At 59.7% G+C, this 229,148-nt stretch carries 212 protein-coding genes, 2 tRNA genes, 2 pseudogenes and 1 riboswitch (2 of these 217 cut by a window edge); of the genes and pseudogenes, 102 read left to right on the top strand and 114 right to left on the bottom strand.

What is annotated here, in order from left to right:
• On the bottom strand, positions 1-259 hold the 5' portion of the coding sequence (gene arfB / locus PS14A_RS06570) for an alternative ribosome rescue aminoacyl-tRNA hydrolase ArfB (protein WP_016771119.1). The gene continues 155 nt to the left of window position 1, outside the view; only the first 259 of its 414 coding nucleotides appear in the window; its start codon is at positions 257-259; its stop codon lies off the left edge, out of view.
• A gap of 215 nt (positions 260-474) precedes the next feature.
• Positions 475-1,887 (bottom strand): amino acid permease, encoded by a 1,413-nt coding sequence (locus tag PS14A_RS06565; protein WP_137216248.1) that lies wholly within the window; start codon positions 1,885-1,887, stop codon positions 475-477.
• Between the two features lie 892 nt (positions 1,888-2,779).
• Here PS14A_RS06565 and PS14A_RS06560 point away from each other — a divergent pair.
• Together PS14A_RS06560 and PS14A_RS06555 are read left to right on the top strand one after the other, a co-directional pair.
• On the top strand, positions 2,780-2,917 hold the full coding sequence (locus PS14A_RS06560; protein WP_003222780.1) for a hypothetical protein: 138 nt from the start codon (positions 2,780-2,782) through the stop codon (positions 2,915-2,917).
• Between the two features lie 71 nt (positions 2,918-2,988).
• Positions 2,989-3,954 carry a leucyl aminopeptidase gene (locus PS14A_RS06555; RefSeq protein ID WP_212615568.1) on the top strand — a complete coding sequence of 322 codons (966 nt, stop codon included), beginning with the start codon at positions 2,989-2,991 and terminating at the stop codon, positions 3,952-3,954.
• Positions 3,955-4,165: 211 nt separating this feature from the next.
• Here the strand turns inward: PS14A_RS06555 and rluB are convergent, their stop codons facing one another.
• The 6 genes from rluB to PS14A_RS06525 form a co-directional block, all read right to left on the bottom strand.
• The gene (rluB, locus tag PS14A_RS06550) at positions 4,166-5,386 is read right to left on the bottom strand and encodes a 23S rRNA pseudouridine(2605) synthase RluB (RefSeq protein WP_212615567.1); all 1,221 of its coding nucleotides are present in this window, start codon (positions 5,384-5,386) and stop codon (positions 4,166-4,168) included.
• A gap of 142 nt (positions 5,387-5,528) precedes the next feature.
• Positions 5,529-5,720, bottom strand: coding sequence for a DUF1289 domain-containing protein (locus tag PS14A_RS06545; RefSeq protein WP_016771121.1), 192 nt, complete (start codon positions 5,718-5,720; stop codon positions 5,529-5,531).
• Positions 5,721-5,864: 144 nt separating this feature from the next.
• Positions 5,865-6,836 (bottom strand): SMC-Scp complex subunit ScpB, encoded by a 972-nt coding sequence (scpB, locus tag PS14A_RS06540; protein WP_212615566.1) that lies wholly within the window; start codon positions 6,834-6,836, stop codon positions 5,865-5,867.
• Between the two features lie 11 nt (positions 6,837-6,847).
• A complete protein-coding gene (locus PS14A_RS06535) occupies positions 6,848-7,546 on the bottom strand; it encodes a ScpA family protein (protein WP_172828192.1) in 699 nt (232 codons plus the stop codon).
• A gap of 123 nt (positions 7,547-7,669) precedes the next feature.
• On the bottom strand, positions 7,670-8,299 hold the full coding sequence (locus PS14A_RS06530; protein WP_212615565.1) for an L-threonylcarbamoyladenylate synthase: 630 nt from the start codon (positions 8,297-8,299) through the stop codon (positions 7,670-7,672).
• Positions 8,300-8,312: 13 nt separating this feature from the next.
• Entirely contained in the window at positions 8,313-9,176 is an 864-nt protein-coding gene (locus tag PS14A_RS06525) for a PHP domain-containing protein (protein WP_039761090.1), read from the bottom strand.
• 87 nt (positions 9,177-9,263) lie between these two features.
• Here PS14A_RS06525 and PS14A_RS06520 point away from each other — a divergent pair, with 87 nt between their 5' ends.
• The 4 genes from PS14A_RS06520 to PS14A_RS06505 all read left to right on the top strand — a co-directional run bounded on the left by PS14A_RS06520 (position 9,264) and on the right by PS14A_RS06505 (position 11,498).
• Positions 9,264-9,860, top strand: coding sequence for a septation protein A (locus PS14A_RS06520; protein ID WP_101158611.1), 597 nt, complete (start codon positions 9,264-9,266; stop codon positions 9,858-9,860).
• Between the two features lies 1 nt (position 9,861).
• A complete protein-coding gene (locus PS14A_RS06515; RefSeq protein WP_137216252.1) occupies positions 9,862-10,161 on the top strand; it encodes a YciI family protein in 300 nt (99 codons plus the stop codon).
• Between the two features lie 241 nt (positions 10,162-10,402).
• Positions 10,403-10,813: a translation initiation factor 2 gene (locus PS14A_RS06510; protein WP_212615564.1), complete on the top strand. Its 411-nt coding sequence runs from the start codon at positions 10,403-10,405 to the stop codon at positions 10,811-10,813.
• A gap of 7 nt (positions 10,814-10,820) precedes the next feature.
• Entirely contained in the window at positions 10,821-11,498 is a 678-nt protein-coding gene (locus tag PS14A_RS06505) for a response regulator transcription factor (RefSeq protein WP_016771129.1), read from the top strand.
• A 511-nt stretch (positions 11,499-12,009) separates the two neighbouring features.
• On the opposite strand, the gene PS14A_RS06500 is transcribed toward PS14A_RS06505, so the two are convergent.
• Entirely contained in the window at positions 12,010-12,483 is a 474-nt protein-coding gene (locus PS14A_RS06500; protein WP_130909571.1) for a hypothetical protein, read from the bottom strand.
• Between the two features lie 262 nt (positions 12,484-12,745).
• On the opposite strand from PS14A_RS06500, the gene PS14A_RS06495 reads away from it, so the two are divergent.
• On the top strand, positions 12,746-13,198 hold the full coding sequence (locus PS14A_RS06495; protein ID WP_212615563.1) for a Spy/CpxP family protein refolding chaperone: 453 nt from the start codon (positions 12,746-12,748) through the stop codon (positions 13,196-13,198).
• Positions 13,199-13,374: 176 nt separating this feature from the next.
• On the top strand, positions 13,375-14,715 hold the full coding sequence (locus PS14A_RS06490) for a HAMP domain-containing sensor histidine kinase (RefSeq protein WP_212615562.1): 1,341 nt from the start codon (positions 13,375-13,377) through the stop codon (positions 14,713-14,715).
• 213 nt (positions 14,716-14,928) lie between these two features.
• Here PS14A_RS06490 and PS14A_RS06485 read toward each other — a convergent pair whose 3' ends face one another.
• Complete coding sequence (locus tag PS14A_RS06485; protein WP_212615561.1) at positions 14,929-15,495, bottom strand: nitroreductase family protein; 567 nt, start codon at positions 15,493-15,495, stop codon at positions 14,929-14,931.
• Positions 15,496-15,616: 121 nt separating this feature from the next.
• Here PS14A_RS06485 and PS14A_RS06480 point away from each other — a divergent pair, with 121 nt between their 5' ends.
• Positions 15,617-17,071: a TrkH family potassium uptake protein gene (locus PS14A_RS06480; RefSeq protein WP_039761072.1), complete on the top strand. Its 1,455-nt coding sequence runs from the start codon at positions 15,617-15,619 to the stop codon at positions 17,069-17,071.
• Here PS14A_RS06480 and PS14A_RS06475 read toward each other — a convergent pair.
• Positions 17,028-18,089, bottom strand: coding sequence for an AraC family transcriptional regulator (locus PS14A_RS06475; protein ID WP_202883387.1), 1,062 nt, complete (start codon positions 18,087-18,089; stop codon positions 17,028-17,030). The two genes, PS14A_RS06480 and PS14A_RS06475, sit on opposite strands and share 44 nt — an antisense overlap.
• 165 nt (positions 18,090-18,254) lie before the next feature.
• Here PS14A_RS06475 and PS14A_RS06470 point away from each other — a divergent pair, with 165 nt between their 5' ends.
• Together PS14A_RS06470 and PS14A_RS06465 are read left to right on the top strand one after the other, a co-directional pair.
• On the top strand, positions 18,255-18,566 hold the full coding sequence (locus tag PS14A_RS06470) for a DUF962 domain-containing protein (RefSeq protein WP_130910813.1): 312 nt from the start codon (positions 18,255-18,257) through the stop codon (positions 18,564-18,566).
• Between the two features lie 14 nt (positions 18,567-18,580).
• Positions 18,581-19,171 (top strand): HD domain-containing protein, encoded by a 591-nt coding sequence (locus PS14A_RS06465; RefSeq protein WP_056783723.1) that lies wholly within the window; start codon positions 18,581-18,583, stop codon positions 19,169-19,171.
• A gap of 110 nt (positions 19,172-19,281) precedes the next feature.
• Here the strand turns inward: PS14A_RS06465 and PS14A_RS06460 are convergent, their stop codons facing one another.
• Positions 19,282-20,097 carry a UDP-2,3-diacylglucosamine diphosphatase gene (locus PS14A_RS06460; protein ID WP_137216256.1) on the bottom strand — a complete coding sequence of 272 codons (816 nt, stop codon included), beginning with the start codon at positions 20,095-20,097 and terminating at the stop codon, positions 19,282-19,284.
• A gap of 217 nt (positions 20,098-20,314) precedes the next feature.
• Here PS14A_RS06460 and PS14A_RS06455 point away from each other — a divergent pair, with 217 nt between their 5' ends.
• Positions 20,315-21,208 (top strand): DMT family transporter, encoded by an 894-nt coding sequence (locus PS14A_RS06455; protein WP_212615560.1) that lies wholly within the window; start codon positions 20,315-20,317, stop codon positions 21,206-21,208.
• Here the strand turns inward: PS14A_RS06455 and PS14A_RS06450 are convergent.
• Positions 21,202-21,489: a SelT/SelW/SelH family protein gene (locus tag PS14A_RS06450; RefSeq protein ID WP_016771139.1), complete on the bottom strand. Its 288-nt coding sequence runs from the start codon at positions 21,487-21,489 to the stop codon at positions 21,202-21,204. The two genes, PS14A_RS06455 and PS14A_RS06450, sit on opposite strands and share 7 nt — an antisense overlap.
• A gap of 71 nt (positions 21,490-21,560) precedes the next feature.
• Here PS14A_RS06450 and PS14A_RS06445 point away from each other — a divergent pair, with 71 nt between their 5' ends.
• The gene (locus PS14A_RS06445) at positions 21,561-23,750 is read left to right on the top strand and encodes a patatin-like phospholipase family protein (RefSeq protein WP_212615559.1); all 2,190 of its coding nucleotides are present in this window, start codon (positions 21,561-21,563) and stop codon (positions 23,748-23,750) included.
• 127 nt (positions 23,751-23,877) lie between these two features.
• On the opposite strand, the gene PS14A_RS06440 is transcribed toward PS14A_RS06445, so the two are convergent.
• The 3 genes from PS14A_RS06440 to recQ form a co-directional block, all read right to left on the bottom strand.
• Positions 23,878-25,683 (bottom strand): FimV/HubP family polar landmark protein, encoded by a 1,806-nt coding sequence (locus tag PS14A_RS06440; protein ID WP_212615558.1) that lies wholly within the window; start codon positions 25,681-25,683, stop codon positions 23,878-23,880.
• Between the two features lie 127 nt (positions 25,684-25,810).
• Positions 25,811-26,245: a MarR family transcriptional regulator gene (locus PS14A_RS06435; RefSeq protein WP_016771142.1), complete on the bottom strand. Its 435-nt coding sequence runs from the start codon at positions 26,243-26,245 to the stop codon at positions 25,811-25,813.
• A gap of 315 nt (positions 26,246-26,560) precedes the next feature.
• Positions 26,561-28,690: a DNA helicase RecQ gene (recQ, locus tag PS14A_RS06430; protein ID WP_212615557.1), complete on the bottom strand. Its 2,130-nt coding sequence runs from the start codon at positions 28,688-28,690 to the stop codon at positions 26,561-26,563.
• A gap of 405 nt (positions 28,691-29,095) precedes the next feature.
• Here recQ and PS14A_RS06425 point away from each other — a divergent pair, with 405 nt between their 5' ends.
• The 3 genes from PS14A_RS06425 (at position 29,096) to PS14A_RS06415 (ending at position 32,478) form a co-directional block, all read left to right on the top strand.
• A complete protein-coding gene (locus PS14A_RS06425; RefSeq protein WP_212615556.1) occupies positions 29,096-29,683 on the top strand; it encodes a YecA family protein in 588 nt (195 codons plus the stop codon).
• Between the two features lie 10 nt (positions 29,684-29,693).
• Positions 29,694-30,089, top strand: a complete 396-nt coding sequence (locus PS14A_RS06420; RefSeq protein ID WP_130909958.1) for a YbaN family protein — start codon at positions 29,694-29,696, stop codon at positions 30,087-30,089.
• A 127-nt stretch (positions 30,090-30,216) separates the two neighbouring features.
• On the top strand, positions 30,217-32,478 hold the full coding sequence (locus PS14A_RS06415; RefSeq protein ID WP_212615555.1) for a cytochrome D1 domain-containing protein: 2,262 nt from the start codon (positions 30,217-30,219) through the stop codon (positions 32,476-32,478).
• A gap of 232 nt (positions 32,479-32,710) precedes the next feature.
• Here PS14A_RS06415 and PS14A_RS06410 read toward each other — a convergent pair whose 3' ends face one another.
• The gene (locus tag PS14A_RS06410; RefSeq protein WP_212615554.1) at positions 32,711-40,567 is read right to left on the bottom strand and encodes a retention module-containing protein; all 7,857 of its coding nucleotides are present in this window, start codon (positions 40,565-40,567) and stop codon (positions 32,711-32,713) included.
• A gap of 532 nt (positions 40,568-41,099) precedes the next feature.
• Between PS14A_RS06410 and PS14A_RS06405 the strand changes: the two genes are divergently transcribed.
• The 3 genes from PS14A_RS06405 (at position 41,100) to PS14A_RS06395 (ending at position 46,151) form a co-directional block, all read left to right on the top strand.
• Entirely contained in the window at positions 41,100-42,458 is a 1,359-nt protein-coding gene (locus tag PS14A_RS06405; RefSeq protein WP_039761048.1) for a TolC family outer membrane protein, read from the top strand.
• 161 nt (positions 42,459-42,619) lie between these two features.
• Positions 42,620-44,779: a type I secretion system permease/ATPase gene (locus PS14A_RS06400; protein ID WP_212615553.1), complete on the top strand. Its 2,160-nt coding sequence runs from the start codon at positions 42,620-42,622 to the stop codon at positions 44,777-44,779.
• Between the two features lie 10 nt (positions 44,780-44,789).
• On the top strand, positions 44,790-46,151 hold the full coding sequence (locus PS14A_RS06395; protein ID WP_137216241.1) for an HlyD family type I secretion periplasmic adaptor subunit: 1,362 nt from the start codon (positions 44,790-44,792) through the stop codon (positions 46,149-46,151).
• Between the two features lie 118 nt (positions 46,152-46,269).
• Here PS14A_RS06395 and PS14A_RS06390 read toward each other — a convergent pair whose 3' ends face one another.
• Together PS14A_RS06390 and PS14A_RS06385 are read right to left on the bottom strand one after the other, a co-directional pair.
• On the bottom strand, positions 46,270-46,866 hold the full coding sequence (locus PS14A_RS06390) for a DTW domain-containing protein (RefSeq protein ID WP_212615552.1): 597 nt from the start codon (positions 46,864-46,866) through the stop codon (positions 46,270-46,272).
• A gap of 6 nt (positions 46,867-46,872) precedes the next feature.
• The gene (locus PS14A_RS06385; protein ID WP_007956593.1) at positions 46,873-47,766 is read right to left on the bottom strand and encodes a LysR family transcriptional regulator; all 894 of its coding nucleotides are present in this window, start codon (positions 47,764-47,766) and stop codon (positions 46,873-46,875) included.
• Positions 47,767-48,368: 602 nt separating this feature from the next.
• Here PS14A_RS06385 and speB point away from each other — a divergent pair.
• The 4 genes from speB (at position 48,369) to PS14A_RS06365 (ending at position 52,849) form a co-directional block, all read left to right on the top strand.
• Entirely contained in the window at positions 48,369-49,319 is a 951-nt protein-coding gene (gene speB, locus PS14A_RS06380; RefSeq protein ID WP_003222717.1) for an agmatinase, read from the top strand.
• Positions 49,320-49,329: 10 nt separating this feature from the next.
• Entirely contained in the window at positions 49,330-49,752 is a 423-nt protein-coding gene (locus PS14A_RS06375) for a nuclear transport factor 2 family protein (protein ID WP_212615551.1), read from the top strand.
• 51 nt (positions 49,753-49,803) lie between these two features.
• Positions 49,804-51,306 carry a cytosine permease gene (locus tag PS14A_RS06370; protein WP_076566505.1) on the top strand — a complete coding sequence of 501 codons (1,503 nt, stop codon included), beginning with the start codon at positions 49,804-49,806 and terminating at the stop codon, positions 51,304-51,306.
• Between the two features lie 163 nt (positions 51,307-51,469).
• A complete protein-coding gene (locus PS14A_RS06365) occupies positions 51,470-52,849 on the top strand; it encodes a sodium:solute symporter (RefSeq protein WP_039761028.1) in 1,380 nt (459 codons plus the stop codon).
• Between the two features lie 160 nt (positions 52,850-53,009).
• Here the strand turns inward: PS14A_RS06365 and PS14A_RS26725 are convergent, their stop codons facing one another.
• Positions 53,010-53,138: a PA1414 family protein gene (locus tag PS14A_RS26725; protein WP_003184145.1), complete on the bottom strand. Its 129-nt coding sequence runs from the start codon at positions 53,136-53,138 to the stop codon at positions 53,010-53,012.
• Positions 53,139-53,280: 142 nt separating this feature from the next.
• On the bottom strand, positions 53,281-54,174 hold the full coding sequence (locus tag PS14A_RS06360) for a LysR family transcriptional regulator (RefSeq protein ID WP_076566500.1): 894 nt from the start codon (positions 54,172-54,174) through the stop codon (positions 53,281-53,283).
• A 103-nt stretch (positions 54,175-54,277) separates the two neighbouring features.
• Here PS14A_RS06360 and PS14A_RS06355 point away from each other — a divergent pair, with 103 nt between their 5' ends.
• On the top strand, positions 54,278-55,459 hold the full coding sequence (locus PS14A_RS06355; protein WP_212615550.1) for an MFS transporter: 1,182 nt from the start codon (positions 54,278-54,280) through the stop codon (positions 55,457-55,459).
• Here PS14A_RS06355 and PS14A_RS06350 read toward each other — a convergent pair.
• From PS14A_RS06350 to PS14A_RS06340, 3 genes are all read right to left on the bottom strand, one after another.
• Positions 55,407-56,336 carry a DMT family transporter gene (locus PS14A_RS06350; protein ID WP_016771155.1) on the bottom strand — a complete coding sequence of 310 codons (930 nt, stop codon included), beginning with the start codon at positions 56,334-56,336 and terminating at the stop codon, positions 55,407-55,409. The genes PS14A_RS06355 and PS14A_RS06350 overlap by 53 nt on opposite strands.
• Positions 56,337-56,589: 253 nt before the next feature.
• On the bottom strand, positions 56,590-56,982 hold the full coding sequence (locus PS14A_RS06345) for a DUF2177 family protein (RefSeq protein WP_212615549.1): 393 nt from the start codon (positions 56,980-56,982) through the stop codon (positions 56,590-56,592).
• A gap of 117 nt (positions 56,983-57,099) precedes the next feature.
• The gene (locus PS14A_RS06340) at positions 57,100-57,936 is read right to left on the bottom strand and encodes a S1-like domain-containing RNA-binding protein (protein ID WP_016771157.1); all 837 of its coding nucleotides are present in this window, start codon (positions 57,934-57,936) and stop codon (positions 57,100-57,102) included.
• A gap of 339 nt (positions 57,937-58,275) precedes the next feature.
• Here PS14A_RS06340 and PS14A_RS06335 point away from each other — a divergent pair, with 339 nt between their 5' ends.
• The 3 genes from PS14A_RS06335 to PS14A_RS06325 all read left to right on the top strand — a co-directional run bounded on the left by PS14A_RS06335 (position 58,276) and on the right by PS14A_RS06325 (position 60,331).
• Positions 58,276-58,464, top strand: coding sequence for a hypothetical protein (locus PS14A_RS06335; RefSeq protein ID WP_016985943.1), 189 nt, complete (start codon positions 58,276-58,278; stop codon positions 58,462-58,464).
• A gap of 203 nt (positions 58,465-58,667) precedes the next feature.
• Positions 58,668-59,384 (top strand): TorF family putative porin, encoded by a 717-nt coding sequence (locus PS14A_RS06330; protein WP_130912742.1) that lies wholly within the window; start codon positions 58,668-58,670, stop codon positions 59,382-59,384.
• 77 nt (positions 59,385-59,461) lie between these two features.
• Positions 59,462-60,331 carry a DUF6279 family lipoprotein gene (locus tag PS14A_RS06325; protein ID WP_212615548.1) on the top strand — a complete coding sequence of 290 codons (870 nt, stop codon included), beginning with the start codon at positions 59,462-59,464 and terminating at the stop codon, positions 60,329-60,331.
• Positions 60,332-60,452: 121 nt separating this feature from the next.
• On the opposite strand, the gene PS14A_RS06320 is transcribed toward PS14A_RS06325, so the two are convergent.
• Positions 60,453-60,845 carry a transcriptional regulator gene (locus tag PS14A_RS06320; protein WP_122611687.1) on the bottom strand — a complete coding sequence of 131 codons (393 nt, stop codon included), beginning with the start codon at positions 60,843-60,845 and terminating at the stop codon, positions 60,453-60,455.
• Positions 60,846-61,017: 172 nt separating this feature from the next.
• On the opposite strand from PS14A_RS06320, the gene PS14A_RS06315 reads away from it, so the two are divergent.
• Positions 61,018-61,752, top strand: a complete 735-nt coding sequence (locus tag PS14A_RS06315) for a thioredoxin family protein (protein WP_212615547.1) — start codon at positions 61,018-61,020, stop codon at positions 61,750-61,752.
• Between the two features lie 89 nt (positions 61,753-61,841).
• Positions 61,842-62,117: a hypothetical protein gene (locus tag PS14A_RS06310; RefSeq protein ID WP_056783644.1), complete on the top strand. Its 276-nt coding sequence runs from the start codon at positions 61,842-61,844 to the stop codon at positions 62,115-62,117.
• Between the two features lie 50 nt (positions 62,118-62,167).
• Here the strand turns inward: PS14A_RS06310 and PS14A_RS06305 are convergent, their stop codons facing one another.
• Positions 62,168-63,508, bottom strand: coding sequence for a DEAD/DEAH box helicase (locus tag PS14A_RS06305; protein WP_024012040.1), 1,341 nt, complete (start codon positions 63,506-63,508; stop codon positions 62,168-62,170).
• A gap of 191 nt (positions 63,509-63,699) precedes the next feature.
• Here PS14A_RS06305 and PS14A_RS06300 point away from each other — a divergent pair, with 191 nt between their 5' ends.
• The gene (locus tag PS14A_RS06300) at positions 63,700-64,998 is read left to right on the top strand and encodes a mechanosensitive ion channel family protein (protein ID WP_130912746.1); all 1,299 of its coding nucleotides are present in this window, start codon (positions 63,700-63,702) and stop codon (positions 64,996-64,998) included.
• A 106-nt stretch (positions 64,999-65,104) separates the two neighbouring features.
• On the opposite strand, the gene PS14A_RS06295 is transcribed toward PS14A_RS06300, so the two are convergent.
• The 3 genes from PS14A_RS06295 to PS14A_RS06285 all read right to left on the bottom strand — a co-directional run bounded on the left by PS14A_RS06295 (position 65,105) and on the right by PS14A_RS06285 (position 67,481).
• Positions 65,105-65,971 carry a carboxylate/amino acid/amine transporter gene (locus PS14A_RS06295; RefSeq protein ID WP_212615546.1) on the bottom strand — a complete coding sequence of 289 codons (867 nt, stop codon included), beginning with the start codon at positions 65,969-65,971 and terminating at the stop codon, positions 65,105-65,107.
• A gap of 344 nt (positions 65,972-66,315) precedes the next feature.
• On the bottom strand, positions 66,316-66,915 hold the full coding sequence (locus tag PS14A_RS06290; protein WP_212615545.1) for an FMN-dependent NADH-azoreductase: 600 nt from the start codon (positions 66,913-66,915) through the stop codon (positions 66,316-66,318).
• 251 nt (positions 66,916-67,166) lie between these two features.
• Positions 67,167-67,481: a hypothetical protein gene (locus PS14A_RS06285; RefSeq protein WP_016771198.1), complete on the bottom strand. Its 315-nt coding sequence runs from the start codon at positions 67,479-67,481 to the stop codon at positions 67,167-67,169.
• Positions 67,482-67,530: 49 nt separating this feature from the next.
• Here PS14A_RS06285 and PS14A_RS06280 point away from each other — a divergent pair, with 49 nt between their 5' ends.
• The 4 genes from PS14A_RS06280 (at position 67,531) to PS14A_RS06265 (ending at position 71,760) form a co-directional block, all read left to right on the top strand.
• Positions 67,531-68,454 (top strand): LysR family transcriptional regulator, encoded by a 924-nt coding sequence (locus PS14A_RS06280; protein WP_016771199.1) that lies wholly within the window; start codon positions 67,531-67,533, stop codon positions 68,452-68,454.
• 14 nt (positions 68,455-68,468) lie between these two features.
• A complete protein-coding gene (locus tag PS14A_RS06275) occupies positions 68,469-69,272 on the top strand; it encodes an alpha/beta hydrolase (protein ID WP_212615544.1) in 804 nt (267 codons plus the stop codon).
• A gap of 3 nt (positions 69,273-69,275) precedes the next feature.
• Entirely contained in the window at positions 69,276-69,839 is a 564-nt protein-coding gene (locus tag PS14A_RS06270) for a peptidylprolyl isomerase (RefSeq protein ID WP_212615543.1), read from the top strand.
• An 88-nt stretch (positions 69,840-69,927) separates the two neighbouring features.
• Positions 69,928-71,760, top strand: coding sequence for an ABC transporter ATP-binding protein (locus PS14A_RS06265; protein WP_212615542.1), 1,833 nt, complete (start codon positions 69,928-69,930; stop codon positions 71,758-71,760).
• A 125-nt stretch (positions 71,761-71,885) separates the two neighbouring features.
• Here PS14A_RS06265 and PS14A_RS06260 read toward each other — a convergent pair whose 3' ends face one another.
• Positions 71,886-73,010, bottom strand: coding sequence for a GNAT family N-acetyltransferase (locus PS14A_RS06260; protein WP_212615541.1), 1,125 nt, complete (start codon positions 73,008-73,010; stop codon positions 71,886-71,888).
• Positions 73,011-73,291: 281 nt separating this feature from the next.
• Here PS14A_RS06260 and PS14A_RS06255 point away from each other — a divergent pair, with 281 nt between their 5' ends.
• Positions 73,292-74,614 (top strand): putative porin, encoded by a 1,323-nt coding sequence (locus PS14A_RS06255; protein ID WP_041478827.1) that lies wholly within the window; start codon positions 73,292-73,294, stop codon positions 74,612-74,614.
• Positions 74,615-74,791: 177 nt separating this feature from the next.
• Here PS14A_RS06255 and PS14A_RS06250 read toward each other — a convergent pair whose 3' ends face one another.
• From PS14A_RS06250 to aceK, 5 genes are all read right to left on the bottom strand, one after another.
• Entirely contained in the window at positions 74,792-75,031 is a 240-nt protein-coding gene (locus tag PS14A_RS06250) for a zf-HC2 domain-containing protein (RefSeq protein WP_186568388.1), read from the bottom strand.
• Positions 75,025-75,636, bottom strand: a complete 612-nt coding sequence (locus PS14A_RS06245; RefSeq protein WP_041478829.1) for a sigma-70 family RNA polymerase sigma factor — start codon at positions 75,634-75,636, stop codon at positions 75,025-75,027. Before PS14A_RS06245 ends, PS14A_RS06250 begins: the two co-directional genes overlap by 7 nt.
• A 135-nt stretch (positions 75,637-75,771) precedes the next feature.
• The gene (locus tag PS14A_RS06240; protein ID WP_056783622.1) at positions 75,772-76,893 is read right to left on the bottom strand and encodes a beta-ketoacyl-ACP synthase III; all 1,122 of its coding nucleotides are present in this window, start codon (positions 76,891-76,893) and stop codon (positions 75,772-75,774) included.
• Between the two features lie 400 nt (positions 76,894-77,293).
• A complete protein-coding gene (gene hrpA, locus PS14A_RS06235; protein WP_212615540.1) occupies positions 77,294-81,205 on the bottom strand; it encodes an ATP-dependent RNA helicase HrpA in 3,912 nt (1,303 codons plus the stop codon).
• A 139-nt stretch (positions 81,206-81,344) separates the two neighbouring features.
• Positions 81,345-83,066, bottom strand: a complete 1,722-nt coding sequence (aceK, locus tag PS14A_RS06230; protein ID WP_212615539.1) for a bifunctional isocitrate dehydrogenase kinase/phosphatase — start codon at positions 83,064-83,066, stop codon at positions 81,345-81,347.
• A 213-nt stretch (positions 83,067-83,279) separates the two neighbouring features.
• Between aceK and PS14A_RS06225 the strand changes: the two genes are divergently transcribed.
• On the top strand, positions 83,280-84,188 hold the full coding sequence (locus PS14A_RS06225) for a DMT family transporter (protein ID WP_122505875.1): 909 nt from the start codon (positions 83,280-83,282) through the stop codon (positions 84,186-84,188).
• A gap of 113 nt (positions 84,189-84,301) precedes the next feature.
• Here PS14A_RS06225 and PS14A_RS06220 read toward each other — a convergent pair whose 3' ends face one another.
• Complete coding sequence (locus PS14A_RS06220; protein WP_212615538.1) at positions 84,302-85,165, bottom strand: DMT family transporter; 864 nt, start codon at positions 85,163-85,165, stop codon at positions 84,302-84,304.
• Between the two features lie 444 nt (positions 85,166-85,609).
• Here PS14A_RS06220 and PS14A_RS06215 point away from each other — a divergent pair, with 444 nt between their 5' ends.
• On the top strand, positions 85,610-86,155 hold the full coding sequence (locus PS14A_RS06215) for a hypothetical protein (protein ID WP_212615537.1): 546 nt from the start codon (positions 85,610-85,612) through the stop codon (positions 86,153-86,155).
• A 35-nt stretch (positions 86,156-86,190) separates the two neighbouring features.
• Positions 86,191-86,352, top strand: a complete 162-nt coding sequence (locus PS14A_RS06210; RefSeq protein ID WP_178083760.1) for a hypothetical protein — start codon at positions 86,191-86,193, stop codon at positions 86,350-86,352.
• Between the two features lie 43 nt (positions 86,353-86,395).
• Here PS14A_RS06210 and PS14A_RS06205 read toward each other — a convergent pair whose 3' ends face one another.
• Both PS14A_RS06205 and cysK read right to left on the bottom strand, forming a co-directional pair.
• Positions 86,396-87,334: an aspartyl/asparaginyl beta-hydroxylase domain-containing protein gene (locus tag PS14A_RS06205; protein WP_212615536.1), complete on the bottom strand. Its 939-nt coding sequence runs from the start codon at positions 87,332-87,334 to the stop codon at positions 86,396-86,398.
• Between the two features lie 184 nt (positions 87,335-87,518).
• Positions 87,519-88,493 carry a cysteine synthase A gene (gene cysK, locus PS14A_RS06200; protein WP_212615535.1) on the bottom strand — a complete coding sequence of 325 codons (975 nt, stop codon included), beginning with the start codon at positions 88,491-88,493 and terminating at the stop codon, positions 87,519-87,521.
• Between the two features lie 141 nt (positions 88,494-88,634).
• On the opposite strand from cysK, the gene PS14A_RS06195 reads away from it, so the two are divergent.
• On the top strand, positions 88,635-89,711 hold the full coding sequence (locus PS14A_RS06195; protein ID WP_056783605.1) for a DUF748 domain-containing protein: 1,077 nt from the start codon (positions 88,635-88,637) through the stop codon (positions 89,709-89,711).
• On the opposite strand, the gene PS14A_RS06190 is transcribed toward PS14A_RS06195, so the two are convergent.
• Complete coding sequence (locus tag PS14A_RS06190; RefSeq protein WP_212615534.1) at positions 89,708-90,205, bottom strand: helix-turn-helix domain-containing protein; 498 nt, start codon at positions 90,203-90,205, stop codon at positions 89,708-89,710. The two genes, PS14A_RS06195 and PS14A_RS06190, sit on opposite strands and share 4 nt — an antisense overlap.
• 226 nt (positions 90,206-90,431) lie before the next feature.
• Between PS14A_RS06190 and PS14A_RS06185 the strand changes: the two genes are divergently transcribed.
• Both PS14A_RS06185 and PS14A_RS06180 read left to right on the top strand, forming a co-directional pair.
• Positions 90,432-91,277, top strand: coding sequence for a MoxR family ATPase (locus PS14A_RS06185; RefSeq protein ID WP_007911294.1), 846 nt, complete (start codon positions 90,432-90,434; stop codon positions 91,275-91,277).
• A gap of 12 nt (positions 91,278-91,289) precedes the next feature.
• Positions 91,290-92,468 carry a VWA domain-containing protein gene (locus PS14A_RS06180; RefSeq protein WP_016771218.1) on the top strand — a complete coding sequence of 393 codons (1,179 nt, stop codon included), beginning with the start codon at positions 91,290-91,292 and terminating at the stop codon, positions 92,466-92,468.
• A gap of 88 nt (positions 92,469-92,556) precedes the next feature.
• Here PS14A_RS06180 and PS14A_RS06175 read toward each other — a convergent pair whose 3' ends face one another.
• The 4 genes from PS14A_RS06175 to PS14A_RS06160 all read right to left on the bottom strand — a co-directional run bounded on the left by PS14A_RS06175 (position 92,557) and on the right by PS14A_RS06160 (position 96,279).
• The gene (locus PS14A_RS06175; protein ID WP_212615533.1) at positions 92,557-93,480 is read right to left on the bottom strand and encodes a biotin-dependent carboxyltransferase family protein; all 924 of its coding nucleotides are present in this window, start codon (positions 93,478-93,480) and stop codon (positions 92,557-92,559) included.
• Positions 93,477-94,181: a 5-oxoprolinase subunit PxpB gene (gene pxpB, locus PS14A_RS06170; protein WP_212615532.1), complete on the bottom strand. Its 705-nt coding sequence runs from the start codon at positions 94,179-94,181 to the stop codon at positions 93,477-93,479. Before pxpB ends, PS14A_RS06175 begins: the two co-directional genes overlap by 4 nt.
• The gene (locus PS14A_RS06165; RefSeq protein WP_212615531.1) at positions 94,178-94,930 is read right to left on the bottom strand and encodes a 5-oxoprolinase subunit PxpA; all 753 of its coding nucleotides are present in this window, start codon (positions 94,928-94,930) and stop codon (positions 94,178-94,180) included. The genes pxpB and PS14A_RS06165 overlap by 4 nt, the downstream gene beginning before the upstream one ends.
• Positions 94,931-94,992: 62 nt before the next feature.
• The gene (locus tag PS14A_RS06160; RefSeq protein WP_212615530.1) at positions 94,993-96,279 is read right to left on the bottom strand and encodes an MFS transporter; all 1,287 of its coding nucleotides are present in this window, start codon (positions 96,277-96,279) and stop codon (positions 94,993-94,995) included.
• A 159-nt stretch (positions 96,280-96,438) separates the two neighbouring features.
• Here PS14A_RS06160 and PS14A_RS06155 point away from each other — a divergent pair, with 159 nt between their 5' ends.
• Positions 96,439-97,353, top strand: a complete 915-nt coding sequence (locus PS14A_RS06155; RefSeq protein ID WP_137216221.1) for a LysR family transcriptional regulator — start codon at positions 96,439-96,441, stop codon at positions 97,351-97,353.
• 90 nt (positions 97,354-97,443) lie between these two features.
• Here the strand turns inward: PS14A_RS06155 and PS14A_RS06150 are convergent, their stop codons facing one another.
• From PS14A_RS06150 to PS14A_RS06140, 3 genes are read right to left on the bottom strand one after another with little or no spacing between them, the layout of a single operon-like run.
• Entirely contained in the window at positions 97,444-97,986 is a 543-nt protein-coding gene (locus tag PS14A_RS06150; RefSeq protein WP_016771223.1) for a DUF2937 family protein, read from the bottom strand.
• 12 nt (positions 97,987-97,998) lie between these two features.
• Positions 97,999-98,775 (bottom strand): class II glutamine amidotransferase, encoded by a 777-nt coding sequence (locus tag PS14A_RS06145; protein ID WP_039760955.1) that lies wholly within the window; start codon positions 98,773-98,775, stop codon positions 97,999-98,001.
• A 15-nt stretch (positions 98,776-98,790) separates the two neighbouring features.
• Positions 98,791-99,288: a hypothetical protein gene (locus tag PS14A_RS06140; protein ID WP_016771225.1), complete on the bottom strand. Its 498-nt coding sequence runs from the start codon at positions 99,286-99,288 to the stop codon at positions 98,791-98,793.
• Between the two features lie 236 nt (positions 99,289-99,524).
• Here PS14A_RS06140 and PS14A_RS06135 point away from each other — a divergent pair, with 236 nt between their 5' ends.
• Together PS14A_RS06135 and PS14A_RS06130 are read left to right on the top strand one after the other, a co-directional pair.
• Positions 99,525-101,579, top strand: a complete 2,055-nt coding sequence (locus tag PS14A_RS06135) for a S9 family peptidase (protein WP_212615529.1) — start codon at positions 99,525-99,527, stop codon at positions 101,577-101,579.
• 195 nt (positions 101,580-101,774) lie between these two features.
• Positions 101,775-102,248 carry a cyclic nucleotide-binding domain-containing protein gene (locus tag PS14A_RS06130; protein ID WP_016771227.1) on the top strand — a complete coding sequence of 158 codons (474 nt, stop codon included), beginning with the start codon at positions 101,775-101,777 and terminating at the stop codon, positions 102,246-102,248.
• On the opposite strand, the gene PS14A_RS06125 is transcribed toward PS14A_RS06130, so the two are convergent.
• A complete protein-coding gene (locus tag PS14A_RS06125; protein WP_016771228.1) occupies positions 102,245-102,529 on the bottom strand; it encodes a hypothetical protein in 285 nt (94 codons plus the stop codon). The two genes, PS14A_RS06130 and PS14A_RS06125, sit on opposite strands and share 4 nt — an antisense overlap.
• Before the next feature lie 79 nt (positions 102,530-102,608).
• Between PS14A_RS06125 and PS14A_RS06120 the strand changes: the two genes are divergently transcribed.
• From PS14A_RS06120 to PS14A_RS06105, 4 genes are all read left to right on the top strand, one after another.
• Positions 102,609-103,295: an MnmC family methyltransferase gene (locus PS14A_RS06120; RefSeq protein ID WP_212615528.1), complete on the top strand. Its 687-nt coding sequence runs from the start codon at positions 102,609-102,611 to the stop codon at positions 103,293-103,295.
• Positions 103,296-103,344: 49 nt separating this feature from the next.
• Complete coding sequence (locus PS14A_RS06115; protein ID WP_007944009.1) at positions 103,345-103,716, top strand: YajD family HNH nuclease; 372 nt, start codon at positions 103,345-103,347, stop codon at positions 103,714-103,716.
• A gap of 182 nt (positions 103,717-103,898) precedes the next feature.
• Entirely contained in the window at positions 103,899-104,369 is a 471-nt protein-coding gene (locus PS14A_RS06110) for an RNA methyltransferase (protein WP_007911337.1), read from the top strand.
• A gap of 81 nt (positions 104,370-104,450) precedes the next feature.
• On the top strand, positions 104,451-104,828 hold the full coding sequence (locus tag PS14A_RS06105; RefSeq protein ID WP_110645006.1) for a DUF2892 domain-containing protein: 378 nt from the start codon (positions 104,451-104,453) through the stop codon (positions 104,826-104,828).
• Positions 104,829-104,949: 121 nt separating this feature from the next.
• Here the strand turns inward: PS14A_RS06105 and PS14A_RS06100 are convergent, their stop codons facing one another.
• From PS14A_RS06100 to PS14A_RS06080, 5 genes are all read right to left on the bottom strand, one after another.
• Positions 104,950-105,399: a YcgN family cysteine cluster protein gene (locus PS14A_RS06100; protein WP_016771232.1), complete on the bottom strand. Its 450-nt coding sequence runs from the start codon at positions 105,397-105,399 to the stop codon at positions 104,950-104,952.
• Between the two features lie 252 nt (positions 105,400-105,651).
• Entirely contained in the window at positions 105,652-106,584 is a 933-nt protein-coding gene (locus PS14A_RS06095; RefSeq protein ID WP_212615527.1) for a D-2-hydroxyacid dehydrogenase, read from the bottom strand.
• A 105-nt stretch (positions 106,585-106,689) separates the two neighbouring features.
• Complete coding sequence (locus tag PS14A_RS06090; protein ID WP_016771234.1) at positions 106,690-106,983, bottom strand: YcgL domain-containing protein; 294 nt, start codon at positions 106,981-106,983, stop codon at positions 106,690-106,692.
• Positions 106,980-108,113: a ribonuclease D gene (gene rnd, locus PS14A_RS06085; protein WP_071174688.1), complete on the bottom strand. Its 1,134-nt coding sequence runs from the start codon at positions 108,111-108,113 to the stop codon at positions 106,980-106,982. The genes PS14A_RS06090 and rnd overlap by 4 nt, the downstream gene beginning before the upstream one ends.
• A gap of 163 nt (positions 108,114-108,276) precedes the next feature.
• Positions 108,277-109,926, bottom strand: coding sequence for a phosphoethanolamine--lipid A transferase (locus tag PS14A_RS06080; RefSeq protein WP_212615526.1), 1,650 nt, complete (start codon positions 109,924-109,926; stop codon positions 108,277-108,279).
• Between the two features lie 403 nt (positions 109,927-110,329).
• Here PS14A_RS06080 and PS14A_RS06075 point away from each other — a divergent pair, with 403 nt between their 5' ends.
• Positions 110,330-111,502, top strand: a complete 1,173-nt coding sequence (locus tag PS14A_RS06075; protein WP_212615525.1) for a cyanate transporter — start codon at positions 110,330-110,332, stop codon at positions 111,500-111,502.
• Positions 111,503-111,679: 177 nt separating this feature from the next.
• Entirely contained in the window at positions 111,680-112,615 is a 936-nt protein-coding gene (locus PS14A_RS06070) for a LysR family transcriptional regulator (RefSeq protein ID WP_024012014.1), read from the top strand.
• A 3-nt stretch (positions 112,616-112,618) separates the two neighbouring features.
• Here the strand turns inward: PS14A_RS06070 and PS14A_RS06065 are convergent, their stop codons facing one another.
• The 6 genes from PS14A_RS06065 to PS14A_RS06040 all read right to left on the bottom strand — a co-directional run bounded on the left by PS14A_RS06065 (position 112,619) and on the right by PS14A_RS06040 (position 118,315).
• Entirely contained in the window at positions 112,619-112,984 is a 366-nt protein-coding gene (locus PS14A_RS06065) for a 5-carboxymethyl-2-hydroxymuconate Delta-isomerase (RefSeq protein WP_016771238.1), read from the bottom strand.
• A 168-nt stretch (positions 112,985-113,152) separates the two neighbouring features.
• Positions 113,153-114,082 (bottom strand): LysR substrate-binding domain-containing protein, encoded by a 930-nt coding sequence (locus tag PS14A_RS06060; RefSeq protein ID WP_212615524.1) that lies wholly within the window; start codon positions 114,080-114,082, stop codon positions 113,153-113,155.
• Between the two features lie 77 nt (positions 114,083-114,159).
• A complete protein-coding gene (locus PS14A_RS06055; protein WP_212615523.1) occupies positions 114,160-116,256 on the bottom strand; it encodes a DUF6311 domain-containing protein in 2,097 nt (698 codons plus the stop codon).
• Positions 116,253-116,639: a GtrA family protein gene (locus tag PS14A_RS06050; RefSeq protein ID WP_137215422.1), complete on the bottom strand. Its 387-nt coding sequence runs from the start codon at positions 116,637-116,639 to the stop codon at positions 116,253-116,255. Before PS14A_RS06050 ends, PS14A_RS06055 begins: the two co-directional genes overlap by 4 nt.
• Positions 116,636-117,346 (bottom strand): methyltransferase domain-containing protein, encoded by a 711-nt coding sequence (locus tag PS14A_RS06045; RefSeq protein WP_137215421.1) that lies wholly within the window; start codon positions 117,344-117,346, stop codon positions 116,636-116,638. Before PS14A_RS06045 ends, PS14A_RS06050 begins: the two co-directional genes overlap by 4 nt.
• A 3-nt stretch (positions 117,347-117,349) precedes the next feature.
• A complete protein-coding gene (locus PS14A_RS06040; RefSeq protein ID WP_130909612.1) occupies positions 117,350-118,315 on the bottom strand; it encodes a glycosyltransferase family 2 protein in 966 nt (321 codons plus the stop codon).
• Between the two features lie 275 nt (positions 118,316-118,590).
• Between PS14A_RS06040 and PS14A_RS06035 the strand changes: the two genes are divergently transcribed.
• The 3 genes from PS14A_RS06035 to PS14A_RS06025 all read left to right on the top strand — a co-directional run bounded on the left by PS14A_RS06035 (position 118,591) and on the right by PS14A_RS06025 (position 119,711).
• A complete protein-coding gene (locus PS14A_RS06035) occupies positions 118,591-118,782 on the top strand; it encodes a DUF1508 domain-containing protein (RefSeq protein WP_137215420.1) in 192 nt (63 codons plus the stop codon).
• 133 nt (positions 118,783-118,915) lie between these two features.
• Positions 118,916-119,140, top strand: a complete 225-nt coding sequence (locus PS14A_RS06030; protein ID WP_130909610.1) for a hypothetical protein — start codon at positions 118,916-118,918, stop codon at positions 119,138-119,140.
• Between the two features lie 28 nt (positions 119,141-119,168).
• Entirely contained in the window at positions 119,169-119,711 is a 543-nt protein-coding gene (locus PS14A_RS06025; RefSeq protein WP_241662829.1) for a DUF4142 domain-containing protein, read from the top strand.
• 15 nt (positions 119,712-119,726) lie between these two features.
• Here the strand turns inward: PS14A_RS06025 and PS14A_RS06020 are convergent, their stop codons facing one another.
• The 3 genes from PS14A_RS06020 to PS14A_RS06010 form a co-directional block, all read right to left on the bottom strand.
• On the bottom strand, positions 119,727-120,704 hold the full coding sequence (locus PS14A_RS06020; protein ID WP_212615522.1) for an SDR family oxidoreductase: 978 nt from the start codon (positions 120,702-120,704) through the stop codon (positions 119,727-119,729).
• Between the two features lie 18 nt (positions 120,705-120,722).
• Positions 120,723-120,953: a hypothetical protein gene (locus tag PS14A_RS06015; protein ID WP_071174678.1), complete on the bottom strand. Its 231-nt coding sequence runs from the start codon at positions 120,951-120,953 to the stop codon at positions 120,723-120,725.
• A gap of 91 nt (positions 120,954-121,044) precedes the next feature.
• Positions 121,045-122,622, bottom strand: coding sequence for a histidine kinase famiy protein (locus PS14A_RS06010; protein ID WP_212615521.1), 1,578 nt, complete (start codon positions 122,620-122,622; stop codon positions 121,045-121,047).
• A 172-nt stretch (positions 122,623-122,794) separates the two neighbouring features.
• Here PS14A_RS06010 and PS14A_RS06005 point away from each other — a divergent pair, with 172 nt between their 5' ends.
• Complete coding sequence (locus PS14A_RS06005; RefSeq protein WP_212615520.1) at positions 122,795-123,784, top strand: ribonuclease Z; 990 nt, start codon at positions 122,795-122,797, stop codon at positions 123,782-123,784.
• Between the two features lie 49 nt (positions 123,785-123,833).
• Here PS14A_RS06005 and PS14A_RS06000 read toward each other — a convergent pair whose 3' ends face one another.
• The 3 genes from PS14A_RS06000 to chrA form a co-directional block, all read right to left on the bottom strand.
• On the bottom strand, positions 123,834-124,343 hold the full coding sequence (locus PS14A_RS06000; RefSeq protein WP_101158525.1) for a DUF892 family protein: 510 nt from the start codon (positions 124,341-124,343) through the stop codon (positions 123,834-123,836).
• A gap of 77 nt (positions 124,344-124,420) precedes the next feature.
• Positions 124,421-125,305, bottom strand: coding sequence for a manganese catalase family protein (locus PS14A_RS05995; RefSeq protein WP_073472943.1), 885 nt, complete (start codon positions 125,303-125,305; stop codon positions 124,421-124,423).
• Between the two features lie 238 nt (positions 125,306-125,543).
• Entirely contained in the window at positions 125,544-126,899 is a 1,356-nt protein-coding gene (gene chrA, locus PS14A_RS05990; RefSeq protein WP_212615519.1) for a chromate efflux transporter, read from the bottom strand.
• A gap of 254 nt (positions 126,900-127,153) precedes the next feature.
• Between chrA and PS14A_RS05985 the strand changes: the two genes are divergently transcribed.
• The 7 genes from PS14A_RS05985 (at position 127,154) to PS14A_RS05955 (ending at position 134,018) form a co-directional block, all read left to right on the top strand.
• Positions 127,154-128,665, top strand: a complete 1,512-nt coding sequence (locus PS14A_RS05985) for a site-specific integrase (RefSeq protein ID WP_212615518.1) — start codon at positions 127,154-127,156, stop codon at positions 128,663-128,665.
• A gap of 834 nt (positions 128,666-129,499) precedes the next feature.
• Entirely contained in the window at positions 129,500-130,006 is a 507-nt protein-coding gene (locus tag PS14A_RS05980; RefSeq protein ID WP_212615517.1) for a hypothetical protein, read from the top strand.
• Between the two features lie 330 nt (positions 130,007-130,336).
• A complete protein-coding gene (locus tag PS14A_RS05975; RefSeq protein ID WP_212615516.1) occupies positions 130,337-130,654 on the top strand; it encodes a hypothetical protein in 318 nt (105 codons plus the stop codon).
• A gap of 392 nt (positions 130,655-131,046) precedes the next feature.
• The gene (locus PS14A_RS05970) at positions 131,047-132,240 is read left to right on the top strand and encodes a hypothetical protein (protein WP_249121165.1); all 1,194 of its coding nucleotides are present in this window, start codon (positions 131,047-131,049) and stop codon (positions 132,238-132,240) included.
• A 167-nt stretch (positions 132,241-132,407) separates the two neighbouring features.
• On the top strand, positions 132,408-132,584 hold the full coding sequence (locus tag PS14A_RS05965) for a hypothetical protein (RefSeq protein ID WP_212615515.1): 177 nt from the start codon (positions 132,408-132,410) through the stop codon (positions 132,582-132,584).
• Between the two features lie 365 nt (positions 132,585-132,949).
• Positions 132,950-133,165: a hypothetical protein gene (locus PS14A_RS05960; protein WP_212615514.1), complete on the top strand. Its 216-nt coding sequence runs from the start codon at positions 132,950-132,952 to the stop codon at positions 133,163-133,165.
• 91 nt (positions 133,166-133,256) lie between these two features.
• A complete protein-coding gene (locus PS14A_RS05955; protein ID WP_249121164.1) occupies positions 133,257-134,018 on the top strand; it encodes a recombinase family protein in 762 nt (253 codons plus the stop codon).
• 367 nt (positions 134,019-134,385) lie between these two features.
• Here the strand turns inward: PS14A_RS05955 and PS14A_RS05950 are convergent, their stop codons facing one another.
• From PS14A_RS05950 to PS14A_RS05940, 3 genes are read right to left on the bottom strand one after another with little or no spacing between them, the layout of a single operon-like run.
• Positions 134,386-134,967: an SLATT domain-containing protein gene (locus tag PS14A_RS05950; RefSeq protein WP_212615513.1), complete on the bottom strand. Its 582-nt coding sequence runs from the start codon at positions 134,965-134,967 to the stop codon at positions 134,386-134,388.
• Complete coding sequence (locus PS14A_RS05945; protein WP_212615512.1) at positions 134,945-135,826, bottom strand: nucleotidyltransferase; 882 nt, start codon at positions 135,824-135,826, stop codon at positions 134,945-134,947. Before PS14A_RS05945 ends, PS14A_RS05950 begins: the two co-directional genes overlap by 23 nt.
• A gap of 60 nt (positions 135,827-135,886) precedes the next feature.
• Positions 135,887-136,252 (bottom strand): Rap1a/Tai family immunity protein, encoded by a 366-nt coding sequence (locus PS14A_RS05940; protein WP_212615511.1) that lies wholly within the window; start codon positions 136,250-136,252, stop codon positions 135,887-135,889.
• A 213-nt stretch (positions 136,253-136,465) separates the two neighbouring features.
• Between PS14A_RS05940 and PS14A_RS05935 the strand changes: the two genes are divergently transcribed.
• The 3 genes from PS14A_RS05935 (at position 136,466) to PS14A_RS05925 (ending at position 138,376) form a co-directional block, all read left to right on the top strand.
• On the top strand, positions 136,466-136,633 hold the full coding sequence (locus PS14A_RS05935; RefSeq protein WP_249121163.1) for a hypothetical protein: 168 nt from the start codon (positions 136,466-136,468) through the stop codon (positions 136,631-136,633).
• A 54-nt stretch (positions 136,634-136,687) separates the two neighbouring features.
• Positions 136,688-137,416, top strand: a complete 729-nt coding sequence (locus PS14A_RS05930; protein WP_212615509.1) for a hypothetical protein — start codon at positions 136,688-136,690, stop codon at positions 137,414-137,416.
• Positions 137,417-137,797: 381 nt separating this feature from the next.
• Positions 137,798-138,376: a hypothetical protein gene (locus PS14A_RS05925; RefSeq protein WP_212615508.1), complete on the top strand. Its 579-nt coding sequence runs from the start codon at positions 137,798-137,800 to the stop codon at positions 138,374-138,376.
• A 180-nt stretch (positions 138,377-138,556) separates the two neighbouring features.
• Here PS14A_RS05925 and PS14A_RS05920 read toward each other — a convergent pair.
• From PS14A_RS05920 to dapA, 5 genes are all read right to left on the bottom strand, one after another.
• Positions 138,557-138,646, bottom strand: a tRNA-Ser gene (locus PS14A_RS05920).
• An 84-nt stretch (positions 138,647-138,730) separates the two neighbouring features.
• Positions 138,731-139,444: a phosphoribosylaminoimidazolesuccinocarboxamide synthase gene (gene purC / locus PS14A_RS05915; protein ID WP_016771262.1), complete on the bottom strand. Its 714-nt coding sequence runs from the start codon at positions 139,442-139,444 to the stop codon at positions 138,731-138,733.
• Positions 139,445-139,472: 28 nt separating this feature from the next.
• The gene (locus PS14A_RS05910) at positions 139,473-140,234 is read right to left on the bottom strand and encodes an MBL fold metallo-hydrolase (RefSeq protein WP_024012002.1); all 762 of its coding nucleotides are present in this window, start codon (positions 140,232-140,234) and stop codon (positions 139,473-139,475) included.
• Between the two features lie 6 nt (positions 140,235-140,240).
• On the bottom strand, positions 140,241-141,356 hold the full coding sequence (gene bamC, locus PS14A_RS05905) for an outer membrane protein assembly factor BamC (protein ID WP_016771264.1): 1,116 nt from the start codon (positions 141,354-141,356) through the stop codon (positions 140,241-140,243).
• 17 nt (positions 141,357-141,373) lie between these two features.
• The gene (gene dapA / locus PS14A_RS05900) at positions 141,374-142,252 is read right to left on the bottom strand and encodes a 4-hydroxy-tetrahydrodipicolinate synthase (RefSeq protein ID WP_016771265.1); all 879 of its coding nucleotides are present in this window, start codon (positions 142,250-142,252) and stop codon (positions 141,374-141,376) included.
• A gap of 328 nt (positions 142,253-142,580) precedes the next feature.
• Between dapA and PS14A_RS05895 the strand changes: the two genes are divergently transcribed.
• Together PS14A_RS05895 and PS14A_RS05890 are read left to right on the top strand one after the other, a co-directional pair.
• Positions 142,581-143,141: a glycine cleavage system protein R gene (locus PS14A_RS05895; RefSeq protein WP_042607411.1), complete on the top strand. Its 561-nt coding sequence runs from the start codon at positions 142,581-142,583 to the stop codon at positions 143,139-143,141.
• 10 nt (positions 143,142-143,151) lie between these two features.
• Complete coding sequence (locus tag PS14A_RS05890; RefSeq protein ID WP_041478861.1) at positions 143,152-143,625, top strand: peroxiredoxin; 474 nt, start codon at positions 143,152-143,154, stop codon at positions 143,623-143,625.
• 120 nt (positions 143,626-143,745) lie between these two features.
• On the opposite strand, the gene PS14A_RS05885 is transcribed toward PS14A_RS05890, so the two are convergent.
• Together PS14A_RS05885 and PS14A_RS05880 are read right to left on the bottom strand one after the other, a co-directional pair.
• A complete protein-coding gene (locus tag PS14A_RS05885) occupies positions 143,746-144,816 on the bottom strand; it encodes an AI-2E family transporter (RefSeq protein WP_016771268.1) in 1,071 nt (356 codons plus the stop codon).
• Between the two features lie 31 nt (positions 144,817-144,847).
• Positions 144,848-145,087 (bottom strand): sulfurtransferase TusA family protein, encoded by a 240-nt coding sequence (locus tag PS14A_RS05880; protein WP_016771269.1) that lies wholly within the window; start codon positions 145,085-145,087, stop codon positions 144,848-144,850.
• Positions 145,088-145,185: 98 nt separating this feature from the next.
• Here PS14A_RS05880 and PS14A_RS05875 point away from each other — a divergent pair, with 98 nt between their 5' ends.
• Positions 145,186-146,619 (top strand): M48 family metalloprotease, encoded by a 1,434-nt coding sequence (locus PS14A_RS05875; RefSeq protein WP_212615507.1) that lies wholly within the window; start codon positions 145,186-145,188, stop codon positions 146,617-146,619.
• Between the two features lie 81 nt (positions 146,620-146,700).
• Here PS14A_RS05875 and PS14A_RS05870 read toward each other — a convergent pair whose 3' ends face one another.
• The 4 genes from PS14A_RS05870 to rpoE all read right to left on the bottom strand — a co-directional run bounded on the left by PS14A_RS05870 (position 146,701) and on the right by rpoE (position 150,516).
• Complete coding sequence (locus tag PS14A_RS05870) at positions 146,701-148,134, bottom strand: DegQ family serine endoprotease (RefSeq protein ID WP_130910890.1); 1,434 nt, start codon at positions 148,132-148,134, stop codon at positions 146,701-146,703.
• A gap of 208 nt (positions 148,135-148,342) precedes the next feature.
• Entirely contained in the window at positions 148,343-149,308 is a 966-nt protein-coding gene (locus tag PS14A_RS05865) for a MucB/RseB C-terminal domain-containing protein (RefSeq protein WP_130910889.1), read from the bottom strand.
• A gap of 8 nt (positions 149,309-149,316) precedes the next feature.
• Positions 149,317-149,904, bottom strand: coding sequence for an RseA family anti-sigma factor (locus PS14A_RS05860; protein ID WP_008077804.1), 588 nt, complete (start codon positions 149,902-149,904; stop codon positions 149,317-149,319).
• A gap of 30 nt (positions 149,905-149,934) precedes the next feature.
• Positions 149,935-150,516 (bottom strand): RNA polymerase sigma factor RpoE, encoded by a 582-nt coding sequence (rpoE, locus tag PS14A_RS05855; protein ID WP_003172477.1) that lies wholly within the window; start codon positions 150,514-150,516, stop codon positions 149,935-149,937.
• Between the two features lie 557 nt (positions 150,517-151,073).
• Between rpoE and nadB the strand changes: the two genes are divergently transcribed.
• Positions 151,074-152,690 (top strand): L-aspartate oxidase, encoded by a 1,617-nt coding sequence (gene nadB / locus PS14A_RS05850; protein WP_212615506.1) that lies wholly within the window; start codon positions 151,074-151,076, stop codon positions 152,688-152,690.
• Here nadB and PS14A_RS05845 read toward each other — a convergent pair.
• Both PS14A_RS05845 and PS14A_RS05840 read right to left on the bottom strand, forming a co-directional pair.
• Positions 152,659-153,111, bottom strand: coding sequence for a protein YgfX (locus PS14A_RS05845; protein WP_212615505.1), 453 nt, complete (start codon positions 153,109-153,111; stop codon positions 152,659-152,661). The two genes, nadB and PS14A_RS05845, sit on opposite strands and share 32 nt — an antisense overlap.
• Positions 153,095-153,349 (bottom strand): succinate dehydrogenase assembly factor 2, encoded by a 255-nt coding sequence (locus tag PS14A_RS05840; RefSeq protein WP_007911418.1) that lies wholly within the window; start codon positions 153,347-153,349, stop codon positions 153,095-153,097. Before PS14A_RS05840 ends, PS14A_RS05845 begins: the two co-directional genes overlap by 17 nt.
• A gap of 150 nt (positions 153,350-153,499) precedes the next feature.
• On the opposite strand from PS14A_RS05840, the gene PS14A_RS05835 reads away from it, so the two are divergent.
• Together PS14A_RS05835 and PS14A_RS05830 are read left to right on the top strand one after the other, a co-directional pair.
• Positions 153,500-154,441 (top strand): folate-binding protein YgfZ, encoded by a 942-nt coding sequence (locus PS14A_RS05835; protein ID WP_212615504.1) that lies wholly within the window; start codon positions 153,500-153,502, stop codon positions 154,439-154,441.
• 34 nt (positions 154,442-154,475) lie between these two features.
• Complete coding sequence (locus tag PS14A_RS05830) at positions 154,476-155,297, top strand: HDOD domain-containing protein (protein ID WP_016770675.1); 822 nt, start codon at positions 154,476-154,478, stop codon at positions 155,295-155,297.
• Between the two features lie 157 nt (positions 155,298-155,454).
• On the opposite strand, the gene PS14A_RS05825 is transcribed toward PS14A_RS05830, so the two are convergent.
• On the bottom strand, positions 155,455-156,840 hold the full coding sequence (locus PS14A_RS05825) for a sensor histidine kinase (protein ID WP_024011993.1): 1,386 nt from the start codon (positions 156,838-156,840) through the stop codon (positions 155,455-155,457).
• Positions 156,833-157,504 carry a response regulator gene (locus PS14A_RS05820; protein WP_024011992.1) on the bottom strand — a complete coding sequence of 224 codons (672 nt, stop codon included), beginning with the start codon at positions 157,502-157,504 and terminating at the stop codon, positions 156,833-156,835. Before PS14A_RS05820 ends, PS14A_RS05825 begins: the two co-directional genes overlap by 8 nt.
• Positions 157,505-157,948: 444 nt before the next feature.
• On the opposite strand from PS14A_RS05820, the gene PS14A_RS05815 reads away from it, so the two are divergent.
• From PS14A_RS05815 to PS14A_RS05800, 4 genes are read left to right on the top strand one after another with little or no spacing between them, the layout of a single operon-like run.
• A complete protein-coding gene (locus PS14A_RS05815; protein WP_137215411.1) occupies positions 157,949-158,926 on the top strand; it encodes a tripartite tricarboxylate transporter substrate binding protein in 978 nt (325 codons plus the stop codon).
• A 54-nt stretch (positions 158,927-158,980) separates the two neighbouring features.
• Positions 158,981-159,439, top strand: coding sequence for a tripartite tricarboxylate transporter TctB family protein (locus tag PS14A_RS05810; RefSeq protein WP_137215410.1), 459 nt, complete (start codon positions 158,981-158,983; stop codon positions 159,437-159,439).
• Between the two features lies 1 nt (position 159,440).
• Positions 159,441-160,955 carry a tripartite tricarboxylate transporter permease gene (locus PS14A_RS05805; protein WP_016771277.1) on the top strand — a complete coding sequence of 505 codons (1,515 nt, stop codon included), beginning with the start codon at positions 159,441-159,443 and terminating at the stop codon, positions 160,953-160,955.
• A complete protein-coding gene (locus tag PS14A_RS05800) occupies positions 160,948-161,982 on the top strand; it encodes an AbrB family transcriptional regulator (RefSeq protein ID WP_212615503.1) in 1,035 nt (344 codons plus the stop codon). Before PS14A_RS05805 ends, PS14A_RS05800 begins: the two co-directional genes overlap by 8 nt.
• A 117-nt stretch (positions 161,983-162,099) precedes the next feature.
• Here the strand turns inward: PS14A_RS05800 and ung are convergent, their stop codons facing one another.
• On the bottom strand, positions 162,100-162,792 hold the full coding sequence (gene ung / locus PS14A_RS05795) for a uracil-DNA glycosylase (RefSeq protein WP_212615502.1): 693 nt from the start codon (positions 162,790-162,792) through the stop codon (positions 162,100-162,102).
• A 132-nt stretch (positions 162,793-162,924) separates the two neighbouring features.
• Between ung and PS14A_RS05790 the strand changes: the two genes are divergently transcribed.
• Complete coding sequence (locus PS14A_RS05790; protein ID WP_212615501.1) at positions 162,925-164,037, top strand: enoyl-CoA hydratase/isomerase family protein; 1,113 nt, start codon at positions 162,925-162,927, stop codon at positions 164,035-164,037.
• Positions 164,038-164,101: 64 nt separating this feature from the next.
• Here the strand turns inward: PS14A_RS05790 and PS14A_RS05785 are convergent, their stop codons facing one another.
• The 4 genes from PS14A_RS05785 to PS14A_RS05770 all read right to left on the bottom strand — a co-directional run bounded on the left by PS14A_RS05785 (position 164,102) and on the right by PS14A_RS05770 (position 172,338).
• On the bottom strand, positions 164,102-169,633 hold the full coding sequence (locus tag PS14A_RS05785) for a calcium-binding protein (RefSeq protein WP_212615500.1): 5,532 nt from the start codon (positions 169,631-169,633) through the stop codon (positions 164,102-164,104).
• Between the two features lie 2 nt (positions 169,634-169,635).
• On the bottom strand, positions 169,636-170,490 hold the full coding sequence (locus PS14A_RS05780) for a hypothetical protein (protein WP_212615499.1): 855 nt from the start codon (positions 170,488-170,490) through the stop codon (positions 169,636-169,638).
• A gap of 1 nt (position 170,491) precedes the next feature.
• The gene (locus PS14A_RS05775; protein ID WP_212615498.1) at positions 170,492-171,736 is read right to left on the bottom strand and encodes a glycosyltransferase family 4 protein; all 1,245 of its coding nucleotides are present in this window, start codon (positions 171,734-171,736) and stop codon (positions 170,492-170,494) included.
• A 197-nt stretch (positions 171,737-171,933) separates the two neighbouring features.
• Positions 171,934-172,338: a hypothetical protein gene (locus PS14A_RS05770; RefSeq protein WP_130910879.1), complete on the bottom strand. Its 405-nt coding sequence runs from the start codon at positions 172,336-172,338 to the stop codon at positions 171,934-171,936.
• A gap of 350 nt (positions 172,339-172,688) precedes the next feature.
• Positions 172,689-172,789: riboswitch (guanidine-I (ykkC/yxkD leader) on the top strand.
• A 63-nt stretch (positions 172,790-172,852) separates the two neighbouring features.
• Here PS14A_RS05770 and PS14A_RS05765 point away from each other — a divergent pair.
• The 15 genes and pseudogenes from PS14A_RS05765 to PS14A_RS05695 form a co-directional block, all read left to right on the top strand.
• The gene (locus PS14A_RS05765; protein WP_016771287.1) at positions 172,853-173,920 is read left to right on the top strand and encodes a putative urea ABC transporter substrate-binding protein; all 1,068 of its coding nucleotides are present in this window, start codon (positions 172,853-172,855) and stop codon (positions 173,918-173,920) included.
• An 18-nt stretch (positions 173,921-173,938) separates the two neighbouring features.
• Positions 173,939-174,754, top strand: a complete 816-nt coding sequence (locus PS14A_RS05760) for an ABC transporter permease (RefSeq protein WP_212615497.1) — start codon at positions 173,939-173,941, stop codon at positions 174,752-174,754.
• Complete coding sequence (locus tag PS14A_RS05755; protein ID WP_130910877.1) at positions 174,751-175,539, top strand: ABC transporter ATP-binding protein; 789 nt, start codon at positions 174,751-174,753, stop codon at positions 175,537-175,539. The genes PS14A_RS05760 and PS14A_RS05755 overlap by 4 nt, the downstream gene beginning before the upstream one ends.
• Before the next feature lie 13 nt (positions 175,540-175,552).
• Positions 175,553-176,278, top strand: a complete 726-nt coding sequence (locus PS14A_RS05750; RefSeq protein WP_122505800.1) for an urea amidolyase associated protein UAAP1 — start codon at positions 175,553-175,555, stop codon at positions 176,276-176,278.
• An 11-nt stretch (positions 176,279-176,289) separates the two neighbouring features.
• On the top strand, positions 176,290-176,931 hold the full coding sequence (locus PS14A_RS05745; RefSeq protein WP_016771291.1) for an urea amidolyase associated protein UAAP2: 642 nt from the start codon (positions 176,290-176,292) through the stop codon (positions 176,929-176,931).
• Between the two features lie 283 nt (positions 176,932-177,214).
• Positions 177,215-180,862 (top strand): urea carboxylase, encoded by a 3,648-nt coding sequence (gene uca / locus PS14A_RS05740; protein ID WP_212615496.1) that lies wholly within the window; start codon positions 177,215-177,217, stop codon positions 180,860-180,862.
• A 25-nt stretch (positions 180,863-180,887) separates the two neighbouring features.
• Positions 180,888-182,660: an allophanate hydrolase gene (gene atzF / locus PS14A_RS05735; RefSeq protein WP_212615495.1), complete on the top strand. Its 1,773-nt coding sequence runs from the start codon at positions 180,888-180,890 to the stop codon at positions 182,658-182,660.
• A gap of 217 nt (positions 182,661-182,877) precedes the next feature.
• Positions 182,878-184,365, top strand: a complete 1,488-nt coding sequence (locus PS14A_RS05730; protein ID WP_212615494.1) for a sensor domain-containing diguanylate cyclase — start codon at positions 182,878-182,880, stop codon at positions 184,363-184,365.
• Complete coding sequence (locus PS14A_RS05725) at positions 184,358-184,588, top strand: cysteine-rich CWC family protein (protein ID WP_016771293.1); 231 nt, start codon at positions 184,358-184,360, stop codon at positions 184,586-184,588. Before PS14A_RS05730 ends, PS14A_RS05725 begins: the two co-directional genes overlap by 8 nt.
• A 33-nt stretch (positions 184,589-184,621) precedes the next feature.
• The gene (locus PS14A_RS05720) at positions 184,622-185,314 is read left to right on the top strand and encodes a pseudouridine synthase (RefSeq protein WP_212615493.1); all 693 of its coding nucleotides are present in this window, start codon (positions 184,622-184,624) and stop codon (positions 185,312-185,314) included.
• Positions 185,315-185,630: 316 nt separating this feature from the next.
• Positions 185,631-186,515, top strand: coding sequence for an alpha/beta hydrolase (locus PS14A_RS05715; RefSeq protein ID WP_212615492.1), 885 nt, complete (start codon positions 185,631-185,633; stop codon positions 186,513-186,515).
• A gap of 157 nt (positions 186,516-186,672) precedes the next feature.
• Positions 186,673-186,746 (top strand) — tRNA-Gly (locus tag PS14A_RS05710).
• Between the two features lie 436 nt (positions 186,747-187,182).
• Entirely contained in the window at positions 187,183-187,362 is a 180-nt protein-coding gene (locus tag PS14A_RS05705; protein WP_016771297.1) for a type II toxin-antitoxin system HicA family toxin, read from the top strand.
• 35 nt (positions 187,363-187,397) lie between these two features.
• The gene (locus PS14A_RS05700) at positions 187,398-187,805 is read left to right on the top strand and encodes a type II toxin-antitoxin system HicB family antitoxin (RefSeq protein ID WP_024011974.1); all 408 of its coding nucleotides are present in this window, start codon (positions 187,398-187,400) and stop codon (positions 187,803-187,805) included.
• A 60-nt stretch (positions 187,806-187,865) separates the two neighbouring features.
• Positions 187,866-188,093 (top strand): annotated as a pseudogene (locus tag PS14A_RS05695) (transcriptional regulator); the annotation flags it as partial.
• A 527-nt stretch (positions 188,094-188,620) separates the two neighbouring features.
• Here PS14A_RS05695 and tam read toward each other — a convergent pair.
• Positions 188,621-189,391, bottom strand: a complete 771-nt coding sequence (gene tam / locus PS14A_RS05690; RefSeq protein WP_212615491.1) for a trans-aconitate 2-methyltransferase — start codon at positions 189,389-189,391, stop codon at positions 188,621-188,623.
• A 108-nt stretch (positions 189,392-189,499) separates the two neighbouring features.
• Positions 189,500-190,585, bottom strand: a complete 1,086-nt coding sequence (locus PS14A_RS05685; RefSeq protein ID WP_122700025.1) for a type I restriction endonuclease — start codon at positions 190,583-190,585, stop codon at positions 189,500-189,502.
• A gap of 219 nt (positions 190,586-190,804) precedes the next feature.
• On the opposite strand from PS14A_RS05685, the gene PS14A_RS05680 reads away from it, so the two are divergent.
• On the top strand, positions 190,805-191,215 hold the full coding sequence (locus PS14A_RS05680) for a low affinity iron permease family protein (RefSeq protein ID WP_016771301.1): 411 nt from the start codon (positions 190,805-190,807) through the stop codon (positions 191,213-191,215).
• Between the two features lie 161 nt (positions 191,216-191,376).
• Here the strand turns inward: PS14A_RS05680 and PS14A_RS05675 are convergent, their stop codons facing one another.
• From PS14A_RS05675 to PS14A_RS05630, 10 genes and pseudogenes are all read right to left on the bottom strand, one after another.
• Positions 191,377-191,880, bottom strand: a complete 504-nt coding sequence (locus PS14A_RS05675; RefSeq protein ID WP_122691681.1) for a DUF4142 domain-containing protein — start codon at positions 191,878-191,880, stop codon at positions 191,377-191,379.
• 153 nt (positions 191,881-192,033) lie between these two features.
• Positions 192,034-193,383, bottom strand: coding sequence for a sensor domain-containing diguanylate cyclase (locus tag PS14A_RS05670; RefSeq protein WP_212615490.1), 1,350 nt, complete (start codon positions 193,381-193,383; stop codon positions 192,034-192,036).
• A 75-nt stretch (positions 193,384-193,458) separates the two neighbouring features.
• Positions 193,459-194,097 (bottom strand): LysE family translocator, encoded by a 639-nt coding sequence (locus PS14A_RS05665; RefSeq protein WP_212615489.1) that lies wholly within the window; start codon positions 194,095-194,097, stop codon positions 193,459-193,461.
• A gap of 60 nt (positions 194,098-194,157) precedes the next feature.
• Complete coding sequence (fos, locus tag PS14A_RS05660; RefSeq protein ID WP_122691684.1) at positions 194,158-194,574, bottom strand: fosfomycin resistance glutathione transferase; 417 nt, start codon at positions 194,572-194,574, stop codon at positions 194,158-194,160.
• A 4-nt stretch (positions 194,575-194,578) separates the two neighbouring features.
• Entirely contained in the window at positions 194,579-195,298 is a 720-nt protein-coding gene (locus PS14A_RS05655) for a hypothetical protein (protein WP_212615488.1), read from the bottom strand.
• A gap of 36 nt (positions 195,299-195,334) precedes the next feature.
• On the bottom strand, positions 195,335-196,069 hold the full coding sequence (locus PS14A_RS05650; RefSeq protein WP_212615487.1) for a hypothetical protein: 735 nt from the start codon (positions 196,067-196,069) through the stop codon (positions 195,335-195,337).
• Positions 196,070-196,263: 194 nt separating this feature from the next.
• A complete protein-coding gene (locus PS14A_RS05645) occupies positions 196,264-197,595 on the bottom strand; it encodes an MFS transporter (protein ID WP_212615486.1) in 1,332 nt (443 codons plus the stop codon).
• Between the two features lie 185 nt (positions 197,596-197,780).
• A pseudogene (locus tag PS14A_RS05640) lies at positions 197,781-198,704 on the bottom strand (hydroxymethylglutaryl-CoA lyase); the annotation flags it as partial.
• On the bottom strand, positions 198,701-199,894 hold the full coding sequence (locus PS14A_RS05635; protein WP_212615485.1) for a CaiB/BaiF CoA-transferase family protein: 1,194 nt from the start codon (positions 199,892-199,894) through the stop codon (positions 198,701-198,703). The pseudogene PS14A_RS05640 and the gene PS14A_RS05635, both read right to left, overlap by 4 nt.
• Before the next feature lie 252 nt (positions 199,895-200,146).
• Positions 200,147-201,052 (bottom strand): LysR family transcriptional regulator, encoded by a 906-nt coding sequence (locus PS14A_RS05630; protein WP_212615484.1) that lies wholly within the window; start codon positions 201,050-201,052, stop codon positions 200,147-200,149.
• A gap of 233 nt (positions 201,053-201,285) precedes the next feature.
• On the opposite strand from PS14A_RS05630, the gene PS14A_RS05625 reads away from it, so the two are divergent.
• Entirely contained in the window at positions 201,286-202,452 is a 1,167-nt protein-coding gene (locus PS14A_RS05625; protein ID WP_212615483.1) for an MFS transporter, read from the top strand.
• Positions 202,453-202,481: 29 nt separating this feature from the next.
• Here PS14A_RS05625 and PS14A_RS05620 read toward each other — a convergent pair whose 3' ends face one another.
• Positions 202,482-203,789 (bottom strand): delta-60 repeat domain-containing protein, encoded by a 1,308-nt coding sequence (locus tag PS14A_RS05620; protein ID WP_130909878.1) that lies wholly within the window; start codon positions 203,787-203,789, stop codon positions 202,482-202,484.
• 205 nt (positions 203,790-203,994) lie between these two features.
• Here PS14A_RS05620 and PS14A_RS05615 point away from each other — a divergent pair, with 205 nt between their 5' ends.
• Complete coding sequence (locus PS14A_RS05615) at positions 203,995-204,672, top strand: hypothetical protein (RefSeq protein WP_212615482.1); 678 nt, start codon at positions 203,995-203,997, stop codon at positions 204,670-204,672.
• Here the strand turns inward: PS14A_RS05615 and yiaY are convergent.
• On the bottom strand, positions 204,633-205,781 hold the full coding sequence (gene yiaY, locus PS14A_RS05610) for an L-threonine dehydrogenase (RefSeq protein WP_212615481.1): 1,149 nt from the start codon (positions 205,779-205,781) through the stop codon (positions 204,633-204,635). The two genes, PS14A_RS05615 and yiaY, sit on opposite strands and share 40 nt — an antisense overlap.
• 154 nt (positions 205,782-205,935) lie before the next feature.
• Here yiaY and PS14A_RS05605 point away from each other — a divergent pair, with 154 nt between their 5' ends.
• The gene (locus PS14A_RS05605; protein ID WP_212615480.1) at positions 205,936-206,955 is read left to right on the top strand and encodes a DUF4917 family protein; all 1,020 of its coding nucleotides are present in this window, start codon (positions 205,936-205,938) and stop codon (positions 206,953-206,955) included.
• A 164-nt stretch (positions 206,956-207,119) separates the two neighbouring features.
• Here PS14A_RS05605 and PS14A_RS05600 read toward each other — a convergent pair whose 3' ends face one another.
• From PS14A_RS05600 to PS14A_RS05575, 6 genes are all read right to left on the bottom strand, one after another.
• Positions 207,120-207,464 (bottom strand): YegP family protein, encoded by a 345-nt coding sequence (locus tag PS14A_RS05600; protein WP_212615479.1) that lies wholly within the window; start codon positions 207,462-207,464, stop codon positions 207,120-207,122.
• Between the two features lie 79 nt (positions 207,465-207,543).
• The gene (locus tag PS14A_RS05595; protein WP_212615478.1) at positions 207,544-208,125 is read right to left on the bottom strand and encodes a DJ-1/PfpI family protein; all 582 of its coding nucleotides are present in this window, start codon (positions 208,123-208,125) and stop codon (positions 207,544-207,546) included.
• Between the two features lie 185 nt (positions 208,126-208,310).
• Positions 208,311-209,537, bottom strand: a complete 1,227-nt coding sequence (locus PS14A_RS05590) for an SAM-dependent methyltransferase (protein WP_212615477.1) — start codon at positions 209,535-209,537, stop codon at positions 208,311-208,313.
• A 311-nt stretch (positions 209,538-209,848) separates the two neighbouring features.
• A complete protein-coding gene (locus PS14A_RS05585; RefSeq protein ID WP_056783438.1) occupies positions 209,849-210,466 on the bottom strand; it encodes a TPM domain-containing protein in 618 nt (205 codons plus the stop codon).
• A 33-nt stretch (positions 210,467-210,499) separates the two neighbouring features.
• Positions 210,500-211,258: a TPM domain-containing protein gene (locus tag PS14A_RS05580; protein ID WP_212615476.1), complete on the bottom strand. Its 759-nt coding sequence runs from the start codon at positions 211,256-211,258 to the stop codon at positions 210,500-210,502.
• A 13-nt stretch (positions 211,259-211,271) separates the two neighbouring features.
• A complete protein-coding gene (locus PS14A_RS05575) occupies positions 211,272-211,880 on the bottom strand; it encodes a LemA family protein (protein WP_024011957.1) in 609 nt (202 codons plus the stop codon).
• A 258-nt stretch (positions 211,881-212,138) separates the two neighbouring features.
• Here PS14A_RS05575 and bglX point away from each other — a divergent pair, with 258 nt between their 5' ends.
• Entirely contained in the window at positions 212,139-214,430 is a 2,292-nt protein-coding gene (gene bglX, locus PS14A_RS05570) for a beta-glucosidase BglX (protein ID WP_212615475.1), read from the top strand.
• Positions 214,431-214,570: 140 nt separating this feature from the next.
• On the opposite strand, the gene PS14A_RS05565 is transcribed toward bglX, so the two are convergent.
• The 5 genes from PS14A_RS05565 to PS14A_RS05545 form a co-directional block, all read right to left on the bottom strand.
• Positions 214,571-215,728 carry a phosphatidylserine/phosphatidylglycerophosphate/cardiolipin synthase family protein gene (locus tag PS14A_RS05565; protein WP_137215383.1) on the bottom strand — a complete coding sequence of 386 codons (1,158 nt, stop codon included), beginning with the start codon at positions 215,726-215,728 and terminating at the stop codon, positions 214,571-214,573.
• Between the two features lies 1 nt (position 215,729).
• The gene (locus PS14A_RS05560) at positions 215,730-216,320 is read right to left on the bottom strand and encodes a YceI family protein (protein ID WP_039762684.1); all 591 of its coding nucleotides are present in this window, start codon (positions 216,318-216,320) and stop codon (positions 215,730-215,732) included.
• Positions 216,321-216,490: 170 nt separating this feature from the next.
• Positions 216,491-216,787 (bottom strand): amidase, encoded by a 297-nt coding sequence (locus PS14A_RS05555; protein ID WP_212615474.1) that lies wholly within the window; start codon positions 216,785-216,787, stop codon positions 216,491-216,493.
• Positions 216,784-217,863, bottom strand: coding sequence for a serine hydrolase (locus PS14A_RS05550; RefSeq protein ID WP_212615473.1), 1,080 nt, complete (start codon positions 217,861-217,863; stop codon positions 216,784-216,786). Before PS14A_RS05550 ends, PS14A_RS05555 begins: the two co-directional genes overlap by 4 nt.
• Before the next feature lie 157 nt (positions 217,864-218,020).
• Positions 218,021-218,899 (bottom strand): acyl-CoA dehydrogenase family protein, encoded by an 879-nt coding sequence (locus tag PS14A_RS05545; protein ID WP_212615472.1) that lies wholly within the window; start codon positions 218,897-218,899, stop codon positions 218,021-218,023.
• Positions 218,900-219,052: 153 nt separating this feature from the next.
• On the opposite strand from PS14A_RS05545, the gene olsB reads away from it, so the two are divergent.
• Together olsB and PS14A_RS05535 are read left to right on the top strand one after the other, a co-directional pair.
• Complete coding sequence (gene olsB, locus PS14A_RS05540; RefSeq protein WP_016771324.1) at positions 219,053-219,808, top strand: L-ornithine N(alpha)-acyltransferase; 756 nt, start codon at positions 219,053-219,055, stop codon at positions 219,806-219,808.
• On the top strand, positions 219,808-220,602 hold the full coding sequence (locus tag PS14A_RS05535) for a lysophospholipid acyltransferase family protein (protein WP_212615471.1): 795 nt from the start codon (positions 219,808-219,810) through the stop codon (positions 220,600-220,602). Before olsB ends, PS14A_RS05535 begins: the two co-directional genes overlap by 1 nt.
• Before the next feature lie 107 nt (positions 220,603-220,709).
• Here PS14A_RS05535 and PS14A_RS05530 read toward each other — a convergent pair whose 3' ends face one another.
• On the bottom strand, positions 220,710-221,294 hold the full coding sequence (locus tag PS14A_RS05530) for an ACP phosphodiesterase (protein ID WP_212615470.1): 585 nt from the start codon (positions 221,292-221,294) through the stop codon (positions 220,710-220,712).
• Positions 221,295-221,462: 168 nt separating this feature from the next.
• Here PS14A_RS05530 and PS14A_RS05525 point away from each other — a divergent pair, with 168 nt between their 5' ends.
• From PS14A_RS05525 to PS14A_RS05515, 3 genes are read left to right on the top strand one after another with little or no spacing between them, the layout of a single operon-like run.
• Entirely contained in the window at positions 221,463-221,765 is a 303-nt protein-coding gene (locus PS14A_RS05525) for a metalloregulator ArsR/SmtB family transcription factor (RefSeq protein WP_016771327.1), read from the top strand.
• 34 nt (positions 221,766-221,799) lie between these two features.
• Positions 221,800-222,966 (top strand): MFS transporter, encoded by a 1,167-nt coding sequence (locus tag PS14A_RS05520; protein ID WP_212615469.1) that lies wholly within the window; start codon positions 221,800-221,802, stop codon positions 222,964-222,966.
• A 33-nt stretch (positions 222,967-222,999) separates the two neighbouring features.
• Positions 223,000-224,049: an alkene reductase gene (locus PS14A_RS05515; RefSeq protein ID WP_016771329.1), complete on the top strand. Its 1,050-nt coding sequence runs from the start codon at positions 223,000-223,002 to the stop codon at positions 224,047-224,049.
• Positions 224,050-224,260: 211 nt separating this feature from the next.
• Here the strand turns inward: PS14A_RS05515 and emhR are convergent, their stop codons facing one another.
• On the bottom strand, positions 224,261-224,893 hold the full coding sequence (gene emhR, locus PS14A_RS05510; protein ID WP_024011948.1) for an efflux system transcriptional repressor EmhR: 633 nt from the start codon (positions 224,891-224,893) through the stop codon (positions 224,261-224,263).
• A 266-nt stretch (positions 224,894-225,159) separates the two neighbouring features.
• Here emhR and emhA point away from each other — a divergent pair, with 266 nt between their 5' ends.
• The gene (gene emhA / locus PS14A_RS05505; protein ID WP_016771331.1) at positions 225,160-226,317 is read left to right on the top strand and encodes an efflux RND transporter periplasmic adaptor subunit EmhA; all 1,158 of its coding nucleotides are present in this window, start codon (positions 225,160-225,162) and stop codon (positions 226,315-226,317) included.
• Between the two features lie 3 nt (positions 226,318-226,320).
• Positions 226,321-229,148, top strand: the 5' portion of a protein-coding gene (gene emhB / locus PS14A_RS05500) for an efflux RND transporter permease subunit EmhB (protein ID WP_024011946.1). It continues 337 nt past the right edge of the window; only the first 2,828 of its 3,165 coding nucleotides appear in the window; it begins with the start codon at positions 226,321-226,323; the stop codon falls past the right edge of the window.

Genomic DNA, 229,148 nt, shown 5'->3' with positions numbered 1-229,148 from the left:
CGTCGGCGCGGTTGGCTTCCTGGGTTCGATATTGCTGCGCCTTGATGATCAGCACGCCATCGCTGGTGATGCGACTGTCACGCAGCGCCAGCAGGCGTTCCTTGTAGAACTCCGGCAATGACGAGTTGGGAATGTCGAAGCGCAAATGCATGGCGCTGGAAACCTTGTTGACGTTCTGCCCACCGGCGCCTTGCGCGCGGATGGCGGTCAATTCGATCTCGGCATCCGGCAGATGCACGTTGTTGGAAATCACCAGCATGGAAAAGCGTCCGTAATCAGAGGGTGCAGGATAACCTGATTCACTCAACCTCTGTGGGAGCGAGCCTGCTCGCGAAGGCGGTGTGTCAGTCGGCATTTATGCAAGCTGGTACGACGCTTTCGCGAGCAGGCTCGCTCCCACAGGGGAATCTTTCGGGACCTCTGGAAACAACAAACCCGGCACTCTGGCCGGGTTCGTCGTTTCTACCTGCTAGGTTATTTCGCCGTCGCAGCCACCACCGGCTGCACACTGCGCTTGTTCTTGATCACGTAGCAGACCCACATGAACACGACCCAAACCGGAATCGCGTACACCGAGATCTGAATCCCCGGAATCAACAGCATCACGCCGAGGATGAACACCACGAACGCCAGGCAGACGAAGTTGCCGTACGGGTACCACAGCGCCTTGAACAGTGGCGTCTGTTTGGTCTGGTTCATGTGCTGGCGGAATTTGAAGTGCGAGTAGCTGATCATCGCCCAGTTGATCACCAGCGTCGCAACCACCAGCGACATCAGCAGTTCCAGCGCGTGCTGCGGAATCAGGTAGTTGAGCAGCACGGCAACCAGCGTCACTGCCGCCGACGCCAGAATCGAACGCACCGGCACGCCGCGCTTGTCGATCTTCGCCAGACCTTTCGGCGCATCGCCCTGCTCGGCCATGCCCAGCAGCATGCGGCTGTTGCAGTAGGTGCCGCTGTTGTATACCGACAGCGCAGCGGTCAGCACGACGAAGTTGAGGATGTGCGCGGCGGTATTGCTGCCGAGCATCGAGAACACCTGGACGAACGGGCTGCCGCTGTAGGAATCGCCCGAGGCGTTGAGGGTTTCCAGCAGGCTGTCCCACGGGGTCAGCGACAGCAGGATCACCAGGGCGCCAATGTAGAAAATCAGGATGCGGTAGATCACCTGGTTGATCGCTTTCGGGATCACGGTTTTCGGTTTGTCGGCTTCGGCAGCGGTGAAACCGAGCATTTCCAGACCGCCGAACGAGAACATGATGATCGCCATGGCCATCACCAGACCGCTCACGCCGTTGGGGAAGAACCCGCCGTGGGACCACAGGTTGCTCACCGAGGCTTGCGGGCCGCCGTGGCCGCTGACCAGCAGGTAGCTGCCCAAGGCGATCATGCCAACGATGGCCACAACCTTGATAATCGCAAACCAGAATTCGGCTTCACCGAAGACTTTGACGTTGGCCAGGTTAATCGCGTTGATCAGCACGAAGAATGCGGCAGCGGAGACCCAGGTAGGGATGTCCGGCGCCCAGTAATGAATGTACTTGCCAACCGCTGTCAGCTCCGACATGCCCACCAGAATGTACAGAATCCAGCAGTTCCAGCCCGACAGGAAACCGGCGAAACCGCCCCAGTATTTGTGCGCGAAATGGCTGAAGGAACCGGCCACCGGCTCTTCGACGATCATTTCGCCGAGCTGGCGCATGATCATGAAGGCGATGAAGCCGCAGATGGCGTAGCCGAGGATCATCGACGGGCCGGCGGATTTCAGTACCCCGGCAGAACCGAGGAACAATCCGGTACCGATCGCGCCACCGAGGGCGATCAGTTGAATATGGCGATTTTTCAGGCCGCGTTTCAGCTCGCCTGATTGCGAGGGTTGTCCACTCATGAAAAAGGTCTCACGCAAGGTTTGATGATGTTCAGTAGACGTTGCTGCAAGGTTGCGATTTCAGGCAGCCCCGATCAAACCCCAGCGCAGGCACCAGGAGTTCAGCTCATTTACAACGGTCATGCGTCACCTGTTTGTTTTTATCTGTGACGAAATCGAACCCGGCACGCTTGTGGCGCGGCGGAGTGAACAAGGCGGATAGCCTCGAGATTTTTGCGATTACGCAGAGGGTCACAGTTAAAACGCGGCGCATTGTACACCGCTAACCCCCTGCTGCCAGACCCGCCTGATCAGCGTGTCGGTTGCCGGGATTGCGTGTGTCCGCCTCGATCGTCTCGTGCGGCTGCAAAATATGAGTCAGGCCTTTGCGGGCCATCGACGGGGACGAGGAGAAAACCGTCCCACGGGGAGAAGTGGAAATCAGTCGCGGCGTTCATTGCGCCTCCTTCTTGTTATTGGCCTGCACAACAGGCATGGGGCGCATCACACCCTGCCTGAGCGCTGGAAACAAGCGCGCCAGAGCCTTGCGTGGCGCCCGCACTGTCGGGTTTCGGAAGCTTTTCCTTACAGGGCGCCATAAGCAGGCAAAAGCGCACCGCTGGCGGACCGTTTTGTCACGTATTGTTTACAACGCGTAACGTAAACTTTCCGAATCAGAAATTTCCGAAGGACGTCTGCATCTTGACGGTCGCTAGCTTGCTATCGAATCCGACAACCCATTTTTCTGTTTTAAAACAAGAAAACTCATTTAGAAAAACAGAACAAAAAGTCTATTTAAAAATTAAATGGATAAAATTTTGCATTCGCAAAAAGCCTCAACTAGGTTTTTCACGTCTCACCGGCCACCTCGACCGGTCAGTCATAAACCGTGAAATTCTCTAGGAGATCGACCATGCAAGCACTGGAAAAAGACTTGGATACCGAACTGCAACTGGACGAATGGTTTGAAGCGCCAACCCATGAGGCCGCTGTGGAAATGATGCAAGCCGACGCGGTGGTTCCGTTCGGCACGGCGATGTGGCCTCTGTAAGACATCCCGGGCAGGCACGGTCCGGCCGGTCGTGCCTGCCGCTTCATTCCCCGGTCAGTCAGGGAGGATTCATGGACAAGCCCCGCGCCATCTCGCATTTCCTTTACTACCTCGAACATCACCCTGCCCTTGCCGGGCTCGACTCGGCGAAGGTAATGCTCGGCCATACCGCCGATTACGAAGCCCTGACCGGCGCGATCGCCGAACAGGCCGGCGAACATCCGCGCTTCCGGTTCAGCGCCAGGCGTCTGGATCTGGAAAGCACCGCAGCGCTAGCCGAGGCAATTGCCGACAGCGATCTGTACATTTTCTTCTACGACTCTTCTACCCTGCCCAACCCACGACCCGATGGCCCGGAGTTCGTTCGTGCGCTGCAAGCGGTCATGGCGGAAAACTGGAAGAAGTCGCTGCTGTTCAAGGATTACGGCGACTATTTCTACGACACTTTCAGCATCACCCCGCAACGCATCGCCGGGCTCAACAGTCACCTGATCCAGCGTATGTCCCAGGCGACCACGCTGAGCTTCAAGGATGACCACGGCTCATGGTTCGAAACGCCGATGAGCAGCATCAAGAAGTGGACCGACATCAACGGCGTCGGCAACTTCGACCTCGCTCCCGGCGAAATCGCCACCCACAGCGAAGCCATCAACGGTCATGTAAAATTCAAGGGCACCTTCCTCAGCACCATCCCGTTCGCGCGCAAGTACGGTGTGCTGGAATCGCCGCTGGAGCTGTGGATCGAGAACTCGACCATCAGCCGCATCGCCACCGACGTGCCGGGGCTGGAGCATGATTTCAACAAATACCTGGACGCCAACCCTTCAAACCGGCGGATTGAGGAGTTGGGGATTGGCACCAACGAAGGCGTGAAGGATCTGTATGCGCGTAATGCCGGGTTCGAGGAGCGGCATTGTGGGCTGCATCTCGGACTGGGCGGTGGCGCCAAGGGCAGTCATCACCTGGACCTGATTTTTTCTGGCGGGGTGTTGGCGCTGGATGACAAGCCGGTGTTTGATGGGCGATTCGTCTTCTAGACTGCGCATGAGCCCTGTAGGAACTGACGAGTGAAACGAGGCTGCGATCTTTAGATGTTGATTTTCAAGATCAAAAGATCGCAGCCTCGTTTCACTCGTCAGCTCCTACGGGTGAGCGCACCGCACATGAGAGCCAGACAAAAAAACGCCAACCCTTAGGTTGGCGTTTTGGCTTCAACTTGCAGCTTGCAGCTAGTAACTCACAGCTGCCTTATTCCGGCTTCTTGCGTCCAAAACCCGGACGCTGCCCGGAACCGGCCGGTGCGCCGCGACGCTTGCCCGAGGGCTTGTCGCCTTCGACCAGTTTGATCCCCGGACGCTTCGGCGCCGGTTTGGCCGGGCGCTTGTTGCTGGTGTCGGCTGGACGATCCGCCACTGGCGTACCGCGACCGGCCGGTGCACGACCTTCGCCACGCTCAGTACGGCCATTGGCCGGACGCGGTGCGCGCTCGCCGTCACGGGCGACTGGCTTGCGACCTGGACGCTCGCCTTCGATCTGCGGCTCGCGGCCCGGGCGTGGACCGGTCGGTGCGCCGGCGGCTGGACGCAAGGTGCGCACGCGCTCGGTCTTGGCCATCGGCCGCGACGATTTGCGCTGCATGCGTTCGAGCTTGTCCTTGCTCTTGGCGTTCAGCTGCGGCATCGCCACTGGCGTCAGGCCGACTTCGGCGCTGAGCACGTCGACTTCGTATTGGCTCATTTCGCGCCAGCGGCCCATCGGCAGATCGGAGTTGAGGAACACCGGACCGAAACGCACGCGCTTCAGACGGCTGACCACCAGGCCCTGCGATTCCCACAGACGACGCACTTCACGGTTGCGCCCTTCCATGACCACGCAGTGGTACCAGTGGTTGAAGCCTTCACCGCCCGGCGCCTGTTGAATGTCGGTGAAACGCGCCGGACCGTCTTCCAGCACCACGCCGGCCTTGAGGCGTTCGATCATCTCGTCATCGACTTCACCGCGTACACGCACGGCGTACTCGCGGTCCATCTCGTAGGACGGGTGCATCAAGCGGTTGGCCAGTTCACCGTCGGTGGTGAACATCAGCAGACCGGTGGTGTTGATGTCGAGACGGCCGATGTTGATCCAGCGGCCTTCTTTCGGACGCGGCAGCTTGTCGAATACGGTCGGACGGCCTTCCGGGTCGTCACGGGTGCAGATTTCGCCGTCAGGCTTGTTGTACATGATCACGCGACGCACCGATTCGGCGGCCTCTTCGCGCTTGATCACTTTGCCATCGATGGTAATGGCGTCGTGCATGTCAACGCGCAGGCCGAGGGTGGCGTCTTTGCCATTGACCTTGATCCGGCCCTGGCTGATCCAGGCTTCGACGTCACGGCGCGAGCCGACACCGATACGGGCGAGGACTTTCTGCAGTTTCTCGCCTGCTGGGCCGATTTCCTGGTCGTCTTTCTGATTGATGTCACTCATCTGGGCACCTCCCGGTGTGGTCTGTTCAGGCAGCGCCTGAAGTATTGAAAACTGGGTCCAGGCCGAAGGGATCGGCGAAGGGTCGCGAATCATACGCGGATGTGCGCCATCGCGCATCAGAGACTAGCTGATCGATTGCCGGTTATTTCTTTTTCCGCCGACCGGCACCACCGAGTTTGATCAGACGCAGCGCGGCTTCGGCCAGCACCGTGCGTTTGTCGTCCTTGTCGAGCTTCTTCCAGGCCTTGATCTCGCGCTTGCTGCGACCGCAACCCAGGCAGATGTCGTCGGAGAATTTGCAGAGGCTGATGCAGGGGTCTTTGGTTGAGCTCATCGCAATCTCCAGAACGACATTTCACCCTGTGGGAGCGAGCCTGCTCGCGAAGGCGCAGTGTCATTCAGTATCGATGTATCTGACACACCGCCTTCGCGAGCAGGCTCGCTCCCACAAGGGTCTACATTGGTTTCTCAATAGGCGTCATTCTTCGAACTCGCGCCGTTCGGCCTCAATCGCCTCAGCCAGCGCGCGGGCTTCGGCTTCTTCTTCGCTGAGCTCCGCTTCCGGCTGTTCGAGGGCGGCTACGGCGGCCAGGAGTTTCTCGCGAGCTTCGGCGACACCGAGAATGTCTTCTTCCGGTTCGGCGTCGGGCGCCGCTTCAAGTTCAACTTCAGCTTCAGCTTCAACAACCGGCGCGATAATCTCAGGCTCCGGCACCGGCGCTTCGCCATCCACCGCATCGCGCAGCAAGTCGTCGAAGTCGGTTTTGATGCCCTCTTCCATGCTGTCCAGCTCCAGCAGCAGGGAATGGAAACTGGTTTCTTCCTTTTCCTCCTCCGGCTCAGCGCTGGCGTCGGCCAGCTCCTGCAGACTCTGCGGCACCGGCGCGTCGTCGAAGTCGAGCACCGGTTCGGCTTCCATCTCGCGCAGTTCGGCCAGCGGCGGCAGGTCTTCGAGGTTTTTCAGGTTGAAGTGGTCGAGAAACGCCTTGGTCGTGGCGAACATCGCCGGTTTGCCCGGCACGTCGCGATAGCCGACGACGCGAATCCACTCACGCTCAAGCAAGGTTTTGACGATGTTACTGTTCACCGCCACGCCACGCACATCTTCGATTTCGCCACGAGTGATCGGCTGGCGATAGGCGATCAACGCGATGGTTTCCAGCAACGCACGGGAATAGCGTTGCGGGCGCTCTTCCCAGAGTCGCCCGACCCACGGCGAGAACTTCTCGCGGATCTGCAAGCGATAGCCCGACGAGACTTCCTTGAGCTCAAAGGCGCGGCCCTCGCAGGACTTGCCGAGCAGGGTCAGGGCTTTCTTGAAGACCGCCGGCTCCGGCCGCTCGCCTTCTTCGAACAGTTCAAACAGGCGCTCAAGGGATTGCGGCTTTCCCGAGGCCAACAGAAAGGCTTCAAGCAGGGACGCCAGCTCGCGGGGTTCAGTCAGGTTCATACAGGGACTCGTTATTCGGCTCGGGCTCGCACGTGGATCGCGGCGAACGGCTCATTCTGCACCAGCTCGACCAAGGATTCCTTGACCAGTTCAAGGATCGCCATAAAGGTCACCACCACACCCAGGCGACCTTCTTCAGCGGTGAACAGCTCGACAAACGGCACGAAACCGCCGCCCTTGAGCCGTTCCAGCACATCGCTCATGCGCTCGCGGGTGGACAGCGCTTCACGGCTGACCTGGTGGCTTTCGAACATGTCGCCACGGCGCAACACCTCGGCCATGCACATCAGAATCTCTTCCAGCGCGACGTCGGGCAACAGCTTGCGCGCCCGCGCTTCCGGGGCGTCGAGCTTGGGCACGATCACATCGCGACCGACCCGGCTCAGACCATCAATACCTTCGGCAGCGGCCTTGAAGCGCTCGTATTCCTGCAAGCGGCGGATCAGTTCAGCGCGCGGGTCGTCTTCTTCATCTTCAACGGTTTCGGCGCGCGGCAGAAGCATGCGCGATTTGATCTCGGCGAGCATCGCCGCCATCACCAGATACTCGGCGGCCAGCTCCAGACGCACCGATTGCATCAACTCGACGTAGCCCATGTACTGGCGGGTGATTTCCGCCACGGGGATGTCGAGGATATTGATGTTCTGTTTGCGGATCAGATACAGCAGCAGGTCGAGCGGGCCTTCGAAGGCTTCAAGAAAGACTTCCAGCGCATCCGGCGGGATGTACAGGTCCAGCGGCATTTCCATGACCGCCTGGCCATAGACCATCGCGAACGGCAGTTCCTGCTGGGCGCCGGCCTGGGGATCGACCACGGTTTCCACTGCGGACATTCAGGCCTCGACCATGAACGGCGTTGGATCGCCGCAACCGACACGGACCACTTCCGGGTCGTCGCCGGTCAGGTCAATCACCGTCGAGGCCTTGATGCCGCCAAAACCGCCGTCAATGATCAGGTCGACCTGATGTTCGAGCATCTGACGCATTTCGTAGGGATCGCTGAGCGGGTCTTCATCGCCGGGCATGATCAGCGTCACGCTCATCAGCGGCTCGCCGAGTTCGGCCAGCAGCGCCAGCGCGATCGGATGGCTTGGCACGCGCAGGCCGATGGTGCGTTTCTTCGGATGCAGCAACAGGCGCGGCACTTCGCGGGTGGCGTTGAGAATAAAGGTGTAAGGGCCGGGTAGATGCGCCTTGAGAATGCGGAAGGTGCCGGTGTCGATCTTGGCGTAATTGCCCAGTTGCGACAGGTCGCTGCAGATCAGCGCGAAGTTGTGCTTTTCATCGAGCTGACGCAGCCGTCGCACACGCTCGATGGCGGTCTTGTCGCCGATCTGGCAACCGATGGCGTAGGACGAGTCCGTGGGATAAATCACCACCCCGCCCTTGCGGATGATCTCGACCGCCTGTTTGATCAGGCGCGCTTGCGGGTTTTCCGGATGTATCTGGAAAAATTGACTCACATTCTCTACCTGTTCAGACGGCGGCAATATCTGTGTCATGTTTGAACCGACACCACAGGGGTGGAAGGTCCTCGGGAACCGGCCGGTACTGGCCGATCTCGGACCAGCCGCCAGGGCCATGGAAGTCACTGCCGGCGCTGACCAGCAGACCGAACTCACGGGCAAGGATCGCCAGGCTGCCCACCTGTTCTGCGGGCTGATGGCCATTGACCACCTCGATAGCATGCCCGCCTGCTTGAATATAGTCGGCAATCAGCTTTCGGCGCTTGCTACGGGTGAAATCGTAGTGCCAGGGATGCGCCAGGCTGACCCAGGCACCGGCGGCGCGCAGGGTGCCGACGGTGTCTTCGAGGGTCGGCCAGTGCAGCTTGACGTCGCCGAGCTTGCCGGCGCCGAGCCATTTGCGAAACGCCTCGGCGCGATCCTTTACATAACCTTCACGCACCATCCAGTCGGCAAAATGCGGCCGGGCCGGCGCGTTGCCGCTGTCGCCCAGTTCCTGCTGGATCTGCCGGGCGCCGTCGAGAGCACCGGGCATGCCCTTGAGAGCGAGCTTGCGGCTTATTTCTTCCGACCGCAGCCAGCGGCCATCGTGCAATTTGGCGATCGCTTCGACCAACGGCGCGGCGTTGACGTCGAAACCGTAGCCCAGCACGTGAATAGTCGCCCCGCCCCAGGTGCAGGACAATTCGACGCCGTTGACCAGTTGCATGCCCAACTCGGTGGCGGCAGTACGCGCCTCGGCGAGCCCCTCAAGGGTGTCGTGGTCGGTCAACGCCAGGACTCGCACGCCGTTTTCGAACGCTCGCGCAACCAGAACCGCAGGCGCCAGGGCGCCGTCGGAGGCCGTGCTGTGGCAGTGCAAATCAACATTCACGGGGAGTTGTAACCTCAAATCAGCTGGCGCTATCGCGCGCCCATATGTTTGTTATTATGCCGCCACATCCAGCTTCTGGCTCTCACTGTGAAACAATTCATCGATTTCATCCCGCTTCTGCTGTTCTTCATCGTTTACAAACTTGATCCACGGGTCGTCGACATTGCCGGCCAGCAAGTGACCGTAGGCGGTATCTACAGCGCCACGGCGATGCTGATCATCAGCTCCCTGGTGGTGTACGGCGCGCTGTTCATCAAGCAGCGCAAGCTGGAAAAGAGCCAATGGCTGACGCTGATCGCCTGCCTGGTATTCGGCAGCCTGACGCTGGCCTTCCACAGCGAAACCTTCCTGAAATGGAAAGCGCCGGTGGTCAACTGGTTGTTCGCTGCGGCGTTCATCGGCAGCCATTTCATTGGCGATCGCCTGCTGATCAAACGCATCATGGGCCACGCGCTGACCCTGCCAGACCCGGTCTGGACGCGCCTGAACATCGCCTGGATCGGCTTCTTCCTGTTCTGCGGCGCAGCCAACCTGTTCGTCGCCTTCACCTTCCAGAGCATCTGGGTCGACTTCAAGGTGTTCGGCAGCCTGGGCATGACCGTGCTGTTCCTGGTCGCACAGGGCATCTACCTGTCGCGCCACTTGCATGACACCGATACCACAACGCCAAAAACCGAGGACTGACATGCTCTACGCCATCATTGCCACCGACGCTGCCAACTCGCTGGAAGCTCGCCTGGCCGCACGCCCCGCTCATCTGGAACGCCTGCAAGCGCTCAAGGGCGAAGGCCGCATCGTGCTGGCCGGCCCGCACCCGGCCGTCGACAGCAATGATCCGGGCGCAGCGGGTTTCACCGGCAGCCTGATCGTCGCCGAGTTCGACTCCCTGAGCGCCGCACAGGCCTGGGCCGATGCCGATCCGTACATTGCCGCCGGCGTCTACGCCAACGTGATCGTCAAGCCGTTCAAGCAAGTCCTGCCGTAATCCGGTGTTGAAATGCCGAGGGGATTTATGTGGCGAGGGGATTTAGCGAAACGTCGCACCGCCCCGCTGGGTGGCGAAGCCGCCCCAAACCCATCCAACGCGGAATGTCTGACACACCGCGTTCAATAACTCACGACTGCTGCGCAGCCGAACGGCGATAAATCCCCTCGCCACAATCGCTCATTATTCTCGTTTGCCTGCCGACAACCTGCCCAATATCCATTTGGAAACAGGTGTCGCGATGCGCAAGGGTCCGTTGTGTCTGATGTTGCTCACGTTGTCGATCATGGCCCCCGCCCATGGTGATGAAACCACCGAAGGCGGCAGCTCCACGCCATTGTCGCTGAGCGCCGGCAGCCAGATCACCGAGCTGCAACAGCGGCTCAAGGCCAGTGAGCAGCAGCGCGAAGAACTGAACAAACAACTGCAAAATGCCGACAACACTCGCGAAAGCGCCCAGCTCGCCCGGCTGCGCCAGGAGAACCAGCGTCTGAAGCTGCAACTCAAGGAAGCCCAGGCCAGCCCGCTGCCGCGTTTGCTGACCGATCAACAGCAGTGGTTCGTCACTGGCGCCGGGGTAGCGCTATTGGCGCTGCTCTGCGGTATCTTTGCCAGTGGTGCAAGCCGAAAACGTCGGCAATGGCTAAATTGAGTGAGTCATGAGCGAGCTGTTACTGATTGATGATGACCAGGAGTTGTGCGAACTCCTGAGTAGCTGGTTGAGCCAGGAAGGCTTCCAGGTGCGCGCCTGCCACGACGGCCAGAGCGCGCGCAAGGCGTTGGCCGAAACCGCCCCGGCGGCGGTGGTGCTGGACGTGATGCTGCCCGACGGCAGCGGTCTGGAACTGCTCAAGCAATTGCGCAACGACCACGCCGACCTGCCGGTGCTGATGCTGTCAGCGCGTGGCGAACCGCTGGACCGCATCCTCGGCCTCGAACTGGGCGCCGACGATTACCTGGCCAAACCCTGCGACCCCCGCGAACTGACCGCGCGCCTGCGCGCCGTGTTGCGGCGCAGCCATCCCGCCGCTGTGTCAACGCAACTTGAGCTGGGCGACCTGAGTTTCAGCCCGGTGCGCGGCGTGGTCAGCATCGACGAAAAAGAACTGACCCTGACCGTTTCCGAAAGCCGCCTGCTCGAAGCCCTGCTCAAACAGCCTGGCGAGCCGCTGGACAAACAGGAACTGGCGCAACTGGCCCTCGGCCGCAAGCTGACCCTGTACGACCGCAGCCTCGACATGCACGTCAGCAACCTGCGCAAAAAAATCGGCCCCCACCCCGACGGCCGCCCGCGCATCGTTGCGCTGCGTAGCCGTGGTTACTACTACAGCCTCTGAACCAGCGCACTTATCCTGTGCGGGCCGGCTGGCGATGGTGTTTGTTTGGTCGGGTTTTTTGCGTGTATATCCGTTGCTGCGGTAACGGCTACTTAAGGTTCCGCTCTTACAGCGGGTCACCTTTTTCAAACGCCAAAAAGGTAACCCAAAAGGCTTGCTCCTATGTTCGGCCCTCGCAGGCTCGGGTTCCTTCGCTGCGGGATCGATCCGGGCGCAGCGGCTCCGGTTTGCTTCGCTGCACCTACTTCCGCTGTGTCTGGCTGCGCCAGACGGTCGCTACGCTCCCACGCCCGGATCAATCCCTCCACTCAGCCTTCCGATGTCGCCGGTTAGGCAAGATCAAGGGCACTCGAGCTAACGCTCATTGTTGAGTGGTTAGGAGCGGGTGGTTGGCTTTGGATTTGTGGTGTCTGATCGTTCCCACGCGCAGCAAAGGAATGCGGCCTGGGAAGTTTCGCGTCCCACAGCCTGAAGATCGCTGCCTTCGGTGCCTTCGGTGCCTCATAATCGGTTAATCGGGCATCGAACGAATAATGTCGGCCAAATCGTCCTTGGTTATCTCGTTGGCCTTAATGGCAGCGGCAATGTCTTTTTTGGAAAGTGGAAAACGCTTGAAAATTTCTTGCAAAGTATTCGCATCAACATTTGCCAGCCAGAGCGGATCAATGAAAGAACCGCCGTACTCAGGCTTCATCGGTACTTCTTCGTGGGCAATCGTACCCTTATGGTTGAGATACACCACATAACGATCATGCCCTTCAGGAAAGCTTTTATCGTGATATAGCGTAGTACCCTGCGGCAGCACGTAGTAATTCTCGTCGCCGTTTGGAACCTCGATCAGCAACGGTTCTTTAGTTTTGATCATCTTCTTATCGTGCCCCTGCGAACCATGATCAAAAATCAGGAATGCCAAAAAAATCGCATTGACCGATAAAGCTGCCATCAGCCATGGGCCGACTTGCCTGGTAAACGTTTTATTTGTCATGGGGATCTCGGTATTTGCTTTGTTAAGGCACGCAGCCGTTGCTCTTATGCTGAGCGAGTACCGTCTAAATGAGCGATCACAGCCTCGGCCCGTGCATTATCCAAAAGATCGCAGCCTTCAGCATCACCTGCACTGGGTATGTGTAAGGCCGGGCACGAAACGTCTTTACCGAAGCTTTACGCTGCGCTGACCGCCGCTGACCTTGATCTGCGTAATCTGCACTCATCCGGAACGTACCGGGAACGAGACAAGGAGATACACCATGCGCAAGACTCTTATCGCTCTGATGTTCGCTGCCGCTCTGCCAACCGTGGCCTTGGCCATGCCGCAGGATGGCGGTCCGCTGGGTGGTCCGCTGGATGGCCCGCGCCACGGTGGTCAGATGCACGGCGGCATGCACGGCAAAGGTCCGTACAGCCAGCTCGACCTGACCCGCGAACAACGCGAGCAGATTCGCAAGATCATGGGCGAGCAGATGCACGAGCGTAAGCAGGTGGTCGACAAGTACCTGGAGAAACTCTCGCCGGCCGACCAGAAAGCCATGAAGGACGAGATCGCGGCCAACCACAAGAAAGCCGAGTCCGATGTCCGTGCATTGCTGAAACCTGAGCAACAGAAGCAGTTCGACGAGATCCAGAAAAAACGCGCCGAACGCCGCGCCGAATGGGCCGAGTTCAAGGCCTGGAAAGCGCAGCAGGCGCAAAAGGCGCAATAATGGCTTGACCCTGGGCCCGACGACTCACCTCGTCGGGCCTGTTCCATTCAAATCGAATGTGGGAGCGAGCCTGCTCGCGAAGGCGGTGTATCAGCCAGCGATGAATTGACTGACACTACGCCTTCGCGAGCAGGCTCGCTCCCACATTTGAACGGTGTGATTTTCGAGGATTTTCTGTGCGTTCACTGTTCTGGCGGATTCTTGCGAGCTTCTGGCTGGCCATCGCTCTGGTAGCCGGGCTGTCGATTCTGCTCGGGCACATGCTCAATCAGGACGCGTGGATTCTCAGCCGCCATCCCGGCCTCAACACGCTGGCGGCGGAATGGACGCAGACTTACGAAACCCAAGGCGAAGAAGCCGCGCAGGACATTCTCGAACAACGCAAACGCCAGTATCACATCGACGTTCAAGTGCTCAACGAAACCGGCGATCCGGTGGTGCGTGGCACCTTCCCGCGCCGCGCCGCAGCATTCGAAGCGCGCCAGAACAACGATGACCGCCGCCTGCCATGGCGGCGTCTGACCGACGAAATCACCAGTGAAAAAACCGGTGACACCTACCTGTTCATCTACCGCATCCCACACCCGGAACTCGACGCCTGGCACCGCGAAAGCCTGCTCTGGCCGCTGAGTGCGCTGGGCATCGCGCTGGTGGTGCTGACCCTGTTCAGTTTGCTCGTGACTTTCTCCATCACCCGCCCACTGAGTCGCTTGCGCGGCGCGGTGCATGATTTGGGGCAGACGACTTATCAGCAGAACAGCTTGGCGAAACTGGCCAACCGCCGTGACGAATTCGGCGTGCTGGCCACCGATTTCAACCGCATGGGCGCGCGCCTGCAAAGCCTCATCGGCAGTCAGCGCCAGTTGCTGCGCGATGTCTCCCACGAACTGCGCTCACCACTGGCGCGCCTGCGCATCGCGTTGGCTTTGGCCGAGCGTGCCAACCCTGAAGAGCGCGAGAAACTGTGGCCACGGCTGACCCGCGAATGCGACCGGTTGGAGGCGTTGATCAGTGAAATTCTGGTACTGGCACGAGTCGATGCCGACAACGCCAGCGCTGAAGAAGTGGACCTGAATGCGTTGCTCGCCGCGCTGCAAAAGGATGCGCAGCTCAGCTCGCCCGAGCAGACCGTACGCCTGCAAGCCGAGCCGCAGCTGAATCTCAAAGGCTGGCCGACGATGATCGAACGCGCCGTGGATAACCTGCTGCGCAACGCCCAGCGCTTCAACCCGAGCGATCAGCCGATCGAATTGCAGGCTGCGCGGCAGGGAGAGCGGATTGTCATCAGCGTGCGCGACCATGGGCCAGGGGTGCAGACCGAACATCTGAGTCAGTTGGGCGAACCGTTCTACCGGGCGCCGGGGCAGACCGCTGCCGGGCATGGCCTGGGGCTGGCGATTGCCAAACGGGCGGCAGAACGGCATGGCGGCACGCTGACACTGGCCAATCATCCGCAGGGCGGCTTTGTGGCGAGTCTGGAATTGCCGTTGGTGCCGGGAGTTATCGTCCAGCCCTGAAAAGCCCCTCACCCCAACCCTCTCCCGGAGGGAGAGGGGGCCGACCGGGTTGTCTGCCGTTGTGCATCGACCTTATGGATTCGCAGAAACTAGTCATCCGGTATCCCGACTCCGGATTCAGCGAAGGTCGCTCAGGTCGGTGTAATTCCAAAGCATCCCCCAATCAGTCCCCTCTCCCTCTGGGAGAGGGTTAGGGTGAGGGGCTTTTGATCTTCAGGCTTTAGCGGGCCAGGCTCTGACGAATTCAGCCAGATCAACCTTCTCCGCTACCCGCGGCTCTTTCTGCGGTGTGCCGAGATAGAGAAACGCGATCACCTCCTCGCCTTCCACCAGCCCCAAGCCTTCGGCCACATGCTTCGAGTACGCCAGATCCCCGGTGCGCCACACTGCGCCAATCCCCTGCGCATACGCCGCCAGCAGAATCCCGTGAGCCGCACAGCCGGCCGTGAGCAGTTGCTCGGCCTTCGGGTATTTCACGTGTTCCTGCAATTTCGCGATGACCACAACCACCAGCGGCGCGCGCAGCGGACCATTGCGGGCCTTGTCGATCATCGCGTCGGTGACTTCGCCGCCCTGCTGGCGCGCCGCCTCGGCCAGCAACTCGCCCATTTGCTCACGCGCTGCGCCTTCGACGGTCAAAAAGCGGTACGGCTGCAAATGCCCGTGATCCGGGGCACGCAGGGCCGCGCCGAACAGGGCTTCGCGCTGCTCGGCAGTGGGGGCCGGTTCGACCAGTCGGGGAACGGAAACACGGTTGAGCAACGCGTCGAGAGCCTGCATCGGCCACCTCCTTTGAAAAATGTGCGGCTATTCTAGCTTCATCTGCGCAGCGCCTGCCGGTTTACATGCCTTGCCCCGCAGGTAGAATGGCGCCCTTCTCCCACCAGCCCGAGCGGATTTCATGGCGTTGCCGACCTTACGGATCATTGGTTTCATCATCGGCATCTTCCTGATCACCCTGGCTGTGGCCATGGTCGTGCCGATGGCCACGCTGGTGATTTTCGAGCGCACCAGCGATCTGCCGTCGTTCCTCTGGGCGAGCATGATCACCTTTGTCGCCGGCCTCGCTCTGGTGATACCCGGCAGACCGGAACACATTCATCTGCGCCCGCGCGACATGTATCTGCTGACGGTCAGCAGCTGGCTGGTGGTGTGCATCTTCGCCGCGCTGCCGTTTCTGCTGACCCAGCACATCAGCTACACCGACTCGTTTTTCGAAAGCATGTCCGGCATCACTGCCACCGGTTCCACCGTGCTCAACGGCCTGGACAACATGTCGCCGGGCATTCTGATGTGGCGGTCGCTGCTGCACTGGATCGGCGGCATCGGCTTTATCGGCATGGCGGTGGCGATTCTGCCGCTGCTGCGCATCGGTGGCATGCGCCTGTTCCAGACCGAATCCTCGGACCGCTCGGAAAAGGTCATGCCGCGTTCGCACATGGTGGCTCGGCTGATCGTGGCGGCCTACGTCGGCATCACCATTCTCGGCAGCCTGGCATTCTGGTGGGCCGGGATGAGCCCGTTCGATGCGATCAACCACGCGATGTCGGCGATTTCCACTGGCGGCTTTTCGACCTCCGACCAGTCGCTGGCGAAGTGGACGCAACCGGCGGTGCATTGGGTGGCGATCGTCATCATGATCCTCGGCAGCCTGCCGTTCACCCTGTACGTGGCGACGCTGCGCGGCAATCGCAAAGCGTTGATCCGCGATCAACAGGTGCAGGGTTTGCTGGCGATGTTGCTGGTCACCTGGCTGGTGCTCGGCACCTGGTACTGGTGGACCACCAAACTGCACTGGCTGGAGGCGCTACGTCATGTGGCGCTGAACGTGACCTCGGTGGTCACCACCACCGGCTTCGCCCTCGGCGACTACAGCCTGTGGGGCAACTTCTCGCTGATGCTGTTTTTCTACCTGGGCTTTGTCGGCGGTTGCTCAGGTTCGACGGCGGGCGGCATCAAGATTTTCCGTTTCCAGGTCGCCTATATCCTGCTCAAGGCCAACCTTAATCAGCTGATCCACCCGCGCGCGGTGATCAAGCAGAAGTACAACGGTCACCGCCTCGACGAAGAAATTGTCCGTTCGATCCTGACCTTCTCGTTCTTCTTCGCCATCACCATCTGCGTGATCGCCCTGCTGCTGTCGCTGCTCGGAGTCGACTGGATGACCGCACTGACCGGCGCCGCCAGCACCGTGTCCGGCGTCGGCCCGGGTCTGGGCGAAACCATCGGTCCGGCCGGCAACTTCGCGACGCTGCCGGATGCGGCGAAGTGGATTCTGTCGTTCGGCATGCTGCTCGGCCGACTGGAGATCATTACGGTGTTTGTGCTGTGTATTCCGGCGTTCTGGCGTCATTGACCGCGTCCGGCACCTGCGTCAGGCGCAAGCGGTACTCGCCGGGTGTGGTGTCGAACCAGCGGCGGAAGGCGCGGAAGAAGTTGCTCGGGTCGGCAAAGCCCAGCAGGTAGGCGATTTCCAGCAAGGTCATGCTCGGTTGCGCCAGATATTGTTCGGCCAATTCACGGCGGGTGTCGTCGAGCAACTGCTGGAAACTGGTGCCCTCCTCCTGCAAGCGCCGCTGCAAAGTGCGCTGCGACAGGTGCAGCGTCTGCGCCACGGTGTCACGCTTGGGCTCGCCCTGGGGCAATAAACGACACAGCACCTGCCGTGCCCGGTGCGTCACGCGACTTTCGGAAAACCGCGCCAGATATTCCCCGGCAAAGCGATCATGCAACAGCGCCATGGCTTCGTTGGCGGTCGGCAGCGGCGCCTCCATATCGGCACGTTCGAAGATCAACGCATCGTAAGGCGCGTTGAACACCAGCGGTGCGTGGAAGGCTTCTTTATAAGGTTGCAGATTTGTCGGCTGATCGCCCTGAACCAGCACTTTGACCGGGTGCAGCGGACGCCCGGTCAGCCAGCCGCACAGCGCCAACGCGCAGGCCAGTGACGCTTCGGCACTCTGCCGGGTCGGCGGCAGATGATCGCCGTGCACGGTGAGAATCAGCGCGTAGCCTTCATCGAGCAGGCGAAAGCTCAGGTCAGCGCTTTCGGCAATGATACGTTGATAGCGCACCAGACGCTGGAAGCCTTCAGCCAGGGTATTGCTCGACATCAGCGCATAGCCGGCAACGTGAAACGATGCCGGGCGCACCACTTTGCCCATGTTCAGGCCGATCGCCGGGTTGCCGGAAACCTCCACCGCGCGCTGCCAGAGCCGGGTCATGGAATCCTGCGGGAAACGCGCATCCGGATCTTCGAGGGCACTGAAGTCCAACCCCAGTTGCTTGAACAGAACCCGGCAATCCAGGCCGTCCATCTCCAGTGCTTTGACAATCCCCATCGCCCAGCTTGCAGAAGTCGTTCGTTCGCTCATGGTTGTTATTCTTTTACATGACGGGCTGCAGATAACCGCCCTATTTGCGAAGGATACTAAAGTGGCGCCGATTGTCACTGGCCCACGCCAATGATCACTCTAGACTCAAATAAGCTACCCGACGCACAACTTGTCGTCAGAACAATCACCACAGAGAGCGCGGTCGTGGAAAACATCAAGCAGTTCAACAGCTTCGCCGAGTTCTACCCGTATTACCTCGCCGAGCACAGCAACAGTACCTGCCGTCGTCTGCATTTCATCGGCACGTCTCTGGTCATCTTCATTCTCGCGCTCAGCATCGCCAAAAGCGCCTGGCTGCTGTTGCTCGCGCTACCTCTGGCCGGTTACAGCTTTGCCTGGATCGGCCATTTCTTTTTCGAGAAAAACCGCCCGGCGACGTTTCAGCATCCGCTGTACAGCCTGCTCGGCGATTTCGTCATGTACCGCGACATGATTCTCGGTCGCGTGGCGTTCTGAATGAGGGTCTGCCCATGAATGCCCATGCTCGCTTCACCCATATGAAGGACGGCACCGAGGAAGACTGGGCGATCATCGCCGCTGATTTCAGTGCCTATGCCAGACAGCTGCCGTCGCGGATCCTCGCGCATCTGAAGCTGCTTGAGGGCGACTTCGGCGGTTTCCCCGTGGATCGCCTGACCCACTCGTTGCAAACCGCGACCCGCGCCTTTCGCGACGGGCGTGACGAGGAATACGTGGTCTGCGCGCTGTTGCACGACATTGGCGACACCCTCGGTTCGTACAACCATCCGGACATCGCCGCAGCGATTCTCAAGCCGTTCGTGAGTGCGGAAAATCTGTGGATGGTGGAGAAGCACGGCATCTTTCAGGGCTATTACTTCTTTCATCACCTGGGCATGGACCGGCATTTACGCGAGCAATTCAAGGATCATCCGCAGTTCCACGCCACTGCCGAGTTCTGCGCCAAATACGACGCGGCGGCGTTTGATCCGGCGTATGACACGCTGCCGCTGAGTTTCTTCGAGCCGATGATGGAAAGGCTGTTTGCGCAGCCGAAGAACTCGATTTACAAAGCCGCGATGCAAGAACACAGCCCGGCCTGAGAACACATGTGGGAGCGAGCCTGCTCGCGAAAGCGCTGTATCAGGCACAGAAGTTTCGTCTGACGCTACGCCTTCGCGAGCAGGCTCGCTCCCACAGGGTGCTTTTTCGCTCAGGCGATCTCGGCAATTTTGGCAGCTTTCAATTCCGCCTCCCGCGCCTGCGCATCCGCCAATCGATACAGCTCGATCGTGCCGTCCCAATGCTCGATCAGCGCCGTGCACGACTCGACCCAGTCGCCGCAGTTGAGGTAGTCCACCTCCCCCACCTTGCGAATCTCGGCATGGTGGATATGTCCGCAAACCACGCCATGCAGTTCGCGCTTCACGCATTCGTGGGCGATGGCTTCTTCAAAGTCGCTGATGAAACTCACCGCTGTCTTGACCTTGTGTTTCAGGTAGGCCGACAGCGACCAGTAACCGTAGCCATAACGGGCGCGCCAGTGATTGAGCCAGCGGTTGAGCGTCAGGGTGAATTCGTAGGCGGAGTCGCCAAGAAACGCCAGCCAGCGGTGATAACGGGTGATCACGTCGAACTGGTCGCCGTGAATCACCAGCAAATGCCGGCCATCGGCAGTGACATGCACAGCTTCGTCGACCAACTGGATATTGCCCAGAATCAGTTTCGAATAGCGCCGCAGGAATTCGTCATGGTTGCCGGTGACGTAGATTACTTCGGTGCCGCGCTTGCTCATGGTCAGCAGTCGGCGGATGACGTTGGTGTGGGCTTGCGGCCAGTACATGCCGCTGCGCAGTTTCCAGCCGTCGATGATGTCACCGACAAGATAGACCTTGTCGGCGTGGTAGCCCTTGAGAAATTGCGACAAGTGCTCGGCCTGGCAATCCCGCGTGCCCAGGTGCACATCGGAGATCCACAGGGTTCGCACCCGTTGTTTGCGACTGGGTCGGGCGAGCTCGGCGCTGGTCATGGGCAACCCTCTGCGATGTTTTCGCCAGCTTGCGCGCGCGCCGTTAATCGCCCGTGACAGGCGCGAGTCAGTCGTGTGACAGCGCACATCGTTGAAAAATTGAGGAATCGGATGACAGACGCGACGGCGACAGCGCTTTAGACTGGCGCTCTTTTGATGAGTGTTCCCACGCTCCTGCGTGGGAACGATCAAAACTGTGTCTGGATTAAGGATTGCAATGACTCCGCGTACCGCCCTCGGCGCCCTGCACATCGGCGCTTTGATGTTCGGCCTGACCGGTGTGTTCGGCAAACTCGCTGCCGCATCGCCGGCGGTCATCGTGTTCGGCCGCGCTGCTTTCGCCGTGCTTGCCCTGGCCTTCTTCGCTCGATTCGCCAGCCAGAGCGGCTGGCAAAAGCTGCAAGCAGTGGACTGGCGACGCCTGGCGCTGAGTGGTGTGTTGCTGGCCGGGCACTGGGTGAGTTTTTTTGTTTCGGTGAAGATCGCCGGGGTAGCCATTGCCACCTTGGGCTTTGCAAGTTTCCCGGCGTTCACGGTGATTCTCGAAGGGCTGATCTTCCGCGAACGCATCCGCGCCAATGAAATTCTCCTGGTGGTATTGGTCAGCATCGGTCTGGTGCTGGTAACCCCGGCGTTCGATCTGGCCAACGGCGCCACCGTCGGCCTGCTCTGGGCGGTACTTTCCGGCCTGCTGTTTTCCCTGCTGTCGCTGACCAACCGCGCCAGCTCCGGGCGCATTCCGGCGGTGCAGGCGGCGTTGTACCAGAACGTCGTCGTGGCGTTGTGTCTGTTGCCGGTCGCGGCGCCGCAGTTGAGTCAGGTTCGAGCGCTGGACTGGTTGTGGATCGCCCTGCTCGGGGTGTTCTGCACGGGCGTGGCACACAGCCTGTTCGTCGCCAGTCTGGCGGTGATCAAAGCGCGCACGGCGGCGGTGGTGTTCGCCATGGAGCCGGTCTACGGCATCACCATCGCCTGGCTGCTGTTCAGTGAAACCCCGACCCTGCGCATGCTCATCGGCGGCGCGCTGATCATCGTCGCGATCGTGGTGTCGGCGCGGATGTCAGGCTCGGCCGACAAGAAAACCGTCGCCGCCGAGGCCGCCTCTCACTGAGTGCGGTCGTTGTGACCGAGGTCGCGGTCGGGATCGATCTGATCGCGCACCCGCTGTTTCAACACCTTGGCCTCGGGGAAACCACCGTCGGCCTTGCGCTCCCAGATCTGCACGCCCGCGCAGGTGATGTGAAACACCCCGCCGGTGCCCGGCACCAATGACACTTTGCCCAGGTCGTCAGCGAAGGTGCTGAGCAGCTCCTGGGCCAGCCACGCCGCGCGCAGCAGCCACTGGCATTGGGTGCAATAAGTGATGACAACTTCGGCTTTGGCGACGGTCATGATCGCTGAAACTCCTGAGACAGAGGGCGCCGCTATAATAGCCGGCTTTACCGCTTGCCCCGAGACTCACAATGCGCCGTTTGCTGCTCTGCCTGCTGCTTGGTTTCCTTCCCCTGCTGGTTCACGCCAGTGAAGCGCCACGACCGAAAGTCGGCCTGGTGCTGTCCGGCGGCGCTGCACGCGGGCTGGCGCACATCGGCGTGCTCAAGGCACTGGAAGAACAAGGCGTCAAAATCGATGCGATTGCCGGTACCAGCATGGGCGCGGTGGTCGGCGGCCTGTACGCCTCGGGTTACAAGATTGACGAGTTGGAAAAACTCGCCCTGAGCATCGACTGGCAAGCGGCGCTGTCCGACGCCCCGCCGCGTGAGGACGTGCCATTTCGCCGCAAGCAGGACGACCGCGACTTTCTGGTGAAGCAGAAACTCAGCTTTCGCGACGACGGCAGCCTCGGCCTGCCGTTGGGCGTAATTCAGGGCCAGAACCTCGCGCTGTTGCTGGAAAGCCTGTTGGCCCACACCAGCGACACCCGCGACTTCGACAAGCTGCCGATCCCGTTTCGCGCGGTGACCACCGACATCGCCAATGGCGAAAAAGTGGTGTTTCGCAAAGGTCACCTGCCGCAGGTGATCCGCGCCAGCATGTCGATCCCGGCGGTGTTCGCCCCGGTCGAGCTCGACGGGCGCCTGCTGGTCGACGGCGGCATGACCGACAACATCCCGCTGGATGTCGCACGAGAAATGGGCGTCGACATCGCCATCGTCGTCGATATCGGCACGCCGCTGCGTAACCGCAAGCAGCTGACCACGGTGGTGGATGTGCTCAACCAGTCGATCACCCTGATGACCCGGCGCAATTCCGAGGAACAATTGGCCACTCTGCATGCTGACGATGTGCTGATTCAGCCTGCGCTGGCCGCGTTCGGCGTGACCGATTTCGGCAAGGCTCAGGAGATGATCGATGCCGGCTACCGCGCCACGCGCATCCTCGACGCACGCCTGGCGCAACTCAAGCCCACTGAAACCCAGGACGCCGAACTCAACGCCGCGCGCCAGCCCGGACAGCGAACGCCGATCATTACCGCAATCCGGGTCGAAAACGATTCGAAGGTCGACGATGACGTGATTCGCTATTACATCCGCCAGCCGATCGGCGCGCCGCTGGACCTGGGCCGCCTGCATTCGGACATGGGCACGTTGTACGGTCTCGATTACTTCGATCAAGTGCGTTACCGCGTGGTGCACAAAGGCCAGGATCACACCCTGGTCATCAGTGCCAGCGGCAAGCGCAGCGGTACCGATTATTTGCGGGTCGGCCTCAACCTGTCGGACGACATGCGCGGCGACAGTGCTTTCAACCTCGGCGCCAGTTACCGCGTCAACGGCATCAACCGCCTCGGCGCGGAATGGCTGACCCGGGCGCAGATTGGCGACAAGCAGGAGCTTTACAGCGAGTTCTATCAGCCGCTGGACGTCGGCTCTCGCTACTTCGTCGCGCCCTATGGGTCGTTCGAGGCGCAGAACGTTGACTCGGTGCTGGATAACGATCCGATCGCGCAGTATCGCGTCGAGCGTTACGGCTTCGGCCTCAACCTTGGGCGACAGATCGGCAACAACGGTGAAGTGCGACTCGGCGTTGGGCAGGCCTGGGGCAAGGCTGACGTGCGCATCGGTGATCAGGATCTGCCGAGCGAAAGTTTCAACGAAGGCTTCTACACCGTGAAGTATTCCTACGACTCTCTGGACAACGTCTACTTTCCACACGAGGGCAAGGACGTCAGCCTGACCTTTACGCAATTCGAACCGGGACTGAGCTCGGACACGCGCTATCGTCAATGGGAAGTGAATTTCGACAAGGCCATGAGCCACGGGCCGGATACGCTGATACTCGGCGGGCGCTACGGTCGGACGCTGGACGATGCCAACGTGGTGACTTCGAGCTTCCTGCTCGGCGGCGCGCGGCAGTTGTCGGGGTTCCGTGAGGATGCGCTGTCCGGGCAGAACGTCAGCCTGATGCGCGCTGTGTATTACCGTCGCCTGACGCCGCGCTCATACCTGCCACTGGACTTCCCGCTGTACGCCGGCGCCTCGCTGGAGCGCGGTCGGGCGTGGAACAACGACAATGAATTCGACAGCGGCTACATCAATGCCGCGAGTGTGTTTATCGGCTTCGACACGCCGCTGGGGCCGTTGAATTTCACGTATGGGTTGAATGATGCGGATGAGCAGGCGGTTTATCTGAATCTGGGGCAGACGTTCTGACGTGAGACGGTGTTGGCCGACCTGACGCCTTCGCGAGCAGGCTCGCTCCCACAGGGAGAGCGCATTCCATTGTGGGAGCGAGCCTGCTCGCGAAAGCGGTCCAGGATGAACCCGAATCCGTTGGCGCTCAGCGAATCCCCGCCAACAACGTCCTTGCCGTCTGCTTCAACGGCTCGTCCCCTTCCCTGAGCAACTCATTGAGCAGCGCGATCGCACTGTCGATGTCGCCGTCGTCGATACAGGTTTGCGCCTGTTCGAGCTTGCCGGCGGCTTCGGTTTCGGTTTCGGTGGACTCGGGTAATTGCAGATCCAGAGGTTCCAGCACCAGCGACGTCTCGGGATCGCCGAACTCATTGAGGAAGTCATCGTCGAGCGGCTGGGCGTGGGGCTCGGGGATCCATTCAAGTTCGGCTTCTTCGCCAGATGCAGCCTGTGGCAGTTCAAAATCGACAGGCAGCACTGACAGGCTGGTGCCCAGTTCCGGATCATCGATCGGCGGTGCGGCGGAATCGACGCGGCTGTCGTTGAGATCCCAATTTGAATCCATCGACAGCTCGCCCAGATTCAATTCGAAATCATCCTCCGCGGGGCTGAGCGTCGATGCGAGCGGCGCACCGACGGTCGCTGCCGTGGCCACGGGCAGCTCGGGCGCCACTGGCGGTGTTGCAAACGCCGATGCGGCGCCCGCCAGTCTTGGATGGCGAGCGCGTGCTTCGACCAGTTCGCGGTCATCAACACCGAGGGCACGCAGATGTTTTTCCTGCTGTTCATAAGCGTCGCTGTCGCCCTGCCGCCCCAGTACTTCAAGGAGCTGCAAACCAAGATCGGTGCGCTCCGGTTCCTTGTGCAAGGCATCGCGCAACATGCCGGCGGCTTCGCTGAGGCGGCCGTAGGCCAGATAGATGCCCACGGCCTCCAGCACGTCGCCGGCACCGGGTTCGTCGCGATGATCGGCGCCCGCGTGCGACCCGACGGATTGTTGCAGTTCGGGCTCATCGACGTCGTCTTCGGCGCTCACCGGCAATAGCGGCAGCGCCGTGCCATCTGCTGTCGAACGTTGCTGACGGCGGCGTATGAGCAACGCTGCCAGCACCCCCAGCAGCAATATCAGTCCACCGAGCAATGGCCAGTTCAGCCCCTCGTCTGTTGACTCGACCGGAGCTGAAACAGCGACCGGAACCGGCGCGACTACGGGCGGTGGCGGTGCTTTCTGCACTTCGGCCAAGCGGGTTTGCAAGTCGTCGATCTGCTTCTTGCCGTCGGCAATCTGCACTTGCTGTTCTTGCAGCCTGAGGTTCTGTTCGTCGATGGTCTTTTGCAACTGCTGGGTCAGCAGCACGCTGGCGGCCAGTTGCTCGGCCTGCGCATCGTTGGCAACTGCCGCTGGCGTTGGCGGCGCAGGCGCGGCAGTGCGTTTGCCCTGGGCAGCCTGGGGCGGCGCGGTAACCGGTTCGACGGTTGGAAATTCAGAAGATTGCGGGCGAGGATCCGGCTCGTCGGTGGCGGGCACGATGCCAGGCGAGCCCGGCGGATCGATCAGCACGGTGTACTCGCGCAGCAGACGGCCGTTGGGCTGATCGAGTTGCACGAGGAAATTCAGGAAGGGTTCGTTGACCGGCTTATCCGAGGTCACCCGGATCATCTGGCGGCTGCCGCGCAGGATCGGAGTGAACTTGAGATCGTTGAGAAAGAACACCCGCTCGACGCCGGCCCGGCCGAATTCATCGGCCGAGGCCAGGCTGGCCGAGAGATCGTTTTGCGTCAAAGTGCCGACATCGACCAGCGCGATGTCGGCCTTGAACGGCTGATTGAGGCCTGAGTGAACAGTGATTTCGCCCAACCCCAACGCCATCGACCAGGTCGAATAGCTGAATACGCCAGCGAGCAGCAGCCATTTGGCGCCCCCGCGCAGCACGTGCCGACTTGCGAGCATGAGCATCCCTTAAATAAGCAAAACCGGTTTCTATGCGTTCGCACATCCGGTACGAACACGATATTGCCCAGTAGTTCTTATAGTCCGCTCAGCGCGATCTCTCAAAAAATCGCTGCCGGGATGTGCCTCAAGATTTTTCCAGGTTGGCCAGAATGTGCCCGTGCACGCGCATGCACACCTTCAAATCCGCCTCGTCGACGCCTTCGAACAATTCGTGGCGCAGCTGCGTGGCAATAGTTTCGATCTGTTCGATCAGGGGCAGCGCAGGTGCGCAGAGAACGATCTTTTTCGCCCGACGGTCTTCCATCACGGATTGGCGTTGCACCAGTCCCTGGTTCTCCAGACTATCGAGCAAGCGCGCCAGGGTCGGGCCTTCGACGCCGACACTCTGCGCCAGTTCGCGTTGGGTCGGCGCCTCTTCAAAACGCGCCAGATGCAGCAGCACCAGCCAGCGCGCCTGTGAAAGGCCCAGCCCGGCGAGACGACGATCCAGTTCGGCACGCCAGCCACGAGACATCTGGGCCAGTTGCATACCAAAGCGATGTTGATCGGTTAACGGCATAAAACACTCACGGTTAGACTGAAAATACGGAAAATCTAATTATTAGTCAGCTAAGCATGGGCGGCAGTTATAGGCAAGAGTCGCTCTGTACTGAATCGTTACAACTGCGCGAAGATCAAAAGCCCCTCACCCTGGCCCTCTCCCAGAGGGAGAGGGCACTGAGTGGGGGATGCTTTTGAGATTCGCCAACGTCAAAGCGCTGTGCTGAATCCATAATCGACTCGATTTTGCGGGTCGACATATGACACCAGACACCGCGGTCGGCTCCCTCTCCTCGGGGAGAGGGCTGGGGTGAGGGTGAGGGGTCGGGCCAGATTACATCTCGAATTCAGACTGCAACGCCGCCCGCACGCAATACAGCACGCCTTCAGGCACACGCCCGGCAAACAGCTCAGCCACTTCAGCGACCGACGGCAACTCGCCCTCACCATCGAGGAACGCGTCCTGCACTTCGCCCATCAGTTCCTCAGGCAAGTCCAGCGCCTGCTCCAGCGACAACTGCTGCTTGCCGATGGCTTCGGCGAGCATGGCGTAGACGTTCTTCTCCGAGCACTGCAACTGCCCGGCGATCTGCAGCGGGGTCATGCCGGCGCGGGCCAGGGTGATCAGCTCGTGACGGACATCGGCGACCACCTTCGGCGCCTCGGCCTCGCCGCCGAGCACTTCGAGGAAAGCTTCGCCATAGCGCTCCAGCTTGCGCGCGCCGACGCCGCTGACCCGGGCCATTTCCGCCAGCGAGGTCGGTTGGCTGCGGAGCATTTCCAACAGCGTCGAGTCGGGGAAGATGACATATGGCGGCACGCCGTGTTCTTCGGCAAGCTTGCGCCGTAGAGCGCGCAAGGCTTCCCACTGTTCGCGTTCTTCGCCGCGCACCAGTTGGCTGGCCTGGCTCTTGCTGCCGGTCTTGGCGGTGACTTGCGGTTTCAGGTCGCGGCGCAGTTCCAACTTCACTTCGCCTTTGAGCAAAGGCCTGCAACTGTCATTCAAGCGCAGACCGCCATAACCCTCGTGATCGACATCGGCCAAGCCACGCGCCACCAACTGGCGGAACAGCGAGCGCCACTCGCTCTCGCTCAACGCCTTGCCCACGCCAAACACCGACAAATGCTGATGGCCGAAGCTGCGCACTTTTTCGTTGTCCTTGCCCAGCAACACGTCGACCAGATGCCCGACGCCATAACGCTGGCCGGTGCGGAAAATCGCCGACAACGCCTGACGTGCAGGCTCGGTGGCATCCCAGGTCTGCACGCCGTCGACACAGTTGTCGCAGTGCCCGCATGGCTCGGGCATGTCTTCATCGAAATAGGCCAGCAACGCCTGGCGGCGGCAGCGGGTCTCTTCACACAGCGAGAGCATGGCGTCGAGCTTGTGCTGCTCCAGACGTTTATGCCGTTCGTCGCCTTCTGAGTTCTGCAGCATCTGCTTGAGCATCACCACGTCTTGCAGACCGTAGGCCATCCACGCATCCGCCGGCAGACCGTCACGGCCGCCGCGCCCGGTTTCCTGGTAATACGCCTCAAGGGATTTCGGCAGATCGAGGTGCGCGACGAAGCGTACGTTGGGCTTGTCGATGCCCATGCCGAACGCCACGGTCGCGACCATGATCAGGCCTTCCTCATTGAGGAAGCGTTTCTGGTGATAGGCGCGCAGATCATTGGGCAGACCGGCGTGATACGGCAGCGCCGGGAAACCCTGTTCGCTGAGGAACGCCGCAACTTCTTCGACCTTCTTGCGCGACAGGCAATACACGATGCCGGCATCGCTGCGCCGCTCGGCGAGGAACGCCAGCAACTGTTTGCGCGGCTGTTCCTTGGGCACGATGCGATAAAAGATGTTTGGGCGATCGAAACTCGACAGGAAGCGTTCGGCGTTCTGCAGGTGCAGGCGATCGACAATTTCTTCGCGGGTGCGCTTGTCGGCGGTCGCGGTGAGAGCGATGCGCGGAACGTTGGGGAACAGCTCTGCCAATTGGCCAAGTTGCAGGTATTCGCGGCGGAAATCGTGGCCCCATTGCGATACGCAATGCGCTTCGTCGATGGCGAATAAAGCGATTTCCAGGCTTTGCAGGAATGCCAGCATGCGCGGCTGCACCAGACGCTCCGGTGCGAGATAGAGCATTTTCACTTCGCCGCGTTTGATCCGCAGAGCGAGATCGCGCTGTTGCTCGGCGCTCAGTGTGGAGTTCAGTGCAGCGGCGGCAACGCCCAGTTCTTCAAGGGTGGCGACCTGATCGTCCATCAGCGCGATCAATGGCGACACGACCACCGCCAGACCTTCACGCAACAGCGCCGGCACCTGGAAGCACAACGACTTGCCGCCACCGGTAGGCATCAGCACCAGCGCATCACCGCCCCTGGCCACGCGCTCAATGATCGCACCCTGACGGCCACGGAAACTGTCGTAGCCGAAGATGTCCTTGAGGACGCGTTGAGCCTGTTCGAGCATAAAAACTCCAAAAATCTACCGATACATCCCTGCTCAGGCTGGTTCAGAGCAGCTTCGGCTGCTTAAACAAAACGTAAGAACACATTGCATGACCAGCGCAGCGCCGGCAGGGATCGCAAAACGCGGCAGTATACCCGAGGCCTTCGCCGCAGAGGGTGCCGCTGAGAAGACACTGGTAAACCTGCCACACACAAAACCCTGTGGGAGCGAGCCTGCTCGCGAAAGCGACCTGTCAGTCGATGCAAAAGTGCCTGATACACCGCCTTCGCGAGCAGGCTCGCTCCCACAGGGTTATTCATCTTTCCAGTAAGGCCGGTAATTCGGGCAAATCTGCCAAGCGGCTGGCTAGAGCGCGCAAGAAGGCCTAGAATTCCCGCATTGTTTATTCCCCAAGGTAGCCCCGTAATGTCCTTCGCTGAGCAACTGACCCGCCTGCAAGTCTTCCTCGACGCCGACGAGCTGCACGACGAGGCGCTGGATTACGTCGCCGCCCACGGTTACCTGACCGCGCTGTCGATTTGCTCCGAAGACGTTCCGGAGCGCGAGTGGATCGACGCTCTGTTTGCCGAAGAGCCGCATTACACCGACGAAGCCCAGCGTGCCGAAATCGAAGCCACACTGATCGGCCTCAAAGCGCACATCGCTCGCCAACTGGCCTCGGATGAAGAATTCGAATTGCCGTGCGAACTGGATCTGGGCGAAGAGCCGGACGACTCCGAACTGCGTGGCTGGTGCATCGGCTTCATGGAAGGCGTGTTCCTGCGCGAAGCGGCCTGGTTCGAAACCGCCGAAGAAGAAGTCAGCGAAATGCTCCTGCCGATCATGGTCGGCTCCGGCCTGTTCGACGAACAGCCTGAGTTCGAAGACATCGCCAAGGACGCCAATCTGATGGACGACATGATCGTGCAGATCCCGGAAGCCCTGACCGCGCTGTACCTGCTGTGCCAGGCCCCCGACGATAAACCGGCGATCCTCAAGCCTCGTCACCACTAAGACCCGGCCTATGGACAACCCCATAGGCAACCGCCCCCTGATGTTGCGCTACGTCCTGCTGGCCATCGGCTGGCTCAGCGTGGCATTGGGGGTGATCGGCATCTTCCTGCCGGTCCTGCCCACCACCCCCTTCCTCCTGCTCGCCGCAGCCTGCTTCGCGCGCAGCTCACCACGCTTCTATCGCTGGCTGGTCGAACACCCACGCCTCGGGCCATGGATTCGCGACTACCTCGAAGGCAACGGCATCCCGCTCAAAGGCAAGGTCTACGCGATCGGGCTGATGTGGGCGAGCATCCTGTTCTCGTGCTATCTGGTGCCGCTGGTTTGGGCGCGAGGGTTCATGCTGACCAGTGCGGTGTTGGTGACGGTTTACATACTTCGGCAGAAAACCTTGCGCAAATCCTGACGCGCTCAAGTCGACCGCTCATCTGAAAACAAGGCTCACCTGTCAGATATGACAGTAGGCAACGTCCTCCGGCAGGTGTGAGATAGCTCACACCAAATTGCCGGCCTTGAACGGCCAGGAGCGCGCCATGCATATTCAGTCCGACATAGACATCCAGTCTGACGAATTTATTGAAATCCTCAAACTGTATCCGGTTTTCGTACCTGGCTGGGTTACACCAGTAAACTCCTCCGACCCCGCTGACGGTGGTGTTGCCAGACGTGTTTTTGTCGGTGACCCAAAACGCCTGCTGTGTGTGGTGGATCCATGGACTGAACTGCAACGCCGAAACGCCCAGCCCATGGCCGCGTTCGATACGGTGGATTTGTATGTCAACGGAAATCCCGTCGACAGCGCCACGGTCTTTCCGGGTGAGGAGGACAAACGAGTTCCTCTCTACGCACCACAAGAATGTTTTGTGAATGGAGTCAACACGATTCATTATTTGGTGAAACGGATCAGTGGTAACGAGCAGCCATCGGACGTTTTGCGCGTGCTTTATTACCAGCGCTCACATGCCAACCTCGAGTTGGTGATTCCGCCGGCGGTGATTGAAAACGGCGTTACTGCTGAACTGGCAGCGAACGGTATCAAGTTCGAGTTCAGATATACACCGAGAGACCTCAATGATCGCTTGGTGCTTCAGATCGGTGAAAAAACATTTCCTGTAGACGTCACCGCCCCTGCCAAGCCGCTGATCAAAACGTTGTACCCTACCGACTTCGATGGCATCGCCGATGGCACGGTTCAGGTCAGATTCGTGGTAACAGATCAACTGGGTAACTTGGGGGCCTCTGAGCAGCAGACGCTCGAGATTCGTCTCGCCCAGAAGGACCTGATCAGCACTCTTGTATTAGTACCGCCTGACAATCCGATCCCTGTACCGATTGATCCGAATGGCGCAATCGCTCGGTTTGAAGCTAAAGCGGCAAATGAGGGCGATCTTGTTGAGCTAACGGCGCTCAACGCATTACCTGGCACCCCACCGTTTGCATCACTTAAATTGAACAAGAACAAGCGCGCAAACTTTAAACTTGATGCTGCATTGCTAATAGCACATCAGGGCAGAATCCTCAGACTTCAATGTGAATTGACCAGCAATGGCGTAAAGCACCTCTCTCCCATTTTGCGAGTGCGGATACCCGCACCGCGCTTGAACCTGAACTTCAGGAATGCACCCTATTCAGCGGTAACGGATTGCCTAATCACGGATATCAGTCTTGAACTGTTGAACAATGGCAGCCCTCAGACCGGGAAGACCGTAGTGGTCACCCTTCCCGTCGGATTCTCCTATGGCGATGGCGGGACCGGCGCACGAGCATTCACCACTGATAGCCTGGGTATTGTCACTGTCGGGGACGTACGTGCAGCGGGGCGGGCGGACAGCCATACATTGACCGCCAGCAGCGAAGGGCAAACGGCCACAACGACTATAGAAGTGGACGAGCCGGGAGTGGTTGACTGGATAGAAATGAACAGCCCGCCATTTGATATCGAGGTAACACCTGACGGTAAATACCTTTACGCACCTCTTCCGTATACAAATTCTGTCGCGGTAATTGATATACAGAAACTTCAAGCCATCAGGAACATACCTATTGAAATTGGTCCGCATACTATTTCTGTCAGCCCTGATGGAACCCGTGCCTACACCACTAACCGGAATAACACCGTTTATGAAATCGATTTAGTTCAGCAATCGGTCATGCGCAAACTCTCGGTTGCCAGCGAACTCGCCTTTGTCTCGGCGGTGAGCCCTGACAACTCCAGGGTGTGGGTCAGCACGTGGGAGTGGGGAAACATTCATGTTTTCAACGCAGCGACAGCAGCGAAAATCGCGACCATTGCAATCACGCAAAGCCCTTCATCGTTGCGTTTCAGCGCCGATGGCAGACGCCTGTATGTCGCCGTTAATTCATACAACGGCACGGCTGCCAGACTGGATATCATCGATGCTGCCAGCCTGCGTGTGATCAACCGAATCAATCTGCCCTCGGGATCAACTCCCGTATCCGTTGCCTCCAGCAACGACGCGCGCTTTGTTTATGTTGTGCTCTACTTCACAGGCCAAGTGGCCGTTATCGATACAGCGTCGATGAGTGTTGCGAAATACATTCCGGTCGGGCGAAAACCCTACGCGATCGTGATTAACAAAGAAGGGACATTCGCTTACGTCACAAACTATGAGTCCGGCTCGGTCTCGGTGATCGACCTTTCACGTCAGGAAGTGGTTCGCACCCTGCCATTGGGCGGAGGTACCGCGTACGGCATCGCGTTGAGCGCTGACGGGCGCAGAGCATTCGTGTGCAACACTTCCAACAGTCGGATTGCCGTGCTGAAACTCGGCTGACGGACTCAAGACCGCGGCAGCAATGCTGGACATGCTGGCGGTGAATCGGGTGCTGGATAATCTGGAATTGCCGCAATTGTGATGACATTCAGCTGAGTCCTGCGGTGTCAATTCCGGCTTCTTCTAGGGCGAGCCCGCGAAGGCTGACTGGCAGACAGTACATGTCTACAGACGGAAAAAACCCGCCGCCCCTTCAACCGGGGCGGCGGGTTTTGTCGTTTCAGACATCAGGTCAAACCGTATCCACCTTCAACGAATGATCATTAAGCATCCCGCTGATGATCGTCGCCGTGTCATGCCCCCCAGCCACCATGCCGCCCGCCCCCGGTGTCACGCCGTAGTGGCTGGCGAGGTTAACGCCGGCGAGGTCGATGGTCTGGTTCGGCGTGGCGCCGGCCATGGCGCTGACGTCGATGCTGGTCATCACCGAGGCGCCGCTGCCGCTGACGGTGAAGTGCAGGTAGTCGTCCAGCGACGCGGTGCTGGCGTTTTCGCCTTGCAGCAGTTGCGACAGGTCGAGTTTGTCGGTGCCGGGGGTGAAGTCGGTGATCAGGTCGTGGCCGCTGTTGCCCTTGAGCCACTGGAAGGTGTCGGCCCCTGCCCCGCCGGTCATCGTGTTGTTGCCCATGCCACCGATCAGCAAGTCATCGCCAGCGCCGCCATTGAGGAAGTCGTTGCCGAGGCCACCGTTGATCACGTTGTTGTTGCCGTCGCCGATGAGGCTGTCGTTGAAGTTCGAGCCGATCAGGTTTTCGATACCGGTCAACGTGTCGGTGCCGGCGCCGAGGGTGTTTTGCGCACCGAGCAGGCCGAGGTTGACGGTGACGGCGGCCGTGGCGTGGGCGTAGCTGGCGGTGTCGCTGCCAGTGCCGCCGTCGAGCAGGTCATTGCCGGCACCGCTGTAGAGCAAATCGTTGCCGCCGTCGCCGTGCATTTCATTATCGCCGGAGCCTGCGGTGAGCACGTCGTTGCCTTCGCCGGCGTTGATCACATTGTTGCCGCTGCCCGCTACCAACACATCGTCCCCAGCAGTGCCGGTCAGGGTGTGGCCGTCCTGATAGCTGATGCTGACGTTGGCCGTGTCGCTGCCGCCGTGGTTGTCGTTGGCGGTGTAAGTGCCGTGGTAGTCCGGTGTGATGTCATGGACCCCGGCGTAGTTGAGGGTCATGGTCAGTTGGTAGTTTTCCGCGGCGTTGGGGTTGCCGCCGCTGTTACCAATATTGGTGATGTGGATCTGGTAGACGCCGTCCGCCGAGGCGGTAAGCGTTTGCCCGTCCGCCAGCGCGGTGTAGGCGCCGCCGTTGAGCGAGTACTCCATGCTGATCCGACCGGCGTCCAGATTGTGATCAAGGTTGAGGGTTTCGCCCTGGCGCAGGTTCACGGTAATGCGGTCTTCATCGTTGGCATTGCTGTTGCTCACCATGCCGAGATAACCGCTGACCACCAGCACGGCAGTCATGGTCGCAGCATTGGCGCTGAAGGCGCTGCGCACGTTGGCCAGGTTCTGGTTGGCCGCGCTGTTGCTCTGGTTAGTGAAGCCGATCAGGCCGCTGCCGGTGAAGTCCGCCGCTTTCGGCACCCATCCGGTGTTGAAACTGGTTGGCGTGGCGCTGAGACTGTCGCCGTTCGGATCGGTGTCGTTGGCCAGCAACAGCTCACCTGGCACCACGATGTTGCCCGACAGCACGTTGGTGATGACGTGATCGTCCATCGCTACTGGCGGCGCGTTGGGAATCACTTTCACGGTCAACGTTGAGCTGGCCAGATCGCCGTCGTTGTCGCTCACGGTGAAGCCGATGTTTTCGGTGATCACCACTGCGGTGGTTTTCTGCGAGGTGTAGCTGTATTCACCAGTGTCGAGATTGACCACCAGCGTGCCGCTGTTGTTGGTGGCGATGCTTACGGAGTTGTTGGCGGTATTGAAGGTGCCGTGGTTGGCGCCGCCGCTCGCGGTCAACGAACCCTGGCCGCTGAGGGCTTTCGGATCGTAGGTGTAGGTGGTGCCGTCGACCATGATCGACTTGATAAAACCGCCATCAGCGCCGAACGAACCACCGTCACCCAGCAGCGAACCGGTGACCGGCGCGCCTTGAACAGTGCCGGACAGCACCGAGTTGAGCTGGTTGAGATCGGTGACCACCACGGCGTTGGTGTTGGTGTGGCTGATGCCATCGTAGGCCAGCGGATCGAGGTAGGCATTGCTTACGCCGTCACCCAGGCCGATGGCGTAGTTCTTGATGTTGTTGGCATCGAGGAAGTTTTTCAGAGCGGCCTCGTCAGCCGTGCCGATGTCGCCCTCGTTGGGCTTGCCGTCGGAGAAGAAGTAGCCGACGTTCTGCGCCCCGGTGAGCTTGCCCGAGGTGTTGAACGCGGTCTGCATCACCGCCACGGCGGCATCGTAGTTGGTACCGCCGCCGGCATTCAGACCGGCAAGCAGCGTCTTGGCGGTGGCGACATCGACCCACACCGTGGTGCGGTCGGCGGCATTGCTGCTGAACGTCACCAACTGCACTTTCACATCGCCCAGATCATCGTACTTGTCGAGCAAGGCGCCAATGGCCTGCTTGGCCAGTGCCAGCCGCGACAGGCCCGGCACCCCAGAGGGATCGGCCATGCTGCCGGAGATGTCGAGGACGATGAGGATGTTCGAATCGATCTCCACTGCGGTAACCGAGCGATCCGAGGCAACGGCTTTCGGCACGTCGTCGACGATGTTCACCACGAGGGTGCTGGTGGTGCTGTTGCCCAGTGCATCGGTGGCTTTGTAGGTGAACGTTTCGCTCAGGGTGTTCGGCCCGTCGTTGGCGCTCGGCGCGGTTTTCGCTGCCGACGTCAGCGTGTAGGTGTAGGTGCCGTCGGCGTTGAGCTGCAGTTGTCCGTAGCTGCCGGTGGCGTTGCCGACCAGGGTGTAAGTGATCGCGCCGCTGCCGCCACTGACCGAACCGACCAGCGTGCCGCTGGCGGTTTCGCCGGTATTGCCCGGATCGCTGCCGGTGACTGTGCCGGGGGCCAGGTCAGTGCCATCCTTGCTCAGGTCGAGGGCTTTTTCATAGACGGTGACGTCGGTGTCGCTGACGGCGACCAGGCAGCTGTCATGCACATCGATGGTGATGGTGGTGGTGCTTTCATCGCCGTCGGAATCGCGCACGGTGTAGGTGAATACATCCACCGCGCCCGGGCCGTTCACCACGTTCGGATTGCTGTGATAGATGGCGTTGCCGTTGGCATCGAGGGTGAGGTAGCCGTAGGTACCATTGATCTGCGAATTCAAACCGCCGACGGCTGAAGTGGAGGTATCGGCACCGGCACGCACGCCGATCACGGCACCGGAAACCGCCGGACCGTCAGCGCCGCCACTATCGTTAGCGAAGACGTTGCCACTGACGGTGCCGCCTTCCGCGACCGAAGCCGCATCCGGATTGGCGCTCGGCAGGTCATCGACGATATTGACGTTGATCTGACCGCTGGCGGTACTGCCATCGGTATCAGTGGCGACCACGTCGAAGCTCTCGCTGAGGCTGTTGGCACCGTTGGCGTTCGGATGAGCTTCATTGTCGACCAGGGTGTAGCTGTAGCTGACCACGCCGGAGGCCGGATCGTAACCGGTGATGGTGAAGGTGCTGCCCAGTGGCGAGACCACCGATTGCGGCAAACCGGCGGCGACGCCATTGCTGATCACCGCAATGCCGCCGACCGTGAGGGTTTGCAGGCCATCAAGCGCAGTGACGGTGAAGCTGCCGCTCTGGGTCAGCGCCGAGGTGTCGGGGCTGCTGCCGTCGCTGAGGTTTTTCTCGTAGACGGTGATCTCGCCGCCCTTCACATCGAGGCCGTCGAGGCACACCGGATCGTCGTTGTTATGGATGTTCAGCACCAGGTTGGCGGTGCTGGTGTCGCCGTCGGCATCGGTGATGGTGTAGGTGAAGGTTTCAGTGCCGTTGCCGCCGCCGTGGAGGTTTTTGAAGTCGGCGTCATTGGCGTCCAGCGAGTAGGTGTAAGTGCCGTTGGCGTTGAGCACCAGCGTGCCGTAAGTGCCAGTGAAAGTACCGGCAGTCACCGGGCCGCTAGCGACGCGGTCGGCGCCTTGCACATCGTTGTCGAGAACGTTGCCGGTCAGGGTCAGCTGGGCTTCGGTCGCGTTGTCGGCATTGCTGTCATTCAGCGCTTTCGGCACGTCATCGACGATGCTGACAACGATGCTGCTGGTGACGACATTGCCAAGCGAATCGGTGGCCTGATAGGTGAAGGTTTCGCTCAGGCTGTTGGCGCCATCGTCGGCGTGCGGCGTGGTGGTCGCTGGCGAAGTGAGCGTGTAGGTGTAAGTGCCATTGGCGTTGAGGACGATCTGCCCATAAGTGCCGGTGGCGCTGCCGACCAGCGCATAACTGATCGCGCCGACCGCACCGGTGACCGAGCCGACCAAGGTGCCGGAAGCGGTTTCGCCAGGGCTGTTCGGATCGCTGCCGACCACGCTGCCCGCCGCCAGATCCTGGCCATCCTTGTTCAGGTCGAGGGCCTTTTCGTAGACGGTGACGTCAGTGTCGCTGACGGCTTTCAGGCAGCTGTTGTAGACGTCAATTGTGATGGTCGTGGTGCTTTCGTCACCGTCGGCATCGCGCACGGTGTAGGTGAACACATCCACCGCGCCCGGGCCGTTCACCGTGTTCGGATTGCTGTGATAAACGGCGTTGCCGTTGGCGTCGAGAGTCAGGTAACCGTAGGTGCCGTTGATCTGCGAATTGAGCCCGCCGATGGCCGAAGTCGAGGTGTCGGCACCGGCACGCACGCCGACCACTGCACCGGTAACCGCAGGACCATCCGCGCCGCCGATATCGTTGTTGAGTACGTTGCCGCTGACGGTGCCGCCCTCAGCCACCGAAGCCGCGTCCGCATGGGCGGTCGGCAAATCGTCGACGATGTTGACGTTGATCTGACCGCTGGCGGTGCTGCCGTCGGTGTCAGTCGCGACGACGTCGAAGTTCTCGGTGAGGCTGTTGGCGCCGTTGGCGGTTGGATGAGCTTCGTTGTCGGCCAGGGTGTAGCTGTAGCTGACCACGCCGGTCGCCGGGTCATAACCGCTGATGGTCAAGGTGCTGCCCAGCGGGGTGACGATTGATTGCGGGAAGCCTGCGGCCACTCCGCCAGTGATGACGTTGATGCCGCCCACGGTGAGAGTTTGCAGACCGTCGAGGGCACTGACGGTAAAGGTGCCGCTCTGAGTCAGCGCCGAGGAATTCGGGCTGGTGCCGTCGCTGAGGTTTTTTTCGTAGACGGTGAGTTCGCCACCGTTGACGTCGAGGCCGTTGAGCAGCACCGGGTCGTCGTTGTTGTGGATCTGCAGAACGAGGTTGGCGCTGCTGCTATCGCCGTCGGCATCAGTGATGGTGTAGGCGAAGGTTTCGCTGCCGTTACCGCCGCCGATCAAGGCTTTGAAATCGGCATCGCTGGTATTCAGGGTGTAGGTGTAGGTGCCGTCGGTGTTCAGCACCAACGTGCCGTAAGTACCGGTGAAAGTACCCGGCGTGACTGGACCTGTTGGTACGCGGTCGGCACCTTGCACGTCGTTGGTGAGGACATTGCCGGTCAGTGTCAATTGAGTTTCTGACGCTGTGCCATTGCTGTCATCGTTGGCTTTCGGCAGGTCGTCGACGATGTTCACGTCCAGCGTGCCGGTGGCGGTGGTGCCGTTGTCATCGACTACCGTGACCGCGAACTGCTCAGGCAGATTGTTGGCACCGTTGGCGTTCGGATGCGCTTCGTTATCAGCCAGGGTGTAGCTGTAACTGACCACACCGGTTGCAGCGTTGAAACCAGTAATGGTCAGCGTGCTGCCCAGTGGCGTGGTGATCGATTGCGGAAAGCCTGCTGCGACGCCATTGGTCACCACGGCGATGCCGCCGACAGTCAGCGTGGTGACGCCGTCCAGTGCAGTGATGGTGAACGTGCCGTTTTGTGTCAGCGCGCCAGGGTTCGGGGCGCTGCCGTCGCTGAGGTTTTTTTCGTAAACCGTGAGCTCGCCACCGGCGACGTTAAGGCCATCGATGATTACTGGATCATCGTTGTTGTGAATCTGCAAAACGAGATTGGCAGTGCTGGAATCGCCGTCGGCATCAGTGATGGTGTAGGCGAAGGTCTCTGTGCCGTTGCCACCGCCGGTCAAGGCTTTGAAGTCGGCGTCGCTGGTATTGAGCGTGTAGGTATAAGTGCCGTCGGCGTTCAAAACCAACGTCCCGAACGTGCCGGTGAAAGTGCCCGGAGTAACCGGGCCGGTAGGCACGCGGTCGGCACCTTGCACGTCGTTGGTCAGGACGTTGCCGGTCAGGGTCAGTTGGCTTTCCGAGGCGGTACCGTTGCTGTCATCGTTGGCTTTCGGCAGGTCGTCGACGATGTTCACGTCCAGCGTGCCGGTGGCGGTGGTGCCGTTGTCATCGACTACCGTGACCGCGAATTGCTCAGGCAGATCATTGGCGCCGTTGGCATTCGGATGCGCTTCGTTATCAGCCAGGGTGTAGCTGTAACTGACCACGCCAGTTACAGCGTTGAAACCAGTAATCGTCAGCGTGCTGCCCAGCGGCGTGGTGATCGATTGCGGGAAACCTGCGGCGACGCCATTGTTCACCACGGCAATTCCACCGACGGTCAGCGTTGTGACGCCGTCCAGTGCGGTGATGGTGAACGTGCCGTTTTGCGTCAGCGCGCCAGCATCCGGGGCGCTGCCGTCGCTGAGGTTTTTTTCGTAGATCGTCAGCTCGCCACCGGCGACGTTCAGGCCATCGATGGTGACTGGATCGTCGTTGTTGTGGATCTGCAGAACCAGATTGGCGCTGCTGCTATCGCCGTCGGCATCAGTGATGGTGTAGGCGAAGGTTTCGGTTCCGTTACCGCCGCCGGTCAAGGCTTTGAAGTCGGCGTCGCTGGTATTCAGGGTGTAGGTGTATGTGCCGTCGGCGTTCAGGACCAAAGTACCGAACGTACCGGTGAACGTGCCGGGGGTGACCGGGCCGGTGGGCACACGGTCGGCGCCTTGTATGTCATTGGTGAGGACATTGCCGGTCAGGGTCAGCACGGTTTCCGAGGCAATGCCGTTGGCGTCGTCAAACGCTTTAGGCACGTCGTCGGTGATATTCACATCCAGCGTGCCAGTGGCGCTGTCGCCGTTGCTGTCGGTGGCGATCACTGTGAACTGTTCGCTGAGGTTGTTCACGCCGTCGCCGGCCGCGTGGGTTTCGTTGCCGTTGAGGGTGTAGCTGTAGCTGACCGTGCCGGTCGCCGCGTTATAACCGGTGATGGTCAGGGTGTTGCCCAGTTGCGTGGTGATCGACTGGGGAAAGCCGATCGGCACGCCGCCAACAATCACGTTGATGCCGCCGATGCTCAGGCTGTTCAAACCATCCGCTGCCGAGACCGTGAAGCTGCCACTTTGCGTCAGCGCGCCTGGATTGGCCGCTGTACCGTCAGGCAGATTGGCTTCATTGAGGTTGAGTTCGCCATCCGCTCCATTGAGGCCGTTGAGGATAACCGGATTGTTCACCGGTGGCAGTGGCACCACGACTGGCGCTGGCGTGTCGTCGCCATTGTCGATGTCCGCATCGCGACGATACTCGGGAAATTCGGGAATACCGTTGAAGCCAGCGGTGGGGAAACCAATGATCGGATCGACTCGGCCGCCGACTTCGGTGAGCAGAACGAAACTGTGCCCGCCGCCAAGTTCACCGGTATTGCCGGTGGGCGCGTTGGGGCCAGCCGCGGTGGCTTCGGCGGTTTTGCTTGGGTCTTCACCGGCGGCGATGGCTTGCTGGATCTGCTCGACATCGGTCAGTTGCGCCTGGCTCGGGGTCTGCGCTTCGTCGACGTTCACCGGCACCGCCTGGTCGGCCAGCAATTGCCCGGTCATGGTGATGCTGCTGCCGCGGCCGAGGGTCAATTCCTCGCCGTTTTGCAGTTTCACTGCCACCGCGCCTTCCGCGCCGGTGATCAGTTGATCGCCAGCGTACAAACGATCGCCTTCGAACAGCGGACGCTTGATGCCGTCGCTCGCCTGAGCGAACACCTGACCAATGACTTTTGTGACCGTACCGATGAGCGCTGCCATGTGAAATCCTCCGCTGCCGACCACCGTCGGCACTGGTTCGCGAAGCAGCCCATGGCTCAATCGGGTTGCCGGGGGCGACGCTCGCACCCTCGACAGTTCGTTTCGCAGGCCCGGTTTGAAACGAATTGTCAGCGCCATCAAGCACTTGCCAACCCTGTTCAATCCATCGACCCACTAGCGCTACGTAACGGTGGTGAATCACCCAAGCGACAAAAATCTGTCGCTCAATCGCCGTTACGCGTCCCTCCCCTTCAGCGGTACTTCGCAGTGTCTTGCAAAGTGAATGGAACTTTCCTCAAGCCTTTTCGAGCTCCCTAAAGCGCATAAAACAAAGGCTTTCGAGCTGAACAATGTGCTGCTTTTGAAAAACCGCATAAGTTTTTTTTGGAATAAGTCTTATGAAAATTTTTTCTTAGCTACGCTCTAGGATGTTCTTAGCTCTGTTGTTACAAGAGTGAAACGCTTACACCCTAAATTTACGTCAAATATTTGGCGACGGTAACACAACATTGAGATCCAGGGAGATGCACCCATGCGCGTTTTAACCCCCCTCTGCAGCGCGGTTTTGCTGGCCATGGCTTGCACTTCCCAAGCCCAGGCGATGAACCTCACCGAGGCGATTCAGAGCACCATCGCTACCCACCCGGAACTGGCTTCGCGCGTGGACGCCCGCTTGTCTGCGGATGAACAGGTGAAAGTGGCAAAAGGCGGGTTTTATCCGTCGGTCGATCTGAACGCTGCCTACGGGCGCGGCTACAGCGACAACACCAACACCCGCGCCTTCGGTAATCACAACACCGAAATCCTCAATTACACCCAGTCCGAGCTGCGTCTGCGGCAGATGATCTTCGACGGCTTCAACACCGCCAACGAGGTCGAGCGCACCAAGGGCGTGTCCAATTCGCGCGCCTACTACGCGCAAGGCACCGCACAGGATCTGGCCCTGCGCACCATTGAGGTCTACCTCGAAGTGCTCAAGCGGCGTGAACTGGTGACGCTGGCCAAGAACAATTTGCAGGCGCACTTGCGCGTCAACGATCAGATCGGCCTGCGCACCGAGCGCGGCATCGGCAGTACCGCCGACTCCGATCAATCGGTTGCTCGTCGTGCACTGGCGCAGAACAACCTCGACACCGCCGAAGTCGATCTGGCCGACGCCGAATCGAATTTCTACAGCGTGGTCGGACGCATGCCCGATGAGCTGGAAACCCCGGCCTCGACTCGTGGTGAGCTGCCGCCGGACCTGCGTGAAGCGCAGCAGAGCATGGTCGACAACAACCCGTACCTGAAATCGGCCCAGGCTGACGTGCAGTCCGCCGAGAGCCAGTACGAAGTGGCCAAGTCGCCGTTCTACCCGCGCTTCGACGCGGAAGCGGCAGTGGGTGCGAACAACAACGTGCAGGGCGACGAAGGTCACGACAACGAATGGCGTGTCGGTGTGGTGATGAACTACAACCTGTTCCGTGGCGGCAGCGACAAGGCACGCCTGGCGGCAAATGCCCACGACATCAACCAGGCGATGGACATCCGCAATAACGCCCTGCGTCAGCTCAACGAGAACATTCGCCTGGCCTGGAACGCCATGGAAAACGCCAAGAAGCAGACACCGACCGCCCGCGAATACGCCGAAACCACCAAACGCGTGCGCGCTGCTTATCAGGATCAGTTCGGCCTCGGCCAACGCACCCTGCTCGACCTGCTCGACAGCGAAAACGAGCTGTACAACGCCAACCGCCGCTACACCGAAATCCGCTACACCGAGGAATACTCGATGTACCGCGTGCTGGCGAACATGGGCCAGTTGCTGAGCAAACAGCGCGTGGTGCTGCCGGCTGATGCGATTGCCACGACCGAAGTGAAAAACCAGGCGCGCCTGCCGGAACTGAAATAAACGGTGCAGGAACTGACTTTGCCCTGATCGTTCCCACGCGCAGCAAAGGAATGCCTCAAGGGACGCTCCGCGTCCAGTGACGCGGAGCGTCACGGGCTGCATTCCCACGCAGAGCGTGGGAACGATCCGATAACCGAGCCCGTTCAACAGAGGCAATCACTATGACCAGCATGGAACCCGGCGCCACCGGGGTCGATCCGCGCCTGAGCTTCGACGACCCGTTACTCGACGGCCTGCTGATCCTCTGCAAACTGCATGGCGCCACGGTCAGTCGTGCCAGCCTGAGCGCCGGGCTGCCTCTGAACAAACAACGCCTGAGCCTCGATCTGCTGCCCCGTGCAGCCGCGCGGGCCGGATTGCAGGCGCGGTTGTTGCGCCGTGACCTGAAAGACATTTCGCCGCTGAACCTGCCGATCCTGCTGCTGCTCAACGACGGCCGCACCGCCGTACTGCGACGGTTTGGCGAAGATGGCAAAGCCCTGCTGCTGCCCAGCGAAGCCGACGGCGGCGAGCAATGGGTCAGTCGCGAAGAGCTCAGCGAACACTACAGCGGCCAGGCCTTGTTCGCCCGTCCGCGCCACGAACTCGAAGACCTGCGCGCGCCGCTGGTGCCACGGGTAAACGCGTGGTTTCGCGACACTCTCAAACTGTCGAAATGGCTGTACAGCGATGCGATCCTCGCCAGTTTCCTGATCAACCTGCTCGGCCTGATGGTGCCGCTGTTCGTCATGCAGACCTACGACCGCGTGGTGCCCAATCAGGCGACCTCGACGCTATGGGTGCTGTCGATCGGTTTGCTGATCGGCACCGGTTTCGAATTGGTGCTGCGCGTGGTGCGTGCGCACCTGCTCGACACCGCCGGCAAGAAAACCGATGTGATCCTCTCGGCAACCTTGTTCGAGCGCATCACCGGCATGTCGATGAAAGCGCGGCCGGCGACCATCGGCGGCTTTGCCCAGAGCATTCACGATTTCCAGGGCCTGCGTGAATTTCTCACTGCCGTGACCCTGACCAGCCTGATCGACCTGCCCTTCGTGGTGCTGATGCTGGTGGTGATCGGCCTGCTCGGCAGCTGGCTGGTGGTGATTCCGCTGCTGGCGTTTCCGATCACGATCATTTTCGCCATGGCGATTCAGGTGCGCCTGCGTGACACCGTGCAGAAAAGCCTGAGCCTCGGCGCCGAGCGTCAGGCGGTGCTGATCGAAACCCTCGGCGGCCTGGAAACCCTCAAGGCCTGCGGCGCCGAAAGCGAGCGTCAGCACAAATGGGAAAGCACCCACGGTGCCCTCACCCGCCTCGACAGCCATGCGCGCAACCTGTCGGCGCTGGCCACCAACGGCACCCTGTTCATCCAGCAGTTTTCCGGGATGGCGACGATTGTCGCCGGGGTCTACAGCATCATCGCCGGCAACCTCAGTGTCGGCGCGCTGGTCGCCACTTACATGCTCGGCAGTCGTGTGCTCGCCCCGCTCGGGCAGATCGCCGGGCTGATCACCCGCTACCAGCAAGCTCAACTGACCATGAAAAGCACCGACGCGCTGATGGCGCTGCCGCAGGAGCGCGACGGCAAACAGCGGCCGCTGGAACGCACGCAATTGCAAGGCGCACTCGACGTCAACGGCGTGACGTTCCACTACAACGGCCAGAATGCGCCAGCGCTGAGCGAGGTCAGCTTCAGCCTGAAAGCCGGCGAGCGGGTCGGCATCATCGGCCGCAGCGGTTCGGGCAAAAGCACCTTGGCGCGGCTGGTCATGGGTTTCTATGAAGCGGAGGAAGGTCAACTGCTGCTCGACGGCCTCGACCTGCGCCAACTGGACGTGGCTGACCTGCGCCAGCAGATCGGTTATGTCGCCCACGACTTGCCGCTGCTGGCCGGCAGCCTGCGCGACAACCTGACCCTGGGTGCGCGCTACATCAGCGATTCACGCATGCTCGAAGTCGCCGAACTGACTGGCGTCACCGAACTGGCCCGACAACACCCGCAAGGCTTCGACCGACCGGTGGGCGAACGCGGGCAACTGCTATCCGGCGGCCAGCGCCAGGCGGTGTTGCTGGCGCGCGCGCTGTTGCTCGATCCGCCGATCATGCTGCTCGACGAACCCACCAGCGCCATGGACAACAGCAGCGAGGACGCGCTGCGGCAGAAACTGCATGGCTGGGTGCAAGGCAAGACCCTGCTGCTGGTCACTCACCGCACCTCGATGCTGAGCCTGGTGGACCGGTTGCTGGTGCTGGACAACGGCCGGGTCGTCGCTGACGGCCCGAAAGAAGCGGTCATCGATGCACTGCGCAAGGGCCGTGTCGGCTCGGCGGCGGTCTAGGAGTTACGCCATGCCTGCTTCCTCCGATAGCAAATCACGCGGCTACTTCGACAGCTTCGGCAAAAGCGCCGAAGCCGAGTTCATGCCGGAAACCGCCGGCGCGGCGTTGCAGGATTCGCCGCGCAAATCGCGGATCACCGTGTGGCTGGCGGCAGCGCTGCTGATCGCCGCCCTGGTCTGGGCCAAATTCGCCGTGCTCGAAGAAGTGACCATGGGCGAAGGCAAGGCGATTCCGTCGAGCAAGGTTCAGGTGATCCAGAACCTCGAGGGCGGCATCGTCACCGAGATTTTCGTTCGCGAAGGCCAGATGGTCGGCAAGGGCGACACCCTGCTGCGTCTGGATGACACGCGCTTTCGCTCGAACAAGGGCGAAAGCGAGGCCGACCGATATGCGCTGACAGCCCAGGTAGAACGGCTATCGGCGGAGGCCGAGGGGCGCCCCTTCAAACTCTCCGCTGAAGTCATCGCCAAGGCGCCGCAAGTCGCCGAGGACGAACGCTCACTTTACGAGCAACGCCAACGCCGCTTGGCGAGCGAACAGCGCACCCTCAGCGAACAATTGCGGCAGAAAACCCAGGAACTGGCGGAGTTTCGCTCCAAGCAAGGCCAGTTCAGTTCCAGCCTCGCGTTGTTGCAGCAAGAGATGAACATGTCCGAACCGCTGGTGAAAACCGGTGCCGTGTCACCAGTGGAAATCCTCCGCCTCAGACGCAGTGCGGTGGAGATCCGTGGTTCGCTGAACGCCACCACGCTGGCGATTCCCCGCGCCGAATCGGCCATCGCCGAGATCCGCAGCAAGATCGACGAATCCGAGCAGACCTTCCGCTCCGAGGCCGCCAAAGAGCTGAATGAGAAACGCACCGACCTGTCGAAAATCACCGCTTCGAGCATCGCCATCGACGATCGCGTCAGCCGTACCACGGTGACTTCGCCGGTGCGTGGCGTGATCAAGCAGATGAAGGTCAACACCATCGGCGGCGTGGTTCAGCCGGGCAGCGACATGGTCGAAATCGTGCCGCTGGAGGACAACCTGCTGATCGAAGCCAAGGTCCGCCCGCAAGACGTCGCGTTCCTGCATCCGGGCCAGAAAGCCATGGTCAAGTTCAGTGCCTACGACTACACGATTTACGGCGGGCTGAGCGCCAAGCTCGAGCTGATCGGCGCCGATACGATTACCGATGACAAGGGCAACAGCTTCTATCTGATTCAGGTGCGCACCGATAAGAATCACCTGGGCGGCGACGTGAAACCGCTGCTGATCATCCCGGGGATGGTGGCGACGGTGGACATTATTACCGGTGAGAAAAGCGTCTTGGATTACTTGCTCAAACCGGTGCTGAAAGCGCGGACTGAGGCGATGCGTGAGCGCTAGTGATCTTTGAATTGCGGTGATTGATCTGGCGCTTTCGCGAGCAGGCTCGCTCCCACAATTGGAATGCGTTCCCCTATGGGAGCGAGCCTGCTCGCGAAGAAGCCCGCACAGACAATGATCATCTGTCGCCATGGTTACGCTGAAAAACCTCCTCCCCCATCGCCGCAATCTGCCCTTCGATCAGCGCTTCAAACGGCTTGAGCAACGGCGCAAATGTCGTCGGCGCTTCGAGGGTTTCCAGCGCCTGCACGATCGCCTCGATCGTCGACAGCGCCCCCGGCCCCGGCGCCTTGCGCAGGCGATAGCGCGACACGCCGCCCTCGGCCAGGGTCACCCGTGGCAGTGCTGCCAGCAGCGGATTGAGGTGCAGCATCTTGCGCGCTTTGCGCCAGGTGCCGTCCGGGACGACCAGCAACATTGGCTGATCATTTGGCGCGTAAACCTGCAACGGCTGCGCATCCTCAGCCGGGAACAACAAGCGCGCCTGATAGCCCGGCCGGTTCAACAGTTTCGGCAAATCCTCGAATACCTCACCGACAATCAGCTCGGCATTGCTCAGCCCCAGCGCCGCCAGACGCGCGGTATTGAGCGCGTGACTGACCTCGCTCGGATGCTGCAGCAGCAAGACTCGGGTGCGGCTATCAAGATGCGGAATCAATGGGCACAGGCAATGGGTCTGGGGGCGCAGGCAGCGCGGGCATTGGGCTCGGGACATGATGGGTTACGCCTGATTCAATTGCGCTTTGAGCAAATCGCGGAAGGTCTGGATCAGCGGCTCGCGGCTGCGGCCCCTGCGCATGATCATCGAAAACGGCGCCTGATAACCGAAGGTTGCCGGCAGCAGAACGCGCAGATCGCCCTTGTCGGCCCAGGCCTGCGCGTAGTGCTCCGGCAGATAACCGATGTACGCGCCGGAGAGCACCAGAATCAGCTGCGCTTCCATACTTTCCACAGTCGCGGCGCTGTGTTTGAAACCGTGCCGGGCCAGTTCCGCCTGACTCCAGTACCCGCGCCCGACCATCCGTTGCTGGGTGATGACCTGCTCGGGAATGCGCCGTTCGTTGAACAGTGGATGGCGACTGCTGCAATACAGCCAGTGCTGCTCGCGGTACAGCGGCATGTAGACCAGACCGCTCATGCGCGTGGAAAACGCACCGATCGCCAGATCGAGGCGATTGTCCTGCACGCCGAGCTGCAATTCATAAGGGCTCATCACTGACAGGTGCAAATGCACCGCCGGGTGTTCCTGGCTGTAGGCGCCGATGGCTTCAGCAAACGGCAGGGCCTTGTCGCTGACCGTGGAATCGATCACCCCGAGATTGAGCGTGCCGCGCAGTTCGCCCTTGAGCGCGGCGGCATATTGCTCGAAGCCTTCAAGCTCGGCGAGCAGGCGCAGGGTTTCCTGATGGAACAGCTCGCCCTTGCTGGTCAGGCTGAACCCGCCGCGCCCGCGATGGCACAGCACCAGACCAAGCGCGGCTTCGAGCTGGCTCATGTAGGTGCTGATCGCCGAGGTCGACAGGTTGAGTTCCTGCTGCGCGTTGGCGAAACCCTGATGGCGCACGACGCTGACGAAGATGCGCAGGAGTTTCAGGTCGGGTAAAGCGTTGGCCATGTCTACTCCGGGCTTTGCAACTGTGTGTCTGTGGGAAAAGCCCCTCACCCCAGCCCTCTCCCCGTGGGAGAGGGAGCTGATCTCCATGGCTTTCAAATCCTGAGTTCGACTCGATCTTTCAGGTCAATGCAGATTCCGCCAACAACTCGGTCGGCCACCTCTTCCCGAGGGAGAGGGAGCTGATCTCCATGGCTTTCAAATCCTGAGTTCGACTCGATCTTTCAGGTCGATGCAGATTCCGCCAACAACTCGGTCGGCCACCTCTTTCCGAGGGAGAGGGAGCTGATCTCCATGGCTTTCAAATCCTGAGTTCGACTCGATCTTTCAGGTCGATGCAGATTCCGCCAACAACTCGGTCGGCCCCCTCTCCCTCTGGGAGAGGGCTGGGGTGAGGGCAACAATCCCCAGCCGAACACACTATTCGAATCCGACAAAGTCTAATCTCAGCGCCGCCATTAGTTTAGAAAAATCTGAACTAAGTTTTTGCCCGTAGCGATTCTTCCCCGTCACTACATTTCGCATGATCGGCCCCACAGCGGCGTCCGAACCTGTGCTCAACGGCGCGCCGGGATAAATAAAACAAAGACGATGAGGCCCTACCCGTGGACAAGATTCTTCACCAACCACTGGGCGGCAATGAAATGCCGCGCTTCGGCGGCATCGCCACCATGCTCCGACTTCCCCATGTACCGACCGCTGCCGGCCTCGACGCTGCCTTCGTGGGCGTGCCGCTGGACATCGGCACTTCGCTGCGCCCCGGCACCCGCTTCGGGCCGCGCGACATCCGCACCGAATCGGTGATGATCCGCCCGTACAACATGGCCACCGGCGCCGCGCCGTTCGACTCGCTGTCGGTGGCCGACATCGGTGACGTGGCGATCAACACCTTCAACCTGCTCGACGCCGTGCGCATCATCGAAGAAGCCTACGACAACATCCTCGAGCACAACGTCATCCCGATGACCCTGGGCGGCGACCACACCATCACCCTGCCGATCCTGCGCGCAATCCATAAAAAGCACGGCAAGGTTGGCCTGGTGCACATCGATGCCCACGCTGACGTCAACGACCACATGTTCGGCGAGAAGATCGCCCACGGCACCACGTTCCGTCGTGCCGTCGAAGAAGGTCTGCTCGATTGCGATCGCGTGGTGCAGATCGGTTTGCGTGCCCAGGGCTACACCGCCGACGACTTCAACTGGAGCCGCGATCAGGGCTTCCGCGTCGTTCAAGCCGAAGAGTGCTGGCACAAGTCGCTGGCGCCGCTGATGGCTGAAGTACGCGAGAAAGTCGGTGGCGGTCCGGTGTACCTGAGTTTCGACATCGACGGCATCGACCCGGCCTGGGCGCCCGGTACCGGCACCCCGGAAATCGGCGGCCTGACCACCATTCAGGCGATCGAAATCGTCCGTGGCTGTCAGGGCCTCGACCTGATCGGCTGCGATCTGGTAGAAGTCTCGCCCGCTTACGACACCACCGGCAACACCTCGCTGCTGGCCGCCAACCTGCTGTACGAAATGCTCTGCGTACTGCCTGGCGTGGTTCATCGCTGAGGGTCGGGTCATGCACGCACGTGATCAGGTTTTGCACGCGGCCGCCGAGTTGGTCGCCGCGTTTGCGCGTAACGATCGCGAAGCTTACTTCGGCGCATTCAGCATCGATGCCAGCTTCGTTTTCTACACCCTCGACCAGCCGTTGCTGTCGCGCGATGCCTATCAGGCGTTGTGGGACCGCTGGCGCGCCGAGGAGGGTTTCGAGGTGCTGTCGTGCACCTCGAGCAACGCCTTTGTCAGCCTGCAGGGTGACGTGGCGGTTTTCATCCATGACGTGGCCACCGAGCTGCGCATGCAAGGGGAGCAACACTTCAGCCAGGAGCGCGAGACGATTGTTTTCAGAAGACAAACGTCGAGCCTAGAACAACAAGGCCTATGGCTGGCCTGTCACGAACATTTGTCCGCAATGCCGGAAGGGCTGCCACCCCCTTAGCCAATGGTGACGCTCACGCACGATGAGCGCGCCTGATGATCGGAGCAGATCATGAATAACAACAACAACGAAAAAAGCCTTAGCAGCATCGAAACAAACGGGGTCGAACAGATCCCGGATCATGAGCGCGACGCCCGACCCAGCGACTTGTTTCGCTTGATCTTCGGCGGCGCCAATACGTTTGCCACCGCGGTGCTCGGCAGTTTCCCGGTGCTGTTCGGCCTGTCGTTTCAGGCCGGTGTCTGGGCGATTGTGCTGGGTGTGGTGGTCGGCGCGCTGATCCTCGCGCCGATGGGCCTGTTCGGCCCGCTCAACGGCACCAACAACGCCGTGTCTTCCGGTGCGCACTTCGGCGTGCACGGGCGGATTGTCGGGTCATTCCTGTCGTTGCTGACGGCGATCGCGTTTTTCTCGCTGTCAGTGTGGAGCTCGGGTGATGCGCTGGTCGGCGGTGCCAAACGCCTCGTTGATCTGCCGGAAACCGACCTGACCCTGGGCCTGGCCTACGGTCTGTTCGCGCTGCTGGTGCTGACCGTGTGCATCTACGGTTTCCGCATCATGCTGTGGGTCAACCGCATCGCGGTGTGGGCCGCGAGCCTGTTGTTCCTGCTCGGCATCTTCGCCTTCGCCCCTGCTTTCGACAGCCAGTACGCCGGCAGCGTGGCGCTGGGTCAGGCCGGGTTCTGGGCAGCATTCATCGGCGCTGCACTGGTGGCGATGAGCAACCCGATTTCCTTCGGTGCGTTCCTCGGCGACTGGTCGCGCTACATCCCGCGTGAGACGCCGAAGGGCCGGATCATGCTGGCGGTGATCGCCGCGCAACTGGCAACGTTGATCCCGTTCCTGTTCGGCCTCGCCACCGCCACCATCGTCGCGATCAAGGCACCGGACTACATCGCCGCGAACAACTATGTCGGCGGCTTGCTGGCCGTGTCGCCGAGCTGGTTCTTCCTGCCGGTGTGCCTGATTGCGGTGATCGGCGGCATGTCCACCGGCACCACGTCGCTGTATGGCACCGGGCTGGACATGTCCAGCGTGTTTCCGCGCGTGCTCTCCCGAGTCAAGGCGACCCTGCTGATCGGCGTGCTGTCGATCGCCTTCATCTTCATCGGCCGTTTTGCGGCGAACCTGGTGCAGAGCGTGTCGACCTTCGCCGTGCTGATCATCACCTGCACCACCCCGTGGATGGTGATCATGATCATCGGCCTGCTGGTACGGCGCGGCTTCTACTGCCCGGATGACCTGCAAGTGTTCACCCGCGGCGAACAGGGCGGACGCTACTGGTTCAACCACGGCTGGAACTGGCGCGGTCTCGGTGCATGGATTCCGAGTGCGCTGGTCGGCCTGTGCTTCGTCAACCTGCCGGGGCAGTTCGTCGGCCCGCTGGGCGAACTGGCCGGTGGCATCGACATCAGCTTGCCGGTGACATTGGGCCTGGCGTCGGTGGTGTATCTGACGCTGCTGCGCTTGTTTCCCGAGCCTCGGGAGGTGTTCGGGCCAACGGATGTGCGCAGTGAAGCCGCCATAAAACCCGAACTACGTCAGGCCGCCTGAATAAACGCAAAACCCTGTGGGAGCGAGCCTGCTCGCGAAGACTTCAGCACATCCAACGTTGATGTGACTGACAGACCCCCTTCGCGAGCAGGCTCGCTCCCACAGGAAGCCTTGCAGACCCCATTTGCTTGACCATAAAAAAGACAATCGGAGACACGCCATCATGGCTTTGGATTTATTCGTCGTACTCATTTATGCCGCTGCGATGCTGATTCTCGGCTACTACGGCATGCGCAAGGCCAAGACCCACGAAGACTATCTGGTTGCCGGGCGTAATCTGGGGCCGTCGCTGTACATGGGCACCATGGCAGCGACCGTCCTCGGCGGCGCGTCCACCGTCGGCACGGTCCGTCTGGGTTACGTGCATGGCATCTCCGGGTTCTGGCTGTGCGCGGCACTGGGCTGCGGCATCGTCGCGCTGAACCTGTTCCTCGCCAAGCCCTTGCTGAAACTCAAGGTGTTCACCGTTACCCAGGTCCTGGAGAAGCGCTACAACCCGATGGCGCGCACCGCCAGTGCGACGATCATGCTCGCTTACGCGCTGATGATCGGCGTGACCTCGATCCTGGCGATCGGCACCGTGCTGCAAGTGTTGTTCGGTCTGCCCTTCTGGATTTCCGTACTGCTCGGCGGCGGTATCGTGGTGATTTACTCAACGATCGGCGGCATGTGGTCGCTGACCCTGACGGACATCGTCCAGTTCGGCATCCAGACGGTGGGCCTGATGTTCCTGCTGCTGCCGATCTGCCTGTACCGCGTAGGCGGCTGGGATCAACTGGTCGCGCAACTGCCGGCGGCCAGCTTCAACTTCACCAGCATCGGCTGGGACACGATCATCACCTACTTCATGATCTACTTCTTCGGCATCCTGATCGGCCAGGACATCTGGCAGCGGGTGTTCACCGCCAAAAGCGAAAAAGTCGCCAAGTACGCCGGCACCTCGGCCGGGATCTACTGCATCATCTACGGCCTGGTCTGCGCCTTGATCGGCATGGCTGCGCATGTGCTGATCCCGGATCTGGACAACGTCAACAACGCCTTTGCCGCCATCGTCAAAGTCTCGCTGCCTGACGGCATCCGTGGCCTGGTGATCGCTGCCGCACTGGCAGCAATGATGTCCACCGCCAGCGCCGGCCTGCTCGCCGCGTCCACCACGCTTACCGAAGACCTGCTGCCGAAACTGCGCGGCGGCAAACAGTCCAACGTCGCGGTCAGCCGTCTGTTTACGCTGCTGACCGGGATCGCGGTGCTGGGCATTGCTCTGGTCGTCAACGACGTAATCAGCGCGCTGACTCTGGCTTACAACCTCTTGGTCGGCGGCATGCTGATTCCGCTGATGGGCGCGATTTTCTGGAAGCGTGCGACTACCGCCGGGGCGATCAGCGCGATGACGCTGGGCTTTATCACGGCGCTGGTGTTCATGGTCAAGGACGGCATGGACGCGAACACGCCGATCTATTACAGCCTGGGTGTCAGCCTGGTGAGCTTTGTACTGGTCAGCCTGTTCTCGCCGCGCCCGGCGACCGTGGCAACGGCGGTGTGAATCGGCTGTAACGACTTGACGTTTTCTTCAGCGGGTGTGGCGTCGGTGGCCACACCCGTTTTTTCGCTTGGCGAAAAGCAAAAGATCGCAGCCTTCGGCAGCTCCTACACTTTGTAGAAACTGCCGACGGCTGCGATCTTGAAATCTCTGATCGCAGGTATTAACGGCGACGTGGCTGGCGTCGGCGCTGTTCGTCGTCCGTGCGAATCGGTACCGGTTGCAGAGGCGGTTCGATCAAACCGAGGGCAACTCCCAAATCGTGCAGCCAGTTCTGGATTTTCTCTTTCATCGTCATGCCCCCTTCAGGGTGGTGCTGAGCGGCCGGAATTCTGAGGCCGCTTCGCACTGATAATAGTCCGAAGTCCTACGCAATGCTCGGTCAAATCCGCAATGATCTGTTACTGAATTGAACAGAATCTGTTGCGATTGGTTCACGCTGTTTCACGCACTTCATGCAAAGCCACGGGATAGACCGCTTGCTGCACGTCGATCCAGGCATTCAGGTTGGCCCCGGCCATACCCTTGCGCCACATGAGCCACGTTGTCGCACCCGCGAACGGCTCGGCCAACGGATGCACGGCGACGCTTTCACGACCCGGCAGGCTGGCCAGCATCGACTCGGCCATCAACGCCACACCACTGCCGGCAATCACACAGGCGAGCATGCCCTGATACGACTCGATCTCCATCGGCCGGCCCATCGCCGCGTGGTAGTGAGAGAACCACGCTTCCAGACGCATGCGATAGGAACAGCCCTGACGGAAGGTGAATACCGAACGCCCTTCCACATCGCGCGCGCTGTGCACCGGTGGATGGTCGATTTCGGTGATCAGCACTAGGCGTTCCTCGCACAGCGGTACGCCATCGAGGCCGGCCAGTTCCAGCGGTCCGTCGACCAATGCCGCGTCGAGGCGGCCGGTGAGCAACCCTTCGAGCAATTCCCCGGTCGGCGCCGATTGCACCTGCAAATTCACCATCGGGTATTGCTTGTGATAACGCGCCAGCAACGCCGGCAGATGGATCGCCGCCGTGCTGTACATGGTGCCCAGCACGAAATCCCCGGCCGGTTGCCCGCCCATCACCGCCGCACTGGCCTGATCGCGCAGAGCGAAAAGTTTGCCGGTGTAGTCGAGCAGGACCTTGCCCGCCGGCGACAACTGCAAGCGCTGCCGTTCGCGGACGAACAGCTCAACGCCCAGTTGCTCCTCAAGCTGTTTCAGCCGCGTCGACAGATTTGATGGCACGCGATGCAGGCGCTCGGCGGCGCGGGTGATCGAGCCTTCCTCGGCGACCGCCTGAAATATCCGCAGCTGGCTGAATTCCACTGCTTTCTCCTGAACAGAACAAGTTACTCACTATTATTCAATTTTAAAGAAAGTCAATCGATCCTAGCCTGACGGTCATTGCTGCTTTGAAGGAAGCCCGACCATGTCGCCGCTGATACGTTTATCCGCCTGTTTCGTTGCCCTGATGATGGCCATGGGCATCGGCCGTTTCGCCCTGACACCTCAGATGCCGCACCTGCTCAGCGAAGGGCAGATCGACCTCACCGCCGCCGGTCTGATTGCAGCCGCCAACTACTTCGGCTATCTGCTCGGTGCCGTGGATGCGATGTTCGCCCAGCGGCCGCAGCAGGTGCAGCGACGATTGCATGGCGGATTGTGGCTGTGCGTGCTGCTGACCCTGGCGTCGTTCTGGGCCAACGGTTTCTGGTCGCACTTGTTGTTGCGCTTTGGTACCGGCGTGGCGAGTGCCTGGGTGCTGGTGATGATTACTTCGCTTAGTCAGCCGCTGGCGGCGGCGGCGAATCGACCGCGCTGGGGTGCTCTGGTTTTTGCCGGACCGGGTCTGGGGATTTTTCTCACAGGCTTGCTGGCGCTGGTCTCACATCGCTTGCAGCAGACATCGGCAACCCTGTGGCTGATTTACGCAGCCGCCGCGTTGCTGATGATGCTCGGCGTCTGGCGGTTGTTGCCGCAGCCCACCGCGGTAACCACGCCAGCGACAACGCATGTGAACGCAGCGAACCGAGGCATCGGTCGGCTGGCGCTGGTATATGCGCTGTACGGCATCGGCTACATCATTCCGGCAACGTTCCTGTCGCAGATGGCCAACGCGCAGTTTCACGGCCAGTGGCAGGCGGATCTGTTCTGGCCGTGCTTTGGCCTCGGCGCGGCAATCGGTGTGTGGTTGGTGAGTCTGCGCCGACATGATCCCGAGACCACGCGGCACTGGCTGATGGCGACGTTGTGGCTGCAAGCGGCCGGTGTGTTCGCCTGTCTGCTGGGCAGCGGCCTCGGTCTGGCGCTGGGGGTGATCCTCTGCGGCACGCCGTTTCTGGCCTGCATGCAACTGGTCATGCAGCGTTCGCGAGAGCTGGCGCCCCACGCCACTCAGCGCAACGCCGGGATGCTCACGGCGTGCTTCGCTGTCGGCCAACTGAGCGGCCCGCTGCTGGCGGCGCTGAGCAGCCATTTCAGCGGCGGTTTGCAGCCAGCGCTGCTGATCGCCGGTGCCGGCCTGCTGCTGGCCGGCGCGCTGGCGATGCAGGCCAGGGCTACTGGCCCAGCGCCTTGCGCAAACGCCGACGCAGCCACTGTTCGGCGCTGACGAAAGTGATGCCGAGCAGCACCAGCACGGCGCCGATGACGAAGTTCAGGCTCAACTGTTCGCCGAGCAGCAGCACGCCGAAGGTCACGCCGAACAACGGCGTCATGAACGAGAACACCGCAAGGTTGGCCGCCAGATAACGGCGCAGCAGCCAGAACCAAACCAGGTAGCTGAAGAACGACACCACCAGCCCTTGGAACAGCACACTGGCCACCGCCACGGTAGTCAGGCTGACGTGGGTGATCTGGCCGCTGAACAACGCGATCAACAGCAGACCGATGAAGCCGACCATCAGCTGATAAAACAGGGTCAATGTCACCGGCGCTTCCGACAGTCGCGAGGCCCGTACCACCACGGTGGTCGCGCCCCAACAGGCGCCGGCCAATACGCCGAAGGCATCGCCCAGCAGCATGCGCCGATCAAGGTTGTCCCACGACACACCACCAGCGAAGGCAATCGCGATGCCGATGAACGCCAGCAGAATCCCCAGCCATTGCAACGGGCGCAAACGCTCGCTGGCCAGCAGGAAATGCACGCCGAGTGCGGTGAAGATCGGCGCGGTATACAAGAACACCGACATATGCGCGGCGGTAGTCAGTTGCAGGCCTTCGGCGATGAACAGGAACTCCAGACCAAACAGCGCACCGGCCAGCAAGCCGCCGCGCCAGGTGCTGCCGACCTGATCCCAACCGCCCTTCCAGCAGATCAGCAAACCGACCAGCAACGCAGAAATTCCCGAGCGCCCCGCCGCTTGCATTACCGGCGCGATGTCCGTTGCCGCCCACTTGATCAGGACTTGCTGCACACCCCAGATCAGGCACAGGCCGATCATCACTTGCAGGGCAAAACCGTCGGCATTGCGCCGCTCGGCACTCACCGCAACACCTCGAACACACACAACATGGCAGGCCATCCAATGGTCAGAAAACAGTGTCGGGGATTATCAATCAGTCGCGCGGAAAAAGCCGTCTGGAAAAGACATTAAGTTGGTCAGTGGCGTCAGCGCTGAATGGTTGACGGCTGCGCCGTCATTCGCGAGCAGGCTCGCTCCCACAGAGGGTTCGGTGAACATGTGGGAGCGAGCCTGCTCGCGAAGAGGCCAGCATTGCCAACACAACTGCCGGATCAGCTCAGGCAAACCGCTTCGCCACCAAATAACCCACCGTGCAAGCAACTGCAGTCGCCACTGTCCCCCACGCCCAATCCATCAAACTCACCTGCACTGACCAATCGCGCAAGGTCGCCCAATTGGTCAGGTCATAAGTGCCGTAGGCCACCAGCCCCAACAGCGCGCCCAGCTTCGCCGCCCTCTGCCAGCTCAGCGCCGGCAACACGACAAACACCACGCAGCCAATGACGTACAGGCAATAAAAAACCGCTGCGGGCAACAGCAGCGGTTTATCCAGCATCAGCGAACCGAGCAGTTCGCGATAGGTCGGCGCCATCAGCAGCCCGAGCCAGATGCCGTCGAGCAGCAGAAACGTCAGCAACGTAGCGACGTAAGCGATCAGCGCCTTTTTCATTTGCCCTTCCTTCTAATGTAGGAGCTGCCGGAGGCTGCGATCTTTTGATCTGTTTTTTCAAGATCAAGATCAACAGATCGCAGCCTTCGGCAGCTCCTACCATGGGCCTGCGGGGAGTCAGGTTAGTTCAATGCGATCGGCGTGAATGACGATCTTGCCTTCCTTGTACAGCGAGCCGATGGCTTTCTTGAAGTTGCCCTTGCTGACGCCGAACAGGCTGCTGATCAGTGCCGGATCACTCTTGTCACTGACCGCCAGGGTGCCGTCGTTCTCGCGCAACTTGCCGAGGATCTTCGAACTCAGGCTGCTCGCCGCTTCCTGGCCGACCGGTTGCAGGCTCAGGCTGATCTTGCCGTCGGCGCGCACTTCCTTGATGAAGCCTTTCTCGCGCATGCCCGAACGCATGAACTTGAAGATCTCGTTCTTGTGGATCAGGCCCCAGTGCTTGTTGTTGATGATCGCCTTGAAGCCCATGTCGGTGGCTTCGGCTACCAGCAGATCAACTTCCTGGCCCGGGCTGTAGGTGGCCGGGGTCTTGTCCAGGTAACGATCGAGGCGTGCGGTGGCGGTGATGCGGCGCGTGTGTTTGTCGAGGTAGACGTGCACCACACAGTATTCGCCAGCAGTCATCTGGCGCTTTTCTTCCGAGTACGGCAGCAACAGATCTTTCGGCAGGCCCCAGTCGAGGAACACGCCGATGCTGTTGACTTCAACCACTTTCAGGCTGGCAAATTCGCCGACCTGAACTTTGGGTTTTTCCGTGGTGGCGAGAAGTTTGTCTTCGCTGTCCAGATAGATGAATACGTTGAGCCAGTCTTCATCTTCGCTGGGAATATCTTTGGGAATATAACGGTTGGGCAAAAGAATTTCGCCGTCGGCACCGCCGTCCAGATATAAACCGAAGTTAGTGTGTTTAACCACTTGCAAACTGTTGTAACGCCCGACTAAAGCCATTTCCGAAACCCTCAATACGTGGGCGGCATTCTACCCGTTTTTGCCGCCAACGTCGGGCGACAGATCCTCGCACCGGCAAATCTGCGTCAACCCGTTGATTTTGCTTGATCACTGCACTACAGGGTGCCGCTCGTCAGTCCGACCCGACGCTTCACAGCTGCGCTGATTGGCCTCATTTCAATTAAATGTTCTCATTTAAAACAGCAGGTTAGCTGCTGAATACAAGTGGCGGGCCGGCAATAATGCAGCGTTACGGTTGGTTAATCCGGGGGATATTTACCAAGCTATTGTCAAGTTATTCCTGTACGATGCCTGGCCGAGTTACTTTTCTAAAGGTTAATGGCCGCCATGCGTGTAAAAGCATCCACCAGCAAAGCAAAGCCAGCTCCAGCCGTTGAAACCAGCGAATCGATCAACGATCAGATCGCAGCATTCCTCAAGTCCGGCGGCGAGATCCAGCAAATTGCCAAAGGCGTCAGTGGCCAGACATTCGGCCCGTCCAAGCAGATCAGCCTGGGCAAGAAGTAATACCGGTTTCACCCCGTCCAGAGGCGCTTTGAGCTTCGAAGCGCCTGGACTGGCACCGCGCAACACCCCTTCGCTTTAAACAAAAATTCCTGAAAATCGACGAACGGCCATCAATGCCGGGTATTCGCCGGTATCCTTGCACGCGTCTAGATCAAGCGTTTCAGCAGGCCCTCGCCCTGCGCTCGCGGTTCATGGAGTGACGCATGCGCCCATTTCCCTGTTTATTGTTTGTCAGCCTGCTGTCAGGCGCGACCGCGCACGCGCAGGTTTTTCAGGGTGAACTGGGTGACTTCGATCTCAAGCTTGGCACCACGCCTAGCCGCAGCATGGCCCAGGGTCTGGTCAAACCGGCGGCGGTCGGTTCATTCCATGGCGGCCTCGACCTGAGCCACGACAGCGGCGTGTATTTCGGCCAGTACGCGCCGAGCATGGGCATCAGCCCGGGCAAGAACCTCGAGATCGACTCCTACGTCGGCTTCAAGCAACCGTTCGATCAGGTGCTCGGCTATGAAGTCGGAATGATCCATTACAGCTACCCACGCGTGGACACCCTCGACAGCCAGGAGCTGTTTGGTGGCCTGACTCTGCTCGGCAGTCGCTTCGGCATTGCCCTGAGCAACGACCCGGATAAACAGAACAACACATTGTTTGCCGACCTCACTGGCAATCAACCGTTCGGCATTGGCGTGAGCATGAAGTACACCACTCACCAACTGAACACGCCGGTGGCGGTCGACGGTGGTTATGTCAGCAGTTTCACCGATTGGTCGGTGAAACTGTCGCGGCCGTTCATGGGTGTCGATCTCGATCTGATCTACAGCAATTCCAGCCTCAGCGGCAACGATTGCTCGGCCTATTCCGGCCACAACAGCGAGTGCGACGGCCTCGTCACCCTCAAGGCCGTACGCACGTTCTATTGATCGGCTGAACTGCCGCGCGCATCCTGCATCACATAAGAATCAGATTTCCGACGCCAGGCTCTCGCAAGGATTTGCCCATGTCTCGCTGGTTCAAACAGATTGCCGCCCTGCTGATCTTCACCCTCGCCCTCGGCGCTTGCAGCCGCGTGGGCCTGGCCTACCGCAACCTCGACGTAATCATCCCGTGGTCGCTCAGCGATTACGTGGACATGAACGGCGAGCAGAAAGACTGGTTCAACGAACGGCTCAAGGAACATCTGAGCTGGCACTGCACCACGCAGTTACCCGGTTACCTCGACTGGCTGGACCGTTTGCAGGCCATGGTCGAGAGCAATCAGGTCAGCGACGCCGCGCTACAGGAGCGCACCGCCGAAGCCAAGCAGGCCATCGCCGAAACCGCCCGGGAAATCACCCCTTCGGCCATCGAGCTGCTGCAAGGACTGGACGATAAACAGGTGGCAGAAATGAACGAAGCGTTTGCCAAGGATTTGCGCAAACGTCAGCAGGAATACGTGAAACCGCCGCTGGCTCAGCAGATCAAGGAACGCGGCGAGCGCATGGAAAAACGCCTGAACGATTGGCTAGGCCCGCTCAGTGATACACAGAAACAACGCGTCGTGGCCTGGACCAATGCCTTGGGCGACCAGAACACCCAATGGATCGCCAATCGCGCGCACTGGCAGCAACAGTTCAGCGCCGCCGTTGCGCAACGCCAAAGCCCCGAATTCCCACAACGCATAGAGACACTTCTGGTCAACCGCGAGCGCTTATGGACAGCGGATTACCGCAAGGCCTACGCCAACACCGAAGCCCAGGCGCGCTCGCTGTTTGTCGACTTGATGGCCGAGAGCACGCCGCAACAGCGTCAGCGTTTGTTGAAGAAAATCGAGGGCGTGCGCAAGGACTTCAATGACCTCAAGTGCCTGAAGGCCGCGAAGAAACCTTGAAATCACTGGAATCCAATGTGGGAGCGAGCCTGCTCGCGAAAGCGGTGTATCAGACAGTTCAATGTCACCGACAGACCGTATTCGCGAGCAGGCTCGCTCCCACAGGGCGGATTTCGCTGGCTCAGGCGATTTGAGCCTTTGAGGCGACCTCATCAAACGTCACCTCATTCAGCGCATCCTCCTGCTCATCCAGCACCTGACGCGGATGGTCATTGCCGGGGATGCTGCTGTCGATCAGGCTCAACAGGCTCGAACCCCGTGGCGTCAGGATGAAATTATTGCCGGTGCTGCCTTCATGATCCGGCCGCGGCTCGATGAATCCGCGCTCCAGCAAGAGCTTTTCATAATCACAGGCCAGGGTTTTCAAGTGATCGAGATTGTCGATCGGCTCGCCAGCGCTGGCTTTCTCGGCCGCATGGTCTTCGGCATAAGCGCGGGGAGCGAAGCTGTGGCCAGCGCTGTTCTGCACTTCATGCAGCAAACGTTCAATCAAATCCCAGTTATAAGTCGTCATCCTGATCCAACCTCCGGTGCGGGTGATTTTGTGCCGCTTTCAAGGTTGTGACCGAAGCGCTGCGCAGCCGTTCAGCAGTATTTCCGGACCCGACCGACCGGCGGCTGTCGATTCCCTCGCACGATGAACGACTAGGCTGAAACAGCCGGTTCAACCCGCAGGAGACATCGTCATGAACGTTACAAACCATCCGGTGGTATCACGCGAAGAATGGCTCGCCGCGCGTCAGCAGCATCTGGCCCGCGAAAAAGCCTTCACCCGGGAACGCGATCGCCTCAGCTCCGAGCGCCGCGCCCTGCCGTGGGTGAAAGTCGACAAGGACTATCATTTTCAAGGGCCGAACGGCGAGCTCAAGCTCAACGATCTGTTTGGCAACAACAGCCAGTTGATCATCTACCATTTCATGTTTGCCAAAGGCTGGGAGCAGGGCTGCCAGGGCTGCTCGTTCCTCAGTGACCACATTGATGGCGCCAACCAGCACCTGGCCCATCACGACGTCGCGGTGGTTGCAGTTTCCCATGCGCCATTCAACGAGTTTCAGGACTTCAAAAAGCGGATGGGCTGGAAGTTCGACTGGGTTTCGTCAGAAGGTTGCGATTTCAATTACGACTTCGGCGTCTGCGCCCGGGCTGAAGACGTCGCCGAGGGCAAGGCTACCTACAACTACGAAAAAACCGACAGCGCCGAGGAAGAAATGCCGGGGCTGAGCGTGTTCTATCGCAATGACGAAGGCGAGATTTTTCACACCTATTCCACATACGCGCGCGGCATGGATATGCTGGTTGGCGCTTACCACTATCTGGATCTGACGCCCAAGGGCAGGAATGAAGACGAGATCATGGAATGGGTGCGGCATCATGATCGGTATGACGGTGCGCCGAAGTCGGGTTGCTGCCATGCCGATTGAGGACAATCCTGGACCCACAGTTTCTGAACTTTTACCAGGCTCCAGCCCTCAACCGGTTAACCCGCCTTAACCGGAACTGAGGCCTGCCCATGAAAACCCTGATCAAGCTGTCCCTCGCCGCCACCCTTGCCTGCGCCCTGCCCGTCTGGGCCTGCACGCCGGAAGAGGCGACGATCAAACGCGAACAACTGGCCAAGGAAGTCTCCAGGCTCACCGAGCAGAATCCGGAAAAGGCCAAGGAGATCAACGCCGAGTTGCAGAAAATGGATCTGGACACGGCCAGCGCGGATCTGCCGGACAAGTGCCAGCTGATCGATCAGCGTTTGAAGGAACTGGGGTCGGCGGAGAAGAAAGCCGACAATTGAGACGAAAAAAAACCGGACAATGTCCGGTTTTTTTATGCGTTTAGAACGCGTTATTCAGCCGCTGGCTCGGCTGGCTTGCGGCGCTTGAGCGGGGCCATGCCGTCGCTGCTGACAAGGGAATCCGGCTTCGGCCGGTTCACGCTCTTGCGCTTGGTCGGCGTCTTGGCGGCGGTTTTCTTTTTGTCGCCCTTGGCGTCAGTCTTTTTCTTTTTCACGCCGACGGCTTTGCCCGAGGCCTTGACCTTTTTCGGTCCGCCGTAGGTGCCTTTGACTTCCTTGATGGTGCGGCGCTCGAAGCTCTGCTTCAGGTAGCGCTCGATGCTCGACATCAGGTTCCAGTCGCCGTGGCAGATCAGCGAGATCGCCAGACCGTCGTTGCCGGCGCGGCCGGTACGACCGATGCGGTGTACGTATTCGTCGCCGCTGCGTGGCATGTCGAAGTTGATCACCAGATCCAGACCGTCGACGTCCAGACCACGGGCGGCAACGTCAGTGGCGACGAGGATCTTCACACCGCCCTGCTTCAGACGATCGATCGCCAGTTTGCGATCCTTCTGGTCTTTCTCGCCGTGCAGCACGAACGCTTTGTATTCCTGAGCCACGAGGCGGCCGTAGATACGGTCGGCCATGGCGCGGGTGTTGGTGAAGACGATGGCCTTCTGGTAGGTCTCGTTGGCCAGCAGCCAGTTCACAATCTGCTCTTTGTGCTGATTGTGGTCGGCGGTGATGATTTGCTGACGAGTCGTCGAGTTGAGCTGGCTGACCGCGTTGAGCTGCAAGTGCTCCGGATTGTTCAGAACCTTGGCGATCATTTCGCGCAGGCCGGAACCGCCGGTGGTGGCGGAGAACAGCATGGTCTGCTGACGGTTCGGGCATTCATCGACCAGACGCTGCACGTCTTCGGCGAAACCCATGTCGAGCATGCGGTCGGCTTCGTCGAGCACCAGCACTTCGACTTCTTTCAGGTCGAGGTTGCCGGCATTGAGCTGCTCGATCATCCGCCCCGGGGTGCCGATGAGGATGTCCGGCACTTTGCGCAGCATTGCCGCCTGCACCTTGAAGTCTTCACCGCCGGTGATCAGGCCGGACTTGATGAAAGTGAACTGCGAGAAGCGTTCGACTTCCTTCAAGGTCTGCTGGGCCAGTTCACGGGTTGGCAGCAGGATCAGCGTCTTGATGCTGACGCGGATCTTCGCCGGGCCGATCAGGCGATTGAGGATCGGCAGGACGAAAGCGGCGGTTTTGCCGCTACCGGTTTGCGCCGTCACCCGCAGATCACGCCCCTGGAGCGCCAGCGGGATGGCCGCGGCTTGCACAGGCGTTGGCTCGACAAATTTCAGCTCGGCCACGGCTTTGAGCAGGCGTTCGTGCAGGGCGAATTGGGAAAACACGGGTGCTACCTCGAAGATATGCAAAAAAACAGCTGCATAGGTTACCGGTTTCGAGCGCTCAGGCCGAGTTTCTTTGTGCAAACGCCGACAATCAGTGGTTTTTTTGTTGCCCGATTTGTCACTCGCTGCAATACACGGCGTCTTAAATGCTCTAATCGGCCCTCGCGTCTTACAGAAGAAATGTTTCGCTTATGGATATCAAACAGCTCTGGCTCAAAGCCCAAGGCCTCTGGGGCACGCTCGAAGAGCACCCAATTCTGCAATCGGGACTGGCGCTGCTGGTGCTGCTGGTCATCGCGCTGGTGCTCGGACGGGTGGCGCGTTACCTGATCCTGCATGCCAGCCGCATGCTCGGCCGCCAACCGGCGTTGCACTGGATCAACGACTTCCGCCACAACAAGGTGTTTCAACGGCTGGCGCAGATGACGCCGTCGCTGGTGATCCAGTTCGGCCTGCACCTGGTGCCGGAGCTGAGCAAAACCGCGATGAATTTTCTCGGCAACGTCGCCCTGGCCTTCACCATCCTGTTCCTGCTGCTGGCGGTCAGCGCCCTGCTCAACGCCCTGCTCGACATCTACGCCCGCACCGAGCACGCCCGCACGCGCTCGATCAAAGGCTACGTGCAGCTGGCGAAAATGGTTTTGTACGTATTCGGCGCGATCATCATCGTCGCCACCCTGATCGACCGCTCGCCGCTGTTGCTGCTGTCGGGTCTGGGTGCGATGTCGGCGGTGATTCTATTGGTCTACAAGGACACCCTGCTGTCGTTCGTCGCCAGCGTGCAGCTGACCAGCAACGACATGCTGCGGGTCGGCGACTGGATCGAAATGCCGCAAGTCGGCGCCGATGGCGACGTGGTCGACATCACGTTGCACACGGTCAAAGTGCAGAACTTCGACAAGACGATCGTCTCGATCCCGACCTGGCGGCTGATGTCCGAGTCGTTCAAGAACTGGCGCGGCATGCAGCAGTCCGGCGGTCGGCGGATCAAACGCAGCCTGTTCATCGATGCCAGCGGCGTGCGCTTCATCCGCGACGACGAGGAAGAAAAGCTCTCGCAGGTGCACCTGCTGACCGACTACATGGGCCGCAAGAAAGCCGAGCTCAAAGCCTGGAACGAAGCGCAAGGCAATGTCGCAGCGATGTCGGCAAACCGCCGTCGGATGACCAACATCGGCACCTTTCGCGCCTATGCACTGGCGTATCTGAAGAGTCACCCGGAGATTCAGCCGAACATGACCTGCATGGTCCGGCAGATGCAGACCACGGCGCAGGGCATTCCGCTGGAAATCTACTGCTTCACCCGCACCACCGTGTGGGCCGATTACGAGCGGATTCAGGGGGATATTTTCGATTACCTGCTGGCGGTGTTGCCGGAGTTCGGGCTGAGCCTGTATCAGCAGCCGAGTGGCGGGGATTTGCGCGCCGGGTTGCTGCCGGCGGTGTTGGGCTCGGCGAGTATTCCGGAGCCGGAAAAACACCTGATGTAACCCAAAGATCCAATGTGGGAGCGAGCCTGCTCGCGAATGCAATGTGTCAGTCGACCCATACTTATCTGACCCAACGCCTTCGCGAGCAGGCTCGCTCCCACAAGGGTTATGCGGCGGCCGGGGATCTGCGGATGCCCAACCGGCTGATCCACACAGCCGCCAGAATCACACCCCCGCCAAGGAACAATCTCCCCAGTTCCTCATGCTGATTCCAGATCAGCAGATTCAACAGCAGCCCCACCGGCACATGCAGGTTGTTCATCACCGCCAGGGTACCGCCGTTGACCATGCACGCGCCCTTGTTCCACCAGTACAGGCCCAGCGCCGTCGACACCAGCCCGAGAAACAATAAAACCGCCCATTGCAGCGGTGCTTCCGGGAGAAAATTCGACTTGCCGAACAACAGGAACGCAGGCAGCACAACCATTAACGCGCCGAGGTAGAAGTAACCGAAGCGGCGGTAATGCGGCAGATCACTCGGATGCTTCGCCACCAGATGCTTGTACAGGACCTGCCCGGCGGCGTAGGTGAAGTTGGCCAGTTGCAGCAGCAGGAAGCCCATAAAGAAGTCGGGACTGATGCTGTCGAAGCGAATCACCGCCGCACCGCCGACCGCCACCAGCGCAGCAATCAATGCCCACGGATTAAAGCGGCGGTTCAGCGCGTCTTCGATCAACGTCACATGCAGCGGTGTAAGAATGGTGAACAGCAAAACCTCCGGCACGGTCAGCACGCGGAAGCTCAGGTACAGGCAGACGTAAGTCACCCCGAACTGCAACGCGCCGATCAGCAACATGCCACGCATGAACGCCGGCTCCACCGAACGCCAGCGCGTCAACGGAATAAACACCAATCCGGCCAGCACCACACGCACCAGCACCGCGAAGTAGCTGTCGACATGCCCGGCCAGGTATTCGCCGATCAGACTGAAAGAAAATGCCTGGATCAGCGTCACAAAAAGTAGATAGCCCATGTTCGCCTCGAAATCGAATGGCGGCGACGATAGCGGGTTTTGCCGCTCACTGCGAATAGCCGGAAACACAAATAACCGGTGGGAGCGAGCCTGCTCGCGAAGGCAGCGTGTCAGACGGCTGATACTTTTCTGATACACCGCTTTCGCGAGCAGGCTCGCTCCCACAAGGAGTCATGTGTTGTTCGTCAAATCGCAGACAAAAAAAAGCCCGATCTCGCTAAAGCGTTCAATCGGGCTACAGCACTCAGGAGCAAAAGTGCAAAGGGAGGTTCGATGCGCGTAAAGCCTTGAAGGGGTTGCGCCAGGTCACTAGACCATCCAGCGATTATCTGGCGATTAACCGATCAAGCGACCTGAGACAATTTGGCGTTGGCCTGATTCAGGCCCTTCTCCTGGAAGTCACCGCCCAGGTTCATGCCCTCTGCATGGATAAAGGTCACGTCGTTGATGCCGATGAAACCCATCACCTGGCGCAGGTACGGTTCCTGGTGATCCGCCGGGCCACCGGCATACACACCACCGCGAGCAGTCAGGACAAAGGCGCGCTTGCCGCCGAGCAGCCCCTGCGGACCGGTTTCGGTGTACTTGAAGGTCACCCCGGCACGCAGCACATGATCCAGCCAGGCCTTGAGCGTGCTCGGGATGGCAAAGTTGTACATCGGTGCCGCCATCACCAGCACGTCGGCGGCGAGCAGCTCATCAGTCAATTGGTTGGAGCGGTCCAGCGACGCCTGTTCGCTGTCGTTGCGCTGCTCGGCGGGTTTCATCCAGCCACCCAGCAAATTGGTGTCCAGATGCGGCACCGGGTTCGCGGCGAGGTCACGCACGGTGATCTGATCGGCAGGGTGCGCGGCTTTCCACTGAGCGATGAAGGTCTGGGTCAATTGACGGGAAACCGAGTCTTGCTGGCGGGCACTGCTTTCGATGATCAGAACGCGGGACATGGTGTGTAGCCTCCATCCGAGAATGTTGTAAGTCGATGGAGTGAAGGTTAAACAGAGCTGAATCGATGAAAAAGCGCAAATATCCGCTGTAATCCATCGATAAATTCGTTTATAAGCTAAACCCATATCCCCTGTGGGAGCGAGCCTGCTCGCGAAAGCGGAATGTCAGTCACAGCATCTCTGGATGACATTCCGTCTTCGCGAGCAGGCTAGCTCCCACAATGGAACCCAAGGCGTTCAGAGTACCGAGCTTATTTCGGGGTGCAGGTCAGTTTGATGCGCAGCTTGATGATCTCGCGGGTGAACTTGGCCGTGGCGTTTTTATGCTTGCCCGCCGGGACATCGATGCTGCGGGTGCGTGGTGCTTCCGGGCCGTTGCTGAATACCGCACGACAGGTCGCATCGACGTCACCGTAGTTGGCCACGCGGATCGAGCCGATGTCGTTGTCCGTGTCGTAAGTCTCGTAATCGATCTTCATGCCGTTGAGATCCTTTTGCACATCGATCGGATAGGCAAACGCGGTCAACGGCAGCAGCGCCAGCACCACACAACAGAATTTTTTCATTCGGCAGTCTCCATGAGGGACGGCCAGCTTAGGACAAGAGGAGCTATTGATGAAAGCGCCCCGCGTGACCCTTGATCAATGGCGAACGTTGCAGGCCGTGGTCGACCACGGCGGATTCGCCCAGGCCGCCGAGGCCCTGCACCGTTCGCAATCGTCGGTGAGCTACACCGTCGCCCGCATGCAGGATCAGCTCGGTGTGCCGTTGCTGCGCATCGACGGGCGCAAAGCCGTGCTCACCGAGGCCGGCGGCGTATTGCTGCGCCGTTCGCGGCAATTGGTCAAACAGGCCAGCCAACTCGAAGACCTCGCCCATCACATGGAGCAAGGCTGGGAAGCGGAAGTGCGGCTGGTGGTCGATGCGGCCTACCCGAGCGCGCGGATCGTCCGCGCCCTGACCGCGTTCATGCCGCAGAGTCGCGGCTGCCGCGTGCGCCTGCGCGAGGAAGTGTTGTCGGGGGTCGAGGAAGTGCTGCTCGAAGGCGTGGCGGATCTGGCCATCACCGGCCTGAGCATTCCGGGCTACCTGGGTGCGGAGTTGAGCGATGTCGAGTTCGTCGCCGTTGCCCACCCTGATCACCCGCTGCATCGGCTCAACCGCGAGTTGAGCTTTCAGGATCTGGAAACCCAGATGCAAGTGGTGATCCGCGACTCCGGCCGCCAGCAGCCGCGCGATGTCGGCTGGCTCGGCGCCGAACAGCGCTGGACCGTCGGCAGCCTCGCCACCGCCGCGACCTTTGTCAGCAGCGGCCTGGGCTTTGCCTGGCTACCGCGGCACATGATCGACCGCGAACTCAAGGATGGTTCGCTCAAGCTGCTACCGTTGGACCGAGGCGGCAGCCGCAATTCGAGTTTCTATCTGTATTCGAACAAGGACAAACCCCTGGGCCCGGCCACGCAAATCCTTATTGAATTGTTGCGCACCTTCGACACCTTGCCGCTGGACGCACCGTTTGCCGCACCTGAACAAGCCTGACACGGAGTTCACCGATGGCGTATTTCGAGCACGAAGGTTGCAACCTGCACTACGAGGAATATGGCCACGGCGCGCCGTTGCTACTGGTTCACGGGCTCGGCTCGAGCACCCTGGACTGGGAAATGCAGATCCCCGCGCTGGCCGCGCACTACCGGGTGATCGTCCCGGACATTCGCGGCCACGGGCGCTCGGACAAACCCCGCGAGCGCTACAGCATCGCCGCATTCAGCGCCGACCTGCTGGCCTTGATCGAACACCTGCGCCTCGGCCCGGTGCACTATGTCGGGCTGTCGATGGGCGGAATGATCGGCTTTCAACTGGCTGTCGATCAGCCGCAAGCGCTCAAGAGCCTGACCATCGTCAATAGCGCGCCACAGGTCAAATTGCGCAGCCGCGATGATTATTGGCAGTGGTTCAAACGCTGGAGCCTGATGCGCCTGCTCAACCTGGAAACCATCGGCAAAGCCCTCGGCAGCAAACTTTTCCCCAAGCCGGAACAGGCCGATCTGCGACGGAAAATGGCCGAACGCTGGGCAAAAAACGACAAACGTGCTTATCTCGCCAGCTTCGATGCGATCGTGGGCTGGGGCGTTCAGGAACGACTTTCACGGGTGTCCTGTCCAACGCTCGTCATCAGCGCCGACCGTGACTACACACCGGTGGCGTTAAAGGAAACCTATGTAAAACTGTTGCCGGATGCGCGGCTGGTGGTCATTGACGACTCGCGCCATGCCACCCCGCTCGATCAACCCGAACGCTTCAATCACACGCTGCTGGATTTTCTCGCCACAGCCGACCTTCACTCTCAGGATCACTGACCCATGCTGAAAAAACTCGCCCTCGCCGCCGGCTCCGTACTGTTTGCCGCCAACCTGATGGCTGCTACCCCGGCCAAGGCGCCTCACGTGCTGCTGGACACCACCAACGGCCAGATCGAAATCGAACTGGACCCGGTCAAGGCACCGATCAGCACGAAGAACTTCCTTGAATACGTCGACAGCGGTTTCTACAACAACACCATTTTCCACCGCGTGATCCCGGGCTTCATGGCTCAGGGCGGCGGCTTCACCCAGCAGATGCAACAGAAAGAAACCAAGGCGCCGATCAAGAACGAGGCCAGCAATGGCCTGCACAACGTTCGCGGCACCCTGTCGATGGCGCGTACTTCCAACCCTGATTCGGCGACCAGCCAGTTCTTCATCAACGTCGCCGACAACGCGTTCCTCGACCCGGGCCGTGACGCCGGTTACGCGGTGTTCGCCAAAGTGGTCAAGGGCATGGACATCGTGGACATCATCGTCAACTCACAGACCACCACCAAACAAGGCATGCAGAACGTGCCTGTCGACCCTGTGATCATCAAGTCGGCCAAGCGCATCGACTGAGTTTCGCCGGGCATATCGAGCGGCGCCCGGCTGAGCCTGCGCCGCTCGCACTGATAAAAGGAGAGCCCGGATTCCGGGCGGTTATCTGATGCTCTATCGCCGTTTCGAACAACTGATCGATATCTTCCGCGACGCCCCGACGGCGTCCCCGCCGGACCGCGTCTGGCCCTTCTACGTCTATTACCTGAAGCAGGTCTGGCCGAGTTTCGCTGCCCTGCTCGTTATCGGCCTGTTTGCCTCGTTGATCGAAGTAGCGTTGTTCAGCTACCTGAGCCGCATCATCGATCTGGCGCAAGGCACGCCCAACCCGAATTTTTTCAGCGACCACGCCCTCGAATTGACCTGGATGCTGGTGGTTGCCCTGGTGCTGCGACCGATCTTCTTTGCCCTGCACGACCTGCTTGTGCATCAGACCCTGAGCCCCGGCATGACCAGCATGATCCGCTGGCAGAACCACAGTTACGTGCTCAAGCAGAGCCTGAATTTCTTCCAGAACGACTTCGCCGGGCGCATCGCCCAGCGCATCATGCAGACCGGCAACTCGCTGCGCGATTCTGCCGTGCAAGCGGTCGACGCGCTGTGGCACGTGGTGATCTATGCGATCAGTTCGCTGGTGCTGTTCGCCGAGGCCGACTGGCGCCTGATGATCCCGTTGCTGACCTGGATCGTCGCTTACATCGGCGCGCTGTATTACTTCGTGCCGCGCGTGAAAGAGCGTTCGGTGGAAGCCTCTGACGCGCGCTCGAAATTGATGGGGCGCATCGTCGATGGCTACACCAACATCGCCACGCTGAAATTGTTTGCCCACACCAACTTCGAACAGCACTACGCCAAGGAAGCCATCGAAGAACAGACCGTCAAAGCGCAAATGGCCGGTCGCGTGGTGACCAGCATGGACGTGGCGATTACTACCATGAACGGCCTGCTGATTGTCGGCACCACCGCGCTGGCATTGTGGCTGTGGACGCAGTCGCTGATCACCGTCGGCGCGATTGCCCTGGCCACCGGCCTGGTGATTCGTATCGTCAACATGTCCGGCTGGATCATGTGGGTGGTCACCGGCATTTTCGAAAACATCGGCATGGTCCAGGACGGTCTGCGCACCATCTCGCAACCGGTCAGCGTCACCGACCGCGAGCAGGCCAAACCGCTGGCCGTGTCCTCGGGCGAAGTGCGTTTCGAGCACGTGGATTTTCACTACGGCAAGAAGAGAGGCATCATCGGCGACCTCAATCTGACGATAAAACCGGGGGAGAAAATCGGCTTGATCGGCCCGTCCGGCGCCGGCAAATCGACCCTGGTCAACCTGCTGCTGCGCCTGTACGACGTCGAGGGCGGGCGGATCCTGATCGACGGGCAGAACATCGCCGAAGTCGGCCAGGAAAGCCTGCGCGCGCGGATCGGCATGATCACTCAGGACACCTCGCTGCTGCACCGTTCGATCCGCGACAACTTGCTCTACGGCAAACCCGACGCCACCGACGCCGAACTGTGGGAGGCGGTGCACAAGGCTCGCGCTGATGAGTTCATTCCACTGCTGTCCGACGCTGAAGGCCGCAGCGGTTTCGACGCGCATGTCGGCGAGCGCGGGGTGAAATTGTCGGGCGGTCAGCGCCAGCGCATCGCGATTGCGCGGGTGCTGCTCAAGGACGCGCCGATCCTGATTATGGACGAAGCCACCTCGGCGCTGGATTCGGAAGTCGAAGCAGCGATTCAGGAAAGCCTAGAGACCTTGATGCAGGGCAAAACCGTGATCGCCATCGCCCACCGTCTCTCGACCATCGCGCGCATGGACCGTCTGGTGGTGCTGGAAAACGGCAAGATCGCCGAGAGCGGCACCCACGCCGAACTGCTTGCGCATCGTGGTTTGTATGCACGGTTGTGGGCGCACCAGACCGGAGGGTTTGTCGGCATCGATTGATGCCTGGCGGTGCGGTGAAAAAACTGTGGGAGCGAGCCTGCTCGCGAATGCGATGGATCAGCGACAAATTCGTCAACTGACCCGACGCTTTCGCGAGCAGGCTCGCTCCCACAGGGGATCTGGAACTAGGTTTGGCGATAGGGCAACGCGGTGCGGGCCTCTTCGGCATAGGCCAGAACCCCCGCGCGCTCCTGCTGGAGAAAATCCTTCACCGCCGCTTTCAAACCCGGATGCCGCAGGTAGTGCCAGGAATGGGTAATCACCGGTTCAAACCCGCGAATCAATTTGTGCTCGCCCTGCGCCCCGGCATCGAAACGCTGGATGCCATGGGCGATCGCGTAATCCATGCCCTGATAGAAACACGTCTCGAAATGCAGCCGATCAAACTCGGCCAGGCAGCCCCAATAACGCCCGTAGAAACTGTCGCCACCGACCAGGCTGAACGCCATCGCCACCGGCCGTGAGCCCTGTTTGGCAAGAACCACCCGAATCGCCTCGGGCATGCGTTCAGCCAGCAGGCTGAAGAACTCCCGCGTCAGATATGGCGCCTGACGCCGCACCGCGTAGGTGTTGGCATAGCAGGCGTACACGAAATCCCACTGCGCCTCGCCCAGCTCACGCCCCTCCAGCCACTCGAACTCAAAGCCCTGCCCCGCCACCTGCTCGCGCTCCTTGCGCATCTGCTTGCGCTTGCGTGAGCTGAGGGCGTCGAGGAAGTCCTGAAAGTCGCGGTATTCACGGTTCTGCCAGTGATATTGACAGCCGATGCGCTGCAGCCAGCCCGGTTGCTCGGCCATCGCCGCATCGGTAAACGGATCAGTGAAATTGATGTGCGCGCTGGACAGTTCCTCGATCTGCAGATAACCCGGCAGGCTTTTCAGCAGTTCGAAACCGTCTTCGACCTTCGCCGCCAGCAAGCGCGGGCCGCTGACCGGGCTGAACGGCACGGCTGTCAACAGTTTGGGGTAGTAATCGATGCCGGCGCGGGCGCAGGCGTCGGCCCAGCCGTGATCGAAAACGTACTCGCCGTAGGAATGCCACTTGCGATAACTGGGCAGTGCGGCGATCAGTCGATCATCTTCGATGTGCAGCAAATGCTCGGGCTGCCAGCCTGAATGCGGGCCGACACTGCCGCTGTCTTCCAGCGCGCTGAGGAAGGCGTGACGCAGGAACGGCTGGTTGTCCGGCACCAGCGCATCCCAGCTTGCCGGGGCGATTTCTGACAGGTCTTGCAGGCGTTGCAACGGCATTCACTGGCACTCCACAGCTTGGCGACAAAGCCCGGCGAGTATCGCTGATCGCGGCCCGGTTGCACACGCTCAATCGGCCGACAGCGCTCTAGGTCGATAGTTCACGCCTGATATGTATCGTCATCAACCTGCCATCACTGTGCCACCGCTCTGTCATAAACCATCGCGATACTGGCGCCTGTTTTTAGAGCGCCGGGTTCTAACCCGGACACAGTTTTCCGGCCTCCAGGCCGGTTGTGCCCAGGATGGTTCAGCCATCCCCTTCATCTTCGGAGATTGCTATGCGTCTTGCTTCCACGAAAACTGCAGCGGCCCTGTGCGGCGGCTTGTTGCTGGCCATGAGCGTTCCGGCCAGTGCTGCAGTCGACGCCAAACTGCTCGACATGCTCAAGGCCAACGGGTCGATTTCCCAGGCGCAGTACATCGAGCTGCAAACAGAACTGGCCAAGGATCAGAAGGCTCAGCAAATCGCCCAACAGGCGCAGCAGGAAACCAACGAACAAGTGGCGGCGGTCGCGAAGAAGACCAACGAACAGAGCCTGTTCGATCAGAAACTGGCCTGGGCGGCCAAGACCCAGTTCAAGGGCGACGTACGCATTCGTCAGGAAACCATCAAGATCGACGGCGAGCCGAACAACGGCGGCCGCGACAAGGATCGCCAGCGTATCCGTGCGCGTCTGGGCGCCTATACCGAGATCAATCCGCAAGTCGACACCGGTATCCGTATCGCCACTGGCGGCGGTGACGACGCGCGCTCGACCAACCAGGATCAGGACAACTACTTCGACAAGAAGCAGATCTGGCTCGACCTCGGCTACATCGACTACCACCCGGATCAGATCAAGAACCTGCACGTTATCGGCGGCAAGATGCTGCAACCGTGGGTGAGCATGGGCGATGTGATCTGGGACAGCGACATCAACCCGGAAGGTCTGGCCGTTACCTACAAATACCCACTGGGCGGCAGCGCCGAACTGTTCGGCAGCCTGGGTAACTACAACCTCAAGGACAACGTTGACGGCGACGGCGTGCAATTCCGCCACGACCTGCGCCTGACCGCTGGCCAGTTGGGCAGCCGCTTCAACATCACCGACAACCTGAAAATGACCGTCGGCGGCAGTGTCTACGCCTACCAGAACGACGAAGACAGCCGCTGCACCGGCACCTCGACCCCGTGCGCATTGGCAGTCAACGGCAACTCGGCGAACAACGAATTCCGTCTGTATGAAGGTTTCAGCCAGATCGACATCGGCGGCCTGCCAATGCCACTGTCGTTCTACGGCCAGTACGTGAAGAACAACGATGCCGTGACCGATCAGGACACCGCATGGTTGCTCGGCGCCAAGTCGAAAGTGTTCGGCTTCAACCTCGACTACAACTACCGCGACGTGCAGCGCAACGCCGTGGTCGGCGCTTTCACCGACTCCGACTTCGCCAACGGCACCACCGGTTCGCGCGGCCACAAGTTCAAGGTCGGTTACGACATCGACAAGAACTTCGCCGTCGGCGCCACGTACTTCCTGACCAAGGCCGACTTCGCCAGCCGTAGCCAGCGCGATGCAGATGCCAACACCCTGCAGCTGGATGCTGAAGCGAAGTTCTAGGAAAACAGCTGCAAGCTGCAAGCTGCAAGCCAAGAGTTGCGAGTGAATGCCTTTACTTGCAGCTTGAGGCTTGAAGCTTGAAGCTGCCCCTGTAGGAGCTGCCGAAGGCTGCGATCTTTTGATCTTGATCCTGAAAACAAGATCAAAAGATCGCAGCCTCGTTTCACTCGACAGCTCCTACAGGGGGTTGTCTTTTCGTCGTTGCTCGGCCAGACGTTCAGCCAAAGCATCGACGTTCTCTTCCGGTTTTTCCGGCAGCGCCTTCAGGGTTGCCTGCATCACACGCATCTGCCGCATGAAGCGCCGGCAGTTGGGGCAGAACAACAGGTGATGACGCACCATCAGCGTCTCGCGAAAGCTCAGTTGGCCATCGAGATAATCGCTGGATCGTGCCACTTGCTCCTTGCAGGTCAACATTCTCCTGTCTCCTCAAAATGTTCCACGGTCGCAAAGACCTTCAAACGTGCCCGGTGCAGCAGCACGCGGACATTGGAGAGCGAGATCTCCAGAAGATTACAGATCTCTTCCAGCTCCAGGCCCTGGCGTTCGCGCAACAGCAAGACACTGCTCTGCAACTCGGACAGACTCAGCAACGTGTGTTCGAGGCATTCGCGCAGTTCGTTTTCAGTAAGCAGCGCTTCGGGGGTGTCCTGGTGCCAGGCAAATGGCGCGACCAGCCAGTGGCCATCGCTGGAAGAGAAGCGATCGTCACCGATGGTGCCGTGGGGCGATGGCAAGTCATCGAGCAACACTTCCCGGCGATTGAGCTTGTAGCGACTCTTGGCCGAATTGGCGGTAATGGTCAGCAACCAGGTCTTGAGGCTGGAACGGCCTTCGAAACTGGCCAGATGGCGCACCACCGACAGCCAGGCATCCTGCACCACTTCCTCGACATGACGCTGGCCGACAATCGCGTAAGCCACCGCACGCATGGCGCTCTGATATGTGGTGACCAGTTCCTTGAAAGCCTTTTGCTCCCCCGCCAGCAGGCGCGTGAGCAGTTGGGTGTCGTCAGCCGCCATCCATCAATCCCCTTGTCCGGACTTCGAAAATGAACGCGGCAGGTGTGCACCTGCCGCGACGTCCGAAAAATTACAGCGTTTCAGCCGCTTCGAATGTAGGAAAGATCGACGCGATTAAGGGGAAATTAACCTGTTTCAGCGCTTGCGCAGCAACACGCTACCGATCGAATAACCGGCACCAAACGAACTGAGCACCGCCAGCGAACCCGAGGCCAGATCATCCTGATATTTGTGAAACGCGATGACCGAACCGGCCGAGCTGGTGTTGGCGTAGCTGTCGAGAATCACCGGGGCTTCTTCTTCGGTAGCTTCGCGGCCGAGCAGCTTGCGCACGATCAGGTGGTTCATGCTCAAGTTGGCCTGGTGCAGCCAGAAACGCTTCACGTCGCCGACGTTGAGCTGGTTCTCTTCCAGGTGCTCGCCAATCAGTTCGGCGACCATCGGGCACACGTCCTTGAACACCTTGCGGCCTTCCTGCACGAACAGCTTGTCGCGGGCACCGATGCCCTCTTCTGCCGCTCGGTTGAGGAAGCCGAAGTTGTTACGGATGTTGTTGGAGAACTTGGTCAGCAATTTGGTGCTGACCACGTCGAACTGGTACGCGGAGGTCGCCAGATCCGCGCGTTCGATGATCACCGCAGTCGCGGCATCACCGAAGATGAAGTGGCTGTCGCGATCACGGAAGTTCAGGTGCCCGGTGCAGACCTCCGGGTTGACCATCAGGATCGCCCGCGCCTGGCCAAGCTGTACGCTGTTGGCGGCGGCCTGGATGCCGAAGGTGGCGGAAGAACACGCCACGTTCATGTCGAAACCGAAACCTTCGATGCCCAGCGCTTCCTGGACTTCGATGGCGATGGCCGGGTAGGCGCGTTGCAGGTTCGAACAGGCGACGATCACGCCGTCGATGTCGGCGGCGGTTTTGCCGGCTCGTTGCAGGGCTTGTTCAGCCGCGCCGACAGCCATTTGGCAGAGCACCGACCATTCATCGTTGGAACGCTCGGGCAGGCGCGGGGCCATGCGTTGCGGATCGAGGATGCCGTCTTTGTCCATGACAAAGCGGCTCTTGATGCCCGAGGCCTTTTCGATGAACGCGGCGCTGGATTCGGTCAGGGCCTGGACTTCGCCGCTGGCAATGGCCTCGGCGTTATCGGCGTTGAACTGGGCGACATAGGTATTGAAAGACTGCACCAGCTCTTCGTTGGAGATGCTGTTGGCCGGTGTGTACAGGCCGGTGCCGCTGATGACGACGTTATGCATGGTCGTTTCTCTAATCTGTTCAGGCAGAAAGTGCTGGAACCGTCGTACCAACACGCAAAGGGTCTATTCCCATCCGGGGGACGCAAACCTGGCATCGTTTTATTCCGCAGCGCGACACGGCCGAAGGCTCTGGGTCGCGAAACGGCGGGTTATGGTGGCGAAGTTTGCCATAAACCCGAGGTTTTGGCGCCGTTCTCAAGCACAACTGCCATTCACCATATGAACTCAACTCTGTGGCAAGGGGATTTATCCCCGCTCGACTGCGAAGCAGTCGCCAACCCATCATGCTCGGTATCTGATGAACCGAGGCTTAGGTTTTGGGGCGGCTTCGCCACCCAACGGGGATGAATCCCCTCGCCACAAAGCCCGCTTCCACAGGGGGATTGTGTATGGCTGCAGGTCAGGGCTCGACCTGGCTCCACTGTTTGTTCAGGCGCTTGTCGGAGATCGGCACTTTGGTGCCCAACTGTTGAGCGAACAGCGACACGCGGTATTCCTCCAGCCACCAGCGGTACAACTCCAACTGCGGATCACGCTTGCCTTCCTGCGCATGCTTGGCCGCGCGGGCCTGGTATTGCGCCCACAGGCCAGCGAGTTCGCCGCTCCAGACGCGATCCTTCTGCACCTGTGCGCCGAGTTTCTCGAAACGCTGCTCGACCGCTTTCAGATAACGCGGCAACTCCTTGAGCCACTGCATCGGCGTTTCGCGGACGAAACCCGGATAGACCAGATTGCCGATCTGCTGCTTGATGTCGTTGAGTGCCACCGCTTGCGCCAGATCGATCTTGCCCTTGAAGCGTTTTTGCAGACCGTGCCAGATCTTGAGGATTTCCAGCGTCAGCCGCGCGACTCGCTCCGCGTGCTCGGTCCAGTTGCCGCGTTTGCGTTCGGCCAATGCCGCCAATCCGGCGCCATCGCGGGGCAACGGGTCTTCACCTTCGAGAATGCAGCTGTCGAGGCTGGCCAGCAGAATGTCTTCGACCAGCGCATCGACCCGGCCCAGTTCGCGATACAACAGGCCCAGTTCAGTCTGCCCTGGCAACTTGCCGCGCAGGAACTTGGCCGGTTCGGCCAGTTGCTGCATCAACAAGCGCTGCAGGGCACGACGATGCTGGAATTCGGCTTCTGCCGGGGTCGAGAAGCGTCCCTCCTTGACCGTGCCGCCCTCTTCCACCAGCGCCGGATACACCGTCATCGACAGTCCGGCGATCTTCTGCTGGGTCTTTTCTGCTACTGGCGCGAAGACTTTTGCCTCGACCGGTTGCTGACTTTTCGCACTCTGCGGCACCGCCAGCGCGGCCTGGCTGGCTTCAGCGAAGCGTGCGGTCAACTCAGCCAGATCGCGGCCTTCGCCAAGGAACTTGCCCTGGCCGTCGACGATTTCCAGGTTCATGCGCAGATGGCTTTCAACCTGCTGCGCCGCTTCCGCCCACGCTTCATCGCTGACCCGCGCGCCGGTCATGCGCAGCAGCTCGCGACCGAGCGCTTGCGGCAGCGAACCTTCGGCGAAAGTCATGCGCTGCAACGCGGCCTTGATGAAGTCCGGCACCGGCACGAAGTTCTTGCGCAGGGCCTTGGGCAGATTACGTACCAGCGCAATGCACTTGGCCTCGATCAGGCCCGGCACCAGCCACTCCAGACGCTCCGGCGGCAACATCGGCAGCAATGGCGCTGGCACCCGCAAGGTCACGCCGTCGCGCGGGTGATTGGGCTCGAAATGATAAGTCAGCGCCAGTTCCAGATCGCCGATGTGCAGGGTGTCCGGGTAATCACGGGCGGTGACTTCACTGGCCTCGCGAGCCAGTACGTCTTCTTCGCGCATGATCAGCAGCTGCGGGTCTTTCTGGCTGTTGACCTTGTACCAACTGTCGAAGGTCGCGGTCTGGTGGATCTCCGCCGGCAGGCGTGCATCGTAGAAGGCGTAGAGGGTTTCTTCGTCGGCGAGAATGTCGCGCCGGCGCGCCTTGGCCTCGAGTTCGTCGAGCTGCTCGAGCAGTTTCTGATTGGCGCTCAGGCATTTGGCCCGCGACTGAATCTCGCCGCGCACCAGGCCTTCGCGGATAAACAGTTCACGGGATACCACCGGATCGACCGGGCCGTAATGCACCGGCCGGCGACCGACGACGATCAGGCCGAACAGGGTGATCTGCTCGTAGGCGACGACCTGGCCGCGCTTCTTTTCCCAATGCGGTTCGAAGTGGTTTTTCTTGATCAGGTGCCCGGCCAGCGGTTCGATCCAGTCGGCGTCGATCTTGGCGACCATGCGCGCGTAAAGTTTGGTGGTTTCCACCAGCTCAGCGGTCATCAGCCACTGCGGGCGCTTCTTGCCGATGCCCGACGACGGATGAATCCAGAAGCGCCGTTGGCGGGCGCCGAGGTAATCGCCGTCTTCGGTTTTCTGGCCGATCTGGCTGAGCAATCCGACCAGTACCGCTTTGTGCAGCTTCGGATAATCCGCCGGCTCTTTGTTCAGGCTCAGCTGCATGTCGCGGCAGATCAGGCTCAACTGACGATGGGAATCACGCCACTCGCGCAAACGCAGGTAATTGAGGAAGTTCTTCCGGCACCAGTTACGCAGCGGGTTGGCAGTGAGCGCCTGGCGCTGCTCTTCGAAACCGCGCCACAGATTGACGAGCCCGGCGAAGTCGGAATCCGGATCCTTCCATTGCGCATGGGCCTGATCCGCCGCTTGCTGACGCTCCGGTGGACGCTCGCGCGGGTCCTGAATCGACATCGCACTGGCAACGATCAGCACTTCCTGCAAGCTGCCGAGCTTGGCCGCTTCCAGCAGCATGCGGCCCATGCGCGGGTCGACCGGCAAGCGCGCCAATTGGCGACCGAGTGGGGTCAGCTGACTATTTCGATCCACCGCCGACAGTTCTTGCAGCAGGTTGAAACCGTCGCTGATCGCCTTGCCGTCCGGCGGCTCGATAAACGGGAACGCGGTGATTTCACCGAGGCGCAGATGGAGCATCTGCAAAATAACGGCGGCGAGGTTGGTGCGCAGAATTTCCGGATCGGTAAATTCCGGGCGCCCAAGGAAGTCCTCTTCGCTGTACAAACGCACGCAGATACCCGGCTCGACCCGGCCGCAACGACCCTTGCGCTGATTGGCGCTGGCCTGGGAAATCGCTTCGATCGGCAAACGCTGGACCTTGGCCCGATAGCTGTAACGGCTGATGCGCGCGGTGCCGCTGTCAATCACGTAACGAATACCCGGCACGGTCAGCGAGGTTTCGGCGACGTTGGTCGCCAGCACAACGCGGCGGCCCGGGTGCGACTGGAAAATCCGCTGCTGTTCAGCCGGAGACAGGCGCGCGTACAGCGGCAGGATTTCGGTGTGTTTGAGCTGGGCCTTGCGCAACATGTCGGCGGCGTCGCGAATCTCGCGCTCACCGGGCAGGAACACCAGCACATCACCGGGGCTGCGTCGTTCGCTGCGCTCGTAGGCGGCGATTTCGTCGAGGGTGGCGAGAATCGCCTGATCTACGGTCAGGTCATCCTCGACCCGGTTGCCCTCTTCGTCCTGCTCCAGCGTCAGCGGCCGATACCAGGTTTCCACCGGGAAGGTACGGCCCGACACTTCGACAATTGGTGCGTCGTCGAAATGCTTGGAGAAGCGCTCCAGATCGATGGTCGCCGAAGTAATGATGACCTTCAGGTCGGGACGGCGTGGCAGCAGGGTTTTCAGATAGCCGAGGAGGAAATCGATGTTGAGGCTGCGTTCGTGGGCTTCGTCGACGATGATCGTGTCGTAGCGTTCCAGATAACGATCGTTCTGGGTTTCCGCCAGCAGAATGCCGTCGGTCATCAGCTTGATCAGGGTGTTGGCATCGCTCTGATCTTCAAAGCGCACCTGATAGCCGACCAGCGCACCGAGCGGCGTGCCGAGTTCTTCGGCGACACGGCTGGCGACGCTGCGCGCAGCGATCCGACGCGGCTGGGTGTGGCCGATCAGACCGTGCTGGCCGCGCCCGATTTCCAGACAGATTTTCGGCAACTGGGTGGTTTTGCCCGAGCCGGTTTCGCCGGCGATGATCAGCACCTGATGTTGCTCCAGGGCCTTTTTGATCTCGTCGCGCTTGGCCGCGATCGGCAAACTGTCGTCATAACGAATCACCGGCAGGCTGGCACGGCGCGCCAGCACCTGATCACAGGACGCCTGCATGCGCGTCACCCACTGGGCCAGTTTGGCCTCGTCGGGTTTCTTGCGCAGCTCAAGCAACTGCCGCCGCAGCCGGTGACGGTCGGCGAGCATGGCGTGATCGAGGTTTTTCAGCAGTTTGTCGATGGAGGGCGATTCGTCGGTCATCGGGTAGGCAATTCGGTCGTCTATTTATGCAGGGGGCGGATTGTCGCAGAAAAGCAGCTGCAAGCGCCAAGCTACAAGTCGCAAGTCACTGCGGCTTTCAACTTGCAGCTTGAAGCTTGCCACTTGCAGCTGCGTCTTGTTATTCGTTGTCGAGGCCCTTGCGCCGGTATGGGAAGACGTCGATCACCTTCCCCGCCCGAATCGCTTCCTGCAAGCCCTTCCAGTAATCGGCGTTGTACAACTCGCCATGCAACTGATCGAACAACTTGCGCTGCCCGGCATCGGCAAACAGGAACGGCGGGAATTCTTCGGGAAACACGTCCAGCGGGCCGATCGAGTACCACGGTTCGGAGGCCATTTCGTCCTCCGGCGTGCGCGGTTGCGGGATGTGGCGGAAGTTGGCTTCGGTCAGGAAGCAGATTTCGTCGTAGTCGTAAAACACCACTCGCCCGTGACGGGTGACCCCGAAGTTTTTCAGCAGCATATCGCCGGGAAAAATATTCGCCGCCGCCAATTGCTTGATCGCCAGACCGTAATCTTCCAGCGCTTCACGTACCTGGGCGTCGTTGGCGTTTTCCAGGTAGAGGTTGAGCGGAGTCATCCGGCGTTCGGTCCAGCAGTGGCGGATCAGCACGGTTTCGCCTTCGACCGACACCGTCGACGGCGCCACTTCAAGCAGCTCTTCGAGACACGCCGGATCGAACTTGCTCAGCGGAAAACGAAAGTCGGCAAACTCCTGGGTATCGGCCATGCGCCCGACCCGATCAACGCTTTTCACCAGCCGGTACTTTTCGATTACCGTGGCGCGGTCGACGTTTTTCGACGGCGAAAAACGGTCCTTGATGATTTTGAACACGGTGTTGAAACCCGGCAGGGTGAACACGCTCATGACCATGCCGCGCACGCCCGGGGCCATGATGAACTGATCGTCAGTGTTGGCCAGGTGATTGATCAGCGCGCGGTAGAACTCCGACTTGCCGTGCTTGTAGAAGCCGATCGAGGTGTACAGCTCGGCGATGTGCTTGCCCGGCAGAATGCGTCGCAGAAAACCGATGAACTCCGCCGGCACCGGTACATCGACCATGAAATACGAGCGGGTAAACGAGAAGATGATCGACACATCGGCTTCGTCGGTGATCAACGCATCGATCTGAATGCCACGACCTTCACGGTGCAGCAGCGGAATCACCAGCGGCCATTGTTCGTCGCGGGTGTAGATGCGTCCGACCAGATACGCGCCTTTGTTGCGGTAGAGCACCGAGGAAAACAGCTCGACACTCAGCTCCGGGTCTTTGCACACCCAGTCCGGCAGGTTCTCGCGCAATTGCGCTTCGAGCCGCAGCAAGTCGCCGGGCAAATCAGCGTAATCCTCGCTGAAGCGGTAATCGGAGAAGATGCTGGCGAGCATCCCGGACAACTGGCCCTGCGGCTTGTACGTACGGGTTTGCGCGGCGCGGGCACGGCGCAGGCTTGGGCGCGTGGTGTGGATGAACATGCAGCCGTCGCTGATCAGGTCGTGGCTGAACAGCCCGCAGAAAATCGAGTTGTACCAGGTTTCGGACAGCTCATCGTCGAAGCGCAGGTCGATCACACTGATGTAGGCGCTTTTCACCAGCGGCCAGCAGCTGACGTTCATCAGCGTTTCTTCGTCGAAATACTCGCGCAGCCGAGCAACGGTTTCGCCGACCTTTTCTTCGTACAGATTGATCCGCGCCGCCGAGGCGGCCTGTGCCTCCTGCCAGCGCGCCTGTTCGAAACGCTCACGCGCGCCGTCGGTGATGCGGCGGAAATGCTCGCGATAATCGTCGAAGCCGGCGAGGATCATCCGGGCGATCTCGGTGGCTGGCCATTGCTGCGACATAAATGAACCTCGGCGGGAAATCGATTCGTTTGAGCTTAGTCACGGAAACGCTCGCAGGAAAAGCGCAATTTCTGCCAAAACCGATACAGGGCTGACCGTTGATGCGCTTTCTCGAGCCGATGCATCGGCAGGCAAAATTAAAAGCCCGAATAGCGGTTGCCATGATCCGGACGCTCGGCAACACTCTCGTCCCGATCAAGGAAGGAGCCCGCCGTGAGCCCTGTCGATATTTTCCGCATGTTGTCGCTGGCCGCTATCTGGGGCGCGAGTTTTCTGTTCATGCGCATCATTGCCCCGGTGATCGGCACGATCCCCACCGGGTTCTTTCGCGTGTCGATCGCGGCGGCCGGTCTGCTGGTGATCCTTGGGCTGATGCGCATCAGTTGGGACTTCAAGGGCAAGCTGAAAACCGTGATGCTGCTGGGCGTAATCAACTCGGGGATTCCGGCGACGCTGTATTCGGTTGCCGCCCAGGTTTTGCCGGCCGGCTATTCGGCGATCTTCAATGCGACCACGCCGCTGATGGGCGTGTTGATTGGCGGCCTGTTTTTCAGCGAAAAACTCACAGCGGCCAAGCTCAGCGGCGTGTTCCTCGGCCTGTTCGGCGTCGGCGTGCTGACACGCGCAGGTCCGGTGGCCTTCGATCTGCAGCTGCTGATGGGCGCGGTGGCCTGCCTGCTTGCGACCACTTGCTACGGCTTTGCCGGTTTCCTCGCGCGGCGCTGGCTGGATCAGGCCGGTGGGCTGGACAGCCGTTTGTCGGCATTGGGCAGCATGCTCGGGGCGACGTTGTTTTTGCTGCCGCTGTTCGCCTACAGCACCATCACTGCGCCGCCGGTCAGTTGGGGCGGCTGGCAGGTCTGGCTGTCGCTGCTCGGCTTGGGCCTGGGTTGCACGGCGTTTGCCTACATCATCTATTTCCGCCTGCTCAGCTCGATCGGCCCGGTGAAATCGATGACCGTGACCTTCATGATCCCGCCGTTCGGCGTGTTGTGGGGGGCGTTGTTGCTGGATGAGCCGTTGTCGATGGCGCACATTTATGGCGGAGTGTTGATTGCGGCGGCGTTGTGGCTGGTGTTAAAGCCGGCGGTGGTTAAGCCTGCAAACGCGTCAGTCCGTTAGATTTTCTGCCGCAGATATTCGCGAGCAGGCTCGCCCCTACAGAAGAATACATTCCAATGTGGGAGCGAGCCTGCTCGCGAAAGGCGGCGCAACAAGCGCCACCTGCCTATCGGCTATCCGGTTTTACGGAACACAAATACCAACCCAACAATGATCAGCAGCATCCCCAGCACACTCAACGCCGCCAGCCGATTACCGAAAATCAGGTAATCCATCGCCGCCGTCACCGCCGGCACCAGATAGAACAGGCTGGTGACGTTCACCAGATTTCCCCGCGCAATCAGCCGATACAGCAACAGCGTCGCCAGCACTGAAACCACCAGGCCCATCCATAACACCGGGACAATGAAGCCTGCGCTGTGCTCGAAGTGAAACGGCTGGAACGGTACGAAGATCGCACACAACAACAGCCCGGCCAGATACTGCACTGGCAGCGTACCGAGCGGATTGTCGGTGATGCGTTTCTGCATGATCGAGCCAAGCGTCATGCTCGCCAGCGCCAGCAAACCGAACAGCATGCCAGCCCAGGACATTCCAGCCAGACCGATCCCTTGATAAACCACCATGATCAGCCCGGCCAGGCCCAGCGCCAGGCCGAACAGGCGGCTCGCCGAACGCTGCCGTTCCATCAAGACCACGGTAAGGATCGGCTGAACGCCCATGATCGTCGCCATCACCCCCGGCGTGACTTTGCAGTCCAGCGCCAGCAGATAAAAGATCTGATAGGCCCCGAGCAACACCAGTCCCGTGGCGATCGCGAACAGCATCGGCTTGCCACCCTTGGGCAACTTCAATCTCAGCAGCGGCGCCAGCAAGACCAGCCCGCACAGGGCGATGGCGAAGCGAATCAGCAGAAAGGCAAAGGGCGAAGCATGGGCCAGGCCCCATTTGGAGAAAATCGCCCCGCTGCTCCACAGCAGAACGAACAGGCTCGTGGACGCCGCCGCGAGCGAGGATTGTTTCGAAAGGACAAACATGAATACCACCTGTAGTCAGGCAAGAAGCCAACTCAGCCGAAGCTGAAATTCAGTAGGTTTTTCTGGCGGGCGCGGGGGCAGCAGAAACTGCCGATCAGCCCCGAACGCCAACGCCCGGCGGCGATACGACTGCGCACACCGGCGTGCTACTGACAGGTGGAGGGTAATGACTGATCTGCACAGGCTGCTGATTCCCGCACGGCACGACGCCAGCGTTGACCGCTGAATCGACTACCGCGTTGATGAGGGATGCAGGCATGAATGCTGATCTTTATTGAGGAAATGAACGCGCGAGCCAGGCGGCTCGCGGGCTGACTATAACCAGCCCGGGACACAGATTGCAATGACTTGGGCGAAGGGCCGGTAGCGACAGTCTGGCGCCGGGTGGTTAGGGTGATTGGCGCGGCAACGGATTGTCAGGAGACATGGAATGCAAGAGATCATATGCCAAGGGAACGGACGTATTTGCGGTATCAGGTTTATCGGTCAGAGGCGAGGAAGCGGGCCGCTTCGCAGATTGCCGGCTTACAGGGCCAACTCAAGGCGGCCGACGCTTCGATTATGGATTTATCTCTGATTCGGTTCGAACCGATAAACAGGCATGCGCTGAATGCTTTTGAAACATGGGAAGAACCCTGCTTTTTCTGGCATGAAGTCATCGCGTGGAAATCACGTGAACCACGCGCATTGGACATCTCTATCTGGTTCGATGGGCAGCTCTGCGGCCTGTGTTTTGCAAACCCGAACAATAGTCGACGAAGATTACGAGTTGTGAGACTGGAAGGGCGCCCTGGCGGAACACATCCTTTGAAAAATCGGATAGGACTACTAGCGATGATGGTAATTGAGCAATACGCGCATTTCGTTGGCTGCGATGTTATCGAAATACAAGAGCCGCTGGACGGTGCGATACCCGTTTATCAGAAGCTGGGTTTCAGCTACGACATCGAAGGCCGCCTTGTCAAAACCTTGGAGAATCCAGTACTGTGAAAACCAATCAATTACTGATCGAACCGGGAGGCGACATGAAAAAAGCGAAACAGAGACCTCCCGAAGCGCTGGTCAGATCGCTGAAAACCAAAAGACTGGCTGATCACGAATTGACCGCTAATCAACGGCGTCTGTTGCAACTGCTGATCACCGGTATCGAAGATGAGCCCTCGGTGCTGGCCGCTGGCCGATTGTGAAAAAACCGCTCCTGAGGAGCGGTTTTTTATTTCTGTTCCAGCCTCAACCAAACAACCAATACCCCAGCAACGTCAGCACCAACACCGCCAGCACCGGGCGCATTACCCTGTAGGCCTTGGGATGCCGGCGCTTCCACTGCTTGACCACGCCGCTGAAACGGTCGCTGAAGTTCTTGCTCCAGGCATAAGCCTGGTTGATGCCGCCAACCCGTTCGTCGTCCAGATTCTGCGGCGCGGTGGCGCGGCCGAGCCAGCCGCTGATGAAGCGGTTGATCCGGGTCATCAGGCGGCTGCTCAGTGGGCGTTCGATGTCACAGAACAGAATGACGCGAGTCTGAGCGGTTTCATTCTTGACCCAGTGCACGTAGGTCTCGTCGAACATCACGTCATCGCCGTCGCGCCAGGCGTAAACCTGACCGTCGACGAAGATCCGGCAATCGTCGGAGTTGGGTGTCGACAGGCCGAGGTGATAGCGCAGCGAGCCGGCGAACGGGTCACGGTGCGGGTTGAGGTGACTGCCGCCCGGCAGCAGTGCAAACATCGCACCCTTGACGTTGGGAATGGCACTGACCAGCGCGACGGTTTTCGGGCACAGGGCTTCGGCCGATGGCAACGGTTTGTCGTACCACTTCAGATAGAAACGCTTCCAGCCTTTCTTGAAGAACGAACCGAAACCGGCGTCGTTGTTCTTCTCGGCGGCGCGAATGTAGCCCTCGTCAAACAGGTGCATGGCTTCGTCGCGAATGGTTTCCCAGTTGTCGCGCAGTACATCCAGCTCCGGAAACTTGCTGCGATCCAGATACGGTCTGGATGGCACTGCGGAGAACAGGTACATCAAAGCGTTATATGGGGCGAACAGCGCCGAATGGTTGACGAACTGACGCAGCACCGGCAAACGCGCCTTGCCGCGCAAATGCACATAGAGCGTGCTGCCCAGAAACAGCAACAGCACAAACGCCTTGGCGGCAAACGAAACGCTCATCAACAACTCCTTGAATAAAGACAACGCTGCGCAATGCCCTTTACCCGGCATGGCAGCCGGCCATGATAAACACTACCGGCTCCGGGAAAAACCCGCCTGCCACAAGATTCAGTGTTAAGCATTACGCAACAAAGCCTTTATTAACATGCGGCGCCTGAACCCTGGCTGACATGAATCAACAGGCTTACTGCTGGTTCTCCTGCTCGGTGAACAGGTCACTGAACAACATGCTCGACAGATAACGCTCACCCGAATCCGGCAGCACCACGACGATGGTTTTCCCCTGCATCTCTGGTTTCTCCGCCAGACGCACCGCCACCGCCATGGCAGCACCGCAGGAGATGCCGCACAAAATCCCCTCTTCCTGCATCAGGCGCAAAGCCATGGCCTTGGATTCTTCGTCAGTCACCTGCTCGACACGATCGACCATCGACAGATCAAGGTTCTTCGGCACAAAACCGGCACCGATGCCCTGAATCTTGTGCGGGCTCGGCTTGATCTCGGCACCGGCCAACGCTTGTGTAATCACCGGCGAAGACGCTGGCTCGACGGCCACCGACAGAATCGGTTTACCGGCGGTGTTCTTGATATACCGCGAGACACCGGTAATGGTTCCGCCGGTACCTACCCCAGCCACCAGCACATCCACGGCACCGTCGGTGTCGTTCCAGATTTCCGGGCCGGTGGTCTTCTCATGAATCGCCGGGTTGGCCGGGTTATCGAACTGCGCTGGCATGAAGTATTTGTCGGCATCGCTGGCGACGATTTCCGCAGCTTTCTCGATGGCGCCCTTCATGCCCTTGGCCGGCTCGGTCAACACCAGTTCCGCGCCCAGGGCTTTCAGAACCTTGCGGCGCTCGATGCTCATCGACGCCGGCATGGTCAGCATCAATTTATAGCCACGCGCAGCGGCAACGAAGGCCAGACCGATACCGGTATTACCGGAAGTCGGCTCGACAATGGTCATGCCCGGCTTGAGTCTGCCGCTGCTTTCGGCGTCCCAGATCATGTTGGCGCCGATTCGGCATTTGACCGAATAACCGGGGTTGCGCCCCTCGATCTTGGCCAGGATCGCGACCCCGCGCGGCGCGATGCGGTTGATCTGGACCAGCGGCGTATTACCGATGGAATGGGCGTTGTCAGCGTAAATACGGCTCATGGCTGGGTCCTTATGCAGCGTTGAATTCAGCCTTCCAAGGTAAGCCCGTTGCCGATCACAGTCCAGTCGGGTCGAACGTCTGCAAACGCGCGGAGTCAATCGCATTGAATCGTCAAGCCACACTCTTGAAGGAACAATGGCATGAAACGTCGTTACAGCTGGCCGCTCTGGACCCTGGCGGGTGTCGTGGTGCTGCTGGTCGCCCTGCATTTCGCCCTGCCCTATCTGGTACGCGACTACCTCAATGACAAGCTCGCGGACATGGGCGATTACCGTGGCCAGATCACCGATGTCGACCTCGCGCTGTGGCGCGGCGCCTACAAAATCAATGGCCTGAAAATCGTCAAAGTGGATGGCAAGGTGCCGGTGCCGTTCGTCGATGCGCCGTTGATCGATCTGTCGGTGAGCTGGCATTCGTTGTGGTACGACCATGCCGTGGTCGCGCAGGTGCAATTTCTCAACCCCGAAATCAACTTTGTCGACGGCGGCCCCAACAAGCAGAACTCACAGACCGGTCAGGGCACCGACTGGCGTGAACAATTGGGCAAGCTGCTGCCGATCACCCTCGATGAAGTACAGATCAACGACGGCCGTATTACTTTCCGTAATTTCAATTCCAAGCCGCCGGTGAACATGAACGCCAGCAACGTCAACGCCAGCATCTACAACCTGACCAATGTGGTCGACAAGGAAGGCAAACGCGACGCGCGCTTTGAAGGCAAGGCGTTGCTGCTGGGCCACGCGCCGCTGGAAACCACCGCCACCTTCGATCCACTGAGCAACTTCGAAGACTTCGAATTCCGCCTGCGCGCCCGTGACATCGAGCTCAAACGCATGAACGACTTTGCCGCCGCCTACGGCAAATTCGACTTCAACGCCGGCCACGGCGATGTGGTCATCGAAGCCAAGGCAGAGAAAGCCCGACTCACCGGCTACATCAAACCCCTGCTGCGCGACGTCGACGTATTCAACTGGCAGCAAGACGTCGAAAACAAGAACAAAGGCCTGTTCCGCTCAATCTGGGAAGCATTGGTCGGCGGCACCGAGACCGTGCTGAAGAACCAGAACAAAAACCAGTTCGCCACCCGCGTCGAACTCAGCGGCAATGTTCACCAGCAGAACGTCAACGCCTTCGAAGCGTTTTTGCAGATTTTGCGCAATGGCTTCATCCAGGCATTCAATGCGCGATATGAGCGGCCGAAGCCGGATGAGGGTTAATTTTTGCGGTTGACGACATATCGACCTGTGTCTTCGGCCGCTATCGATGAACGCTGTTGCAGCGAATCCCAGCCCAGACAGGCCAAGGCCAAAGAACGTGGCACTGCTTCACGCCCATTGCTGTAACGGCTGATGCTGCGAGCGCTCACACCGAGCGCTTCGGCCGCATCATTGAGAGAAAGTCCGGTACGGGCGCGCCAATCGATAAAAATGCGCGTGTTCTCATCCTGGGCATTTTGCGCTAGCGCATCCATATACAAGGTGTCTGCACCGATCTGTACGTCGGGTTCAACCCATTCAACGATCCAACCCTCGTCCCCGACTACGGCAGTCGCAAAGACTTCGCGATCAAGCAGTGGCCGCAGACCTGGATAAGTATGAATATCCATCCCCAAATCAACTGTCAGTTCCTGACCATTGATAAATGCCAGCGCCAACCTGAAATCCGACAGGACGTGCGCAGATCGCAGACGCGGCCGTTTCATGGGTAACATCGATTTTCTGCCTTTTTACTAACCGAGTAGGAAAGGCTATCGCCAAATCGGCGATACCGGAATACTGGCCATCCGCCGAGACTGAGTCAACATGTGACGCTCCATTCAGAGACTGAATAAGCCGTCTGCGTTCACAGTCGACCGGCGTGCGCGTTATAGTCGGGCATCCGATTATTTCGCCCCCGCCCTGCCCGTCAGGTCGGCGTTACCGTTCGAGGATCTGCAGATGAAGTTCGAAGGCACCCAGGCCTATGTCGCCACCGATGACCTGAAGCTGGCGGTCAACGCCGCCATCACCCTGGAACGGCCGCTGCTGGTCAAGGGTGAGCCGGGCACCGGCAAGACCATGCTCGCCGAGCAACTGGCCGAGTCGTTCGGTGCCAAGCTGATCACCTGGCACATCAAGTCCACCACCAAAGCCCATCAGGGTCTGTACGAGTACGATGCGGTCAGCCGTTTGCGCGACTCGCAACTGGGCAATGAAAAAGTCCACGACGTGCGCAATTACCTGAAGAAGGGCAAGCTCTGGGAAGCCTTCGAGTCCGAGGAGCGGGTGATCCTGCTGATCGACGAAATCGACAAGGCCGACATCGAGTTCCCCAACGACCTGTTGCAAGAACTCGACAAGATGGAGTTCTACGTTTACGAGATCGACGAGACCATCAAGGCCAAGAAGCGTCCGATCATCATCATTACTTCCAACAACGAGAAAGAGCTGCCGGACGCCTTTCTGCGCCGCTGCTTCTTCCACTACATCGCCTTCCCCGACCGCACTACCCTGCAGAAAATCGTCGACGTGCACTACCCGGACATCAAGAAGGATCTGGTCAGCGAAGCGCTCGACGTGTTCTTCGACGTGCGCAAGGTACCGGGCCTGAAGAAAAAACCTTCGACGTCCGAGCTTGTCGACTGGCTGAAACTGCTGATGGCCGACAATATCGGCGAAGCGGTGCTACGCGAGCGCGATCCGACCAAAGCCATTCCGCCACTGGCTGGCGCACTGGTGAAAAACGAACAGGACGTGCAACTGCTTGAGCGCCTGGCGTTCATGAGCCGGCGCGGCACCCGCTAAGAGGCTGCTGCCATGTTGCTCAACCTGTTCAACGAAATGCGTGCAGCCAAGGTACCGGTCTCGGTGCGCGAGCTGCTCGACCTGATCAACGCGCTGAAACAGCGCGTGACCTTCGCCGACATGGACGAGTTCTATTACTTGTCGCGGGCGATTCTGGTAAAGGACGAGCGGCATTTCGACAAGTTCGACCGCGCGTTCGGCGCCTATTTCAACGGCCTGGAAAAACTCGACGATCACTTGCAGGCGCTGATTCCCGAAGACTGGCTGCGCAAGGAATTCGAGCGTTCGCTGAGCGACGAAGAACGCGCGCAGATCCAGTCCCTCGGTGGGCTGGACAAGCTCATCGAAGAGTTCAAGAAGCGTCTGGAAGAACAGAAGGAACGCCACGCCGGCGGCAACAAATGGATCGGCACCGGTGGCACCAGTCCGTTCGGCTCCGGTGGTTTCAACCCGGAGGGCATCCGGGTTGGCGATGCCGGCAAGCGTCAGGGCAAAGCGGTCAAGGTCTGGGACCAGCGCGAGTACAAGAACCTCGACGATTCAGTGGAACTGGGCACGCGCAACATCAAGGTCGCCCTGCGTCGTCTGCGCAAGTTCGCCCGCCAGGGTGCGGCGGAAGAACTCGACATTGACGGCACCATCGACCACACCGCCAAGGACGCCGGCCTGCTGAATATCCAGATGCGCCCGGAACGCCGCAACACGGTGAAGCTGTTGCTGTTATTCGACATCGGCGGCTCGATGGACGCGCACGTGAAGATCTGTGAGGAATTGTTCTCGGCCTGCAAGACCGAGTTCAAGCACCTGGAGTACTTCTACTTCCACAACTTCATTTATGAATCAGTGTGGAAGAACAACATGCGCCGCACTTCCGAACGCACTTCGACCCAGGATCTGCTGCACAAATACGGCGCCGACTACAAAGTGATCTTCATCGGTGACGCCGCGATGGCGCCTTACGAAATCACCCAGGCCGGTGGCAGCGTCGAGCACTGGAACGAAGAGCCGGGTTACGTGTGGATGCAGCGCTTCATGGAGAAATACAAGAAGCTCATCTGGATCAACCCGTATCCGAAGGACACGTGGGGCTATACCTCGTCGACCAACATCGTCCGCGATCTGATCGAGGATCAGATGTATCCGCTAACGCTGCGCGGGCTTGAGGAAGGGATGCGGTTTCTTTCCAAATAATCGTTAACTCGACGAACGCCTTCGCGAGCAGGCTCGCTCCCACATTGGAATGCTTTTACCTGTGGGAGCGAGCCTGCTCGCGAAGCTTTTAGCGATCTTTGAAGCGCTGCAAATACTCGACATGCTCGCGGTGCGCGACGTCCTGCACCACCGGCCTCATTCTCACTTTCGTTCCCGGCAGGCACTGCGCCAATCGCGCCAGCGCCAGCGGTGTCAACGCGCCCAGGCGCGGATAGCCACCAATGGTCTGCCGATCATTGAGCAACACAATCGGCTGCCCGTCCGGCGGCACCTGAACCGCGCCCAACGGAATCCCCTCGGAGATCATCGGCGCGCCCTGATATTGCAACGCCGCGCCGAGCAGGCGGATGCCCATGCGGTCGGCGCGACTGTCGATGGTCCAGGCGCTGTTGAAGACATCGAACAGGCTCTGCCCGCTGAACTGGCCGATCTGTGCGCCGAGCACCAAGTCCAAAGGCGCATGCGTTTTGAAATCCGGCCGCAGCGCCGAAGGCATTTCCCGTACTGCCAACGCTTCGCCGCTGTAACCGAGCACCGCCCCTTTGGCGAGCGGAAGGCCCATGCCATCAAGCCCGCCCAATTCTTCGCGCAGCACCGTGGCACTGCTGCCCAATACCTTCGGCGCAGTGAAACCACCGGCTGCGGCCAAATAAGCCCGGGCGCCGAGCAACGGCTGGGTGAAGCGCAATGTCTGCCCTTTCGCCAACCGGAAGCTGCGCCACGGCGCCAGCGGTTGGCCGTCGATCTGCGCGCCGAGATCCGCTCCTGCCAGCGCCAACAGGCAATCCTCCTCAGCCACCACGGCAAACCCGCCGAGGGTGATTTCAACCACCGCCGCATCCAGTTCATTACCCAACAGCCAATTGGCCCAGCTCATCGAGCACCAATCCGCCGCGCCGCCCTGCGTCACGCCCAGATGTCGCACGCCAAACCGCCCGGCGTCCTGCAACAGGCACAGCGGTGTGCTGGCTTCGATCGTCAATCGACTCACGCCAACGCCTCCAGTGGTGTGTCATCGCCGCCCAAGCGTATGAATTCGGCGTGGTCGACCGCTTCGAAGCGCACCGTGTCGCCCGGTTGCATCAGGCTGTAGCCGTCGCGGTGGCGATCGAAGAGTTTCGCTGGGGTGCGCCCGATCAGGTTCCAGCCACCGGGTGAGACCACCGGATACGCTGCGGTCTGCCGCTCGGCGATACCGACGCTGCCGGCGGCGACTTTCTTGCGCGGTGTGCTCAAGCGCGGCGCGGCGAGCATTTCTTCGACCAGGCCCATGAAGGCAAAACCCGGCGCAAAGCCAAGAGCGAACACCTGATATTCCCGTGCGCTGTGGCGACGAATCACCTCCTTCACCGCGAGGCCGCTGCGTTCGGCCAACAGGCTCAGTTCCGGGCCGACACTCAAGTCATACCAGACCGGCAAGACATGACACTGCCCAGCGCTTCGCGCATTTGGCGACAGGTCAACCAACGCCTCGGCGATCAATTCGCGCGCCTGCGCCGGACTCAACAGCGTCAGATCGTAATGCACCATCAACGTCGTGTAGGACGGCACCAGATCGATCAGTTGTGCACCAAAAGCCGTGCGCAAGCGCTCGCTGGCGGCGAGCATCCACGGCATGTTGGCTTCGGCGATGTCATCGAACAGACGCAGCATCAGGCAATCGAGCGCCACCACTTCAACCCGTGGATTCATGACGCACTCGACTGCTGCAAGGCCTGACGAATACGCCGCACGGCGGCCACGGAACTGGCGTTGTCGCCGTGGACGCACAAGGTGTTGGCGCGCAGGATCAAGGCGCTGCCATCGCTGGCGCTGAGTTCGCCGCCACGGGCGATGGTCAACGCTTGCTCGATGATTTTTCCGGCATCGTGATGCACGGCGCCCGGCAGTTGCCGTGAGACCAGCCGGCCGGCGCTGTCGTAGGCACGGTCGGCAAAAGCTTCGAACCACAGGGTTACGCCGTATTCATCGCCGATCTGCTGCGCGCCAGCGTTGTCTCGGGTCGCCATCAACATCAGCGGCAGGCTGCGGTCATAAGCGGCCACGGCCTGCACCACTGCACGCAGTTGCGCCGGATTGGCCATCATGTCGTTGTACATCGCGCCGTGGGGTTTGACGTAGCTGACCCGCCCGCCCTGCGCCTTGCAGATGCCGTCGAGGGCGCCGATCTGGTAATGCAGGATGTCTTGCAGCTCTTGCGCGGAACAGGCCATGGAGCGCCGGCCGAATCCGACCAGATCCTGATAGGCCGGGTGCGCGCCAATCTGCACGCCGTGTTCGAGGGCCAGCGCCACGGTTTTGCGCATGATGCTCGGGTCGCCGGCATGGAACCCACAGGCGATGTTGGCGCAATCGATGAAGGGCATGACTTCGGCGTCCAGACCCATGGTCCAGCTGCCGAAGCTCTCGCCAATGTCGCAATTCAATAGCAGGCGGCTCACGGTGAACACTCCTGTAGCTGCTGGTCTTTTTATCTGTAGGAGACTTCTGCGCAGGGTATCAGTTACTGCGCGTCGAGTTGCTTGCCACGGGTTTCCGGCAGGCTCAGCGCCGCCAGAATCACCACGCCGTAAGAAACCGCCGCGAAGGCGCCGATGCCCATGCTCAGCGGGACTTTCTGGCTGAGCAGGCCGATCAACAGCGGGAACAACGCCGCCAGTGCGCGGCCGATGTTGTAGCAGAAACCCTGGCCCGAGCCGCGAATCCGCGTAGGAAACAATTCAGTCAGAAACGCGCCCATGCCGCTGAAAATCCCCGAGGCGAAGAAGCCCAGCGGAAAGCCCAGCCACAGCATCACGCCGTTGCTGACCGGCATCTGCGTGTAGAGCAGAACGATGGTGAACGAGCCGACCGCGAACAAGATGAAATTCTTTTTCCGCCCGAGCAGGTCGGTCAGATAAGCACTGATTACATAGCCAACGTAGGAACCGACGATCACCATCGCCAGATAACCGCCGGTGCCGAGCACGCTCAGACCGCGCTCGTTCTTGAGGAAGGTCGGCAGCCAGGAGGTGATCGCGTAGTAGCCGCCCAGCGCACCGGTGGTCAGCAAGGAAGCGCGAAACGTGGTGAAGAGCATGCCAGGGGCAAAGATCTCGTAGAACTTCGCCGGGTTCTGCGGGTTTTGCGCGGCTTTGGCTTCGCGATAGATCTCAGGATCTTTCACGAGGCGACGGACGAAAATCACGAATATCGCCGGCACGATGCCAAGGATGAACAGCGCGCGCCAGGCATCTTCCGCTGGCAACACGGAGAACAGCAACGCGTACAGAATCGCCGTCAGGCCCCAGCCCAGCGCCCAGCCGGATTGCACCATGCCCACCGCTTTGCCGCGATCCTTGGCGCGGATCACTTCACCGATCAGCACCGCGCCGGCCGTCCATTCACCGCCGAAACCGAAGCCCATCAGGGTGCGCGCGATCAGTAATTGTTCGTAGTTTTGCGCGAAGCCGCAGAGGAAGGTGAAGAAGGCGAACCACAGCACCGTCAGTTGCAGCGTTCGCACGCGGCCGATGCGGTCGGAGAGGATCCCGGCGACCCAACCGCCGATGGCCGAAGCGATCAGTGTGCTGGTGTGAATCAGCCCCGCTTCGCCAGTGGTAATGCCCCACATCGCGATCAGCGTCGGCACGACGAAGCTGAGCATCTGCGTGTCCATGCCGTCCAGACCGTAACCGATCTTGCAGCTCCAGAACGTGCGGCGCTCCTGCTGGTTGATGTTGCGATACCAGTCGAACGGCCCGGGGCGCGTCACAGGCTTGGATAACGGGAGGGTGTCGGGAGCACTCATGGCAAATCTCCGCTGGGCTTTTATTGGTCTTGTTCGAAGCTCCGACGACGCCTATCGTGGGAACCGGATGCGCCGATTTTTCGTCGCCCTGCCCTGCGCCGTCCAACGAATAAAAACCCGCCTTAGGCATAAGAAAAATTTGTCAGCCGAGCCTTGTCCATGAATCTGAAGTTTCTCGAGACCTTTGTCTGGGTCGCGCGCCTGAAGAGTTTTCGCCTGACCGCTGACAAGCTGTTCACCACCCAGGCGTCGATTTCCAGCCGCATTGCCGTGCTCGAAGGCGAGCTGGGCGTGAAGCTGTTCCTGCGCGATTCACGCGGCGTCAGCCTGACCCCGGAAGGCTTGAAGGTGCTCGATTACGCTGAACAGATGCTCGACACCATGGCGGCGCTGAAACAGTCGATCGAGACCCGTTCGAGCAAGGTCGGGCGGGTGCGTATCGGCGTGATGGACACGGTGATTCATACGTGGCTGAGCCCGCTGGTGGCGCAGATGACCGATCTGTACCCACGGGTGGAAATCGAACTGGTCGCGGATACTGCGCTGAACCTCTGCGATCAGCTGCAAAAAGGTTTTCTCGATCTGGTGTTGCAAACCGATCTGATCCGCCACGAAAGCGTGCGCAGCCTGGAGTTGGCCAGCCATCCGCTGGGCTGGATCGTCGCCAGCAATTCGATCTACAACCGCAACTACGCCGACCTCGCCGAACTGGCGCAGGAGCGGATCATCACTTACTCGAAAAACTCGCGACCGCATCAGGATATCGTCGCCCTGATGCAGGCCAACGGCGTGCTGGCGCCACGGTTGAATTGCGTGAATTCGGTGTCGGCGATTACCCGTTTGTTGCGTGACGGCTTTGGTATCGGCGCGCTGCCGCCGGTGCTGGTGGCCGAAGAACTGGCGCGCGGCGAATTGATCTTGCTCGACATTGACCAGCGGCCGGCGAATCTGCCAGTGGTGGTGTCGTGGCGGGTCGGGGTTGAGTGGGTCGAGGAGATTGTGACGTTGTGTCAGCAGGTGCTGGCGGGGTATGCGCACAGAGTGGGTGGAACCTACATCGTGTTGTGTACTTGAAAAGCAAAAGATCGCAGCCTTCGGCAGCTCCAGGTGTTCACATTCCCCTGTAGGAGCTGCCGCAGGCTGCGATCTTTTGCTCTGGAGCCCTTAGAGGCCGCGGACGTCGCGATCTTCGATCGGTCGGCTCTGGCGCAGGCGGCGGCCGCCGAGCACTACCCAGTCGATCAGGCGGAACAGGCATTCGATGCCGAACGACAGCAGCAACGCGCCGCTCATGCCCCAGATCATTGCCTCTGGCGTCAGCAGGATCTGATAGCTGTAGCCGTTCCAGGTTTCCTTGCGAATGTCCGGATCGGCGGCCAGGACCACTTGCAGGAAGCGCACATACCACGGGCCTTGCATCGCCTGGAATTGCTTGTCCAGCGCGACCTGGCGGGTGAGCAAGGTGTTCAGGCTGTCGGCATCGCTGCGGAAAATCGGGTCTTCGCTGGCCCGGTAATGCGCGACCAGCGCCTGCATATCGCCTTTGAAAAACTGATCAGCCGTGCCCTGAAAGCCACGCAGGCCGGTCTGCGCTTCGATCAGATGCGCTTCGACACGCTGGGCGTAATCGTTGATGAACCCCGGCACCTGGACACCGATCAACAGACCCGCCGCAAACAACACCAGCCGTAGATAACTGAGCAACATGGGTGCAAATCCTTATTCGGTCTTGCCCTGGCTGACGCATTCGCCGCGTCGCCACAGGCTCCATTGGCCCGGTTCGTAGCGGGTCCAGGTTTCGTTTTCGGTCAGAGGCTCGGTGGCAATCACCGTGACCACATCGTTGGGCGTGGTTTCGGCCTGGAAGTCGACAATCACATCGACATCCTTGAGCCGCGCCGGGCCGAACGGTGCGCGGCGGGTGATCTGAGCCAGTTTGGTCGAGCAGTAACAGAACAGCCAGTCGCCGTCGCTGAGCAGGCAATTGAACACGCCCTTACTGCGATATTCAGCGCAAGCGGCGACCAGATCCGGCAGCAGCACTTCGATATCGACCGGCTCGGGGAAGGCTGCGCGTACCCGGTTGAGCAGGTCGCAGAATGCCGCTTCGCTGTCGGTATCGCCGACCGGGCGGTAGAAGCTTTTGATCGGAATGAAGTCGGCGAGCTGGCCGTTGTGCGCGAAACACCAGTTGCGCCCCCACAATTCGCGGACGAACGGGTGGGTGTTGGACAGGCAGACCTTGCCGACGTTGGCTTGGCGGATGTGGCCGATGACCACCTCGCTCTTGATCGGATAGCGCTGCACCAGGTTGGCCACTTCCGACTCGCTGCTCGCTGCCGGGTCCTGAAACAGACGCAAGCCGCGCCCTTCATAGAAAGCGATGCCCCAGCCGTCGCGGTGCGGGCCGGTGCGGCCGCCGCGCTGCATCAGGCCGGTGAAGCTGAACACGATGTCGGTCGGCACGTTGGCACTCATGCCCAGTAATTCACACATGTGCGGACTCTCGGGTTACAGACGCGGCTCGACCCGCATGCGCTGCGGATTGTTCGGCACTGGCGGGCGACCGTAGCGGTCATCACCGGCGCCGCCGAACGGTTGATCATCGTCGCGCTCTTCGGCACGGGCGGCGGCCTTGGCGGCCTCGGCGCGTTCACGCCGCGCTGTCGAGGCGCGCTCGATCGGCAGGCGGATCAAGACGAAAACCAGATACACCCCGAAGGCGATCATGCCGTACATGAACAGATCGGAAACCGCGCGCCAGGCGTTGTTGCCGACCTTGAACAGCATGTCCAGGGCGGTGATGGCGATGGCCGGTGCAACTTTGGCTTTCACCGGATCGACGATGGTCGGGCTGAACAGCAACACCGCCATCAGCACACGCAGCGGCTCGCGCAGCCAGCGCCACATCCAGGTGGTCAGGCGCATCCATACCAACAGGCAGCCCACGGCGGCAAAGGCGTAAAGGCCCCAGGCGATCAGATAGTCGTTCTCGGTCATGGTGTCCATGGCAAGGCAGGCAAATAGGCGCTTATAGTAACGACTTTTCGCCCATGCGGCTTGTCCCAATACCAGACGGCCAGCAGCCGCCCCTGTGGGAGCGAGCCTGCTCGCGAATACGGACTGTCAGTTGCAATAGCTATGCCTGACACACCGCTTTCGCGAGCAGGCTCGCTCCCACAAGGGCTGCGGCGCTTTCAAGACCCGCGAAAAACCCAATTCCGAATATTGTCCGAGAGCCTTCCATGCCCGAATCCGCCATTGCCATCACTGCCCCGATTGCCCAGCGGGCGCCCGGCGCCGACCCGTATGCCTGGCTGCAGGAGCGCGACACCGACGCGGTGCTCGACTACCTCAAGGCTGAAAACGCTTATCAGGAAGCGCAAACCGCCGATCAGGCCGAGCTGCGTGAAAGCCTGTTCAACGAGATCAAGGGCCGGATTCTCGAGACCGACCTGTCCTTGCCCTCACCTTGGGGCCCGTATCTGTATTACACGCGCACCACTGCCGGTGATGAATACGCCCGGCACTACCGCTGCCCGCGTCCGGCGGACGACAGCCTGACGCTGGATGAAAGCCGCGAGCAACTGCTGCTCGATCCGAACGCGCTGGCCAATGGCGGCTTCTTCTCGCTGGGCGCTTTCAGCATCAGCCCCGATCACCAGCGCCTGGCCTACAGCGTCGACACCTCGGGCGACGAGATCTACACGTTGTTCGTCAAGGAGCTGTCCAACGACAGGGTCAGCGAACTGGAATTCGAGGACTGCGACGGCAGCATGACCTGGGCCAATGACAGCCTGACCCTGTTCTTCGGCGTGCTCGACGACACCCATCGCCCGCATAAACTGTTCCGCTATCGCCTCGACGGCACTGCCGCCGAAGAGGTTTTTCACGAGCCGGACGGGCGGTTCTTCCTGCATTGCTACCGCGCCAGCTCCGAACAGCAATTGCTGCTGTCGCTGGGCAGCAAGACCACCAGTGAAGTCTGGGCGCTGGACGCCAATCAGCCACATCTGCCATTCAGTTGCCTGGCGCCACGGGTCGAAGATCACGAATACGACGTTGACCACGGCCTCCTCGATGGCGTGTGGACCTGGTTTATCCGCACCAACCGCGACGGCATCAACTTCGCTCTGTATCAGGCCCCGGACACTGGCGTGCCGCCGAGCGAGGCCGACTGGCAGAACCTGATCCCGCACAACGAAGAAGTGATGCTCGACGGCGTCAGCCTCAACGCAGAGGCGATGACCTTGAGCCTGCGCGAAGGTGGTCTGCCGATCCTTGAGGTTCACCCGCAGGGCCAGGCGTCGTATCGCGTGCAATTGCCCGATGCGGCCTACAGCCTGCATGTGCAAAACAGCCTGGAATTCGAGAGCGATCGCATTCGCTTGCGCTACGAAGCGTTGAACCGCCCGGCCCAGGTGCGCCAGTTGATCCTCGCCAGCGGCGAGCAAACGGTGCTCAAGGAAACCCCGGTACTCGGCCCGTTCGATGCCGATGCCTATGTCAGCCAGCGCCTGTGGGCGACTGCCCCGGACGGCACGCAAGTGCCGATCAGTCTGGTGATGAAGCGCGAGATGGTCGGTAAACCGGTGCCGCTATATCTGTACGGTTACGGTGCTTACGGCTCCAGCCTCGACCCGTGGTTTTCCCACGCACGCCTGAGCCTGCTCGATCGCGGCATGGCCTTCGCCATCGCTCACGTACGCGGTGGTGGTGAATTGGGCGAAGCCTGGTATCGCGCCGGCAAGCAGGAACACAAACACAACACCTTCAGCGACTTTATCGCCTGCGCCGAGTTTCTGATCCTCAACGGCATCACCTCGGCGGAGAAACTGGCGATCAGCGGCGGCAGCGCCGGTGGTTTGCTGATCGGCGCGGTGCTCAATCAGCGCCCGGATCTATTCGGCGTAGCGATTGCCGAAGTGCCGTTCGTCGACGTGCTCAACACCATGCTCGATCCCGAGCTACCGCTGACCGTCACCGAATACGACGAATGGGGCAACCCGGAAGAACCGGACGTCTATGATCGGATCAAGGCTTACGCGCCGTACGAAAACGTCACCGCGCAGGCTTATCCGCCACTGCTGGTGATCGCCGGCTACAACGACAGCCGTGTGCAGTATTGGGAGGCGGCCAAGTGGGTGGCGAAATTGCGCGCAACCAAGACCGATGACAACGTGCTGCTGCTCAAGACCGAACTGGGCGCCGGGCATGGCGGCATGAGCGGGCGCTATCAGGGATTACGTGACGTAGCGCTCGAATATGCATTTGTGTTCAAGGTTTTGCAGATTGCCTGAGGAACTCTGAGGGTGGCTTGGGTCTTAACAGCAGACCCAAAGCCTCCACCGATTCCCTGTGTAGGAGCTGCCGAAGGCTGCGATCTTTTGGTCCTTGTTTTGAACAACAAGATCAAAAGATCGCAGCCTTCGGCAGCTCCTACATGGGGACCGTGTGCTCCTTGGAAACAGTGATAACAAAAAGACCGCATCGACATGTCTGAACCGACCTTTCTGAACAACGAAATCCGCGACTGGCTGATGGATTGTGGCCTGTTCGATCAATTGCAGCTGGCCGACTTTGCGGCCGCTTCCGGTTACTTCAGCATCAGCACCGTGGCTGAGGGCGAGGCGATTTTCCGCGAGGGCGATGCCGGCAGTTTCATGTGCATCATCCACACCGGCCAGGTCGCCGTGCAGAAAACCGGCGCCGACGGCCAGGTCATCACCATGGCCACCCTGCGCAGCGGCCGTGCCTTCGGTGAAATGGCCGTGCTTGATGGCGAGCGCCGTTCGGCTACCTGCATCGCGGCGAGCAACTGTCAGTTGCTCAATCTGGGCAAGGACTCGCTGGAAAAAATGCTCAACGACGCACCGAAAATCGCCGCAAAGATCATCCGCGCCCTCGCCGTCTCGCTGTCCAAACGCCTGCGCATGGCCGACGGCCAACTCGCCGCGCAACAGGTTTAACCGCCGGGGGACTTGACCTTGTTGCCGTTCGGCTCGATGCCCGGCACCGGTTGATCCTTGCTCGGCGGGCTGGGCATTTCGATCGGTACCAGCGGCGGGCTGCCGCTGCCGGCGCCCGACTTGGGCAGGGTGATCGGGGTGATCTGCGGATACGGTGTCGGCGTCGCGGTGCCGGGCGAACCGGGTTGCGGCGTCGGGCTGACCGGAACGCTCTGCTGGGCCTGCACTGCAGTAATCGCGAGCGCGGCCAGGGTAATGACCGTTAGAATGGTGCGCTTCATCAAGGGCTCCGTTTGGCCTTAGTCTGTGCTCAGGCTACTCCCAACGCGCCTGCTTGCCTTCCCCCCTGTAGAGATTTCCATGAAACGTTTCGTTCTGCTCGACACCACCCCGATCCCTGAAAACGGCGGTGCCTTGTGCCTGTTCGAGTATGGCGAGGACTTCGTCATCAAGATCCAGGGTGGCGACGGCGGGCAGTTGATGAACACGCGCATGCACGGTTCAGAAGACGCACTGGCCGAGATTCCCTGCCGCAAGGTCGCCGGCCGGCCGAATTCGCGGGTGTTGATCGGCGGCCTGGGCATGGGCTTCACCCTCGCCTCGGCACTCAAGCATCTGGGCAAGTCCGCCGAAGTGGTGGTCGCTGAGCTGGTGCCCGGCGTAGTCGAGTGGAATCGCGGCCCGCTCGGGGAGAAGTCCGGTCGGCCGTTGCTCGACACGCGCACGGTAATCCGCATGGAAGATGTGGCCAAGGTGCTGCAAAGCGAGCCGAACGGTTTCGATGCAATCATGCTCGACGTCGACAACGGCCCCGAAGGTCTGACTCAGAAGGCCAACAGTTGGTTGTACTCCGCCGCTGGCCTGAATGCCTGCGCCAAGGCGCTGCGCCCCAAAGGCGTGCTCGCCGTGTGGTCGGCCAGCGCCGACCGGCAGTTTTCCGACAAATTGAAGAAGGCCGGCTTCAAGGCCGAAGAAGTCCAGGTCTTCGCCCACGGCAACAAGGGCACCCGCCACACGATCTGGATTGCCGAGAAGCTCAAGGGCTGAGCTAAACTCTTCGCATAACCGTCATCAGTCTTTCTGCAAAGGTGAACCCATGAGTTCGTCCACCCCCACCAACACGTCGAAGCTGGACCGCATCCTCGCCGACAACCAGCGCGACAAGGAAATGGGCTACCGCGACAAGGCCCTGAAGATGTACCCGCACGTCTGCGGCCGCTGCGCCCGTGAGTTTTCCGGCAAGCGCCTGAGCGAACTGACCGTGCACCACCGCGACCACAACCACGACAACAACCCGCAGGACGGCTCGAACTGGGAGCTGTTGTGCCTGTATTGCCACGACAACGAACACTCGCGCTACACCGATCAGCAGTATTTCGGCGAAGGCTCGCTGAGCACACCAAAGATCGCCAAGGCCACGCATAACCCGTTTGCCGCCCTGGCTGGCCTGATGAAAAAAGAAGACTGAAGACTTTCATCGCCTGAGCTGGCCCTTTCGCGAGCAGGCTCGCTCCCACAGTTGGAATGCGTTCCCCTGTGGGAGCGAGCCTGCTCGCGAAGGCGGCCGACCAGACATCACAAATCTCGAATCTGCCCGCCCTCCCCCAATCCCCGTATAATCGCGCTCTTTTTCCCGAAGGCACCCCGCTCGTGGCAGACAAACGGTACAGCTGCATTGGTTTGTATAACCCCAAATCACCAGAGAACGTCGGTTCGGTGATGCGCGCCGCAGGCTGTTACGGCGTGGCATCGGTGTTCTACACCGGCAAGCGTTATGAACGCGCCGCCGACTTCGTCACCGACACCAAACGCGTGCACTACGACATCCCGCTGATCGGCATCGACGACCTGAAAAAAATCCTCCCGCTCAACTGCGTGCCCGTCGCCGTGGAATTGGTCGAAGGCGCCCGCCCATTGCCGGAATACACCCACCCCGACCGCGCCCTTTACATCTTCGGCCCGGAAGACGGTTCGCTGGATAAAGAGATTCGCGACTGGTGCGAAGACGTCGTGTACATCCCGACCACCGGCTGCATGAACCTCGCCGCCACGGTCAACGTCGTGCTCTACGATCGTATGGCCAAAGGCTTGAACACCCGCTCCGGGCCGAAATTCCGCTGAAGCGTCGCACATTCGATGGAACAAGCTGACCGCCGTGGCAGTCAGCTTATCTATCAATCGCACCCTGCCTGGAGATAGATCATGAGCGAGCTCAAACGCGTAGAACGCATCGAATCCACCCCGTTCCAGTCGCCTTCGCATAAAAACGTGCACGGCTGGGAGCGCGTCGGCTCGTTGACCGGCGGCGTCCTGATGGTCGGCAAGGGCCTGCGCCGTGGCGGCGTGTTCGGCCTGATTCAAGTGGCGCTCGGCGGCATGGCCGTGGCCCGTGGCATTACCGGGCACTGCTCGGCGAAAAGCCTGCTGGAAAAAGGCCGTCAGGACATGAGCAACGTGCGGGCGAAGATCGAACGCGCCGGGGAAGAACTGAGCAAGCTGAAAACCAATGCCGAGGTGGCCACCGAAACGGCGACCGTTACCGGCAATGATTCGCTGACCTCGCCGAAGGCTGGGGTTTGAGGTTTTAAAGCAAAAGATCGCAGCCTCCGGCAGCTCCTACACGGAATCACGTTTTCCATGGTAGGAGCTGCCGAAGGCTGCGATCTTTTGATCTTTACGGGTTCAACAACCCACCACTTCATCAGCCCGCGCGAAAAATCAGATGATCTTCCCAGTCATCCTCCGGCACGCTGCCTTCGGCGAGCATGCGCCCGGACTGGGAAATCCGCTCATGGTGCACCGCATCGCGGTCGCCACACACCAGGTGATGCCATAACGGCAGATCCTTGCCTTCGCTGACCAGACGATAACCACAGGTTGGCGGCAGCCATTTGAATTCTTCCGCCTGCCCTGGCGTTAGCTGAATGCAGTCGGGGACAAACTTGATCCGGTTCGGATAATCGCTGCACTGGCAGGTCTTCAGATCCAGCAATTTGCAGGCGATGCGCGTGTAATAGACGCTGTTGTCTTCTTCGTCCTCGAGCTTTTGCAGGCAGCACAGACCGCAGCCGTCGCACAGCGATTCCCATTCCTCATGATCGAGTTGATCGAGGGTTTTGCGTTTCCAGAACGGTTCGACTATCGCGGCCATGGCTCAAGCATCAACATCAAGGTGGTGAAAAGGCCGCCAGTCTAGTGCCAGCAGGCGCGGGGGCCAAGCGCTGGCGACTGTCGGTAAATCCGCTTGTCAGCCCCAGCGCCGCCCGCTGAGCAAACTGGTGGCTGCACTTTGAAACCAATGTGGGAGCGAGCCTGCTCGCGAAAGCGCTGTGTCAGACACGCTGTTGTCGACTGACACGCCCTCTTCGCGAGCGGGCTCGCTCCCACAGCGAAATCGGGTGAGTCAGTAACCGCGGGTGAAATCCACTTCCCCACGCAACGCCTCACCCGCCTCGTACGCTTTCAGATTCTGCACAAACAAATCCACCATCAGCGTCGGTGAAGTCGGTGCCGAGCTGTGCCCGGTCAGGAGCAAGCCCCACGCGGTCCAGAACGGGTGACGTTGCGGCAATGGTTCCTGACGGCAGACGTCGATTACCGCGCCGGCCAGGTGCCCTTCTTTCAAAGCTTCGACCAGATCGGCATCAACCACCGCGACACCACGCCCGGCATTGATGAACAAGCCGGTCGGCTTGAATTGCTTGAACAGTGCCGCGTCGTAGATATCGTGGGTGTGTTCGGTGTTCGGCAGCAGATTGACCACGTAGTCCACCTCGCCCACCAATCGCGGCAGATCTGCCAGCGCGCCGACTTCGACAAACGGCGCCTGTGCGCGAGCGCTGCTGGCGATGCCGTACAGCTCGACGCCGAACGGCCGCAGAAATTGCGCGACACTCTGGCCGATGTCACCGGTGCCGACGATCAGCACCTTGCGCCCGACCAGACTCTGGCCGCTGCGGTTGTCCCATTTGCGCTCGACCTGGCTGACCAGCCGCGCCAGCACTTCGCGTTCATGGCCGAGGATGTAGGTCAGCACGTATTCGGCCATGACCTGACCGAAAATCCCCACGGCGCGGGTCAGGCGATAATCGCGGCGCAGGCCGTCGGCGAGCAGCGGCGTGATGCCGGCCCAGGTCGATTGCAGCCATTGCGGTTGATGGCCCTGGCGCAGCAGGGTCGCCAGCAGGTCCGGCTGGCCCAGCCACACCGGGCAATCGGCGGCCTGCCGCGCCAGTTCGGCGGAGTCGCCGCTGGTCAGGACGTCAAGCTCGGGGAGTGCCTGACGCAGCAGGCGGGCGTATATCGCGTGGTCGTGTTCAGCAATCAGAACGCGCATCTTCAAACCTTTCGCAAACCGTGCAGACGGCCGCCGGGTTGGGGCCGGCCATCGCGGTAAAAACAGTTCCAGGGTTAACCGAGGCCCAGGACAGGGCCTCGCGGGTCAGACCGGATCGTTGCGTCGCAGCAACTCTTCGGGCAGGTGCTCGATGTACTCGTCCTCGGCCGGCGGCATTTGCAGGTGATAGCCCTGCTTGTCGAGGTTTTCCAGGACCACGGTGATGTCTTCGCTGGCCAGTTTGCGCTCGGGCGACAGCACCAGATCGAAGGAATGCTTCGCTTTGCCGAAAGCCGTCATCAGCGCATCCGGCACGCGCTCGAGCGCATCGCTCTTGAGCACGTAGAGATACATGCCGCTGCGCTTGGAGCTTTGGTAGATGGAGCAAATACGTTTCAAGGCTGTTCTCCGGCGGTGGCCAGGCTGTCGAGCAGCTTCTGGCCGAGCAATTCGCGGCGCCAGCCACGCAGCGAATCGGGCAATTGGTAAGGACCCTCGGGGAAGCCGCTCTTGACCAGAGCTTCGAGGGTTTTCTTGCGCAGCATCAGTTCCGGGGCAATACCCAGGCGTTCGGCCTCGGCCTGACCCAGCGCGCGCAATTGTTTGATCAACGCAGCGGCTTCGATCGGCAACGGCTCCGGCACTGCCGGCGGCCATTGATCAGGGCCCACACTGCCAGAGCGCTTGATCAGATCAAGCAGAAACTGACCGTCCTGACGTACGGTACGCGGGTGCATGTCTTCGATCTTGCCCAGCGCTGCGAGGTTATCCGGCTGCGTGCGGGCCAAGGGCCACAGCGAGTGTTCCCGGACGATGCGGTTGCGCGGCAGATCGCGGGCGCGGGCTTCTTTTTCGCGCCAGGCGCACAGTTCACGCAGCACGGCGAGTTGCGCCCGGGACAGCTTCCACGCCAGTTTCGCCTCGCGATAGACCTCGTACGGATCGGTTTCGCGGCGCAGGTTGGCAACCAGTTCGGCGCCATCCTCCAGCACCCAGGCGAACTTGTCGGCGGATAGCTTGGGACGCAACTCGACGAACACCTCGGCCAGATGCACGGCGTCTTCGGCGGCGTAGCTGATCTGGGTTTCGGACAGCGGGCGCTGCAACCAGTCGGAGCGGGTTTCGCCCTTGGGCAGGTCGATGCCGAGTACTTCCTGCACCAGTCGCGAGTAGCCCATCGAAAAGCCGAGGTTCAGGTAAGCGGCGGCCAGTTGCGTGTCGAACAGCGGCGCCGGCAGGCTGCCGGTCAGGCGCAACAGCACTTCGAGGTCTTCGCTGCAGGCGTGCAGGACTTTCAGCACCGCCGGGTTCTCCAGCAACGCGGCCAGCGGTTGCCAGGCGTTGATGGTCAGCGGATCGATCAGGTAGGCGCGTTTGCCGTCGCCGATCTGCAACAGGCCGGCAATCGGGTAGAAGGTGTCGACCCGCATGAATTCGGTGTCGAGGGCAACGAACGGCAGCTGCTGCCACTCGGCGCAAAACTGCGCGAGGCTTTCGTTGTCGCGAATCCAGTGAATATCGATAGCCACACGGCTCTCCCTTGAAGAATGGCGCGCAGTATATATCGCCACCGACGATTTACGCGCCTTTGAAGGGCAAGAGCTGTAAGGAAATGTCTTGCCTGTCAGCAAGAATAGTCTGACAGCAGAAACAGAAAAGCCCGTCGCATTGGCGCGACGGGCAGGAAACACTTCACTGCTTGGCCAACACGCCGTCGATCACCGCGCCGCGACAACCGGCAAACATGTCCAGCGCCGGCTGATACACGCTGCTGCGCACTTCCAGCAGGCCGAGCATCGAGTGAAACAGATTGTCCTGGCTCAGCGGTTTGTCACGGCTCAGTTGCAGGCAATGGGTGTCGACCGAGTAGGCCTTCTGATAGCTGTCGGAGAACCACGCCAGCATCGCTACATGCTTTTGTTGCTCGGGCGCCAGCATGTACGGCGTGCCGTGCAGAAACAGGTTGTACTCGCCCAGCGATTCGCCGTGGTCCGACAGATAAAGCATGGCGGTGTCGACTTTGTCCTGATTGCTGCGCAGCACATCGATCAGGCTCGCCAGCACATGGTCGGTGTACACCAGCGTATTGTCGTAACCGTTGACGATACTTTCGCGGCTGCAATTGTTCAGCGCGTTACTTTCACACACCGGAGTGAAGTGTTCGTACTCCTTGGGATACCGCTTGAAGTAATCCGGGCCGTGACTGCCCATCTGATGCAGCACCAGCACGGTGTCCTTGTCCAGATGATCGATGAAACTTTGCAGACCTTGCAGGAGGATTTCATCGCGACACTCGCTGTTGGCGCATAACGCAGAGTCTTGCAACTTGCTGACATCCTGCACCGTGACGCGGTCGCAAGTGCCTTTGCAGCCGGACTGGTTATCGCGCCAGATCACATCAATGCCGGCGCGCTTGAGTACATCAAGCAAGCCTTCTTCGTTCTTGGCCTTGCTGGCGTTGTAATCCTTGCGGCCCATGTTGGAGAACATGCACGGTACCGAGACTGCGGTTTCCGTGCCGCAGGAATGCACATCGGTAAAGGCGATCAGCCCGGCCTCCTTGTCCAGTTGCGGGGTGGTGTCTCGGTCGTAACCGAGAATGCCGAAGTTCTGCGCCCGCGCACTCTCCCCCACCACCAGCACCGTGAGGGATTTGCGTGGCTGTAGCTGCAAGTCGGGGTTGCGCTGGGCATCTTCGCCGATCTTGATGAACGGCTGCTGCGCCGAGACCACTTGCTCTTGCAGATAACCAATGGATGCGCCGATGTAATTGCTCGGCACCAGCATCAGGCGAATTTCGTGGTGATTGCGAAACAGCGACGACAAGCCTTGGTAGTTGGCCAATGCCACAACACCGATCACCGCCCCCGAGGCAACACTGACAATAACTTTGCTGAACAACTCACGATGCCAGCGGCGATAATTGACCGGTACTTTCCACAACAACAAACACGGCAGGACACCCAGCAAGAGAATATAAGCAAACAACTTCAATGAGAGCAGATCACGCACTTCCGTCACGTTGGTTTCGGCAAAGTTGCGAAACATGCCCGCATCAATCATGACGCCATATTGGCTCATGAAATAAGCCACGCCGGCGCTGACTAAAAACAAGAGAGTCAAGAGTGGTTTTAGCAGTGGCCGGAAAGCGAATAACGTCAGGACTATGTTGAACGCGGCGAAGATCATCACGCCGAACGCCACGCGCATGGCGATGCCCTTGCCATCGGCTGCGGTGATCTCGAACAGATGTTGCCAAAGCACCAGATTGAAACCGAGCAACAAAAAGGCGCTGGCAAACAACGTCACCCATTCCGGGCGCACGGCTTTAAATTTCAACATGATGAGTGACTGTTCCTGAAAGAAGAGCCTCGTCGATTGTGAAAATTTCATTCACCGAGGCATGCCAAACTTTAGGCAGCCATGGATCAATTTTTCGTGAAAAAGATGCTAATGATTAGTTGCCTCGGAGTACGAACGTGAAAGTTTGCGAGCATTTGAGAATGGTTCAGGTTTTATTCAGTTTCAGGCACTTCGCAATTTCCTCTGTGGGAGCGAGCCTGCTCGCGAAAGCGCAGTGTCAGCAAAATGAATGTCTGTCTGGAGGAACGCATTTGCGAGCAGGCTCGCTCCCACATCGGGACAGGGTGTTATCGAGTTTTTAGGTCTGGCCCGGGGTTTTCTGATTTGCCGATGCGCGCGTCGCGACGCCTAATCCTCAGCCCCTGCATTTGAAGGCCCGCTGATGAATCACTCCCGCCCCGCCGCTTGGCTGATGCTCGCAATCATTCTTGTCGCACTTAATCTGCGCCCATCAATGGCAGCCATCGGGCCGCTGCTGTCGGCGATCCGTAGCGATACACCGTTGAGCTTCAGCCTCGCCTCACTGCTGACGATGCTGCCGGTGATGGCCATGGGACTGGCGATGTTTTTCGGCCTGGGCCTCAGCCGGCGCCTGGGCGAGCAGCGCACGGTCCTGCTGTCATTGCTGATCATCGGGCTGGCGACGTTGTCACGGCTGTTTATCGATTCGGCGGTCGAACTGATCGTCAGCGCGATCGTGGCTGGCATCGGCATCGCGCTGATTCAGGCATTGATGCCGGCGCTGATCAAGACGCGCTTTGCTGACAACGTGGCGTTGTACATGGGCATCTACGTGACTTCGATCATGGGCGGCGCTGCGATTGCCGCATCGTTCGCGCCGCTGGTGATGACGCGAACCGGCAGTTGGCGCATGGGGCTGGCCATTTGGGCGGGGCTGGCTTTAGTCGCCTTGCTGGTCTGGTGCTTGCAGCCCGCGCCAGCCATATCGACAGTGACCAAGCGGGAGTCTTTCATCACCCGCCGTCGCGCCTGGTTGCTGGCGATTTTCTTTGGCCTAGGCACTGCGTCCTACACCTGTGTCCTCGCCTGGCTCGCCCCGTATTACGTGGAAAAAGGCTGGAGTGAACAGAGCGCCGGGCTGCTGTTGGGTTTTCTTACAGCGATGGAGGTCATTTCCGGCCTGGCAGTGCCTGCGATCGCCAATCGCAGCCGTGATCGACGTGGGATAGTGGCGATTCTGCTGTTGCTGATCATCGGCGGTTTCTGCGGGCTGATACTCGTCCCGCAATATTTGGCCCTGCTGTGGCCTTGTCTGTTGGGCCTGGGGATTGGCGGTCTGTTTCCGATGAGCCTGATCGTAGCGCTTGATCACTGCGACGAGCCGCAGCGCGCCGGTGGCCTGACCGCGTTTGTGCAGGGGATCGGTTATCTGATCGCAGGCCTGTCGCCGCTGTTGGCAGGGATGATCCGCGATCGACTGGGCAGTTTCGAAGGCGCGTGGTGGGCGCTGACGGCGGTGATGGTGATCATGCTGTTGATGGTGATGCGCTTCGACCCTCGCCACTACGCACGCCACTTGCCTCGCCCGGGCTAGAGGCCTCTGGCCATCTTTTGCGCACGAGATTGGCAACGTCGTGTTACTAAAAGTTTCTGTCCCACATGTGTCCGTGAAATGTCCTACAAGGGTTTCTCCTGGCACCATCGTTCCGTTAGGATCGTACGCACACGTTTGCGCGAATTCTGCGCAAGGGGGCACAGCGAGACGGAACTCATGCTGAACAGTAATTTGCTTCGCAAGCTCGACATGCAGGACTTGATGGTATTTGTGGCCGTGTACGAGCAGAGCAGTGTCACCGATGTCTCGGAAACTTTGTTCGTCAGCCAGTCCACCGTCAGTTATTGCCTGAAGAAACTGCGCACCAGTTTCGAAGACGAACTGTTCATCAACACCCGCACCGGCATGCGCCCGACCTACAAGGCCTGCAGCATGTACGGCCATGTGCAGAAAATCCTCGAAAGCATCAACCTCTGCCACGCCGGTGCCCCGGCCTTCGACCCGAGCCGGCAGGCGGTGACTTTCAACATTTGCGCACCGGAATACTTCGAGCAACTGATTCTGCCGCGACTGTTGAAGCGCTTCGACTTCGACGATTTGCCGGTGATGGTCAACATGCACAAGTTTGAAACCGACGTTCCGGCCGAAGAGTTGCGCGACGGCAGCCTCGATCTGGTGATCAGTTTCGGCCCGCACTTTCACCGCCAGCATGCGGATCTGAAATCACGGATGCTGCTGGAAGATGACCTGGTCTGCGTCTTCGACAAACGCGCCACGCCACTGGAACCGCGTTTGAGCCTGCAAGCATTCACCGAACGTCGGCATGTGTTCCCGACGCCGTGGACCTCGAGCACCAACATGGTCGATGGCTGGCTGGCGCGGCAGGCGCAGAAACGCCAGATCGTCGCGCGCTCGAACAGCTACAGCGCCGCGTTGAAGATGATCACCGGCACCGATTTCATCCTCACCCTGCCCCGGCGTATCCAGCGTTTGCTGACCAACGACGCGGTGTTCAACCACTGCGAGGCGCCCAATGGCTTGCCGGGTTTCACCCTCGACATGCAGTGGAGCCAGAACGCCGATCAGGACAGCGCCAACGTCTGGCTGCGCGAACAGGTGATTCAAGTGTGCAGCGAGCTGGAAAACGCCTGAGCGTCAGACGCCGATCGCGGCTTTGCTGTAGGACTCGCGATCGATGTCGAGCAGTTCGACACACAGTTGCACTTCGAGCCCGGCCGGCCATTCGCAGAGTTCCTGCAACACTGCCAGCAGACTTTGCGAGAGCTGCTTCTTGATCTCCGCCGAGCGCCCGCTGAGCAAGGCCAGCTTCACATGGACGAAGGCACGCTCGCCTTGCGCCGTGCCGACCTTGAAGTTGTCGATCTTGATCGCGCGGCTCTTGATATCGAACTCTGCGCCGAACTGACCGGAACCGACCAGCGTGTTGTTGAGCCGGATCAGGGCGATGTCAGCGTTCAACTGCGTCAGGTTGGCGGTGTATTCCATGTGCAGGTGTGGCATTGCGGATCTCCAGTCGACGGATGCGGGGGGCGTACATATAACACAGTCGGCTCAACGCATTCCCTGTAGGAGCTGTAGAGTGAAACGAGGCTGCGAGCTTTTGATTTTGTGTTTTTCCCAATCAAGATCAAAAGATCGTCCGATCGCGGCCCGAGCCTTCGGCAGCTCCTACAAGGGATCGTAGTGCTCAGTTGGCCGTTCACTCATGAACGCTTCGAGCCGCGAGCGCAGCCAGCGTTCGGCCGGGTCACTGTCGACGTGGCTGAGCCAGACCATCGACAGGTCCAGCGTCGGCGTCTTGAACGGGAACGGTTCCTGGAACAACAACCCTGACGCCGCCATGGCCGCTGCGGTGTAATCCGGCAGGCTGGCGATCAGGTCGGTGCCGGCCAGCAACGCCGGCAATGCGCTGTACTGCGGCACCGACAACACCACCTGCCGCGTGCGACCGAGTTCCGCCAGCCACTCATCGGCGTAGCCACTGACATTGGCCGTGTGCGACACCAAGACATGCGGGCGAGCGCAATATTCGTCGAGGGTCAGCGGTGTAGCAGAGGCATCGGCGCGCAGGATGCTCGGCTGGATGTGCCGCAGCAGTTTGCGTTTGGCGTTTGCCGGCAGGCCGCGGGTCTGGCTGATGCCGACGGTGATATCGCCGGCAGCGAGCAGGTCGGGAATGCGCCAGTAATCGACATGCTGCACCACGAACACCACGCTCGGCGCCTCTTGGCGCAGCGCGCGCAACAGCGGCGGCAGCAGGCCGAATTCGACGTCGTCGGACAGACCGATGCGAAAGGTCATGGTGCTGGTGGCGGGATCGAAATCGCGGGTCAGGCTCAGCGCCGCCGAGAGTGAATCCAGTGCCGGTTTGAGATGGCGGTAAATGTCTTCGGCGCGGGCCGTCGGCTCCATCCGATGGCCGACGCGGATGAACAGCGGGTCGTTGAGCATCGTGCGCAAACGGTTGAGCGCCGAACTGATGGTCGGCTGGCCAAGAAACAGCTTCTCCGCCGCGCGAGTCACGTTGCGTTCGAGCATCAGGGTCTCGAAGACCACCATCAGGTTGATGTCGGCCTTGCGTAGTTCATTGCGGTTCATCCATTGCCCCCTGCTCCCCCGGAATAGCGGCAGTGTAGAAAAGTCCGGGACCCGGCGTCCATCAACGGTTACGCGGTTTACTGCACACTCACGGATTTCACGCCCAGGCCCATGATGCGTGCGTCATCGCTCATTCCGAGACTGCGCGGGCTGACGGCGTCGGGCAAATGCAGTTCAAGTCTCAGCGCGCCATCCTCCGGCAGGGTTTGCCTGACCTGTTCATTCAACGGGATTTCCAGAGAATTGCCCTGAAAGGCTGTCAGCCGAGTCGAAAGAACTTCAACGCCGTTGAGCCTGACGATGACTCGCTGAGCAAGAGTTGGCGGCATGACGAACGCCAGCGCCTGGATCGAAATCGATTTGGCCTGCGCTGGCACGCGCAGCGCCATTTCCGCGTCATGGCCCTCACTCCAGGTGCCCCACGCTTCCGGCGCTCCCCAGCCTTTGATCAGTTGTCGACTCTTGCGATCGAATGTGTAGACAACGCCAGGACGGCTCAGCGCGATGGATGCCAGCGCCCGCCCCTCATCGATCATCGGCAGACATTGCTGGCAACGATTCCAGCCTGGTGCAAGCACAACGAAGTCATCGACCCGGGTCAGCAGATCGCTATCGCTGTGAACGCTTTTGGCCGCCAGAGCCTGCGCTTCATCGTCCAGGATATATAGAGAATCGGCTTCGTACTCTCCGGTTTGCAGCCGATGCCGAGCCACGCGCTGCGCCTTGTCGAGCGCCGAAATGCTCATGCGCCCCATGTACACCGCGTCGGTTTTCAGTCCATGTGCTCCAGCGAAATCAGCGATCGCTTGCCAGCGTTCGGGCTGGTTTTGCGGCAGCAACCCGCGAACACTCCTGTAGTGCCCGGCCGCGCTGTTCCAGAAGGGGTCGCGCATCGGACTGACCCAGTCCGATGCGGGGGCTACCATCCTTGATGCGCGCAGCCCCGCCCAGCCGTTGTGCGTATCTGCCACCTGCACCACCAGCGCCAAGGCGAGTAACCCCATGGCAACTGGCGCGCGAAAGCCCCGCACAAGCAGGTACACGAGGAACAGTTCGATTGCATAAAACACCGGCCAGAACATGCGCCCCGAAGCGCGAAAAATACTGGCCAGCCGCTCGATGAATGTCGGCAACGGATAGTTGAAAGTCTGCGTCCCAACACCGATGTGATGGGACAACGCGAACAGGGTCAGGCCGATCATTGCGAACACCAGCCACCACCGCTCGCCCAGCGCAGCCCTCGGCGAAATCCCGCCGCGCAACCCTGCCACCGCCGCCAGCGGTAACAGCATCAGCACACCGAGGCCGAAATAATTGAAGCCTTCATAATCGCCGCCGCCCGTGCGGATGTCCGGCAATACCTGCGACCAGCCATCCGAATCGAATGGTGCCAGCAGATTCATCCGGTAAAAACCGAACCCCCCACTGCCAGCGCCGTCGGCAATGCTGAAGTATCCGGCCTGCCAGCAACACACGCTGACCAGTGCGAACAGACCGCCGAACTCGATCAGCCCCTGACGGCGAGTCAATCGGTCAAAAATGACTTTGCCGAGCAGATCGGCAAACCAGATCAACGCCACCATGACCAACAGATACGCATGCACCAGCGCTGTCGCCGCCAGCAGACAGCCCCAGGCCAGCCGCCGCCGTTGCAACGCAGGATGCAGCGCCAGGTAAAGTGCCGCCAGTAGCAGAAAGTGCCCGGCCAGAGACAGATGTCCTCCGGCACGAACAAACATCGGCGGGGAAAACAGCAACAGTCCCGTGGCCAGAAGCCGGATTACGACGTTATCCGTGATCAAGCCGAGCAGCTTCCAGCCGAACCACGCTTGCAGTACGAAACAGATGAGCAACCACAAGCCAAAATACTGGAACGTTTCTGGCAGCCAGGCGTTGAACGGTTTGAACAGCAGTGCCAGCAGCGGATTGGAGTCAGAAAAGATGATCGCACTGCCCAACTCCATGCCGTAGGACGGGTTGAGCCCGAGGGGAAAAGTCCACGGTGACTGGCGGAAAAAAACCCAGCCCAGATAATGCGTAGCCGGATCGCCCTCGCTGAGCCAGGCAATGTTCTGCGGATCGAGTGCGCGCGGACCGATCACCATGAAAAAAGCAAGCACGCCCAACAGCAACGGCAGAATCGTCAACGCTGAAGATCTGTTCCAGGGCTTCATCGATACGTCCAGAAATTATGCAAAACGAAAGTGAACGCCGGAATCGTCAGGGCCACTGCGCCGATGCCAAACAGATAATTCAACCCGGCCATCTGCGCAGCCCAGGCCACCAGCATCGCCAGCAGAAAACCACCCGCCGACACCGTCAGAAAGCGCAGCAACGTGCGCCCATGCAGACGCGCGGAGAAGCTCCAGGCGGTATTGATCAAATAAGAAACCACAGTCGCCACGGCAAAGGCGAAACCATTGGCCAGCGGCGGTTCGGGCGCGATGAAGCGGATGAACAGCACAGCCACCAGCGCATGCAACGCGGTGACGAACAGCCCGGTTACGGCAAAGCGCAGACCGCGCCGGACAAGCGCAGATTTGTCGCCGGCGATCACGGTTTCTGCGCCAGCACGAAAACGCTCAAACCGGCCAGCCGGTTTTTCCTCATCAACGGCAGCTCAAGGCGGCACAGGGTCTTGAGCACACTGTTTACCCACGGGTGATGACGCTTGAGTTGCGACTGCGGCTCTGCGGTTTGCGAACCTTGAGGCATCAGGCGCAACGCAGCGGCGATAGGAAACACCGCACCGAAATAGTAGGCGCCGCGCTGCACGGTCAAACCGGCATCGCCCGCCAGGGTTTCGAATTGCGCGAGGGTGTAGCGGCGCTTGTGCTCGAGGAAATCGTCGTGACCGCTCCAGAGAAACTGAAACGCCGGCACCGTCAGCAGAAAACGACTGCCCGAAGGCACTTTATCGACATAGCTTTTGAGCAGGCCGAGGTCGTCGTCGACATGCTCGAGCACATCCATCAGTAACACCAGATCGGCATCAATGCTGTCGATGTTACGTCGGTAATGCACCGGTTTGCCCGCGGTGGTGGCGCTTGAATCGGCGGGGTAACTGATGTCGACGCACCACGCCTCATGCGCGTCGGTGTGGGTGAGCAGATGATGCGAGAAAAACCCCGAGCCGGCACCGACATCGAGTATTCGTCGGATCGGCATGTCACCCAGCAATTGCCGGGTCGCCGCCGCTTTCGAGCAGTAATACCAATGCTCATCGATGCTGTCGCCGAGGATGTCGGTTTCCTTGAGATCCATCTGTCAGTCCTTGGGGTCGTAGACGCGACGCACCAGAAAAACCGGCCGGCGTTTGGATTCGATATAAGTGCGGCCGAGGTATTCGCCAAGTACGCCGATGCCGATCAATTGCAGACCGCCGAGAAACGTGACCGCGACCATTAAAGACGCATAACCGGGCAGATCGATACCGTGGATCAGCGTGCGCAAGACAATGAACATCGCGAAGGCAAACGACACCAGCGAAACCGTCGCTCCCAGGTAAGTCCAGACCCGCAGCGGTTCGGTGCTGAAACTGGTGATGCCCTCCAGAGCGAAATTCCACAGGCGCCAGCCATTGAACTTGCTCTGTCCGGCCACGCGCTCGGGGCGCTCGTAGTCGACATGCGTGGTGCGGAAACCTACCCAGGCGAACAGACCTTTCATGAAGCGGCGCGACTCGGGCAGGGTCAGCAAGGCATCGACCACGCAGCGGTCCATCAAGCGGAAGTCGCCGACATTTTCCGGTAACGGCTGTTCGGCGATGCGGTTGTGCAGGCGATAGAACCAGTGGGCCGAGGTCGATTTGGCCCAAGTGTCGCTGCGGCGGCTGACGCGATGCCCCAGCACCACTTCGTAACCTTCGCGCCAGCGCTCGATCATCTGCAAGATGACTTCCGGCGGGTCCTGCAGATCGGCGTCGATCGGCACTACGATCTGCCCGGTGGCCATTTGCAGACCGGCCGACAACGCCGCTTCCTTGCCGAAGTTGCGACTCAGATCAACGATGCGCAGACGCGAATCCTGCCGTTGCCGTTCAAGCAAGCGCTCAAGGGTCGTGTCGGTGCTGCCATCGTTGATGAAGACCAGTTCAAGATCGATCAGCGCCTGCGCCTGAAAGACATCGTCGATGCGCGAAAGAAAGCTGTCGAGGCTGTCGGCCTCATTGAAAACGGGGATCACCAGCGACAACGTCACTTGCCCGGCCTGTTGCGTTCCGTGCTCAGTCAAAGGAGTGCTCTTTTTATGGTTTGTCGGTCATCGAAAGTATTTCGAGGCCATGAGCCGTCCCGTATTAAGCAGTAGCAGGCACGCACGTGCAAGCATGACACGGCGTCATATCGGCCAATTCGCCGGGCAGTCGCGGCGCTCTGGCCAGCGTCTTTGAGAAACATCCGCGAACGATTGGAAACAAATCCCCGATAGCCAAAAAAACCCGCTGCGCTAGGCTTGCGTCGATGCGCCACACTGGTTGGCGCACCTTTCTATCGCAGGGAGCGAACCCCATGTATTTCGAAATCTACCGACAAACCCGAGGCACCCCAAGCACAGGCAAAGGCCAGTGGCGCTGGCGTCTGCGCGCGCGCAACCACGAGACAGTGGCCAGTGGCGAATCGTATGTGAACAAGGCTGATTGCCTGCACGTGATCAACCTGATCAAAGCCGTACAGGACGAGACGCCAATCAAGGAAATTTGAGCGACGTTCGGTTCATCTGCAAACCGGCATCGTTTGTCGCCCTTCAAGGCGTTTATTTGAATGCTTGCCAGCGGTGTTCATCAAAGGTGCATGTACTGCAATTTTTGCTGCCATGCACCCAAGGATTTCAGCCATGTCCCATGAGCACCGCTACCTCATCAGTTTCATCGTCGACAACCAGCCGCAAAGCCGCACGCTGATCCACGATGGCGACACCCTTGATCCGGGTCTCGCTGAAACGCTGGTCAAGACCGCTTTTCCCGAATTGAAGGCCGCTTCACTGAGCGACGTCCAGGTGCAGAAACGCATCAGGCCCGACGAAGGCGACAACGTCCCCGGCCACTATCAGCAGCCATGAGCCGATCCCGGGCCGCCACCATCCATTGATGCTGCGGAGATTACGCTCCATGAAATCACTCGCCGCGATATGCCTTGCGGTCCTGGCTTTGAGCGTCCAGCCAAGCCATGCAGACACCATCGACGCCTTCATCGAAGAGGCGGCACAGCAAAGCCTGTTCCAGCACAACAGTTCGCGCATCGCCTTGGAAAAGGCAAGCTTGCCCGAAGTCAAAGCGTTCGCCAGACAAATGATCGCCGACCATGAGCACTTCGATAAACAAATCAGGCAGCTGGGGCAAAGCCAACATATGGTGGTTCCCGCCGAACCCTCCGTGGCATCCAAAGCCAAGCAGCTACGCCTTGAATCAAGGGATGACGCCTTCGACCGCATCTACATCGACAGCCAGGCCGAAACCCTTGAGCAAAAGCTGATGCTGTTCAAGAAAGAAGCCATGTCATCGCACAATCCGCAGCTCAAGGCGTTCGCCCAATCCGCGTTGCCGAGCATCGAGAAACAGGCAAAAACTGCCCGCGACCTGCAGGAAAAACTCAAGCCCTCCGCTGGCGCACTGAAATCCGTCAACCCCTGACCAAGCGGGGAACAATCAAAGCTGTAATAGAGCTACGCCCAACAGCACGGCAATCACTGCCGATACCGCCAGCACTTGAGTCGAAGTCAAGGCCAGCGCCGCGTCCTTTGAGCGGCCGATAAAGCGGCCACGGGTCTGATGCCGATCCGGCTGCGCTTCGAACAGGTTGTCCGGGTGCTCGTTGTCCTCAGGCTCATTGGTCTGCTGACCGGACCATGCACTTCGCGCCATCAAACGGTCGAGAAGACCGGGCATGACCGATTGGCCAATAATCGCTTTGATCGTCGATCCACCGAGCCAAAGCTCACGAGGCGGGTGCCTGACCACACTGAAAATCGCTCGCGCCGCGACGTCGGGGTCATGGATCGGTGGCACCGGTTGCGCACGCTTGGGCAATTTGTTGCGCGCCCAGTCGAACTGCGGCGTGTTGATCGCCGGCAACTGCACCATGCACACGCGAATATGGCTGCGCTCATGCAGCAACTCACAGCGCAATGAATCAGTAAAACCGCGTACAGCGAACTTCGCCCCGCAATAGGCGGCCTGCAACGGAATCGCGCGATAGGCCAATGCCGAGCCGACCTGGATGATCAGGCCCTTGTTGCGCGGACGCATCAACGACAGCGCCGCCAAGGTGCCGTGAACCGTGCCGAGATAGGTCACCTGAGTGACGCGCTCGATCTCGGCGGCAGACAATTGATCTATCGGCGAAAGCACTGTGACCATCGCCGCGTTGATCCAGACCGCCAGCGGCCCGAGCATGGCTTCCAGTTGCTGCGCGGCCTCCTGCACGGCGAGCGCATCGGCGACATCGACGCTGACGGTTCCAACCTGTACGCCATACGCTTGCAGCTCCTCTTGCGTGGCAGCCAGTCCCGCCGGATCACGCGCCAACAGGCCGATGCGGTAGCCGCCAGCGGCAAACCGGTGGGCCACTGCGCGACCCACGCCAGCACTGGCGCCGGTTATCACTACCAACGGTTGCTCCTGCATGGATCGCCCTCCCGGCGGTCAATCAATCGGCCCGATATTGATCATCAGGTCATCGCCCAGCCCTTGCACCTTGGCCAGCACGTCCACCGGCGTTTCGCTGGAAAAATGCACAACATAGCCCATGCCGCTGCCATCTTCTTCGATTGCACTGACCCACGACTCCACCTCGTCAGCATCCAGCCCCAGCGCCTGGCCGAACTGGCGGTTGCGGTGATCGGAATCGGTTTCGTCCATCGGATAATCGCTCATTGCCAACATCTCCTCGGGGACTGGTTCCCTCAATGAATGCTCAACGTGGTCTTAAGGATGGACGCCGGCCCCGCGCCGACAGTTCGTTTTTTTAATCGAGCATCGAGCGCAGCTTGCGCAACAGATCCACCGGCGCGTAGGGCTTGGCAATCAATTCGAACTCATTGTCAGCCAGCTCATTGGGCGCCGACTCGTCCGCGCAGTAGCCGGTCGTCAGCAGGATCTGCATGGCCGGATAGCGCTGGCTGATTTCCCGCGCCAGTGCCAGCCCGTTCATCTCTCCGGGCATGACCAGATCAGTGAATACCAGCTCATAGTCGCTACTCCGCAGCGCGGCCAGTGCCTCGCTCGCGTCTGCAGCGATGGTGATCCGGTAACCCTGTTCGGACAGTACGAAGCGCGCCAGTTCAGCGACTTCGGCGCGATCCTCGACGATGAGGACGCGCTCCGTGCCCTTGAGATTTTCTGCGGTTTCAGGGGAGCCAGGTGCCGATAGCTGACTGTCATCCGCCGGGAAGAACAGGCGCACCGTGGTGCCGAGCCCCGGCGCCGATTCGATTTTGACCACGCCGCCGGATTGCTTGACGAAACCGTAGACCATCGACAAACCGAGGCCGGCACCGTTGCCCTCCTCCTTGGTGGTGAAAAACGGTTCCATCACTTTGTCGAGATCGTCAGCGACAATGCCCACGCCGTTATCGGCAATCGCGATGCAGACGTAACGCCCCGCCGCCAGTCCGCCCTGGTGCGGGTCCGTCGCGTCCGGGACAACGACGTTGCGGGTCTGCACGGTGATCTCTGGCTGCGGTTGCCCCAGCAGGGCGTCACGGGCATTGGACAGTAGATGATTCAATGCCATCTCGGCCTGCGCCGGGTCGAGCCGGCAGTTCCACAAGTCCTCGGCCAGTTCGAATCGCGGTTCCAGATCGGCGGATTCATGCGACGGCAGCGCAGAGCGCTCAAGCATGGCATTGAGATTGATCACCCGGCCTTCGAGCCGTTGCCGCCGGGAAAACGCGAGCAGATGCTGGGTCAGCAAACGTGCTTTTTCCGCCGCCGCACGAGCGTGGCCGGCGCCTACCACAATGCGTTGCGGATCGATGCTCGGCCGCTTGGCGGTGTGCTGGATCAGCTCGATGTAGCCGATCATCACTTGCAACAGATTGTTGAAATCGTGGGCAATGCCACCGGTCAACTGGCCCAGCGCTTCCATGTTCTCGCTGTAGCGCAGACCGTCCTCGGCGTCGCGTCGGCGGCTGACGTCCATTTGCGAGGCGAAGAAATACACCAATTGTCCGCGCTCGTTGAAAAGCGGCGCGATGAACAGCTCGTTCCAGAACGATGAGCCGTCCTTGCGGTAGTTGAGCACCTCCACGCAGGTTTCGTGTTGATGTTTGAGCGCTTGCTTGACCTGTTGCAACACGGTGCGATCAGTCTGCTCGCCTTGCAGAAACCTGCAGTTGCGCCCGAGCACTTCTTCCAGCTCGTAGCCGCTGAGTTCAAGAAACGCATTGTTGGCAAAAATGATGGGATCGTCGGGCTGCGCAGGATCGGTGACAATCATGGCCATGCGGCTGACCTGCACCGCCGCAAAAAACACATCTTTGCGTTCTTGCGAAAGGGTCGCCGCATCGGCGCGGTCGACGATCGGCCTGGATTTTCTGGGCAATTTGACCTCCGCTGAGTTACTGCCGTTTCGCTGTGACCATCATCTGCGAGCGTAGTGCCAAGGCCGGACGCCGATAGCGCGGGCGTCCGATGAATTGCCGCAGAACATCGACGGATCCGAATCGTGTCGCTGATTGTCGAAAGCTCACCGAGGTCCGCCAGGGAGAACCACCGTGGATTTGTTGTTTCTGGGCACGTCTGCCGGCGTGCCGACCCGCCAGCGCAATGTCAGCGCAACGGCATTGATCGCTTCTGCCGGCAAAGGCTGGTACCTGATCGATTGCGGCGAAGGCACTCAGCATCAGGTGCTGCGCACGCCGCTGTCACTGAGTGAATTGCGGGCGATTTTCATCACTCATGTGCACGCCGATCACTGCCTGGGCTTGCCGGGTCTGCTGGCGAGCACCGGCATGTCCGGACGCACGCGGCCGCTGGACATTATTCTGCCGGCGGCGCTGCAGCCGTGGCTGAGAATGAGCCTGGAGGTGACGCAATCGCATCTGCCCTTCGAGATCAACCTGCACGCTGTGGAAACGCTTACCGAATGGCGCAACTTCAACGTTCAGGTGCAGACCGTCGAGTTGTCCCACCGTGTGCCGTGTCATGGTTATGTGTTTACCGAGTCCGACCCGGAGCCGCGTCTCGACGTGCAGCGACTCGACGCCGAGGGCATCGAACGCGGCCCGCTCTGGGGTCAGTTGGCCCATGGTCAGGATGTGGAGGTTGACGGGCGAATGCTGCACGCTCGCGACTATCTGCTGAGCGCGCGACCTGATCGGCGCATCATCGTCTGCGGCGACAACGATCGGCCGGCACTGCTGGCCGAAGTGGCGCAATCGGCGGATGTGCTGGTGCATGAAGCGACATTCGTGCAGGCAGCAATCGACCGCGCTCGTGCCAGTTACGGCCACAGTAGCGCCGCCGCTGTCGCCGGATTTGCCGAGGCCGCCGGTGTGCGCAATCTGGTGCTGACGCACTTCAGCGCGCGCTATCAGGCCAACCCGGCGGTGAGTCCGTCGATCGAAGATGTGCGCAGTGAAGCGGCGGCGCTGTATAACGGCCAACTGATTCTGGCGCGGGATCTTCAACGCTATCACCTCGACCGCTTTGGGCATTTGCTGCCCGTGGCAATCGAGCGCAAAGCGATGGAAATCGCGCCGTAGCTTTGATACCGCGTCCGCCCGCTCGGCAGGCGGACGCTGGTGGGCAGGGTTACTTCTTGGCTTCCTTGTCCGGATCCGCCGAGCGTTCCAGAAACGCTTCGGTCAGTTGCGGCAAATGCTTGAGCAGCCATTCAGCCATGGCCACCTCCTGCGGCAGAATCTGTTCGCAGGCCTTCTGTGTTTGCGTGTCCCCCGCCGCCTTCGCCGCTGCAATAAGGACGGTGTAGCTGGCGACTTCCATGTTTTCGAAAACGTAGCCGGCCATGGCGCCCTTGATCACTTCATCGCTCATCAAGGAGCCGCCAACCGCCTGACCGAACGCCATCAATTTGCCACCCAGGTCCTTGATCGTCGACGAATCGCCGCCCAGACGTTGCAGGCATTCGTCGATGAGTTTCTGCTGGCCAAGGGTTTCTTCGATGTGCTGATCGATGCGTGCCTTGAGCTGCGGGTAGTGTTCCAGACGTTTGGATTGTGCCTTGAGCATTTGCTCGGCCTGTTGCTCCATGGCATGGGCATCACGCAGCCAGTCGAGCAGGTTTTCCTGTGGAGTAGCCATTGTCGAGTTCTCTTCTTGATGATTTCACAGTGATCAACCGGGGCGCGCCGGCTGATGCCAGGCGCGCCCCACGTGCCTTACAAACCAGGCTTGGCCTGCGCGCCGGAGCCTAGGTCCGCACCGGTGACCGGCTCGCTGTTGGGGTCGGACATGGTGCGCATTTTCATGTTTTCCAGCAGCGCTTCGTCGGCGCTGTCCAGTTGCACGGTGGCCAGGCCATCACCGCCGTCGACCGCCGGCGTCGGACTTTCGACGAACTCCCAATCGTCGCCCTGATTCCATGGACCGCGCATGCTTTCGGTGCCTTGCGACATGTTGAAGTAGACGTTGGTGAACTCAGGCATGCCGGGCAGCTTGCCTTGCGGGAAGTTTGGCTGAATCGAATGCAGGGCTTTTTCGAATGACAACTGGTGGGCGATCTCACGGGTCATCAGAAAGCCCAGCGCCTCTTTCACGCCGGGGTCATCGGTGACGTTCATCAAGCGCTCATAGACGATCTTCGCCCGTGCTTCAGCAGCAATATTGGAGCGCATGTCGGCGGTCGGCTCACCGATGGTATCGACGTACGCCGCCGTCCAGGGCACACCGGCAGAGTTGGTCAGCGGCGAACCGGCACCGTAGAGCAGGCTGGTGATGTGCGAGTCATTGCCGTTGCCATTGAGCGAGCGATACAACTCGCCCTCCTGCTCGACACCTTCGGCCATCCGGCCTTTCGCGCCCTTATTGAGCATGACGATGATCGAGCCAATGATTTCCAGGTGGCTGAGTTCTTCAGTGGCGATATCCATCAGCAGGTCTTTGCGTCCCGGATCGTCCTCGGCCAGGGCTTGCGTGAAATAGCGCGAAGCCGCCGCCAGTTCACCTTGTGCGCCGCCAAATTGCTCGAGCAACAGATTGGCCAGCCCCGGATTGGGCTCGGCAACACGAACGGTGTATTGAAGTCGCTTGTTATGTAGAAACATGACAAATCTCCTCAGTCGGGTAAGCGTGGCAAGTTCTGGGTAAAAGTTTGCCTACCCTTTTGTGAAGCATTGTCTGTGCGAAAATTTCAAAAAAATCGTGGGGACAGGACAAATGGTTTGAACCGCGCGAGCAAGCGAAGCGGGGGTGTACCGCTGGGGATATTCGCACTGGAACGACTGGAACTTATTGCCGGAATCGAGTCTCCAGCGCGCGATTCGATTTCCGGCGCCGCGATCACTAACGCAGCAGATGCACCACCAACCCGACCAGCGCACAGCCCAGCAACACCTGAATCACTCCGCGCTTGAAGCGAAACAGCGCAATGGCCGCGGCAAGCGCAATCAACGCCGACGGCCAGTCCATGCTGCCGCTGAAGCCTTGCGGCCAGAGCACGTGGTAGCCGAAGAAACACGCCAGATTGAGAATCACGCCGACCACCGCAGCGGTGATCGCGGTCAGTGGGCCGGTGAATTTGAGTTCGTCGTGCGTCGACTCCACCAGCGGGCCGCCGGCGAGGATGAACAGGAATGAGGGCAGAAAGGTAAACCACGTCACCAGCGCGGCGGCGACCGCTCCGGCGAGGAACACCTGATCGGCGCCGAACACCTGCGTCACATAAGCGCCGACAAAACCGACAAACGCCACCACCATGATCAGCGGCCCCGGTGTGGTTTCGCCCAGCGCCAGGCCGTCGATCATCTGCGTCGGGGTCAGCCAGCCGTAGTGACCAACCGCACCTTGATAGACATAGGGCAACACCGCATAAGCTCCACCGAAGGTGAGCAGCGCTGCCTTGGTGAAGAACCAGCTCATCTGCGTCAACGTGCCTTGCCAGCCGAATAGCGCGGTCAATACCCCCATCGGCAATGCCCACAGCGCGGCACCAATCACGGCGAGCATGGCCAGTTTCGTCCAGCTGAAACGGGCATGCGCCGGGGTTGGCGTGTCGTCGTCGATCAACGCCGCGCCGAAAGACTTCTTCGCGGCGCTATGCCCGCCCGCCCTGAATTTCTCCGGCGCCAGTCGACCGCCGAAATAACCAATCACCGCCGCACCCAGCACGATCAACGGGAACGGCACATTGAACGCAAAAATCGCGGTAAACGACGCCGCCGCAATCGCCCACAGCCAATTGTTCTTCAGCGCCCGCGAACCGATGCGATGCGCCGCCTGCACGACAATGGCCGTCACCGCAGGCTTGATCCCGTAAAACAGCCCGGCGACCACCGGCACTTCACCGAAGGCGATATAGAGCCACGACAGGAAAATCAGGATGAACAGCGAAGGCAACACGAACAGCGCCCCGGCCACAATCCCGCCCCAGCTCCGATGCATCAGCCAGCCAATGTAAGTCGCCAACTGCTGCGCCTCAGGCCCCGGCAGCAACATGCAATAGTTCAAGGCATGCAGAAAACGCCGCTCGGAAATCCAGCGCCGCCGCTCGACCAACTCCTGGTGCATGATCGAAATCTGCCCGGCCGGCCCGCCAAAACTGATAAAGCCCAGCTTCAACCAGAACCAGAACGCCACGCGCAGACTGACGGCCTGCGGCCTAACGTCGTCATCACCCACCAACGGCTGAACTTCACTCATCGAGCTGTTCCTTTTATGCAGTCGGCAGGTTGTACCTGAAAAGCCTCACGAACAAAACGCCAGAAACGAAAAAGCCCCCGTAATCATCAATGATTACGGGGGCTTCGTCTTGTTCAATAATGGCGGAGAGATAGGGACTCACCATAAACGTCGATCAACCTCAACGAACATAGAAAATCAAGGTCTTGCGGCGGATAAGTAGTACAATCGAGTAGTACAATTCCCTGTATCACTCACCTATTCCCGGCGTGTCAATGGCTGACAATCTGATCCAAAAGAAAGGCGAATCCACTTGGTACGTGAAGCTGGCAATCCCCGCTGACGTGCGTAAAGCCTTCGGTGGGAAGGCTGCATTTATCCAGTCATTGAAGACTGGCCTGCGATCCGAGGCGATGGATCGACGCTTACCTTTCCTGGCCTCTTGGAAAGCACAGATTCAAGCGGCACGAGATAAACGAACAAATCGCGGTGATGGGTGGAAAGAACCGGTTGCAACGTCTGCTCGTGCATTTGCCGATGTTTTCCGCCAGCTAAAGTCAAATTTGGTAAATGACGACGCAAGGGATGTAGCCGTCTCAGAACCAGCAGATATTCAAGCTCTCCACCAACTCGTTTTCGATGACTCCGAGAATGGGCGACGGAGACGTGCAGAGGCAGACCGTGTTTATGCTTTGCAGGGGCTTGAGGGGGAGATAGCTTTGCATAACCTCGCCCATAGATTGGTGCTCGAAACCTTTGGTGAGGTTGTTACATCCGAGCAGCAGCTCTCGCCAGTCGAAGCGGCTGAAATGCAGGGAATTTTAATTGATCCGAAAGCCCATAAACCGAAGTCGCCAATCACCAAAGCCAGATTGGCAACATTTCGTGAATACCGGGAGACAAGGAAAGTTGCCCCCAAGACTATCGACCAGCAGGAATCGAAGCTGGACAAGCTTTCCGCTTTCTTGAAAGAGAAAGAACGCAGTCTCGACTTTGACGCTGTTTCAGCGTGGCTGGACTCCCTCAAACTGGCGAGCAAAACGCTCACGCAGTACCTGCTGGCTGGCAACGTTTTCTGGAAGTGGGCAATGAAGCACGACGTTCGCTGGCGTGAAGATTTCAAAGATCGTGCAAATCCCTTCGAAAATCATGATCTGCCGCAGGTGAGGGGGAAGGCTAAAACCGACGCTCAGCGAAAAGATTTCAATCTGGAAGACATCAGCAAACTACATGCAGCAGCTTTAACCGAGGGGCATGCCATCCTGGCCGATCTTATCCTTCTCGGTACATACACCGGCGCCCGCATCGAAGAGCTATGTCAGTTGAAGGCGGAACACGTCATTGAGCCAGACGGTATAAAGAGCTTCGATATTGTGGACTCCAAGACAGCAGCAGGCATCCGTGTTGTACCAATCCACCCTGCCCTGTCTGCTCTCGTTGATCGTATGGTTGAGCAATCCAAGGGCGGGTATCTGGTGCCCTCTGACAGCAAAAACAAATACGGCATCCGATCAGACGCTCTCTCCAAGGCGTTTGGTAGGCTCAAGAAAACTCAAGGGTTTGGCCCCCAACAAGTTTTCCACTCTATCCGCAAGACAGTGGTGACGCAGCTTGATAGAGCATCAGTTCGCTGGACTTTGATAGCAGAACTTGTTGGTCATGAAACTGGCACCACGACAATGGACGTTTATAGCCGAGGTGCGACGGCAGCACAGAAACTAGAGGCAATTTCAAAACTCCCCCTGCTTCCGATAATCCCCGAAGCTGTACAGGAGACATCTGAGTAAAGTTTGGTTGGTGGTATGCCCTGCAACCCGGCAGGAACGGGGCACAAAAACAAAACCCCATACACAAAACCAACTAACCAAGCAAGTATTGTCTTGACAAACTCAACTTTCGTGTTACCATATTCAATGTAGAGCAGTAGTCCTTCTCGGCTCTTCGCAACAACAGATTTTTATCAATCATAGTCTGAATGGGTTTGCTGTTGTTGTCTGGTGGTAGCGTCCTGTTGCCACCTCTATTCCCCATCTCATCGTCATTGTTTACTCCTTTTCAGTGACGGTGGGCGAGCCACGTTAAGTGTTTCCTCAAATCCCTCAATGTCTCCTTGTGTGTCCTTGAGAAATGCCATCAACGGACGTTTCCCCGTTGGTTCCTTGCGTTCCATCCAGTAGCGTTGGCAAAACTGGTACATCAGGATAAACGGAATCAGGGCCATTTGTTCAATAGACCCTTGGCTGTAGGGTGATGGAAAACAGCACTAATTTAATCGGCGTTGAAATCGAGAATGGCCCTAGCGGCCATTTTTATTGTCTCGGCCACAAACGTTACAACCGATACCCCAAAACCCCCATATAAGCAGGAGGCCATTAGTGGCAAACAAGGTTATCCGCTGCTCGCATTGCGGCTGTACACACGCTCCAGAGCGTATTCGTATTCGCAACTATTGCAGCATCCGCTGTCGAGTGGCAGCACATCGTGCAAATAAGAAAAATCTGGTTGATCTTTCAATCAACGACAACAACCTGATAGGAGAACAAGATGAAACACAACGAAGAAACAGGCCAATTCGAACGACCAACCCAATCACTTAAACCCAACCACGAGGAAACAAACTAATGTCGATTCTACGAAAAGAAGTAAAGCAGGAGCTACAAGCCCTGAAAGATGCAGCCACAGCCTCCTATAAAGGCCGTCAGCATGGCTATGATGCCTACGCCGACACTGATCAGAAAACAGGTCGTCCTATTGCCAAGATGGTGACTGGTGCATACGCCCCTGAATTGGTTTTGACTCCCGCTGAAATCATTCCAACATATCTGGCGAAGATCGCAGAAGGCTACACGCTGCACGAGTTCGGGACAATGCAACATGTTGGAACTTCACACTACATCTATTTCTACAAGCCGGAAGCACAGCAGCGAGCTGACATCAAAGCTCTGCTCCTGGAAGTGGAAGCGAAGTACAAGCGAGACATCGAAGAACACAATAACGCTATTGTGCTGCGTCAAGTAGAACTTGAGCAGGCGAGCATAGATCGCCAAGTTGAAAAAGAGTTGGCAGCGGAGCGTCAGGCTCAACGCGATGCAATCGAAACTCGTATTCGTGCAGAGCTTTCGAAGTGATAGACCGTAGAGGCTAAACCCCGGATAGCCCTCGGGCCATTACCCACCACCCCACATAAAGGAAGTGCCAATGTACATCGGCAGGACATCACTCGCCTTTCTACTGCTATTGGTGCTGATTGCAGTATCGCACTTTAGTCAATCGGCACGGATCGAGTCCGTTAGCCAACACGCAATTGACTTGAATCGGCAAACATACAACCGGCTCCAGTTGGAACGCTCGCAAGACAGGGCGATAAACGAAGAGCAAACACGGAAAATTGTTTCTATTGAAATTATGCGAGCCACATCCAACAACCCGAACATAAAAAATCATACAGGAAACATAAATTGAATAACCAAGAGAAACAACACATCGAACAAATTTTCAAAACAGTTATGGTGACAAAACCCACGGCCTCCTTCCAGAAGCTTCGAAAGAGCGTTAATCGCCAAGCTGCTTTAATCGCTTTTGGCCTTTCTGCCAGTTCAGCGAAAGAATACGCCGACAAGTTGAAAGACTTCACTGACGAACAGTTCAACCAGATTGTGACAGGTGCAACTGCTTCAATCATGAAAGCAGCAACTCCAGAAGCGCTAACTTACGAAAACACCTCTGTTGATATGACAGTGCAAATCCTCAAGGCCAAATACGGGGAGTCTGAATGAATCAGCCTGCATTACTGCAAGGAATTTTGAGCGTGCTGCAAGAGTATGCCGCTCAATATCCTATCTCCCTACGCATTCAATTGGTCGAAGAGCTAATCGAAGCAATGGGAACACGCCAGTCACCAGAGCCTATACCAACTGGCCGAAGGGCTTGGCGAAGACAAGAAGTGAAGGAAGAGCGCCCCACGTGGGCACTTCCACATTACGCCTACTAACTAAATCAATTGCAGGAGCTATCCCCATGAAATCCTTCATCTGCCGGTATTGCGAACACGTTTTCTTCTCGACGAAGTTCAAGCCTTTTTGCAATCCAGCGTGCCGTCATGCGGCAACAGCTATAGACCCATTCAGTAAAAAATCTAATAGACCAGTTGACCCCGAGGGAACTAAAAATGAAACCAGCTACAACCAAAGCAGCCGCTAAACGTCAACCAACTTGCCAACTGTGCAATAAGCGTTTTCGCACCCGAAGCAAAACAGCGAAATTCTGCAACACATCATGCCGTACCAGCTTCAACAACAAAGCCCGCCACGTAAAGAAAATCGCCAACGCCAGTACTTCCCCGTTCTTCTACGAACTCGCCCGTCAGGCTATCAGAGCCCGCACCATCCAGATTTATCACCACTTCGACCAGCAGCAACTTGAAGCCTTGTACGACGTGTACGCAAGTTGTCAGCGGATGAATGGGTATGGTCTACGAAAACAACACGGTGAGGCTTCGTTCGAGTTGTCTCATATCGCCCCTGTACGTGGTAAAGCTTCCATTGGCCTGTTCAGAGCCGACAATCTAGTCATTGCACCAATGGCGCTCAATCGGTCGCACAGTACCAAGCATTATAGTGGCGGGGCTTCAATCTCTCGTGCAGACCTCTTGCCCCGTTTCGCAGTATCCGAGGACGCCAAAGAATCGGAAGTAGTGCAGCGCGTTATAAAGCTGATCGGTGAAGACGTGGTGCAGGCTGTAGTCCAGTCACGCAAGATCAAACCGAGTAAGCGACAAGCACTGTACTCTTGGCTAGTCGAACATCTCGATCCAGCCAATCCAGATCATACCGAACACTTGAAGACAATCGAAACGGCGTCAGCCCTTATCCTAGCTAATATAAAGCGCGAGCTTGAAGGCAAGGAGCCAGCGCGTGATTTCCGTGCTTGGCTCGACTACTACAACGACACCAGTGTTCTCCTGAGCGAGTGGGAACGTATCGGCAAAGCGTATCGCCCTGAGTTGTTGCCAGCTCTCGAACGTATCCAATTCCTTTTCGCCAACACAAACTCTCGTTTCAATTACAACTTCGCCTTCGACGCTGTCGACCTTCAACTTGTCTTCGATATGTTGCATGGTCAGCCAGTCCACACTATCACTTCGATCATCGACGCAATGTACGCCAAGGCAGTGGCTAGCCCGGCCATATACCAGCCAACCGAAGCCCTTGTGTCAGTTGTTGAGCAGCCTCTACGCGCTTCTCTGAGCGTGACGGAATCGTTCCTTGAAGGTTTGGATGATTGCCCGACTTACGTCGCCCTAGACGCCTTGTGCGTCGGCTCCGTGTCAATTGATCGCGAACTTATACACGCCCCGTTTTAAAACAAACGAGTGCATGCAGTAGAAGTGTAACGCACACGGTGCGATTCGCTTGTAGGCCATATAAACCGGGGCTTACAGCCATTTTAAGTGTGCGTGGATCGTGTGCAAAATCCGCCAACATTTTCAACATAAACCAGCCCAAAAAATCGACCAGAAGGAAAAACAAAATGCTCAAATCTTCAAACGATCCATCGTTGGAATTCAATGACCTTTTAGTTGTGCCAGCTAACGAAGTTCGTGGCCTGTTTTGGCCAAGGGATGCAGTAGCAGAAGTTTGCATCACCCAAGACGAACTTGATGCACTTAACGCCTATCGTGCCTCCCGCCTACAAGAGCCCGACTAAACTAATCGAACCAGTTTTATATAAAATAAAGTATGGAATAACTTGTCGGAAACTCGTTTAAACTATCGAAACAGGGTCGATTAGTGCGGTTACCCAAGGGCGTTGGAGTGGTGCGATGCCCGGAAACATCGATTCCAGAGCCCTCTGCCGTTCAGAACACCAAGCAAAAGCCGGTTTTCCCCGCTTGCACGCAAGATCTGGAGAGTTTGAGAGGGGGAATGGTCGCTCCGTTTCACACAGAAGCGCGTCACCGTCGCTTTCGTCACGTATTCGACCTGGGCCATGCGGATTCTGCATCTGAGTGCCAACCCGTTCATCAAGTTGCTGAGCTACGATCTTAGCCACCCCCCTCAAGGACGACAGCCATGCCAGACAACACAGAAGCCAATGTAGCTACGGCGGACGTACTAACCCTCCTGCTGCACAACCAGCACGCTCTGGCTGCTGCAATTGAAGAAGTGGCGTTGTGGGCCAAAGCCGGTGGCTCAAGTGAAACCCATGATAACGCCGTCATCGCATTGCAGACTCTCGACGCGAACGCATCCGCCATCACCGCAGGGATTTTCAAGCTCAGGCAATAAAAGCTTAGTGGGAAAACCAATGTAACAAATCTAGAACGACCATTCGAGACATGTTATAGTTGCTCTCAGACAGAATTCAGAGGGCGAGAAAATGACCACCGACACCAACATCACCACCAACACAATCGACGTAGTGAGCTACTGCCGTGTGTCCAGTCAGGGACAAGGTGAAAGTGGGTTGGGTCTTGAGGCTCAACGAGAGTACATCGCTCGTGCCGCCAAACAGAATGGTTGGAACATCGTTGGTGAGTTCGTGGACGTAGTGTCGGGTAAGTTGGCTATCGAGGATCGTCCCGAAGGCAAGAAGGCACTGGCAGCGTGCAAGAAGCTGAAAGCACAACTGGTGGTCGCCAAGCTGGATCGTCTATCCCGTTCGGTTCACCACATTGCACGCCTAATGGAGCAGACCGAATTCAAAGTCGCCACCATGCCGCAAGCCAAGACGTTCGAGCTTCATCTGTTTGCAGCCCTTGCCCAACAGGAACGAGAGTTCATCGCCAACCGTACCAAGGAAGCTCTGGCAGCCCTCAAGAGCCGTGCGGACGCTGGCGACGTGCAGTCTATTGAAAAGATTTCCCGCCGTTCCGAAGCACTGGGTAAAGGCCGTACAGAAACCAACCGTGCTAAGGCCACTGAGGCAGTTCAACAACGCGTGAATACATGGCAAGAGTCGGTGCGTGATCCAATCGATCTGTGCATCCGCAAGGGCGGTCGCACACTCCAACAGGTTGCTGATTGCCTGAACGGCAAAGGAATCACCACAAGCCGGGGAGGCCAATGGTCGTCCATGCAAGTGAGTCGTGCAATGAAAAACCTGGCCCTTCACTTCCCTTCGAGTGAAGCGGCTCTGTGAGCCCCTGTACGGTCTTCCACGGCTCCCCACAAAGGCTTGCACGATGCCCTATAGCCTCGCCTACGCGAGGCTTTGTCGTCTTTGTGTTCTGATAACGCAAAGGTTATTTTGAAAAATGGTCAGCTTTTAAATGGGCCACCCGTGTCAGGCTAAGAGAGTGGGATGGGTCGCCAGATTATTTTTCCAGTTGAAAAACCAAACGACTATCGAAGCGCATGAAAAAAAAAATCGGGGGCTTGGATATTTTCCCGAATGAGGTTCCTTCCTGCACCAGCCCCCCACTACTTATTTTTTCTGGGCGAGCGTCAAGGGTGCATCGAATGTCCATCATATTTTTTTCGCGGGGGGGGGCAAGTTTACTTTTTTACTAACTTCGCTTCAGCTCCTTTGGAAGAAATGCATCAATTTCCTTGTCGGAAAATGTCATGTCTTCGAGTTGTTTTAGAGCTTCTTGTGCCTTCTTGTATGCTTGATACGTTGTGCTCGGGGCTCCAGAGTATACAGTGTGCAACTCTACCAGCAACTTATCCCTTTGACTTTGCAAGAACTCGATGGGTGCTTCGCACATGCGTAAATCGGTGATCAGTGACAGGTACTTTTCTCTGATAATCCAAAGGTCTGCCCCTGCTTGTCGATGCTTCTGGGCGAGCTCGCCTAGATCATAATTCTTCGTATAAGAGTTGAGCATAAGCAAAGCTGTGGAAACAAGCATGCCCAGAAAAGCCGCAAGTTTCCCGTCACTAAACGCGGCGGCGACAAATCCCCCAGTTGTCAAAGCAGACAGGATGAGCTGAAGAAGTTTTATGTTGGAGAGTCGCCCTAAAAGTATGTCAGCACACTTTTCGTGCGTTTTATGGGTATAGACAACTCGTCCAAAGCACTCGCGTAACTGGCCCTCAAGGATGGCTCGCGAATTTGGTGTGTCATCAGTTTGGGAATGAGGTTCCAAAAATTTCTCTCCATTTCTGCTTTGCTGACCACTCCCGCTTCGGGGAAGCCATTTCGTGTTCAATTGCTTCGAGTGCAATGTTGTAACACCGAATGGCCTTCCATTGGAATCCCCCAGCGCAATATACGTATTGACCGCTACCGGGTGCCTTCCAGTAAGTTTGATTTTTATCTTGCCCGGCCATGAACTGAAAAAAGTCGCGACACATGAAGTCATAGTACAGGTATGACTTATCTCTGTTTTGCCAAGTGCCAATAAATTGATAGGCGAGAGTGTCAATTAACATCCCGCTAATAGGAACATCCCAATTTCGCTTCCATGCTCTCATCATCCGGCACAGAGGGATTAAGTTCCCATTGCACGCGTCATTCCTGATTTTCATCGCGGATATTTCGGGTTTTGGGTTTGTAGTTCTCCAGCTACCGCCGTTATTCGAGTCGGCGTAAGTGTAGCTGTCATCGACATTTAGGAAGGCGGGTAACACTTCAAATGTTATGCCATCATTGAATGGTACGAGTATTACCTGACCATCCCCCCTAATGCTCGTTGTGGGGTAGGTTTTTTCTATGGCTCTCTTGACGGCTTGTAGCAAGGCGGACTGACCATTTCCAATGTAACTGTCATACTGGGAGTAAACTGAATATGGCAGTTGAAAGAGTACATCTAAATCGCTGAAACCCTGAATCGCAGTGTTTCTGCCATAAGAGCCAAGATATAAACCGTGTGCGACATCAGATGCGGTGTTCCAATACTCCAAATTCAGTCGCCGTGTGATAGCCTTGTAGCGACTCGAAATGGTGCCCCCATCTTGGGTTCGGATATTATTGCAAAAAGTATTGAACCACTCTGCCAATGCCATTTTTTCTCCTTGGGCGAAAATGCCAAAATTAGTTTCTTCTGTGGAAAGCGGTCTTGGTCACTACTTGCATGGGAATGCGTGCTTCAGGACGAGTAGGGTCAGAATCCCTTCATCTTGATGTAATTGTTCTGGGTTCTCTTTCAGGTACTTCACGACAACCCTCGCTGCTTGTCCGTTGCTGATGCCAGATAACGGCAGGCATGTCTGGTTTTCAATCGGGATGCCCGTATTGGTATACATGATTAGGCTCCGTACGCCTTGCATAAGGCCAAGGCAGTAGCCAATGCTCACTTCCTCGTCAGCCTTCTTCGTGTCGTTGAATCTGATTGCGGCCTGACAGGCGTCGAGGAGTTTGTTCCCGTCCGCCATGACGCCACCACTTGCCAGCGCCCCAGCCATTGCAACCGCAGCCATCCATGCCTTCATGTTGAAATCCTTCTGAGTGATACAGCATGGTAGCGGGTGCAGTGATAGGCAGCCATCTCGTCACACCTTCTCCCAAGAGGTGGGAGTCAATCCTCCTTGATCCCCGGCGTGCCTTTGGCCGCCCGAAAAGCGGAGAAAAATGATGCTACAGTAGTGGCTCATTCATCGCGGAGTTAAGGAACAATGCCTATCCGTAGAAGTGGGAACTTTGACTTGGGCGCCGGCGTACTGCGGCTGACGCAAGAAAAGCTAGCTGGTTTCCTGAGCGAGGAAGAGCTTGCTCAAACAGAAATGAAACTCGTTGACGGGAAACTCACATTCAACGCTCCCGACTCTGTGTTGAAAAAGATTACGCAGCATTTTGGTCAGCCAGCCGGCTGAGTTGCTTTGCGAGATTGCCCATGCTCTTTGCGTGGGCAGTTTGGAGAAGAAAACGTGGGTGAAACGGATACGCCAGACTTCAATAAAGCCCGAGGCTATTTGATCGGCTTTTCAACTGTAGTCTTGCTGTTGTGGTACTTCGGTGCAGACCTTTCGACTTTCAAACTGCTTGGGAATGAGATCAGGCTCAAAGAAAACGTTCAAAATGTATGGATGGTTCTTGCTGGTATCAACGCTTATCTGTGGTTGAGGCTATATCAACGAACCCCCGAAGGCAGCTTCCGCTTTGATCTTGCAATGCACGACCTGTATGAGAAGACGCTCATCAGAGTCGTCAGGCGTCTAGGCAGGAAACAGATGCGAAATCATGTTTTGGAGTTGATTCAAAAGACACCTGGCACTGTTGATGGCGAGTTCAAACTCATAAGCTTCAACCCCAAGGGAAAGATGACTCATCTCGAAAGAACTCCACCAAAAGGCACAGAACCCCCAGACAAGCTAGCGATGGTTCGAAAGCTGGACAGCAGGACGAGAAACGAAATTCGTTATTCTTTTTACATTCACTACATCGTTGCCGGAAACGAGCACCATCAGAGTGGTGGTCAAGCATTCACAACAACTCCTTCTCGCCTCGTTGCAACGCTAGTCAGGTGGTATGTTTTCGCCAGAGGCGCGATTGTGTCGCCTTGGTTCTTCGACCACGTGACCCCCTTTGTATTGGGTGGAATGAGCATTTGCGTTGCTTTGTTCAACTGGTGGCAGATCAACTACCCTCAGGCATGAACACGGCTGTAGGGACGTGATCCACACGGACAGAATCGGCTGAAAGCCTAGTGCTACTTGGCGTAGAGGTGGTATTCAGTGTGCGTAAATCGCACCCGCCAAGATTGCATTTGAGACTTACAAGTTCCGATATATACCGATACTTGTATTGTGGTCGCATAATATAAGAGCGAAGCGAACGCCTTCGCCGCGTGCATCCCTCGCATCACCCCCACCTTCCTGCCCCTCAAAACATCACATCGACTCTGGGAAGCCCTCTGCTTTGGCTTGCAATCTACCCTGTGATCATTGGCTCCGTACCGCTGGAGTGGTCGCCACTCTGGTAGCATTTGGAATAACAACCAGAATGGGGGCAGCGATGGAACGAGAGGTGAAAAAAGGATGAAACCAAAACGCAAAGTGGTTCTGCTGTCGTTGGGAGGTGTCGTTGGGACACTCTTTCTGGGTGCCGTCAGTGGTGCCGGTAAAATGCTCACGACAGATCTGTGGCCTTCCCTTCGCCCGTTTATCTCCACGGCTTGGACTTGGACACTGGAACTCTTTACGTGGCTTGCACAGCCCGTAGCGTTCCCGCTGTGGTCATTCATTGTGGCACTGCTGGTGGTTGTTGGAATAATCGGGTTTCTTGGCTTGGTCGTCGCATCGTTCAGTTCAGACTTGAACGCCGTAAATGCCAAGTTTGACCCCGAACTTCCCTCCCTTAACGAGAGCGCCCAGCAAGTCTTAGCAGTGATTGCAATTCATGGCGGCAGGAACGAAGGGCTGTATCTAAGCCAGATTCCTTCAACCGCTGGATTGTCGCAGTTGGTTTACGAAGGGGCTATGGACGTTCTCTACCATTGGAATCTGATCTCCATTTCCTATTCCAACTGGGGGGATCAGGTTTCTTTATCTGCCCTCGGGCGGGCATACGTTCTACACCCTCAATCACCGTTAGCGTGGGTGGTTAAAAGCGCGTAGAGGGTGGAAAAACAGACGCCCCAAGGGCCCGCCATTGAGCGGGCTATTCTTTACCTGATTTTCTGATACCAACGATGTTGCATCATCGCAAAACAGGAACACTTGAGTAGTACAACAGAGTAGTACAATCGAAAAACAAAAAGCCCCGCAATCCATTGATTTGCGGGGCTTTTCTATGTATGGCGGAGAGATAGGGATTCGAACCCTAGGTACCGGTGAAGGTACAACGGATTTCGAATCCGTCCCATTCGGCCACTCTGGCATCTCTCCAACGGCGCGCATCATAACAACACTTTCGTTGGTTGCGAACCCCCCAAACGAAATTTTTTCCGTGCTATCAGATGCTTGCGTCGATTAAAGCGGTACGCCCAGACGAGCGGCGACTTCTTCGTAGGCTTCGATGACGTCGCCGAGGCCCTGGCGGAAGCGGTCCTTGTCCATCTTCTTCTTGGTGTCCTTGTCCCACAGACGGCAGCCGTCCGGGCTGAACTCGTCGCCGAGGACGATGGAGCCGTCGCTGAACACGCCGAATTCAAGCTTGAAGTCGACCAGCAGCAGGCCGGCGTCGTCGAACAGTTTGCTCAGGACTTCGTTGACCTTGAGCGATAGTTCCTTCATGCGCGCCAGTTGCTCGGCGGTGCCCCAACCGAACGCCACGACATGGGATTCGTTGATGAACGGGTCGCCCTTGGCGTCGTCCTTCAAGAACAGTTCGAAGGTGTACGGGTTGAGCTTCATGCCCTCCTCGACGCCCAGACGCTTGACCAGGCTGCCGGCGGCGTAGTTACGCACGACGCATTCCACCGGGATCATGTCGAGCTTCTTCACCAGGCATTCATTGTCGCCCAGCAGTTTGTCGAACTGGGTCGGCACGCCGGCCGCTTCGAGCTTCTGCATGATGAAAGCGTTGAACTTGTTGTTCACCATACCTTTGCGATCGAGCTGTTCGATGCGCTTGCCGTCGAACGCCGAAGTGTCGTTGCGAAACAGCAGGATCAAGCGGTCAGCATCGTCGGTCTTGTAAACCGATTTGGCTTTGCCGCGGTAGAGTTCTTCACGTTTTTCCATGATGGGCTCCGCTTGCTAAGTAGGTGGGCTAGGCGATGTGGCGCCAGTCGAGCCCTGAATCTTGATCGGCCAGTTGCAGCCAGTCCGGGTCGCACCCGAGGGTGTCGACAAAACATTGCCGGGCCAGCTGCGGCAGGTTGTTCTTGCTGCTCAGATGGGCCAGGACCAGGTGTTGCAAACCCTGCCAGCCCAACTCGGCCACCAGGAATGCCGCCTGATGGTTGTTCAGATGTCCGCGTTCGCCGCCTACCCGCTGCTTGAGAAAGTACGGGTAGTGACCACGGGCCAGCATGTCGCGGCAATGGTTCGACTCGATCATCAATGCATCGAGGTCCCGATAGCCATCCAGCACCCGCTCGCAGAACGATCCCAGGTCGGTCAACAGGCCGAAGCGCCGCTGTTCCTGATCGCTGAAAACGTACTGGGTCGGCTCCTGCGCGTCATGGGCCACGGCAATGACCCCGACGTTCAGTGCGCCGATCTGCAGTTGCTCGCCGCCGGCCAGAAAACCAGCCGGTTCAAGCGGTTTGCGCATCCCGCGCAATGTGCCGCGACTGAGGTAGACCGGCAGATTGTAGCGCCGAGATAGCAAACCCACGCCATGCACGTGGTCGGCATGTTCGTGGGTCACGAGTATCGCGCTCAGTTGCGCCGGGTGCACACCCAGGCGCAACAGACGTCTTTCGGTTTCCCGCAGGGAAAAACCACAATCCACCAGCACATACGTATCAGCACTGGCGATCAGCGTGCCGTTCCCTTGGCTACCGCTGCCGAGAACGGCAAAACGCATATCGGATCAGCCCAGGTTGTCCTGAATCACGCTCAACACTTTACGCGCGACATCGGCCGGCGCGACGGTGTTGATGTTCTTTTCGACGGTAACCTGGATGTTCTCGCCCACCTTGCTCAGGCGAACCTGATAACGCTCGGCGCGGGCTTCGACTTCTTCCTTGCTCGGCGCACTGCCGAACAGGCTGCTGAAGAAGCCAGGCTTGTCGTCTTTCTTCTCGGCTTTTTCGGCCAGGTTGATGTAGTACAGGCCCAGGCTGCGGTTGATGTCTTCAACGCGCCATTCGCCCTGTTCCAGCGCACGGCCGACGCTCGACCAGGCGCGGTCCAGATCGGTACCGACGTTCAACACCGGGTTGCCGCTGCCGTCTTCGTTCAGGCTGACACGGCTCGGCGCATCGAAATCACGCGAGGCCAGCATCGACACCGAACCGCCCTTCTCGGAGGTGCGGCTCATGCTCGCGAGCATGTCGTCGACCAGCGCAGCGTCCAGGCCAGTGTTGACCGAACGGTTGGTGAAAGCCACGTCGGCCGTGCTGCCGGCAGGACGCTCGGCGCTGACCACGTAGATCTCACTGGTGTTGCGCTGCACGCCCGGCTCGATGCGCACACGCACGCGGGTTTCGCTGTCGCTGGCGATACCGGCCGCACTCAGGCGCTTGGCCATCGAAGCGGACAGCTCGTCGGAGTGCTGCCAGGTGGTGGTGAACTCACCGGTCTGCGGACGCTGTTCATCCAGACGGAAACCGTTGTCCTGGAAGAACTGCAGCGCCACTGGCCAGACTTCGGCCGGAGGGTGCTGGGCCACGACCCAACGCGAATCACCGCTCTTCTGCAGCGAGTAATCAGTTGCGTCGGCAACCGCCGAAAGCGGCTGAGGACGCGGCACAACGTACTCGCCCGTCGCGGTGTCATCGGCCACGTTGCGCGGGATCGGCAACAGCGGATCGAGGCGCTTGGCAGTGCTCACATCCGGTGGCAATTGCATCGGTGCAGTCTGTTGCGCTTGCAGGTAATCGCTTCCACGGTCGCGGAAATAACCTTCCGGCCCCCAGACCCATCCGCAGCCACTGGTGCTGGAGATAATCAAGGCAAGTGCGGAAAGTCCGGCCATTCGCTTCATGCGTTGTACTTCCTCAATTAAACCAGGACGTTGCACTGGCGCAGGGCCGAGCGCAGCGTTTCATGACAAGGGGTGCTCAGCCAGGTCAGTGGCAGGCGGATGCCTTCGTGCATCAGGCCCATTTCGACCAAAGCCCACTTCACCGGAATCGGGTTGGCTTCGATGAACAGGTCCTTGTGCAGCGGCATCAGTTTTTCGTTGATTGCGCGTGCGGTATCGGCGTCGCCCTTCAGCGCGGCCTCGCACAGGTCAGCCATTTCGCGCGGGGCGACGTTGGCGGTGACCGAGATGTTGCCTTTGCCGCCCAGCAGGATCAGCTCGACAGCGGTCGGATCATCGCCGGACAGCACGATGAAATCCTTGCTCACGCCATCGATGATCGCTTTGGCGCGCTTGAGGTCGCCGGTGGCTTCCTTGATGCCGATGATGTTCGGCACGGTGGACAGGCGAATCACCGTCTCGGCCTGCATGTCGCAGGAGGTGCGGCCGGGAACGTTGTAGAGAATCTGCGGAATGTCGACCGCTTCAGCGATGTGCTTGAAGTGCTGGTACAGGCCTTCCTGGGTCGGCTTGTTGTAGTACGGGACAACCAGCAGGCAGGCATCGGCGCCGGCGGCCTTGGCGTTGCGGGTCAGCTCGACGGCTTCGCGGGTCGAATTGGCGCCGGTGCCGGCGATGACCGGAATGCGCCCGGCAACCTGTTTGACCACGGCTTTGATGACGGCGATGTGCTCTTCTACATCAAGGGTGGCCGACTCGCCGGTAGTACCGACGGCGACGATGGCATGGGTGCCGTTCTTGAGGTGGAAGTCCACGAGTTTGCTGAGGCTGTCCCAGTCAAGACGCCCTTGTGCATCCATGGGAGTGACCAGTGCCACCATACTGCCCGCAATCATGAAACCGCTCCTGCCGGAAAAAGAGAGCGGTAATGGTACTGGCGCCAAGATGCTTGCACAAGCGAAGTACTGCGCCGCCGCCATTCCCCTTGGCGCCGCTTTTCGCTACCCTTCAGACTTTGATCGGTACAGATCAGCTCGTACGCCGGGTTTCAGCCTCCCTTTTCGGCCTCCCAGGCCCCGTTCCTGCGTCGCATCGACGCGCTCCCGCACAGTGGAGCGAGCCGCGAACGCTGGCCGGGTCTCTTTTTACGGACCGCCAGAACAGGCACTCCCGGCTACCAACGCCCGTCAACCTACCGACCGCTCATCGCTTTAGGAATGCTGCATGTCCACCCCCACAGTTCGCGAACAATTCCTTGTCATCAGTGCCCTCGGCGCCAACCCCATGGAGCTGACCAACGTCCTGTGCCGCGCCAGCCATGAAAACCGCTGCGCCGTCGTCACCTCTCGCCTGACCCGCCACGGCGAGTGCAGCGCCCTGGTGCTGGAAGTTTCCGGTAGCTGGGACGCCCTCGCGCGCCTCGAAGGCAGCCTGCCGTTGCTGGCCAAGCGTCACGCATTCACAGTCAACGTGGTGCGCAGCGCCGCTCTGGAAAATCGTCCGCAAGCGCTGCCTTACGTGGCCTACGTCAGCTCGGCGTATCGCCCGGACATCATCAATGAGCTGTGCCAGTTCTTCATGGACCATAACGTCGAGCTGGAAAACCTCACCTGCGACACCTATCAGGCGCCTCAGACCGGCGGCACCATGCTCAACGCCACGTTCACCGTGACCCTGCCGGCGGGCACCCAGATCAGCTGGCTGCGCGATCAGTTCCTCGACTTCGCCGATGCGATGAACCTGGATGCCCTGATCGAGCCTTGGCGCCCACAAAACCCAATGTAAGGAAGCTTTCATGGCCGTTGTCATCGACCAACCGGTTGCGGATTTCACCGCGCCTGCGACCAGCGGGCAGACCGTCAGCCTGTCCGAACTCAAGGGCAAGCAAGTGGTGATCTACTTCTACCCGAAGGACAGCACCCCGGGCTGCACCACTCAGGGCCAGGGCTTTCGCGATCAATATGCGGCGTTCAAGGCTGCCAACACCGAAGTCTTCGGCATTTCCCGCGACAGTTTGAAGTCGCACGAAAACTTCAAAGGCAAGCAGGAATTTCCGTTCGAGCTGATCAGCGACAAGGACGAGGCGGTTTGCCAGTTGTTCGACGTGATCAAGCTGAAGAAGCTGTATGGCAAGGAATACCTGGGCGTTGATCGCAGCACTTTCCTGATTGATAAGGACGGCGTGCTGCGTCAGGAATGGCGTGGTGTGAAAGTGCCGGGGCATGTTGATGCCGTGCTGGCGGCGGCTGAGGCTCTGAATAAAGCCTGATGTTTTTGCTGCGTCTGTAAAGACGCCTTCGCGAGCAGGCTCGCTCCCACAATTGAAATGTAATCACCGTGGGAGCGAGCCTGCTCGCGAATAGCCTCTCTGTAAAATCCGGATCAACCGCTATAGCAACGGCGCCACCACCGGCTCCTTGCGCGGCCACGCATCGAGCACAGCCTTGAACAGCGTCGCCAGCGGGATCGCAAAGAACACGCCCCAGAATCCCCACAACCCGCCAAACAACAGCACCGCGCAGATGATTGCCACCGGATGCAGATTCACTGCTTCCGAAAACAGCAACGGCACCAGCACGTTGCCGTCCAGCGTCTGAATGATCCCGTAGACCGCCATCAGGTAGATGAACTGATCGCTCCAGCCCCACTGGAACAGCGCAATCAGCAGCACCGGTACGGTCACCACCACCGCACCGACATACGGCACCACCACCGACAAGCCGACCAGCAACGCCAGCAGCGCCGCGTAATTCAGGCCCAGCGCGATGAAGGCGATGTAGGTCACGCCGCCGCAAATCACGATCTCGATGCCTTTGCCACGTATGTAATTGGCGATCTGCCGGTTCATTTCCTGGGCGACGCGGGTGATCAGCGCGCGCTCGCGGGGCAGATAGCCGCGCACCCACTCGCCGATCATCGCCCGATCCTTGAGGAAGAAGAACACCAGAATCGGCACCAGCACCAGGTAGATCATGATGTTCACCAGCAGCGGCAGACTCGACAACGAGAAAGTCAGTGCCCACTGACCGAACTTGCCGATCTCGCCCCGCGCCGCTTCGATCGCTTGCAAGACTTGCTCGTCAGACACCAGATGCGGATAGCGCTCGGGCAATAGAAGCAGCAGCGATTGCCACTTGGCGAGCATGCCCGGCAACTCGTTGAACAGCGTGATCAACTGATGCCAAAGCAGCGGCAGCACCACGACAATAAACAGCATCAGCGCGCCCATGAACAGCGCAAACACCAGCCCCACCGCCACCCCGCCCGGCACGCGCAGCCGCTCGAGCGTCACCACCAGGCCCTGCATCAGATACGCCAGCACCATCCCGGCCAACACCGGCGCAAGCATGCCGCCGAGGGTGAGCACGGCGGTGAAGGCGAGAAACAGCAGCACTGCCAGCACCACGGCTTCTTCATCGGAGAAGTAGCGCTGAATCCAGTCGCGTAACACTTTGAACATCAATAATCCCTTCGGTTTTTAGCGCGGCGCTTCAGGCTTTTTTCAACCAGTAACGGTAGACGCCAGCCTCGTCTTCTTCGCGCAACAGCGCATGACCGGCGAGTTTGGCAAAGGTACGGAAGTCGCGTTGCGAGCCGGCATCGGTAGCGATCACCTTGAGCACAGCGCCACTTTGCAGTTTGTTGAGTTCCATTTTTGCCTTGAGCAACGGCAAAGGACAGTTCAGGCCACTGGCGTCCAATTCTACGTCATGGGCTACAGCGTCAGTCATTGCGTCACTCCGGTTCGGGTTGTCGAGCTGCCTAGAATATCTGGTCGCGGCTTCGGTGTCCGGCTACAGTAAGGTCTTTGTCCTCCAAGGCTTTGTGCATGACTTTTCTGCGCCCTACCCTGCTGACGCTCGCTTGCCTGCTCGCCTCACCAGGCTTTGCCGACGATCTGCCGTCACTCGGCGACGCCAGTTCTGCCATCGTCTCACCGCAACAGGAATACCAGCTCGGCCGCGCCTGGCTGGCCATGCTGCGCAGCCAGGTTTCCCAGCTCAACGATCCGCAACTCAAGGATTACGTCGAATCCAGCGTCTACAAGCTGGTGGAGACCAGTCAGGTCTCCGACCGACGTCTGGAATTCATCCTGATCAACAGCCCGCAACTCAACGCCTTCGCAGCGCCGGGCGGCGTGGTCGGGGTCAACGGTGGCCTGTTCCTCAACGCCCAGACCGAAGGTGAATACGCCTCGGTGCTCGCTCACGAATTGGCGCACTTGTCGCAACGCCACTTCGCTCGCGGCGTCGAAGCCTCACAAAGAATGCAGGTGCCGATGATGGCCGCGTTGCTGGCGGGTATCGTCATCGCGGCGGCAGGCGGCGGTGATGCCGGTATCGCCACCATCGCCGGCACCCAGGCTGCGGCGTTGCAGGAACAACGGCGCTTCTCACGGCAGAACGAACAGGAGGCCGACCGTATCGGCATCCTCAATCTGGAAAAGGCCGGGTACGACCCGCGCTCTATGCCGACCATGTTCGAGCGTCTGATGCGCCAATACCGCTTCGATGCCAAGCCGCCGGAATTCCTCCTGACTCACCCGGTCACTGAATCGCGTATCGCCGACACCCGCAACCGCGCCGAGCAGGCGAAACCGGGCGGCATAGAAGACAGCATGCGCTACCAGTTGATCCGCGCGCGGGTACAGTTGATCTACGAGGAAACCCCGGGGCTGGGCGCCAAGCGTTTCCGCGCCCTGCTCGATGAGAATCCGAAAAACGACGTGGCGCGTTACGGCCTCGCCATCGCCCAGATCAAGGGCGGCCAGCTCAATGAAGCGCGGGAGAACCTCAAGCAACTGCTGGCCAAGTCACCCAACGAGATCATCTACAACCTCGCTCAGGTCGATCTGGACATCACCAACAATCGCCTGCCCGATGCGCAGTCACGGGTCGACCGCATGCTTGCGCAGTTCCCGGGCAACTATCCGCTGAATCAGGTGCGCGTCGATCTGCTGCTGAAACAGAATCGCGCCGCCGATGCCGAGAAGGCACTCGACAGCCTGCTCAAGTCGCGCCCGGATGATCCGGACGTCTGGTATCAGGTTGCTGAAACCCGCGGTTTGTCGGGCAACATCATCGGCCTGCATCAGGCGCGCGCCGAGTATTTTGCACTGGTCGGCGATTACCGCCAGGCCATTCAGCAGTTGGACTTCGCCAAGCGCAAGGCGGGCAACAACTTCCCGCTGTCCTCGCGCATCGATGCCCGCCAGCGCGAACTGATGGAGCAGGAGCGTATGGTCAAGGACATGATGGGCTAAGTCTTTCCCGACTAAGACAAAAGCTGCAGACACAAAAAAACCGCCTCTTTCGAGGCGGTTTCTTTTTACCTTGTTGCTGGCTTATTCAGCCAGTTTGAAGGTGATGAAGCTGGCACGGCCCTGGCGCAGCACGCGCATCGACACCGAACGGTTCTTCGGCAACGCCTTGGCGATGTCAGTGAACTCCTTGGCCGAGCCGATGGCCTGGTTGTTCAGGTGGGTGATCACGTCACCCGGTTGCAGACCGATCAGGGCCGCAGGACCGTCCTGCACTTCCTTAATCACCACACCACCTTTGAGGTCGTAGGTTTTCTTCTGCTCGGCGGTCAATTCACCGACCGCAACACCGAGGCGGTTGCTGCTGCTTTCAGCGCCGGATTTCGGCAGCGTGTCCAGCTCTTTGTCTTCATCCGGGATCGCGCCGACAGTCAACTCGACATTCTTGCGCTTGCCTTCGCGAATCACTTCCAGATTGGCTTTGGCGCCAGCCTTCAGCGCGCCGACCAGATGCGGCAAGTCGGCCGACATGACGATCGGCTGACCGTTCATGCTCAGGATCACGTCGCCAACCTGCAGGCCGCCCTTGGCCGCAGGGCCGTCATCCTGGATCTGCGCAACGAGGGCGCCGGCCGGCTTATCCAGACCGAACGATTCGGCGAGGTCCTTGTTCACTTCCTGAATGACCACGCCCAGCCAGCCACGGCTGACTTTGCCACCGCTCTTGAGCTGATTGGAGACATCCATCGCCACGTCGATCGGGATCGCGAACGACACGCCCATGAAGCCGCCGGAGCGGGTGTAGATCTGCGAGTTGATGCCGACCACTTCACCGTTCAGGTTGAACAGCGGGCCACCGGAGTTGCCCGGGTTGATAGGCACGTCGGTCTGAATGAACGGCACATAGTTTTCGTTCGGCAGGCTGCGACCGACGGCGCTGACGATGCCTTGGGTCACGGTGTGGTCAAAGCCGAATGGCGAACCGATTGCGACGACCCACTGGCCGGCCTTCAAGTCCTGGGATTTGCCGAGCTTGAGCACTGGCAGATCCTTGCCTTCGATTTTCAGCAACGCCACGTCAGAACGTGGGTCGGTGCCGACCAGTTTGGCTTTCATCTCACTGCGATCAGCCAGACGGACGAGGATTTCGTCAGCATCGGCGATCACGTGGTTGTTGGTGAGGATGTAGCCATCCGGCGAAATGATGAACCCCGAACCCAGCGATTGCGCTTCACGCTGGCGGCCATCGCCACGTGGCGAGCGCTGCTGAGGCGGCATGCCGCGCTCGAAGAACTCGCGCAGCATCGGTGGCAGGCCTTCCAGATCCGGCATCTGCTGATTCACGCGACGGTCCGGCAGTTTCTGCGTGGTACTGATATTCACTACCGCTGGCGACGCTTGTTCGACCAACTGGGTGAAATCAGGCAGATCGGCCGCTTGCGCAGCAGGAACCGCCTGACCGAGCAACAGCACGGTGGCGAAGATGGAAAGGTAAGACTTCAAACTTGGTATCGACATACAGCTCCCGTTACGACGAGCAGGGTTAAGCGATATGGAGCAAAGGAACACCGGAAACCACAGACCGGCATTTTTGTTCCGGGAACAACAAACAAGGCCAGAGCCGTGAGGCTCTGACCTATAAAAAATTTTCAGGGGTTTTGCAAATGAAAATGCTCAGCAAACATTTCGACGTCTCGACGACGAAGTGGAAATGACTGAAATCAGCTCACTGCTTGCTGGTCGCAGCGCCATCGTTGTTACGCATCGATAGGGCGATTCGTTCGGCGGTGCCAATCGGAATTTCACCGACCACCGTGACCATCATTTCACCCTGCGGCGTGGTCAGGCGACGGGATACCGCGACGGTCGGGCCCAACTGAGTGCGGGTGTCAGTGACGGTTGCGCCATTCAACGGTTCAAGGAACACCGAGAAACGCGCCAGACCATCGTCATACATCAGGCTGCTGACTTGGGTCTTGGTCTGCGCATCCTTGTGCGAACTGCTGCTGGTCAGCTCAAAGCCTGGCGGGAGCCAGTCCGAACGCCAGTTTTGCACGGTTTTAGCTGCAGAAGCCTTGTCGCTTGCAATGTTGATCGGCTTGCAATCAGGGTCCGCCAACAAGTCCTTGTCCGACGGGATTTCATCCGTGTCGAGGCTGGTGAACTGGAAACGCTCGAGCAACTGCCCTTTGTCATTCAACAGCAACGACTTGAGTGGCAGCCCGGTTCTCTTGTCCAGATGCAACTCGAAACCGTAACGGTGCTGATCACGAGGGGTCAGCGAGACGATCACTGCCTCACGGCCAGCCACGCGCGACTTGCCAATGACGGCAAGGTCATACCAATTCTTCAGCTTTTTGGGATCCAGCGCACGGGCGGCAGCGTTGGGTGAGTCACCCAATCCCGCAATCAGGGTGCCGCTGACGCATTGAGTACGTCCATCAATGCGCACGACTTCCTGAGCCGAGCCGTCGAGCTGCAATAACCGCTCGCGGACCTGGCCATTCTGGACGCGATGCCAGATGTTGTGCGTGGAAAAACTGCCGTTGCGCTCGTAAACGAAAGTGCCGTGGAAGCTTTGCTGCTGCTCGGCCTGGCCCAGACGGGTCAACCAGTCCTGGGCCTCGTCAGCGTGGGCTGGAACAACGAACCAGCCACTGAGCAGAAGCGAAAGTAGAGGGATGGCGCGCATGATCCTCCTTAACGGTTTTCCAGGCTTGCGGCACGTGCGTATGGCAGCGCGCTTTCAGTTCCTTTGAGTGCAGCCTGCTGAGCGTGCTGACGCAGGTAGCCTGGCAGACGCTGATCATGCCAGCCTGGCTGACCTTGCAGAACGCCGTTAGCCATAGGGCCAGTCGCTTCCGAGCTTTCGCTGTAACCAGCCAGAACTGCCGGACCTTTGACCTGTGGAGTGGCCAGAGTAGGCTGATTCGACTGTTGGGCCAGCTCAACACCAGCAATTTCGTCCTGGTTGTACAGGCGAACACCGGCCAGAACGGCCACGGTTACCGAAGCGGCAACAGCGAGGCGACCCAGGTTACGCCATGGGCTGCGGGATACTTTGGCCGGAGCCGTTTCGTCTTCCAGCGCAGCGGACACTGCCGCAGCGATATCCAGACGCGGAAGCAGCAGATCCTTGTGCATGGCTGCCCGAGCGATCTGGTAACGAGCCCAGGTCTCACGGGTATCTACATCATCCAGTGCGCTGAGCACTCGACGCAATTCCAGTTCGTCCGCTTCGTTATCCATCACTGCGGACAGCGATTCCTGCAGGGCTTCACGACTCATGGCGTTCCTCTCTTGGCTGTCGCCGCTGTCTCAGTTTTCCTGCAACAACGGTTGCAGGGCTTTATCGATGGCCTCCCGAGCGCGGAAAATCCGGGAGCGCACGGTACCCACCGGACACTGCATGACGCTCGCAATGTCCTCGTAACTCAGACCATCGAATTCACGTAAAGTTAAAGCCGTACGCAAATCCTCTGGCAGTTGCTGGATGGTCCGATGGACAGTGCCTTCGATCTCATCCCGCAGCAATGCACGTTCCGGTGATTCGAGATCCTTGAGGCCGTGATCGCCATCGTAGAACTCTGCATCCTCTGAACTTACATCGCTATCCGGCGGCCGACGGCCGCGGGAAACCAGGTAGTTCTTTGCCGTGTTAATGGCAATACGGTACAGCCACGTATAAAACGCACTGTCACCGCGGAAATTTCCAAGTGCCCGATACGCCTTGATAAAGGCTTCCTGAGCAACGTCCTGGGCTTCATGGGTGTCGTGCACAAAACGCACGATCAACCCGAGAATTTTGTGCTGATATTTCAGCACCAGCAGATCGAAAGCTCGCTTGTCGCCACGCTGTACGCGTTCGACCAGCTGCTGATCCTCTTCCTGGGTTAGCATGAACACTCCTCGATAAGCCCGGAGGAGACTTGCATTACTAAACGACCAGACTTGCAAACATAGACTCGGGCTTTTCGCAAAAGTTCTCCCCCTCCAAGCAAGTTTCCTGCGGGCTCTGATTTGGCACGCACGAAAAACGCAGCGCGGGTTGAACCGGCTGCGCGAATAATCTTGTTATCGGTTTCGCCGGCAGGAATCCAAACGCAGATTCCGCACTGAAGCCGACACTGTCCCTGGTTTCTGGCACCGTCTATTGATCTTGGGCCTTTGGCAAAAGTTCCAATTATTTATAGCCGTACCCACCTGACATTGCGCAACCCTGCTCGGAAAAGACTGTTTCAGCGCCGATACAGGTGTCTATTCCCGAAACCGCCGGAAAAAACTTCCGACGAAGCACAGCGCTTTTAAATGCGCAGTAGTCTCACAATGCCATCTGGGCCCGGCTATTGTGCCGCCCAACCCCTCTATATACTAGTGGGCTGTGTGGCTGTCTTGACTCGCCGATCCAGCTGTCTTGCGCCAACCCCGACCCGGGTCGCTTTGAGCGGAATCCTGAAATGAGCCAACAGTTCCAACACGATGTTCTGGTGATTGGCAGCGGTGCTGCCGGTTTGACTCTCGCTTTGACCTTGCCCGGTCATCTGCGCATTGCCGTATTGAGCAAAGGCGATCTCGCCAACGGTTCGACCTTCTGGGCCCAGGGCGGCGTTGCCGCCGTGCTCGACGATACCGACACTGTCGAATCCCATGTCGACGACACCCTCAATGCGGGCGGCGGCTTGTGCCATGAAGACGCCGTACGCTTCACCGTCGAGCACAGCCGCGAGGCCATTCAATGGCTGATCGACCAAGGCGTACCGTTCACCCGCGACGAACAGTCCGGCACTGAAGACGGTGGTTTCGAATTTCACCTGACCCGCGAAGGTGGCCACAGCCATCGACGCATCATCCATGCTGCCGACGCCACCGGCGCGGCGATCTTCAAGACCTTGCTGGCCCAGGCCAAAGAGCGTGAAAACATCGAATTGCTGGAACAGCGCGTCGCCGTCGATCTGATCACCGAACGCCGCTTGGGCCTGGAAGGCGATCGTTGCCTGGGCGCTTACGTGCTGAATCGCGCCACCGGCGAAGTCGACACCTACGGCGCACGCTTCGTGATTCTGGCCTCGGGCGGCGCAGCCAAGGTCTACCTTTATACCAGCAACCCCGACGGCGCCTGCGGTGACGGCATCGCCATGGCCTGGCGTTCCGGTTGCCGGGTGGCGAACCTGGAATTCAACCAGTTCCACCCGACCTGCCTGTATCACCCGCAAGCCAAGAGTTTCCTGATCACTGAAGCGTTGCGTGGCGAAGGCGCGCATTTGAAGCTGCCCAACGGCGAGCGCTTCATGTATCGCTTCGATAAACGCGCCGAGCTGGCGCCTCGTGACATCGTCGCGCGGGCCATCGACCATGAAATGAAGCGCCTGGGTGTCGACTGCGTTTATCTGGACATCAGCCACAAGCCTGAATCGTTCGTCAAAAGCCACTTCCCGACTGTTTATGAGCGCTGCCTGGGCTTCGGCATCGACATCACCAAACAACCGATCCCGGTGGTCCCCGCCGCGCACTACACCTGTGGCGGGGTGATGGTCGATCAGTACGGTCGCACCGATGTACCCGGCCTCTACGCCATCGGCGAAACCAGCTTCACCGGCCTGCACGGCGCCAATCGCATGGCCAGCAACTCACTTCTGGAATGCTTCGTTTATGCCCGTTCGGCAGCGGCGGACATTCTTGCGCAACTCGATGACGTTGCGGCGCCAAGCGCCCTGCCCGTCTGGGATGCCAGCCAGGTCACCGACTCGGATGAAGACGTGATCATCGCGCACAACTGGGACGAGTTGCGCCGATTCATGTGGGACTACGTCGGCATCGTGCGCACCAACAAGCGTCTGCAACGGGCGCAGCACCGGGTGCGTCTGCTGCTGGATGAGATCGATGAGTTTTACAGCAACTATAAAGTCAGCCGCGACCTGATCGAGTTGCGCAACCTGGCACAGGTTGCCGAATTGATGATCAGCTCAGCCATGGAACGCAAGGAAAGTCGCGGACTGCATTACACCCTCGACTATCCGGATATGCTGCCCGAAGCGCTCGACACTATTCTGGTGCCGCCCACCTACGCCGGCTGAACTTGAGCCGCACTCGCAGGCGTCGGTGCAGATCCGCCGCCTGCGAGTCACGTGGCACGCAGATCGATCTGACCCGCCACTCTCCGCGCAGACGAAAGCGCAGCACCACAATCAATGGCAGCGCCAGACTGTCCGGGCGCAGTTGCACCGCTTGCCAGCCATCAGCCTGATTCCACACCTGCCAGCCATCGCCATCGCGGCGCAAGCCGCAAAATGCTTTCGGATGACTCAGCAAAATCTGCCGTGGCAGCACCCAAAAACCATGCAGCGCACAGGCGCAAGCGCCGAGCAGACTGGCCCAGAGTGGAATCGACAGCAGAAACAACGAGCCCATGGCGAACGCCTGGGCCAGCAGATACGCCGCCAGCAACTGCCGTGAGGCATGCCAGCGGCATTCGAACGTATTACTTGGGCTGGACACGATCCAGAATCATCCGGACCATGCGTTGCAGCTCCGGATCTTCCGACTCGCTGCGCTCCATGAACCAGCCGAACATGTCCTGATCCTCACAGGTCAGCAAACGCACGTACAGATCGCGATCCACTTGATTCAACGTCGCGTAAACCTCCTGCACGAACGGCACCAGCAGCACGTCAAGCTCAAGCATGCCGCGACGGCTGTGCCAAAAGAGGCGATTCAGTTCAACTTGTTCGACCATGGAGCCCTCCTCGAATTTGCCGGGCAGTATACAGCCCCGGCGCGGGCCGCACAGTCGGCTTTGGTCGGGGACCCCTGATCCTTTATCAACTACCCATTTCAACCCTGCCCCCTTATGATGTGCCCCAGTCTATTTACCCTGCGATGACCCATGGCCGATTCTGCTTTTTTCTGCACCCTGTCTCATGAAGGCGTACTCGCGGTTCGCGGTGCGGACGCCGGAAAATTCCTGCAAGGCCAGTTGACCTGCAATATCAATTACCTGAGCGACACCCGCGCCAGCCTCGGCGCCCGCTGCACGCAGAAAGGCCGGATGCAGTCGAGCTTCCGCATCCTGCTTGAGGGCGACGGCGTGGTGATGGCGATGGCCAGCGAGCTGCTCGAGCCGCAACTGACCGACCTGAAAAAGTACGCGGTGTTCTCCAAATCGAAACTGACCGATGAAAGCGCCGCCTGGGTGCGCTTCGGTCTGGCGCATGGCGATGCAGCCCTGACCAGCCTCGGTCTGGCACTGCCCGCCGAAACCGACAGCGTTGTGCGCCATGAAGGCCTGATCGCAATTCGCGTCTCGCCCGAGCGCGCCGAACTCTGGGTGCCTGCCGCTCAGGCGCCAAACATTCAAAGCCAACTGTCCGCCACGCTGGCTGAGGGCGAACTGAATCAATGGCTGCTGGGCCAGATCCGCGCCGGTATCGGTCAGGTCATGCCTTCCACTCGCGAACTGTTCATCCCGCAGATGCTCAATCTGCAGGCGGTCGGCGGGGTGAGCTTCAAGAAAGGCTGCTACACCGGCCAGGAAATCGTTGCGCGCATGCAGTACCTGGGCAAGCTCAAGCGTCGGCTGTACCGCTTGCGCCTCCAAGCAGCAGAGTTGCCGGAGCCCGGCACTCTGTTGTTCGCGCCCAGCCATAACAGCTCGATCGGCGAAGTGGTGCTGGCGGCCAATGCCGAGGGAAACATTGAACTCCTGGCCGTGTTGCAGGCCGAAGCTGCCGAAGCCGGTGATTTGCGTCTGGGCGCCCTCGAAGGCCCCGCGTTGCACGTGCTCGACCTGCCTTACGAACTGGATCGCGACCGCGAAATCCAGCGTTGATCGCAGCATTGTTGCAACACCCTAGAGAGTCCAAATGAGCGAACTGGCGGAAAAGGTCCAACAGGATTTGGTTGCGGCCATCGATAACGATGACCTGGTCCTGCCAACGTTGCCGGAAGTGGCCCTGCAGATTCGCAAGGCCGCCGAGGATCCGGAAATCAGCGTCAGCGATCTGAGCAAAGTCATCGGCCGCGACACCGCGCTGTCGGCGCGCCTGATCAAAGTGGTCAACAGTCCGCTGCTGCGCGCCGCGCAGGAAGTCACCGACCTGCACACCGCCATTACCCGTTTGGGCATCAACTACAGCAGCAACCTGGCGATCGGTCTGGTGATGGAGCAGATCTTCAACGCCCGCTCCGAGGTGGTCGAACAGAAGATGCGCGAAGTCTGGCGCAGCAGTCTGGAAATCGCTGGCGTCAGCTATGCGCTGTGTCGTCGCCACACCCAGCTCAAACCCGATCAGGCGGCACTCGGCGGGTTGGTGCATCAGATTGGCGTGTTGCCGATTCTGACTTACGCCGAAGACCACAATGAACTGCTCTCCGATGCGGTCAGCCTGACCCATGTGATCGAGCAGATTCACCCATTGCTCGGCGAGAAATTGCTGCGGGTCTGGGAGTTTCCCGAGCGCCTGGTGCATTTACCATTGCTCTATCAAGACTTCAGCCGCGACTCGACGCGCATCGATTACGTCGATGTCGTGCAAGTAGCCAATTTGTATTGCCGCAAGGACACCGATCATCCGTTTGCGCGGATTGACCCGTTTAGCGTGCCGGCTTTCAGGAAGCTGGGGATTGATCCGGAGAACAAGCAGTTCTGCGCGGATCTGGAAGAATCGCGGTCGATGTTCTACTGACCTGTGGTGAGGGGATTTATCCCCGTTGGGTTGCGAAGCGACGCTGAACTCTGCGACCCGTTTTTTTCCAGACAGATTGTGATCGCTGAACTGCGACTGCTGCGCAGCCGAGCGGGGATAAATCCCCTCGCCACAAAAAACCCTTGCCACAAAAGTATTACCCGGCAATAAAACTGACCCGCACCTTCAACCCTGCCTGCTCGCCATCATGCAAGGTGATCTGCGCCAGATGCGCGCGACAGATCTCGCCGACAATCGCCAAGCCCAGACCTGAACCGGCAACCTGCTGATTGCGCCGATAAAACCGTTCGAACACCCGATCACGCTCGTGCAGCGGGATGCCCGGCCCGTCGTCCTCGACCTCAAGCACCGCCGGGGCCGTGACCCGCAGAATCACATTGCCGCCCGATGGCGTATGCGCCAGCGCGTTGTCGACCAGATTGCTCAGCAGCTCATTGAGCAGCGTCGGCTCACCGCGCAGCCACACCGGTTCATCCGCCTCCAGCGCCAGCGCCACGCCGCGCTTGTGCGCCAAAGGCGCCATGGCCATGCCCAGCTCTCGGGCCAACTGGCTCAGATCGAGCAACTGCGCGCCGCCCTCGGCAATCGCCCGCGCACCGTTTTCGACCCGGGCCAGCGACAGCAGCTGATTGGCCAGATGAGTCAGGCGATCGGTGCTTTGTGCGGATGATTCCAGCGTGGTGCGCCAGGTTTCCGGCTCGTTCGAGCGCAGGCCCAGTTCCAGCCGTGCTTTCAGTGCAGCCAGAGGTGTGCGTAATTCATGGGCAGCATCGGCAATGAACTGCGCCTGCCGTTCGAACTGGCCGCGCAGACGCTCGGTGAAATGATTGAGCGCGCGCACCAACGGCCCCAATTCATGCTGCACTTCCACCAGCGGCAGCGGCCGCAAATCGTCAGGCTGGCGTTCCTCAACAGCGGTTCTTAACCGCTCCAGCGGGCGCAACGCCGCACTCACCGCGAACCACACCAGCAGCAATGCACCCACGGCCAGCATGCCCAAGCGCAACAGGGTGTCAGCCGCCAGACTGCGCGCCATGCTGACCCGCGCTTCGTCGGTTTCAGCCACGCGGATTTCCGCCATGCCGTTCATGTTCGGCTCGCTTACCGCTTTGAGCAGGCTGACCACACGCACGTTCTGGCCGTTGTACTTCGCGTTGTAGAAGCGCGCGAGCGCCGGATAGCTGTCGGTACGCGGCGTGCCGGGCGGTGGTCCGGGGAGGTTTTCGTAACCGGAGATCAGCTTCTGGTGAATGTCGTTGACCTGGTAATAGATGCGCCCGGCGCTGTCATAGGCGAAGGTATCAAGCGCCACGTAAGGCACGTCGGCGCTGAGGCTGCCGTCGCGTTGCGACAACCCGGCAGCGATGGTCCGTGCCGAGGCCAGCAGCGTGCGGTCATACGCGGTGTCGGCGGCCTCGCGACCGTTCCAGTAAGCGCTCAAGCCACTGGCGAGCATCAGCACCACCAGCAACCATCCAAGGTTCCACAGCAACCGCCAGCGCAGGCTGCTGGGCTTATGCATCGCGGCTTTCCAGCAGATAGCCGAGGCCCCGGAAGGTGACGATGGCTACGGGCTGGCCGTCGAGTTTCTTGCGCAAGCGGTGCACGTAGATTTCGATGGCGTCGGGGCTGGCTTCTTCGTCGAGGCCGAACACCTGCGCGGCCAGTTGTTCCTTGCTCATCACTCGCCCCGGCCGCGCGATCAGCGCTTCGAGGACGGCCTGCTCGCGCGAGGTGAGGGTCAGCAGTTCGTCGCCGAGGGTGAAGCGCCGCGTATCGAGGTCGTAAGCCAGCACGCCACAGCGCTGCTGACGCTCGCCGCCAAGGACACTGCGGCGCAGCAAGGCTTTGACTCGCGCTTCCAGTTCCGTCAGTTCGAACGGCTTGGCCAGGTAGTCGTCAGCACCGAGATTGAGGCCATGCACGCGATCCTTGACGTCACTGCGCGCGGTCAGCATCAACACCGGCAGGTTCTTGCCCCGTGCACGCAGCCGCGCCAGCACCTCGAAACCGTCCATGCGCGGCAGGCCTACGTCGAGGATCGCTACGGCGTATTCCTCACTGCCCAACGCCAGGTCGGCGGCCACGCCATCGTGCAGCACATCCACGGTCAGACCGGTGCTCTTGAGCGCCTGAGCGACGCTTTCGGCCAGTTGCAGATGGTCTTCGACAAGCAGGACACGCATGGATTTGTACCTCGTTCAGGGTTGGCCGACGCCGCGCTTTGCCGCGGAGTTTACAGCCGCAACCGCCGCTGTGAAGCCCGAAAACCGTGAAAGACAACTGAAAGGTTGTTGAAAGGTTAGCCGGTTAGAGTCGGCCCACGGACAGTTTCGACTGTCGCCGCTGCTGCCACACAGCGCAACGAAAAACGCCATGAAGCGTTTTCGACTCATAAGAACAATAACGGAGTACCCCAGCATGCCCTCCATGCGCACCAAGGCTTTAATGCCTGCTCGCCTTGCTCGATTCCACCATTGCACTGTCGGTTTCTCGCCGCAGTCCTATATCCCCTCCGTTGTTTCAGTCCTTGCGCGCGCGCCGCGAGAAAACTGCGCCTGCCGCTAAGCTTTAGCGTTGCCCTTTGGTCAGTCAGTCCATCAATAACAACAACTCCTCTGGAGACTCAAATGAACGTATCACTGCGTAAAGTCGCTCTCGCCGCTGGCGCGATGCTGTTTGCCGGCCAACTCATGGCCGAGCCGAAACGTCCGGAATGCATCGCCCCCGCCTCCCCCGGCGGTGGTTTCGACCTGACCTGCAAACTGGTGCAGAGCGCACTGGTCAACCAGAAGCTGCTGAGCAAACCAATGCGCGTGACCTACATGCCCGGCGGTGTAGGCGCGGTGGCGTACAACGCAGTAGTGGCGCAACGTCCGGCGGATGCCGGCACGCTGGTGGCGTGGTCGAGCGGTTCGCTGTTGAACCTGGCTCAGGGCAAGTTCGGCCGCTTCGATGAAACCAACGTGCGCTGGCTCGCGGCCGTCGGCACCAGCTACGGCGCCATCGCAGTGAAAAGCGATTCGCCCTACAAGACCCTCGACGATCTCGTTCAGGCGTTGAAGAAAGATCCAGGCTCGGTGGTTATCGGCTCCGGCGGCACCGTCGGCAGCCAGGACTGGATGCAGACCGCACTGATCGCCAAGGCTGCCGGAATCAACCCGCGTGAACTGCGTTACGTGGCCCTTGAAGGCGGCGGTGAAATCGCCACGGCCCTGCTCGGCGGCCACATCCAGGTCGGCAGTACCGACATCTCCGACTCCATGCCGCACATCCAGAGCGGCGACATGCGCCTGCTCGCGGTATTCGCCGACAAACGTCTCGACGAGCCGGAAATGAAAGACATCCCGACCGCTCGCGAACAAGGCTACGACATCGTCTGGCCGGTGGTGCGCGGCTTCTACCTCGGGCCGAAGGTCAGCGACGAAGACTACGCCTGGTGGAAAGACGCGTTCGACAAACTGCTGGCCTCCGAGGAGTTTGCCAAGCTGCGCGATCAGCGTGAGCTGTTCCCGTTCGCCATGACCGGCCCGGAACTGGACACCTACGTGAAAAAGCAGGTCGCCGACTACAAAGTGCTGGCCAAAGAGTTCGGCCTGATCCAGTGATCGTCTCTGTCTAGTGGCTGCGTCTCCTACGCGGGACGCAGCACAGGAGCTCCCATGCTTATTCAACGCATTTTCGCCTCGGTGTTGCTGCTGGTGTGTGCCGGCCTGGCACTGATGGCGTGGCCGTACCAAGCGGCTTTTTCCTACGAACCGGTCGGCCCGCGCGCCTTTCCGCTGCTGATGCTCGGCCTGATGGGCCTGGCGCTGCTGTACATGGTGTTTCGCCCGGCGCCGATCAAACACAGTGAAGACGAGCCGCCGCTGGATCGCGAAACCCTGACCAAGATCGGTGTATGCGTGGTGCTGCTGCTGGTATTTGCCGGCACCTTCGAACCCCTTGGCTTCATCGTGGCCAGCATCATTACCGGCGTACCGATGGCCCGTCTATATGGCGGCCGCTGGCTGCCGAGCGTGGTGATCATCAGCCTGATGGCGGTTGGTCTCTATCTGCTGTTCGATCGCTTGATGGATGTTCCGCTGCCCCTCGGCCTGCTCAGCGTCCTGGAGAACTGATATGGATACCCTTGGCTATTTGGGTCAGGGCTTCGGCGTCGCGCTGAGCCCGTACAACCTGGTGACCGCCCTGTGCGGCACCCTGATCGGCACCGTCGTCGGCCTGTTGCCGGGGCTTGGTCCGATCAACGGCGTGGCGTTGCTGATTCCGATCGCGTTCGCCCTCGGTCTGCCGCCGGAGTCGGCGCTGATCCTGCTCGCAGCGGTGTATCTGGGCTGCGAATACGGCGGCCGGATCAGCTCGATCCTGCTGAACATTCCGGGCGAAGCCTCGACTGTGATGACCACCCTCGACGGCTACCCGATGGCCCGTAAAGGTATGGCCGGTGTCGCGCTGTCACTGTCGGCGTGGAGTTCGTTCATCGGCGCGTTCATCGCCACCTGCGGCATGGTGCTGTTTGCGCCGCTGCTGGCGAAATGGGCGATTGCCTTCGGACCGGCGGAATACTTCGTGCTGATGGTGTTCGCGATTGTCTGTCTCGGCGGCATGGCCGGTGATCGACCGCTGAAGACCTTTATTGCGGCGCTGATCGGCCTGTTCCTTTCCACCGTCGGCATCGACGCCAACAGTGGCGTGTACCGTTTCACCGGCGACAACATTCACCTGACCGACGGCATCCAGTTCGTTGTGCTGGTGCTGGGTCTGTTCTCGATCAGCGAAATCCTTCTGCTGCTGGAAAAAACCCACCACGGCCAGGAAGCGGTGAAAGCCACCGGCCGGATGATGTTCAACTTCAAGGAAGCGGCGTCGGTGTTCGTCGTCAACGTGCGCTGCGGCGTGCTCGGTTTCATCATGGGCGTGCTGCCCGGTGCTGGCGCAACGCTCGCCAGTGCCGTGGCCTACATGACCGAGAAGCGCATCGCCGGCACCAGCGGCAAATTCGGTGAAGGCGATCCCCGTGGTCTGGCCGCGCCGGAAACCGCTATCGGCGGCGCGGCGTGCGGCGCTCTCGTTCCGATGCTGACCCTCGGCGTTCCGGGTTCGGGCACCACGGCGGTGATGATCGGCGCGCTGTCGCTGTACAACATCACCCCGGGTCCACTGCTGTTCCAACAGCAACCGGACATCGTCTGGGGCCTGATCGCTTCGTTGTTCATTGCCAACGTGATGCTGGTGATCCTCAACATCCCGATGATCCGCGTGTTCACCCGCATCCTCGCCGTGCCGAACTGGGCGCTGGTGCCGATCATCGCGATCATCACTGGTATCGGCGTTTACGCGGTGCACGCGACCACCTTCGATCTGTTCCTGATGATCGGTATCGGCATCTTCGGTTACATCCTGCGCAAGCTGGATTTCCCGCTGTCGCCGCTGCTGCTGGGCTTCATCCTCGGTGGCCTGATGGAGCAGAACCTGCGTCGCGCCCTGTCGATCTCCAATGGCGCGCTGGAGATTCTCTGGTCGAGTCCGATCACCTTCGGTTGCTGGATCCTCACCGCGATCATGCTGCTGATGCCGCTGATCCGCATCTGGCGCAAGCGTTCGGCGGCACGGCGCGTCATTGCCGATGTCTGATCGCTTGTCCCTGAAAGCCTGGTGGGGCACCCCGCTGGTCGGTCTGCTTGGCGGTTTCATCGCCAGCCAGATCGGCTGGCCGCTGCCGTGGATGGTCGGCTCGTTGCTGGCGATCATCCTGGTGCGCTGCCTGACGCCGTGGCAACTGGCGGAAATCCCTGGCGGGCGCAAGTGCGGCCAGTGGATCGTCGGCATCGGCATCGGCCTGCACTTCACCCCGTTGGTGATGGAACAGGTGCTCAGTCATTTCGGTTTGATCTTCTTCGGTGCGCTGGTCACGAGCCTGTCGGCGGTGGTCGGCGTATGGCTGATGCGCCGCACCGGCGAGGATCGTGCCACGGCGTTTTTCTCAAGCATGCCCGGTGGTTCCGGGGAGATGGTCAACCTCGGCGCCCGTAACGGTGCATTGCTCAGCCATGTCGCGGCCGGGCAGAGTCTGCGGGTGTTGGTGGTGGTGTTGTGCGTGCCGGCGGCGTTCAAGTATCTGCTCGGTGACGGCACGCCGATTTCTCACGCCGGCAGCGTCGATTGGCGCTGGCTGGCGATTCTGTTTCCGGCGGGCGCCCTGCTCGCCTGGTTCTGGCAGCGTCTGCGCCAACCCAATCCATGGCTGTTCGGGCCGTTGCTGGTCAGTGCGGCGGTGAGCATTACGTGGGATTTGCACATCGGTTTGCCCAATGGCGGCAGTCAGATCGGCCAATGGCTGATTGGCAGCGGTCTGGGCTGTCACTTCAATCGGCAGTTCTTCCGCCACGCGCCGTCGTTCATGGGCCGGACGTTGATCGGCACGGCGCTGACCATGTTGATCGCGTCGCTGGCGGCGTTGGGCTTGAGTGCGTTGACCCATCTGGATCTGCGTTCGCTGACCCTGGGCATGATGCCCGGCGGGATTGCCGAAATGAGCCTGACCGCGGAAACCCTGCAATTGTCGGTGCCGCTGGTGACGGCGATGCAGGTGATGCGGCTGTTGTTCGTGCTGTTTCTGGCGGAGCCGTTGTTCAGGTATTGGAACCGTCATCCCGCGTAAGACTGAAAACCGAGTTGCCCTTTTCGCGAGCAGGCTCGCTCCCACGGGGTTTTGTGGCTTGCACACAATTGCTGTGGGAGCGAGCCTGCTCGCGAAGGGGCCAACCCGATCGAGACATCAAATCGGTGGCAAGCGCCAGTCGATCGGCGTTTCGCCATTCTGTTCGAGAAACTTGTTGGTCCGGCTGAAATGCCCACAGCCCAAAAACCCGCGATATGCCGACAACGGCGACGGATGCACCGAGGTCAGCACCAGGTGCTTGGTCGCGTCGATCAGCTTCTGCTTGCTCTGCGCATGGGCGCCCCAAAGCATGAACACCAGATGCGGCTGCCGTTCGCTGACCACCTCAATAATGCGGTCGGTGAAGTGTTGCCAGCCCTTGTCCTTGTGCGCGTTGGCGTTGGCGCGCTCAACCGTCATGGTGGTGTTGAGCAGCAGCACGCCCTGTTCGGCCCAGCTCTGCAGGTAGCCGTGGTTGGGAATATCGATATTGAGGTCGCGTTTCAACTCTTTATAGATGTTGACCAGCGACGGCGGCGCCGGCACGCCCGGTTGCACCGAGAAGCACAGACCGTGGGCCTGGCCCGGGCCGTGGTAAGGGTCCTGGCCGAGGACCACCACTTTCACCTTGTCCAGCGGCGTTGAGTTCAGCGCATTGAAAATCATCGGTCCCGGCGGATAGATCTCCTTGCCGGCCGCCCGCTCCTGCTGCAGAAAGCTGCGCAACTCTGCCATGTAAGGCTGGTCGAACTCAGCACGCAGTGCCTCCTTCCAGCTCGGTTCGAGTTTGATACGGTCGTCAGCAGTCATGGTCATTTCCGGCAAAAACAATGGGGCGAACCCTAGGAAAGCCGACCACGCTTGTCAATTGATCTGACGCAGATCCGGCACTTTCCCCCATAGCGATCATACTGTTCGCTCAAATTCCCGATCGAGGTCACGATGAATCTGCACTTCGAAGAACTGACCGGCACCGACGGCGCCCGCATCGGCATCGCCAGCCTGGATGCCGAAAAATCGTTGAACGCGCTTTCACTGCCGATGATCAACGCGCTCAGCGACAAATTGAACGCCTGGGCCAATGACCCGCAAATCGTCTGCGTGCTGCTGCGCGGTATCGGCAGCAAAGCCTTCTGCGCCGGTGGCGAAGTGCGCAGCCTGGTCGAAGCCTGCCGCGCTCACCCCGGCGAAGTCCCGCCGTTGGCCGCGCAGTTTTTCAGCGCGGAATATCGCCTCGATTACAGCCTGCATACCTATCCGAAGCCGCTGATCTGCTGGGGTCACGGTTATGTGCTCGGTGGCGGCATGGGCCTGTTGCAGGGCGCCAGCACGCGGATCGTCACGCCGAGCAGCCGTCTGGCGATGCCGGAAATCACCATTGGTCTGTATCCGGACGTTGGCGCCAGTTGGTTTCTCGCCCGATTGCCGGGCAAGCTCGGCTTGTTTCTCGGCCTGACCGGCGCGCACATCAACGGCCGTGATGCGCTGGATCTGGATCTGGCCGACCGCTTCCTGCTCGACGAACAGCAACCGCAATTGATCGAAGGCTTGTTGCAATTGAACTGGCAGGAACAGACCGCCATGCAGCTCAACAGCCTGCTCAAGGCTCTGCAGCAGGAAGCAGTTGAGCAAATGCCCGAAGCGCAGTGGCTGCCGCGTCGTCAGCAGATCGACGAACTGCTCGATGTCAGCGACGTTGCCTGTGCGTGGAAAGCCATCAGCCTGCACCGCGACAGCAGCGATCCGTTGATTGCCCGCGCGGCGAAAACCATGACCGAGGGCTCGCCGCTGACTGCGCATCTGGTCTGGGAACAGATCAGCCGCGCGCGGCACATGTCGCTGGCCGAAGTATTCCAGATGGAATACACCCTGAGCCTCAATTGCTGCCGTCATCCGGAATTCAGCGAAGGCGTGCGCGCGCGTTTGATCGACAAGGATCAGAAGCCGCACTGGCACTGGCCGGATATCAATAACGTGCCGGATGCGGTGGTCGAGGCGCACTTTCATAAAGTCTGGGAGGGGCGGCATCCGTTAGCGGATCTGACCCAGTATTGAGGTGACGCGAGGCCCGCGATGGCGACTGGAATGCCATCGCGGGCCGGCTCAATCGGTCATCTTGTCAGACATTCAGTTCGTAGAACTCAATGATCTCCTTGATTGCCCGCTGCGCTTCATCGTCGCCCTTTAGCAAAATATCCTCGACATCCCTCAGTGGCGGAAGCGGGTGCAGACGTTCAGCAATTTGCCTTGCGCTGTAGTCTTGAGTCGCTGTTCCTTCGCTGACTCTTATGAAGCCAATAGCGCTTTCACCTGCGGCAAAATGACTGGAAACCCGGATTTTCGGCGCCATGCCGTAATCCACCACAATCACCAGATCATCGCGCTCACGATGAAACTTGAGGTTGTCGATCGTCAGCCTGCGTTCGGAAAAATCGATCCCGTCCCGGCCGCCTCCGTTGTTGATGATCACGTCTCTGCCGAGGCCATCGTATCGGTAGATATCATTTCCAGCGCCGCCGGCCAGCGTGTCATTGCCCGGCCCACCCACCAGCAGATCATCACCGGGGCTGCCCGTGAGCACGTCATCCCCGTGCATGCCTCGGATCTCTCCCGCGCCGCTTATGGTGTCGTTGCCGCGACCGCCCACGAGTGGCAGCGCTCGTCCGTCTCGCAGGGAGGTTGAACGGCTGGGATTGTTGACGATGACACCCGTATGAAAAGTCTCGGGCGCAGGTCCCAGCTGACTTGATTGCAGCAGTTGCTTCAAACTTGCGACCGCCCCATCGGCAAACTTTACTAGCTCAATACCGGCCCCCTCAAGTTCACCGTTGTGGGGCAAGACGATGCGGACTTTTTGCGTCCCGCCCCATTGGATATCGAGTGTCGGATGAAGCATTTTCGCTCTCGGCGGGTTGCGGTAAGCCCCGCGACTCGGGTTGGGTTCCAGCTTGACATGGGTGGTCTCTATCAGCGCAGCACCCCAGCTCAATTGCAGTGCATCACGCCTCGCTTCTGCTGGAAGGACGACCGTGTCCTGATCAATCAATCCGTACTCGTCTTTCCACCCCGCTACGCCAACTTCTGCTCGGTGGAAAACAGGGTTGAGCACGTCCGCAATTGTGGTGGTCGCTGCGGCGTGCGCTTGCACGATGTAGGTGTCGGCGCCGTCCTCGCCGTACAGCCAATCCTCCCCTGCACCGCTGAGCAGATAGTCGGCGCCTTCGGAACCGAGCAAGGTATCGTCACCTGCCCCGGCGGATAAAAACGCGCCCGGTGTTCTGTCGCCGACAGTGCCGTAGTCAAGTGGGGAGCCTGCATAACCGACGATCAGATCGTCTCCCGCGCCGCCGTGGAAAACGTTTTCCACTTCGACGTTGATTCGCCCGCCGGCATCGTCGCCATGGACGACTTTGCGTTTGATCGTTTCAGTTGTGACATCCCAGCGAAACGCCTTGGGCACTGTTGCGCCCGAACTGAAGCTTGCTGCCGGATAGACGTACCAGCCTTCAAGCGCGCCGGACTCCTTTCGGTCTTCAACCAATACCTCGCCCTTGTTGAATGAAAACCCGTTGGCCGAGCCGGATCGATAATAGCGAGGCGCCTGACTTGAGAAGGCTATTGCTCCCTCGGCTTTCACCGGTTTATGTTCGACACGGGTTGTGGTTTCCGACTGCCTTTCACTGACTACGGCTTGCCCGCCATCAGCCTTCATCCATGGCGGCGTTTCAGACAGTGTTCCTGCGTCGACGCTGTCCTCGCTCAGCTCGGTGTGAGTGGTGTAACCGGTGTCGCTGGTGGTGACATGACTGCGCACCCAAACGCCTTGCTCATTCAAGGTAAAACCTGTGGCGTGTTTGCGGGCGGAGCGTTTTGACTTGGTTTGCGCGAGGAACTCATCGGTCCAGTTGACCGTTTGAACAGATGCCACCGGGCCTTGCGCCGCAGCGGTGACATCGTCTGGCTGAACCGGATCCTCAACTTTGCTTTCAGGGGTTGCCGGGGCGGTGACAGGTTCCGGTACGGGTGGCTCGGACATCTCTATCGGTGGCAGTGTTTTGCGCAGGACATCTGCGTAATCAAGTACCCCGCCGTCGCTGAAACTGAATGTGGAATCCTTCCACTTCTCGTGATTCTTGATGAGTATCGCGTCGCCCGTGCCATTGGCCAATCGCAATACCGTGCCGACGGTAACTTCGATAATGTCGGCTTTCAGGCTCTGCGCGCAAAAGCCCGCGCCGAACCTGATGGTGTTGCGGCCGCCGGCATCGGTGACGATATCCAGGCCGTCACCAGCGCCGAAATAGTAGACGTCGGCGCCATCCATGCCATCCAGCACGTCAGCACCGGGACCGCCATCAAACACGTTGTCGCCAGAATCGCCGCGAAGGTAGTCCGTGCCTTCCCCGCCCAGCAGGGTGTCGTTGCCACCGCCTCCGAGCAACGTGTCGTTACCTGAGCCACCGTGCAGATAATCGGCATTGTGCTCGGCCTCAGCGCTGTTTTCGTAATCGCCGGCAAGAATGTCGTCACCCGTACCGCCGTCCAGCGTGTCGGCACCGAAACCACCCTGTAACGTATCGTTTCCTTCGCCGCCCTGAACCACGTCATTGTTGCTTCCGCCCGGCTGCAGGTCAGACACATCGCCATCGAGAAAATCCGCCCCTGCGCCACCCGCCAGCGTATCCGCGCCGCCCATGCCGCGCAGGGTGTCATCCCCCGCGCCGCCATCGAGAAAGTCGTTGCCGTGATAGCGAACCGGATGCTCAGGGCTGTCGCCGATCAGATCGTCATTACCTTCGCCGCCGAAGAGCAAATCATCGCCACCGCCGCCCCAGAGCGTGTCATCGCCGGAGCCACCGTCCAGCAGATCATCGCCAAAAAAATGCGCGGCATCGCCTTCGACGCCATCCAGTACGCCGTCATCACCCTGCAAAATGTCGTTGCCAGGGCCGCCATACAAAGCGTCGCTGCCACCGTTACCGCCGAGTGAATCATCACCACTGCCGCCGTCCAGCACATCGTTGCCATGGTGTCTGCTGGGCAGGCCACCGCCCCAATCGAGGTTGTCACCAAGCATCACGTCGTTGCCGCTGCCACCGGCCAGGGTGTCGTTACCTTGATCGCCTTTGAGAAAATCGTCGTCAGCTCCGCCGTCAAGCAGGTCCTCACCCCAGCCGCCGTTGATAATGTCCTTGCCGCCCTGCCCATACAGCACGTCACTACCGCCCTCGGGCGCACTGTTTATCGAGGCCTTTGAATAGACCGCTCGGTGACTGGTCACACCGCGAGCAATCGTGACGGCAGCGCGCTTGACCGACCAACCTTGTTCCAGCGCACCGGTGGTTTCGTCTCCGGATAACACATCGTCGCCAGCACCGCCGATCAAAGTATCCCGGTCATTGCCACCGAGCAGAACGTCTCGGGATGCCGTACCGATAAGCAAATCGTCACCTTGCCCGCCGTCGAGCCAGTCTCCGCGGCTTGCCTTGCCCTTGGCGTCACCGTCGGCCATAGCTTTTTCGAGCGTCGTCTGCTTGTCGCCGAATAACCGATCGTCTCCAGCCTTGCCGAACAATCGATCAGAACCGCCCAGGCCGAGAATGACGTCGTCTGCCGCGGAACCGTAAAGTACGTCGGCCTTGTTGCGCTGTTTAACCTTGGGCAGCAGCACCACGTTGCCCAGCTCATCAAAGGAAGGCTGATCGCCGGGGACAGTGGGATCGGCGTCTTTGGCTTTCCAGTCGCCCTGAAGCGTCAAATCCGCAGCAGTGAGCGGCTGCCCCTCATATTCAGGGAGGCGGATGCCAAGCATCCCGGGCTGAAAGTTCTTGATGACCACCAGATCGCTCTGGCCATATTTGATGTTGAGGGTGTGTTCAACAAGCGTCAGGGTGATGGACCGATCCTCGGTAGACCAGATATTGCTCAGAGGCGCGCAGCGTTTGAGTTGGGGAATCGGCGCGCCGTTGATCCACAGTTGCCCATCGGCGTTGGCATCAAGAATCTCGTCGATGCCATCGCCGCTGGCGAATTCATAACGGTCGTTGCCTTCGCCCCCGATCAAAGAATCGTTACCCTTTCCTCCGAGCAGAACATCGTCACCGGCCATCCCGTACAACTCATCATTGCCGTCACCTCCGGTTAGCGAGTCGTTACCGCGACCGCCTTCAATGACATCGTGACCGGCCATCCCATGGATCGAGTCATTGCCCACGCCGCCATACAGATGATCGGCATTTGCGCCACCAGCGAAAGATCGCCCACCGTCATCACCGAACAGGGCCAGCGGGTTCAGCACTCCGGTGGTCATCGGCGCCTGTTTGCTTGAGGCGAGATCGGAGTAGGAGAACTGCTGCAGCGAGTGTTCGCCAAACGAGCCCTGGGTTCGGGCAATCAAACGGGCGAGCATCTGCGCACGATCCGTCAGCCACTGCGCGGTGATAAAGCCTTCGCCAGTGTGCGGATCGTAAAGCTCGAGGTTGCGATCGGGATAACCGTCGGCTCGTTCTATGACGACTTCACTGAGTTGCTGCAAAGAGTTGCGCAACGCCAGACCGAGCGGCGTCGCCTCGCCTGCCAGTTTCGCCCATGCATTGGCATTGCCGAACTCGCTTATTGTCCGGGTGACGATGTTTTGCGACTGCTCCGGGGAGAATGCCGAGAAGAAGGCGTAAGCGTTGCTGGCGAAGGTGTCGTTGGTGGTGGCTGTGGCAGCAGAATCGCCGTCGTGAGTGCGCTTGAACATGTCGAGAAATTCGTTCTGGCCGTAGCGCAACATCAGCTCGACCACGGCGGCAACAGGCGTGCCTTTGACTACATGCTGAATCAGCGGATTCACACTGCCACTGGCCAGCGCGATGTTGATTTGCTCGGGTACGACCGAGAGCAGACTTTGCAGTGGATTGATGCCGAAATTGCTGATCGCCGCTCGCAGGCCGACGCTGTAGGCGTCGATGGCGAAGAGAATGTTTTTATAGTCGTCGAGCCGGTTGGGTTTTGCCTGAGTGGGTGGGCCGTCATCTTCCGCATCCGGGTCGCCCGCAGAGATCAGTCTCCACGTTTCATAGGGAGGCTTTCCACCTAACAAGCTGAAACCGACCGTTCCAGACCAGCCGGAGTTACGTTTCACGGCGGTGTCGTCCTCCCCGCAAACCTCCTTGAACAGGGCCTCGCCAATCGCGCTGGCGTCGATTTCTGCGATCTGGCTGATTGACGGAACAGTCCAGGGTGCCAGTTGACCGGCAAGGGATCCGTTGATCAGGGTATTGATGAAGTTGACGGCAACCTGGTTGGATGAAAGCTGCATCAGGTCTTCACTGAAAATTGTATTCAGTCTGAGTTCACCCTGGCGGGAGGTGTAACCACGAATCAGGGCAGAGTAGGCACCGTTTCCACCGTTGGCATCAATGGCCACGGCAAGCCAGAGTCTGGCGCTTTTCAGCACGTCTCCAGCCTCTTTATCGGCAGCTGCAACGTCAGAAACTTTCTCACCAATAATATCGAACAGCTTTTGGTACAGGGGGGCGCAGCTTGTCCCTGCTAATTTCAGTGCATTGTACTGAAGTTGTTTTGAGCGCAGCCTCATTCCTTTGGAAATATTTGCCGCGTTGAAAATCTCGGATTTTTCCATATCGCTGAACACATAACTCATTGTTACTTCCTTGTAATAACAGAGCGTGAAAGATAGTCACTGAGATATTTGAGCATCTCAGGTGCTTCGCGTAATGACGCTAATCCGAGTCCTACGCTACCGTGCCCCCCGGCAAAGTCGAAGTTATCCAGATTGATATTGCAGAAGAAATTCAGTTTGCCGAAATCAAGATTTTCCAATTCAGTTCTGCTGAACCTTGCCAGTTTCTCGTCAGTCAGTTTTTCCTCCGCCGCCGGGCGTATCAAGCCGTCACAGTTGATCAACCGAGGGGTTCCATCTCGCCGCGGCCAGCCACTAATGACAAACGTTCTAACCGAGTCTTCATTCTTGAAATGCGGCGGAGGTGCATCCAGCCAAATCTCCAGCCCCGGATAATTCTTTAGTTTCACAATCAACTCATCCGGCCAGTTGACGTGCCGATAACCCCGTTCATGGGGCTCGGTAGTTTCTTTTCTGGTGAAAAGTCCGGCATTCAATTTATAGAGCCGCCAACTTTTGGGGATCGACTCTGCGCGCTGATCCTGGTACCGGTGCAGCCCCGTCCCGGTCCACCAGAAAAGCCCCTTCAGAGCAATCGCCAGACACGCTTTCTTGTTCACCATCTCCGGCATGCCAACGTAAAACTCGGGGACTAGCGTCTTATCTATATAGGCGCCGCCTAATATCGGCACTTGCTTCATGCTCGCCAGCTTGCTCTGACAAGCTTTTTCGTCTGCCTGGTGAATAGCCGCCGACTCGGCAGATTGTTCTTTGCGAATATAAAATTCCGCTACGCAATAACAGACATAAAAGAACAACCCATACTTCAATAACCTTTTGACCCACTTGATCGCCTGCTTACGCGACTTCCTGGACATTTCAAACCTCCCGCTCAAACTGCGGAACGGTTGGTATGTCGTTATGCCCGGATATCGCGCTTGCGAAAACCTCAAAATATTGGCTCACGCCTGATTCCACACTGAACCGACCTGCCGTCAACTTCGCGGCGCTGGCAAGGCCACCGTACTCACCTGCCGACTTCAAAACCTTGCTGATACTTCTGGCAATTCCTTGATGGTCGAAGAAATCCACCAATATGCCATTAGCCCCCTCGACAATGACTTCCCTTACCGGAGCCGTATCCGACGCAACAACCACACAACCGGACGCCATCGCCTCCAGTAACGACCAGGACAAGACAAACGGATACGTCAAATAGACATGAACTTTCGAACACTGCAGAACCGCTCGATAAGTCTGGTAGGGAAGTTTCCCTGTGAAATGCACTCTGGAGTGATCGAAACTGACCTCCGCCTCCATCCTGCTGCGCCAATCCCGGTACCCGACCGGCTTACTCCCATAACTGACACCGTCACCGCCAACCACGATGATCTGCGCATCGGGGCACTCGGCCTGAATAAGCGGGATCGCTCGCATGAAACTGTGAAAGCCGCGATAAGGCTCGAGGTTCCTGGCGACATAGGTAACGATCGGCTGTCCGGCTTTGAGCTCGATTCCATTGGGCAATCTGATTGCCCCGACTTTCGCCAGGTCAGAACTTTGAACCACACCTTCGTGAATGACCCGAATCGCCGACCGGTAAGCGGCCGGAAACAGGCTGCGCTGCCACTGGGTCGGCGCGATTGCGATATCACATTGTTGAAGATTCAACAGATGCAGCGAGTTGAGCACGCGTAGCCGTGACGACTCCCTTGCGGCTCGGCGGAATTCAGGGTCGAACCCGCAGTCGGCGCCCTGCGCTCGATAGTAATACTCGCAATAGTGAATCAGTGGCGTATCGGGATAGATGTCCTTGGCGAACAGCGTCTCTCCCCATCCGGGATGAGCAAGAATGACATCTGGCTGATAACCCGAACGTTTCAGCCTGCCCAGAATTTCAAAAACCTTCTGCCCGTCGATCACCGCTTGTTCGTAGCGGATCAGATACGGGTGAATATTGCCGGGCGCTCGGCTGGTCGCTCGATATCGATGGATTTGCACACCGGCGACGCCCGGTGCCGTGTCCCGGCCGATCGCCACAACCTCATCACCGCGCTCCAGCGCTGCCAGCACCACATGACGGAACTGACCGGGAAAATTTTGATGAATAACCAGTAGCTTCATAGCGCTGAACGTCCATTTTTCGCCGCTATCGAGCTGAGGATTGCTCGCCTCGTTCGGCATCCACGAACGCTAACAAACACCACGAAATGAAACTGTAGGACGCTTCCGGGATTGTCCTAGGAGATGGCCAACGGAAGGACTTTTCGACGGGCAAAAAAAAGCGGCGCATCATGCGCCGTTTTTTTATTTACGGTCAGTTACCAGCGGTTACCACGGCCGTTGTAGTCACGGCGACCGCTGTGACGATCATAGTTGCCGCGACCCCGGTGGTCATTGTCCCAACCGCCGCGACGGTGACCGTCCCAGCGTCCGCGATCGTTGCCGTGCCAGCGCCGGCTTTCGTAGTAACGAGGGGCCGGTTGATAGTGCCGCGGCGCCTGGTAATAACGCGGTTGCTGGTAGTACCGCGGCGCTGGCTGGTAGTAGCGCGGCTGAGTGTAATAAGTGCCGCCGCTGCGGTAATAGGAGCCGCCACCGCTGTAATAGGCCGGTGCGGGTGATGTGTAGACCTCTGACCTGTAGTAGCTGTCTCCGTATGAATAAGGGACGCATCCGCCAAGGGAAAAAAGCATCACGGCAAGCAATAGGATTCGGCGATACATGGCGGCCTCCTGGACCGCGGGTTGGCCACACCAGCGACGCTGGCAGGCGACCGTCAGCAATTGCGTGACTGTCGAAGAATCAGACAGCGATTTCGGAATCTGGTGCGTTCCTGCAACAAGTTGAAACAAGTGATTATGAAATCTTGTTTACCCGCAAAATCAGCGACCAATGAAGCGTAAACGCGCTGCATGACGGTGCAACCGCGCACCACCACGATGCGCTATCGATCGCCCCGCTCACTTCGGCAATCCAGCAGATCCCCGCCGCAGAGGCCTCGGCGCGACTTGGCACGCCTCTCGCTTTAGTAAACCCGTGCAGGAGTCATCACAGGTTCGCGGCACCACAATTTGCAATGGCTGACTAGGGTTCCGGCTCGCAATCGCGAGTGGCTGGTCCGAGAGTTGGCGACCTCCAGTTGAGGTTACACGGCGGGACAAAAGCCCGGGAGACAAGCCACCGTTCGCGGTGCCGCGTTGCCTTCCTGTCCGCCCTCGATCAACTGGAGAATCCGCAATGATCCGACTACGTTTCCCCGCCCTGCTCGCCGCCGCTTTCGCCGCGCTCATCAGCACGCAGTCTTCCGCCGCCCAGAAAGACCACTTCAGCGTGTGCTGGACGATCTACGCCGGCTGGATGCCATGGGAATACGCCGGCAGCCAAGGCATCGTCGACAAATGGGCGAAGAAATACGGGATCAAGATCGACGTCGTGCAGCTCAACGACTACGTCGAATCAATCAACCAGTACACCGCCGGCCAGTTCGACGGCTGCACCATGACCAACATGGATGCACTGACCATTCCCGCTGCCGGTGGCGTCGACAGCACCGCGTTGATCGTCAGCGATTTCTCCAATGGCAACGACGGCATCGTGCTCAAAGGCGAAGGTAAAAAAGTCGCCGACCTCAAGGGCATGGACGTCAATCTGGTCGAGCTGTCGGTCTCGCATTACCTGCTCGCCCGGGCGCTGGACTCGGTGGACCTGACCGAGAAAGACCTGAAGGTGGTCAACACCTCCGACGCCGACATTGCCGCCGCGTTCAACACCGACGACGTCAACGCCGTGACCACCTGGAACCCGATGCTCTCGGATATCAAGGCCAAACCCGGCGTCACCGAAGTGTTCAATTCCAGCCAGATCCCCGGCGAGATCATGGACATGATGGTGGTCAACAGCGCCACCCTCAAAGACAACCCGGCCCTGGGCAAAGCGCTGACCGGGGCGTGGTTCGAAGTGGTCGCTTTGATGAACGCGAAAAATGCCGCGAGCAAAGCTGCGCTGGAGCACATGGCCAAGGCCTCGGGAACTGATCTGGCAGGGTTCCAGGCGCAATTGGACACCACAAAACTGTTCGCCACGCCGAGCGAAGCGCTGAATTTCGCCACCAGCAAACAACTGCCGGACACCATGCGCAAAGTCGCCGAATTCTCCTTCGAGCACGGCCTGCTCGGCGAAGGCGCGAAAGACCCGAGCGCGGTCGGCATGTCCTTCGCCAACGGCGTGACCAGCGGCGACACCGCCAATCTCAAGCTGCGTTTCGATCCGACCTACGTGCAGATGGCCGCCGACGCCAAGCTGTAAGCCACGGAGGATTTGGCCATGCGCCTGATCAATCGCCACCCTGATCGCCCGAGTCGCCTGTTGCTGGTGATCCTGCCGTTCGCGCTGGTGCTGTTCGCCTACTTCACAGGCTCGGCCGAGCGCCTGGCGGACAACTCCAACGACAAACTGCTGCCCAGCGCCGTGCAGATGAGCGACGCGGTAAAACGCCTGGCCTTCAACGCCGACAGCCGCACCGGTGAATACCTGTTGTGGCAAGACACTGCGTCCAGTCTGCGCCGTTTGGCCATCGGCCTCGGCATCGCGGCGCTGGCGGGTCTTTGCCTCGGTATTGCGGCGGGCACGCTGCCGCTGTTCGGCGCGCCGTTGTCGCCGTTGCTGACGGTGCTGTCGATGGTGCCGCCGCTGGCGATCCTGCCGATTCTGTTCATTGTCTTCGGCCTGGGCGAGTTGTCGAAAGTCATGCTGATCGTCATCGGCATCACCCCGGCACTGGCCCGCGATCTGGAACAGCGTGCCCGTGACATTCCGGTCGAACTGCTGATCAAGGCGCAGACCCTCGGCGCCTCGACCTGGACGCTGATGCTGCGCGTGGTCTTGCCGCAGCTGTTGCCGCGCTTGCTGATCTCGCTGCGCTTGATGCTCGGTTCGGCGTGGCTGTTCCTGATCGCCGCCGAAGCGATCGCCTCCACCGATGGCCTCGGCTACCGAATCTTTCTGGTGCGGCGCTACCTGGCGATGGATGTGATCCTGCCCTACGTGGTGTGGATCACCCTGCTCGCCTGGCTGATGGACTGGGGCCTGAAACAGCTGACCCAGCGCGCTTTCCCTTGGTACGAGGGAGCGGCGAAATGAGCTTCATCACAGTAAAAAACGTCTGGCAGCAATACGCCGATCAAGTGGTTCTGGAAGGCTTGAACCTGAGCGTCAACGAAGGCGAGTTCTGCACGCTGGTCGGCGCCTCCGGTTGCGGCAAATCGACCTTCCTGCGCCTGCTGCTCGGCCAGGAAAGCGCCAGTCGCGGGGAGATTCTGCTCGACGGCCAGCCCTTGGCCGGCGAACCGGATGCCAGCCGTGGCGTGGTGTTTCAACGCTACTCGGTGTTCCCGCATCTGAGCGTGCTCGACAACGTCGCCCTCGGTCTCGAATTGCCGCGTGCGCCCTTGCTTGGCCGGCTGTTCGGCAACGCCAAACGCGATGCTCGCGAGCAGGCTGCAGCCCTGCTGACAAAAGTCGGCCTCGGCCATGCGCTGGACAAGTACCCGGCACAGCTGTCCGGAGGCATGCAGCAACGATTGGCCATCGCCCAGGCGCTGATCATGAAGCCGCGTGTGTTGCTGCTCGACGAGCCCTTCGGCGCACTCGATCCGGGCATTCGCAAAGACATGCACGCGCTGCTGCTGGAGCTGTGGCGCGAGACGCAACTGACGGTGTTCATGGTCACCCACGACCTGTCCGAAGGCTTCAGCCTCGGCACGCGTCTGCTGGTGTTCGACAAGGTGCGCCTCGACCCGCACGCCCCCGGCGCCTATGGCGCCCGCATCACTTACGACATCCCGTTGAACAGCGACCGCCGCGCCCAGCGCGCCGCCGTCGAGGCCCTGCCGCTGCCGCTGGCGGGCACCCTTCGCACTGCTTAAGAGGACTGCTGCAATGACTGATTCAATCCAACTCTTCCCACCCTTCGCTGAAGAACTGCTGCCGGGCGGCGGCCACCGTTCGTTCGTGCTCAAGCGCGGCCAATTGCTGCGCCTGACCGACCTGCGCGGCGGCGCCAATGTCAGCCTGACCTTGCTCAATGCCAATGAAAAAACCGAGCGGCTGAACCTGCCCGACAGCCTCAAATGCCAACACACCGCCAAGCTCACCGCCGGCCACTGCCTGTACTCGGACATGGGCCGCGTGCTCGCCGCGATCACCGCCGACACCTGCGGCTGGAGCGACAGCCTCGGCGGCGTGCTGTGCGCGCAAGAGGTCGCAGAAAAATACGGCCAGGGCCGCTACCAGGAACTGCGCAACGGCTTCTTTCGCAACGGCACCGACAACCTGCTGGTGGAGCTCGGCAAGTGGGGCCTGGGCCTGTCCGACCTGCTGATGACCCTCAATCTGTTCAGCCGCGTGAACGTCGATGAGGCCGGGCGTTTCCACTTCGTCGAGGGCAATTCGAAGGCCGGCGACTACATCGAGTTGTATGCGCCGATGGACACCCTGGTGGTGCTCACCGCCTTGCAACATCCGATGGACCCGTCCCCCGAATACGCCCCGAAACCCTTGAAGCTGAGCTGGATGAACGCCGACGCCAGCGTCGCTGAACACTGCCGCACTTCGCGCCCGGAAAACGAGCGCGGCTTCATCAACACCGACCGTTTGTTCGCCTGAGGATCGCTGCCATGTCACTCGCAATCGCCACTTCGCACAAGCAAGCCGACAGCGCGATCTACCGCGCGACCATTCCCGCCGGCGAGCCCTGGCTGATGGAAGTCAAGGCCGGGCAGACCCTGCGCATCCTCGATCTGGAAGGCAATCAGGCAGTCGACACTTTGTTCTACAGTCTCGCCAACCCCAAGGAACGCTACGACGTGCAACGCACCTTGCGCCGGCAGAACAGCGTCTACCTGAGCACCGGCAGCGTGCTGTATTCCAACCTCGGCCAGCCGATGCTGACCATCGTTGCCGACACTTGCGGGCGCCACGACACCCTCGGCGGCGCCTGCGCGCAAGAGAGCAACACCGTGCGCTACGCCCTGGAAAAACGCTACATGCACAGCTGCCGCGACAACTACCTGCGCGCCTGCGCCCACGACGGCCGATTGAGCAAGAGCGACATCGGGCCGAACATCAATTTCTTCATGAACGTGCCGGTAACGGCGGATGGCGGGCTGACGTTCGAGGACGGTATTTCGGCGCCGGGCAAGTACGTCGACTTGCGCGCGGAGATGGACGTCATCGTGCTGATTTCCAACTGCCCGCAGCTGAACAATCCATGTAATGCCTACAACCCGACCCCGGCGGAGTTGCTGGTATGGAACTGACCATCAGCCGTTTACGCCGTTGGCTTTTTGCCCTGTGCCAGGCGCGTTCCGGGCAGTGCCTGAAATCCACCAGACAACCCTGAACCCTGTGGGAGCGAGCCTGCTCGCGAATGCGCAGTGTCATTCAGCATTGATGTGGCTGATCCACCGCCTTCGCGAGCAGGCTCGCTCCCACAGGGGGGTTGTGGTGGGTTGGAGTGAAGTGTGTTTTTTCCATCCGGGACGGCCCGGATGTCTGTCGAAAAACAGCGGGACGGCCCGCTCCCCCTTCAGGGGTTATGCCATGTTCGAAAAAATCCTCATCGCCAACCGTGGCGCGATTGCCTGTCGCATCCTGCGCACGATCAACGTGCTGAAGGCCCAAGGCGTCGCCGTGTATTCAGAAGCCGATGCTGCCAGCCTGCACATCTCCCAGGCCGCTGAAGCGCACAGCCTCGGCGAAGGCGCGGCGTCCGCGACGTATCTGGCGGTCGACAAAATCCTCGCTATCGCCAAACAAAGCGGCGCCACGGCGATTCATCCCGGCTACGGATTTCTTTCCGAGAACGCAGCGTTCGCCGAAGCCTGCGAAGCGCAGGGCATCGCCTTCATCGGGCCGACGCCGGAGCAATTGCGGGTGTTCGGCCTCAAGCACACTGCTCGCGCGTTGGCCAAACAGCACGGCGTACCGATGCTCGAAGGCACCGACCTGCTCGACAGCCTCGATTGCGCGCTGAGCGCCGCCGAACAGGTCGGCTACCCGGTGATGCTGAAAAGCACCGCTGGCGGCGGTGGCATCGGCATGCGCGTGTGCCGCAGCGCCAGTGAATTGAGCGAATCATTCGAAGCGGTGAAACGCCTCGGTCAGAACAACTTCAGCGACGCCGGGGTGTTCATCGAGAAGTACATCGAACGCGCGCGGCATCTGGAAGTGCAGGTGTTCGGCGACGGCTGCGGTGAAGTCATCGCTCTCGGCGTGCGCGACTGTTCAGTGCAGCGGCGCAACCAGAAAGTCCTCGAAGAAACCCCGGCGCCAAACCTGCCAGAAGGCATGGCCGATGAGCTGTGCGCAGCGGCGATCAAACTGGCGCAAGCGGTGAATTACCGCAGCGCCGGCACCGTCGAATTCGTCTTCGACAGCGAGGCCCAGCGCTTCTATTTTCTCGAAGTGAACACACGCTTGCAGGTCGAGCACGGCGTCACCGAACAGGTGTGGGACGTGGATCTGGTGCGCTGGATGATCGAGCTGGCCGCCGGTGATCTGCCGCCGCTGAATGAGTTGTATCAGGGCCTGGAACCGCAGGGCCATGCGATTCAGGCACGTCTGTACGCGGAAGATCCGGGGCGTGATTTCCAGCCAAGCCCGGGCCTGCTGACCGCTGTGCAATTCCCGCCAGCCAACGGCGTTGAGTTGCGCATCGACACCTGGGTCGAGGCCGGCGTGGAAATCCCGCCGTATTTCGACCCGATGATCGCCAAGCTCATCGCGTGGGCGCCGAGTCGCGAACAGGCTCGCGCCGAACTCCATCAGGCATTGGGCGACAGCCTGCTATATGGCGTGGAAACCAACCGCGATTACCTGCGCCAGATTCTGTTCGATACTCCATTCGCCAGCGGCCAGCCGTGGACCCGTTGCCTGGAAAATCTGCTGTATCACGCCAACACCTTCGAGGTGCTCAGCGCCGGCACGCAGACCAGCGTGCAGGACTATCCCGGACGCCTCGGCTATTGGGCCGTCGGCGTGCCACCCTCGGGGCCGATGGACAGCCGAGCGCTGCGCCTGGGCAATCGTCTGCTCGGCAATGAACAAGGCGCCGCCGCACTGGAAATCACCATGAGCGGGCCGATCCTGCGCTTCAATTGTGTCGCGGTGGTCGCGGTGACCGGCGCGCCGATTGCCTTGACCCTTGACGCTGAACCGGTGCCGATGAACACCGCGCTGCTGATCCCGGCCGGCGCGACATTGCAACTGGGCAGCATCAGCGGCGCCGGCGCGCGCAGTTATCTGTGCCTGCGCGGCGGCGTGCAGGTGCCGGATTATCTGGGCAGCAAAAGTACCTTCACCCTCGGCCAGTTTGGCGGGCATGGCGGTCGCGCGTTGAGGGCCGGTGACGTGTTGCATGTATCGGCATTGACCGAGCGCAGCGTCGGCCAGCAACTGGCCGAACAGCACATCACGGCGCTGCCGAGCGTGCGCCAGATCCGGGTGATCTACGGCCCGCACGGCGCGCCGGAATACTTCAGCGAAAACTACATCGCCACATTCTTCGCGACCCAGTGGGAAGTGCATTTCAACTCCAGCCGCACCGGCGTGCGTCTGATCGGGCCGAAGCCTGAGTGGGTGCGTGAGGATGGCGGTGAAGCGGGTCTGCACCCGTCGAACATCCATGACAATCCGTATGCGATTGGTGCGGTGGATTTCACTGGCGACATGCCGGTGATCCTCGGCCCGGATGGCCCAAGTCTGGGTGGGTTTGTCTGCCCGGTGACGGTGATCGAGGCGGATCTGTGGCAGCTGGGGCAGCTCAAGGCGGGCGATAAAGTCCAGTTCATTCCGGTCGACCTCGGCACCGCCCGCGATCTTGCTCTGAAATGGGATCTTCCCTGTGGGAGCGAGCCTGCTCGCGAAAGCGTCGGCCCAGACAAATCGATATTGACTGACACGGCCTCTTCGCGAGCAGGCTCGCTCCCACAGGGTTTAGTGTCGCCAGTGGTGTTGGCGTTGGGTCAAGGCGATCAGCGACTGGTTGCACGGGTTTCTGGCGACACTCATCTACTGCTGGAAATCGGCGCGCCGGAGCTGGATCTGGTCCTGCGCTTTCGCGCCCACGCGCTGATGCAGGCGCTGGAAAGTCAAGCCCTGCATGGGGTGATCGACCTCACCCCGGGCATTCGCTCGCTGCAAGTGCACTACCAGCCCGAGCAACTGCCGCTGGCCGATCTGCTCGGCATCATTGCCGGCGAATGGGACGCGGTGTGCGCTGCCAAGGACTTGCAAGTGCCGTCGCGCATCGTGCACTTGCCGCTGTCGTGGGACGACCCGGCCTGTCAGTTGGCGATCGAGAAATACATGACCACCGTGCGCAAGGACGCGCCGTGGTGCCCGAGCAATCTGGAGTTCATCCGGCGCATCAACGACCTGCCGAATCTCGACGAAGTGCAGCGCACGGTGTTCGATGCGAGTTATCTGGTGATGGGCCTTGGCGACGTTTACCTCGGCGCGCCGGTGGCCACGCCGCTCGACCCGCGTCATCGTCTGGTGACCACCAAGTACAACCCGGCACGCACCTGGACCGCCGAGAATTCGGTGGGTATCGGCGGCGCCTACCTGTGCGTGTACGGCATGGAAGGCCCGGGCGGTTATCAGTTTGTCGGGCGCACTCTGCAGATGTGGAATCGCTATCGCGAAGTCGCCGCGTTCGATGGCAAACCGTGGCTGCTGCGCTTCTTCGATCAGATCCGCTTCTACCCGGTCAGCGCCGAAGAACTACTGCGCATCCGCCGCGATTTCCCCCTTGGGCGCTTTGATCTGAACATCGAACACAGCCAGCTCAACCTCGCCGACTATCAGGCATTTCTCAGTCAGGAAGCCGAGGGCATCAACGCTTTCCGTGCGCAGCAACAGTGCGCGTTCAAGGCTGAACGCGAGCGCTGGATCGCCAGCGGCCAGGCGCATTTCGACAGCGAAGAAGCCGTGCCTGACGCCAGCGAAGAAGCACCGCTGCAAAGCGGTGAACACAGCGTCGACAGCCACATCGCCGGCAATCTCTGGCAGGTGCAGGTCGAGGCCGGCCAGCGTGTCGCTGCGGGCGATGTGCTGGTGATTCTCGAGTCAATGAAGATGGAAATCCCTGTGCTCGCGCCGCTGGCCGGTGTGGTGCGAGAGATCCGCGTGCAACCCGGTTCGGCGGTGCGCGCCGGACAACGGGTGGTGGTGCTGGAACTCGACTGAAGCCATTTTTTATGAGGATCAACCGATGAATCTGCAACTCGATGCACTGCGCCAGGCCTATCGCAATGGCGACACTACACCGCGCCAACTGCTGCTGCAATTGCGCGAAAAAGCCGCTGCCCTGAATCCCGACTATCACCTGTTCATTCACTTGCTCAGCGTCGATGAACTGGAGCCGTATCTGGCCGCCCTCGACGGTCGTGACCTCGACAGTCTGCCGCTGTATGGCGTGCCGTTCGCGATCAAGGACAACATCGATCTGGCCGGCATTCCCACCACAGCCGCGTGCCCGGCGTTTGCCTATGTGCCGCAGCAGTCGGCGACCATCGTCGAGCAGCTGTTGGCGCTGGGGGCGATTCCGCTGGGCAAGACCAATCTTGATCAGTTCGCCACCGGCCTCAATGGCAGCCGCTCACCTTATGGTGCGTGCCCGAATAGCGTTTTGCCCGAATATCCGTCTGGCGGCTCCAGCGCCGGCTCGTCGCTGGCGGTAGCGTTGGGTGTGGCGAGTTTTGCCTTGGGCACTGACACCGCCGGTTCCGGGCGAGTGCCGGCGGCGCTGAATAATCTGGTGGGATTGAAGGCGAGCAAAGGCCTGATCTCCACCGCCGGCGTGCTGCCGGCGTGCCGCACGCTGGACTGCGTAACCACCTTCACCGCCACTGCTCGCGAGGCCAGTCAGTTGCTGGCGTTGACCGCCAAACACGATCCTCGCGATGAGTACAGCCGAGGCAACCCGGCATGGAACGACGGCTCGGCGTTCGGCGCGCCACGGCCGTTTCGCTTCGGCGTGCCACGGGCGCAGGACCTTGAATTTTTCGGCTGCAACGAAGGGCCGCAACTGTTCGCAGCGGCCATCGAACGGCTCAAGGCCTTGGGTGGCGAACCCGTCGAGCTGGACCTGTCACCGTTTCTGGAAGCAGCGCGTTTGCTCTACGACGGGCCGTGGGTCGCCGAGCGTTACAGCGTCGCCGGTGAGCTGCTGGAGCAGAACCCCGAAGCGGTGCTGCCGGTGATCCGAGCGGTGCTGGCCAAGGCTCCGGCAGTGACTGGCGTGCAGACCTTCCGCGCGCAGTATCGATTGCAGGCATTGAAGGCCCTCTGCGACGAGGCCCTGGAAAATCTAGACTGCGTGCTGACGCCGACCATCGGCCGCCCGGTGACCCTGGCCGAGCTTGAGGCCGAGCCGGTGCTGCGCAATTCCGAACTTGGCTATTACACCAACTTCATGAACCTGCTCGACTACGCCGCCGTCGCCGTGCCGACCGCGTTCATGAACAACGGTTTGCCTTGGGGCGTGACGCTGTTCGGGCGGGTGTTTACCGACCAGTATCTGTTGAGCGTGGCCGATGCCTTGCAGCGCCAGCAGGATAGTGCCTTGCCAGCTCCGGCGAACCCTGCGCGCAATGACCGCGCTCGATTGGTGGTGTGTGGCGCGCATCTGCAAGGGCTGGCGTTGAACTGGCAATTGACCCAGCGTGGCGGGCGCTTGCTGGAAACCACGTTCAGTTCGCCGGACTATCGACTGCACGCCCTCGCCGGCGGCCCGCCATTGCGGCCGGGCATGGTACGGGTCAAGGACGCCGGCGTGGCGATTGCCGTGGAAGTGTGGGAATTGCCGAGCAGTGAGCTGGGCTCGTTTCTCACCGGGATTCCGGCGCCGCTCGGGTTGGGCAAGGTGCAACTGGCGGATGGACGCTGGGAGAGCGGGTTTATCTGTGAGCCGTATGGCCTGGAGGATGCGGTGGATATCAGTCATTTGGGGGGATGGCGGGCATACCTCAAAACCCTGGCCTGAATCTGTCGCCCTGTGGGAGCGAGCCTGCTCGCGAATGCGGTATGTCATTCAACATGGATGTGGCTGACCCACCGCTTTCGCGAGCAGGCTCGCTCCCACAGGTTCTGGCGCACCACCCCCGAATAAAGGAACGACCATTCACGCCGCACAGGGAGCAGTTATTTGCGCGCAGTGCCACTAGAATGCATCCCATCGGGCCACTGCCAACGGATCTGCCATGCCGCTTCGTTCTCCCTTGTACTCGCAACGTTCACTGGTGCTCACCCTGGTCGCCCTGCTCGGCGCCGGCTTTCTCGCTACGTCACTGTTGAGCTATTTCGCCTCCCGCGCGTCGATCCGCGACAACATCGTCAACACCGAACTGCCGCTGACCTCCGACACGGTCTATTCGGAAATCCAGAAAGACCTGGTCCGGCCGATCCTGATTTCCTCGATGATGTCCCGCGATACATTCATGCGCGACTGGGTGGTCAACGGCGAGCAGAATCCCGAGCAGATGACCCGCTATCTCGACGAGGTCATGACCCATTACGGCGCCTACACGGCGTTCTTCGTTTCCAATGCCACGCTCACCTACTACCACGCCAAAGGCGTGCTCAAGCAGGTCAAAGTCGACGAGCCGCGCGACACCTGGTACTTCCGCGTGCGCGACATGCAGGACCCGTACGAGATCAACGTCGACCCGGATCTGGCCAACAGGGACAACCTGACGTTCTTCATCAACTACAAGGTCTACGACTACCACAACCGCTTCATCGGGGCGGCGGGCGTGGGCCTGACGGTGGACGCGGTGATCAAGCTGATCGACAAGTATCAACAGCGCTATCAACGCAGCGTGTACTTCGTCGATACCTTCGGCCGCCTCGTGTTGACCGGTGCCGAGGGTGGCCCGGAAGGCGCGCACATCGGCCAGAGTCTTGGCGAACTGGAGAGCATGAAAAGTCTGGTCAGCCAATTGCCCAAGCCACACAGCGGCAGCTACGAGTATTCCACTCAGGGCCAGGGGCATTTTCTCAACGTGCGGTTTATCCCCGAGTTGAACTGGTACCTGTTCGTCGATAAACGCGAGGACGGCGCGCTGAGCGAGATCCGCCAGTCGCTGTACCTCAATCTGCTGATCTGCCTGCTGGTGACGTTGATCGTGCTGGCGCTGCTCAATCGGGTGATCAAGCGCTTCCAGGCGAAGATTCAGGCGCACGCCACCCTCGACAGTCTCACTGAACTGCCGAACCGACGCGGCTTCGACATCCTCGCCGCGCAAGCGCTGCACGAGGCCCAACGGGAAACCAAGCCGCTGACCGCGTTGCTGCTCGACCTCGACCACTTCAAAGCCTTGAACGACACCTATGGCCACATGGCTGGCGATCAGGTGTTGATCGGTTTCGCCCGCGACCTGCAAAGTTGCCTGCGCCACGCCGACATCGTCTGCCGCTGGGGCGGTGAAGAGTTCATCGTTCTGTTGAAAGACACCGACGGTGAGACCGGGCAGAAAATCGCCGAGAAAATCCGTCAACACGTCGAGCAACACGAATATGCCTACGATGGCCACAGCCTGCATCTGACCGTGAGCATCGGCGCCACCACCGTGCAACGTGATGACACCTTGCACACTCTGCTGTCGCGGGCCGATCATGCGATGTACCGCGCCAAGCAAACCGGGCGCAACCGCACCTGCATGGAAATGCCGCACTCGACCTATGCCTGATAACGACGTCAAACCCGACCACTGCCCGGCCTGCGGCGCCCGCAACGATTGCAGCCTCGCCGACCCGCGCACCGCCGACCGCGAATGCTGGTGCTATGGCGTGACCATCGACCCGGCGGTGCTCGAAGCGCTGCCGGCCGAGCTGCGCAATCAAGCCTGCCTGTGCCCGCGCTGCGCACAGGTCGAAGCGCAACTGCAAGCAGGCCGGCGGCCGATCCCGTAAGATGCGCGGCCCTTCATCCGTTGAATCCTGACCATGCGCGTCGACCGCTTCCTCAGCAATCTGCCCCGCTACAACCGTCAGCAGGTTCGCCTGTTGCTGGTGGAAAAGCGCGTGCGGATTGACGGAAAAGTCGTCAGCGACCCGCACAGTGAGGTGCTGGAATTCAGTCGGGTCGAAGTCGATGATGAGGTGCTGCAAAGCGGTAAACCGGCGCGCTATTTCATGCTGCACAAACCGCCGGGCTGCGTCAGCGCCACCCGCGATCCGCAGCATGCAACCGTGCTCGACCTGCTCGATGAACCGCACAAGGACGATCTGCACATCGCCGGACGTCTGGATTTCAATACCACCGGGCTGATGCTGATCACCAATGACGGCACCTGGTCGCGACGCCTGACGCAGCCGCAAACCAAACTGCCGAAGGTCTATTACGTCGAAACCGAACAGGACATCGACCCGAGCTACGCGCTGAAATTTGCCAAAGGCATTTACTTCGCTTTTGAAGATCTGACCACGCAACCGGCGCAACTGGAGCTGCTCGGCCCACGCTCGGCGCGACTGAGTATCGTTGAAGGCCGCTACCATCAGGTCAAGCGCATGTTTGGGTTTTTCAACAACAAAGTCCTGCGCCTGCACCGCGAATCCATCGGCGAACTGACCCTCGATCACGCGCTAAAACCGGGCGAATACCGCGCTTTGCGCACCGAAGAGATTCATTTGTTCTAAGCCGGCGACCGCTCAGCCGAAGTTGTCGAACAATTCGCCGACGGCACTTGCGTGATCCTGAGTCCCCTGCTTGAATCAGGACGTCGGCCGAAATGTGACCGATTAGTCACCACATACTTCCAAGAAACTTTTTGTCGGTCGTCTGCCCTCAAGGGCTGCGCCTCAGCCGGCAATCTGCCCGCCAATAACAACACCCGTCGACCTGCCTTACCGGATCGACATGGGCCAGCAAATTTCAGGCGTATGCCTACCTGTCACAAAGCTCGTGCAATCTCGATTGCGCGCATACCCGCTTGCTTGCCAGGAGTCTTATGACATGAGGCCAGAAATCGCTGTGCTGGATATACAGGGTCAGTATCGGGTCTACACGGAGTTCTATCGCGCAGACGCCGCAGAAAAGACCATCATTCTGGTCAACGGCTCGATGGCCACGACTGCGTCGTTTGCACAGACCGTGAAAAACCTGCACCCGCAATTCAACGTGGTCTGCTACGACCAGCCCTACGCGGGCCGCTCAAAAGCCCACAACCGGCATGAGAAACATCTGACGAAGGAAGTCGAAGGGCAGATTCTGCTGGAACTGATCGATCACTTCGCCGCCGAACACGTGCTGTCGTTCTCCTGGGGCGGCGCCGCCACCCTGGTCGCCCTCGCCCAGCAACCGCGGCGCATTGAAAAAGCCGTGATCAGCTCGTTCTCACCGGTGATCAATGCGCACATGCTCGATTACCTCGAGCGCGGCGTCGACTACCTCGGCAGCCGCGACGGCGACCGGGTCGGCCATCTGGTCAACAACACCATCGGCAAACACCTGCCGTCGCTGTTCAAGCGCTTCAACTATCGCCACGTCAGCAGCCTCGCCGAGCATGAATACGGACAGATGCACTTTCACATCAACGACGTGCTGCACAGCGACCGGCAGTGCTATGTGAATGCGGCGAAAAAAATCAACGTGCCGGTGCTGTTTCTCAACGGCGAATGGGACGAATACACTGCCGCCGAGGACGCGCGCCTGTTCGGCAATCACGTCGCGCACAGCAGCTTCACCACCCTGCAAGCCACCGGGCACTTTCTCGACATGGAGCACAAAGCCGCCTGCCGCGACAGCCAGAACGCCCTGCTCGGCTTTCTGAAGCCCGCGCCGCAAGCCAGCCGAACGCGCTATTCGTTTGTGCAGGATCAACATGCCCTGGCCATTTGAAACAGCGTCATCGCGGGCAAGGCTGCAAGCTTGAAGTGCCTGTTGCACCGGCGCAGTCCTTGTTCGCGATCGACCGATTTCTGCGCGGCAAAGCCCTCGCAGAGAAAAGAAAACTTCAAATCCGTGGCCGAGTCTGGTACAAAGTCAGCCGCTCTGAGCGGGTATAGTTTAGTGGTAGAACGAAAGCTTCCCAAGCTTTAGATGAGGGTTCGATTCCCTCTACCCGCTCCACCGAATATTGATCTCGCGTTGTGTTGTCTGACGGGGGATGCAGGAATAGAAAAGACCGGCCTTGATGGCCGGTTTTTTTGTGTCTGGAAGTTGGTGAAAGACAATTTCCAAGGAAAAGCCTTCAGCTCCAAAAAGAACCCCAGCGACTCTGAAAATCATCCAGAGAAGGATCGCTACCAACGTCGCCCTCCTTCGTTGAAACGACGGGTAAGCTCGCTCTATCAGTCGCAATGACTGGCTGAGCGATCTGCTTTCATTTTGCGGCGTAAATGTCACCGCAAAACACTGCAACACAACCATCGTTCCTCCAAACACGCGCGGCCTAGACTGGGTTGACCACCTCGCCGGACGCCACAATGGCTGAACGGTAGCAAGTCTATTGATCTGTAGAATTCAGTAGGTATAGTAACCACCAAGCACACCACAGGGAGGTGTTGTGAACAGCCGTTTTTTAATCGGACAACTCGTCGCGGACGGTTGGTTTCTGGTACGTATCCGGGGCAGTCATCATCACTTCAAACATCCAACCAAACCAGGATTGGTAACAGTGCCGCATCCAAAAAAGGATCTGCTCAAAAAAACGGCCATCAGTATTTTGCAACAGGCCATGCTCTGAATCCGTTCTCAGCGTTGCCTTGGAGGATCACGAACATGCTTTACCCGATTGCGATTTCAATAGGCGACGAGGAACACGCTTGGGGAGTTGAAGTGCCGGACATTCCTGGCTGCTTTTCTGCCGGCGACGACCTTGATGACGCTGTCGCCATGGCGCGCGAGGCGATCGAAGGTCATTTCGAAATTCTGGCAGACGACGGTGCGCCGATTCCATCGGCCAGCAAATTGAGCCTGCATGTCGCCAATCCGCAGTACGCCGGATGTGCGTGGGCGGTAGTGGATATCGACGTGGTCAAATACCTGGGCAAAGCACAGAAGCTCAACATCACTCTGCCGGGGCACTTGCTCAATCGCATTGATGAGTACGTGTTGCATCATCCTGAGGAGAAAAGCCGATCGGGGTTTCTGGCTTCGGCGGCGTTGAAGGTCTTGCAGCAGGGTTAAAAAATTCTTACTGCCCAACCGGCTCTCAGTCGCCGGTTTTTTTCATGTCTGACGTTTGGGGAAATTCTCGCTCTGCTGATTGAAAAGTATGAGGAGCAGCATTTTCCGATGCCGCCCTCTGATCCCATTGAAGCCATCAAATTCCGTATGGATCAGCAAGGCTTGACGCCGCGGGATCTCGAGTCCTTTATTGGCACCAGTGGCCATGTTTCGGAAGTATTGAACCGCAAGCGCAAGCTGAGTCTGGCAATGATCAAACGTCTGCACGATGGCTTGCGTATTCCTTAGCAGACCGGTAGGAAGTCCAAAACCCGGCTCACCCGAGGGTACCATGTGCACAGCCACCATCAAGTGCAGGCGAAGCCTGACTGGAAGGTACATGTGCAACCGTTGGTCAATCCAGGCCGGGCTGCTAAACCCGATCACTGGAAATCAGTGACGCGAACCAAGTTACCGACCGCCCGCCAGCCGCACAAGCAGGCGGATTCTGGCGTACCGGTAGGCAGCGGCGCAAGGATTTGTAGGCATCGGGACGTAACGCGATTCGACTTTAAACAGCCATGGCGCACCACGTGTAAAAACCTGGAAACCAGCAGGAAATTTCCGACGAGTTCAGCGTGAACGAGTTGAAAGGATGCCAGAGGACGATGATGGTGGCGGTGCGGCGGTGATCGGGTTTTCAAGCGCCAGCGAGCCCCTCACCCTAACCCTCTCCCGAGGGAGAGGGGACCGATCGGGTTGTTCTTGCGAGTTACGCCGACCTGAACCAATGCGTCGAACTCACGATAAAAAACGAGCTAGACGAATGAATATTTTCAACGGGTCGCAACAATAAACAAACGTGGAAACGGCAACAGCACCGAGCCGTCAGCCAAGGCCGGATAAGCTTTGGCAACCTCCGCCAGATACCGTTGCAGATACTGCGCCCGCTCCTCCTCGGTCAATGGGCTCAGGAATGGAATCAACCCGCTACCCTTGAACCACTCCACCACCCCCGCCGCGCCACCCGCGAGCTGATGGTGATAAGTCGTGCGCCACACATCGACCCGCGCGCAATGCGGGCGCAGCATCGAAAAATACTCACTGGCACTGGCCATGTCGGTACGCTGCCCGGCTGCGTCTGCCAGCTTGCTCGCCCACGGCCCATTGGCGGCGACTTCACGCATCAAGCGGTGGGACGGTTCGTTGAGGTTGTCCGGCATCTGGATCGCCAAGCTGCCACCGCCTGAAAGCTTGCTCGCCAGGACTGGCAGCAACGAAGCGTGATCAGGCACCCATTGCAACACTGCATTGGCGAAGATCACATCAAACGGGCCTTCATCGGTCCACTTGTCGATCTCGGCCACCTCGAACTGCACACCGGGCAAGCGCTTGCGCGCGGCGGCGATCATGTCCGCCGAACTGTCCAGGCCACTGACCCTGGCCTCGGGAAAACGCTGCACCAGCAACTCGGTGGAATTGCCCGGCCCGCAACCGATATCCACCACCGCCCGGGCCTGTGCCGTGGGCATCGCCGCCAACAGATCACGGGCCGGGCGGGTGCGTTCATCTTCGAAAGCGACGTATTGCTTGGCAGACCAACTCATTGCGTTCTCCTGTTGGGTGTTCAATTGCTTTTCACGATACAGGCAGCATGAAAGGCAATTCCAGTGCGAACGTTGCATGAGGTGTCTGAGTGAACGGTCGACTCTCCATCAATCGTAATAGCCGACAGTTTTTTTCAGATGATCCGAGAACTCATAGATGTCATCTACCGAGTTGATCGCATGACGGGTCTCGTTTTTTTCTTCATCGAAGATGCCGAGATACTTTTGTGATCGATTGAAATGCAAACGGCAGATCGGTTTGCGATTATTGTCGTCCAGCAAGATACCGAAATAGCTCTGTGTATCGCGCTGAACAATTCGCTTGGCATCGACGACAGATCGAACCAACGCCCGAACGATGTGATAGCCCTCCAGCTCTTCCAGCGTTGTTAAAACCTTGTCATCTGATTCGTCACGCGGATCTACCGGATCAGTTCCGGCAGAAACTAATGGCAGGGAGGCCAACGCTGGCTGGATAGCGCCGCTCATGGCCGATTTGAGCCGATCATTGATCTGGTCATTCAAAAATTGACCGACAGCTTTTCTGGTCAGCTCGTGAAACTGGTCGCGCACTTTCTGCGTGATCACGCCGTCATAAACCCGAGAAGCGAAAACCTTTACAAAGTCATCGTCCGGCTTGCTGACCTGCGCGGCGAGGACCTTTTTGATTTGGCTGACATATTTCAACTCCCCCGCTGCGTTGATGATGGAATCAACATCAAAAGCTGACTTCGTCAACTTTACCAACTCGGGGACTGAATACTCATCAATGTCCAACAAATCCAATTCAAGGAACGGTTTCTCATCCATTTTGTTTGGCGCGTCCAGATCGGTGAAAAATTTATAGACTTGGCCGTTGGTAAGAATGGAGATTCGAGCGCTGGTGACATGGAAATATCGGAACAACTGTGAGGCGTGATTGATGTGCAACGGTTCACCGATCTTTTTGCATTCGATCAGAATCTGCACTTCCCCCTCTTTCATGATCGCGTAGTCGATCTTCTCGCCTTTTTTGGTGCCGATATCGCAGACGAATTCGGGGGTCACCTCAGTCGGGTCAAAAACGTCGTAACCCAGAACCGTGCTGATAAAAGGCATGACGAATGCATTTTTCGTTGCTTCTTCAGTCTGGATCGCAGCGCTCTGCAAGCGGACTTTTGCGGCTAGGCTGGCTAACTTTTCGAAGAATTCCATGAGGCGCCTCTTACGGGTTTCTATCCGTGGAATGAGCTGATGGCAGTTTGACTGCCATTTGATACTAGACCTAAACCTCCACAATGAAAGGTGTCCATATATAAGCCTAAGATTGGCAAGTCCTAACCCAGGTATTGAGTGAACGAAGAACTTGTAAACAGAATTTTCAGCGCAACGCCGATGTCTGAATTTCAAGCTCCCAAAACAAGGACTCCCATCATGAAATTCGCAAAAATTGCCCAAAAACTCGCCCTGTGGGCCGGTAGCCCGAAGACGTTCATGGGGGCGTTGATCCTGATCGGGTTGTGGGGTTTGAGCGGGCCGATTTTTGGTTACAACGACACTTGGCAACTGATCATCAATACTTCGACGACGATCATCACGTTCCTGATGGTGTTCCTGATTCAGAACACGCAGAACCGCGATACCGACATTCTGCACTTGAAACTCGATGAGCTGCTGCGGGTGAACAAGGAAGCGCAGAACGCGATGCTCGGGCTGGAGGCGCTGGATCTGAAACAGCTTGAAGCGTTGCGCCGACATTACCGCGCGCTGGGTGAGAATCAGGTGTTCGATCTTGAGGGGCTTGGCGACAAGAGCAAGCCAAAGCAGGATTTGAATGAGTGCTGAGCAAGTAAACACACCCTGTGGGAGCGAGCCTGCTCTCGAAGACGGAGGGTCAGTCAAAACATCATTGACTGACAGACCGCTTTCGCGAGCAGGCTCGCTCCCACAGGGGAAGCATCGCTTTTCAACTCAAGATTTCGTTCGCGCTGAACAATACGGCGAAGTTAGCGACTGGCCTGCAACGCGCGGGCCTTCTCCAGATGGCTTTGCAGCTTCGGCAAAGTCTCATCGGCAAACGCTTTGATTTCCGGCACGTCGGTGGTCTGTGCCTGTTGCTCGATCTGGGTGATGGCCTCTTCGGTCGCCTTGACCTGACTGGCAGCGTAAGCCTGATCGAAGGTCGCGCCATCCTTTACTTCTGGCATCAACTCTTTGGCCTTGTCGGCGAGTTCTTCGCGAGGTGCGACCGGCAGGTCGAGCTTCTTGGCGATTTTCGCCAAATGCTGGTTGGCCGTGGTGCGGTCGTTGATGACGACAATGGTGTAATCCTTGACCTCTTTGGATTCGGTCTTGCCGTGGGCCAGACGGCTGGCTTCGATGTCGGCCATGCCTTTGGCGGAGGCATCGTTGATGAATTCGGCAGGCGACTGGGCGAACGCAGTGCTGGCGCACAGGCCCAGCAAAGTCGCAAAACTGGCATTACGTAAACGGGTGGCCATCCGGCTCATGGTCGCGCCCTCCTTCGTGGAAAATTCAAGCGGGCCGTGATTCGCCCGCTGCTCAAATAGTCGCGGCGGACAATTGTCCGCCTCAGTTAAGAAGGCTTTGGCGTTCAAAGGTTTAGAAAATCTGCCGGGACCGCGACGAACGGTGCGCTCGCTTCAGATGCCCAAGGCCCGATGATTCAGGCGCTTGGCCGCATACATGGCTTGATCGGCATGCCGGAACAGTTGCTGTTCTTCTTCACCGTGTTCAGGGAAACGCGCCACGCCGATGCTCGGTTCGATACGCAGGTCATGGCCGTCGAGGCGCATGGGCTGCGCCAGTACCAAGCGGATTTTCCCGGCGACGCTGTCGGCATCTTCAGCGGCATGCACGCTATGCAACAGCACGACAAACTCATCGCCACCGATACGCGCCACGGTGTCGGTTTCACGCACGCAGCCTTTCAGCCGATTGGCCACGGTTTGCAGGAGCATGTCACCGACGGCATGGCCATGGGTGTCGTTGACCTGTTTGAAGCGATCCAGATCGACATACAGCAGCGCCATGTGTCCGTGCACGGTTCGCGCATGGGCCAGCGCAGCCCTGAGCCGATCACGCAGCAGTTCGCGGTTGGGCAGTTGCGTCAGTTGATCGTATTGCGCCATGCGCCTGAGCCGCGCATGCAGTTGCTGGCGTTCGATGGCCGTGGCGACTTGTGCGCAGACGTATTGCAGCAGTTCCTTGTCCTGCTCGGTGTAGCGTTCGCCGCCCGCGAGGCTTTTGACGATCAGGGCACCGATGGTGCCGTTTTTTGAGCTCAGCGGTACGCCGAGCCAGCAAGGCGCGTTCTGCTCCGCCACCAGCGCAGCGAAGTCGGGCGTGGCATCGGCGCTGTCCGGGGTCAGCAACATTGGCTGGCCGCTGCGGATCACTTGCGCGCAAAGCCGTCCGATGACCGTGCCGGGCTGCTCGGGCTGCAATTCGTGATCGTCGACGTGATAAGGAAAATTCAGCTGCGCGCAGTGTTCGTCGTACAGCGCCACAGAAAAATTCAGCGCCGGCAGCCACTCGCCAATCAGCAGATGGATGCGTTTGAACAGCGCCAGCAGATCCTCCGCCGCATGCGCCGCCTCGGAAATCGCGTACAACGCCGCTTGCCGCGATTCGGCCTGCTTGCGCTCGGTGATATCGCGGGCGACGGCGATGCGCAGTTGGTCGACCTCCGACCAGCGCGCCGACCAGGAAATATGCGCGACGCTGCCGTCCTTGCGCAGGTAGCGGTTCTCGAAATTGTGCTTCGGGTCGCCGCCCATGATTTCGCCTGCGGCCGCGAGGGTGCGCTGGCGATCGGCCGGGTGCACCAGCTCGATCATCGAGCGGCCGATCAGCTCGTCAGGCGTGTAGCCGAAAATCCGCTCGCAGGCAGCGCTGACAAAAACGAAACGGCCCTGTTTGTCGACCGCGCAAACGGCGTCCAGCAACAGGTCCATGTAGCTCGCCAGCGGCGCAGGGTTAGGGCTTTCCATGGTTCTACGGGATGTCCGCACAGTGCAGCGATTTCAATCGTCCATGATCGTGATTGCGCGTCCCTGCCCATTTCATCAAGTCTTGTTCGGCAGCAGCCCCGGCAGCGCGTGCATCAACGCATTGATGGCGAAGCCGATAAACATCACGCCGCATAAACGGGTGATGAGCAGCTCATGACGCTGATACACCGTGCGCACCCGCTGCGCGCCGACCACGCCGATGAGGATAGCGTAAGCCAGCGCACCGCCGATAAAGCTCAGGGCGATCAGCGCCGGCAGCATCGACCAATTGAGCAGTTCGGCGCGGCTCGACAGCAGCGCCGTGAAGGTCGCCACCGCCACCGGGTAGGCCTTGGGATTGGTCAGGCCGAAGACGATGCCGTGCCAGAACGGCTGTCGCGCCGCCCCTTGCGCCTCGTCGCCGCTGCGGCGTTGGGCACGCACCGCACGCCAGCCGAGCCAGAACAGGTACACCGCGCTGAGCACGCCGAGTACATCGAACGCGGTGCTACCGATCTCACGGGCGCCGACGATTGCCACCAGCGCGGTACTGCACCAGATCACGTCGCCGAGCAGATGCCCACACAGAAACCCCGCCCCGGCCCGTCGCCCATGGGCCGCGCCAATGCCGAACACCGCCAGCACGCCCGGCCCGGGCGTGATCCCGTAGATGAAACCCGAAGCCAGAACGGCCAACAGCAATGATGAAGTCATGGAAAACCTGCGAGCGCCAGAACACGTGGCGGCCAGTCTATATCAGCCGACTGCGCCCGATCACTGCGCGTCGTTAAAACGCATGCCGGGGTACGGTTTCTGCCGACACGCAGCCAGCCGCGATTGCAAATCGCCGACATGGGCTTCCAGCTTGTGCCCGTCGGGGTCGAGAAAGTAGAACGACGCGCCCTCGCTACGGTTGTCTCGCCACTGCGGCACCTGAGCCGATTTCAACGTCTCAACCAGTGAAGTGAAGTCTGCCGCGCTCACGCTCAAAGCGTAATGGGTATAGTCCGCGCCCGGCTCCCCACTGCGCTGAGGATCTTCTGACAAGCACAACCACAGTCCGGGCAGTGACAAATAGGCGCCGTTATCCCACGTCGCTTCAACGTCCAATTGCAGCACATCGCGATAGAACGCCAGACTGCGCTGCAGATCGCGGACGGCCAGGGTCAGGTGGTTAAGACCGGTAAGCATCGAATCAGTAACCTCTGAGGTCTTCGGAAACGACATATTGCTGGCCGTCGTAGATCAGGGTGACCTGGGTGTTCTTCAGGTTGGTGGTTTTCGAAGCGCATTGTTTGCCCGAAGTGAAAGACTCCATCAACGAACCGCTGGAACTGACGATCAGATCCGCAAACCCGTTGTGGCTGGATGAGCCGATTTCGACAGTCCTGCGAATGCGTGTGTCTCGCGTATCGCACTCCCCGGTACCCTCACCGAAATCCTTGCGCACCACCAGGCCTTCCAGCACTGGGCGTAAGCGATTGCCTTCGCGAACATACAAAGCCAGGTCGGTTTTGGAGTACGGATTCGCTCTGGAACCGTGGCTCATGAACGTCGATCGCAGCCCGAACGCACGGACATCCGCCGCCAAGCGGTAACGCGCCGTATCGATGATCAGATCATCGAAGCTGATCGCATCGGAGTTGTAAGCGCCGGGTTTGGTATAACTGGCGACTGTGTTGCCCGTCGTGGCGTTAATTACTGACAATGCCAGATCGAACACGCCGTCTTGAGCACCCGCGGAATCGGGAACGAAGGTGGCCTTCGCTGCAATTGATTGAGTGTTGAACGCAGGCCAGATTTTGCAGCGCGAGAGAGTATGACCGTCGAATTTTTTTACTTCGCAAGCGGCATGGACCTGAGCCGTAAGCGCGAACAAGCCGAGGGCGATATAGATTCGGAGATGCAGATTCATGATTCTTCCTTGAAGTATTCGTATCAGTAACACCAGTCACATGCCCTTGAAACCTTGCGGCAAAACGTAGGTTTTGCCGTCATAGCGCAACGTGGTCAGCACCGGCTTTTCGTGGGTAGTTTTCGACTCGCAGGTGTCGGGTGGCCCCTCACCGACCAGGCCCGTAGTGACCGAGCGGACAATGATATCGGCGTAACCATGGGAACTGGTTTTGCCCATCTCAAGCGTACGCACCGTCTCCGAGCGCTCTCCGGCGCAATTGCCATCCCATTCGCCACTGAAGCTGTAGACGACCAAGCGATCCAGCACCGGGCGCAGTTTGTCGCCTTCTTTCACATAAAGCGAAAGCAAGATTTCATCCAGCGGATTAACGCGTGACGAGCCTTTGAAATGAGCGCGAACGCCGAAGGCACGCAGGTCGGGCGTGAGTTTATAACGCGCCGTATCCAGCTCCAGACTCTCCAGCGCGATGGCATCGGAGAGAAACGCCGACTGCTGATGATAGGTCGCCAGCGGCTTGGGGCTGCCAGCGGTAGTGACGGCCAGAGCCAGATCGTATGAACCCACCCTGCCGTCCTGGCCATAGACCGGATCGGGCACGAACGTCGATAGCGCGGTAATCGTCAGCGACGGATAAGCCGGCCAGTCCTTGCACAAAGAAAAGTCCGCTTCGCCACTGACCGCAGGCGGCGTGCAATCGGCCCACGCCTGCCCAGCCACCAACCACCCGCAGAGCGCCGCAGCGCTGATCCATATGGACTTCATTGTCACTTCCTGCTCCTTGAAGATATTTCCAGGCGCGCACTATCCCTTTCTGCATCGGAGGATTCAACAGATCTGGCCAGCGAATCCTCTCATGTGTCTGAAGTCGGAATTCGCGAGCAGGCTCGCTCCCACAGGAAATCCGCATTGCAAATGTGGGAGCGAGCCTGCTCGCGAAGGCGTCATCGCCGACGCAGCCAATCTCAATACTTGTCGAGCGTACGCAATTTCTGCGGCAAGCCCCACAGCAGCAACGCTGCGGCGATCAGCGCGGCGACGCCGATGACGTACAGCGCCGGGGTGGTGCTGCCGGTGAGGTCCTTGATGCGCCCGACCATGACCGGGCTGACGATCCCGCCGAACTGCCCCAGGGTATTGATCACTGCGATCCCGCCTGCCGCGCCGGCACCGGCGCCCGCCAGCAGCTTCGGTGGCAGTGTCCAGAAGCTCGGAATCGAAGCGATGATGCCGGCGCCGAGCAGGCCGAGAGCGACGATCAGGAAGGTCGTGTGGCTGGCGAAGATTCCCGCGCTGAAGAAGCCGATCGCGCCGACGATCACCAGCCCGGCGACAAACTTGCGCCGTTCACCGGTGGCGTCGGACAAGCGTCCGATCACCACCATGCTGATCGCCCCGCAGATGTACGGAATGGCGGTCAGCAGGCCGATCATCACCGGGCTTTCGGTGCCGGCGCTGCGGATCAATTGCGGCGCCCAGAAATTCAAACCGTAGGACGCGACCTGAATCAGGAAGTAGATCAAACCCAACGTCAGGAAACCGGGGATTTTCAGCGCCGCGAGCAATGAGCCGCCACTTTTGTGTGGCTCGTGATGGGCGATGCGGCTGGCGAGCAACTTCTTCTCGTCAGCGGTCAGCCAGTGCGCATCCTCGATGCGGTCCTTGAGCTGAGTCAGCACGAGAAAACCGAGGGCGATGCATGGCACGCCTCCGAGCAGGAACAACCAGTGCCAGCCGCGCATCTGCAACACGCCGTCGAGGTGTTGCAACACCAGCCCCGAGAACGGCGCGCCGACCAGCCCGGCAAACGCCGAGGCCAGAAACAGCATCGAGGTGATGCGGCCACGGAAGTGCTGCGGAAACCACAGGGTCAGGTAATACAGCACGCCCGGAGCAAACCCGGCTTCCATCGCGCCGATGACGAAGCGCAGCGCATAGAACTGCCATTCGCTGTTGACGAAGACCATCGCCGCCGTCGCCACGCCCCAGGACATCATGATCCGCGCAATCCAGCGCCGTGCGCCGACCTTGTACAGCATCATGTTGCTCGGCACTTCGAACAGCACGTAACCGACCACGAACAGCCCGGCGCCGAGGCCGTACGCGGTGTCGCTCAGGCTCAGGTCGGTCTGCAACTGGAATTTGGCGAAGCTGATGTTGATGCGATCGAAAAAGGCGAACAGGTAGCAGACCATGATCAGCGGCATCAACCGCCAGGCGACTTTGCTGACCAGGGCTTTTTCGGCATCGTGATCGACGGACGGACTTACGCCCGCCTCCATTACATTGAGGCTCATGGATTTTTCTCCAGACGGACTGCCGATGGGCGTCCGATTGTTTTTGTTGTCTGGTGGTACTGCTGAATGCTTTTGAACTGTGGGAGCGAGCCTGCTCGCGAATGCGCCAGATCAGTCGATACCGATGTTGAATGACACACCGCGTTCGCGAGCAGGCTCGCTCCCACAAGGGTTTTGTATCTTAAGGTCGGCATCGGATGCAGATCGCAGTTGCGCCCGGCCTTGGCCAGTTGACCGGGAACTTCGTGGCCCAACAGATCGGGCAGGCCGCGCGAAAGCTTCAGCAGCAACGGCAAGTCGATCCCGGTGGGAATGCCGACTTCATCGCACAGGTTAACCAGGTCTTCGGTGCAGATATTGCCCGACGCCCCCGGCGCAAACGGACAGCCACCGAGGCCACCGAGCGCCGCATCGAAACGCCGCGCGCCGGCCTCGTAAGCGGCCAGTACATTGCACAAACCAAGGCCGCGAGTGTTGTGGAAATGCAGGGTCAGGTCGGCCGGCGAAACCCGCTGCAAAACGCGCCGCACCAGGCGATCCACCTGACGCGGATTGGCCATGCCGGTGGTGTCGGCGAGGCTGATGCCCTGGATGCCGAGTTCCTGATAGGCGTCGACGATGTGCAGCACGCGATCCTCGTCAATCTTGCCTTCGAACGGACAACCGAAGGTGGTGGCGATGCTGCCATTAAGGCGCACCCCTGAACCGCTGACAAACGCAACGATGTCAGCGAACGCGGCCAGCGACTCCTCGCAACGCATGCGCATATTGGCGAGGTTGTGGGTCTGGCTGGCGGACATCACCAGATTCAACTCATCGGCATTGGCCGCCAGTGCGCGTTGCGCGCCTTTGAGATTGGGGATCAACGCCACGTAAATCACCCCTGGCTGACGCTGGATGCCGTTGAATACCTGCTCGCCGTCACGCAGGGCCGGAATGGCTTTGGGCGAGACGAACGAGCCGGCTTCGATGCGGCTGAATCCGGCCTGCGAGAGTTGATTGATCAGGGTGATCTTGTCAGCGGTTTCCACCCAGGTCGGCTCGATCTGCAAGCCATCGCGGGGCGAGACTTCCTGGACGATCAGGGTTTGCGAATAGTCAGTGATCATTGCACCACCCCCTGGCCTTTCAGACGTTCGATATCGAGTTCAGTCAGGCCAAGATTGGCGAGAATAGCGTCGGTGTGCTGGCCCAGTTTCGGCCCGGACCAGTTTACCCCGCCGGGGGTCTCCGAGAGTTTGGGGACGATGCCGGGCATTTTCACCGTTGCGCCGCCGGGCAACTCGGCATCGAGCAGCATGTCCCGCGCCTGATAGTGCGGATCGGCGACGATGTCAGCCACCGAGTAGATGCGCCCGGCCGGCACTTCAGCGGCTTCGAGGGCGGCCAGTACCTCGTCAATCGGCAGGCTGCTGGTCCAGTGCGTGATGGCCGCATCGAGCAAACCGCTCTGCGCCGCACGACCGTCGTTGTGGGCGAACTCTTCTGCGTCGGCCAGGTCGGCGCGGCCGATGGTGTGCATCAGGCGCTTGTAGATCGGGTCGCTGTTGCCAGCAATCACCACGTAGGCGCCGTCGGCCGTGAGGTAGGTATTGGAGGGCGCGATGCCCGGCAAGGCGCCGCCGCTGCGTTCGCGGACATGGCCAAGCATGTCGTATTCCGGCACCAGACTTTCCATGACGTTGAACACGCTTTCGGCCAGCGACACATCGACGACCTGTCCACCGCCCTGCCCGGTCTTGACCCGCAACAGCGACATCAGCGCGCCGATCACCGCGTGCAGCGAGGCCAGCGAATCGCCGAGGCTGACGCCGACTCGCGCCGGTGGCGAATCGGGATTGCCGGTGGTGTAGCGGATGCCGCCCATGGCCTCGCCAATCGCACCGAAACCGGGCCGGTCACGGTAAGGGCCGGTCTGGCCGTAGCCGGAGATACGCACCAGGGTCAGGTTCGGATTCAGCGCATGTAGCACGTCCCAACCCAGACCGAGTTTTTCCAGCGCACCGGGGCGCAGGTTTTCAATGATCACGTCGGCGTCGCCGGCCAGTTGCTTGACCAGTTCGATGCCTTCAGCGGATTTCAGATTGAGCGCCAGGGATTTCTTGTTGCGCGATTGCAGGTACCACCACAGCGATGTGCCTTCGTGCAGCTTGCGCCATTTGCGCAGCGGGTCGCCCTGACCCATGGCTTCGATCTTGATCACCTCGGCGCCGAACTCGGCAAGCATGCGCGCGGCAAACGGCGCGGCGATCAGGGTGCCGATCTCGATCACTTTGATTGCACTCAAAGGGGCATTCATCGCGGGTACCTCTTGTTCTTGGAATATGTCGCCAAGGCTAGAGGAACGATCGTCAGCGAATCCAGCCGTCTCTCGGCAATGGGCGTTCGCGAAATGCGAATGCTCCGCAGTGATTGCGTGGTGAATTCAGGGCCGCCTTCGCGAGCAGGCTCGCTCCCACAAGGATCTGTAGTGGTTTCAGATTCTGTGTTCACACAAGTTCAATGTGGGAGCGAGCCTGCTCGCGAAGAGGCCATCAGCCGCAATGAAGATCTACCGCCCGCGCAAATGCTCAAACAACATCCGGCTCACCGGCGACAACCCCGCCTCATCGCGCACCACCACAATCAGCGCGCGATCCGCCCAGGCATCGGTCAGCGGCACCGCGCGCAAGCCCAGCGCCTGACCGAACAACTCATAGGCTCGCTGCGGCAGAATGCCGATGCCCATGTTCGCCTGGACCATCCGGCACACCGCATCGAATCCCGGCACATGAATGCGGATGCGCAGGACTTTGCCGGCCTGCCGCGCCGCCGCATGGGTACGCATGTTGATCGAACTGGCTGCGTGCAAGCCGACGTAGTCGCTGTCGAGGGTTTCACTGAAAGTCACCGATTCGCAGGTAGCCAACGGATGCTCCGGCAGCATCAGCACCACCAGTTTGTCCTGACGGTACAACACGCTGTGCAGGCTTTTGGTGTCGCTGTCGTCGGAGCAGATGCCGAGGTCCGCGACGCCATCGAGCACGCCCTGAATGACCCCGGCGCTGGGACGTTCTTCGAGGTCGGTCTTGACCTGCGGATGCTGCGCCGAGAAGTCGCGCAAGTCTTCGGGCAGAAACTGAATGATCGCCGACAGATTGGCCAGCATGCGCACGTAACCGCGCACACCGTGGCTGTGCTCACCCAGCTCCAGGCCCATTTTTTCCACGTTGAAGAGCATCTGCCGCGCATGGTGCAGCAGGGTTTCACCGGCCGGCGTGAGGATCATGCCTTTGGCCTGGCGCACGAACAAAGCGATGCCCAGCGCCTCCTCCAACTCCATCAGACGTTTGCTGGCCGCCGACACCGCGATGGCTTCGCGCGCAGCCGCACGGGTCAACGTGCCTTCCTCGTGGACGGCGACGAACAGTTGCAGAGTGATCAGGTCGAGACGGCGGATCAGGCTTTTTTGCAGCATGGGAAGCTCGAGTACTGAGTGATTTGAATCGGCAGGATAGCCCGGTTTTCGTTTTAGTCAGACATGTGAACAGTCCGCAGACTTTCATGGTTTCGCCCTACAAACTAAACTCCGCCGCCTCTCAGGAATGACGGAAACCGCCGATTTATTCCGGACTTTTTGCTTTGTAAAGTCTTTGCACCAGCGGTGGGTTCGTAATGCAGGGCAACAAGCGACTGAAACAGGGATGAGCCATGAACGCCAGCGTCACCCTTTTGATCACCTGCAGCACGGTTTTCCTCGCCCAACTGGGCATGAGTATTTATCTGCCGGCGCTGCCGGAGATTGCCCGTTATCTGCGCGCCGAACCTGCGCAGGTGGCGTGGGGGTTGTCGCTGTACCTTATCGGTATGGCGCTGCCGATGTTGTTCTGGGGCAGTCTGGCGCAGCGCATCCGACGCAAACCGGTGTTGCTGGCAGCGCTGGTTATTTATGGGTTGAGCAATCTGGCGTTACCGACGGGTTCGACGCTTGAATCGTTTTTGCTGCTGCGATTGTTGCAAGGCGTGGGTGCCAGCGGTATTTCGGTGATGGCGCGGGTGCTGATCCGCGACAGTTTTCGCGGCGATCTCCTCGCCAAGGCGCTGTCGTGGATTTCGATATCGTTCGTGGTGGCGCTGGGTATCGGCCAATATCTGGGCTCGCTCATCGAGGTGACGCTGGGCTGGCAGGCGATCTTCTACTTGCTCGGTGTGACGTGCCTGTTGATGGCGGTGATTGTCTCGCGAGTGACTTTCCCTTCGATGACTGACGAACCCGTCAGCACCTCATCCTGGTCCGCTTATCGACGGATTGCGTTGCACCGGACGTTTCTTCTTCCGGCTCTCGCGGGTGGTTTGGGCTACGGCGTGATCATCGCTTTCAACACTGCCGCACCGCTGATTCTGCAGGGGCCGTTCGCGTGGTCGACGGTGGATTACGGACTGCTCGGCTGGCCGATCAGCGCGGCGTATTTTCTCGGCGCACTGGCTGTCAACCGCTTCGTCGTGCGTACCGGTCAGGCGCGGTTGATGACCATTGGCGTGGGTTTGGTCTTGGCGGGCAGTGGCGTGATGTTGCTGGGAAGCTTGACGGCCAGCTCCATCGCCATTCTGTTTTGGCTGCCCTATTGCGTGGCAGTGTTTGGCCAATCCTTGAACTACCCGATCAGCCTGTCTCGCGCCAACGATGGCGCACCGATCGCCGGGGCTTATGCGATGGCGTTGAGCGGCTTTATCCATCAGTTGATGGCGGCGATCATTGGCGCGATGGCCAGCCTGATCGCCAGCCCCCAAGCCTGGCCGTTGTCGCTGCTGTGCGTGTTACTGGCAGTGGGCGCGATGCTGTGCGTGCGGTTCACGCCGAGGGGAGACATCCGTTAGAACGCGTTGCGAGCTTTACCTTGAATCGATTATCGGCGACGGCGTTGTGCGGGTTTTGTGATGGCCGCGGTCAGCAAGCGAACCAACTGCGCGCTGTCGTCTTTGCGGCCCAAAACCAGGATGGATGAGCCTTGCAAGCAGGCATCGATGGCAGGCCACGAAATGTCCTTCGCGCCTTCGATATCAAAAGAATCATCCACCGCGCCGTCGACCTCAAAACCTCCCGTCAGCAAGCCTCGTGAATTGCCCGAGGTTTGCCCGACCGCGACGATCCGTCCGTCGTCGATATCATTCAGCGCGAAGCCTGCCTTCCAACTCCTGAGATCGAGTGTCTGTATTGCGGGGGTGATCACAGGATTCTCGAACGCTGTATCCATCTGACCGGCGTCGGTGATACCGCTGATCACACCATGCTGGAGCTTCATACCTTGCGTTGATTCGACCGCCGAACCGAGCAGCAGCAGGCGCTCTGCCGTTTGCGCAACGATGTTCTCCACGTGGCTTTCGAGCGGTTTGCCATCCCTTTGGATGTTCAGCACCAATACTCCCTTGTCGCCAAACTGTTCTGCGACGTTTCCGCTGCTGTCGAATGCCATGACCAATCCCTGATTGGTAACTTCGATTTTGCCATGCACCAGAATCAGCCCGTTGGCGAGCTGAATGATCCCCGACAATGAAATGGCTACCTTAGGCAGCGTCAGGACCAGCCAGCCTTTGTCAGCGAACGATGGATCATTCGCGCCACCGCGAAGCAACCGCGTCAACAAACCACTACCGTTTTGAGACGTCACGAAAAGCAGCCCGTCCGCCCCTTCAACCTGCGGGGTAGATTTCGTCAGAATAAATCGCCCATGCGTGGCACCGGACAACAAAGGGATACGCGTAGGCACAATCTGGTAGCCGCTCCTGTCGTCGCCGAACGCGATGTCCGGCGAGCCGTCGGGCAAGAACCGGGCGATGACCTGGTGGAGTTTAATGACCTCGTCCTCGATGATGCCAATCACCCCACACATCCAGATCAGCCCATCGTCCGCATCCACTAGCAAGTGTCCGCCTTGCGAGAGCAGAGGTGTACCAAAGTGGCCAGACAGATAGCCGGCGTCACCGAAGCTCGAGTCCGGACTCCCGTTGGCATCCAGACGAGCAAGGCCGTAGTACGAATGACCTGATCGCTCAACGGTTGCGCTGACCATGATCTTCCCTGAAGGAGTGATCGCCACGCCTTTGCTGATGGTTTTGCTCGCCCCGGGAAATTTCAGGGTTCGCAAACCAAAAAGCTCATCCAGCTCTCCGGCTGACTGTGCTTTGGGTGCCTTTGGCGCGGGGGATTTCGACATGTTCGTATTCTCTTCAAGAGATCGACGTCGACCCCCTTGTTCAGAGCATTCGACCCGAAGAAGCCATGTTGAACAACTGACATAAATGACAGTTTTTTAGAACTTAAGGCTATTGACGTCCAACCAACCAAGTCTAAAAAACTGGTAGTTCTTACAGGTCCAAAACCGGTTCAAATCTGTAAACCTTTTCATTCATCATTTCTGAATGAGCAAACCGGTCATGAGTAGCGGACATCCAACGGACGCCCAGCCGGGGCTTCCGACGATCGTATTTCCTTTTGAGGGCGGTAAAACCGCACGCCGTCCCGTACTGTTCGGAACGGGGCCGGCGGGTGGTTTGATCGAGATATGGGATGCCGGGGAAAACTTCCATTACGCTTCAGGCCCCATCGGAAGCGACGAACGCTGGACAGTTGATGTTTTCGAAGAAATCGCTCCGGGACTTCATCAGATCCGTGCTCGCGTGATAGCGGGCGCCGCCTCGGAGTGGTCCGCCCCTCGCTCATTCAGAGCCAACGCAACAGATGATGCCCCTGTCATCGATTTGCCTGGGGAAAGCGAGCAGGTCAGCGATGTCGTGACATTCCAGGGAACAGTGCCTCGCGCAGGCGGTTACGTCGACATTGTCGATCTGAACGACGGTCGCCACCTCGCTCAGGTAAGGGTTGGGCCTGACATGACCTGGTTCACACAGCTGACCGGTCTCGGTGCGCGAGTACACAGAGTTTCCGTCAATCATCGATTGGACGGCGTCGCGTCGAACTGGGCGGGCGTACGCACCTTTACGGTGGTCGCAGAAGCGAGCGAAGGACTGTTCGACTTCGCTCGCCTGCGCACCTTCATTCAAAATGCGTTACGGAAAATCTCTTCGATCTGGCGCTGATCCGCTGCCCGTGGATTGGTCAGTCCGCAGGCGTCCTTCAAGGCATTGGCGGCGAGCACAGGGATGTCGCTGAGCTTCGCGCCCAGCTCGCGCAAGCCACCGGGTATCTCGACGTCTTTGGCAAGGTTGCGAATGGTATTGATGGCCGCCTGCGCGCCCTCTTCTGCGCTGAAACCGCGAATATCCGCGCCCATGGCGTGGGCGACATCCCTGAGTCGGTCAGCGCATACCAGCGCATTGAAGCTCTGCACATGCGGCAACAGCACAGCGTTGCAGACGCCGTGGGGCAAGTCGTAGTAGCCGCCGAGCTGATGCGCCATGGCGTGCACAAATCCGAGCGAGGCGTTGTTGAACGCCATGCCCGCGAGGAACTGCGCGTAAGCCATGTTCTCCCGCGCCGCCAGGTCGCTGCCGTCGCGCACCGCCAGGCGCAGGTTGCCGCTGATCAGGCTCATCGCTTTCAACGCGCAAGCATCGGTGATGGGGTTGGCGGCGGTCGAGACGTAGGCTTCGATAGCGTGGGTCAGTGCATCCATGCCAGTGGCGGCGGTCAGGCCTTTGGGCATCGCGACCATCAGTTCCGGATCGTTGACTGACAGCAGTGGCGTGACGTTGCGGTCGACGATGGCCATTTTCACGTGGCGCGATTCGTCGGTGATGATGCAGAAGCGGGTCATTTCGCTGGCAGTGCCGGCGGTGGTGTTGATGGCGATCAGCGGCAATTGCGGCTTGCTCGAGCGATCGACGCCTTCGTAATCGCCGATCTGCCCGCCATTGGTTGCGCACAGGGCGATGCCCTTGGCGCAATCGTGTGGCGAGCCGCCACCCAGCGACACGACAAAATCGCAACGGCTTTCCTTCAACAGCCCCAACCCCGATTCGACATTGGCCGTGGTCGGGTTCGGTCTGGCGCCATCGAAGATCACCGAATCGATGTCCTGCATCGCCAGTTTCTCGGCGATCATCGCGGCCACGCCGGCCTTGGCCAGCCCGCTGTCGGTGACAATCAGCGCCTTGCGAAAGCCATAATTGCGAATCGCGACCATGGCTTCGTCGAGGCAGCCGCTGCCCATGATGTTGACCGCCGGAATGAAGAAGGTGCTGCTCATCGTGTGTCTCCTGACTGGAGCCGGATCGACTGCCTCGATTCGGCGGGTGCACACAGGATCGACCGATCGGTCACGAGCAATGTTGATCTGGCTCAATGTCCGCTCGTGATAAAGTCGCCGTCCATCTGCCCTTTGTTTTGAGACCGCCCACGCAATGACCGATTTTCTCGATGTCGACGCCACCCTCGAAGACTGGAACGCCCTGCGCGCCGCGAACGATTTCCAGGGTTTGCTGGTGGGCAATGGCGCCAGCCGCGCGGTGTGGGATGACTTCGGCTACGACTCGCTGTTCGAAAACGCCCGTACGGTCGAAGAGAAACCGCTGAGCCCATCGGAACTGGCGGTATTCGACGCGCTGCAAACCCGCAGCTTCGAGCAAGTGCTGGGCGCCCTGAAAACCACCAGCCGGGTCAACAAGGCGCTGGCGGTCAGTTCAGCGGCGCCGCGCAATCGCTATTACGCGATCAAGGAAGCGCTGATCAACACCGTGCACGCGGTGCACATCCCGTGGCGGCTGGTGCAGCCTGCGACACTGACGGTGCTTAATGCAGAACTGGCGCGCTATCGCACGGTGTTCACCACCAACTACGACCTGCTCAATTACTGGGCGCTGCAACACCCGGGCGAGGCCATTGACGACCTGTTCAACGGCGCTGACGCGAGTTTCGATCTGAGCCAGAGCGCCACCGAAAAACCGCGCCTGCTGTACCTGCACGGCGGGCTGCATCTGGTGCGCAATCAGGACGGCACCGCACGCAAACTGACCTCGACCGAGGGCACCCTGCTCGGCAGTTTCGCCATCAACAACACGATCAAAACCCTGGACGACGTGCCCCTGTTCGTCACCGAAGGGCCGAGCGCCGACAAGCTCAAGACCATCCGCAGTTCGGATTATCTGTCGTTCTGTTACAAGCAGTTACTGGCCCATGGCGACAGCCTGTGCATCTTCGGCCACGCGCTGGGCGAGCAGGATGCACACTTGGTGCGGGCATTGCGCCTGGCCAGACCCGCGACCGTGGCGATCTCGATTTACCCGCGCAGTGCCGCGTTCATCCAGCATCAGAAGCGTCACTACGCCAAGGTGTTTGAAGGTACCGGAGTTGAGTTGCGGTTCTTTGATGCCAAGAGTCATGCGCTGGGCAGTCCGAAATTGGCGGTACCGGTTGAGGTTTGATATTGGCCGGGCTGACGCCTTCGCGAGCAGGCTCGCTCCCACAATGGAATGCGGTCACCTGTGGGAGCGAGCCTGCTCGCGAAGACGGCCTGGCAGCCAATCCAAAAGGTGACTGGAACACCGCTTTCGCGAGCAGGCTCGCTCCCACAGGTTGATGTCGGATTTCAGAGGACAGGCAGGGTCTTGTCCTTGATGGTTTTCGTCGACCCGTTGGCCTTCACGCTGGCAATGCCCTTGTCGCACGCGCCATCCGATGAATACGACTCGCTGCTGCCGATGACCTGGTGATTGGCCGCCTTGAGGTTGAAGTACGGGTGGCCGTCCTTGGTCGATTTTTTCTCGTAGCGCTCGTCATGCGGGCTGTTGGCCTGCACCGAGGCGATGCCGCCGTCGGCGCCGGCGCGGGTGCTGTAGAGTTCGCTGGTCAGAATCGTTTCGGCGTTCGCCGCTTTCAACACGAACCTGAATTGGCCGTTGCTGCTTTTGCTCACTTCGTACCATCCGGACATGTCTGTTTCTCCTCGGGCGATTGAGAGATTTCGCGCTTCAGAGTAAAGACCAGCGTCTGCGATCTGTCGCCTGCCCCGACTACAAGCTGATTTTCGTACCGAGCAGACCGAGGAAACCGGCCAGCCATTTAGGATGCGCCGGCCACGCCGGAGCGGTGGCCAGATTGCCCTGAACATGGCCGTCGGTCACCGCAATGTCGATGTAGGTGCCGCCCGCCAACCGAACTTCCGGGGCGCAGGCCGGATACGCGCTGCACTCACGCCCTTCGAGCACACCCGCCGCCGCGAGCAGTTGCGCGCCATGGCAGACCGCTGCGATGGGCTTGCCGGCGTTGTCGAACGCGCGCACCAGTTCGAGCACTTTGTCGTTCAGCCGCAGGTATTCCGGCGCACGACCGCCGGGAATCAGCAGCGCGTCGTAATCGGCTTCGCTGGCCTTGGCGAAGTCGAAATTGAGTGCGAACAAGTGACCGGGTTTTTCGCTGTAGGTCTGATCGCCTTCAAAATCATGAATCGCAGTGCGCACGGTGCTGCCAGCGGACTTGTCCGGGCACACGGCGTGGACCGTGTGGCCGACCATCTGCAGGGCCTGGAACGGCACCATCACTTCGTAGTCTTCGACGTAATCGCCGACCAGCATCAGGATCTTTTTCGCGGCCATGGGAATACTCCTCGGGGAAAGGTCTGGGGAGTATTCAAGGTAGACCCAAATTGAGCTGCAAGCTGCAAGCTTCAAGCTTCAAGCTTCAAGCTTCAAGCTTCAAGAAAAAACAGGATCACCCATATCAGGCACACCAGCGTCATGCTGCAACTTGCAGCTTGCCGCTTGAAGCTTGCAGCTGCCTGTTAAGGCATATAGCCGTCAGCGCGCAGCAGTGTTTCCAGGCAGTGTTCGCTGATGTGGTAGAACGCTTTCAGCTCTTCGATCTTTGCCAGCAACTGCGTCGGATCGACCGGCTCGGCGCGTTTCACCGCGAGAATCATCTTGTTCTTGTTGGTGTGTTCCAGCGAGATGAATTCGAACACCTTGGTCTCGTAACCACAGGCTTCGAGAAACAACGCGCGCAAGCTGTCGGTGACCATTTCCGCTTGTTGGCCGAGGTGCAAGCCGTATTGCAGCATCGGTTTGAGCAGCGCCGGGCTCTGGATCTGCAGGCGGATCTGTTTATGGCAGCACGGCGAGCACATGATGATCGACGCGCCCGAGCGGATGCCGGTGTGAATCGCGTAATCAGTGGCGATGTCGCACGCGTGCAGGGCGATCATCACGTCCAGCTCGCTCGGCGCCACCGTACGCACGTCACCGCACTTGAACACCAGCCCCCGATGCTCGAGCTTGGCCGCTGCGGCGTTACACAGGTTGACCATTTCTTCGCGCAGCTCGACGCCGGTGACTTCGCCCTCGGCCTTCAGCGTGTTGCGCAGGTAGTCGTGAATGGCGAACGTCAGGTAGCCCTTGCCCGAACCGAAATCGGCGACCCGCACCGGTTTGTCCAGCGCCAGCGGCGACGAGGTCAGGGCATGGCTGAACACTTCGATGAACTTGTTGATTTGCTTCCACTTGCGCGACATCGCCGGGATCAGCTCGTGCTGCGCATTGGTCACGCCCAGATCCTTGAGGAACGGGCGACTTAATTCGAGGAAGCGGTTTTTCTCGCGGTTGTGCTCGGCGGACGGCGCTTCACGCAATTGCTGAGGCTTGCTCTTGAACAGCGAACTCTTGCCCTTTTTGCTGTATTCCAGCTGCGCTTCGTCGGTCAACGCCAGTAAATGAGCATTTTTGAACGAGGTCGGCAGCAGACCGGCAATCAGCGCCACGCCTTCGCTCAGCGGCAGGTTCTTGGTGATGTCGCGGGTCTTGTAGCGATAAACGAATGACAGGCACGGCTGCGCCTTGACCGTCACCGGTTTGATGATGACCCGCTGCAGATCCGCCTCTTCACCGACGTATTTGGCCAATACCAGTTTGATGAAACCGCTGTCGTCGAGGCTGGTTTGCAGCAGCTCGATGAACTGGGCGTGGTGATCGGCGGCCGGTTTGGCGGACGGCGCGGAAGAAGCGGAAACGGACATGGACAAGCGGCCTCGGACGGGCGGAATCAGGAATGGCGGGTATTTTAGGGGGGATGGGGGTTGAGGACACCCTCTTATTTACCCAACGGTTCAGAAGCCCCTCACCCCAGCCCTCTCCCGGAGGGAGAGGGGGCCGATCGCGCTGTTCTCCAGAACTACGCCGACCTGAAAAAACGAGCCGAACTCAGGTTCTCAATCCATAGTCGACTCGGACGTTCAGGTCGGTTTCGAGCAAAAGACACCTCGGTCGGCTCCCTCTCCCTCCGGGAGAGGGCTGGGGTGAGGGTCTGGGGCTCAAGTGAAAAGCCATATCAGCCCAACACCACCAACCGATTCGGCAACTCATTGCGCACCTGCGTCACCGGCACATGCACCTTCAACAACTCACCACACGCCTCCACGCACGTGACAAACCCTTCAAGCGTGCGGCCTTCGCGGACCTGTTCGGTGAACGCCGCGACAATCGCGTCCCAGTTGCTGTTATCCAGCCGTTTGGAAATCCCCTCGTCCACCAGAATCTCCACATAGCGCTCGGCCTCGCAGACAAAAATCAGCATGCCGGTGCTGCCCACGGTGTGGTGCAGGTTCTGTTCGAGAAACTGCCGCCGCGCCAGGTTGGAGGCGCGCCAGTGACGCACGCGGCGCGGCACCAGATGGGTGGTGATTTTCGGCAGACGAAACAGCAGGCAGAGGACAATGAACATGCCCCATTGCACCAGCAGCAGGCTGCGCAGGGTCAGCCAGCCGGTGAGGTAGTGGACGATGCCCGGCAACACCAGCGCCAGCAGACTGGCCCAGAGCAGCGGGATGTACGCGTAATCGTCGGCGCGGGCAGCGAGCACCGTGACCAGTTCGGCGTCGGTGTCGCGTTCGACCCGGGCGATGGCCTCGGCGACTTTGCGTTGTTCGTGTTCAGTCAGTAATGCCATGTCGAAAAGTGCCTGCTCATTATTCTTTTGATCTCACCAGCCGCCGGACGAACCGCCGCCGCCGAAACTGCCCCCGCCACCGCTGAAGCCGCCACCGCCACCGCCACCGCCACCAAATCCGCCGCCTCCGCCAAAGCCGCCCCCTCCTCCGGAGCCACCCCGGCCGGCAGGCAGGATACCGAGCATCTGGCAGACAGACACCGTCAGGATGAACAACATCACCAGAAACATGAACAGCGCCGGGTGCCGCGAGATGAAATCATCCGCCGGGTCGCCGCTGGATTCGTACACGGTCGACGGTTCGTCCAGCGGATTGCCACCGAGCACCACCAGCATCGCCGCAACGCCATCGCTGATGCCTTTGCTGAAGTTGCCGGCCTTGAACGCCGGCGTGATGACCTGATGAATGATCACCGACGACTGCGCATCGGTCAGGCGATCCTCCAGGCCATAGCCGACTTCGATGCGCAGTTTGCGCTCGTCACGGGCGACGATCAGCAAGGCGCCGTTGTTCTTGTCCTTCTGGCCGATGCCCCAGTGCCGACCCAGTTGGACGCCGAAATCCTCGATGGTGGTGCCCTGCAGATCCGGCAGCGTGACCACCACCAATTGCTCGCCAGTGGCCTGCTCGTGCGCCTGCAATTGCTGGCTCAGTTGCGCGCGAATCGATGGCTCGAGCATCTGCGCCTGATCGACCACGCGCCCGCTCAGCGGCGGAAACGACAATTCGGCCCGGGCGCTGACGGCGAACAGCCACAGCATCAGCACCAGGCCCAGTTTCAACACACGCATGGGCAACCTCGAGTCAGAATTTCACTTCCGGGGCCTTCTCCGCGCCGGGCGTGGTGGCTTCGAAGGTTTCGCGCATCGGCAGATCGCTGTACATCACGCTGTGCCACAGGCGACCGGGGAAAGTGCGGATCTCGGTGTTGTACTTCTGCACCGCCAGAATGAAATCGCGACGGGCCACGGCAATGCGGTTTTCCGTACCTTCGAGTTGCGATTGCAGGGCGAGGAAGTTCTGGTTGGCCTTCAGATCCGGGTAGCGCTCGGAGACCACCATCAAACGGCTCAACGCGCCGGTCAGTTGATCCTGTGCCTGCTGGAACTGCTTGAGCTTCTCGGGATTGTCGAGGGTGCTGGCATCGACCTGAATCGAGGTGGCCTTGGCTCGCGCTTCAATGACTGCGGTCAGGGTTTCCTGTTCGTGGGCCGCGTAGCCCTTCACGGTTTCCACCAGATTGGGGATCAGGTCGGCACGGCGCTGGTACTGGTTCTGCACCTGGCCCCAGGCGGCTTTGGCCTGTTCGTCGAGCGTCGGGATATTGTTGATGCCGCACGCGGTCAACAGCGTGGCGAACACCAGCAACGTGGCGATCTGTAGCCGTGAACGGGAGGTTGAGCTGATATTCATTGCAGTGATGCTCCATGACACATTTGATTTAAAAACCGAACGCTGGGCATTCCCGGCCAGCGGTTGGGGCATAATCGGCGCCGCCACTGGCATGCGACGGGCTAATCGGCTAAAAAGTGCCCTTCGCGTTCACGTTGCCGCTGTCGGCTGCGGTTTTCCGGCTCAGGATTTTGCGCCGGTATCCGAACAACAATAGTCGCTCCCTACATTTTGGCTGGCCGGTGTTGCATCACCGTTTGGGCTCTAGAGAAAAAATTCATGAAGAAGCTGTGTTTGCTGGGTCTGTTCGTCAGCCTGGCCAGTCATCAGGTACTGGCCGCCACGACCCCGGTACCTCTGGAAAACAAGGACGCTTTCATCAGCAACCTGATGAAACAAATGACCCTCGACGAGAAGATCGGCCAGTTGCGCCTGATCAGCATCGGCCCGGAAATGCCCCGCGAGCTGATCCGCAAGGAAATCGCCGGCGGCAATATCGGCGGCACGTTCAACTCGATCACCCGCGCGGAAAACCGTCCGATGCAGGACGCGGCCATGCGCAGTCGCCTGAAGATTCCGATGTTTTTCGCGTACGACGTGATCCACGGTCACCGTACGATTTTCCCGATTCCGCTGGCCCTCGCATCGAGCTGGGACATGGACGCCATCGGCCAGTCCGGTCGCGTTGCGGCTAAAGAAGCCGCTGCCGACAGCCTCGACATCACCTTCGCGCCGATGGTGGATATCTCCCGCGATCCGCGCTGGGGCCGCAGTTCCGAAGGTTTCGGCGAAGACACCTACCTGACCTCGCGCATCGCCAAAGTCATGGTCAAGGCCTATCAGGGCGAGACCCCGAGCGCTGCCGACAGCATCATGGCCAGCGTCAAGCACTTCGCCCTGTATGGCGCGGTCGAGGGCGGCCGCGACTACAACACCGTCGACATGAGCCCGGTGAAGATGTACCAGGATTACCTGCCGCCCTACCGCGCCGCGATCGATGCCGGTGCTGGCGGTGTGATGGTGGCGTTGAACTCGATCAACGGCATCCCGGCCACGGCCAACACATGGCTGATGAACGACCTGCTGCGCAAGGACTGGGGCTTCAAAGGCCTGGCAGTCAGCGATCACGGCGCGATTTTCGAACTGATCAAGCACGGTGTCGCTCGCGACGGTCGCGAAGCGGCGAAGCTGGCGATCAAGGCCGGCATCGACATGAGCATGAACGACACCCTCTACGGCAAAGAACTGCCGGGGTTGCTCAAGTCTGGCGAGATCGAACAGAAAGACATCGATAACGCCGTGCGCGAAGTCCTCGCTGCGAAATACGACATGGGCCTGTTCAAGGACCCGTACCTGCGCATCGGCAAGGCCGAGGATGACCCGGCCGACACCTACGCCGAGAGCCGCCTGCACCGCGCCGAGGCCCGCGAAGTGGCACGTCGCAGTCTGGTGCTGCTGAAAAATCAGAACGAAACCCTGCCGCTGAAGAAAGACGCGAAAATCGCGCTGGTCGGTCCATTGGCGAAAGCGCCGATCGACATGATGGGCAGCTGGGCCGCCGCCGGGCGCCCGGCACAATCGGTCACTTTGTTCGACGGCATGAGTTCGGTGATCGGCGACAAGGCCAACCTGATCTACGCCCGTGGCGCCAACATCACGGGCGACAAGAAGGTCCTCGACTACCTGAACTTCCTCAACTTCGATGCCCCGGAAGTGGTCGATGACCCGCGCCCGGCCAACGTGCTGATCGACGAAGCGGTGAAAGCAGCGAAGGATGCTGACGTAATCGTCGCGGCAGTCGGCGAGTCCCGTGGCATGTCCCACGAATCCTCGAGCCGCACTGACCTGAACATCCCGCAAACCCAGCGCGAATTGATCCGCGCGCTGAAAGCCACCGGCAAGCCGTTGGTGCTGGTGTTGATGAACGGCCGTCCGCTGACAATTCTCGAAGAAAACCAGTCGGCCGACGCGATCCTGGAAACCTGGTTCAGCGGCACCGAGGGCGGCAACGCCATCGCCGACGTGCTGTTCGGCGACTACAACCCGTCGGGCAAACTGCCGGTGACCTTCCCGCGTTCCGTGGGCCAGATCCCGACCTACTACAACCACCTGAGCATCGGCCGGCCGTTCACGCCGGGCAAACCGGGCAACTACACCTCGCAGTATTTCGATGACACCACCGGCCCGCTGTTTCCGTTCGGTTATGGCCTGAGCTACACCACCTTCGCCCTGAGCGATATGGCGCTGTCATCGACCACCCTCAACGCCAGCGGCAAGCTCGACGCCAGCGTCATGGTCAAGAACACCGGCAAACGTGACGGCGAAACCGTGGTGCAGTTGTACATCCAGGACGTCACCGGTTCGATGATCCGGCCGGTGAAAGAACTGAAGAACTTCCAGAAGATCATGCTCAAGGCCGGCGAACAGAAAGTCGTGCACTTCACCATCACCGAGGACGACCTGAAGTTCTACAACGCCCAGCTCAAATACGCGGCCGAGCCCGGCAAGTTCAACGTGCAGATCGGCCTGGATTCGCAGGCGGTGACGCAGCAGAGTTTTGAATTGCTGTAACAGCAGCAACACTGCAAAACACTGTGGGAGCGAGCCTGCTCGCGAAAGCGATCATTCAGACAAAAAATTGCTGAATGACACACCGCTTTCGCGAGCAGGCTCGCTCCCACATTGGATTCAGGGTGTATTCAAAATCGTGGTTATCCGCGTCTATCGAGAATATTCACCACCAACCGATCCACCCAGCCCCACACCCGCTGCTTGACCCGCCGCCACAACGGTCGGCGCTGCCATTCCTCCAGGCTCACCAGCTGACTCAAGCCGAAGTCCTTCACGAAGCTCGACTCCACCGCTGCCGTCAACGCCGGGTCCAGTGCTTCCAGATTTGCCTCCAGATTGAAACGCAGATTCCAGTGATCGAAGTTGCACGAACCGATGCTTACCCATTCGTCGACCAGAACCATTTTCAGGTGCAGGAAACACGGCTGGTACTCGAAGATCTGCACCCCGGCCTTGAGCAGGCGCGGGTAATAGCGATGCCCGGCGTAGCGCACTGACGGGTGATCGGTGCGCGGCCCGGTCAGCAACAGCCGCACATCGACCCCGCGTGCAGCGGCTTTGCGCAGCGAGCGACGGATTTTCCAGGTAGGCAGAAAGTACGGCGTGGCCATCCAGATGCGTTTTTGCCCGCTGTTCAGCGCGCGAAACAGCGATTGCAGAATGTCGCGGTGCTGGCGGGCGTCGGCATACGCCACACGGCCCATGCCCTCGCCCTTGTCCGGCACGCGCGGCAAACGTGGCAGACCAAAATGCGCGGCCGGGCGCCAGGCGCGGCGGTAACGGTTGGCGATCCACTGGCGATCAAACAGCAATTGCCAATCGATCACCAACGGGCCGCTGATCTCGACCATCACCTCGTGCCACTCGCTGACATCATGGCCCGGCGTCCAGAATTCATCGGTCACGCCGGTGCCGCCGACCACTGCCAGGCATTGGTCGACCAGCAGCAATTTGCGGTGGTCACGATAGAAGTTGCCGACCCAGCGCCGCCAGCTCAGGCGATTATAGAAACGCAGCTCGACTCCGGCCTGAGTCAGGCGCTGGCGCAGGTGCAGCGTGAACGCGAGGCTGCCGTAATCATCGAACAGGCAACGCACGCGCACGCCGCGCTCGGCCGCCGCGACCAGTGCCTGGACGATGGCTTCGGCGCAGGCGCCGGCCTCGACCAGATAGAGCTCCAGTTCGATCTGCTCTGTAGCTCCAGCGATATGCTCGAGCATGCGCGGAAAGAACTGCGGGCCGTCGATCAACAGTTCGAAACGGTTGCCGTCACGCCAGGGGAACACCGCACCGCGCATGTCAGCGCGCCGTGAAGATCAGCACCGCACCCACCGGCACCGACAGACTGATCGCCGACAGATCGGCGAGTTTGCGCAGGTTTTCCAGGCCCGGCGCCAGATCGAAATCCTCGGCGTTGATCACCAGCGGCTCCAGTGTCACCACCTGAAAGCGCCGATCATCCAGACGCGTGGCGAGCAACTCGGCCGGGTATTCGTGCTGCTTGCCGTGCAGGCTGACGGTCAGCGGCAGGCGCAATTCCAACTGCGCGCCGGGGGCCAGATCGTTAATCGGGCGCAGATCGATCTGGGTGGTGATGGTCGCTGCCGGAAATTGCTCGATCTGGAACAGCTCCTTGCGCATGCGCTCATCGCGCAGGGGAATGCCGCTGTTGATCGATTCGAGCTCGACTTCGACCTCGGCGCGACCGTTGGGGTCGACCTTGCCGTGCAGCACCAGAAAACGCTGCACTTCCGACACGCTGGCATTTTTGGTGCTGACGAACGACAGCCGCGACGACTCGCCGTCCAGGTACCAATTGGCCTGGGCCGGCAGCGCAGCGGCGGTCAACAACAGACTGGCGAAGGTTGTATAGAGGGAGCGGTTGAACATTGAACACTCGTGGGGGCGATAAACCTGCACGAACCTTAACCGCCCGCCAAGTTATTGCAAGCCCTGTGGGAGCGAGCCTGCTCGCGAATGCAATGCTCGCCGCACAGCATGTATTGCGGCTTGCGACGATTTCGCGAGCAGGCTCGCTCCCACAGGGGAGACCAGATAATTCAAGGATTCAGGCGACAGCCCTGGCGTTCGCTCAGCCACTGCGCGCTGTTGCTGCGGCCCATGCCGCTGACGATGATGGTTTTGCTCGAAGCGTCATCGGTAAAACCGCTGGTTGGCAGCCATTGCTTCACATAACCGCGGCAATACCCAGCGTCGTTGTTCATCACATAACGACACGAGCAATATTCCTTGGCGGTGTAGGCGCTGATGATGTCCGGGAAAGCCCAGAGGTTTTCCCGTTCATACCAACCCCAACCGAGCAGCACGACCAACAGCAACAATAGAAACCGCCTCATGGCCGCACCGCCTGCAACACGCGTTTGAGCAATTCGTTGTGCTGGTAGCTGCCATCACGATCATCGGCGTAACGCACGATCACCAGTTTCTCGCTGGGCATCACGTACAGCGCCTGGCCCCAGTGGCCGAGGGCGGCGAAGGTGTCGGGCGGTGCGTCGGGCCACGGCGATGTTGCGCCATCGACAGGACGATTGAGCCACCAATGGCCGCCGGGCATGGCTTCGTCCTGATGCGCCTTATAACCGGCAAAGGGCTTGAGATTGAATGTCACCCAATCCTCGGGCAACAATTGCCGATCATTCCAGCGCCCACCGCGCGCCATCAGCAGACCGACCCGCGCCAAATCGCGCGCGGTGAGATAGGCATAGGACGAGGCAACAAACGTACCGCTGGCATCGGTTTCCCACACGGCGTGGCGAATGCCCAACGGCTCGAACAAAGCTGTCCACGGATAGTCGGGATAACGCTGCGGCCCGACGATAGTTTTCAGCGCGGCGGCGAGCAGATTGCTGTCACCGCTGGAATAACGGAAAGCCTGACCCGGTGCGGCGTAACTGTCGTGATTCGCAGTGAAAGCCGCCATGTCGCGACGGCCCCGCGTGTAAAGCATCGCCACCACCGAAGATTTCAGCGGGGCGTATTCGTAGTCTTCCTGCCAATCAAGACCGGAGGCCCACTTCAGCAGATGGCCGAGGGTGATCGCCGGATGTTTTTCCAGCGTCGGGTAGAACTTCAGCGCCGGATCGTCGAGCTTGAACCGGCCTTCGCCGTAGGCCACGCCAAGTACCGTGGCCAGCAGACTTTTGCTGATCGACCAGGTCAGATGTGGGGTCTGTTCGGTGGTCGGAGCGGCGTAGCGTTCGTAGATGATCTGGCCGTCGTGGATGATCAGCAAGGCGTCGGTGCGGATGCCTTCGCGGGTGGCGTCGTTGCGGGGCGCGAAGGCGTAGTTTTCCAGTGCCAGGGCAGCCGGGCCGGTGATCTGCGGGGCGATCGGCCATTGCTCGCCGGGCCATTGTTCGGCGCGGACGGTGAGGCTGATCAGCAGCAGGAACAGCGACAGGCCTTTGAACATGGTGGGGGCTCTGGGAATGAACCTGCTGAGCCTAGTCGGGGTTTATGACAGATGTGTGGTGTTCTTGAGGCCGCTTTCGCGAGCAGGCTCGCTCCCACATTTCGACAGACGAAACACGATCTTTCTGTGGGAGCGAGCCTGCTCGCGAAGGGGCCGCTCAGGTCACCGTCAAAGCCTTGGCCAACCGCTTGGCCCTCGCCCCTGCCGCCAACTGCATCACGCCCTTGTCCCGCTGCCACATCTGCGCCCACTCCACTGGACCATCGGCCAGCGCCTGTTCCACCTCCCGCGCCAGCGCTTCAAATTGCGCAAACAACCCGCCCAGCAGCACATGCCCGGCCGGATTGTTCGGCGCTTGCCGGCTGGCCTCGGCGCACCCGGCCAGAAGCGCCAGCAAACGCAATTGCAGGGGCTGCGGCCAGTCGCTGTCCTGGCCGACGCCATACAACCACGCGGTCATGGCGCTGAGCACGTAGACATCTTCAAGACTGCGAAACGGTTTGACGTAGGCGTCCCAGCCATCGCCGGCGAGCAGTTCGCACAGGGCGCCGTCCAGATGCAGGCGGCCGTGGCTGATGTCCGGCATCAACGGCAACGCCGGCAGTTTTTCCACCTTCACGCCGGGCTCGCCGGGATACACCACCGCCAGACTCAGGCGCGGTGTTTCGCCCGGCTCCTCACTGCGCGCAGCCACCAATAACCAATCGGCGGCGTCGCCTGCGGTGACGAAATCCTTGCGCCCGCTCAAGCGCAAATCGCGCAGCCGCGTTTGCATGTCCGCTGGGCGCAAGCTGCGTTGTTCGGTCGCGCACAAGGCGCCGAGGCTCAGCGGCGCGCTCGGCCACAACATGCGCAGCGCCGCCTGATAACCGACCAGAAACGCCAGCCCCGCCGTCGCCAACCGCCGCCCGCCTGCCACCGCCAATTCGAACGGCGTGACGTTGCCCAGCGCCTGCAACAACGTTGCAAAACCCTCAGCCAGATCAGCAGCGGCGGGCAAGCGTTCACTGCGGTGCAACAGATCTGTCCAGGGCATGGGCGCCTCCTTGTGGGCTGTCATATAAGCATCACCGAACGTTCATGGCGATGACACCGGGGCTACATAGCCTGACTTTGCACAACACGGCTGCATAAAGAAAGTCGATCGGCTGCAACCCACGACGGGTTAAAGGCCCGTACGGAGATTCACATGACGCAAATCGCCCGCATCAGCGACACCGGCAATGAACGCCGCCTGCAAGCCGAACGCCTGATCGGCGCCGAAGCCTTGCAGCAAGCCCAGGCCCTGCGCTTCGCCGTCTTCAGCGGCGAATTCAACGCCAAACTCAAAGGCGCGGAACTGGGTCTGGACATGGATGATTATGATGTTCACTGCAGCCACATCGGCGTGCGTGATCTGAACACCGGGCGCCTGGTCGCCACCACGCGTCTGCTCGATCACACTGCCGCCAGCAGCCTCGGCAAGTTCTACAGCGAAGAAGAATTCAGCCTGCACGGCCTCGCCCATCTGCAAGGCCCGATCCTGGAAATCGGCCGCACCTGCGTCGATCCGGCGTACCGCAACGGCGGCACCATCGCCGTGCTCTGGGGCGAATTGGCCGAAGTGCTCAATCAGGGCGGCTACAGCTACCTGATGGGTTGCGCGAGCATCCCGATGCAGGACGGCGGCATTCAGGCCCACGCGATCATGCAGCGTCTGCGCGAACGTTATCTGTGCACCGAACACCTGCGCGCCGAGCCGAAAAATCCGCTGCCGACGCTGGATATTCCGTCCAACGTCATCGCCGAAATGCCGCCGCTGCTCAAGGCCTACATGCGCCTCGGGGCGAAGATCTGCGGCGAGCCGTGCTGGGATGAAGACTTCCAGGTCGCCGACGTGTTCATCCTGCTCAAGCGCGACGAACTTTGCCCGCGCTACGCCAAGCACTTCAAGGCGGCCGTGTAATGAGCCGGTTGCGGGTGTACGCGCGAATCGCGCGAGTGCTGCTGGTGGTGACACTGGGGCTGACCATGGCCAGCGTCTTCGGCGTGTTCGAACGCATCGGTCTGGCCCACTCGATGGAGCGGCGCCAGCGCTGGTCGCGTTTTTTCATGGCGCGTTTGAGCAATGCCCTGCCGTTTCGCGTGAGCGTGCATGGCGAGCTGCCGAAACAGCCGATGCTGTGGGTCAGCAATCACGTGTCGTGGACCGACATTCCGCTGCTGGGCATGCTCACGCCGCTGTCGTTTCTGTCCAAGGCCGAAGTGCGCACCTGGCCGGTGGCCGGCTGGCTCGCAGCCAAGGCCGGCAGCCTGTTCATCCGCCGTGGATCGGGCGACAGCCAGTTGATCCGCAAGCAGATGACCCGCCATCTGCAAACCGAACATGCACTGCTGATGTTCCCTGAAGGCACCACCACCGATGGCCGTTCGCTGCGCACTTTTCATGGTCGCCTGCTGTCGGCGGCGATCGATTCCGAAGTGATGCTGCAACCGGTGGCAATCCGTTATCTGCGTGACGGCGAAATCGATACGCTGGCGCCGTTCATTGGTGACGATGACCTGCTCTCGCACCTGATGCGCCTGTTCAGCCATGACTGCGGCGACGTCGAAGTGCATCTGCTCAAGCCAATAGAGTGTCAGGGCCGCGAGCGTGCGGCGCTGGCGTTCGAAGCGCAGCAGGCGGTGCAGAAGGTGTTGTTTGGTGAGGTCGCAAAACCTGCCGAACCGCGCCGCACAGGCAACCTGATAGCCGCCTGAGCCAATACAAATCCTCTGTGGGAGCGAGCCTGCTCGCGAAGGCGGCGTGCCATTCAGCATCTATATTGGCTGAGACACCGCATTCGCGAGCAGGCTCGCTCCCACATTCAGATCTTCAGTGGATCAGAGTTTTGCGCAAAATCCTGCAGTTGCGGATAAAACAGGCTGAAGTCTTCACTCAGCGGCTCATACAACCGCCGCAACTCCGCCATGGCCCCGGCCAATTCCTCCGGCCTGGTCAGGCGTCGCGAGATCCCGCGCAGCACCTGTTCCAGCACCTCAAACTCGCGATACGAGCCCAGCCAGTCGTTGGCGACCATGTGCGGGGCGATCTTCGCCAGCCGTTCCGGCAATTGCCGTTCGCGGGACAGTACGTGATAGACGTCTGCGGTGAACTGCTCCAGCGGTCGGTCGGCATACAGCGTCCAGTCCCGCGCCAGGCAATGATCGAAAAACACATCAAGGACGATCCCCGCATAGCGCCGCCGCGTCTCGGTAAAGCGCCCCAAAGCAATGTCGACCAGTGGATGTCGATCGGTGAAGACGTCGATGCGCCGATGCAGCGCAATCGCCGCCTCCACTTCCGGGTCGAACTGGCCTTGCAGCCGACCTTTGACGAAGTCGCCATACAGGCTGCCGAGTAACTGACCGGGGCGGTGGCCGCCGAGATGCAAATGCGCGAGATAGTTCATGGGCGCAGCTTAGCACTGCGTTCGCTGCTCCAGCACCCTCGTATCGTTATAACCCGATATAGCGATTTATGCGCTCGTCAGACCGAATTCATATTGGTATATCGCGATCCAACGATTTAAAGTTCGCTCCATCGCGATATATCGCTACTGCCACCACGAGCCCAAGCCATGAACCTCGACCTCGACGAAATAATAAAAGCCCTGGCGCACCCAGTACGGCGAGACATCCTCAACTGGCTGAAGGACCCGAAAGGCGAATTCCCCGAGCAGTTGCACAACCACGAGTACGGTATTTGCGCCGGGCAGATAGATCAGCGTTGCGGCCTGTCGCAATCGACCGTTTCCGCGCATCTGGCGACCCTGCAACGGGCCGGGCTGATCAGCAGCCAGAAGGCCGGGCAGTGGCATTTTTTCAAACGTAACGAGGACGTCATCCAGGCGTTTCTCAGCACCCTCAGTAAAGAGCTCTGACCCTTAACGTCAGCCAGCCGACAAGGAAACCTGCATGCCCCTTTCGCTTCTCATCCTCGCCCTGAGCGCTTTCGCCATCGGCACCACCGAGTTCGTCATCATGGGCCTGCTGCCCGACGTGGCGGCGGACCTCGGCGTGTCGATTCCCGGCGCCGGCTGGCTGGTCACCGGTTACGCCTTGGGCGTGGCCATCGGTGCGCCGTTCATGGCGCTGGCCACCGCGAAGCTGCCGCGCAAGGCCGCGCTGGTGGCGTTGATGGGCATCTTTATTGTCGGCAACCTGCTCTGCGCCATCGCCAGCGACTACAACGTGCTGATGTTTGCCCGGGTGGTCACGGCGCTGTGTCACGGTGCGTTCTTCGGCATTGGCTCGGTGGTGGCGGCCAATCTGGTCGCACCAAACAAACGTGCCTCGGCGGTGGCGTTGATGTTCACCGGTCTGACCCTGGCCAACGTGCTCGGCGTACCGCTGGGCACCGCATTGGGTCAGGAAGCCGGCTGGCGTTCGACCTTCTGGGCCGTGACCGTCATCGGCGTGATCGCGCTGATCGGCCTGATCCGCTTCCTGCCGGCCAAGCGTGACGAAGAAAAACTCGACATGCGCGCCGAACTCGCTGCCCTCAAAGGTGCCGGCATCTGGCTGTCGCTGAGCATGACCGCGTTGTTCGCCGCCTCGGTTTTCACCCTGTTCACCTACGTCGCCCCACTGCTCGGTGAAGTCACTGGCGTGTCGCCGCGTGGCGTGACCTGGACACTGATGCTCATCGGCCTCGGTCTGACGGTCGGCAACATCATCGGCGGCAAACTCGCCGACAAAGGCATGGCCGCCACGCTGATCGGCGTGTTCATCGCCATGGCCGTGGTTTCCACGGTGCTGAGCTGGACCAGCGTCGCGCTGATCCCGACTGAAATCACTCTGTTCCTCTGGGCCACCGCGTGTTTCGCCGCTGTGCCGGCGCTGCAAGTCAACGTGGTGACCTTCGGCAAGGCTGCGCCGAACCTGGTTTCGACCCTGAACATCGGCGCCTTCAACGTCGGCAACGCCCTCGGCGCCTGGGTCGGCGGCAGCGTCATCGCCCACGGCTACGGCCTGAACAGCGTGCCACTGGCCGCTGCGGCGCTGGCCGTGCTTGCCCTGCTGGTGACCCTGATTACCTTCCGCCAGAACGGCAATGCCGAGCTGGCGCCTGCTTCCAACTGATCAACTTCCTTAATTAAAGCGAGGCTTTTAGACATGGCGACTATTTTCGACCCGATCAAACTCGGCGACATCGAGCTGAACAACCGCATCATCATGGCCCCGCTGACCCGCTGCCGCGCCGACGAAGGTCGTGTGCCGAACGCGCTGATGGCCGAATACTACGTACAACGCGCCTCGGCCGGCCTGATCCTCAGTGAAGCCACTTCGGTAACGCCGATGGGCGTCGGCTACCCGGACACCCCGGGCATCTGGTCCAACGATCAAGTGCGTGGCTGGGCCAACGTGACCAAGGCGATTCACGGCGCCGGCGGCAAGATCTTCCTGCAACTGTGGCACGTTGGCCGCATTTCTCACCCTTCGTACCTGAACGGTGAAGCGCCGGTCGCGCCAAGCGCCATCCAGCCCAAGGGTCACGTCAGCCTGGTGCGCCCACTGGCCGACTATCCAACGCCGCGCGCTCTGGAAACCGCTGAAATCGCCGACATCGTCGACGCCTACCGCACCGGCGCCGAGAACGCCAAGGCCGCCGGTTTCGACGGCGTGGAAATCCACGGCGCCAACGGTTACCTGCTCGACCAGTTCCTGCAAAGCAGCACCAACCAGCGCACCGACCAGTACGGCGGCTCGCTGGAAAACCGTGCGCGCCTGCTGCTGGAAGTGACCGACGCCGCGATCGAAGTCTGGGGCGCCGGCCGCGTGGGTGTGCACCTGGCACCGCGTGCAGATTCCCACGACATGGGCGATGACAACCTTGCCGAGACCTTCACCTACGTCGCCCGTGAACTGGGCAAGCGTGGCATCGCGTTCATCTGCTCGCGCGAAAAAGAAGGCGCCGACAGCCTCGGCCCGCAACTGAAAGAAGCGTTCGGTGGCCCATACATTGCCAACGAGAAGTTCACCAAGGAAAGCGCCAACGAGTGGCTGGCCAGCGGTAAGGCAGACGCCGTAGCGTTCGGCGTGCCGTTCATTGCCAACCCGGACCTGCCGGCACGTTTGCAGGCCGATGCGCCGTTGAACGAGCCGCATCCAGAGACTTTCTACGGCAAGGGTCCGGTCGGCTATATCGACTATCCGACCTTGTAATCACGCTGTAGCGCAGAAATGAAAAAGCCCCGGACTTGTGAGAGTCAGGGGCTTTTTGCTGTTGGCGCAGGGTAAGAGCCAGCGAACACCGTTTCACAACAGCGACACAATTTCCCTACAAAATCCACGGCTGGCTACGTTTAAACTCCCCGCCGCGATCATCAGCCATGGCGGCTGATTGACATCCTGCCGGGCAATTGCGCATTTTGTTTCATTTGCGCAGGCTTGGGCTCAGGCGCAGCATGTCCAGCCCGGTGTCGACCCAGCGTTCAGCCTCGGCGTGCAGTTCGAAGCTGTCCGGGGCCAGCAGCCAGCCGTACAGCAGGCCGTCGATGTAGGCATGAATGCTGATGGCCGCGCGGGCAGTGTCGAGGTCTTCCGGCAACTGGCCGCGATTCACCGCGTTACGCAGGGTCAGGCCGATGCGCACGTTGCAATCGAGACTGGCCGTCCGGCGCTGCTGGCGCAGATCGCACATTTCATCGGTGAACTCGCACTTATGAAACAGAATTTCGTTGATGCGCCGGGTTTTCGGGTCCAGTGCAACTTGATGAAACAAATGAATCAGCAACTGCCGCATGCAGCCCAGCGGGTCCGGTTCGTCCTCGCTTTCGCTGGCCTTGGCCAGTTCATCCAGCGGTTCGTGCAGGCTGTCGAGCATGGCCTGGACCAGGTCGGCCTTGTTGCTGAAATGCCAGTAGATGGCGCCACGCGTCACGCCGGCGAGGGTCGCGATGTCCGCCAGGGTGGTGCGGGCAACCCCCCTTTCATAGAAGGCTTTCTCGGCCGCTTCCAGAATCTGGCTGCGGGTTTCCTGAGCTTCCTCTTTGGTACGACGGACCATGGCAGTAAAACCTCAAACAGGATGTTTCAGGGATGGCTGAATATCCGCTGAATAAAGAGGGGGCGATCTCTCGCGAATCGACTCCCCGGCCTACAATTTCAAACCTTGCGACGACTTTTGTATCAGGGTGGGTACACGGCGCAGGTGTTTACAAACAACCATGAACGTAAGTATATTACTTAGCAAGCTACTTATCCACCCGGTGCCCGATTTTTACTCTTTCACACTTCTTGTGCGCTTCTTGCGCGCCTGACCCGAGGATCTTCATGCAATTCAAGCCAGCTGTTACCGCTCTGGTCACTGCCGTCGCCCTGGCATCGCTGCTCAGCGGATGTAAAAAGGAAGAAGCGGCCCCAGCCGCTCCGCCTCCTCAGGTCGGCGTCGTCACCCTGCAACCACAAGCCTTTACCCTGACCTCGGAACTGCCGGGCCGCACCAGTGCGTTCCGCATCGCGGAAGTTCGCCCGCAGGTCAACGGCATCATCCTCAAGCGTCTGTTCAAGGAAGGTGCCGACGTCAAAGCCGGCCAGCAGCTGTATCAGATCGATCCGTCGGTCTATGAAGCTACGCTGAAAAGCGCCGAAGCCGAGCTGCGTTCGACCAAGTCGATTTCCGACCGCTACAAGCAACTGGTCGACGAACAAGCCGTGAGCCGTCAGGAATACGACACCGCACTGGCCAACCGCCTGCAATCGGAAGCCTCGTTGCAGAGCGCGCAGATCAACGTGCGCTACACCAAAGTCTACGCGCCGATCTCTGGCCGTATCGGCCGCTCTTCGGTGACCGAAGGCGCACTGGTCAGCAATGGCCAGGCCGATGCAATGGCAGTGATTCAGCAGCTCGACCCGATCTACGTCGACGTGACCCAGTCGTCGGTGGAACTGCTGGAACTTCGCCGCGAGCTGGAAAGCGGCCGTCTGCAGAAGGCTGGCGACAACGCCGCCGCAGTCAAGCTGACCCTGGAAGACGGCAGCCAGTACAAGCTCGACGGCAAGCTGGAATTCTCCGAAGTCTCGGTTGACCAGACCACCGGCTCGGTGACCCTGCGCGCGGTGTTCCCGAACCCGGATCACACCCTCTTGCCAGGCATGTTCGTTCACGCCCAGCTGCAAGCCGGCGTCAACAGCGCAGCGATCCTCGCGCCGCAACAAGGCGTGACCCGCGACCTCAAAGGCACCCCGACCGCACTGGTCGTCGGCGCCGACAACAAGGTCGAACTGCGTCAGCTCAAGGCCAGCCGCACCGTCGGCAGCCAGTGGCTGATCGAAGACGGCCTGAAAGCCGGCGATCGTCTGATCACCGAAGGGCTGCAGTACGTCAAACCGGGCGTCGAGGTCAAAGCGACCGAGGCGACTAACGTCGGCACCAAGAACCCGGCCCCCGCACAGGCAGCTGACAAAGCCGCCGGCGGCAAAGGGGAGTAATCCATGTCAAAATTCTTCATCGACCGTCCGATTTTCGCCTGGGTAATCGCCCTGGTGATCATGCTGGTCGGGGCACTTTCGATCCTGAAATTGCCGATCAACCAATACCCGAGCATTGCGCCACCGGCCATTGCGATCCAGGTGACCTACCCAGGCGCGTCCGCACAAACCGTGCAGGACACCGTGGTCCAGGTCATCGAGCAACAGCTCAACGGTATCGACAACCTGCGTTATGTGTCGTCGGAAAGTAACTCCGACGGCAGCATGACCATCACCGCGACCTTCGAGCAAGGCACCAACTCCGACACCGCGCAGGTCCAGGTCCAGAACAAGCTGAACCTGGCCACCCCGCTGCTGCCGCAGGAAGTGCAGCAACAGGGTATCCGCGTGACCAAGGCAGTGAAGAACTTCCTGCTGGTGATCGGCGTGGTGTCGCGTGACGGCAGCATGACCAAGGACGACCTGTCCAACTACATCGTGTCGAACATGCAGGACCCGATCTCGCGGACCGCCGGTGTCGGTGACTTCCAGGTCTTCGGTGCGCAGTACGCGATGCGTATCTGGCTCGACCCGGCCAAGTTGAACAACTTCAACCTGACCCCGGTCGACGTGAAGAATGCGATTGCCGCGCAGAACGTCCAGGTGTCGTCCGGTCAGCTCGGTGGCTTGCCTGCCGTGCAGGGCCAGCAACTGAACGCGACGATCATCGGCAAGACCCGTCTGCAGACTGCTGAGCAGTTCAAGGAAATCCTGCTCAAGGTCAACAAGGACGGTTCGCAGGTTCGCCTCAAAGACGTGGCTGAAGTCGGCCTCGGCGGTGAGAACTACGCGATCAGCGCCCAGTTCAACGGCAGCCCGGCGTCCGGTCTGGCGGTGAAACTGGCCAACGGCGCCAACGCCCTCGATACCGCCAAAGCGCTGCGCAACACCATCGACAGCCTCAAGCCGTTCTTCCCGCAAGGCATGGAAGTGGTGTTCCCGTACGACACCACTCCGGTGGTGACCGAATCGATCAAAGGCGTGGTGCACACCCTGGTCGAAGCGATCGCGCTGGTGTTCCTGGTGATGTTCCTGTTCCTGCAGAACTTCCGCGCCACCGTCATCACCACGATGACCGTGCCGGTGGTACTGCTCGGTACGTTCGGCATCCTCGCCGCCGCCGGTTTCAGCATCAACACCCTGACCATGTTCGGCATGGTGCTGGCCATCGGTCTGCTGGTGGACGACGCCATCGTCGTGGTGGAAAACGTCGAGCGGGTGATGAGCGAAGAAGGCTTGTCACCGAAGGAAGCGACAAAGAAATCCATGGGCCAGATCCAGGGTGCACTGGTCGGTATCGCCCTCGTGCTCTCGGCGGTACTGCTGCCGATGGCGTTCTTCAGCGGCTCCACGGGTGTGATCTACAAGCAGTTCTCGATCACCATCGTGTCGGCCATGGCCCTGTCGGTACTGGTTGCCCTGATCTTCACCCCGGCGCTGTGCGCGACCATGCTCAAGCCGATTCCGAAAGGCGAGCACGGTACCCCGAAGAAAGGTTTCTTCGGCTGGTTCAACCGCAACTTCGACCGTGGCGTACGCAGCTACGAACGCGGCGTCGGCAACATGCTGACCCGCAAGGCGCCGTATCTGCTGGCGTACCTTTTGATCGTCGTCGGCATGATCTGGCTGTTCACCCGCATCCCGACCGCGTTCCTCCCGGAAGAAGACCAGGGCGTACTGTTCGCTCAGGTGCAGACCCCGGCCGGTTCCAGTGCCCAGCGCACGCAGGTGGTGGTGGATGAAATGCGTGAGTACCTGCTGCGTCCGAACAAGGACGGCGGTGAGGCGGACGCGGTGGCTTCGGTGTTTACCGTGACCGGCTTCAACTTCGCCGGCCGTGGTCAGAGCTCGGGTATGGCGTTCATCATGCTCAAGCCGTGGGGCGAACGTAACGCGGACAACAGCGTGTTTAACCTCGCTGCGCGTGCCCAGCAACACTTCTTCAGCTTCCGCGACGCGATGGTGTTTGCCTTCGCCCCGCCAGCGGTTCTGGAATTGGGTAACGCCACCGGTTTCGACGTGTTCCTGCAGGACCGCGCCGGTATTGGTCACGAAAAACTGATGGAAGCGCGTAACCAGTTCCTCGGCATGGCGGCGCAAAGCAAGGTGCTGACCCAGGTGCGTCCGAACGGTCTGAACGATGAGCCGCAGTTCCAGCTGGAAATCGACGACGAGAAGGCGAGTGCCCTCGGCATCACCATCAGCGACATCAACAACACCCTGTCGATCGCACTGGGCAGTAGCTACGTCAACGACTTCATCGACCGTGGTCGGGTGAAGAAAGTCTACGTGCAGGGCCAGCCGGACTCGCGCATGAGCCCGGAAGACTTGAAGAAGTGGTACGTGCGTAACGCCGAAGGCACCATGGTTCCGTTCTCGGCATTTGCCAAGGGCGAGTGGGTCTACGGTTCGCCGAAACTGGCGCGCTACAACGGTGTGGAAGCGGTTGAGGTCCTCGGGGCTCCGGCGCCGGGCTACTCCACCGGTGAAGCGATGGCTGAAGTCGAAGCGATTGCCAAGAAGCTGCCGTCCGGTGTCGGTATCTCCTGGACCGGTCTGTCCTACGAGGAACGTCTGTCCGGCTCGCAAGCACCGGCGCTGTACGCCCTGTCGCTGCTGATGGTGTTCCTGTGTCTGGCGGCGCTGTATGAAAGCTGGTCGATTCCGATCGCGGTCATGCTCGTGGTACCGCTGGGGATCATCGGTGCGCTGATGGCCACCAGCCTGCGCGGTCTGTCCAACGACGTGTACTTCCAGGTGGGCTTGTTGACGACCATCGGTCTGGCGGCTAA

It is taken from the genome of Pseudomonas sp. 14A (assembly GCF_018132745.1).
Lineage (GTDB): Bacteria > Pseudomonadota > Gammaproteobacteria > Pseudomonadales > Pseudomonadaceae > Aquipseudomonas > Aquipseudomonas mercuritolerans.
The sequence above is the reverse complement of the archived record's forward strand: the minus strand, read 5'-3'. Positions and strand labels throughout refer to the sequence as shown.

Bases quoted from the DNA above. Each gene is read 5' to 3' on its own strand.
- PS14A_RS05985 (WP_212615518.1), top strand. From the start codon at position 127,154: ATGGCTGACAATCTGATCCAAAAGAAAGGCGAATCCACTTGGTACGTG.
- PS14A_RS05835 (WP_212615504.1), top strand. From the start codon at position 153,500: ATGGCCGATTCTGCTTTTTTCTGCACCCTGTCTCATGAAGGCGTACTC.
- rluB (WP_212615567.1), bottom strand. From the start codon at position 5,386: ATGAGTGACATCAATCAGAAAGACGACCAGGAAATCGGCCCAGCAGGC.
- PS14A_RS06255 (WP_041478827.1), top strand. From the start codon at position 73,292: ATGCGTCTTGCTTCCACGAAAACTGCAGCGGCCCTGTGCGGCGGCTTG.
- PS14A_RS06415 (WP_212615555.1), top strand. From the start codon at position 30,217: ATGCATATTCAGTCCGACATAGACATCCAGTCTGACGAATTTATTGAA.
- PS14A_RS06160 (WP_212615530.1), bottom strand. From the start codon at position 96,279: ATGAGTGCTCCCGACACCCTCCCGTTATCCAAGCCTGTGACGCGCCCC.
- PS14A_RS05895 (WP_042607411.1), top strand. From the start codon at position 142,581: ATGTCCACCCCCACAGTTCGCGAACAATTCCTTGTCATCAGTGCCCTC.
- PS14A_RS06440 (WP_212615558.1), bottom strand. From the start codon at position 25,683: ATGCTCGCAAGTCGGCACGTGCTGCGCGGGGGCGCCAAATGGCTGCTG.
- PS14A_RS05830 (WP_016770675.1), top strand. From the start codon at position 154,476: ATGAGCGAACTGGCGGAAAAGGTCCAACAGGATTTGGTTGCGGCCATC.
- PS14A_RS05785 (WP_212615500.1), bottom strand. From the start codon at position 169,633: ATGAGTTATGTGTTCAGCGATATGGAAAAATCCGAGATTTTCAACGCG.
- PS14A_RS06325 (WP_212615548.1), top strand. From the start codon at position 59,462: ATGTCTCGCTGGTTCAAACAGATTGCCGCCCTGCTGATCTTCACCCTC.
- PS14A_RS05760 (WP_212615497.1), top strand. From the start codon at position 173,939: ATGCGCCTGATCAATCGCCACCCTGATCGCCCGAGTCGCCTGTTGCTG.
- PS14A_RS05720 (WP_212615493.1), top strand. From the start codon at position 184,622: ATGCGCGTCGACCGCTTCCTCAGCAATCTGCCCCGCTACAACCGTCAG.
- PS14A_RS05550 (WP_212615473.1), bottom strand. From the start codon at position 217,863: ATGTTCAAAGGCCTGTCGCTGTTCCTGCTGCTGATCAGCCTCACCGTC.
- PS14A_RS06510 (WP_212615564.1), top strand. From the start codon at position 10,403: ATGCGCAAGGGTCCGTTGTGTCTGATGTTGCTCACGTTGTCGATCATG.
- PS14A_RS06315 (WP_212615547.1), top strand. From the start codon at position 61,018: ATGAACGTTACAAACCATCCGGTGGTATCACGCGAAGAATGGCTCGCC.
- PS14A_RS05745 (WP_016771291.1), top strand. From the start codon at position 176,290: ATGTCACTCGCAATCGCCACTTCGCACAAGCAAGCCGACAGCGCGATC.
- PS14A_RS06310 (WP_056783644.1), top strand. From the start codon at position 61,842: ATGAAAACCCTGATCAAGCTGTCCCTCGCCGCCACCCTTGCCTGCGCC.
- PS14A_RS06515 (WP_137216252.1), top strand. From the start codon at position 9,862: ATGCTCTACGCCATCATTGCCACCGACGCTGCCAACTCGCTGGAAGCT.
- PS14A_RS06365 (WP_039761028.1), top strand. From the start codon at position 51,470: ATGGCTTTGGATTTATTCGTCGTACTCATTTATGCCGCTGCGATGCTG.
- PS14A_RS05670 (WP_212615490.1), bottom strand. From the start codon at position 193,383: ATGGAAAGCCCTAACCCTGCGCCGCTGGCGAGCTACATGGACCTGTTG.
- PS14A_RS06115 (WP_007944009.1), top strand. From the start codon at position 103,345: ATGAGTTCGTCCACCCCCACCAACACGTCGAAGCTGGACCGCATCCTC.
- PS14A_RS05545 (WP_212615472.1), bottom strand. From the start codon at position 218,899: ATGCCCTGGACAGATCTGTTGCACCGCAGTGAACGCTTGCCCGCCGCT.
- PS14A_RS05575 (WP_024011957.1), bottom strand. From the start codon at position 211,880: ATGAATATCAGCTCAACCTCCCGTTCACGGCTACAGATCGCCACGTTG.
- scpB (WP_212615566.1), bottom strand. From the start codon at position 6,836: ATGAACCTGACTGAACCCCGCGAGCTGGCGTCCCTGCTTGAAGCCTTT.
- PS14A_RS05645 (WP_212615486.1), bottom strand. From the start codon at position 197,595: ATGAGCCTCAATGTAATGGAGGCGGGCGTAAGTCCGTCCGTCGATCAC.
- PS14A_RS05675 (WP_122691681.1), bottom strand. From the start codon at position 191,880: ATGAGCCGGATGGCCACCCGTTTACGTAATGCCAGTTTTGCGACTTTG.
- PS14A_RS05715 (WP_212615492.1), top strand. From the start codon at position 185,631: ATGAGGCCAGAAATCGCTGTGCTGGATATACAGGGTCAGTATCGGGTC.
- PS14A_RS06105 (WP_110645006.1), top strand. From the start codon at position 104,451: ATGAGCGAGCTCAAACGCGTAGAACGCATCGAATCCACCCCGTTCCAG.
- PS14A_RS05960 (WP_212615514.1), top strand. From the start codon at position 132,950: ATGCCAGACAACACAGAAGCCAATGTAGCTACGGCGGACGTACTAACC.
- PS14A_RS06330 (WP_130912742.1), top strand. From the start codon at position 58,668: ATGCGCCCATTTCCCTGTTTATTGTTTGTCAGCCTGCTGTCAGGCGCG.
- PS14A_RS06080 (WP_212615526.1), bottom strand. From the start codon at position 109,926: ATGTTGAAATTTAAAGCCGTGCGCCCGGAATGGGTGACGTTGTTTGCC.
- PS14A_RS06035 (WP_137215420.1), top strand. From the start codon at position 118,591: ATGTATTTCGAAATCTACCGACAAACCCGAGGCACCCCAAGCACAGGC.
- PS14A_RS06015 (WP_071174678.1), bottom strand. From the start codon at position 120,953: ATGAGCGATTATCCGATGGACGAAACCGATTCCGATCACCGCAACCGC.
- tam (WP_212615491.1), bottom strand. From the start codon at position 189,391: ATGAGTTGGTCTGCCAAGCAATACGTCGCTTTCGAAGATGAACGCACC.
- PS14A_RS06435 (WP_016771142.1), bottom strand. From the start codon at position 26,245: ATGCCGTTAACCGATCAACATCGCTTTGGTATGCAACTGGCCCAGATG.
- PS14A_RS06245 (WP_041478829.1), bottom strand. From the start codon at position 75,636: ATGGCGGCTGACGACACCCAACTGCTCACGCGCCTGCTGGCGGGGGAG.
- PS14A_RS05800 (WP_212615503.1), top strand. From the start codon at position 160,948: ATGTCTGATCGCTTGTCCCTGAAAGCCTGGTGGGGCACCCCGCTGGTC.
- PS14A_RS06295 (WP_212615546.1), bottom strand. From the start codon at position 65,971: ATGGGCTATCTACTTTTTGTGACGCTGATCCAGGCATTTTCTTTCAGT.
- PS14A_RS05680 (WP_016771301.1), top strand. From the start codon at position 190,805: ATGAAATTCGCAAAAATTGCCCAAAAACTCGCCCTGTGGGCCGGTAGC.
- PS14A_RS06265 (WP_212615542.1), top strand. From the start codon at position 69,928: ATGCTCTATCGCCGTTTCGAACAACTGATCGATATCTTCCGCGACGCC.
- PS14A_RS06020 (WP_212615522.1), bottom strand. From the start codon at position 120,704: ATGCAGGAGCAACCGTTGGTAGTGATAACCGGCGCCAGTGCTGGCGTG.
- PS14A_RS05725 (WP_016771293.1), top strand. From the start codon at position 184,358: ATGCCTGATAACGACGTCAAACCCGACCACTGCCCGGCCTGCGGCGCC.
- cysK (WP_212615535.1), bottom strand. From the start codon at position 88,493: ATGAGCCGTATTTACGCTGACAACGCCCATTCCATCGGTAATACGCCG.
- PS14A_RS06475 (WP_202883387.1), bottom strand. From the start codon at position 18,089: ATGAGCGAACGAACGACTTCTGCAAGCTGGGCGATGGGGATTGTCAAA.
- PS14A_RS06340 (WP_016771157.1), bottom strand. From the start codon at position 57,936: ATGGCTTTAGTCGGGCGTTACAACAGTTTGCAAGTGGTTAAACACACT.
- PS14A_RS05995 (WP_073472943.1), bottom strand. From the start codon at position 125,305: ATGTTTCTACATAACAAGCGACTTCAATACACCGTTCGTGTTGCCGAG.
- PS14A_RS26725 (WP_003184145.1), bottom strand. From the start codon at position 53,138: ATGAAAGAGAAAATCCAGAACTGGCTGCACGATTTGGGAGTTGCCCTC.
- PS14A_RS06000 (WP_101158525.1), bottom strand. From the start codon at position 124,343: ATGGCTACTCCACAGGAAAACCTGCTCGACTGGCTGCGTGATGCCCAT.
- PS14A_RS05625 (WP_212615483.1), top strand. From the start codon at position 201,286: ATGAACGCCAGCGTCACCCTTTTGATCACCTGCAGCACGGTTTTCCTC.
- emhR (WP_024011948.1), bottom strand. From the start codon at position 224,893: ATGGTCCGTCGTACCAAAGAGGAAGCTCAGGAAACCCGCAGCCAGATT.
- PS14A_RS06135 (WP_212615529.1), top strand. From the start codon at position 99,525: ATGCCCGAATCCGCCATTGCCATCACTGCCCCGATTGCCCAGCGGGCG.
- PS14A_RS06560 (WP_003222780.1), top strand. From the start codon at position 2,780: ATGCAAGCACTGGAAAAAGACTTGGATACCGAACTGCAACTGGACGAA.
- PS14A_RS06390 (WP_212615552.1), bottom strand. From the start codon at position 46,866: ATGTCCCGAGCCCAATGCCCGCGCTGCCTGCGCCCCCAGACCCATTGC.
- PS14A_RS05765 (WP_016771287.1), top strand. From the start codon at position 172,853: ATGATCCGACTACGTTTCCCCGCCCTGCTCGCCGCCGCTTTCGCCGCG.
- PS14A_RS06445 (WP_212615559.1), top strand. From the start codon at position 21,561: ATGCGCCGTTTGCTGCTCTGCCTGCTGCTTGGTTTCCTTCCCCTGCTG.
- PS14A_RS05890 (WP_041478861.1), top strand. From the start codon at position 143,152: ATGGCCGTTGTCATCGACCAACCGGTTGCGGATTTCACCGCGCCTGCG.
- atzF (WP_212615495.1), top strand. From the start codon at position 180,888: ATGAATCTGCAACTCGATGCACTGCGCCAGGCCTATCGCAATGGCGAC.
- PS14A_RS05880 (WP_016771269.1), bottom strand. From the start codon at position 145,087: ATGACTGACGCTGTAGCCCATGACGTAGAATTGGACGCCAGTGGCCTG.
- PS14A_RS06545 (WP_016771121.1), bottom strand. From the start codon at position 5,720: ATGAGCTCAACCAAAGACCCCTGCATCAGCCTCTGCAAATTCTCCGAC.
- nadB (WP_212615506.1), top strand. From the start codon at position 151,074: ATGAGCCAACAGTTCCAACACGATGTTCTGGTGATTGGCAGCGGTGCT.
- PS14A_RS06465 (WP_056783723.1), top strand. From the start codon at position 18,581: ATGAATGCCCATGCTCGCTTCACCCATATGAAGGACGGCACCGAGGAA.
- PS14A_RS06300 (WP_130912746.1), top strand. From the start codon at position 63,700: ATGGATATCAAACAGCTCTGGCTCAAAGCCCAAGGCCTCTGGGGCACG.
- PS14A_RS05965 (WP_212615515.1), top strand. From the start codon at position 132,408: ATGCTCAAATCTTCAAACGATCCATCGTTGGAATTCAATGACCTTTTA.
- PS14A_RS06145 (WP_039760955.1), bottom strand. From the start codon at position 98,775: ATGTGTGAATTACTGGGCATGAGTGCCAACGTGCCGACCGACATCGTG.
- PS14A_RS05825 (WP_024011993.1), bottom strand. From the start codon at position 156,840: ATGCATAAGCCCAGCAGCCTGCGCTGGCGGTTGCTGTGGAACCTTGGA.
- ung (WP_212615502.1), bottom strand. From the start codon at position 162,792: ATGACTGCTGACGACCGTATCAAACTCGAACCGAGCTGGAAGGAGGCA.
- PS14A_RS05590 (WP_212615477.1), bottom strand. From the start codon at position 209,537: ATGTCCGTTTCCGCTTCTTCCGCGCCGTCCGCCAAACCGGCCGCCGAT.
- PS14A_RS06290 (WP_212615545.1), bottom strand. From the start codon at position 66,915: ATGTCCCGCGTTCTGATCATCGAAAGCAGTGCCCGCCAGCAAGACTCG.
- PS14A_RS06075 (WP_212615525.1), top strand. From the start codon at position 110,330: ATGAATCACTCCCGCCCCGCCGCTTGGCTGATGCTCGCAATCATTCTT.
- PS14A_RS05885 (WP_016771268.1), bottom strand. From the start codon at position 144,816: ATGTTCAAAGTGTTACGCGACTGGATTCAGCGCTACTTCTCCGATGAA.
- PS14A_RS05970 (WP_249121165.1), top strand. From the start codon at position 131,047: ATGAAACCAGCTACAACCAAAGCAGCCGCTAAACGTCAACCAACTTGC.
- PS14A_RS06130 (WP_016771227.1), top strand. From the start codon at position 101,775: ATGTCTGAACCGACCTTTCTGAACAACGAAATCCGCGACTGGCTGATG.
- chrA (WP_212615519.1), bottom strand. From the start codon at position 126,899: ATGAGTGAAGTTCAGCCGTTGGTGGGTGATGACGACGTTAGGCCGCAG.
- olsB (WP_016771324.1), top strand. From the start codon at position 219,053: ATGACGCAAATCGCCCGCATCAGCGACACCGGCAATGAACGCCGCCTG.
- PS14A_RS06260 (WP_212615541.1), bottom strand. From the start codon at position 73,010: ATGCCGTTGCAACGCCTGCAAGACCTGTCAGAAATCGCCCCGGCAAGC.
- pxpB (WP_212615532.1), bottom strand. From the start codon at position 94,181: ATGAATCCACGGGTTGAAGTGGTGGCGCTCGATTGCCTGATGCTGCGT.
- PS14A_RS05565 (WP_137215383.1), bottom strand. From the start codon at position 215,728: ATGCGCGGTGCGGTGTTCCCCTGGCGTGACGGCAACCGTTTCGAACTG.
- PS14A_RS06210 (WP_178083760.1), top strand. From the start codon at position 86,191: ATGAAAAAAGCGAAACAGAGACCTCCCGAAGCGCTGGTCAGATCGCTG.
- PS14A_RS06060 (WP_212615524.1), bottom strand. From the start codon at position 114,082: ATGAACCGCAATGAACTACGCAAGGCCGACATCAACCTGATGGTGGTC.
- PS14A_RS06425 (WP_212615556.1), top strand. From the start codon at position 29,096: ATGTCCTTCGCTGAGCAACTGACCCGCCTGCAAGTCTTCCTCGACGCC.
- PS14A_RS05940 (WP_212615511.1), bottom strand. From the start codon at position 136,252: ATGAAGGCATGGATGGCTGCGGTTGCAATGGCTGGGGCGCTGGCAAGT.
- dapA (WP_016771265.1), bottom strand. From the start codon at position 142,252: ATGATTGCGGGCAGTATGGTGGCACTGGTCACTCCCATGGATGCACAA.
- PS14A_RS06375 (WP_212615551.1), top strand. From the start codon at position 49,330: ATGCACGCACGTGATCAGGTTTTGCACGCGGCCGCCGAGTTGGTCGCC.
- PS14A_RS06565 (WP_137216248.1), bottom strand. From the start codon at position 1,887: ATGAGTGGACAACCCTCGCAATCAGGCGAGCTGAAACGCGGCCTGAAA.
- PS14A_RS06140 (WP_016771225.1), bottom strand. From the start codon at position 99,288: ATGGACACCATGACCGAGAACGACTATCTGATCGCCTGGGGCCTTTAC.
- PS14A_RS06220 (WP_212615538.1), bottom strand. From the start codon at position 85,165: ATGTTTGTCCTTTCGAAACAATCCTCGCTCGCGGCGGCGTCCACGAGC.
- PS14A_RS06285 (WP_016771198.1), bottom strand. From the start codon at position 67,481: ATGAAAAAATTCTGTTGTGTGGTGCTGGCGCTGCTGCCGTTGACCGCG.
- PS14A_RS05755 (WP_130910877.1), top strand. From the start codon at position 174,751: ATGAGCTTCATCACAGTAAAAAACGTCTGGCAGCAATACGCCGATCAA.
- PS14A_RS06420 (WP_130909958.1), top strand. From the start codon at position 29,694: ATGGACAACCCCATAGGCAACCGCCCCCTGATGTTGCGCTACGTCCTG.
- PS14A_RS06335 (WP_016985943.1), top strand. From the start codon at position 58,276: ATGGCCGCCATGCGTGTAAAAGCATCCACCAGCAAAGCAAAGCCAGCT.
- emhA (WP_016771331.1), top strand. From the start codon at position 225,160: ATGCAATTCAAGCCAGCTGTTACCGCTCTGGTCACTGCCGTCGCCCTG.
- PS14A_RS06190 (WP_212615534.1), bottom strand. From the start codon at position 90,205: ATGTTACCCATGAAACGGCCGCGTCTGCGATCTGCGCACGTCCTGTCG.
- PS14A_RS06195 (WP_056783605.1), top strand. From the start codon at position 88,635: ATGAAACGTCGTTACAGCTGGCCGCTCTGGACCCTGGCGGGTGTCGTG.
- PS14A_RS06120 (WP_212615528.1), top strand. From the start codon at position 102,609: ATGAAACGTTTCGTTCTGCTCGACACCACCCCGATCCCTGAAAACGGC.
- PS14A_RS06395 (WP_137216241.1), top strand. From the start codon at position 44,790: ATGCCTGCTTCCTCCGATAGCAAATCACGCGGCTACTTCGACAGCTTC.
- PS14A_RS06100 (WP_016771232.1), bottom strand. From the start codon at position 105,399: ATGGCCGCGATAGTCGAACCGTTCTGGAAACGCAAAACCCTCGATCAA.
- PS14A_RS06055 (WP_212615523.1), bottom strand. From the start codon at position 116,256: ATGAAGCCCTGGAACAGATCTTCAGCGTTGACGATTCTGCCGTTGCTG.
- PS14A_RS06030 (WP_130909610.1), top strand. From the start codon at position 118,916: ATGTCCCATGAGCACCGCTACCTCATCAGTTTCATCGTCGACAACCAG.
- PS14A_RS05700 (WP_024011974.1), top strand. From the start codon at position 187,398: ATGCTTTACCCGATTGCGATTTCAATAGGCGACGAGGAACACGCTTGG.
- PS14A_RS05525 (WP_016771327.1), top strand. From the start codon at position 221,463: ATGAACCTCGACCTCGACGAAATAATAAAAGCCCTGGCGCACCCAGTA.
- PS14A_RS06555 (WP_212615568.1), top strand. From the start codon at position 2,989: ATGGACAAGCCCCGCGCCATCTCGCATTTCCTTTACTACCTCGAACAT.
- PS14A_RS05925 (WP_212615508.1), top strand. From the start codon at position 137,798: ATGAAACCAAAACGCAAAGTGGTTCTGCTGTCGTTGGGAGGTGTCGTT.
- PS14A_RS05775 (WP_212615498.1), bottom strand. From the start codon at position 171,736: ATGAAGCTACTGGTTATTCATCAAAATTTTCCCGGTCAGTTCCGTCAT.
- PS14A_RS05780 (WP_212615499.1), bottom strand. From the start codon at position 170,490: ATGTCCAGGAAGTCGCGTAAGCAGGCGATCAAGTGGGTCAAAAGGTTA.
- PS14A_RS05805 (WP_016771277.1), top strand. From the start codon at position 159,441: ATGGATACCCTTGGCTATTTGGGTCAGGGCTTCGGCGTCGCGCTGAGC.
- PS14A_RS06270 (WP_212615543.1), top strand. From the start codon at position 69,276: ATGCTGAAAAAACTCGCCCTCGCCGCCGGCTCCGTACTGTTTGCCGCC.
- PS14A_RS05770 (WP_130910879.1), bottom strand. From the start codon at position 172,338: ATGTATCGCCGAATCCTATTGCTTGCCGTGATGCTTTTTTCCCTTGGC.
- PS14A_RS06025 (WP_241662829.1), top strand. From the start codon at position 119,169: ATGCTGCGGAGATTACGCTCCATGAAATCACTCGCCGCGATATGCCTT.
- PS14A_RS06370 (WP_076566505.1), top strand. From the start codon at position 49,804: ATGAATAACAACAACAACGAAAAAAGCCTTAGCAGCATCGAAACAAAC.
- PS14A_RS06240 (WP_056783622.1), bottom strand. From the start codon at position 76,893: ATGCATAACGTCGTCATCAGCGGCACCGGCCTGTACACACCGGCCAAC.
- PS14A_RS05600 (WP_212615479.1), bottom strand. From the start codon at position 207,464: ATGTCCGGATGGTACGAAGTGAGCAAAAGCAGCAACGGCCAATTCAGG.
- PS14A_RS05635 (WP_212615485.1), bottom strand. From the start codon at position 199,894: ATGAATGCCCCTTTGAGTGCAATCAAAGTGATCGAGATCGGCACCCTG.
- PS14A_RS05605 (WP_212615480.1), top strand. From the start codon at position 205,936: ATGACCGATTTTCTCGATGTCGACGCCACCCTCGAAGACTGGAACGCC.
- PS14A_RS05910 (WP_024012002.1), bottom strand. From the start codon at position 140,234: ATGCGTTTTGCCGTTCTCGGCAGCGGTAGCCAAGGGAACGGCACGCTG.
- bglX (WP_212615475.1), top strand. From the start codon at position 212,139: ATGAAGAAGCTGTGTTTGCTGGGTCTGTTCGTCAGCCTGGCCAGTCAT.
- PS14A_RS06205 (WP_212615536.1), bottom strand. From the start codon at position 87,334: ATGAGCGTTTCGTTTGCCGCCAAGGCGTTTGTGCTGTTGCTGTTTCTG.
- PS14A_RS06095 (WP_212615527.1), bottom strand. From the start codon at position 106,584: ATGCGCGTTCTGATTGCTGAACACGACCACGCGATATACGCCCGCCTG.
- PS14A_RS05840 (WP_007911418.1), bottom strand. From the start codon at position 153,349: ATGGTCGAACAAGTTGAACTGAATCGCCTCTTTTGGCACAGCCGTCGC.
- PS14A_RS06405 (WP_039761048.1), top strand. From the start codon at position 41,100: ATGCGCGTTTTAACCCCCCTCTGCAGCGCGGTTTTGCTGGCCATGGCT.
- PS14A_RS05820 (WP_024011992.1), bottom strand. From the start codon at position 157,504: ATGCGTGTCCTGCTTGTCGAAGACCATCTGCAACTGGCCGAAAGCGTC.
- PS14A_RS06185 (WP_007911294.1), top strand. From the start codon at position 90,432: ATGAAGTTCGAAGGCACCCAGGCCTATGTCGCCACCGATGACCTGAAG.
- PS14A_RS05615 (WP_212615482.1), top strand. From the start codon at position 203,995: ATGAGCAAACCGGTCATGAGTAGCGGACATCCAACGGACGCCCAGCCG.
- PS14A_RS05730 (WP_212615494.1), top strand. From the start codon at position 182,878: ATGCCGCTTCGTTCTCCCTTGTACTCGCAACGTTCACTGGTGCTCACC.
- PS14A_RS06385 (WP_007956593.1), bottom strand. From the start codon at position 47,766: ATGGCCAACGCTTTACCCGACCTGAAACTCCTGCGCATCTTCGTCAGC.
- PS14A_RS06455 (WP_212615560.1), top strand. From the start codon at position 20,315: ATGACTCCGCGTACCGCCCTCGGCGCCCTGCACATCGGCGCTTTGATG.
- PS14A_RS05865 (WP_130910889.1), bottom strand. From the start codon at position 149,308: ATGCGCGCCATCCCTCTACTTTCGCTTCTGCTCAGTGGCTGGTTCGTT.
- PS14A_RS05945 (WP_212615512.1), bottom strand. From the start codon at position 135,826: ATGGCATTGGCAGAGTGGTTCAATACTTTTTGCAATAATATCCGAACC.
- PS14A_RS05630 (WP_212615484.1), bottom strand. From the start codon at position 201,052: ATGCTGCAAAAAAGCCTGATCCGCCGTCTCGACCTGATCACTCTGCAA.
- rpoE (WP_003172477.1), bottom strand. From the start codon at position 150,516: ATGCTAACCCAGGAAGAGGATCAGCAGCTGGTCGAACGCGTACAGCGT.
- purC (WP_016771262.1), bottom strand. From the start codon at position 139,444: ATGGAAAAACGTGAAGAACTCTACCGCGGCAAAGCCAAATCGGTTTAC.
- PS14A_RS06155 (WP_137216221.1), top strand. From the start codon at position 96,439: ATGAATCTGAAGTTTCTCGAGACCTTTGTCTGGGTCGCGCGCCTGAAG.
- PS14A_RS06400 (WP_212615553.1), top strand. From the start codon at position 42,620: ATGACCAGCATGGAACCCGGCGCCACCGGGGTCGATCCGCGCCTGAGC.
- PS14A_RS06250 (WP_186568388.1), bottom strand. From the start codon at position 75,031: ATGTTGACCTGCAAGGAGCAAGTGGCACGATCCAGCGATTATCTCGAT.
- PS14A_RS06410 (WP_212615554.1), bottom strand. From the start codon at position 40,567: ATGGCAGCGCTCATCGGTACGGTCACAAAAGTCATTGGTCAGGTGTTC.
- bamC (WP_016771264.1), bottom strand. From the start codon at position 141,356: ATGAAGCGAATGGCCGGACTTTCCGCACTTGCCTTGATTATCTCCAGC.
- PS14A_RS05560 (WP_039762684.1), bottom strand. From the start codon at position 216,320: ATGTTCAACCGCTCCCTCTATACAACCTTCGCCAGTCTGTTGTTGACC.
- PS14A_RS06125 (WP_016771228.1), bottom strand. From the start codon at position 102,529: ATGAAGCGCACCATTCTAACGGTCATTACCCTGGCCGCGCTCGCGATT.
- PS14A_RS05515 (WP_016771329.1), top strand. From the start codon at position 223,000: ATGGCGACTATTTTCGACCCGATCAAACTCGGCGACATCGAGCTGAAC.
- uca (WP_212615496.1), top strand. From the start codon at position 177,215: ATGTTCGAAAAAATCCTCATCGCCAACCGTGGCGCGATTGCCTGTCGC.
- PS14A_RS06065 (WP_016771238.1), bottom strand. From the start codon at position 112,984: ATGCCACACCTGCACATGGAATACACCGCCAACCTGACGCAGTTGAAC.
- PS14A_RS05520 (WP_212615469.1), top strand. From the start codon at position 221,800: ATGCCCCTTTCGCTTCTCATCCTCGCCCTGAGCGCTTTCGCCATCGGC.
- PS14A_RS05585 (WP_056783438.1), bottom strand. From the start codon at position 210,466: ATGGCATTACTGACTGAACACGAACAACGCAAAGTCGCCGAGGCCATC.
- PS14A_RS05790 (WP_212615501.1), top strand. From the start codon at position 162,925: ATGAATCTGCACTTCGAAGAACTGACCGGCACCGACGGCGCCCGCATC.
- PS14A_RS06045 (WP_137215421.1), bottom strand. From the start codon at position 117,346: ATGGATCTCAAGGAAACCGACATCCTCGGCGACAGCATCGATGAGCAT.
- PS14A_RS05535 (WP_212615471.1), top strand. From the start codon at position 219,808: ATGAGCCGGTTGCGGGTGTACGCGCGAATCGCGCGAGTGCTGCTGGTG.
- PS14A_RS06355 (WP_212615550.1), top strand. From the start codon at position 54,278: ATGTCGCCGCTGATACGTTTATCCGCCTGTTTCGTTGCCCTGATGATG.
- PS14A_RS06505 (WP_016771129.1), top strand. From the start codon at position 10,821: ATGAGCGAGCTGTTACTGATTGATGATGACCAGGAGTTGTGCGAACTC.
- PS14A_RS05810 (WP_137215410.1), top strand. From the start codon at position 158,981: ATGCTTATTCAACGCATTTTCGCCTCGGTGTTGCTGCTGGTGTGTGCC.
- PS14A_RS05750 (WP_122505800.1), top strand. From the start codon at position 175,553: ATGACTGATTCAATCCAACTCTTCCCACCCTTCGCTGAAGAACTGCTG.
- PS14A_RS05595 (WP_212615478.1), bottom strand. From the start codon at position 208,125: ATGGCCGCGAAAAAGATCCTGATGCTGGTCGGCGATTACGTCGAAGAC.
- aceK (WP_212615539.1), bottom strand. From the start codon at position 83,066: ATGTCGCAGCAATGGCCAGCCACCGAGATCGCCCGGATGATCCTCGCC.
- PS14A_RS05580 (WP_212615476.1), bottom strand. From the start codon at position 211,258: ATGCGTGTGTTGAAACTGGGCCTGGTGCTGATGCTGTGGCTGTTCGCC.
- PS14A_RS06345 (WP_212615549.1), bottom strand. From the start codon at position 56,982: ATGAAAAAGGCGCTGATCGCTTACGTCGCTACGTTGCTGACGTTTCTG.
- PS14A_RS05530 (WP_212615470.1), bottom strand. From the start codon at position 221,294: ATGAACTATCTCGCGCATTTGCATCTCGGCGGCCACCGCCCCGGTCAG.
- PS14A_RS06150 (WP_016771223.1), bottom strand. From the start codon at position 97,986: ATGTTGCTCAGTTATCTACGGCTGGTGTTGTTTGCGGCGGGTCTGTTG.
- PS14A_RS06215 (WP_212615537.1), top strand. From the start codon at position 85,610: ATGCCAAGGGAACGGACGTATTTGCGGTATCAGGTTTATCGGTCAGAG.
- PS14A_RS05655 (WP_212615488.1), bottom strand. From the start codon at position 195,298: ATGAATCTGCATCTCCGAATCTATATCGCCCTCGGCTTGTTCGCGCTT.
- PS14A_RS05620 (WP_130909878.1), bottom strand. From the start codon at position 203,789: ATGTCGAAATCCCCCGCGCCAAAGGCACCCAAAGCACAGTCAGCCGGA.
- PS14A_RS06450 (WP_016771139.1), bottom strand. From the start codon at position 21,489: ATGACCGTCGCCAAAGCCGAAGTTGTCATCACTTATTGCACCCAATGC.
- PS14A_RS06280 (WP_016771199.1), top strand. From the start codon at position 67,531: ATGAAAGCGCCCCGCGTGACCCTTGATCAATGGCGAACGTTGCAGGCC.
- fos (WP_122691684.1), bottom strand. From the start codon at position 194,574: ATGCTTACCGGTCTTAACCACCTGACCCTGGCCGTCCGCGATCTGCAG.
- PS14A_RS05875 (WP_212615507.1), top strand. From the start codon at position 145,186: ATGACTTTTCTGCGCCCTACCCTGCTGACGCTCGCTTGCCTGCTCGCC.
- PS14A_RS05815 (WP_137215411.1), top strand. From the start codon at position 157,949: ATGAACGTATCACTGCGTAAAGTCGCTCTCGCCGCTGGCGCGATGCTG.
- PS14A_RS06275 (WP_212615544.1), top strand. From the start codon at position 68,469: ATGGCGTATTTCGAGCACGAAGGTTGCAACCTGCACTACGAGGAATAT.
- PS14A_RS05555 (WP_212615474.1), bottom strand. From the start codon at position 216,787: ATGAGGCGGTTTCTATTGTTGCTGTTGGTCGTGCTGCTCGGTTGGGGT.
- PS14A_RS06460 (WP_137216256.1), bottom strand. From the start codon at position 20,097: ATGACCAGCGCCGAGCTCGCCCGACCCAGTCGCAAACAACGGGTGCGA.
- PS14A_RS05870 (WP_130910890.1), bottom strand. From the start codon at position 148,134: ATGTCGATACCAAGTTTGAAGTCTTACCTTTCCATCTTCGCCACCGTG.
- hrpA (WP_212615540.1), bottom strand. From the start codon at position 81,205: ATGACCGACGAATCGCCCTCCATCGACAAACTGCTGAAAAACCTCGAT.
- PS14A_RS05685 (WP_122700025.1), bottom strand. From the start codon at position 190,585: ATGGAATTCTTCGAAAAGTTAGCCAGCCTAGCCGCAAAAGTCCGCTTG.
- PS14A_RS06180 (WP_016771218.1), top strand. From the start codon at position 91,290: ATGTTGCTCAACCTGTTCAACGAAATGCGTGCAGCCAAGGTACCGGTC.
- PS14A_RS06500 (WP_130909571.1), bottom strand. From the start codon at position 12,483: ATGACAAATAAAACGTTTACCAGGCAAGTCGGCCCATGGCTGATGGCA.
- PS14A_RS06320 (WP_122611687.1), bottom strand. From the start codon at position 60,845: ATGACGACTTATAACTGGGATTTGATTGAACGTTTGCTGCATGAAGTG.
- PS14A_RS05665 (WP_212615489.1), bottom strand. From the start codon at position 194,097: ATGACTTCATCATTGCTGTTGGCCGTTCTGGCTTCGGGTTTCATCTAC.
- PS14A_RS06480 (WP_039761072.1), top strand. From the start codon at position 15,617: ATGGCGTTGCCGACCTTACGGATCATTGGTTTCATCATCGGCATCTTC.
- PS14A_RS06070 (WP_024012014.1), top strand. From the start codon at position 111,680: ATGCTGAACAGTAATTTGCTTCGCAAGCTCGACATGCAGGACTTGATG.
- PS14A_RS05980 (WP_212615517.1), top strand. From the start codon at position 129,500: ATGTCGATTCTACGAAAAGAAGTAAAGCAGGAGCTACAAGCCCTGAAA.
- PS14A_RS05955 (WP_249121164.1), top strand. From the start codon at position 133,257: ATGACCACCGACACCAACATCACCACCAACACAATCGACGTAGTGAGC.
- PS14A_RS06495 (WP_212615563.1), top strand. From the start codon at position 12,746: ATGCGCAAGACTCTTATCGCTCTGATGTTCGCTGCCGCTCTGCCAACC.
- recQ (WP_212615557.1), bottom strand. From the start codon at position 28,690: ATGCTCGAACAGGCTCAACGCGTCCTCAAGGACATCTTCGGCTACGAC.
- PS14A_RS05860 (WP_008077804.1), bottom strand. From the start codon at position 149,904: ATGAGTCGTGAAGCCCTGCAGGAATCGCTGTCCGCAGTGATGGATAAC.
- yiaY (WP_212615481.1), bottom strand. From the start codon at position 205,781: ATGAGCAGCACCTTCTTCATTCCGGCGGTCAACATCATGGGCAGCGGC.
- PS14A_RS06485 (WP_212615561.1), bottom strand. From the start codon at position 15,495: ATGCAGGCTCTCGACGCGTTGCTCAACCGTGTTTCCGTTCCCCGACTG.